Source organism: Pseudomonas sp. OV226, assembly GCF_003148705.1.
Classification (GTDB): Bacteria; Pseudomonadota; Gammaproteobacteria; order Pseudomonadales; family Pseudomonadaceae; genus Aquipseudomonas.
The window spans coordinates 1-230,686 of record NZ_QGGS01000002.1 but is presented as its reverse complement, the minus strand read 5'-3'; the positions used below and the strand labels follow the sequence as shown (position 1 = coordinate 230,686).

Genomic DNA, 230,686 nt, shown 5'->3' with positions numbered 1-230,686 from the left:
CTTCCTCGGCCTTTTGAGCCGCCTCTTCTTTCTTTTGTTCCGCAGCCTTCACCGCTTCCTGCTCGACCTTCTTCTGCTCCAGCTGTTCGACTTCGGTCTGGCGCGCAGCAGATTTCTGCGCCTCACCCGCAATCTTCTGATTGGTCTGGGTGGTCGCCCGACTTTTCGATTTCAGCTGGTACAGCGTCGCCTGGACAATTGGCTTGGCCGGCGGCAACTCAGGCGTGAAGGCAAAGCTGACAAACAGCATGCCGAACACCAGCACGTGCAAGCCAATCGCCCAGACACTAGGCCAGAAGTAGCTTTCCGAGGCTGTTGGCTCTCGTTGTTGCTGCATCAGGGCGCCTCGGTAATCAAGCCAACATTACCGACCCCGGCTTTCTGCAACCCGCCCATGGCGCCCATGACCGAACCGTAGTCGACGGTCTTGTCGCCGCGGATGAACACCTGAGTGCGCTTGCCGCCTTCAGTGCCGGCACGAATGATCTTGGTCACCGCGTCAGTCATCTGCGGCAAGGTCATGGCCTTGTCCTGCTGCTTTTCGGTGTCGACTTCGCTGCCAAGGTTCCAGTAGTAGGTCTTGTCAGCCTTGATCGAAATGGTCAGGACCTGGGTGTTGTTGTCCTGCGGCAAGGCTTCGCTGGAAACCTTGGGCAGATCAACTTTCACGCCCTGATTGAGCATCGGCGCGGTCACCATGAAGATGACCAGCAGCACCAACATCACGTCGATGTAAGGCACCACGTTCATCTCGGCAACCGGCTTGCGCTTTTTGCGAGCTCGAGCGATTAAAGCCATTGGAAATTACCTGCTTATTCTTCGCTGGTGTGCACTTTGCGGTGCAGGATCGCCTGGAATTCATCGGCGAAGGTGTAGTAACGGCCCAGCAGGGTTTCACTGCGAGCAGCAAAACGGTTGTAAGCGATAACGGCCGGGATGGCGGCGAACAAGCCGATCGCAGTTGCAATCAGTGCCTCGGCAATACCTGGCGCCACAGTGGCCAGGGTCGCTTGTTGGGCAGTGGCCAGACCACGGAAGGAGTTCATGATGCCCCAGACCGTACCAAACAGACCGATGTACGGGCTGACGGAACCTACGGTGGCGAGGAACGGCAGGCTCTGCTCGAGCTTCTCTTCTTCGCGGGAAATGGCAACGCGCATGGCACGGGCCACGCCTTCCATGACCGCTTCCGGATCGACACCTGGCTGCTGGCGCAGACGGGAGAATTCCTTGAAGCCGGCCCGGAAGATCTGCTCGACGCCCGAATCCGGATCAGGGTTGCTGCCGGCCTGGCGGTAGAGTTTGGACAGGTCGATACCCGACCAGAAGCGCTCTTCAAAGCTCTCCAGGGCACGTCGACCGGCGCGCAGCAGATTGCTGCGCTGAAAGATCATGATCCATGAGGTGACCGATGCGGCTACCAGGATCAGCATTACCAGTTGCACCACGATACTGGCATTGCTGACCAGGCTCCACATGGAGGAATGGTCGACGACGTTAGCTTCCACGCTTTATCTCCTGCTTTGAGTGTGTACCCGCGCCGCTCACGTCGGCAAAGGCCGCTCGTAGAGCTTCGGGAATGGCCCGGGGTTTCAAACTTTCAGTGCGCACACAGGCCACCAAAAACTGCCCTTCGCAGAGCAGCACATTATCCGTAGCCCGCCTGACCTGCTGCTTGAAGCGCAGGCTGACACGGTTCAATTCGATTACTTCAGCGCTTACCAGAAGCTCGTCGTCCAGTCGCGCCGGCGCGTGGTAACGCGCTTCGCTGGAATGCACGACAAACAACAGGTCCTCCCCTGCCAGCGCCGATTGGGCAAAGCCCAGATCCCGGAGCCGCTCGGTTCGAGCCCGTTCCATAAACTTGAGGTAATTGACGTAATACACGATGCCGCCCGCATCGGTGTCCTCGTAATAAACGCGACAACGATGTACGAACGGCTCAAGCCCGTTTTGCGCGCGCATACTCTAGTGCTTACTCCTCAGGTTGCCAATCCGGCCAGGCAACTGTTTTTCATTGATCTGCGGCTTTGCGGCAAAAGTACGGTCCTGGGACCGCACAAAAGCCGAATATATCAGCGCGCAAAGGATATTAATCGTCAACGGCATCCAGGAACTCGTCTACCACGGGCATTTCACCCAATCGTGACGGAATATTTAAACCGAAGTGCAAATACGCATGCCGGGTGACAACTCGCCCCCGAGGGGTGCGCATGATGTAGCCCTGCTGGATCAGATACGGCTCCAGCACATCTTCGATGGTGTGGCGTTCTTCGCTGATGGCGGCGGCCAGGCTATCCACCCCGACCGGCCCCCCGTCGAACTTCTCGATCATGGTCAGCAGCAGGCGCCGGTCCTGATGATCGAAGCCACGCTCGTCGACATCCAGCAGATTCAAGGCGAGATCAGCGATCGGCTTGGTAATGTGCCCCTTGGCGCGAACTTCGGCGAAATCGCGCACTCGGCGCAGCAGGCGATTGGCAATACGTGGCGTACCGCGAGCACGCCGGGCGATTTCAAACGCACCCTCCGGGTCCAGCGGCAAGCCCAGTATGTTCGCCGAACGGCTGACAATCGTTGCCAGGTCCGCGGTGCTGTAGAACTCCAGGCGCTGGACGATGCCGAAGCGATCGCGCAGCGGGTTGGTCAGCATACCGGCACGCGTTGTTGCGCCCACCAAGGTGAACGGCGGCAAATCAAGCTTGATCGAACGCGCGGCCGGGCCTTCGCCGATCATGATGTCGAGCTGGAAATCCTCCATGGCCGGGTACAGCACTTCTTCGACAATCGGCGACAGGCGATGGATCTCGTCGATAAACAGCACGTCATGGGGTTCAAGATTGGTCAACAACGCGGCCAGGTCACCCGGACGCTCGAGGACCGGCCCTGACGTGCTCTTGATCGACACGCCCATTTCCTGGGCGATGATGTTCGCCAGCGTGGTCTTGCCCAAACCGGGCGGACCGAAAATCAGCGTGTGGTCCAGAGACTCGTTGCGCCCACGCGCGGCCTGGATGAACAACTCCATTTGCTCGCGAACAGTCGGCTGGCCGATGTATTCGGCCAGGCTGACAGGACGAATCGCCCGGTCCTGGACTTCCTCGCGGTCACGAGGACCGGGGATGGCGGCAATCAGACGATCGGCTTCAATCACTTAAATCATTCCCTTCAGGGCACGACGAATCAGGTCTTCACTGCTCAAGCCTTTCTCCTTGATCGCAGAAATCGCCTTGCTGGCTTCCTGAGGCTTGTAGCCCAGGGAAATCAGCGCGCTGACCGCGTCGTTTTCGGCGGTAGCCACCGGAGCTGGCGCGTCCGGCCCGCCAGGCTGGTTTGGCACCAGCGCGAACATCGTCGGCACGGTTTCCCAGGCCTTGAAGCGGTCCTTGAGTTCCACCAGCAAACGTTCGGCCGTCTTCTTGCCCACGCCCGGCACCTTGGTCAGCGCCGAGGTGTCCTGGGACTGCACGCAACGGACCAGCTCATCGACTTCCAGACTCGACATCAACGCCAGCGCCAATTTTGGCCCGACACCATTGAGACGGATCAACTCGCGAAAAAAGTCTCGCTCTCGCTTGCTGGCGAAACCATAGAGTAACTGCGCGTCTTCGCGTACGACCAAGTGGGTGTGCAAGGTCAGCGGTTCACCGACCGACGGCAAGCGATACAACGTGGTCATGGGCACCTCCAACTCATACCCCAGACCGTTTACATCCAGAATCAGGTGCGGCGGCTGTTTTTCAGCCAGTGTGCCGCGCAAGCGTCCAATCACGTTTCAGATCCTTGAGCGTTGGCCAGATCAATGCCTGGCGACCAACAGAGCGAGGGGTCGCGTCGACGACACAGACACGAAAAACCTCATTCCGCAAAAAATGATTGCTGATGCTATCAGAGACGCAAGCGCCCGCCACGACTGCGTGCCGCGCCAAGGCCATGGGGTAACAGACTGGACCGGGTATGCGCATGGCAAATGGCGATGGCCAGGGCATCCGACGCATCGATTTGCGGCTTGCTGGTCAGTTTCAGCATGTGCATGACCATCATCTGCACTTGTTCTTTATTCGCCGCACCGGTGCCGGTCACGGCTTGTTTGACCTGGGTTGCGGTGTACTCGGCTATTTCCAGGTTTTCTTCGGCACCCGCCACAATCGCCGCACCCCGGGCCTGACCCAGCTTCAGCGCGGAGTCTGCGTTGCGTGCCATAAAGACCTTTTCGATGCCCATGGTCACAGGACCATAGGTCTGAATGACTTCCCGCACGCCCCGATAGACGATTTGCAGACGCTCGTGCAATTCGCCAGAGCCGGTTCGAATGCAACCCGATGCCACATAAACGCAGCCACGGCCGGTATCGCGTACCACGCCATAACCGGTGATGCGCGAACCGGGGTCGATACCAAGGATTAAAGTCATAACGCCTGCGGGTTCAGTGAAAGCACGATATTCAATTCAGCGAATAACAATTGTGGGAGCTGGCTTGCCTGCGATGGCATCACCTCGGTCTGTCTGATACACCGAGGTGATGCCATCGCAGGCAAGCCAGCTCCCACATTAAATCCTAGTCGCCCTTAACCCAGCTGTGCAGCCACCGACTCCGGAATGTCCGCGTTGGAGTAGACGTTCTGCACGTCATCCAGGTCTTCAAGCATGTCGATCAGCTTGAGCACCTTCTCGGCGCCTTCCAGGTCCAGCTCGGCGCTGGTAGTGGGCAGCATCACGATTTCTGCGTCTTCACCTTTGAAACCGGCCGCTTCCAGCGCATTACGCACGGAATAGAAACCGGCAAACGAAGTGAATACATCGATGGAGCCGTCTTCATGGGTAACCACGTCATCGGCATCGGCTTCCATGGCCGCTTCCATCAAGGCATCTTCGTCAACGCCTGGGGCGAAGGAAATCTGCCCTTTGCGCTCGAACAGATAGGCCACGGAACCGTCGGTGCCGAGGTTGCCACCACATTTACTGAAAGCGTGGCGAACCGCGGCGGCGGTGCGATTACGGTTGTCGGTCATGCACTCGACCATCACCGCCACGCCACCCGGGCCGTAGCCTTCGTAGGTCAGCTCGACCATGTCGTCGGTGTCGGCAGCACCGGCACCGCGTGCGACCGCGCGATCGATGATATCGCGGCTCATGTTCGCGCCAAGGGCCTTGTCCAGCGCCAGACGCAAACGCGGGTTGGAACCCGGGTCACCACCGCCCTGACGGGCAGCAACGGTCAGTTCACGAATCCACTTGGTGAAAATCTTGCCCTTCTTGGCATCCTGACGTTCTTTGCGGTGCTTGATGTTCGCCCACTTGGAATGACCCGCCATAACTCGCTCCGAATTCTCTTTGAAACATTGCCCGCCACAGATTGTCGGCCAGCAACAAAAAAATCTCGACCTAAAGAAAAGGCGCATCCGGCAAGGATGCGCCTTTGCGGTCAGCCTTACTCAGCCTTTGGCGTTTCGCGCAGGCGAATGTGCAATTCGCGCAGTGACTTGGCATCAACCTGACCCGGTGCCTGAGTCATGACGTCTGCCGCGCTCTGGGTTTTCGGGAAGGCGATCACTTCACGGATCGACTGGGCGCCGGTCATCAGCATCACCAGACGATCCAGACCGAAGGCCAGGCCACCGTGCGGCGGTGCGCCGTACTTCAGGGCGTCGAGCAGGAAGCCGAACTTCTCTTCCTGTTCCGCTTCGTTGATTCCCAGCAGGCGGAATACGGTCTGCTGCATTTCCTTGCGGTGGATACGGATCGAACCGCCACCCAGCTCAGTGCCGTTCAGCACCATGTCGTAGGCACGGGACAGAGCGGTCGCCGGGTTGGCTTCCAGTTCTTCCGGGGTGCACTTCGGCGCGGTGAACGGGTGGTGCAAGGCAGTGAAGCTGCCGTCGTCGTTTTCTTCGAACATCGGGAAGTCGACGACCCACATTGGCGCCCACTTGCAGGTCAGCAGCTCCAGGTCGTTACCTACCTTGATCCGCAGCGCGCCCAGGGCTTCGCTGACGATCTTGGCTTTGTCAGCACCGAAGAACACGATGTCGCCGTCAACCGCGCCAACGCGATCCAGGATCACATTGAGGTTGGCTTCAGGGATGTTCTTCACGATTGGCGATTGCAGGCCTTCGACGCCTTTGGCGCGCTCGTTGACCTTGATGTACGCCAGGCCCTTGGCACCGTAGATGCCGACGAACTTGGTGTAGTCGTCGATCTGCTTGCGCGGCATGCTCGCAGCGCCTGGAACGCGCAACGCGGCAATGCGGCATTTCGGGTCGTTGGCCGGGCCGCTGAACACCTTGAAGTCGACTTCTTTCAGTTGATCTTCAACGTCAACCAGTTCCAGCGGGTTACGCAGGTCTGGCTTGTCGGAACCGTAACGACGCATGGCTTCTGCGAAGGTCATGTGCGGGAAGTCGCCGAATTCCAGGTCCAGCACTTCCTTGAACAGGTTGCGGATCATTTTTTCGGTGATGCCCATGATCTCGTTTTCATCGAGGAAGCTGGTCTCGATGTCGATCTGGGTGAACTCAGGCTGACGGTCGGCACGCAGGTCTTCGTCGCGGAAGCACTTGGCGATCTGGTAGTAACGGTCGAAGCCAGCCACCATCAGCAGTTGCTTGAACAGCTGTGGCGATTGCGGCAAGGCGAAGAACGAACCGGCGTGAGTACGGCTCGGCACCAGGTAGTCGCGAGCACCTTCAGGGGTCGCGCGGGTCAGGATCGGCGTCTCGACGTCGAGGAAGCCGTTCTCGTCGAGGAAGCGACGGATGCTGGTGGTCATGCGCGAACGCAAACGCAGCTTCTCGGCCATTTCCGGGCGACGCAGGTCAAGGAAGCGATAGCGCAGGCGGGTTTCTTCGCCGACATCGGAGAACTCGTTCAGCGGGAACGGCGGGGTTTCCGACTCGTTCAGCACTTCCAGTTCGTAGCCTAGGACTTCGATCATGCCCGACGCCATGTTGGCGTTGGTCGCACCAGCCGGGCGCAGGCGAACCTTGCCGGTGATCTTCACGACGTACTCGCTGCGCACGCGGTCGGCGGCGGCGAAGGATTCAGCGCGGTCCGGGTCGAACACTACCTGGGCCAGACCATCACGATCACGGATATCGAGGAAAATCACCCCACCGTGGTCACGGCGACGGTGGACCCATCCGCAAAGGGTAATTTCCTGGCCGTCCAGGCTTTCGTTCAGTTGGCCGCAATAATGGCTGCGCATCATGGTAGTGGTTTCACTTCTCGTAATTCGAAATTCGGTTGGAGTCCTGCACATCAGGCTGCGGATGATGCAAGAGCTCACGCGTGTGGTTCAACTCAGGCCCTAGACCCTAGTCAGCTTTGTCGCCGCCGGCCAGGTTCTTCTTCGAGCCGGTCTTGAAATCGGTTTCGTACCAGCCGGTGCCGCTGAGGCGGAAACCTGGCATGGACAGCATCTTTTTAAGCTCTGGCGCCTGGCAGGCAGGGCAGTCGACCAGCGGTGCTGCGCTGATCTTTTGAATGGCTTCCAACTGATGACCACAGGAAGCACATTGATAGTCGTACATCGGCATGGGGGTTGTCTCGGCGATCAGATTGCTACCGCACACGCTGGGTTTTGCGGCAAAGAGCGGGATTATATCCATTAAATGCAGCCTGTGCAGCCGTAAGACTGCACAGACTGACACTCAACCCTCTACGTCGCTGCGGCTAAGGCGCCGCAATGCAGCCCCCTTCCTTCAAGCTGCGCACGACGCAGACAACCCGCACCAGCCCGGTAAAGTTCCTGACCCCGCCGTGACGCAAATGCACTTCGCGGTCCACATGGGACAACAGCGCGCTGACCGAACAGCAATTGACCTTGGCCATATCGCCCAAAATATCCCAATAGACCTGTTCAAGCCGCAAGCAGGTCGCAAAACCATTCAAGCGCACCGAACGGGACAACGGCCGGGCCAGCCCCATATCAAATTCACTGACGAACGGATCAACCCTTATATCCCGGGCAGGGCCGAGCCTCCCTTCGCCAAACCTGTCTTCGTAATCCATATCGTTGACACTCCTTTGCCATCCTTGCTTTCTGTAAGAGCACGTTCTGTTTCCTTATAAAAGCGCAGGCGCAAAGGTATATCCAGATGACTTTATGACCCTCGACGTAGGATAAGCCAACAGTTGAAGGGGGATCATGGAGACCGTCCTAGGCCGGCCGTTTTCCTACATGCCCAGGCGAGTTTTAACCCGCACAAAAGCGACTTGAAGAAGTAGAAGGACAAAACGCGAACGACACCTCAACGGCATCATTCGCGTACTGGCGAGATTACTGATCCAGCAAGGACCGTAACATCCAGGCGGCTTTCTCGTGGACCTGCATGCGCTGGGTCAGCAGATCGGCGGTGAGCACTCCGACCTCTTCCTTAATAGAAGAAAGCCGCGCATAACAAACCTGCCGACATCCCGCCGCCCCGAATGACGCACTGACCCAGGACAAATCGCCCCCCCACAGCACCGCCTGACTGCCTGATTTGAGTAGCTGCAGGCTTTGCTGTTAAATAGACCGTGTGTCGCTGCCGCCTATTTTCCGGGGGCTGCGCATAGGCTGATAGCGGGTACGTGCCCAACGCCTCTTATTGTTCTGAAGCGAACCGTACTCAATCAGCTCTTCCTTGTGATCCGTCTTAACGTGAGTTAATCAAAATGTTGAAAATCGTCCACTTGCTAACGGGCGCAGCAGCCCTGCTGCTGTCCTTCATCCCTAGCCTGCGATCTGAAGCGGTACCTTACCTGCAACAACCCGATGCACTGTACCTGGCCTTTTTCGGCCTGCTGAACCTCACCCTTGCTCCTGTCATCCCTTACTGGAACAAAGGCCCGCGTCACCAACTGCAAAACCTGGTCAGCGCTCTGCTGGTGCTGGCTGTCTTCCTGCAAATCCTGACGCTGCTCGCGCCGATGCCTGTCATCGCCGGCCAGCCTGCCGTTCTGTTCAGCCTGGTGGCTGCCCTGGCCGGCGTTTTACTGCACCTGGGTGTCAGCTTCTACAAATCTTCACCGGCCGCCGCCTCGCCAAGCTATGACATGAGCAACCGCGATACCGGCACCGTAAAATGGTTCAACACCTCCAAAGGCTTCGGCTTTATTTCCCGCGACTCCGGCGATGATATTTTCGTGCATTTCCGGGCCATTCGCGGTGAAGGTCACCGTGTTCTGGTCGAAGGCCAGCGCGTGGAGTTCTCCGTCATGAACCGCGACAAAGGCCTGCAAGCCGAAGATGTGATCGCCGCACTGCCGCGCCGCTGATCCAAGGCTAAAAAAAACCGCGAACAGCCAGGCTGGCTGTTCGCGGTTTTTTATTGCACGCATTTTAGTAATGCGGTGGTGGCGCTTCTTCTTCAAAGGTGTCGAACTGGCCAGCCATTTCTTCCTGCCGCTTGAGCAGTGCTGCCATTTGCAACTGCAGGCGCTCAACGGCGCGCTGCTGGGTCGCCAGCACATCGCTCAATGCCTGGATGGTGTCATCCTGAAAGGCCAATTGGCTCTCCAGATCGGTAACGCGTTCTTCCAGGCTCATGTTTCAACCCTCCAGAAACGTAAAGTCTTCGGTTAATACCAAACGCAGCCGCTCGCGAATCGCGGCAATCTGATCTGCGTTGTAGGGTTTGGCGGGCAGCTTGCCCCAGACCGGAGCCGGCCAGGCGGCGTCGTCCTGCTTGCGCACAATCACATGCATGTGCAACTGACTGACGACATTACCCAAGGCCGCGACATTCAACTTGTCGGCGTCGAACGAATCCTTGAGGGTTTCCGCCAATGCGGTCGTCTCCTGCCACAACTGTTGCTGATCGGCGCCATCCAACTGAAATATCTCGCTGATATCGTCACGACGAGGCACCAGGATGAACCAGGGGTAATTCGAATCGTTAGACAACAGCAACCGGCAAAGCGGGAAATCCCCAATCGGTAACGTGTCTTGTTGGAGCCGTGGATCTAAAGCGAACACTGTGCGCACTCCCGCCGGGTTCTCAATTTCAGCTTAGCGCCCCTCCCGAGGGACGGTGCGCCAAGCGACAGGACGGCAGCATACCTGTGAACGGCGCTAGCTTCACGACCCGGCACTCGCCCCGCCATGAGTCACTTATTGCCCAAACGCACCATTTCAGAACCCACGACCCGAGCCAAAACGCCGAAATACTTGATTAACAACGATGCGTTCGATTCGGCCAAATGACAGCACTGTATGAAATCAGTACAGCAATTAAAATTTTTTGCACCAAAACCGCACAGCTCGTCTACGCTGATTGCGTCAGCATCCGCCATTTACTCACTAACGGGGTGAACCGGTAACATTTTTGGTTGTCACGGCGTCGCGAAAAATGTTGATGCACGATGCATTCCCTGGCGTCAAGCCCGAACAATAAGTGCTTGAAACGCCCGGTTTTATGAGGTTTTTACAGCGTTAGGCGGGCCATCAGAAAAAAATCGCTACAAATGTCTGATTTGTGCACGCTTGTTGCATTCACACCCACATCGCCTTGGATGCCTCTGCTGGAAGTGGAAGGTTCAAGGCAAATAAAAACAGCGGCAGGGTTGCCCAATGGAGATTCAAACGTTTCACCAAGGACTCTTTTTACCGATGTTCAAGCCCTGGAAAACAACGTTAAAGTTGCCGGCCCGCTTGCATTGAGGCTGTAAATTTGCGACATCTACCAAGCTGTTTGCGACACGGTCGTAAAGAAGCTGAAAGGTTAGATACGCAAGTATCGCCAACATGGTCGGCGTGATATAAGTTTGCGCCGACACAAAAAGAAAGAGCCGCCCAGATAATAAATCAGGTGGGACGGCAGTACTCTTCTAAAACCAAAGGAGCAAATCACGATGCGCGTGATGAAGTGGAGCATGATCGCACTGGCAGTTGCAGCAGCAGCCAGTACTCAGTTGGCAGTAGCCGCACCTTTCGTAAGCGACCAGGCAGAAGCCAAAGGTTTTGTTGAAGACAGCAAGCTCGACTTGCTGGTTCGCAACTACTACTACAACCGTAACAAAACTGACGGCGCAGTCGATGACAAAGACTGGACCCAGGGCATTCAGGGCATGTACAGCTCTGGCTACACCCAAGGTCTGATCGGTGTTGGCGTTGAAGCTTGGGGCCAACTGGCCATTAAGCTGGACGGTTCCGACAAGTATTCGGGTTCGGGCAACATGTCCGTGGGCTCTGATGGCGAAGTCAACAACAGCCAGGGCAAAGCCGGCGCTGCCGCCAAGTTCCGCATCTCCAAGACCGAGCTGAAAGTCGGCGACATGCAGCCAAGCACCTCTCCGGTGTTCGCTGTAGGCGGTTCCCGCATCCTTCACCAAACTGCCAGCGGTATCCAACTGCAGAGCAGCGAAGTTACAGACCTCGACCTCGAAGCCGGCCACTTCTACTCGGCGACCAGCCAGGACAAGAACGCCCGTGACGGTTCCCTGTGGGCTACCTACGCTGGCGTGCAAGCCAACTCCATCGACTACTTCGGTGGCAAGTACGGCGTTACCCCGGACCTGAGCTTCTCGCTCTACGGTGCCAAGCTCGAAGACGTCTGGAACCAGTACTACGCCAACGCGAACTACACCCTCGCACTGGGCGGCGACAACTCGATTAACTTCGACGGTAACTACTACAACACCAAGGACACCGGTAACGCTAAAGCAGGCGAAATCAGCAACAACGCCTACTCGCTGGCCGCTGCTTACTCGTTCCTGAAAGCACACACCCTGACCCTGGGCTTCCAGAAAGTGAACGGCGATACCCCGTTCGACTACATCGGTGTGGGTAAAAACAACCGCGGTGGCGACTCGATCTTCCTCGCCAACTCCATCCAGTACTCTGACTTCAACGCCCCAGGCGAGAAGTCGGTACAAGCCCGTTACGACCTGAAAATGGCCGAATACGGCGTACCTGGTCTGAGCTTCATGACCCGTTACGTTAAAGGTTGGGACATCGACGGTACCAACACTCCAGCAGGCAGCCCTTACGCTGGTCTGTACGGTGCAGACGGCAAACACCACGAAACCAACGTGGAAGTTAAGTACGTCATTCAAACCGGCCCAGCCAAAGATCTGTCGTTCCGCATCCGTCAAGCATGGCACTCCGCCAATGCTGACGAAGGCGAAGGCGATATCTCTGAGTTCCGCCTGATCACCGACTACCCACTCAACATTCTGTAATTGCAGAAAGTTAGTTTGCGGTAATCAAAAAAAGGCCCATCTTCGGATGGGCCTTTTTCGTTGGTGTCAACTGCGCGTTTAAACGATCAAAAATCATGCAAAACATGCCTGACCAAAGAGTCAGACATGATCAAAAAACAATCACTGCACTGCAGATTCCTGAACCACACGAATCATCCGTTGTGGCAAAGGAACATCAACACCAGCAGTTTTCAAACGATCACGGGACTGTTCGTTGAACATAAACATCACGTCCCAATAATCCGCCGTCTTTACCCAGACGCGAAGCGAAAGAGTGATCGAACTGTCACCCAAGGTAGAAACAACAGCCTGAGGTGCCGGATCTGCCAATACGCGTGGATCTTTGGCCAATTCCAGCAGTACTTCACGTGCCTTCTGCAAGTCCGCTTCGTAATCGACACCTACATCGAACACTACTTTGCGCGTGGGTTGACGATTGGTATTGGTGATGATGCCGTTCGACAAGTTGCCGTTAGGTACGATGATGGTTTTGTTATCGCCGGTACGCAGTACGGTATGGAAGATCTGAATGCTGTCGACAGTACCGGCAACCCCCTGAGCTTCAATCCAGTCACCGATACGAAACGGACGGAACAACAGAATCAGCACGCCGCCCGCGAAGTTGGCCAGGCTGCCTTGCAAGGCCAGACCAATGGCCAGACCGGCGGCACCGATCGCTGCGACAAACGAGGTAGTTTCCACGCCAATCATCGAGGCCACGCTGACAATCAGCAAAACCTTGAGAATGATGTTCGCCAGGCTGCTGATGAACCCTTGCAGCGCAAGATCTGCATTGCGCAACGCCAGCAAGCCGCCGAGTTTTTGCGTCACTTTATTGATCAGCCACCAACCGATGGCCAGCGTGATGACGGCCAGCAACACGCGGCTGCCGTATTCCATGATCATTGGAATCCAGGCTTGGGAAGCCTTGACCAGGTTGTCCACTTCAGCATTCAAATCCATCTTGTTTCTCCTGACTTCCGGCACGCTAAAAAATGAGCGGCAGAAAGACCAAACCCCAGGGGCTCAATCATTTCTGCCGTTGCTTGGGCCTCGGACGCCGAAAACGCCGAGAGGTTCCCGCTTGGTCGATCAGTCGCGGAAGTTGTTGAACTGCAGCGGCATGTCGAACGTCTTGGCACGAAGGGCGGCGATGGCTTCCTGCAAATCGTCACGTTTCTTGCCGGTAATGCGCACTTGCTCGCCCTGAATGGCGGCCTGAACCTTGAGCTTGGCGTCTTTGACGTGAGCGACGATCTTCTTCGCCAGTTCTTTGTCGATGCCTTCCTTGAGGATCGCTTCCTGCTTCATCAGCTTGCCCGACGCATAGGCATCCTTGACTTCAAGGCACTGCACGTCAATTTTGCGCTTGACCAGCGCGAGCTTGAGGATCTCGATCATCGCTTCGAGCTGGAAGTCGGCCTCGGCGGTCAAGTTGACGGTCAGGTCCTTTTCCTTGAACTCAAAAGTACCCTTGCCCTTCAGGTCATAACGACGATCGAGTTCCTTGACGGCGTTTTCGACCGCGTTGGTGACTTCGTGTTTGTCCAGTTCGGATACCACGTCGAACGACGGCATGTAATCTCTCCAATAAAAAGGCGCGCTCGATTGCAATGGCGCGCGCTTGGCTTGCGGTTAAAATCGGGCTCATTATAACGGGTCTTTTCCAAGCCATACTGCGAGCCTCACATGCCTGCCACAAACCGGATAAAAAGCTGATGTCGACCCCTTGGCATGTATTGGGCGCCGGCAGCCTCGGCACGTTGTGGGCCACGCGTCTGGCGCGGGCCGGATTGCCGGTCAGGCTGATCGTTCGCAGTGAACAGCGTTTGCAGGCCTATCAAGCTGCTGGCGGCTTGACCCTGGTCGAACACGGCGAAGCCCGCACTTATGACATCCCCGGCGAAACACCGGACAGCGTGGGGCCGATCAGCCGCTTGCTGGTCGCCTGCAAGGCCTACGACGCCGAAAAAGCCGTCGCGCAACTGGCGTCGCGCCTGACGCCGGACGCCGAACTGATCCTGTTGCAGAACGGCCTTGGCAGTCAGGACGCCGTCGCGGCGCTGGTGCCGCAAGCCCGTTGCGTGAGCGCATCGAGTACGGAAGGCGCCTTTCGGGAGGGTGACTGGCGTGTAGTGTTTGCCGGCCACGGTTACACGTGGCTCGGCGATGCCGGCCACCCAGTGGCGCCGATCTGGCTGGACGATTTGACGGCCGCCGGGATTCCTCATGAGTGGAGCACCGACATCCTGAGAAGGCTGTGGCGTAAACTCGCGCTCAACTGTGCGATCAATCCCCTGACGGTCTTGCACAACTGTCGCAATGGCGGTTTGCAGGAACATCACTGCGAAGTCGCCACCCTCTGCGTCGAATTGACCGAACTGCTGGAGTGCTGCGGTCAGCCAGCTGCCGCCCAGGACCTGCAGCAGGAGGTCGAGCGAGTGATCCATGCCACGGCGGCCAATTACTCCTCGATGTACCAGGACGTCGCGAGTGAGCGGCGCACCGAAATCAGCTATCTGCTGGGCTATGCCTGCAAAGTTGCGGCGAGACACCAGGTCAAGCTGCCCCACCTTAATCAACTGCAGCAGCGGCTGATTGCCCATCTGCACAGCCTTGGATTGCCCAGCGACTGAGCAGCGGCTACGCTGGCCACTTGTTCCATTCAAGCGACGAACCTGATGCCATTGCGCCAGCGCCTCGAAAACCTCCCCGTCGGCCAGAAGTTGCTGGCCGCCCTGCTGGTGCTGTTGATCACCATCCTGTTGGTCGCCAACCTGACCTTCATCAGCGCGTCGTATTACATCTCCCAGGAAAGCATGGCCCCCCAAGCCCTGCAAACCATTGGCCGACTGGTGTCCAACCCGAGCCTGGTGGCCGACGCCTTGAAGTCGCCACAAAACGCCGAACGCCTGCTCAAGGAGCTCGACAGTTACTCGCCGCTGCGTGCGGCAGCCCTTTATGACGGCAAGGGTGAACGGCTGGCGCAGTTGCAGCACGGCGACAAACTGAGCCTGCCGGGGCGCTACCAGCACATTGAAGCCTGGCAAGCGACCGAGTTCCGCAGCAATCAATTGATCACCCTGCCCCGCCCCGGCACCGATCCCGGCCACTTGCTGTTGGTGGCCAGCAGTGAATTGCCGATGGCGTTCTACACCGGCACCCTCACCGCCAGCCTCGGCATTCTGATCTTCAGCGTGCTGTTGTGGCTGGTGATTGCACGGCAGATCAAACGCCTGATTACCCGACCTATCCATGAGCTTGAAGAACTGTCCCGGCAAGTCACCCGCGAAGAGAACTACGCACTGCGCGCCTCCCGTGGCAACCATGACGAAATCGGCAGCCTCGCCGAGGCGTTCAACACCATGCTCTCGCGAATCGAGGCCCGGGAGCAGCAGCTCAAGCGTGCCCGGGACGACTCCCAGGCTGCATACGATCAAGCCCAAGGCCTTGCCGAAGAAACGCGCCATACCAACCGCAAGCTGGAACTCGAAGTTCAGGTGCGCAGCAAAATCGAAAAGAAACTCACAGGCTTCCAGAACTACCTCAACAGCATCATCGACTCCATGCCGTCAGCACTGATCGCCCTCGACGAGCAGCTCTACGTGACCCAGTGGAATCAGGAAGCCAGCGCCTTGTCCGGCACACGCCTGGACGAAGCCTTGAACCAGCCGATCTTCCTCGCCTTCGAACCGCTGAAACCGTTTCTGCCGCAGCTCAAGCAAACCGTCGAGCAGCACACCGTGGCCAAGATCGAGCGCGTAACGTGGTTCAAGGATGATGAGCCCAAACACTACGCCCTGACCTTTTACCCGCTGATGGGCGGTGCCGGGCGTGGCGTAGTGATCCGCATCGACGACATTACCCAGCGCCTGTCCCTGGAAGAAATGATGGTGCAGTCGGAAAAAATGCTTTCCGTAGGCGGCCTCGCCGCCGGCATGGCCCACGAAATCAATAACCCGTTGGGCGCGATCCTGCACAACGTGCAGAACATACGCCGACGCCTGTCGCCGGACTTGCCGAAGAACATGGAGCAAGCCGAGCAGATCGGTATCGAGCTGGAAACGGTCAACCAATACCTGCAAGTGCGCGAAGTACCGCAACTGCTTGATGGCATTCAGCAGGCCGGTGCCCGTGCGGCGAAAATTGTCACGCACATGCTCAGTTTCAGCCGCCGCAGCACCCGGCAAATGGCCCCGTGCGACCTGCCGGCACTGATCGATCAAGCAGTGGACATCGCCGGTAACGACTTTGATCTGGCGATCGGTTTCGACTTCAAGGGCCAGGCGATCATTCGCCAGTTCGATCCGGCGCTGGGTCCGGTGCCCGGTACGGCCAACGAACTGGAACAAGTACTGCTCAACCTGTTGAAAAACGCGGCCCAGGCCATTCACCAGCGCGAGGATGACAGCGAACCGGGGCGGATCATCCTGCGCACCCGACTGAACCCGCCATGGGCCGAAATCCAGGTCGAGGACAACGGCATCGGCATGAGCGAGAACGTGCGCAAACGTACGTTCGAGCCGTTCTTCACCACCAAAGAAATCGGCCAGGGCACGGGCCTGGGCCTGTCGGTCTCCTATTTCATCATCACCAACAATCACAAGGGCCAGATGGAAGTGCAGTCGACGCCGGGCCAAGGCACCTGTTTCACGTTGCGCCTGCCCTTGTCGGGTACGCCGGTCGTCTCTCAAGAACTCAATCAGCTATCGAGGTAACCCATGGGCTTTCGCTTGTCGAAGATCTACACCCGCACTGGCGACAAAGGCGAAACCGGGCTCGGAGATGGTCGCCGGGTACCCAAGGACCACCCGCGAATCGAGGCGATTGGCGAAGTCGATTCGTTGAACAGTCAGGTCGGCGTGCTGCTGGCCGGTTTGGCCGCCCAAAGCGCGCAATACCCGGGTTTGAACGAGGTGATCGAGGTGTTGGCGCCTTGCCAGCATCGGCTGTTCGACCTCGGCGGCGAACTGGCTATGCCGGTGTATCAGGCACTGGATGCCGCGGAAATCGAACGCCTGGAAGCGGCGATTGATCGCTGGAATGAAGAGTTGGGGCCGCTGGAGAATTTCATTCTGCCCGGCGGTTCAGCGTTGATCGCTCAGGCACACGTGTGCAGAAGCCTGGCGCGCAGCACGGAGCGACGGTGCCAGCAGTTGAATGCGCTTGAACCGTTGGCTGGGGTTGGACTGGCGTACATCAATCGGTTGTCGGATTTACTGTTTGTGGTGGCGCGGCTGATTGCCAAGCGCCAGGGAGTTGCCGAGATACTTTGGCAGGCGGCCGCTAAACCTCAGGTTTAGCTGATCGCTCCCACGCATGATCGTTCCCACGCTCTGCGTGGGAATGCAGCAAGGGACGCTCCGCGTCCCAAAAGCGGACGCAGAGCGTCCAGGGATACATTCCCACGCAGAGCATGGGAACGATCAGCTCAGCTCTCAGGCCAGAACGCCCGAATCCCCGCCACACCCTGCGCTCCTGCTTCCCAGGCGCGTTGCCGTTCTGCCGGGCCGACACCGCCCAACAGGAACACCGGCTTGCTGAACCCTTCGATCAACACCGAAGCCTGCTCCCAACCCAATGGCTCAGCACCGGGATGAGTCAGGGTGGGCTGCACCGGCGACAGGGTCACAAAGTCCACGCCCATCTGCTCGGCCAGCGCCAGCTCTTCAGCGTTGTGGCACGACGCCGCCAACCAGCGCGAGGCCGGTAACGGTCGACCCGCCGCTGCGTACTTGCGCAACTGCGCCGCCGTGATGTGCCATCCGGCGGACGGGAAGTCTCCCAGCCATTCGAAAGGCCCCTTGATCATCAGCTGCGCCTTGCCGGCACACAGCCCTGCCGCATCCACCGCCAGATCGCGGTACTTCGGATCGTAGCCGTTGGGAGCCCGTAGCTGGATCAGCTTGATCCCCCCCGCGATGGCTTTCTGGATTCCGCGCAGCAATGCCGGGGTTTCCAGGTCTTCGGGGGTAATCAAGTACTCGGCGGGTAACCGTGCAGCCGCGACGATCGGCTGATTGGCCGCGGGAAACTCATAATCCACCAGCTCCCGCGGCGTCACCCAGGACAATGGCTGGCCTTCAGCGCCGTGGGGGTCGCCGGTAAACGCGGAAACTTCCCAGACGTCCAGCAACACGTGCTTGTCCGGGTAGTCGTGATGAACCTTGATCAGGGGGCGCGCAGCGGTGACCACAATGCCCAGCTCTTCGTGAAGCTCACGGGCCAGTGCGGTTTCGACGGATTCGTCACCCTCGACCTTGCCACCGGGAAACTCCCACAAGCCACCCTGATGCTGAGTGTCGGCACGGCGTGCGATAAGAATCTTGCCGCTGTTATCACGAATAACCGCGGCAGCTACATGGACTCGTTTCACTGCCCTATCTCCTCCAGACCCGCCTTTTGCCAGGCTTTGAAGGCCGGCCACTGGTAGATCGTTTCGACGTAGGCTTCATCCGCTGCCGGCAACTTCACCTGATAGGTGCGCAGACGTACAGCAATTGGCGCGAAGATCGCATCGGCCAACGTCGCGCTGCCGAACAGGAACGGACCGGTATCGGTGGCCACCGCGCGGCATTCAGCCCACAGCGCGAGCATGCGCTGGATGTCGGCCTCGACGTCAGGAATTGTTGGCGACAGCGGCGCATCGTGACTCAGGTCGAATGGCATGTTGCCACGCATGGCAAAGAACCCGGAGTGCATTTGCGCGCAGGCCGAACGCGCCTGAGCACGGGCGGCGGTGTCTTTGGGCCAGAGGCCCGCCTCGGGAAACTGCTCCGCCAGATACTCGGCGATGGCCAGGGAATCGGCGATGGTACCGTGTTCGGTTTTCAGCAGCGGGACCTTGCCGGCGGGCGAATGCTTGAGCAGGCGCGCGCGGGTGTCTGGTTGACCCAGCTTGATCAGTTCTTCGGTGTAGGCCGCGCCCGTCAGGTCGAGGGCCAAGGCGCCACGCAGCGACCAGGAGGAAAGCAGTTTGTCGCCGATGATCAGGTGGAGGCTCATGTTCGGGACCTTTTGATGAGGGGTACAGACCGGAATCTTCAGTGTCTGGTCGTCCTTCATCGCGGGCAAGCCTTGCTCCTACAGGGTGTGTTGTGAACGACACAAAACTGTAGGAGCAAGGCTTGCCTGCGATAGGAGCGACTCGGTCTTAAGTACGGTACTCGGCGTTGATTTTCACGTATTCGTGGGACAAGTCGGTGGTCCAGATGGTTTCGCTGCAGTCGCCGCGACCCAACTCGATACGGATGGTGATCTCTTCCTGCTGCATCACTGCAGCGCCCTGGGCTTCGGTGTACGTCGCGGCCCGTGCGCCACGGCTGGCAATGCACACTTCACCGAGGAACACGTCGATCTTGCTCACGTCCAGGTTCGGTACGCCGGCACGGCCAACGGCTGCCAGGATGCGGCCCCAGTTCGGATCGGAGGCAAACAACGCCGTCTTGATCAGCGGCGAGTGCGCCACGGTATAACCAACGTCCAGGCATTCCTGGTGATTGCCGCCGCCATTGACTTCAACGGTGACGAACTTGGTCGCGCCTTCGCCGTCACGAACGATGGCCTGGGCCACGTCCATGCACACCTCGAACACCGCTTGTTTCAACTTGGCGAACAACTCGCCTTCGGCACGGGTAATTTCCGGCAGCGCCGCCTGACCGGTGGCGATCAGCATGCAGCAATCGTTGGTCGACGTGTCGCCGTCGATGGTGATGCGGTTGAACGACTTGTTGGCACCGTCCAGCAGCAGGTTTTGCAGCACGTCACGGGAGACTTTTGCGTCGGTGGCGATGTAGCCGAGCATGGTCGCCATGTTCGGACGGATCATGCCCGCGCCTTTGCTGATGCCGGTCACGGTGATGGTCACACCGTCATGCTCAAACTGGCGGCTGGCACCCTTTGGCAGGGTGTCAGTGGTCATGATGCCGGTGGCGGCCGCTTCCCAGTTGTGGATCGACAGGTCGTCGAGAGCGGCTTGCAGCGCGCCTTCGATTTTCTCGACCGGCAGCGGCTCGCCGATCACACCCGTGGAGTACGGCAACACCAGGCTGGCGTCGACACCGGTCAACTCAGCCAGTTTGGCGCAAGTACGCTCGGCGGCGGCCAGGCCGGGTTCGCCAGTACCGGCGTTGGCATTGCCGGTGTTGGTCAACAGGTAACGCACCGGGCCTTGCACACGTTGCTTGGCCAGGATGACCGGCGCTGCGCAAAAAGCGTTCAGCGTGAATACGCCCGCGACCGTGGAGCCTTCGGCACAGCGCATGACCACAACATCCTTGCGCCCCGGGCGCTTGATGCCGGCCGAGGCAATACCGAGTTCAAAACCGGCAACCGGGTGCAACGTTGGCAAAGGACCAAGACCAACAGCCATGAATGCGCTCCTTAAAAAATGTAGTCATCCCCGTCATATGAACGGCGGTGTTAAATGGCAAAACGCCGCGACGGCTGAAGCCGGTCGCGGCGCGGGTATTTCAGCGATTGAAACGGGGTTTACTGGATCTGCCCGTGGCAATGCTTGAACTTCTTGCCCGAACCGCAGTAGCACAGCTCGTTGCGGCCCAGCTTCTGCTCGTTGCGAACCGGAGCGGTGGCAAGGGCCACATCGATCTCTTCACCCAACTGTTCAGGTTGCTCCAGGCCCGGCGCTTCCTCGTGCAGGAACTGCATGCGAGCAGCCAGCGCTTCGGCTTCCTGACGCAGGCGTTGCTCTTCTTCGATCGGGTCTTCGCGGCGAACCTGAACGTGGGACAGCACACGGATAGAGTCGCGCTTGATCGAATCCAGCAGCTCGGAGAACAGCGTGAACGACTCGCGCTTGTACTCTTGCTTCGGGTTCTTCTGGGCATAGCCACGCAAGTGGATGCCGTGACGCAGGTGGTCCATGGTCGACAGGTGGTCTTTCCACAGGTCGTCCAGCACGCGCAGAACGATTTGCTTCTCGAAGCTGCGCAGCGCTTCGGCGCCCGCCTGGTCTTCTTTCTCGTTGTACGCCGCGATCAGCTCTTGCATTAGCTTCTCGCGCAGGGTCTCTTCGTACAGGTGATCGTCTTCGTCGAGCCATTGCTGGATCGGCAGCGCCACACCGAAGTCGCTCTGCAACGCCGCTTCCAGACCGGCCACGTCCCACTGCTCAGGCAGCGATTGCGGTGGAATGTGCGCGCTGATGGTGGCGTTGAGCACGTCCTGACGGAAATCGGCGATGGTCTCGCCAATGTTGTCAGCGGCCAGCAACGTGTTACGCATGTGATAAATCACTTTACGCTGTTCGTTGTTGACGTCGTCGAACTCGAGCAGTTGCTTACGAATGTCGAAGTTACGGCCTTCAACCTTGCGTTGAGCCTTTTCAATGGCGTTGGTCACCATGCGGTGCTCGATCGCCTCGCCTGGCTGCATGCCCAGGGCCTTCATGAAGTTCTTCACCCGATCAGAGGCAAAGATACGCATCAGGCTGTCTTCCAGCGACAGGTAGAAACGGCTGGAACCGGCGTCGCCCTGACGACCGGCACGACCACGCAGCTGGTTGTCGATACGGCGCGATTCGTGACGTTCGGAAGCAATAACCTGCAAGCCACCCGACTCGAGCACTTGCTGGTGACGCTTCTGCCAGTCGGCCTTGATCTGGGCGATCTGCTCTGGCGTTGGATCTTCGAGGGAAGCCACTTCCACTTCCCAGTTACCGCCCAACAGGATGTCGGTACCACGACCGGCCATGTTGGTGGCGATGGTCAGTGCGCCTGGGCGACCGGCCTGGGCAATGATCTCGGCTTCTTTTTCGTGGAACTTGGCGTTCAGAACCTTGTGTTCGATGCCTTCCTTCACGAGCAGGCTGGACATGTGCTCGGAGGTTTCGATGGTCGCCGTACCGACCAGTACCGGACGGCCAGCGGCCATGCTTTCCTTGATGTCCGCCACGATGGCCGCGTACTTCTCGTCGGCCGTCAGGAACACCAGGTCGTTGTAGTCTTTACGGGCCAGCGGCTTGTTCGGCGGAATGACCATGACCTGCAGGCCATAGATCTGATGGAACTCGAACGCTTCGGTGTCAGCCGTACCGGTCATGCCGGACAGTTTGTTGTACAGACGGAAGTAGTTCTGGAACGTGGTCGATGCCAGGGTCTGGCTTTCGGCCTGAATGTTCAGGTTTTCCTTGGCTTCGATAGCCTGGTGCAGGCCTTCGGACAAACGACGGCCCGGCATGGTACGACCGGTGTGTTCGTCGACCAGGACAACCTGACCGTCCTGCACGATGTACTCGACGTTGCGATGGAACAGTTTGTGCGCACGCAGACCGGCGTAAACGTGAGTCAGCAGGCTCAGGTTGTGCGCCGAATACAGGCTTTCGCCTTCAGCCAGCAGGCCGAGGGAGGTCAGCGACTCTTCAACGAACTGGTGACCGGCTTCGTTGAGTTCGACCTGACGGGTCTTCTCGTCAACGGTGTAGTGGCCGGCCTTGGTGACTTCGCCTTCAACTTCTTCGATGTGCAATTCCAGCCGCGGGATCAGTTTGTTGATCTCGATGTACAGCTTGGAGCTGTCCTCGGCCTGACCGGAAATGATCAGCGGAGTACGGGCTTCGTCGATGAGGATGGAGTCGACTTCGTCGATTACGGCAAAATTGAGTTCGCGCTGGAATTTTTCTTCCATGCTGAACGCCATGTTGTCGCGCAGGTAATCGAAACCGAATTCGTTGTTGGTGCCGTAAGTGATGTCGGCGGCGTAAGCCAGGCGCTTCTCTTCCGGCGGCTGGAATGGCGTGACCACACCGACCGTCAGGCCGAGGAACTCATAGAGCGGACGCATCCAGTTGGCGTCACGACGGGCCAGGTAGTCGTTCACGGTGACAACGTGCACGCCCTTGCCGGACAGCGCGTTGAGGTAAACACCCAGTGTCGCCACCAGGGTCTTGCCTTCACCGGTACGCATTTCCGCGATCATGCCTTCATGCAAGGTCATGCCGCCGATCAGCTGGACATCGAAGTGGCGCATACCCATGACGCGCTTGCCGGCTTCGCGGGCGACCGCAAAGGCTTCTGGCAACAGCTTGTCGAGGGTTTCCCCTTTGGCGATGCGGGCCTTGAACTCGTCTGTCTTGGCACGCAATTGATCGTCCGAAAGGGCCACCATTTGCTCTTCGAAGGCATTGACGAATTGCACCGTCTTGAGCATGCGTTTGACTTCACGCTCGTTCTTGCTTCCAAAAAGTTTCTTTAACAAAGGCGCAAACATATCGGCAGGATCTTCCACACTAAAGGGATGGAGGGCGGCCCCGAGAGTCGCCCGTGCAGCCCTCATGGCCGCATGCGAACGAGCATTCTACCCGGAAACGATGGTGAGGAAAGTGGCGTTATTCCACGATGCATGCACTGCGTTGTAACGGGGCTCACTTAAAATAAGGGCTTTTTGCTGAACTTCAAGCCATTCACTGCAGAAGTTACTTGTTGATTTAATGGGTAAAGCGAGCGCAAAGCAATGGGGCGGGTGCAAGTGATGCTTTCTGCTACCATAGCGGCTCTGTTACTTCAGGTGTCTGATCATGGCATTTCGCCCTCTCACGGCCAGAGCACCCGCCGTTCTGCTTCGCGAAGCCAAGCCGCTGAAAGCCATTTTCAGCCAGGCTCAACGCCTGGGTCATTTACAACGTCTGCTCGAAAGCCAATTGCAGCCTGCCGCCCGTGAACATTGCCATGTGGCGTCGTGGCGCGAAGGCAGTTTGCTGCTGATCATTACCGATGGTCATTGGGCAACGCGCTTGCGTTATCAGCAAAAGCGCCTGCATCGCCAACTGCAAATGTTTGATGAATTCGCCAGTTTGACGCGGATTCTGTTCAAGGTGCAGCCGCCAACCGTGCAACAAGGGGCTGCTGGCCACACCATCAGTTTGTCGCCCAACGCGGGCGCGACCATTCAGGCCACGGCCGAGAGCATCAGCGATCCGAATCTGCGGGCCGCCCTGGAACGCCTGGCGGCCCACGCCAAGCCCAAAACCTGAGATCACCGATTTCTGTAGGCGCATGGCTTGCCCGCGATGGGCGCGCCGCAGTGCAACAGATACTCCGCGTTATCGTTCATCGCGGGCACGCCATGCCCCCACAGGGTTCAGCGGCTTTTTTTGCCGCCGAGCAGCGAGCCCATCAGCCCACGCACCAATTGTCGGCCTAACTGGTTAGCCGCCTGTCGCATGGCCGACTTCAACGCCTGCCCGGCTGCCGTACCCAGAAATTCCCCGGCCTGGTCAGTGAAGCTTGGCTCTTCGGGTGCAGGCTTGGCCGGCGTCGCATCGGGATCGGGGGCCAACCCCTTGCGCCCCATCAGCACTTCATAAGCCGACTCACGGTCGATCGGTTTGTCATAACGGCCCTGCAACGGCGAACCGGCCACCAGCGCTGCACGCTCCGCCTCGCTCAAGGGCCCGATCCTCGATTGCGGTGGCGCGATCAATACACGCTGGACCATCTCCGGCGTGCCTTTATCGGCCAGCGTGCCGACCAGCGCCTCGCCAATCCCCAACTCGGTCAAAACCGACAAGGTATCGAACGCCGGGTTCGGCCGAAAACCCTCGGCCACGGCGCGCAAGGATTTCTGTTCCTTGGCCGTGAACGCGCGCAAGCCGTGCTGAACGCGCAAACCCAACTGCGCCAGCACGTCATCCGGTAAGTCGCCCGGCGACTGGGTGACGAAATACACCCCCACGCCTTTCGAGCGAATCAGTCGCACCACTTGTTCCAAGCGGTCCTGCAACGCCTTGGGCGTGCCCGCGAACAGCAAATGTGCCTCGTCGAAAAACAGCGCCAGCAGCGGTTTGTCCGCATCGCCGCGCTCCGGCAATTGTTCGAACAATTCAGCCAGCAACCAGAGCAGGAAGGTCGCATAAACCTTCGGTGCTTCGTGCACCAGGCGACTGGCATCCAGCAAATGAATGCGCCCGCGACCGTCAGCGGTCGGCTGCAGGATGTCTTCAAGTTGCAGCGCCGGCTCGCCAAACAGTGCTTCAGCGCCTTGTTGCTCCAGCGTCGCCAGACGCCGCAGCAGCGCCTGACTTGAGCCGGTGGTCATCAACGCAGCGTCATCCCCGAGCAATTCGGGGTGGTCGCGCAGGTGATTGAGCAGCGCCTTCAGATCCTTGAGATCGAGCAGCAATAGCCCTTCGCGATCCGCCACCTTGAACGCCGCATACAGCGCCGACTGTTGACTGTCGGTCAGTTCCAGCAGGCTGCCGAGCAACATCGGGCCCATTTCACTCAAGGTTGTGCGCAATGGATGACCGGACTGGCCATGAATGTCCCACAGGGTCACCGGATACGCCTGGGGCTTGTGGTTCAGCCACGGCATCCCGGCAATGCGTTCGGCGATCTTGCCTTGCGGGTTGCCGGCGGCGCCGAGACCGCACAAGTCGCCCTTGATGTCGGCGGCAAACACCGCCACCCCGGCATCGCTGAAGGCTTCGGCCATGCGCTGCAACGTGACGGTTTTACCCGTCCCGGTAGCGCCTGCGACCAGACCGTGGCGGTTCGCCAGACGCATGGCCTGGGCGATGGGCTCGCCGGCAAGGTCAGCGCCGAGAACGAGTTGCAATGAGTCAGGCATTTTGTCACCCATGGTTAATCTTTGAGCCGGCACGGCCGATACAAAAACCGAGACTACACAGAAATTAGCGTCGGTAATTCCCTAAGGAGAGGACGGAAATATCAGCTTATTTTCAACACTGCCCATTTTGCGTGCCTTTATAAAAGCACGCTCAGGACATTAAGACCTTAGCGGAACCCCAAGCCATGAACAAAAACCTGCGCTTCAGCCATAAAATCTTGCTTGCCGCCGCCCTCGTCGTAATTGCAGCCTTCGCTTCGTTTACTCTGTACAACGACTATCTGCAGCGCAATGCAATACGCAGCAATCTCGACAACTACCTGCAAGAAATGGGCAGCGTGACGGCCAACAATATCCATACCTGGCTGGCGGGCCGTAGCCTGTTGATCGAAAACCTGTCACAAAACGTCGCATTGAACGCTGACACCGGCAACGTCTCCAAGCTTCTTGAACAGAAGGCGGTGACGTCAACCTTCATGGGCGCCTATCTGGGCAACAAGGATGGCACCTTCATCATCCGCCCAGACAGCAAAATGCCGGATGGCTATGACCCTCGCGCTCGCCCTTGGTACAAGAGTGCCCAAAGCGCCAGCGGCTCGGCACTGACCGAACCGTACATCGATCTCGCGTCTGGCCAATTGGTCATTTCCATCGTCAACAGTGTGCTCAAAGACGGTCAAAACATCGGTGTGGTCGGCGGTGACCTGAGCTTGCAAGTGATCGCCGACAGCCTCAACGCGCTGGACTTCAACGGCATGGGTTATGCCTTCCTGGTCAGCGCCGACGGCAAGATCCTGGTTCACCCGGACAAAGCCCTGGTGATGAAGTCCCTGAGCGAGGCGTTTCCGAAAAACCCCCCGCGCATCAGCAACGACTTAAGTGAAGTCGACGTTGACGGCAAGACCCGCATCGTCACATTCACCCCGATCAAAGGCCTGTCCTCGGTGAACTGGTACATCGGTCTGTCGGTGGATAAAGACAAAGCCTACGCGATGCTCAGCGAATTCCGCGCCTCGGCGGTCGTAGCGACCGTCATCGCCGTGGCCATCATCATCGCGTTGCTGGGCATGCTGATCCGCATCCTGATCCAGCCGTTGCACGTCATGACCCGCGCGATGGCCGACATTGCCGACGGTGAAGGTGACCTGACCAAGCGCCTGACCATTGAAAACAACGACGAATTTGGCGTTCTCGGCACGGCGTTCAACCGTTTCGTGGAGCGTATCCACGGTTCGATCCGTGAAGTGTCCTCGGCCACCGGCCAGGTCAACGAAGTGGCCCTGCGTGTGGTCGCCGCGTCGAACTCGTCGATGTTCAACTCCGACCAACAAGCCTCGCGCACCAGCAGCGTGGCCGCAGCGATCAACCAGCTCGGTGCCGCCGCCCAGGAAATCGCTCGTAACGCCGCTCAAGCGTCGAGCCAGGCCAGTGATGCCCGCAGCCTGGCCGAAGACGGCCAGCAAGTGGTGGATCGCAGCATCAAAGCGATGAATCAACTGTCGAGCATGCTCAGTGCTTCGAGCACCAATATCGAATCGCTAAACAGCAAAACCGTGAACATCGGGCAAATTCTCGAAGTGATCACCAGCATCTCCCAACAAACCAACTTGTTGGCACTGAACGCGGCCATCGAAGCGGCCCGTGCCGGTGAAGCCGGACGTGGTTTTGCGGTGGTGGCCGACGAAGTGCGCAACCTCGCACACCGCACTCAGGAGTCGGCACAGCAGGTGCAGACCATGATCGAGGAACTGCAAATCGGCGCCCGTGAGTCCGTCAGCACCATGAGCGACAGCCAGCGCCACAGTCAGGACAGCGTGGAAATCGCCAACCTGGCGGGCGAGCGCTTGAACAGCGTGACCTTGCGCATCGGAGAAATCGACGGGATGAACCAGTCGGTGGCGACGGCGACTGAAGAACAGACCGCGGTGGTGGAGTCGATCAACGTCGACATTACCGAGATCAACACCCTCAATCAGGAAGGTGTGGAAAACCTGCAATCGACATTGCGGGCGTGCTCCGACCTTGAGCAGCAGGCAGCGCGACTCAAGCAGTTGGTAGGCAGTTTCCGTATCTAGTGTCTGAACCGGCCCCTTCGCGGGCAAGCCCATTCCCGGGGTTTTGCGTGAACCTGGGAGAGAAGGCTTGCCCGCGAGAGAGGTCTCAAGACACTACCAATCCTCGCTGTCGCGTCCCCCTCCGCCTCGGCCAATGGCGAAATGTCCTGCAGGATCGATGAAGTTGCTGAAGTTCAAGCAGGCTTAGGCGTGTCATCGGGCTCTTGCTGCAACTGTTCCCACAACTCGGCGGCGCCGGGAAACTCCGTACCATCTTCGGGGCTCATGTCCTCCGGATCGTAGCGACTCAAGCATCCCTCGCCTAATGTCGCTGGTGCCTTGGAAGTGGCTTTGTCGAGTGGATCGGCCATGGTCAAAACCTCAGTGTAGAAACGGCGAAGGGCCTGAAGCGATTGAACGCCCAGGCCCTTCGAATTTCAACCGTGTTGTATGACAGTCAGAACACTACGGTTTTGTTGCCGTGTACTAACACCCGGTCTTCCAGGTGATAACGCAGCCCACGGGCCAACACCATCTTCTCGACGTCACGGCCGAAACGCACCATGTCTTCAATGCTGTCACTGTGGCTGACACGCACGACGTCCTGCTCGATGATCGGCCCGGCGTCCAACTCTTCCGTCACGTAGTGGCACGTCGCGCCGATCAACTTCACACCGCGCATGGAGGCCTGGTGATACGGCTTGGCCCCCACGAACGACGGCAGGAAGCTGTGATGAATGTTGATCACTTTATGGGCATATTCGCTGCACAACTCGGGCGGCAGGATCTGCATGTAACGGGCAAGTACCACCACTTCGGCGTCGTGCTGTTTGACCAGGCGCGAAACTTCAGTGAAGGCTGGTTGCTTATCCTGCGGATTGACCGGGACGTGGTAATACGGAATGCCGTGCCACTCGACCATGCTGCGCAAGTCATCGTGGTTGGAAATCACACAGGAGATTTCGCAATCCAGTTCGTCACTGTGCCAGCGGTGCAACAAGTCGGCCAGGCAGTGGGACTCACGGCTGGCCATCAACACCACACGCTTCTTCTGCGCGGTATCGGTGATGCGCCAGTTCATCGAGAACTCTTCGGCAATCGGTGCAAACGCTTCGCGAAAGGCTTCGATACCGAATGGCAGCGAATCGGCACGAATTTCGTGACGCATGAAGAACCAGCCACTGAGATTGTCCGAGTGATGGCTCGCTTCGGTGATCCAGCCGTTATGTGACGCCAGAAAGTTACTGACTTTAGCAACGATGCCGACGCGGTCTGGGCAAGCAATCACCAGCCGAAAAGTGCGCATGAGGGGGAAACTCCAGAACTTCGCAAAGGCCGCCATTCTAGCGATTGCGCAGCAAAACTGCAGTATTGATGACGTACTACCCGGAAAACCGGCCTACGGCCCCCGCGTTGATAGCACCCGCTCCCCGCGCGTTGGGGATCTTTTAAACGATATCTAGAGTCAATTTGTGAATATCCGTGATGACTGCATCACACTACTTAATCGGCACCTCAATTGGCGCCTATTTCATCGAAACTAATTTAATTAAAACGCCGGTTAAATGTTTACTTGATGAAACACCCTGACTATTATTGCGGCACTGTCCCCTGCCATCCAGCGCCCAACATAAGGTAGTCCTCATGTCCTTGATCAACGAATATCGCGCCACCGAAGAAGCTATCAAAGAGCTGCAAGCCCGTTTGAAGAACCTGTCCCAAGACGACAAACTGCAAACCGAGCTGGAATTCGAAGGCAAACTGCGCACCCTGATGGGCGAATACTCCAAGTCCCTGCGTGACATCATTGCGCTGTTGGATCCAGAGTCCAAAACCAAAGCACCACGCGGCGGCGCAGTAAAAACTACTGGCACCAAGCGTGCTCGCAAAGTTAAACAATACAAAAACCCGCACAACGGCGAAGTCATCGAAACCAAAGGTGGCAACCACAAAACTCTGAAAGAGTGGAAAGCCAAGTGGGGCGGCGACGTGGTTGAAGGCTGGGCTACTCTGCTGGGCTAAGCCACAGGGTTTGTCAAAGCATTAACTGCGACAAAAAATAACGCCAGCAATTGCTGGCGTTTTTTTATTCCCGCGATTCATTCCCCGGGCATGTTCGTTTTCAAAGATTCAAACGTTTGCGTAGTCCCTGAACATAACTCTGCCATTCATTCAACACCTCTCGCTGAAACGTTGTAGCCGTTTCGTTCAATTGGGCTGCGGCTTCTGAAAAAGTATCCAGCGTATTGGGTGCCCCCCACTCGGGTGCCGTCAAACGTTGCTGACAGAATATTCGCCAGCGCTCTTGCTCCTCGAAATTCAACGTATCGGGGAAGTTGCGTGCGCGATAACGAAACAATAATTCAGGTAAACGTTCGTCATCGAAAGGCCATTGCTCTTGTGATAATTGGGCAGGGTCCGAGGTTCGGACTTGCTCACATAGACGCCGGTCCCGGTCACCGATAAAACCATCGTATAACTGTTGCTCCGGATCCTGGCTTGGCGTGAAATCTTCGCTGGCATAAATGGCCTGTACTTTGTCTCGCCAAACTTGTTGTGCGTCGATTAGCCGCAGCGAACGTTCCTGATAAAGCGCCATGTCCAGCCCCAGGCGTTGCTGATCCTCAGGCCGAAGTACCGACATCGGCGCGACCACCGGGCACTTGTTGATATGAATGAGTTTAAGTGGCACAGGCAGTTCGCCTTCGGCCAGGTCATCGCGACGGGTGTACAGACGCTGACGCAAAGTATCGGCATCCAGGTCCAGCAGCCCCTGGGGGTCCAGATGCAAGTCGCAGACAATCAAGGCGTTCTTGTTACGCGGGTGCCAGGCCAATGGCAGCACCACACCCACATAGCTGCGAGCCGCCGAAAAGCGTCCGGAAATGTGCACCAGCGGTTGCAACAGGCGAATCTGGTCCATCACCTTTTGTTTACTGCGCAACTTGAACAGCCAGTCATACAACTTGGGCTGTTTCTCGCGAATCAGGCGCGCCAGCGCAATGGTAGCGCGAACGTCCGACAGCGCTTCGTGGGCATTGCCATGATCGATGTTGTTGGCGGCGGTCAGACGCTCGAGCTTGAGCGTCACTCGCCCCTCTTCGTCCGTGGGCCAGACGAGCCCGTCGGGACGCAGCGCATACGCCGCTCGCACCACATCGATCAGGTCCCAGCGGCTGTTGCCGCCCTGCCACTCCCGTGCATACGGATCGAAAAAATTTCGATACAGGCTGTAACGGGTCATCTCGTCGTCGAAACGCAGCGTGTTGTAACCCGCACCGCACGTTCCCGGCGCCGCTAACTGGGCATGCACCCGCGTCATGAAATCAGCTTCGCTCAAGCCCTGTTCAGCTAACTGGCCGGGCGTAATGCCGGTGATCGCGCAGGCGGCAGGATGCGGCAGGATGTCGTCACTGGGCTGGCAGTAAAGATTGACCGGCTCGTCTATTTCATTGAGATCGAAGTCGGTGCGAATCCCCGCCACTTGCAGCGGACGGTCGCAGCGGGGATTGATGCCAGTGGTTTCATAGTCGTACCAGAAGATGGAGGTCACGGGCTATTCCTGAACTGAAGATCGGCGAAGTCTAGGCGTTCACATCCCGCCCCGGCCAGTAATCTTGCCATTCAATCACCTCTGGCCACTCACCGTGCACTACATAGTTATGTCGTTTCCCCCCCAGAGGCTGCTAGCATCGGATGGACATCGAATCCCGAACAGGCCACATCAAGGTTGCCCATGCTCGAGACCACAGCACTGCCAAGGAAAGCGACGCTGTCCCCGCCACTGGATACCCGGTATCAAGTCGAAACGCCCGAAGGCATCGACTTGCCACTGCGCCCGGCCGGGCTGATGGTTCGTGCGCTGGCCTTCTCCATCGACCTCGGATTGCGCGGGTTGATCCTCGGTCTGTTGTTCATCGTATTGGCGTTTCTCGGAAAGCTGGGCGCCGGCCTGGGTTCAATCCTGCTGTTCGGTGTGAGCTGGTGGTACATGGTGCTGTTCGAAGTGCTCAATCAGGGGCGCTCACCCGGCAAACAATGGATGGGCTTGCGCGTGGTGCAGGATGACGGCACGCCTATCGGCTGGTCTGCTTCGCTGCTGCGTAACCTGCTGCGATTCGTCGACCTGTTGCCGTTCGGCTACTTCCTCGGCGCCGTCAGTTGCCTGCAACACCCGACCTTCAAACGCCTCGGCGACCTGGCTGCCGGCACGTTGGTCATCTACCGCGAACAACCGTTGCCCCCACCGCAACTCCCCGACGCCCAACCCCGGCGCCCGGCGTTTCCCCTGTCGCTGACCGAACAGCGCGCCATCCTCGGGTTTGCCGAGCGTCAGGGCGAACTCTCCGAGGCGCGGGTCAACGAACTCGCCGCGATCCTTGCCCAGCCGCTGCAGGTACCCGCACCCAAGGCAGTGGACGAACTGAACGGCATTGCCCGCGGCTTGTTGGGGCCGACATGAAGCAAAGCCTTTTCGAAAGTCGCCACAAGGCTGAGTGGGAACAGTTTTCGCTGATGCTCGAAAGGCTGGAGCGAGGCAAGGAAGCGGCACGATTCACCAGTTTTCCTGGTGATTATCGAAGGCTCTGCCAACATTTGGCGCTGGCTCAGGAACGCGGCTACAGCAGCTTCCTGATTGACTCGTTGCAGCAACTCGCCTTGCGTGGCCATCAACAGCTGTATCGGCATCGCAGTCGGCTGGGGGCGAGTGTGTTGGCGTTTATCCTGGCCGGTTTCCCTCGACTCGTGCGTGAGCAATGGCGTTTTGTGCTCGCCGCCGCCCTGTTGTTCTTTGGCAGCCTGATCGGTTTCGCGTTGCTGGTTTACCTGTTTCCGGACCTCATCTACAACCTGATTCCGGCCGAGCAGGTCAGCGAAATGCAGAGCATGTACGACCCCGTCGCCGGCCACTTGGGTCGCACGGCGGAACGCGCGGCGAGTGAAGACTGGGTAATGTTCGGTTACTACATCATGCACAACATCGGCATCGCCTTTCAGACCTTTGCCAGCGGTTTGCTGTTGGGTGTGGGCAGTGCATTTTTCCTGCTGTTCAACGGTTTGATGATCGGGGCGGTGGCCGGGCATCTGACGCACATCGGTTATGGGCAAACGTTCTGGACATTCGTGATCGGCCACGGCGCCTTTGAGTTGAGTGCCATTGCGCTCGCGGGGGCCGCCGGCCTGCAACTGGGTTGGGCGCTGATCGCACCCGGGCGCCTGCCCCGCGCCGAAGCCTTGCGATTGGCTGCGCGCAAAAGCGTGCTATTGATTTGCGGGGTAATGCTGTTTCTGCTGATTGCCGCATTTATCGAGGCGTACTGGTCATCAATGACCGCGCCCCAGGCCACTACCAAGTACCTGGTCGGTGCGGTGCTTTGGCTGTTGGTGGCAACGTATCTGTTGTTTGCCGGACGGAGGCGCCATGCGCCTGAGTGACGCCACGGTCGTCATCCGTCCCCGTTCCACCTGGGAAGCCATGGATCTTGGTGTCCTGCTGAGTCAGCGCCACCGCCGCCTGTTGATGACCAGTTGGGCCATCGTGACCTTGCCGGTCTTCGCCCTGCTGAGCGTGGTGCTGTGGAATTCCCCTACCCTCGCGGTGTTTATTTTCTGGTGGCTCAAACCCGCGTTCGAACGCCTGCCGTTGTACATCCTGTCCAAATCAATGTTCGGTGAAACGCCCACATTGAAGCAGGCCCTGCTCCAATGGCCGCGCCTGCTCAAGCCACAATTGCTGGCCAGCCTGACCTGGCGTCGCTTGAGCCTGAGCCGCAGTTTTGTGATGCCGGTGGTGCAACTCGAAGGCCTGGGCGGACATGAACGCCAACAGCGTTTGCACGTCCTGCTGCAACGCAACGCGGGCGCCGCGCAATGGCTGACGATCATCGGCATGCACCTGGAAACCGCCTTGTGGATCGGCTTGATGGTGCTGTTCTACCTGCTCCTGCCGCCGCAGGTCCAGATCGACTGGAGCTGGCAGACGTTGATTTCGGCCGGCGTGCAAGACTGGCGTTGGCTGGAACACCTGACCAACGCTTTTTACGCAGTGGTGCTGGTCATCTGGGAGCCGATCTATGTGGCGTGTGGGTTCAGCCTTTATCTGAACCGGCGCACAGTGTTGGAGGCTTGGGATATCGAACTGGTGTTCCGCCGATTGCGTCAACGCCTCAACAGCACCATCGTTCCCTTGCTGCTGGCCGCCATTCTGATCATCCCCACCGTGCAAACGGTCTGGGCGGCCGAGCCGCTCATCTCACCGGACAGCCCGCGTCTGCTGGATCAACCGCTAACCAGCCAAGCGTCGAAGGACAGCATCAAAACCCTTCTCGAACAGCCGCCATTCAAGAACAAGGAATCGGTCACCCGCTATCGATTCGGCGAGGACAAATCGGCGGACACAACCTCAGGGGACAGCAAAACACCCCAATGGCTGGAGGTGTTATTGAAGCTGCTCGACAACCAACGCTTCGGGTTTCTGGCCAACTTGATCGAAGTGTTGCTGTGGGGCGCGGTGATCGGGGGCATCGGGTTACTGATCTGGCGTTACCGCGAATGGTTGCAGGCGTTCGTCAGCCGCCGACCGGCCTTGACCATCAACATCGCACGGTCTGTGCCGCAACAGGCATTTGGCCTGGACCTCAAGCGCGAAAGCCTGCCCGCCGACATCGCCACCGCCGCCGAAAATCTCTGGCAGTCCAACCCTCGTGAAGCCTTGGGTTTGCTGTATCGCGCCCTGCTCAGCCATTTGCTGCACGACCACCACATTGCGCTAAAACCGGCCGACACCGAAGGCGAAGTGCTCCAACGCGTCGAGCAACTGCAACAGCCGGCGCTTTTGACCTTCAGTAAAAACCTGACCCAGCACTGGCAGAACATGGCCTACGGGCATCGCCTGCCTGCGGCGCATTTGCAACAGGAACTCTGTGACGGCTGGCGCACATTGTTCGGCCCGGGAGCGGCGCGTTGAATCGGCACCGCGGGCTGGCGATCGGGCTGATCGTCGCGGTGCTCGTGGCCGCGCTGAGTATTTATCTGTACCTGAAGGCCACGCCCTATCAGACCGAAATCGATCACGGCCCATCGCCAGAAGCCCAAGCCAATCCTTACTTGGCCGCCGAATACTTTCTAGGCAAACAGGGCCTGAACGTCAGCCATGCCAACAGCCTCGATATCCTGCCGAGTATCGATCCTCATCAACACAGTCTGTTGCTGCTCGGGGACCGGTCGAAGATGTCCCCGCGCCAGGTTGATCAGGTGATGAACTGGACTCGGGCGGGCGGGCGCTTGCTGTTTGTCGCCCAATCCTTGTGGGATGAAAAACTGGGCCAGAGCAATGACCTGTTGCTCGACCGCGTGCAATTGCACCAGTCGCTGAGCAAAGACCTGAAAGACCCGCCACCCAATGTTTTCGAAGACTCCTTTCCCAAGCTGACCAAACTCTATCTGGAAGACGAGGACGCACCGGCCTACGCCAGTTTCGATACCGCGTTCCATCTCGACGACCCGAAAAACCTCGCGCAATCCTGGGCCAACAGTGGCAAAGGCACGCACATGATGCAGCTGAGCCACGGGCTCGGCTCAATCATCGTGGTCACTGATGCCGACCTGTGGAAAACCCCCGCCATCGATCAATACGACAACGCCTGGCTGCTTTGGTACCTGACCGCAGACACGAACGTGACCCTGATGTTCAACACCGTTCACGACAGCCTGCTGACCTTGCTTGTGCGCTATTTCCCCCAAGCGCTGGCGGCCCTGATCGCCTTGATTGCACTTGTCTGCTGGCACGTCGGTGTGCGCAATGGTCCGTTGCTGGAACCTGCGCCCAAGGCGCGTCGCCAGCTTCAGGAACACCTGCGCGCCAGTGCCGATTTCATGTTGCGTCGCAACGGTCAACATCACCTGCTGCAAGCGTTGCAGCAAGACATCTTGCGGCGTGTCCGGCGTCGTCATCCAGGCTTTGAACAACTCGTCATTGCCGAGCAATGGCTGGTGCTCGCACGCCTGACCGGCCAACCCACGCGCGCGATCAGTCAGGCCATGAGCCCGCGACCGAAGCAGCGGTTGTCCAGCGTGCAATTCAGCCGCCAGGTCGCCCACCTGCAAACCTTGAGGAACGCCTTATGAGTGAACAGATCGAGCCCGGCAGCGCGACCCACGCTGCCCAGCAACGCCAACGCGCCAGTCAGTTGGCTCAGGCCGTGAGAACCGAACTGCAGAAAGCCGTGATTGGTCAGGACACGGTCATCGACGACGTGCTGACGGCATTGATCGCTGGCGGCCATGTGCTGCTCGAAGGCGTGCCAGGGCTGGGCAAGACTTTGCTGGTGCGCGCCCTCGCCCGCTGCTTCGGCGGCGAATTCGCACGCATCCAGTTCACCCCCGACCTGATGCCCAGCGATGTCACCGGGCACGCGGTCTACGATCTGAGCACCGAACAATTCAAACTGCGCAAAGGGCCGCTGTTTACCAACCTGCTGCTGGCCGACGAGATCAACCGCGCCCCGGCGAAAACCCAGGCCGCACTGCTCGAAGCCATGCAAGAACGCCAGGTCACCCTCGAAGGTCGCGCCCTGCCCATCGTGCAACCGTTCATGGTGCTCGCCACGCAAAACCCTATCGAGCAGGAAGGTACTTACCCACTGCCCGAAGCCGAGCTCGACCGCTTCATGCTCAAAGTGCGCATGGACTACCCCGATGCCGAGCAAGAGCTGAACATGGTGCGCCAGGTCAGCCGCTCGACCCGCGCCGACATGCTCGATGTGCAGCCGCTGCGCACCCTGTTGCAGGCCAAGGACGTGTCGACCTTGCAGCGCATCGCCAGCGATTTTCCGCTGGACGATCAGGTGCTCGATTACGCCGTGCGCCTGGCCCGTGCCACCCGCACCTGGCCCGGCTTGACCCTCGGCGCCGGGCCTCGGGCGTCCATCGCGCTGGTGCGTTGCGCACGGGCTCGCGCGTTGCTGCGCGGCGGTGAGTTCGTGATTCCGGATGACATCAAAGGCTGCGCCCTGGCGGTGCTGCGTCATCGCGTCCGGATCGCACCGGAGCTCGACATCGAGGGGCTGGACGTCGATCAAGTGCTCAAGCAACTGCTCGATCAAGTACCGGCGCCGCGCCTGTGAAACCCTCGCGCCTGCTGCTGATCTGGCTCGCGATCCTGCTGGCCATCGGCATCGTGCTGGGCGCATTGCGGGCACTGGACTTCGCCGTCCCGTCGACCCTGTTGTCGATCAACTGGGGGCTGCTGCTGGCCCTGTTGGCGCTGGCTGTGCTCGACACCATTCGCCTCAAACGCCTGCCCTCGCCGCGCGTGCACCGTCACATGCCCGGCAGTCTTGCATTGGGCCGGTGGAGTGAAGTGCGACTGGACATTGAACATGCGTTTGCTCAACCGCTGAACGTACAGCTTTTCGACCATGTGCCGCCGGGACTGAGTTTCGAAAACCTCCCCCTGTCCGTCGAACTGCAACCCGGGCTACAGAGCCAGATTGGCTATCGATTGCGTCCGCTCAAGCGCGGCCACTTCAGCTTCGAACACTGCGAAATCAGCTTGCCGAGCCCCTTGGGCTTATGGTCCGACAAGCGTCTGCTGAACGTGATCGACAACACCCGCGTCTACCCCGACTTCGCTCGCCTCTATGGCGGCGAACTGTTGGCGGTGGACAACTGGATCAGCCAGCTCGGCGTACGGCAGCGCCAGCGTCGCGGGCTGGGCCTTGAGTTCCATCAACTGAGGGAATTCCGCGAAGGCGACAGCCTGCGCCAGATCGACTGGAAAGCCACCGCCCGCCAGCGCACGCCGATCGCCCGTGAGTATCAGGACGAGCGCGATCAACAGATCATTTTCATGCTCGATTGTGGCCGCCGAATGCGCAGCCAGGACGGCGAGCTCGCGCATTTCGATCACGCGCTGAATGCCTGCCTGTTGCTCAGTTACATCGCCCTGCGCCAAGGCGATGCGGTGGGCCTGAGCACATTCGCCAGCGATCATCCCCGCTACCTCGCCCCGGTCAAAGGCACTGGTCAACTGAACGTGTTGCTCAACAGCGTCTACGACCTCGACAGCACCCAACGCCCCGCCGATTACCAGGCCGCCGCCACCCAGTTGCTGGCCCGCCAGAAACGTCGGGCGCTGGTGGTGCTGGTCACCAACCTGCGCGATGAAGACGACGAAGAACTGCTGACCGCCGTCAAACGTTTGAGCAAGCAACATCGGGTGCTGGTGGCGAGTTTGCGCGAAGACTTGCTCGACAATTTGCGGCACGCGCCCGTGCAAACCTTGCCGGAGGCGTTGGCTTATTGCGGGACGGTGGATTACTTGAATGCGCGGGCGGAGCTCCATGAGCGGTTGAGTGCTCATGGAGTGCCGGTGGTGGATGCGCGGCCCGTGGAGTTGGGTGCAAAATTGGTGACTCGATATTTGGAATGGAAAAAAGCCGGAACAATTTAATGGTAAGTCGCAATCAATTGGTTAGGTCTTGAGACGCAAACAAATATGCTGAACGAGCATTAATCACTAGTACTTATTTGATAGTACTCGCAAAAAACACTCTGACTTACAACCTCATCGTTTAGTCAAAAGGAATTGTTCATGGACGAGAAAATTCTACTCACTTCAGTGTTAACGAAACTCTACGAGAACCAACTGGCGCTAGGCGCAGCAGTAGAAGAGCTATCAAACTGGGTGGAACGACACGGTGCTACCGAAGTGGCGGGTAACATCCGAGGTGCGCTGGATACGCTTGATCGAAACCAAGACTTTATATCTTTGGCGCTTCTGTCTATCTCCACAGATTTCAACGAACCAAAAGAGCCAAAAAGTCCGGATCCTGACGTCTAGCTGATCTTCAATTTCATGCAGCTTCTCCTCAATTACTTTCCCATGCTCTTCATCGTGCAGTAGCTAGGGGAAGCTGCTCTGCCATGTCGCGAAAAGCGCTCCTAGCATCTAACTCACTTTTTGCCCCCGTCGCTTGGCTCTCACATAGCCGCGCAAACGACTACAGAATGAAGCGCCACTGCCTACAGATCTCATCGACCCTGTCTGATTGTGACGTTACCTCTCCCAACATAAGGTTCTCCTATCGGCAGTTACCACCCTTTCATCTCATTCCGAAATGGTGAAGCCCCAACAAGGAGATAACCAATGCCCCCCCAACCCGAGCTACCCGAAACGAATCTTCGTTCCCCCTACAGCTACCTCGACCCGAGAAAACTCCACGAGGCGGCTAAAAAGGCGCTCGACCATTATCTCGAACCCGACATCACCTCCCTCCGCTCATCCCGAGACCGCGCCATGAAAATGTTCACTGTTGCCCCTGATGCCAATCCCGAAGCCCTGACCATCCAGACCTACGAAACCTTTTCATCGGTCAACATTCTGCTGCTCGACCTAGCCGAAAGCCTAGATGACAAGCCGCGGCACCTGGCGATGTTGATTTATCAGTTGAGTGAGTTGGGATTGATGCTGGTGGAGCGGTCGCTGGATAACGAACAGGCGATTAAACGACCTGAGCTTTGAGTTTGAGATGCCTTAACTGACGCCATCGCGGGCTTGTCCGCGATGGCGAAAGCGCCGCTAACTTCAGGCCGACGCCGGCAACGGCTGAAAACTGAAGTATTGCTGTAACGCACTCACCAGTTGCCCATACTCCGGCGGTGCCCGTTGCAGGCTGAAACCGGCGTCATAGTGGTGAGGGGTCGCGTCTTCGTGGCACCACAGGCAACACGCCCGAAAATCGATGACTTGCAGGCAACCGTTGCAACCGGGGATTTTCAGGCGTAAATCGAAATCGGCGCCAATCATCATCGGCAACTGGCTGATCAGCATCAGTCCGTCGGCAGAGACATTGCCCAGAAACCCGATGGGTTTGTCAGTGACGCTGTTGAACACCTTCAGGAAATACGGCAGTTGATGCCGCTCGATACGGCGGTTGGTAAACATGCGTAATTCGCCCAGCAAGGCCCTTAAGCAGAGCCGCACTACTGCTTCGGAACGAGCCTGCGTGACTTGTTTAGAGGTAGGCGCGCTCTCCCCGCTTCCGGTGCGACAGTCCACACAATGCTGACGCTCACTGCTGCCGGTCACAGGCATGACCTCGGTTCAGAGGCAAGGGCTCTGAAACCGATCTATTGGACTATAGCTCACCGCCACCGGTGAGCCAGCCGTTGCATGACAACTGCAATCAGTAAGTCGGGCGCGGGGCCGCTGCGCTGCGGATCGGGTAATGGCCCGTGCTCTGCAGGGTTTCCAGACGGGCGCGGGCGCGGTAGGCGTATTCGCTTTGCGGGTAGGTCGCGATGATGAACTCGTAAGTCTGCGCCGCATCGACGAACAGCATCTGCCGTTCCAGGCACTGGCCACGCATCATCGAGACTTCCGGCCACACATAAGGCCGCACGCGACTGGAGCGCTCGACTTTCGACAACTCGAGCATCACCTGCTCGCAATTGCCACGGTCATAGGCGCTGTAGGCGAGATTCAAATGATGGTTCATGGACCAACGGGCGCAGCCCGTCACACTGAGGGCAAGGACGGCAATGAGCGCAAATCGCATGGGGGGTTCTCCTGTCTTGAGCCCTGTATCGACCCGTTGAGTAAAAACTTCAGGCTGCCTGCACCAAAAGCATTCGCCTGGAGATAAAAGCGACGAACAAGATCTTTATAAAAAGTAGTGCAAACGAACAATGACTACACCCCTAGAGCATAGTAGCCTCACTCAGCGCTTGAACTCAGGAGTCTTTGCATGTCCGTCCGTCGTACCAAAATCGTCGCTACCCTTGGCCCGGCCAGTAACTCGCCGCAAGTTCTCGAACAGCTGATTCTGGCTGGCCTGGACGTCGCCCGCCTGAACTTCTCCCACGGCACCCCCGACGAGCACAAGGCTCGCGCGAAGCTGGTGCGTGACCTCGCCGCCAAGCACGGCCGCTTCGTGGCCCTGCTGGGTGACCTGCAAGGCCCGAAAATCCGTATCGCCAAATTCGCCAACAAGAAGATCGAGCTGAAGATCGGTGATCAATTCACCTTCTCCACCAGCCATCCTCTGACCGAAGGCAACCAGCAAGTGGTCGGCATCGACTACCCGGACCTGGTCAAAGACTGCGGCGTGGGCGACGAGCTGCTGCTCGACGATGGCCGCGTGGTAATGCGCGTTGATACTGCCACCGCCACCGAACTGAACTGCACCGTGCTGATCGGCGGCCCGCTGTCCGACCATAAAGGCATCAACCGTCGCGGTGGTGGCCTGACGGCTCCGGCCCTGACCGAGAAAGACAAGGCCGACATCAAGCTCGCCGCCGAGATGGAAGTCGATTACCTCGCCGTGTCCTTCCCGCGTGACGCTGCCGACATGGAATACGCCCGTCAACTGCGTGACGAGGCCGGCGGTACTGCCTGGCTGGTGGCGAAGATCGAACGCGCCGAAGCCGTGGCCGACGACGAAACCCTCGACGCGCTGATCCAGGCGTCCGACGCCGTGATGGTTGCCCGTGGTGACCTGGGTGTGGAAATCGGCGACGCCGAGTTGGTGGGCATTCAGAAGAAAATCATTCTGCACGCACGCCGCCACAACAAGGCAGTGATCGTCGCGACCCAGATGATGGAGTCGATGATCCAGAACCCGATGCCGACTCGCGCCGAAGTGTCCGACGTGGCCAACGCCGTGCTCGACTACACCGACGCCGTGATGCTCTCGGCTGAAAGTGCTGCCGGTCTGTATCCGCTGGAAGCTGTGCAGGCGATGGCGCGCATCTGCGTCGGCGCTGAAAAGCACCCGACCAGCAAGACCTCCAGCCACCGTATCGGCAAGGTTTTCGAAAGCTGCGACCAGAGCATCGCGTTGGCGGCCATGTACACCGCCAACCACTTCCCGGGCGTGAAGGCGATCATCGCCCTGACCGAAAGTGGCTACACGCCGTTGATCATGTCGCGCATCCGTTCTTCGGTGCCGATCTACGCGTTCTCTCCGCACCGCGAAACCCAGGCCCGCGCGGCCATGTTCCGTGGCGTCTACACCGTACCGTTCGACCCGGCATCGCTGCCGCCTGAGCAAGTCAGCCAGGCCGCGATCGACGAGTTGCTCAAGCGCGGCGTTGTGGAGAAAGGCGACTGGGTCATCCTGACCAAGGGCGACAGCTACCACACCATCGGCGGCACCAATGGCATGAAAATCCTGCACGTTGGCGACCCGATGGTCTGAGTACCGGACCGCTGAAAAACAAAAGCCCCGCCATGTGAATGGCGGGGCTTTTTGCTTTCTGGTCCAACAGCTGTGGTGTTCTGGCTGGCCTCATCGCGAGCAAGCTCGGCTTGTATGTTTAGACTTGAAGGGGTGGGTGGTGGTCACAGACTGGAGTTCGACTCAAAACCTGTGGGAGCCGAGCTTGCTCGCGATGAGGCCACTCCAGTCACCGCAGAGTTAGTGGCGCTTGATAAACCCGGTCAACGCCGCCAACGCTTCCGGTGAGCGCAACCGCTGGGTAAACAACGCGCCCTCTTCCTCGATCACCTTGCGAATCAATTCCCGGTCCGGCGCTTTCATCAATTGCTTGCTGATGCGCACCGCTTCCGGTGGCAGCGATTCGAACCGCAGCGCCATTTCCCGCGCCTTGGCCAATGTTTCTTCGCCACTGCCCAACGCCTCGGTGGCAATGCCCCACCCCGCCGCCTGCTCACCGCTGAAACCTTCTCCCAACAACAGCAACTGCGCCGCTTTGGCATGCCCGAGCAGTCGCGGCAAGATTAGGCTGGAGCCGAACTCCGGGCATAAGCCGAGATTAACGAACGGCATGCGCAACCGCGCGTCCGTGCTGACGTAGACCAGATCGCAATGCAGCAACATCGTCGTACCAATCCCCACCGCCGCGCCGGCCACGGCGGCGATCACCGGTTTACGGCATTCGAGCAGGTTGAGCATGAAATGAAACACCGGGCTGTCGAGGTTGCCCGGTGGTTGCTGGATGAAGTCGGCGATGTCGTTGCCGGCGGTGAAGCACTCGGCGCTGCCGGTGATCAGCACGGCGTTGATTTCGGGATCGGTATCAGCCTGCTTCAGCGCTTCGGCCAAGTGGCTATACATGGCGCGGGTCAGGGCGTTTTTCTTTTCGGGGCGATTCAGGCGCAGTGTCAGCACACCGCGTTCGCGTTCAATCTGGATGGTATCGGTCATGGTGGGACTCGCGTCTGATCAATCAGCGCTCAACCACGCGGCAGGAACACATCGGCCAGCAGTTGATTGCGCGGCAATCCCGCGAGGTAAAGGCGCCGGGAAAAGGCGTCGACACTGTCGGGGGCTCCGCAGACTAAGGCCAGGGTTTGTCGGGAGACAAGCCGCAGTTGCGCCAATGCCTGCGGCAACTCGGCCGGGGTCCAGAACTCGACCGTCAGGTTATCGCGACCGTCAGCCATGGCTTGCAACGGTTTGGCCAGGTAATGCTCGTCGGCGTCATGGGCCAGGTGAATGAGGCGAATGGCGCCGTGATGATCCTGACGCAACGCTTCGCGCAAGACCCCGAACAACGGGCCAAGACCGGTGCCGGCGGCCAGCAGCCACAGCGGTCGGGTGTGCCAGTCAGGGTCGTAATGCAACGCCCCGCCGCGCAGTTCGCCGAGGCGCAGGGTGTCACCGATGCTCAACTGACGGGCCGCGTCGCTGAATTGCCCCGGCTGACGGCAATCGAGGTGAAACTCCAGAAAGCGGTCGTCTTGCGGCAGGCTCGCCAGTGAATAAGGACGCGCCACGTTGCCCGCCCACAGCACCAGATGTTGCCCGGCGTTGTAGCGCAGCGGCCGTTGCGGTGTCAGGCGCAGGCGCAACACGCTGGCGCTCAGCCAATCGATGGCGGCGACCTCGGCCGGGCGACCGTCCACTTGCGGGTCGAAGGCATGCACCTGCAAATCCTCGACCACCTGGCACTGGCACGCCAGACGCCAGCCTTGCTGACGCTGATCTGCGCTCAGGGCATCCGGGCGGTTGTCGCTCGGCAGGCCTTGTACACATTGCACCAGGCACGCATGGCAACTGCCGGCGCGGCAACTGTAGGGCACCGCTACGCCATTTTGATTCAGGGCATCGAGCAGGTTGCTGCCCGCTGCCACCGAAAAATGCCGCTCGCCGACCCGCAACTCAGGCATCGACGTTCTCCCAGGCCGCCGCGCAGCGATTGCGACCGTCACGCTTGGCGCGGTAAAGCGCCTGATCGGCTCGCTGCAAGGCGTCGTCGAGATCGTCGCCAACGGCCAGCAGGGTCATGCCCGCCGAAAGGCTCAGGCTGTTCACGTTGAGGCCGATCAGTTCGACATCGGTGAAGGCGATGCGCAGCCGCTCACAGCAGGCGGTCAGGCGTTCGGCATCGCAATCGGGCACCAGCACCACGAATTCCTCACCGCCATAACGCGCCAACACATCGCCGTCGCGCAGGCACGCCGTCGCCACGCCAGCGAAGGCTTGCAGGACCTGGTCGCCCGCCGCATGGCCGTGCACATCGTTGATACGTTTGAAGTGATCGAGGTCGATCAGCGCCAGGCCATGCATCACACCGGCGTCCATCACCTTCAGTTCGCGGGAGGCCAGGCGCAGGAAATGGCGGCGGTTGAACAGCCCGGTGAGTTCGTCGGTGGCCACCAGGTCTTCGAGCTGGCGCATCATCCCGCGCAGGGTGTCCTGATGCGCTTGCAGGGCGAAGCGCCGCTGACGCATGCGTTGGCGCGACGCCTGAACGTAATGGGCGTAGAGCACCAGCCAGATCAGCACAATCAGCAATACGCACACTTGCAACCCGGCCAGCGCCGGGTCGGGCAGCTGAAAGTGGTAGCCCTCCCACAGCGTGATCGCGCAGAAACTGAAAAACACCAGCAGCGCACACCGCACGAGCGCCCGACGCGACAGGTGGAACAGTCCGAACAGCAGGATCAGCACGTAGAACACCAGAAACGCGCCGCGTGCCTCATCCAGATTGGCGATCAGCCAGGTTTGCCATCCCAGCCCCATCAACACTTGCGCTTCGGTCAGGCTGGGGTCGGAAAAGCGCAGGTTGCAGCCGCTGTAGAACACCGCGAACAACGCCGCCTGGCTGATGACCACCAGCGCCGTGCCGACGGCCACGCTGGCCATGGGTTCGTCGTAGTGCCCGGTGAAAAACGCCAGCCACAGCAGCATCAAGGCCAAGGCATAAGTGCAGGCTGCTAGGGCAAAGCGTTTGAGTAAAAGCCGTTGAATTGCGTTATGGGTCAATCGTTGACTCACCATGCGAAGGAATGCTGATCGAGTGTCCTACTCTACAGGCCGAGTGCCACTTTAGTGGCGAGCCAGACAAATAACCATACTATTTTCGGGGCAAAAAACTGGCGTCAAAAGCATGTCCCTCATTCACCCATCCCCATACCCTGTAACAGCTGGCGAAGCCTGCGTCCGGCGGCGAAGCCGTCGTGAATCCATGCACCCCGGTGTGTCAGGCAAATCACCGATTCAGGTTTTACGACGGCTTCGCCGCCGGACGCAGGCTTCGCCAGCGGCTACAAGGGTCGTGAAGTTATGCGACCAACGATTGACTGTCGGCGGGTGTGCCCGGAACCGAGGCGCGGTATACTGCCGCGCCTTTTTAGCGTCGCGCCAGCAGCCCCGGCGTGCCTTGAAAGGTGCTTGCAACCGACCGATGCACCCAAGCTGCAAGCACCTTATTGAATGTTCCCGTCTTTTAGAGGAGCGCGACTCATGACCGTGATCAAGCAAGACGACCTGATTCAGAGCGTTGCTGACGCCCTGCAATTCATTTCTTACTACCACCCCGTTGACTTCATCCAGGCGATGCACGAGGCCTACCTGCGCGAAGAATCGCCAGCGGCCCGCGATTCGATCGCGCAGATCCTGATCAACTCGCGCATGTGTGCCACCGGCCACCGCCCGATCTGCCAGGACACCGGCATCGTCACCGTGTTTGTCCGCGTGGGCATGGACGTGCGTTGGGATGGCGCCACCATGGGCCTGGACGACATGATCAACGAAGGCGTGCGCCGGGCTTACAACCTGCCGGAAAACGTCCTGCGTGCCTCGATCCTCGCCGACCCGGCGGGCGCTCGTAAAAACACCAAGGACAACACCCCGGCCGTGATCCACTACTCCATCGTCCCGGGCAACACCGTGGAAGTGGACGTGGCGGCCAAGGGCGGCGGTTCCGAGAACAAGTCGAAAATGGCCATGCTCAACCCGTCCGACTCGATCGTCGACTGGGTGCTGAAGACCGTTCCGACCATGGGCGCCGGCTGGTGCCCACCGGGCATGCTCGGCATCGGCATCGGCGGCACCGCCGAGAAAGCTGCGGTCATGGCCAAGGAAGTGTTGATGGAGTCCATCGACATCCACGAGCTCAAGGCTCGCGGCCCGCAGAACCGCATTGAAGAAATGCGCCTGGAGCTGTTCGAGAAGGTCAACCAACTGGGCATCGGCGCCCAAGGCCTGGGTGGCCTGACCACCGTGCTCGATGTGAAGATCATGGATTACCCGACCCACGCCGCTTCGTTGCCGGTGTGCATGATCCCGAACTGCGCCGCCACCCGTCACGCCCACTTCGTGCTCGACGGTTCCGGCCCGGCCTCGCTGGAAGCGCCACCGCTGGACGCCTACCCGGAAATCGTCTGGGAAGCCGGCCCGTCGGCCCGTCGCGTCAACCTCGACACCCTGACCCCGGAAGAAGTGCAGAGCTGGAAGCCGGGCGAGACCGTCCTGCTCAACGGCAAGATGCTCACCGGTCGCGACGCGGCGCACAAGCGCATGGTCGAGATGCTGAACAAGGGTGAAACCTTGCCGGTGGACCTCAAGGGTCGCTTCATCTATTACGTCGGCCCGGTTGATCCGGTGCGCGAAGAAGTGGTTGGCCCTGCCGGTCCGACCACCGCAACGCGGATGGACAAGTTCACCCGTCAGATCCTCGAGCAAACCGGCCTGTTGGGCATGATCGGCAAATCCGAGCGCGGCCCTACCGCGATCGAAGCGATCAAGGACCACAAGGCTGTTTACCTGATGGCAGTCGGCGGCGCGGCTTACCTGGTGGCGCAAGCCATCAAGAAATCCCGCGTCGTGGCATTCGCCGAACTGGGGATGGAAGCCATCTACGAGTTCGACGTGAAAGACATGCCAGTGACTGTTGCGGTTGATAGCAAAGGCGAGTCGGTTCACATCACCGGTCCTGCCATCTGGCAGAAAAAGATCAGTGAAAGCCTGGCGGTAGAAGTGCAGTAAGCGCTACAAGGCACCAATACGGCCGGGGCGTCTTTCAGATGACCCGGCCGTTTTTTTTGCCACGTTTTAAATTTCATAGCGCGTTCAGTAAACCTGTCGAATAAATCGGCATAGTCACAAAACACTTCATCGAACAATGAGCAGCATAAAAGGCAATACGCCGTCACACGGCTCATGATTTCAAGCGCTCCATGGTATGGTGCGCGCCCGTATTGCTGACTGTTTCCAACACCATGCTTGCGACTTCACGCGCGTTACGCCTGACGCTGTACACATTGCTGATCATCGCCGGCGCCGCGTTGGCCGCCAGCTTCGCCATGCGCCACGCCGAACGTCAGGCCTTGGTCGAGGACGCCTCCCGCGCCAATCAGCAATTGGCGCTCTACGCCAATTCCCTGCACACCCTGATCGATCGCTACCGCGCCCTGCCCGCTGTGCTCGCGCTGGACCCGGAACTGCGCGCAGCCCTCAACGGCACGGTAACGCCTGAGCAACAGGACGCGCTGAATCGCAAGCTGGAAAAAATCAACGGCGCCGCGCAATCCTCGACCCTCGAACTGCTCGACCGCACCGGCCTTGCCGTGGCGGCCAGCAACTGGCGTTTACCCAGTAGCTATGTCGGCCACAACTACGGCTTTCGCCCTTACTTCAGCGAGACTCGCACCCAAGGCACCGGGCGCTTCTACGCCGTGGGCGTGACCAGCGGCATTCCGGGGTACTTCCTGTCCAGCGCAGTGACCGACGACAACGGCGAGTTCCTCGGGGCGATGGTGGTCAAGCTCGAGTTTCCGGAACTGGAACGCGAATGGCGTCAGGGCAGCGACACGCTGCTGGTCAGCGATGCACGCGGGATCATCTTCATCGCCAACCAGCCGGGCTGGCGCTATCGCTTGTTGAACCCCCTGAGCGACAGCGATCACGCCGAACTCAAGGTCACCCGCCAGTACGACAAACAACCGCTCACGCCGCTCGAATTCCAATCGGTGGAGCGTTTCGACGACAACAGTGAGCTGAGGCAAGTGGCGGGGCCTGACGGGGCGGCGAAGTATCTGTGGGAATCGCTGCCGTTGACCGCCGAAGGCTGGACGCTGCACTTGCTGCGCCGCCCGCAAGTCGCGTTCGAAGACAGCCGCAACGCCGCGCTCGCCGCCGCCGGGCTGTGGCTGGCGCTGGTGTTTCTGTTGCTGTTCCTCAATCAGCGTTGGCGCCTGGCCAGACTGCGCCAGCGCAGCCGCGAAGAACTCGAACGATTGGTCGAGGAACGTACCCGCGATTTGCGCACGGCGCAGGACGGTTTGGTGCAGTCGGCCAAACTCGCGGCGCTGGGGCAGATGTCGGCGGCGCTGGCCCATGAAATCAATCAACCGCTGACGGCCCAGCGCATGCAACTGGCGACCTTGCGCCTGCTGCTCGATCACGGTCGGGTCGACGACGCTTACAAGGCACTCAAACCGGTGGACGACATGCTCACGCGCATGGCGGCCCTCACCGGCCACCTGAAAACCTTCGCCCGCAAAAGCCCCAGTGGCCTGCGCGAACGCCTGGACCTGGCCGCGGTGGTCGACCAATCCCTGCAATTGCTCGACGCACGCCTGCGTGATGAACAAATCAGCACGGTGCTGCACCTGACGCGTCCGGCGTGGGTGCGCGGCGATGCGATTCGTCTGGAACAGGTGCTGATCAATCTGCTGCGCAACGCCCTCGACGCCATGCACGACAAACCCTGCAAGCGTCTGGAAATCCGCCTCGAAGCCGACGAGCAACTGTGGCGCCTGACCGTCAGCGACAACGGTGGCGGCATCGCCGAAGAACATCTGGGCAACGTGTTCGATCCCTTCTTCACCACCAAACCGGTGGGCGATGGCCTGGGCCTTGGCTTGGCGGTATCGTTTGCCATCGCTCACGAAGCGGGCGGACGCCTGAGTGCCGACAATCACGCCAACGGCGCGGTGTTCACCCTGTCCTTGCCCATTGATCTGGAGGCACACAGCCCATGCTGAATTCAGTCATGGTGGTCGACGACGAAAGCAGTATTCGCAGTGCCGTCGAACAATGGCTGAGCCTGTCGGGCTTTGAGGTGCAATTGTTCAGCCGCGCCGATGAATGCCTGGCGCAACTGCCCACTCACTTTCCCGGCGTGATCCTCAGCGATGTGCGCATGCCCGGCATGACCGGGCTGGAACTGCTGGCCGAGGTCCAACGGCGCGATGCCGACCTGCCGGTGATTCTGCTGACCGGTCACGGCGATGTGCCGATGGCGGTCGAGGCGATGCGCGATGGCGCGTATGACTTTCTTGAAAAACCCTTCAGCCCGGAAACCCTGCTGAGCAGTTTGCGCCGCGCGCTGGACAAGCGGCGGCTGGTGCTGGAGAACCGCGCCCTGCACGAACAGGCCGACAACCGCGCCAAACTCGACGCGACGCTACTCGGTGTGTCCCGTGGCTTGCAAACCTTGCGCCGCCAGGTGCTGGACCTGGCGGCATTGCCGGTCAATGTGCTGATCCGCGGCGAAACCGGCAGCGGCAAGGAGCTGGTTGCCCGCTGCCTGCACGACTTCGGACCGCGTGCCGACAAGCCGTTTGTGGCGCTCAACTGCGCGGCGATTCCCGAGCAATTGTTCGAGGCCGAGTTGTTCGGCCACGAAAGCGGCGCGTTCACCGGGGCGCAGGGTAAACGCATCGGCAAGCTTGAATACGCGGATGGCGGCACGCTGTTTCTCGATGAGATCGAAAGCATGCCGCTGGCCCAGCAAGTGAAATTGCTGCGGGTGCTGCAGGAGCAGAAGCTTGAGCGCCTGGGGTCCAACCAGAGCATTCGCGTGGATTTGCGAATCATCGCCGCGACCAAGCCAGACCTGCTCGATGAAGCGCGGGCCGGGCGCTTTCGCGAGGACCTGGCCTATCGACTGAACGTTGCCGAGTTGCGCCTGCCACCGTTGCGCGAACGACGTGAAGACATTCCGTTGTTGTTCGAGTCGTTTGCGCAGAATGCCGCCGAGCGTCTGGGGCGGACGTTTCCACCCTTGACGGGCCCGCAACTCAGCCATCTGCTGAGCCACGACTGGCCGGGCAATGTGCGCGAACTGGCGAACGTTGCCGAACGGCAAGTGCTGGGGCTGGGCGAACCGGAACCGGTGGGCATCGACCCTGGCCAGTCACTGGCGGCGCAGCAGGAAGCGTTTGAAGCGCAATGCCTGCGCTCGGCGTTGACCCGGCACAAGGGTGATGTGAAAGCGGTGCTTGAAGAACTTCAACTGCCGCGCCGGACCTTCAATGAAAAGATGCAGCGGCATGGACTGACGCGCGAGATGTTCCTCGCCGAGTGATCGTTCCCACGCTCCGCGTGGGAATGCAGCCGGGGACGCTCTGCGTCCCAAATAAAGCCGAACGCGGAGCGTCCGTTGAGGCATTCCCACGCGGAGCGTGGGAACGATCAGCTTCGGCGGAATTCCGCTTGCCGCCTCGATCCAATAAGCGGATTTCCGCTCAACAAACCCGCCTCCCCCCTCTAAACCGGCCCTCTGCACCTTGGCACACCTCCTGCTATAGCCCTCGCAGGCTGCGTTTCAACGCGCTCCACAAAAACAATTAAACGAAGGATCCTTCAATGGATAACTCCAATACCCTGCCCCTTGGGTCGGCTGCCGTGCCGGCTAAAGAAAGAACCACCGCCAGTCGCATCAAATCGATTTTCAGCGGCTCGGTCGGCAATATGGTCGAGTGGTACGACTGGTATGTCTACGCCGCCTTCTCCCTGTACTTCGCCAAGGCCTTTTTCCCCAAAGGCGACACCACCGCCCAACTGCTGAACACCGCCGCGATCTTCGCCGTGGGCTTCCTGATGCGCCCGATTGGTGGCTGGATGATGGGCCTCTATGCCGACAAAGTCGGGCGCAAAAAAGCGCTGATGGCCTCGGTGTACCTGATGTGCTTCGGCTCGCTGCTGATCGCCCTGAGTCCTGGGTATGAAACCATCGGCATCGGCGCACCGATCCTGCTGGTGTTCGCGCGCCTGCTGCAAGGTTTGTCGGTCGGTGGCGAGTACGGCACTTCGGCGACTTATCTCAGCGAGATGGCCACCAAGGAGCGTCGCGGCTTCTACTCCAGCTTCCAGTACGTGACGCTGATCTCCGGCCAGCTCATAGCCTTGGCCGTGCTGATCGTGTTGCAACAAGTGCTGACCACCGAGCAGTTGTACGACTGGGGCTGGCGCATCCCGTTCGCCATCGGCGCGCTGTGTGCCGTGGTCGCGCTCTACCTGCGTCGCGGCATGGAAGAAACCGAGTCGTTCACCAAAAAAGAGAAGTCCAAGGAAAGCGCCATGCGCACCTTGCTTCGTCACCCGAAAGAACTGATGACCGTGGTCGGCCTGACCATGGGCGGTACGCTGGCGTTCTACACCTACACCACGTACATGCAGAAATACCTGGTGAACACCGTCGGCATGAGCATCTCCGACTCCACCACGATTTCCGCCGCCACATTGTTCCTGTTCATGTGCCTGCAACCGATCATCGGCGGGCTGTCGGATAAAGTCGGTCGTCGCCCGATCCTGATTGCCTTCGGCATTCTGGGCACGCTGTTCACCGTGCCGATCCTGACCACCCTGCACACCGTTCAATCCTGGTGGGGCGCGTTCTTCCTGATCATGGCGGCGCTGATCATCGTCAGCGGCTACACCTCGATCAACGCCGTGGTCAAAGCCGAACTGTTCCCGACCGAGATTCGTGCGCTGGGCGTAGGCTTGCCGTATGCCCTGACCGTGTCGATCTTCGGCGGCACCGCTGAATACATCGCACTGTGGTTCAAGAGCATCGGCATGGAAACCGGTTACTACTGGTATGTCACAGCGTGCATCGCGGTGTCGTTGCTGGTGTATGTGACCATGAAAGACACCCGCAAGCATTCGCGGATCGAGACTGACTGATACCGTCAGCGCTGAACAAAAGGGGCAGACCTGCGAGGGTCTGCCCCTTTTTACTGAATAGACCTACAACCTGTGGGAGCGAGCAGGCTCCGGGCGGCTCGCTCCTACATTTTGACCTCATTGCTGGAAATAATCGGCTCGTCCTTGCACCATGTTCGCCTCCCGAGAACCCCAGGAATTTACGCCATGGCTGACGACATCCATTTCTACGAACCAGCCAACGGCCACGGCCTGCCCCACGACCCGTTCAACGCCATCGTCGGCCCGCGCCCTATCGGCTGGATTTCCTCGCAGGATGCCAACGGCCGCCTGAACCTGGCGCCGTACAGCTTCTTCAATGCCTTCAACTACATTCCGCCGATCATTGGTTTTTCCAGCGTCGGGCGCAAAGACAGCCTGAACAACATCGAGCAGACCGGCGAGTTCGCCTGGAACCTGGCCACCCGCCCGCTGGCCGAGCAAATGAATCAGAGCTGCGCCATGGTCGGCCCCGAGGTCAATGAGTTCGAACTGTCGGGGCTCACGCCCCTCGCCTCGAAAATCATCCAGGTGCCACGGGTGGCCGAAAGCCCGGTGTCCTTCGAGTGCAAGGTCACGCAGATCATTCAGTTGCAACGCGCCGACGGAAACGTGGTGCCGAGCTGGCTGATTCTCGGCGAAGTGGTCGCCGTGCATATCGCCAAGTGGCTGTTGAAGGACGGGGTATACGACACCGCCGCGGCAGAACCGATTCTGCGCGGCGGTGGGCCAGCGGACTATTTTCAGCTGGGACCGGAGGCGTTGTTCAAGATGTATCGCCCGGGGGCAAACCGGTAAATCACCAAAGCAGGTCGGTGTTTTCCTTGACGTCTTTGAGGCGGGTCAGCTCTTTGGCTGCTGCTTCATCGGCCTCATGGGCGGTCTTGAAGACCTGGCCTTCGAGGACTTTGTGAAAACGCGGTGCGCCCGCGCCACCCAGGGCTTTGACGGCGATGGCGGCGTGGTAACCCCCTTCACCCGGTACTACTGCGGAAACGGCTTCGAAGTGTTCAAAGGCTTTACGTGCCATGTCGCGGATCCTGGCTGATTGAGAATGCGCTCATTAAACCCTCAACCCGCCATTTTGTGTACCCACGACCCGGACTGGCCCAGGGCCTGAGCGGCAGAGACTTCCTTGAAGGTATGAAAGTCCAGGCTGTTGACCACCAGTTCCTGCACCAGCTCGGCGAACACTTCCATCGCCGGCGTGCTGAAATAAGCGGTCATGGCTTGCTGATGGGCCCAAAAACCGGAAACCAGCCACAACTCGGGATCGCATTGTGAATGCTGCAGGGAAAAACTCAGGCAACCCGGCGCGCTGCGCGATGGCTCGATCAACGCGCTCAGGCGCACACCGAGCTCCGCCGAGCGCCCGGCGCGGGCACGCACAAAAGCCATGTGACTGACGGGGATCTGCGTAGACATGTTCAACCCTCCCAGGTACTCGAGTGGCAGCCGTGGGACGGGCTGCGACAGGATCAAAGGTTAATCGCGCACAATCCAGCGCGGTTAGTCGATTTCTGCCGGCTTATTGCACAATCCTGCGCGGTGTTCCAAAACGGCCGTAGCGGCCTGTCTATACGTTCCACGCCAATGAAACACGGGTTTCAAGCAAGTTTCCCCGGCGATACGCAGACATAGACGCACCGTTAACCCACGCCGTGCAGAATCAGGCAAGGTTGAGGCAGGATGTGTCTACCGCTTTGTCTTGCACAAATTTAAGCTCGGCTCATTACCTACCCCCTCAGCGAGGATGCCCGGCATGTCGTCGTTCGATCACGTTCAAGTTCCGCTGGATGCCGACATGGAGAAACAGCGCGAAGAACTGGCCGCTATCATCCGCCGCAATACGTCGGACGATGGCACCTATGCGACGGCCGTCGGTTCGCTGTTCATGTCACGCCACAGCCAGTCCCATGTGTTTGCCCCGGTGCTCGCGCAACCGGCGCTGTGCATCATGGCGCAGGGGCGCAAAGAGGTCAGGCTGGCCGACGAGCACTTCAACTACGACCCGCTGAATTACCTGGTGGTGTCGGTCTCGATGCCGCTGAGCGGGCGGGTGGTGGACGTCTCGCCCGAGACGCCGATCCTTGCCGTGCGCCTGGACATCGACCCGGCAGAAATCACCGCGCTGATCGCCGACGCCGGCCCCTTGGGCGTTCCGACCCGCCCTACCGGTCGTGGCCTGTATGTCGAACGCATCGACACCGCGATGCTCGACGCGGTGCTGCGCCTGGCGCGGTTGCTGGACACGCCGAAAGACATCGCCATGCTCGCGCCGCTGATTCGTCGGGAGATTCTTTATCGGTTGTTGCGCAGTCCGCAGGGGCATCGGCTGTATGAAATCGCCATCGCCAACAGCCAGAGCCATCGCATCAGTCAGGCGATCAAGTGGCTCAACGGCAACTATGAGCAGCCGCTGCGTATTGATGATCTGGCCAAGGAAGTGAATTTGAGCGTGTCGACGTTGCATCACCGGTTCAAGGCGATGACGGCGATGAGCCCGTTGCAGTATCAGAAGCAGCTGCGGTTACAGGAAGCGCGGCGGTTGATGCTGGCGGAAGGACTGGAGGCTTCGGCGGCGGGGTATCGGGTGGGGTATGAAAGCCCCTCGCAATTCAGCCGGGAATACAGTCGGTTGTTTGGGGCGCCGCCATTGCGGGATTTGGCGCGGTTGCGGTTGAGTGTCTGATCCAGAAATTGTTGCGTGGCTGATGGCCTCATCGCGGGCAAGCCCGCTCCCACAGGGATCACGGTGTACACAAAACCTGTGGGAGCGGGCTTGCCCGCGATGAGGCCAGTTCAGGCAATAAAAATTTGGGATCAGGCGCCGAGTACGCGGCAAGCCTCGGCCGGCAACGTCACCGAAACCGGGTTGCCAATGCTCAGCCCAAACCCTTGGCACGGTGTGCTCAGCGCGGTAAACGTCACCCCGGAACACTCCACGGTCGTTTCAATCGTCGCACCGATATCACGCACGAACGTCACCTTGCCCAGCAACCGGTTCCCCGCCGTCTCCTGCGGGTGCGACAGTTGCAGGTCTTCAGGACGGATGAGCATTTTCACTTTCTCGCCGACCACGATGCTGCTGCAGATCGGAACTTGCAGTGCATCGCCACCTGGCAAACTGACTTTGCCGTTGCCCAGCGCCGTGGCCGGGAAAATGTTGCCCGAACCGATGAAGTCCGCGACAAATTCGTTGGCCGGGTGGCGGTAGATTTCAATCGGCGTACCCACTTGTTGCACGCGGTGCTCACCCAACACCACAACGATATCGGCCATGGTCATTGCCTCACGCTGATCGTGGGTCACCATGATCGTGGTGATGTTCAGGCGTTGTTGCAGCTGACGGATTTCCACCTGCATCGACTCGCGCAGCTTGGCGTCCAGCGCCGACAGCGGTTCATCCAGCAGCAGGATTTTCGGGTGGTTGGCAATCGCCCGGGCAATCGCCACGCGCTGACGCTGACCACCGGAGAGTTTTGCCACCGGGCGATCAATCATTTCCTGCAGCTGAATCAGCTCCAGCAATTCCACCACCCGCGCCTGCTGATCAGCCTTGCTGACGCCACGCAGTTTCAGCGGATAGGCGATGTTCTCCCCCACCGTCATGTGCGGAAACAGCGCCAGCGATTGAAACACCATGCCGAAGTTGCGCTGGTGCGCAGGCGTGTTGCCGATGTCGTCACCGTCCAGGCGAATCTCGCCGCCGGTCAGGGTTTCGAGGCCGGCAATCATGCGCAGCAACGTGGTTTTGCCACACCCCGAAGGGCCGAGGAAACACACCAGTTTGCCTTCCGGCAAATGCAGGTTTACATCCTTTACCGCGCAAGCCGAGCCGTAGTGTTTCTCGACGTTTTCCAGAATCAGACCAGACATGTGAATTACCTCAAGAAATCAGAACGAAACGCCACCTTCACCCACCAGTTTTTCGAGCGCCCAGATCAGGACAAAGTCGATCAACACAATCAGCACGGCGAACGAGAACACGGTAGGGTCGAGCGAAGACACGGTGCGGCTGTACATCCAGATCGGCACGGTCATGACGTCGATGGTGTAGAGGAAATAGGTCACGGTGAATTCGTTGAACGAGACGATGAACGCCAGCAGCATCCCCGCCAGAATCCCCGATTTCATCAGCGGTACCACCACATCGACAATCGCCCGTGTCGGCGAGGCACCGAGCATTTGCGCGGCCTCCTCGACTTCGGTGCCGATGGACAGCATCGCCGCGGTGCAGTTTTTCACCACGAAGGGCAGCGCCAGGATCACGTGGGCAATCACCAGCCGCGAGGTGGTCATCTGGAACGGCAGGCTGTCGAACACCAGCAGCAATGCCAGGCCCAATACCACCATCGGGAACACCAGTGGCAGCGACATCAATTGCATCGCCACGGCTTTGCCGCGGAATTCGCAACGGGTCAGCGCGTATGCCGCCGGCACTGCGATGATCGTGGCGAAGACCATGGTCAGGCACGCCACCATCAGGCTGGTGGTCATGGCTTTGCCCAGGCTCAGCACGTCGCTGGCATCCGGCGAGACGAAGGTGTGCCAGGCGGCCTTGTACCATTGCAGGCTGTAGCTGCTCGGCGGGAAGTCGAGGTTCGACGAACCGCTGAACGACATCACGATCATGGTCAGGATCGGCAACACCGCCAGCAGCAGGATGAAGCCCGAGAGGATACCGGCAAACTTGCCGGTTTCGCCCGGCAGCAGCCCATAACGTTTCTTGATCAGGGTGCTCATTGCGAAGCCTCCAGCATGCGCCGACGGCGGCCAGTGATGTATTCGGACAAGGTCATGATCGCCAGCGTAGTGACAATCAGCACCACACCGGCAGCGGACGCGGCGGGCCAGTTCATCAGCGGGGCGATCTGGTCATGGACCATCACCGCCAGCATCGGCACGCGTCGACCACCGAGCAGCAGGGGCACCACGAAGCTGCTGGCGTTGTAGGCAAACACCAACGTCGCGCCGGTGATGATCCCCGGCATGCTCATCGGCAACACCACCTGGCGGAACACCTGCAAGCGACTCGCGCCCAGTGTCGCGGCGGCTTCTTCGTAAGTACGGGCGACGCCGCGCATGGCGCTGGCAATCGGCAGCACGGCCAGCGGGAACGCGGTTTGCACCAGGCCCATCAGCACGCCGTTCTGGTTGTAAAGCAGCATGATCGGACGCTTGATCAAGCCCAGGCCCATCAGTGCCTGGTTGAGCATGCCGCCAGGGCCGAGAATCACCAGCCAGCCGTAGCTTTGCAGCAGCAGGTTGACCAGCAACGGCAACAGCACCGCGGCGAGGAAGATCCGGCGCACGAACGGTGAGGTCAGGCGCGACATGGTGTAGGCCACCGGGATCGCCAACACGACAGCAATAACTGCGCTGATCAGCGCCAGGCGCAGGGTCAGCAGCAACGATTTGAGGTAATACGGTTCCAGCAGTTGGGCGTAACTGGCCAGGCTGAACCCGGTCCACTCCGCGCCTTTGGTGCCCACGCTCATGCGCAGGACCAGCAGGCTGGCGGCAATCAGCACACCCATGAACAGCATCGACGGCGACAGGAAAAGCCAGGCGCGCGTCGTCGGCGAAACACCCCGGTTGGCGCGCACGGGGGCGACACTCACCGGATGAGTCAGAGGTTGGTGTTCCATAGCAAAGGTCTCGTCAATGGAAGATCTTGGCGAGTGCTGCGCACTCGATCGCGGGCAAGCCATGCTCCTACAGGTATGGCGCTGCTCTTGTAGGAGCGAGGCTTGCCCGCGATGAGGTTCGAAGAACCTCCCTGCGATTCAGATCAGGAAGAAAAGATTTCCGTGTAGCGACGAATCCATTGGTCATGCACGGTGGCCAGGAAGGCGTTGTCGTGCATGATCGCCTTCTCGGCAATCTGCTCTGGCGTGAGGATGTACGGGCTCTTGCGCGCTTCGGCGGAGATGATCGCCTTGGCGTTGACCGGGCCGTTGTAGATGTCTTCAGCCATCTTGCCCTGCACTACCGGGTCCAGAGAGTGGTTGATGAAGGCGTACGCCATGTCGGTGTCGCCCGGACGGTTCTTCGGCATGACCGATTGCATCAAGTCGGTGTAGAAACCTTCCTTCATGCCAAAGGTTGCACTCAGGCCGTAGGCCGGATCGCGAATCTGTTTCGGGAAGAACGCCGGCGCGTACAAGCCGCCCATGTCCAGGGAACCGGTGCGGAACAGCTCGGCGATCTGGTTCGGGTTTTCACCCAGGGTCACCACGCGATCTTTCAGCTCGGCGAGTTTCTTGAAGCCCGGCTCAATGTTGTGCTCGTCACCACCGGCCAGTTTGGCGGCGATGATGATCAGGTCCATGGCCTCGGTCCAGTTTGGCGGCGGCAGGAAGATGTTCGGCGCAGCGTCGGCGTCCCACAGGGAGGCGTAGCTGGTCGGCGCTTCTTTCTGGGTGCGGGTGCTGTAGACGAGGCTGTTGCACCACAGGAGGTAACCGATACCGTGGCCATTGGCGCCGGTGCGGTATTTTTCCGGTACGTCGACCAGGTTGGGAATGCGGTTGAGGTCGGGTTTTTCCAGCAGGTTGGCGGCGGCCAGACCTTCGGCACCGACGCCAGCCAGGGTGATGATGTCGTACTGCGGACGATCACCGCCGGCCTTCAGTTTGGCAACCATTTCCGAGGTACTGCCGGTACGGTCAGCGATGACCTTGCAGCCGTACTTGTCTTCGAAAGTTGCAGCGATGTTGCGCAGGGCTGCCAGACCAGTGTCATCGGACCAGGTCAGCAAACGCAGGGTCTTGCCGGCAAAACGTGTGTCGCTGGCATTGGCCTTGATGAACGGCATGCTCATGGCGGCCGCTGCCACCGAGGCTACGCCCACGGTTTTGATGAATTGACGTCTGTTCAGATCATGCTCGCCCATGAAGGACTCCCTTTGTTTTTGTAAATTATGAGGTTGGTCGCAACCGTTGTATCCGCGCGGTCAGATCCGCTTCAAACCCCCGTATTCAAAGGGTTAGAGCTGAGCCGACGGGTTCATCCTGAGGTCGTGTAAATCACCTGACTATCGATAAAAACTCATTGAAGCCATGACGCCAGCGCATGCCTCGTTTCGAGGCATGCGCTCACCTTTTTCGTGCCGTCAGACGGCCCGAATCACGTGTTTGATTTCCTGGAAAGCCTGCAAGCCCCACGGCCCCAATTCGCGGCCGATGCTGCTCTGCTTGTAGCCACCCCAGGCGGTCTGCGGGAAGATCACCTGTGGCGCGTTGATCCACACCAGCCCCGCCTGCAAGGCGTTAGCGACGCGGTCAGCCGTTTCGGCATTGCGCGTGACGACGCTGGCGACCAGGCCAAACTGACTGTCGTTGGCCAAGGCAATCGCCTCGGCTTCAGTGGCAAAACTGCGAACGCAGATCACCGGGCCGAAAATCTCTTCACACCACAACGCACTGTCCAGGGGCACTTCGGTGAAAATCGTCGGCTGTAAAAAATATCCGCGCGGCAGGTCTGCCGGACGATTACCGCCGCACATCAGCTTGGCGCCCGCACTCAAGCCTCGGTCGATGTGGCCGAGCACACGCTGGTATTGCGCGTGGTTGACCAGCGCACCCATTTCCACCGCCGGGTCGAACGGGTCAGCCACGCGAATGGCTTCGGCGCGAGCCTTCAGGCGCAACAGGAATTCATCGGCGACTTCATCGGCAACCAGCACGCGGCTGGTGGCGGAGCACATTTGCCCGGCGTTGAAGAAACCACCGCCGCACGCCACTTCCACCGCCAGTTCGATGTCAGCATCGGCCAGTACCAGCAGCGACGATTTACCGCCCAGCTCCAGGCTCACGCCTTTCACGGTTTCCGCCGCCCGTTGCATGACCTGCACACCCACCGCGTTGCTGCCGGTGAAGGAGATTTTGGCGATGCGCGGATCCGCCGACAGCGGCGCTCCGACCGCCAGGCCCGTGCCGCAGACCAGGTTGAAAACGCCGGCAGGCAAGCCGGCCTTGGCGATGATGGCCGCCAGTTCCAACTCTGGCAGCGGCGTCACTTCGGACGGTTTGAGCACCACGCAGCAACCGGCAGCCAGGGCCGGGGCGAGTTTCCAGGCGGTGGTGACCATCGGGAAATTCCACGGCACGATCAAACCGACCACACCGGCAGGCTCACGGCGCAGACGTGCGCTGAAATCTTCAGTCGGCAGCTCAACAGCGCTGTCTTGTTTCGCGTCCAGCCCTTCGGCCAGACCGGCGTAATACTCGAAGGTAGCGATCACGTCGTCGACGTCGATGGCCGCTTCAAACTGTGGCTTGCCGTTGTTGCTCGACTGCAAGTGCATCAAGCGCTCACGAGCGGCCTGCACGCCGGCCGCGATGTTGCGCAGAATCGCGCCACGTTCGGCACCGCTGGTTTTCGACCACTCGGAGAAAGCGTTGGTCGCCGCGCTCACGGCCTGATCGACAGCCTGGGCATCACCGCCATTGACGGTGGTCAGCAACGCTTCGGTTGCCGGGTTGATCACGCGCAGGTGTTCGTTGCCGGCCGACCATTGGCCATTGATGAACACGCCATCCAAGGTTGTTGGAAAACTCATTTCGACACCGCCTTCATCCACTGGGTCTGATCGATTTCAATCAGGGTCGGGCCCTGACGGTCGGCAGCGGCACGCAATGCAACGCGCAGTTGCTCGACACCGTTGACCGCGTCGGCGGCACAGCCCAGCGCCTTGGCCACACCGATGAAGTCCGGGGTGTAGATGTCCACGCCGACCGGCTCGATGGCGCGGTTGACCATGTATTTCTTGATCTCTTCGTAGCCCTGGTTATTCCACAGCAGCACGATCACCGGAGTGCGCGCTTCAACGGCGCTGGCCAGTTCCGGCAGGGTGAATTGCAGGCCACCGTCACCGATCAGACACACCACCGGAGGACGCGAGTCGCCGACAACGCTGCCGCCAAGCCAGGCGCCGATAGCGGCCGGCAAGGCGTAACCGAGGGTGCCGTAACCGGTGGACGAGTTGAACCAGCGACGCGGGCGCTCGGGGTTGAACGTCAGGTTGCCGGTGTAGACAGGCTGGGTCGAATCGCCGACGAACACGGCCTCCGGCAACTCGTGCAGAACGGTTTCGAGGAAGCGGGTCTGAGCCAGTGTCGGAGCGTCCCAGGTGCCGGCCAGTTCTTCACGCAAGCGGGCAGCACGCACCTGACCCCAATCGTTGCGGCGCGCCGCCAGCGATGTGTGCGACAGGGCAGTGAGCAAGGCTTGGGCGGCGTTACGTGAGTCGGACACCAGCGCCACGTGCGGCGGGTAGTTGCGCACGGTCTGGTCCGGGTCGATGTCCACGCGCAGCAATTGGCCAGGAATTTCGAAACCACCGGCGAAGGTCACGTCGTAGTCGGTCTCGGCCAGCTCGGTGCCGATGGCCAACACTACGTCGGCCTCGGCCACCAGGGCGCGGGTGGCAACCAGGCTTTGGGTCGAACCGATCAGCAACGGGTGGCTGGATTCCAGCATGCCCTTGGCATTGATGGTCAGGGCGACTGGCGCGTCCAGCAGTTCGGCCAGTTCGGTCAACTCAGCGGCGGCATCGATGGCACCGCCACCGGCGAGGATCAGCGGACGCTTGGCGCCGGCCAGCAACTCGCTCATGCGCGAAACGGCGGTCGGCGATGCACCGGCGCGGTCGATGTTCACCGGTACGCTGCTGAGCAGGTCGTCGGCTTCTTCAACCAGCACGTCCAATGGAATTTCGATGTGCACCGGACGCGGACGACCGGCCTGGAACAGGGCAAAGGCACGCGCCAGTACGCCGGGCAATTCAGACGCCGACATCAAGGTGTGGGAGAACGCCGCCACGCCGGCGACCAATGCGCCCTGGTTCGGCAGCTCATGCAGCTTGCCGCGACCGCCCCCCAATTGGCTGCGCGATTGCACGCTGGAGATCACCAGCATCGGGATCGAGTCGGCATAGGCCTGACCCATCGCAGTGGTGATGTTGGTCATGCCAGGGCCGGTGATGATGAAGCACACACCCGGTTTGCCGCTGGTACGCGCATAACCGTCGGCCATGAAGCCGGCGCCTTGTTCGTGACGCGGAGTGACGTGGTTGATGCTCGAACGGGCCAGCCCGCGGTACAGCTCCACGGTGTGAACCCCGGGAATGCCGAACACCTGCTCGACCCCGTAATCTTCGAGTAACTTGACCAATACTTCGCCGCACGTCGCCATGTAATTTGCCCTTCTTGTTCGATTGAGACGCCGGGCCTGCGCGTTGTTTATGATGCGTGGGCAGGTCCAGGGATGGCCTCATTGGAACGGGCGACACATAGCCGCAACAATGGATAAAAAATCATACTAGCCATGTCCTCACGTCATACCTTGGATCCCAATGAAACGACTGCCACCTCTGCCGGCGCTGCACACTTTCCTGATCACCGCGCAGTGCTGCAATTTCACCCGCGCAGCCGAACAGCTGCACATCACCCAAGGCGCAGTGAGCCGACAGATCGCCGGGCTGGAAGATCATCTGGGGTATGAGTTGTTCATTCGCCAGGCCCGAGGCCTGGACCTGACGGCTGAAGGACGTGAATGGCTGCCACGGGTCCAGCAGATTTTCGGCCTGATCGACGAGGCGGTGGAGCAGATCGGCGAGAAGCGCGAGACCTTGCAACTCAAGGCCCCGACGTGCGTCATGCGTTGGCTGTTGCCGCGCCTGTTGCAGTGGCAACGGGAGCGCCCGGATGTGCCGGTGGAATTGACTACCACGATCAAGCACGGTGTGGATTTTCATCGCGAGCAGTTCGACGCGGCGGTGATGTACGGCGCGCCGCCAGACAGCGTATTGGTGTCCCAGCGCCTGTTTGAAGAACAGCTGACGCCGGTCTGCTCCAAACCGCTGCTCGAAGGCCCGGTGCCGTTGCAGACGCCCGAAGATCTTGAGAAACACATGCTGCTGCACCCGACACGGGATGAACGGGACTGGAAGGCCTGGCTGGCCACCGCCAATGTTCGCTTGAGCAATGTCAGCAAGGGTCAGCACTTTGAAACGCTGGACCTGGCGATGTCGATGGCGTCTCAGGGAACGGGGGTAGCGATTGGGGACTGGTCGTTGATTGGCGATGACTTGAGCGCCGGGCGGCTGGTCATGCCGTTTGAACTGAAGGTGAAGACGGGGCTGGCGTATTACCTGGTGTTCCCGGAAAAACCCGGACCGTCGCCGAAGTTGCGCGAGCTGATGGGGTGGTTGGTGGAGCAAGCGCAGGCGCGATGAGCGAAATCCTGTAGCAGCTGGCGAAGCCTGCGTCCGGCTGCGTAGCAGTCGTAAAACCATAGTTCACGGTGTGTCAGAAAAACCGTGGATGCAGGGTTTACGACTGCTACGCAGCCGGACGCAGGCTGCGCCAGCTGCTACAGGTTTGCGGCGGTCAGGTGATCAGTACCCGACGGTGAAACGCTGGCGAGTGTGCTTTGGCGCTTCCACTTCATCCATCATCGCCATCGCATAATCGGCAAACGTGATCCAGCTGCGCCCGGCACTGCTCACCAGCAAGTCATCCTTGCCGACACGAAACGTGCCCGTGCGCTCGCCTTCGACAAACTCCGCCGACGGTGACAGGAAGGTCCAGTCCAGGTCCTTTTCCTGAAGCAGGTTCTCCAGGAACACAGCACCGGCACCCGCCTCCGCTTTGTACTCCTCGGGAAAGCCCTTGCTGTCGATCACGCGAGTCCCGTCCGGCAACCGCAATGAGCCGGCACCGCCCACCACCAGCAGGCGTTTCACACCGGCCTTTTTCACTGGGCCGATGACGGCACTGGCGGGCAAGGTCGCGAAGTGCGCGGCGCTGATCACCACATCATGGCCAGCGACTGCCGCTTGCAACGCCTCGGCGTCGAGTGCATCCACGGCTTTGTTCACCACACCGGCACGTGGGCCGAGCTTCGACGTGTCGCGAGCGATGGCCGTAACGCTGTGACCGCGACGCAGGGCCTCTTCCAACAGTTGGCTACCGGCACGACCGGTGGCTCCGATGATTGCGATGTTGCTCATGACGTTCTCCAGTTGGCTCAAGTGAATTAGTACATGCCCAATGATCGTTCCCGCGCTCTGCGGGGGAACGATCAGAAACTCATTCACCCCACTTCATCTCGCCCTTCGCGACTTTGGCGCTCAACTCCAGCGAGCTTTCCTCGCCCAGTGTCGGGTAGCGTTTCTTCATCGCGGCGATCAGTGCAGCGGAGTCTTTTGCCTTGGCGGTTTCATCATCGAAGGCCTTGATGTAGTCGGCGGTGAACTGCACGGCCGCCAACGAGCGGGCACTGTCACCGAGGTAATGACCCGGCACGATGGTTTTCGGTTTCAGGGTTTCGATGGAATGCAGCGTAGTCAGCCAATCGGCGTGTGACTGCGGTGTTTGCGTGTCAGCCATCCAGACGTGGATGTTTTCTGCCACGACCACGCCTCCGACGACGGCCTTGATCGACGGAATCCAGACGAAGGTGCGATCCGGTTGCTTGCCCGCCAGCCCCACCACCTGCAACTTCTGCCCTTCGAGCATCAGGCTGTCGCCCTTGAGTACACCCGGCACGATGGTTTTAGAGGGGACGTCGGCGCCCATTTTCGGGCCCCAGAACGCGAGTTTGCCGTCGACGGTGTGCTTGATGTGATCCACGGTCGGTTGCGAGGCGAGCACTTTGGCGTTCGGGAACGCAGCGGTCAGGGTGTCGAGGCCGAAGTAGTAATCCGGGTCGCCGTGGCTGATGTAGATGGTGGTCAGTTGCTTGCCGCTGGCGCGGATTTTCTCGACGACCTGTTCAGCCTGGGATTTGCCGAACTGCGCATCCACCAGAATCGCGTCCTTTTCGCCACTGACCAGCACCGACGTCACCGGGAAAATCGCCTTGTCGCCGGGGTTGTAAACGTCCAGGGTCAGCGTCGATGCCGCGGCTGCATGGGCCGCGAAGCCGAGCGTGGCGGTGGCCAGCAAAATACGTTTAAGCGAGGTGAAGCCGATCATCTGTTGCTCCGTTGTTGATGGCCAAGGTTGGCCGATGGCTCTGTAGGAGCTGACGAGTGAAACGAGGCTGCGATCTTGTAAAGGCAAGATCAAAAGATCGCAGCCTCGTTTCACTCGTCAGCTCCTACAGGGGGACAGAGCTTAGTTGCCTGACTCAGTACAAAAAATGCGATGCTTGAACATAGTTTGTTTCTAAAAGTGGGCAAATCATGGATCGTCTACAAGCAATGCGCGTGTTCGTCAGCGTGGTCGACCTCGGCAGCCAGTCGGCGGCGGCCGATCAACTGGACCTGTCACGCCCGGTGGTTTCGCGTTATCTGGCGGAACTGGAAGATTGGGTCGGCGCCCGGTTGATGCACCGCACGACACGCAAGTTGAGCCTGACGGCTGCCGGCACCGAGATGCTGCCCCGCTGCCGGCAGATGCTCGACTTGTCCACCGACATGCAAGCCGCCATCCGCGAGCCCGACGATGCGCCGCGCGGGCTGTTGCGAATCAGCGTCAGCACCTCGTTTGGTCAGGCCCAACTGGCGGATGCCATGGCCGCCTACGTCAAACGTTACCCCGGCGTCAGCATCGATATGCAGATGCTCGACCGCACCGTGAACCTGGTGGATGAACGCATTGATCTGGCGATACGCACCAGCAACGACCTGGACCCGAATCTGATTGCCCGCCGGCTGACGGTCTGCCGCTCAGTGATTTGCGCGTCCCCGGCCTATCTGCGTGAACATCCGAGGCCACAGCGGGTGGAAGATTTGAGTCAGCACAACTGCCTGACCCATTCCTACTTCGGCAAAAGCCTTTGGCATTTCGAGGAGGACGGTGAGCCGGTCTCGGTGCCGGTGCAGGGCAACATCAGCGCCAACGAAGCCAGCACGTTGCTGCGCGCGACAATGGCCGGCGCGGGGGTGGCAATGCTCCCCAGTTATCAGGCCGGCGTGCATATCCACAGCGGTGAGCTGATTCGTCTGCTACCCCATGCCGAGCACCGGCAGATGAACATCTACGCGGTGTACGCCTCACGCAAACACATGCCGGCGGCGCTGCGCAGCCTGCTGGATTTTCTTGTTTTAAGGTTCCCCGAGGAACCGGAGTGGGATGTCGGCCTATAAAAAACCTGCGAGCTTGCTCGCGATAGCGGTAGTTCAGTCGACATCGTTGTTGAATGATCAATCGCTATCGCGAGCAAGCTCCCACAGGGGATCATCAAGGCTCTGAATACCGTGTCAGAGCCGATATCGCTTCAGTGGCAACTCCACCGCGCTGACCTATGCTCAAAGTAATACCCAAGCGGTATTCGTTCAGAGGTCAAACGCCATGAACACCAAAACAAGAAGATACCTCGCCATTTTCATTACCTGCGCGGCGACGCTGGCGCTGTATGGCACAGCCGCCTGGCGGGTCGAGCAGTTGCGCCAACTGCCCCGCGAATTTGCGAGCTGCAACTTCGAGCGCTGCATCCCCCACAACGCGACCCTCAACGCCCTGCGCTAACGAAGAGGATCAGGCCTCGTTGTCCTGATCGGCCTTCAAGCGGTCGCGAAACGCCTTGGGAGAAATCCCCACTCGACGCCGGAACAGGCGCGTGAAGTTGGTCGGATCGGAAAATCCCAACACGTCGGACATTTCATAAATGGTCATGCTGGTGTAGGTCAGCAAACGCTTGGCCTCCAGCAATTGCCGTTCGTGCATGATCTGCAACGCCGGTTGTCCCGCCAGTTCACGGCACGTGCCGTTGAGGTGGGACACGGAAATCCCCAGCCGATGCGCCAGGTCTTCGACCTTGACGTGCTGGCGGTAAGTCTCTTCCACCAGTTGAATAAAACCGTTGAGGTATTCCCGGGCACGCTGCGGACGCTGGCTGGCAGTGCGGCGCGTGATTACCTGCCGGCTGACCCACACCATGATCACGCTGACCAACGAATGCATGAGCATTTCACGCGCCGGTTGGTGACCGGTGTATTCGTCCTGCAGCGCTGAAAAAAGGCTGTTGAGGTAATCGCCGTCCTTGCCCGCCGAGTAGCTTTCGGCCTGGGCCAGCGCATTTACCGAGTTGCCCAGTTGCGCCTGCAGATGGGTCACCAACGGCGCGGCCAGGGTCAATACAAACCCTTCGACGTCCTCGGAAAACCGATAACCGTGCACCGACAATGGCGGCAGGATCAGGATGGCAGGCTCAGTCAGTTGCGTGCGTTTACCTTCGATTTCAAGCTCTGCCTGACCTTTGAAGACGAAGAGTAACTGGCACAAATCGGCGTGGCGGTGGGGTTTGATTTCCCATTGATGTTCGCGGCTGCGTTTGGAAATGGTTTCGCAGTGCAGCAAGTCCGGGGTCGGCCAGTCCAGGCTTTCACCGTAGAGCTTGAACACTGGAATCGAAGGCAGGTCAGGCTTGTTCATCACTTCAATCCAGGCTTCAGGTGACGGGCGATAATCGCACCGATTGGCAGAATGTACAGATATCGGCTCAGTTTTCACCTTCAATTGACAGACTCGCAAGGGAAAAATGCAAGCACTCGATCCATAAAAATAATTCACCGGCTCTGGTCGCGTGGAGCTTGCGAGTCCTGATAACAATGAAAATGCTGAAAACCCAAATCGCCATCATTGGCGCCGGTCCGTCCGGTTTGCTGCTCGGCCAGTTGCTGCACAACGCCGGTATCGACACCCTCATCCTTGAACGCCAGAGCCCGGATTATGTGCTCGGTCGAATCCGTGCCGGCGTCCTTGAACAAGGCATGGTAGAGCTGTTGCGTCAGGCCGGTGTCGGGCAGCGAATGGACGCCGAAGGACTGGTGCACACCGGTTTCGAACTGGCGCTCGACGGCCGCCAAGTACACATCGACCTGCACGCCCTGACCGGGGGCAAAACCGTGATGGTGTATGGCCAGACCGAAGTCACCCGCGACCTGATGGCCGCTCGTCGGGAGGCCGGTGCGCAGACGATTTACGAGGCCACCAATGTCGTCCCGCACGGCATGAAAAGCGACGAACCTTTCGTGACCTTCGAGAAGGATGGCCAGACGTATCGCCTCGATTGCGACTACATCGCCGGGTGCGACGGCTTCCATGGCGTGGCTCGCCAATCGATCCCCGACGACTGCCTCAAGGTATTCGAGCGGGTCTATCCGTTCGGCTGGCTCGGCATTCTCGCCGACACGCCGCCGGTGCACGAAGAGTTGGTGTATGCCCGTCACGAACGTGGTTTCGCGCTGTGCAGCATGCGTTCGTCTACCCGTACCCGTTATTACCTCCAGGTGCCGGTCGAGGATCAGGTGCAGGACTGGTCGGACCAGCGCTTCTGGGATGAGCTCAAATCGCGGCTGCCGACCGCCCTCGCCGACGCGCTGGTGACCGGCCCGTCCATCGAAAAAAGCATCGCGCCACTGCGCAGCTTTGTGGTCGAGCCAATGCAATACGGGCGGATGTTCCTGGTCGGCGACGCGGCGCACATTGTCCCGCCCACCGGTGCCAAGGGCCTGAACCTGGCGGCCAGTGACGTCAGCACGCTGTTCAATATTCTGTTGAAGGTTTACCAGCAAGGACGCGTGGATTTGCTGGGGAAATACTCCGAGATCTGCCTGCGCCGGGTGTGGAAAGCCGAACGGTTTTCCTGGTGGATGACGTCGATGCTGCACCGCTTCGACGAGCATGACGCGTTCAGTCAACGCATCAGCGAGTCGGAGCTGGACTACTTTGTCGGCTCTGAAGCGGGTAGAAAAACCATTGCAGAAAATTACGTCGGGCTTCCATACGAGGCTATCGAATAGCTTGCTATCGCAGGGTGTGTTATCCATTTTTCCCGCGTCGCGGGAAAAATGGATAACACACCCTGTACACTGGCGAGCATCCCCGCTCGCCTTGCCCCTTGCGGATCCATCACTGCCCGCAGGTTTTACCGTGACCAATCTCAACCAGCCTGACACGCCCAAGCCAGCCATTCGCAGCGTGCTTATCGCCTTGATGCTGGCGATTTTTCTCGGCGCGCTGGACCAGACCATCGTCGCCGTCTCGATGCCGGCGATTTCCGCGCAGTTCAAGGACGTCAGCTTGCTGGCCTGGGTGATTTCCGGGTACATGGTGGCGATGACAGTGGCGGTGCCGATCTACGGCAAGCTCGGCGATTTGTATGGTCGGCGCAAGCTGATGCTGTTCGGCATGGGGCTGTTCACCCTCGCTTCGTTGTTTTGCGGCATGGCCCAAAGCATGGAGCAATTGGTGCTGGCGCGGATCATTCAAGGCATCGGCGCGGGCGGGATGATTTCGGTCAGCCAGGCGATCATCGGCGACATCGTGCCGCCTCGGGAGCGTGGTCGTTATCAAGGCTATTTCAGCAGCATGTACGCGGTGGCGAGCGTAGCCGGCCCGGTGCTTGGCGGTTACATGACCGAGTACTTGTCCTGGCGCTGGGTGTTTTTGATCAATCTGCCGCTGGGCCTCGGTGCCTGGCTGGTGGCCAATCGCACACTCGTCGGGCTGCCGGTGCCACAGCGCAAACCCATCATTGATTACCTCGGCACGCTGCTGATGATCATCGGTTTGACTGCGTTGCTGCTGGGTATCACTCAGGTGGGTCAGGGTCATTCGTGGCGCAGCGCCGAAGTGCTGGCCTTGTTCGGGTCTGCGGTGTTGGTACTGGCGCTGTTCGTCTGGCATGAGCGTCGGGCGCGTGAGCCCTTGCTGCCGATGCACTTGTTCGCCAACCGCAATGCCATTTTTTGCTGGTGCACGATTTTCTTCACCAGCTTCCAGGCGATCTCGTTGATCGTGCTGATGCCGCTGCGCTTCCAGAGCGTCACCGGCGCCGGGGCCGACAGCGCCGCGCTGCACTTGTTGCCACTGGCCATGGGTTTGCCGATTGGTGCGTACTTTGCCGGACGCCGGACCTCCGTCACCGGGCGCTACAAACCGATGATCCTGACGGGCGCTGCACTCATGCCGATGGCGATTCTGGGTATGGCGTTCAGCCCGCCCCAGGCCTTTTGGCTCAGTAGCCTGTTCATGTTGCTGTGCGGGATCGCCAGTGGCATGCAATTCCCGACGTCATTGGTCGGCACGCAGAATTCGGTGGAGCAGCGTGATATCGGCGTTGCCACCAGCACCACCAATCTCTTCCGCTCACTGGGCGGCGCGGTGGGAGTGGCGTTGATGTCGGCACTGTTGCTGGCGCTGTTGCAGGATTCCAGTTTTGCCCACATTGCCGGTTCATCGCTGATTGCCGAGGGCAGCTCGGGCAATGTCTTGCTCGACGGCCTGAACGCCGCGCCGGGGGATGCGCAAAACGCCTTGCGCGCCGAACTGCTGCTGACCTTCAGGCATTTGCTGATGGTCAGTGCGGCGGTGTCGCTGTTGGGGCTGGCGGCGGCGGTGGCCATGCCGAATATGTTGTTGCGGGGGCGAGAGGATAAGGTTCGGTAGTAGAACGAGTCGCGTCCATCGCGGGCAAGCCCGCTCCCACAACAGACCGAGTTGTTCCAGAGAACGCGGTCAACTGTGGGAGCGGGCTTGCCCGCGATAGCGGTTTATCAGTCACTGAGATTCAAGGGCTGTAATACCCGACCGCCACCAGGAAGTGCCCGACCTTTTTAAGGTAGGCATGCTTGTCCTCAACCTTGCCGGTCACCGGGTTTTTCCAGCGGTATGCGTATTCGCCATAATCCTGTTTGGCCATCAACGCCAGGATCGGCTCGCCCACCGGTTTGCCGTCCGGGTCCTTGATCTTGCTGAAGTCGGTATTGATCAGCCGCAGATTGGTGCCGTGAGCCACATAACGCTGGGTGTCCAGGTCGACGACGAATACATACAGGTCATCCTGCAAGTAACCGCCCTTGAGGGAGTTGATGGCGGTCAGCGTACCCTTCTCGTCCTTGGCCAGATCGGTCGCGGCTTTGTTCAGCAGCGCCATTGCCTGTTCCGCTGACGCCCGTGGCAGGTAGTAACCGACCGCGAGGATTCGCGCCCCTACGCGCTGATAGAACACATGCTTGAGCTCGACCTTGCCGTCGGCCCAGTTCTGCCAGCGGTATTCAGCCTCCTGGATGCCATTGCCCTCCGGTACTTTCAAGGCGTCCTTGAAGGCTTTCTGCAAGTCTGGCCCGAGCGTCTCGGTCACGTTCCGTCCGATCAACGCCGCAGACGGCCCACCACTGGCGAGCATTACGCCTTTGGTATCGACCACAAACACGTAGCGCTCTTTGTCGACAAACTCGCCCTGACGGCTGAACGCCGCGAGGGCCTTGTCGCCATTGTCGTGGTAATAGGCCAGGGCTTTCTCCAGCAAGGCCCTGGCAGCTTGGCTGTCTTCTTTTTCGGTGCCGGCAGCGAAAGCCTGGCCCAGGCACAGAAGCAGCATTGCGCCCATCAAGGTCAATTTGTGCAAAACCCCCATTGTGCATCCCTCGTTCTTGTCGATGTTTCAAGAGCGTAGACGGCAATGGGAGATACACCCAGACCCGTAGCAGCTGTCGAGCCCCGGCGAGGCTGCGACCGGCTGCGAAGCAGTCGCAAAATCTACCGACTCGGTGCTTCAGGTAGACCGAGTTGATCGGATTGACGACTGCTTCGCAGCCGAACGCAGCCTCGCCGGGGCTCGACAGCTGCTACAAGGTTGCCTGAGGTCTATTGCCGGGCGCGAAGCTGCTGCTGCAGGTTCTGGATTTGGGCCTGAAGGGTGTTGATGTTGCGGGTGACCTGGCCGCGGAACGCGTCGAACTCAGCGGTATTGGTGGAACCTTGCGCAACGGCCGGGCGGTTGTCCTGCAGGCTTTTGAGCACAACCATGTCTTGTTCCAGACGATCAATGGCTGCACTTGGGTTGCCTTGTTTTTTCAGCGCGGCGACGTCGGCGCCAAGGCTTTTCAGTTCGGCCTCGACTTTGCTGGTGTCCGCCGGGGCACTTTTCAGTGCGGTCAATTCGCTGCTCAGCGATTTGAGCTGCGCCTGCAATTGCGTATTGGCCGCCTGTTGTTCGGTGTGCTGGGTGGTGAGTTGCGCCAGACGCTTATCCAGATCGCTGGTTTGCGCGGTCATCTGCGCCAGGCGTTTGTCCAGATCCGAGGCCTGACCGACTACGCCTTGTTGCTGCTTGCCTTGATCCAGCAGCTTGTTTTCCAGGTCTTTGATTTGCAGTTTCAGCGCTTCGCTGTCGCTGGTGACGTTGGTCTGGCTGGCAACGACCTTGCCGGAAATGTCCTGCAAGCGCCCCGCCGCTTCCTCACTGATACGCGCGAAACTTTCCTGGGTGGCCACCAGTTGTTGTTCCATCAGCGAGATCTGCTGAAAGCTCCACCAGGCAAGGCCGGCAAAGGCAAAAAACAAGGCGCCGACCAATGCCCACAGCGCGCCGGTGCTGGCGCTCTTGACCTTGACCACCGGTGCCGGCCGCGAATGCACGCTGGTGCGAGCGGTAGGCGCAAAATCATCATCGTCGAGGCTGTCGGCGCGCAGGCTCGGTACATCATCAAAATCGTCGTTGGCATCGTTACGCATGGACATTGAGTCAACCTTTGTGAAACGCGGTGATGGCTTTATGCGGCGAGTATAAACCCCGCTGCCGCACCGATTGACTCCCTACTCCCAACTCGGTTCAGTGCGGGCAGACGACTAGCGCGACGTCAACGCAGGTCTTGAGCCTTCCACCAACTGCAGAATTCATCGAGGGCGGCCCAGACACTGACTTTCGGATCGTAGTCCAGATAATGCCGGGCGCGGCTGATGTCCAGGGTGAAATTTTTGTTCATGACCTGCATGCCCAGCCGCGACAAGGTCGGCTCCGGGCGCCCCGGCCACAGTTTGCACACACCTTCATTGAGTGCCGCGACGGTGTAACCCAAACCGTAGGAACGGTAACGCGTGACTTGTGGGACTTCCATGTTGCGCATGACGTAATTGACCACATCCCACAGCGGAATCGGCGTTCCGTTACTGATGTTGTAGGCCTTGCCCAAGGCCGAGCCGCTGGCCAGCAAACTGCTGAGCAACGCTTCGTTGAGGTTGTGCACGCTGGTGAAGTCGACCTTGTTGAGGCCGTTGCCGATGATCGCCAAGCGGCCTTTGCGCTGCATTTTCAGCAGGCGTGGGAAGATGCTCATATCACCTGCGCCGGTGACGAAACGCGGACGCAGGGCCAGGGTTTCGAGGCCAAACTCCTGGGCACCGAAGACCTTTTGCTCGGCCAAAAATTTGGTCGCGGCGTAGGGGTGCTTGAAACGCTTGGGCACCTGTTCTTCGGTCAACCCCAAGTGGTCGCGACCGTCGAAGTAGATCGACGGCGACGACAAGTGCACCAGGCGTCGAACGCGCTGTTTCAGGCAGGCTTCAACCACGTTTTCAGTGACCTGGACGTTGCCTTGATGAAAGTCCTGATAACGTCCCCACAGCCCCACCGCCCCCGCGCAATGGACCACGGCCTCGACATCTGAACACAGGTCGCGCGCCAGTTCCGGGTCGCTCAAATCGCCCTGAATAAACTCGGCGCCACGGCGCACCAGATGTTCGACGCTTTCGGCCCGGCGACCGTTGACCCGCACGTCCAGGCCCTGCTCCAACGCGAAACGCGCAAAGCGTCCGCCGATGAAGCCGCTTGCGCCGGTGACCAGAATTTTCATGTAGTGCTCCGATGTCTTTCGTTTTGCCTGATTCGTGAGTCTTGACGCTGCCCGTCAGTCCAACGGCACCAGCCATTGCTTCGACGAACGCACCAATTGGTCCGTCAGCAACCCCAGAAGCTGACCGCCATTACGCCAATGATGCCAGTACAGCGGCACATCGATGGGCTTATCTGGCAAAAGCTCGACCAATACACCGCGCTCCAGTTGCTCGCGCACCTGTAATTCAGGCACCAGCCCCCAGCCGAGTCCGGCCTCGGTCAAACGAATGAAGCCTTCTGACGAGGGGCATAAATGGTGTTCGAAACCGCCATCAACCCCCACCGAAGCAAGGTAACGATGTTGCAGGAAATCGTCCGGGCCAAAGACCAGCGCCGGGGTTTTCGCCAGTTGATCGGCACGAACGCCTTGCGGGAAATGCCGGGCGATGAACGCCGGGCTGGCCAATGCCCGATAACGCATGGCCCCCAACAGAACGCTGCGAGCCCCGGCCACCGGGCGCTCACTGGCGCAGACACACGCCGCCACGTCACCGGCACGCATGCGTTTGAGGCCGACGGTCTGGTCCTCGACCACCAGATCCAGCAGCAGGTGTTGTTCGGCACAAAAATCGCCCACCGCTTGCGCCCACCACGTGGCCAGGCTGTCGGCATTCAATGCAATTCGCAGACGTTCCGGCAGGCCTTCTTCGTCCAGCGCCGGCACCTGGGATTGCAAGTCACGCTCCAGCAGACGCACTTGTTGCACATGGTTGAGCAAGCGCCGACCGATTTCAGTCGGGGCCGGCGGCGTAACCCGCACCAGCACCGGTTGGCCGACCCGCGCTTCCAGCAACTTGATGCGCTGGGAGATCGCCGATTGCGACAAGCCAAGCACCTGCGCGGCCCGTTCGAACCCGGCCTGCTCGATAACGGCAGCCAGGGCAGAGAGTAATTTATAGTCGAACATCAGTTTTCCTAATGAGCGATCAGCATGATTGGTTTTTCTTATACAGGTTAGCAGCCCAGAATGCCCGACAAGCACTTTTGAACAAGGAATACCGACATGGCTGGTGAAACTTCATTGGCAACCTTGCTGCGCAGCATGAGCCCGCAACTCAACGCCGGCGAATACGTGTTTTGCACCCTGCGCGACGGCACGTTGCCGACTGGCCTTGAGATCGTCGGCAGCTTTCGCGAGCAGGAAGGTCTGACCGTGATTCTGGAACGCTCCCACGCCGAACAGGCCGGTTTCAGCTTCGACTATGTCGCGGCCTGGATCACCTTGAATGTGCACTCGGCGCTGGAAGCAGTTGGCCTGACTGCCGCGTTCGCCACCGCTTTAGGCAAGGCCGGCATCAGCTGCAACGTGATCGCCGGTTACTACCACGACCACCTGTTCGTCGGTCAGGCCGATGCTGAACGCGCCCTGCAAGTACTGCGCGATCTCGCGGCCAACGGGGAGTAATGACGTATGTGGCAAAGTTATGTAAACGGCCTGCTGGTCGCCGCTGGACTGATCATGGCGATCGGCACTCAAAATGCGTTTGTGCTCGCGCAAAGTCTTCGACGCGAACATCACCTGCCGGTGGCAGCGCTGTGCGTGGTCTGCGATGCATTGTTGGTGGCGGCCGGAGTCTTCGGCCTCGCGACGGTCCTGGCGCAAAATCCGACACTGCTGGCGGTCGCCCGCTGGGGTGGCGCGGTGTTTCTGATTTGGTACGGCAGCCAGGCACTGCGCCGGGCCTGCTCGAAACAAAGCCTGCAACAGAGTGAAAACCAGACCGTTCGCTCACTGCGTGCCGTCATGCTCAGTGCGTTGGCCGTCACCCTGCTCAACCCGCACGTTTATCTGGATACGGTGTTGCTGATCGGCTCTCTCGGGGCGCAACAAACCGAGCCCGGTGCTTATGTGGTGGGCGCGGCGAGTGCGTCGTTGCTGTGGTTTTTCACCCTGGCGCTGGGCGCGGCGTGGCTGGCGCCGTGGCTGGCCCGGCCAAGTACATGGCGGATACTCGACCTGCTGGTCGCGGTGATGATGTTTGCGGTGGCGTTTCAATTAATTGTTGCAGGCTGATTATTCCAAAAGGCTCTGGAACCTCTATTCCACACAGTTGTTGCGTGGTTATGCCGCACCCCCGGTGCTATGATCCGATTCCCTGCGCCGCAAAGAGTACAAACTCCCCGGCGCTTGTCTGGCCGCCCGTGATCGGCCTTGCGCTCACCGCAACTGACCTGACTAGGAGAATCATCATGGCTTTCGAATTGCCGCCGCTGCCTTACGCACACGATGCCCTGCAGCCGCACATTTCCAAGGAAACTCTGGAATACCACCACGACAAGCACCACAACACCTACGTCGTGAACCTGAACAACCTGGTGCCAGGCACCGAGTTCGAAGGCAAGACCCTGGAAGAAATCGTTAAATCTTCGTCGGGCGGTATCTTCAACAACGCCGCTCAGGTCTGGAACCACACCTTCTACTGGAACTGCCTGGCGCCAAACGCCGGCGGTCAACCTACCGGCGCGCTGGCTGAAGCCATCAACGCGGCTTTCGGTTCGTTCGACAAGTTCAAGGAAGAGTTCAGCAAGACGTCCATCGGCACCTTCGGTTCCGGTTGGGGCTGGCTGGTGAAAAAGGCTGACGGTTCCCTGGCCCTGGCCAGCACCATCGGCGCCGGCAACCCGCTGACCAACGGCGACACCCCGCTGCTGACCTGCGACGTCTGGGAACACGCCTACTACATCGACTACCGCAACGTTCGTCCGAAATACGTCGAAGCGTTCTGGAACCTGGTCAACTGGAAATTCGTGGCTGAGCAGTTCGAAGGCAAAACCTTCACCGCTTAATCTCGACGCCAGTCAAAAAAACCCGGCTTTTGCCGGGTTTTTTTTCGCCAGGAGAATGTCAGGCCGCTTGAGGGTCAACGTTATCCAAGGCCCGGTTCACCGCCAACTCGGCCAGCATGATGATCTGCTGGATCGCCAGCACGGTGTTTCTCTGCGGGCCGATCAGGTTCGCGGCGAAATCACTGGTCATGACGCTGGCGGAGGCCAGTGACTCGCAGGCCTGGGCCAGGAGGCTTTCGGTGCCCATGTTGGGGGCGACCAGAAACATCGTGCTGGGGCGCGGGGTTTTTCGGTGTATTGGGACGGGGGATCGAGGTAGTAGTCGAGGGCGCGTTTTATGGCTTCGCGGTCTCGCAGGAGTGCTTCGGATTGGGTGTCTTCGGCGGTTGGGGTGGTGGCGTTGAAGGGTGGATCGGGAATTAATTTGTCCATTGAGCATTTCTCCAGCGTTGGAGCCTCCACTCGCCGCTTCTCACACGGCGAAGAGGTGGCAGCTATGTGCGAGGTGAGAAGACCGGTTATGGACACCCGGCCGGACCGAAGTCCGCCCGCACACAGCCGCCATAACGCATTTGCCGGCAGCGAATAAGCTGGCGGCGATTATGCGTGTACAGACACTGGATGACCATAAGTTGCCGGGCTCTCACACCCGGTCGCTGAATTTTCAGCGACAGCCAGAGGTTAGAAGGCCCCCTTCCTACCCGGCAACCTGAAAAATGCGTGGGAAATCACTGCGTTTCTTACACATCTTTCATCACACAAAAATGGAACGCGGAGCGTCCCCGGCGGCATTCCCACGCGGAGCGTGGGAACGATCAATTGATGCACACCTGTTAGAGATTGGTTGGCTGCCAGACCGCCATCGCGGGCAAGCCCGGCTCCTACAGAGACTAGGTACACCTGCTAGAAATTGGATGGCTGTCAGGCCGCCTCGCGGGCAAGCCCGCTCCGACAAAAAGCAAAACATCACACATCCGCTGTTGCCCCTCACCACTCATCAGGCCGAGCGTTAGCTCGCCTGCAGCCCTTGATCTTGATCCACCCGCCCCTTCGGGAGGCTGAGTGGAGGTGTTCATCCGGGGAGTGGCGCGTAGCGCCGTTCGACGCAGTCGAACACGCTGCATGTAGGTCGAAGCGAAGCCGACCGGAGGGCAGTGTCCCCGGAGGGATACCGGAGCGAAGGAACGCCGAGCCCCAGCGAGGGGCCGGACGCTCGGGGCGAGCCTTTTTTTGCTTACTTTTTTTTGGCGTTTGAAAAAAAAGTGAGTCGCCGTAAGGGCGAAACCCTAAGCCGCCGTTACCGCAGCAACGGATATGTACCCCCCATAGCCTCAACGCCCCCCAAAAAAACCAGGCCAAAATCGGACGATGAAACCAGCGATCAACCCCTTGCCCCAACGCCACACCCGTCTAACATCAACCAAAAGGAAAAATAGTCCCCATCCCCCTCAAGTTGAAGGACCCAACTACCGACACAGTACTAATCGGACAAATACCCCAGGCAACTGCATATCGGCCAAGCCCACAGGCAAAAACCCCCTGTGATTGATTGTCCCTTTGACTGCAAACACAGGATTGCCAATACTCATGGCAACTTGATGCTACCCGCACGGAACAAGGAATAACCCTTTGAAGCTGGAACTCAAGAACAGCTTGTCGGTGAAGTTGCTCCGGGTCGTGCTCCTGTCGGCATTGATCGTCGGCGTGGTCTTGAGCTGTGCGCAAATCGTCTTCGATGCCTACAAGACGCGCCAGGCCGTGGCCAATGACGCCGAACGCATCCTCGACATGTTCCGCGACCCCTCGACCCAGGCGGTCTACAGCCTGGACCGGGAAATGGGCATGCAAGTGATCGAAGGCCTGTTCCAGGACGACGCCGTGCGCCAGGCCTCCATCGGCCACCCCAACGAAGCCATGCTCGCGCAAAAAACCCGCGAATTGCAGCATTCAAACAGTCGCTGGCTGACCGACCTGATCCTCGGCAAGGAACGCACCTTCACCACCCAACTGGTAGGTCGCGGCCCTTACAGTGAATATTACGGCGACCTGAGCATCACCCTCGATACCGCCACCTACGGGCAGGGCTTCATCGTCAACTCGGTGATCATCTTCATTTCCGGCGTGCTACGCGCCTTGGCCATGGGCCTGGTGCTGTACCTGGTCTATCACTGGCTGCTGACCAAACCGCTGTCGCGGATTATCGAACACCTGACCGAAATCAACCCGGATCGCCCCAGCGAACACAAAATCCCGCAGCTCAAGGGCCACGAAAAAAACGAACTGGGGATCTGGATCAACACCGCCAACCAGTTGCTCGAATCCATCGAACGCAACACTCACCTGCGCCACGAAGCGGAAAACAGCCTGTTGCGCATGGCCCAGTACGACTTCCTCACCGGCCTGCCAAATCGCCAGCAATTGCAGCATCAGCTGGACAAGATCCTGGTCGACGCCGGCAAATTGCAGCGTCGGGTCGCGGTGTTGGTGGTGGGCCTGGATGACTTCAAAGGCATTAACGAACAATTCAGCTATCAGACCGGCGACCAATTGCTATTGGCCCTGGCTGACAGGTTGCGGGCTCACAGTGGCCGCCTCGGCGCCCTCGCCCGTCTGGGCGGCGACCAGTTCGCCCTGGTCCAGGCCGATATCGAACAACCCTACGAAGCCGCCGAACTGGCGCAAAGCATTCTCGATGACCTGGAAGCGGCGTTTGCCCTCGATCATCAGGAAATACGCCTGCGCGCGACCATTGGCATCACCTTGTTTCCCGAGGATGGCGACAGCACCGAGAAGCTGCTGCAAAAAGCCGAACAGACCATGACCCTGGCCAAGACGCGCTCACGCAATCGCTATCAGTTCTACATTGCCAGCGTCGACACCGAGATGCGCCGCCGTCGTGAACTGGAAAAAGACCTGCGCGACGCACTGCTGCGCAATCAGTTCTACCTGGTCTACCAACCCCAAATCAGTTACCGCGACCACCGGGTGGTGGGCGTCGAAGCGTTGATTCGCTGGCAACATCCCGAGCATGGCCTGGTACCGCCCGATCTGTTCATTCCGCTGGCCGAGCAAAACGGCACCATCATTGCCATTGGCGAATGGGTACTGGATCAGGCCTGCAAACAGCTGCGTGAATGGCACGACCAGGGCTTCCCCGACCTGCGCATGGCGGTCAACCTGTCCACCGTGCAATTGCACCACGCCGAGTTGCCGCGAGTGGTCAATAACCTGCTGCAAATGTACCGTCTGCCACCGCGCAGCCTGGAACTGGAAGTGACCGAAACCGGCCTCATGGAAGACATCAGCACCGCCGCCCAACACCTGCTGAGCCTGCGCCGCTCCGGCGCATTGATCGCCATCGATGACTTCGGCACCGGCTATTCGTCACTGAGCTATCTGAAAAGCCTGCCGCTGGACAAAATCAAGATCGACAAGAGCTTCGTGCAAGACCTGCTCGATGACGACGACGATGCAACCATCGTTCGAGCGATTATCCAGTTGGGCAAGAGTCTGGGCATGCAGGTCATTGCCGAAGGCGTGGAAACCGCCGAGCAAGAGGCCTATATCATCTCCGAAGGCTGCCACGAAGGTCAGGGCTATCACTACAGCAAACCCTTGCCGGCACGTGAGTTGAGCGCCTACCTGAAACAGGCCCAGCGCAGTAACGCGGCCATTTTGTAGATTTGTAGAGATTCGAAAATCGCAGCCTCGTTTCACTCGACAGCTCCTACATGGGCCCCCGTGCTTCTGTAGCAGCTGTGTAGCAGCTGTCGAGTGAAACGAGGCTGCGTTTCTTTTGATCCACGACACAACCCCGTGTGAATAAGAAATATTTCCACCTGCAACCCTTTACACATAATGCGAAAGATTTGCATTATGTCGCAGTTTTGCGCGCGTGAAGCGCCCTTCCACCCCCTCTTGAAGCAGGATGTTCACCATGATTCGTATGCCTCTGGCTACCGCCAGTCTGTTGGCCATCGCTATTTCCCTCGCCGGTTGTGGCGAAGGCAAAGACAAGACCACGGCAGCGCCAGCGCCTACACCAGTCGCCAGCGCAGCCGCTGCTCCAGCGGCTGCGCCTGCCGCTGTCAGCAAAGTCGATGAAGCCGCCGCCAAAGCCGTTGTCGCGCACTACGCCGACATCGTCTTCGCCGTATACAGCGATGCCGAATCCACCGCGAAAACCCTGCAAACCGCCGTCGACGCCTTCCTCGCCAAGCCGAACGCCGACACCTTGAAAGCCGCCAAGGCTGCCTGGGTCGCTGCCCGCGTTCCTTACCTGCAGAGCGAAGTGTTCCGCTTCGGCAACACCATCATCGACGATTGGGAAGGTCAGGTTAACTCCTGGCCATTGGACGAAGGCCTGATCGACTACGTCGACAAATCCTACGAACACGCACTGGGTAACCCGGGCGCCACGGCCAACATCATCGCCAACACTGAAGTCCAGATCGGCGAAGACAAGGTCGACGTGAAAGACATCACCCCGGCAAAACTCGCCAGCCTGAACGAGCTGGGTGGTTCCGAGGCTAACGTCGCCACCGGCTACCACGCCATCGAGTTCCTGCTGTGGGGCCAGGACCTGAACGGCACTGGCCCTGGCGCCGGCAACCGTCCTGCTTCCGACTACCTGGAAGGCAAAGGCGCAACCGGTGGTCACAACGACCGTCGTCGCGCTTACCTGAAGTCCGTGACCCAACTGCTGGTCAGCGATCTGGAAGAAATGGTCGGTAACTGGAAGCCAAACGTGGCTGACAACTACCGCGCCACGCTGGAAGCCGAACCGGTTGAATCCGGCCTGCGCAAAATGCTGTTCGGCATGGGCAGCCTGTCCCTGGGCGAACTGGCGGGCGAGCGCATGAAGGTTTCCCTGGAAGCCAACTCCCCGGAAGACGAACAGGATTGCTTCAGCGACAACACCCACAACTCGCACTTCTACGATGCCAAAGGCATTCGTAACGTGTACCTGGGCGAATACACCCGCGCCGACGGCACCAAAATGACCGGCGCCAGCCTGTCGTCCCTGGTGGCCAAAGCCGACCCGGCTGCCGACACCACTCTGAAAGCCGATCTGGCCGCGACCGAAGCCAAGCTTCAGGTCATGGTTGATCACGCCAACAAAGGCGAGCACTACGACCAACTGATCGCCGCTGGCAACACCGCGGGCAATCAGATCGTGCGTGACGCGATCGCTTCCCTGGTCAAGCAGACTGGCGCGATCGAAGCCGCTGCTGGCTCGCTGGGTATCAGCGACCTGAACCCGGACAACGCTGATCACGAATTCTGATCAACGCTGGCTGACTGAAAAAGGCGACCTTCGGGTCGCCTTTTTCATACCTGCCAACCACCGATCCGATCGTTCCCACGCTCTGCGTGGGAATGCAGCCCGTGACGCTCCGCGTCACACCAAAAGCCGAACGCGGAGCGTCCGTTGAGGCATTCCCACGCAGAGCGTGGGAACGATCACCCTGCGCCAGATCAAGCAAACGATAATTCCTCTTATTCAAATTCCCATCCCCTGTTAGACTTTGCGCCCTTGTTTTGCTCGCCTTGCAGGATGTCTGATGCCCCCGCTGCCTCTTCGCTTGTCCGCACTGTTGCTGGCCCTGGGCCTGAGTGCCTGCGATGACGCCCCGCGTTTTACCAAGGCCGAACCCGGTGAAGCCCGTTCCGGTGGCAGCGCGACCGTACGCAAGACCGATCAGAACTCGTTTTCCCTGCCGTCCGCCAATCTGCCGCCGTCACGGCGCGTGGACTTCAGCGTCGGCAACAGTTTCTTCCGCAGCCCCTGGGTGATCGCGCCGTCGACCACCACCGCCCGTGACGGCCTCGGCCCGTTGTTCAACACCAATGCCTGTCAGGGCTGCCACATCAAGGACGGTCGCGGCCATCCGCCGACGCCGGATGCGCCGAACGCCGTGTCGATGCTGGTGCGCCTGTCGATCCCCAATGCGCCGGCCTATGCTCACGTCATCGAGCAGCTTGGCGTGGTGCCGGAGCCGGTCTATGGCGGGCAGCTCCAGGACATGGCCGTGCCCGGTGTCGCGCCGGAAGGCAAAGTGCGCGTTGATTACACGCCCGTTGCGGTGCGTTTCAAGGACGGCACTGAAATTGAACTGCGTAAACCGCGGCTGAACATCACTCAATTGGGCTACGGCCCGATGCACCCTGACACCCGTTTCTCGGCACGTGTCGCACCGCCAATGATTGGCCTGGGCTTGCTTGAAGCGATCCCCGAGGAGACGATCCTGGCCAATGCCGAGGCGCAGGCGAAGGCCAAAAACGGCATCGCCGGACGTCCGAACCAGGTCTGGGATGACGTGCAACAGAAGACCGTTCTCGGGCGATTTGGCTGGAAAGCCGGGCAACCGAACCTCAATCAACAAAATGTTCACGCGTTTTCCGGCGATATGGGCCTCACGACGAGCCTCAGACCCTTCGATGACTGCACCGATGCGCAAACCGCCTGCAAACAGGCGCCCAATGGCACCGGCCCCGATGGCGAGCCGGAAGTCAGCGATAACATTTTGCGTCTGGTGCTGTTCTACACCCGCAACCTTGCCGTACCGGCCCGCCGCGATGTCGGTGCGCCCGACGTCCTGGCCGGCAAAAACCTGTTCTATCAGGCTGGATGCCAGTCCTGTCACACACCGACGTACACCACCGCCGCCAACGCCGCCGAACCTGAACTGGCCAATCAAGTGATTCGCCCATACAGCGATCTGCTGCTGCATGACATGGGCGACGGTCTGGCCGACAACCGCAGCGAATTCCAGGCCAGTGGCCGCGACTGGCGCACGCCGCCGTTGTGGGGCATCGGCCTGACACAGGCGGTCAGTGGCCATACCCAGTTTTTGCATGATGGCCGCGCACGCAATCTGCTCGAAGCCGTGCTCTGGCATGGCGGTGAAGCGACGGCCGCGCAGCAACAGGTTTTGTCTTTCAATGCCGAACAACGCGCTGCGTTGCTGGCATTTTTGAACTCACTTTAAACACTTATAAAGAATCGGGAGCCCGACATGTTCCGCCCCAAACTGTTGTTCACCAGCCTTGCAGCACTCGCACTGGGCGCCTGTTCACCGCAGGATCCGCAAGCCGTGACATCGGCCGCCATCGCCAAGTCGGTGATCCTGCCGACTTACACCCGCTGGGTTGAAGCCGACCGCCAACTGGCTGTCAGCGCCCTCGCCTACTGCGAAGGCAAGGAAAACCTCGACACCGCCCGCGCTGATTTCCTGCACGCACAGAAAGCCTGGGCCGAGCTGCAACCGCTGCTGATCGGTCCGTTGGCCGAGGGTAACCGTTCGTGGCAGGTGCAGTTCTGGCCAGACAAGAAGAACCTGGTCGGCCGTCAGGTCGAACAACTGGTCAGCGCCCAGCCGCAGATCGATGCAGCGGCCCTGGCCAAGTCCAGCGTGGTGGTTCAGGGGCTCTCGGCCTATGAATACATTCTGTTCGACAGCAAGCCAGACGTGGCCAACGACGCGCAAAAAGCCAAGTACTGCCCACTGCTGAAAGCGATTGGCGAGCGTCAGAAACAGCTGGCCGAAGAGATTCTGCAAAGCTGGAACAGCACCGACGGCATGCTCGCACAATTGAGCAAGTTCCCGAACCAGCGCTACGCCGACTCCCACGAAGCCATCGCCGATTTGCTGCGTGTACAAGTCACCGCCATCGACACCTTGAAGAAAAAACTCGGCACGCCGATGGGCCGTCAGAGCAAGGGCGTGCCGCAGCCGTTCCAGGCTGATGCATGGCGCAGCCAGTCGTCCCTGACCGGTATCGAAACCAGCCTCGCCGCGGCCAAAACCGTGTGGGAAGGCGTCGACAACAAAGGCCTGCGCGGCCTGTTGCCGGCTGAGCAAAAGCCATTGGCCGACAAAATTGATGCTGCCTACGCCGCCGCACTGAAACTGTTCGCCAGCAATCAACGCTCGCTGACCGAAATGCTCAAAGACGACGCCGGTCGCCAGCAGCTCAACGATCTCTACGACAGCCTCAACGTTGTCCATCGCCTGCACGAAGGCGACCTGGCCAAGGCGTTGGGCATTCAACTGGGCTTCAACGCCAACGACGGTGACTGATGAGGGCGAGTGCCATGCTGCGACGTCAGGCTCTGACTTTAGGTAGTTTGCTGCTGGGAGCAGTGACACTGGGCGGCTGGACGCTGTTCAAGCAAAAGGACAAAAGCCCGTTGCTGCTGTCGGCGCGGGACGATACCGATGGCAAGCATTACGCCGTCGGTTATCGGCTGGCCGGCACCCGGGTGTTCGCCACCCAGGTCGGCCAGCGTTGCCATGACATCATCAATCACCCGACGCAGCCGATCGCGCTGTTCGTCGCCCGTCGTCCGGGCACCGAAAGCTACCTGATCGACCTGCGCGACGGCACGTTACTGCAGACCATCGTTTCGCAGCCAAACCGGCACTTCTACGGCCATGCCGTGATTCACAAGAGCGGTGACTGGCTGTACGCCACCGAGAACGACACCTCCGATCCGGGGCGCGGCTTGCTGGGCGTGTACAAGTTCGAAGGTGAACGGCTGGTGCACAGCGGTGAAATCTCGACGCATGGCCTCGGCCCGCATCAGGTGTCGTGGATGCCTGATGGGGAAACCCTGGTCGTGGCCAACGGCGGCATTCGCACCGAGGCCGAAAGCCGGGTCGAGATGAACCTCAATGCCATGGAGCCGAGCCTGGTGCTGATGCAACGCGACGGCACCCTGTTGAGCAAGGAAACCCTGGCCCAACAGATGAACAGCGTGCGCCACCTGGGCATCGCCAGCGACGGCACGATCGTCGCCGGTCAGCAATTCATGGGGCCATCCCACGAGTCTTCGGAGTTGCTGGCGATCAAGCGTCCGGGCCAGCCGTTCGTAGCGTTCCCGGTGCCTGAGCATCAATTGCAGGCCATGGGGCATTACACCGCCAGCGTCGCGGTGCACAGCGATCTGCGCCTGGTGGCGTTGACCGCGCCACGGGGCAACCGCTTTTTCATTTGGGACCTGGACAGCGGCGAAGTGCGCCTGGACGCGCCACTTCCCGATTGCGCCGGGGTCGGTGCGGTGGCCGATGGGTTTGTCGTGACGTCCGGGCAGGGACGCTGCCGGTACTACGATTGCCGCCAGACAAACCTTGTTGCAAAACCCCTTGAGTTGCCTGCGGGGCTCTGGGACAACCACCTGCACCTCATCTGATACACCCGGCCCTTGTAGGAGCCGAGCTTGCTCGCGATGGCGGCTGCACATCCAGCATCGCGGTTACTGACACACCGCTATCGCGAGCAAGCTCGGCTCCTACAGGTTTTGCGCTTGCCTGTAAATTCTGCCAGTTGGAATCACCCGCGCACTCGGGGTAATGTGCCTGCCTGTCTCACCTGATTTTCTCCAAGGAACTGGAAATATGCTGCGTCGCCGCATGCTGATCATGTTGGGTGTTGTGCTGCTGATTGTACTGGTCCTGGCCGCTTACAAAGCCTTCTCCATCTACACGATGATTCAAGGCTTCTCCGCGCCAAAGCCACCGGTCAACGTCGCCGTGGCCACGGCAATCGAGCGGCCGTGGCAGGCGCGCCTGCCGACCGTCGGCACTCTCAAGGCGCTGCAAGGGGTGGACCTGAGCCTGGAGACTGACGGCACGGTCACGGACGTACAGTTCCAGTCCGGACAGAAGGTCAAGGCCGGCCAGCCCATCGTCCAGCTCGACAGCGCCGTGGAAACCGCCCTGCTGGAAACGGCTCAGGCCGATCTCGGGTTGGCCATGGTCGATTACTCCCGTGGCAGTCAACTGGTCGGCAGCCAGGCCATTTCCAAAGGCGAGTTCGATCGCCTCTCGGCCGTGCTGAAAAAGAGCAAGGCTACGGTCAATCAGCTCAGGGCCGCACTCGGCAAAAAAAGCATTCATGCGCCGTTCAGCGGGACCATCGGCATTCGCCAGGTGGACGTCGGCGACTATGTCGCCACCGGTACCATGATTGCCACCCTGCAAGACCTCAGCAGTCTCTACGCCGACTTTTTCGTGCCTGAGCAGTCCGTGCCGAAAATCGCGGTCGGCCAGCCGGTGCAAATCATTGTCGCGGCGTATCCGGCGCAGCAGTTTCCCGGGACCATCAGTGCGATCAACCCGAAAGTCGAGAACAGCACGCGTAACGTGCAAGTGCGCGCCACCCTGGCCAATCCCGACGGCAAATTGATGCCAGGCATGTTCGCCAACCTGGACGTGTTGCTGCCCAACCCGCAGCCACGCATCGTCGTACCGGAAAGCGCGATCACCTACACCCTCTACGGCAATTCGGTGTACGTGGCCGCGCAGAAAAAAGCTGAAGATGGCAGCGTCGAGAAGGACGACAAGGGCGAGCCGATCCTGGTCGCCGAACGGCGTTTCGTCGAAACCGGTGAACGCCGCGAGGGGCTGGTGATCGTTACCAAAGGTGTGCAGAACGGCGAAAAAGTGGTCACGGCCGGCCAGATCAAACTGGACAACGGTGCGCACATCGCGATCAGCGACGACAAGACCCTAGCCGAGAAGAACAGTCCGCCGCGCGCGGACTGATCAAGGAATCCCCATGGCTTTTACCGACCCGTTCATCCGCCGCCCGGTCCTCGCTACCGTGGTCAGCCTGTTGATTGTGCTGCTGGGCTTTCAGGCCTGGAGCAAACTGCCGCTGCGCCAATACCCGCAAATGGAAAACGCCCTGATCACGGTGACGACGGCGTACCCCGGGGCCAACGCCGAAACCATTCAGGGCTACATTACCCAACCGATGCAGCAAAGCCTGGCCAGCGCCGAGGGGATCGACTACATGACCTCGGTCAGTCGCCAGAACTTCTCGGTCATCTCGATCTACGCGCGCATCGGCGCCAACACCGACCGTTTGTTCACCGAGCTGTTGGCCAAGGCCAACGAAGTGAAGAACCAACTGCCCCAGGACGCCGAAGACCCGGTACTGAGCAAGGAAGCCGCCGACGCCTCGGCGCTGATGTACATCAGTTACTTCAGCAAGGAGCTGAGCAACCCGCAGATCACCGACTACCTGTCGCGGGTCATCCAGCCGAAACTGGCGACCTTGCCGGGCATGGCCGAAGCCGAGATTCTCGGCAATCAGGTCTTTGCCATGCGCCTGTGGCTGGACCCGGTAAAACTCGCCGGCTTCGGCTTGAGCGCCAGCGACGTGACCAACGCGGTGCGCCAGTACAACTTCCTCTCCGCCGCCGGCGAAGTGAAAGGCGAGTACGTGGTGACCAGCATCAACGCCAACACCGAGCTCAAGTCCGCCGAGGCCTTTGCGGCCATTCCCGTGAAGGTCGATGGCGACAGCCGTGTGCTGTTGCGTGATGTGGCGCGGGTTGAAATGGGCGCGGAAAACTACGACACCATCAGCTCCTTCGGCGGCACGCCCTCGGTGTACATCGGCATCAAGGCCACGCCCGGCGCCAACCCGCTGGACGTGATCAAGGAAGTGCGCAAGATCATGCCGCAGCTGGACGCCCAGCTGCCGCCTAACCTCAAGGCCGAGATTGCCTACGACGCCACGCTGTTCATCCAGGCCTCGATCGACGAAGTGGTGAAAACCCTGTTCGAGGCGGTGCTGATCGTGATTGTGGTGGTGTTCCTGTTCCTCGGCGCATTCCGTTCCGTCGTGATCCCGGTGGTTACTATCCCGTTGTCGATGATCGGCGTGATGTTCTTCATGCAGATGATGGGGTATTCGATCAACCTGCTGACCCTGCTGGCGATGGTATTGGCCATCGGCCTGGTGGTGGACGACGCCATTGTGGTGGTGGAAAACATCCACCGGCACATCGAGGAAGGCAAGACACCGTTCGATGCGGCCATCGAAGGCGCCCGGGAAATCGCCATGCCGGTGGTTTCCATGACCATCACCCTGGCGGCGGTCTACGCGCCGATCGGCTTTCTGACGGGGCTGACGGGGGCGCTGTTCAAGGAGTTTGCCCTGACGCTGGCCGGCGCGGTGGTGATCTCCGGGATCATTGCCCTGACCTTGTCACCAATGATGTGCGCACTGCTGCTGCGTCACGATGAAAACCCCAGCGGCCTGGCCCACCGCCTGGACCTGATTTTCGAAAGCCTCAAGCGTCGTTATCAAAGCATGCTGCACGGCACGCTCAACACCCGGCCAGTTGTGCTGGTGTTCGCCGTGATTGTGCTGTGCCTGATTCCGGTACTGCTCAAGTTCACCAAATCGGAACTGGCGCCGGACGAGGATCAGGGCATCATTTTCATGATGGCCAGCGCACCGCAACCGACCAACCTCGATTACCTGAACACCTACACCGACGAGTTCGTCACGATCTTCAAGGCGTTTCCCGAGTACTACTCTTCGTTCCAGATCAACGGTTTCAACGGCGTGCAATCAGGGATCGGCGGCTTCTTGCTCAAGCCGTGGAACGAGCGCGACCGCACTCAAATGCAGATCCTGCCCGACGTCCAGGCCAAACTGGAAAGCATCCCGGGCTTGCAGATTTTCGGTTTCAACCTGCCCTCCCTGCCCGGCACCGGCCAGGGCCTGCCGTTTCAGTTCGTCATCAATACCGCCAACGATTACGAGTTGCTGCTGCAAGTGATGGACCGGGTGAAAAAGCGCGCCATGGAGTCCGGCAAGTTCGCCTTCGTCGACGTCGACCTGGCCTTCGACAAGCCCGAGGTGGTGGTCGATATCGACCGCGCCAAGGCCGCGCAGATGGGTGTGTCCATGCAAGACCTGGGCGGAACGCTGGCGACGTTGCTGGGGGAGGCGGAAATCAACCGTTTCACCATTGAGGGGCGCAGCTACAAGGTCATCGCGCAGGTCGAACGCCCCTTCCGGGACAATCCGGACTGGCTGAACAACTATTACGTGAAGAACACCAAGGGCGAATTGCTGGCCCTGTCGACCCTGATCACCGTGACCGACCGTGCGCGGCCACGGCAGTTGAACCAGTTCCAGCAACTCAACTCGGCCATCCTTTCAGGGGTACCGCTGGTCAGCATGGGCGAAGCCATCGAGGTCGTGCGGCAGATCGCCCGGGAAGAAGCGCCGGCGGGCTTCGCCGTCGACTATGCCGGGGCATCGCGGCAATACGTTCAGGAAGGCAGTGCGCTGTGGGTGACCTTCGCCCTGGCACTGGCGATCATTTTCCTGGTACTGGCCGCGCAGTTTGAAAGCTTTCGCGACCCGCTGGTGATTCTGGTGACCGTGCCGCTGTCGATTTGCGGCGCGTTGATCCCGCTGTTCCTGGGCTGGTCGAGCATGAACATTTACACCCAGGTCGGGTTGGTGACCCTGATCGGGCTAATCAGCAAGCACGGGATTTTGATCGTCGAGTTCGCCAACCTGTTGCGCAAGGAAAAAGGGCTGACGGCTCGTGAAGCGGTCGAGGAAGCGGCGGCGATTCGACTTCGCCCTGTACTGATGACCACGGCAGCGATGGTGTTCGGCATGGTGCCGTTGATCATCGCGACGGGCGCGGGGGCGGTCAGCCGGTTTGATATCGGCACGGTGATCGCTACGGGGATGTCGATCGGGACGTTGTTTACGTTGTTCGTGTTGCCGTGCATCTACACATTGCTGGCCAAACCCGACGCTAAAGAACGCGCATGACCGCACGGCTGACGCTCGCTCCCACGCTCTGCGTGGGAATGCAGCCAGGGACGCTCCGCGTCCCACCAAAGGCCGAACGCGGAGCGTCCGTTGATGCATTCCCACGCAGAGCGTGGGAATGATCCAGCAGCAGCTTGGAAATCGGGCAATAAAAAGGCCTCGCAGATGCGAGGCCTTTTATTTTGGTTTCAATCGGGTCAACTTTGCGGCCTCATTCCCTGAGCAAGTCCGAACATGAGCAACAACAGATCGTGGTCGGGTTGCGCTGCCGAGGAGGCTTTGATTGCCCGTGGAATTGGACAGTGAGCATCGCTGCTCACTGAACTGAGGACCTGCGTGCGAGGCTGCTCCCAGGCAGCCACCGCCAAAGTAGCAACTGCCAAGGCTCCAACTAAAAACAAACCTCGTGCAATTTCTAGTTTCATCGCTATAAACCCTTGATAGCGCTGCCAAACGCCGTCTCATAAAAGTAGACGAGTTTTTTCCAGTCCGCAGCGCTGAACGACGAGTGGCGACGCAGTTGCTTCATGTCATGTGCAGCCGCCTGATAAGCCGTCATACGCTGTCGGCACTTCTCCAGGTCGATCAAGGCAATTTCGACCTTGGCCGACTCACCTTCACCGGTGACCCGCAGAAACACATGCTTGATGTAGATGCAGCTGTGCTGCCACCGCCCCTTGTGCATGCGGGCGAGGTTTTCGGCCAGATCTTTCAACACACGATCATTCACCGCTTCGCCATGACGCTCTCGACCACCACCGGCGTACCACTTTTCGATTTCGTCGAAGCCATCCAGCGACTTGGTCACCAGCAATGCGCGCCATTTGTGTACAGGGTCGCGCTGTGCGCCGCAGAAAACGATTTCCGGAACACGCACGTCAAGCTTGCGCAGACCGATGAGTGCATCTTGCTCACGCAATACGGTAGGCCGGCCAAACGGGTGCAACCAGCTTCGATAGATATGGCCGGTCTGACGCTTGGCGTAGAGCAGTTGTCCATCGCTGCCCATGACACGCTGCACACCACTTTCCCCACCGCGGCGAACGTTGGGTTCTTCTACCCATTCACCGCGCTGGCTCCAGAAAAAATCGAAGCGGTCCTTTGGAGCGACTTCCGTTTCTGCTGCACATTGCACTGCCATCCTGTTACCTCTTGCGTAATACGTAAACGCGCCACATGGCGTAGAGCGGAATAAAGTCCAGTTTTTCCTGGATACGGAAACCCGCTTGCTCGAATTCCTTCTCCACCGTTGCGGCCGGTAACACAAACCGGTTTTGGTAACCTTCCTGCCCACGTCGCGCTTCTGAGCGCTTGCGTTTCCAGGCCTTGAAGTTACCGTCCACCCACAACGAAAGGATCACGCTGTCACGGGAGACACGCTGAAATTCGCGCAAAATGGCCAGTCGATGCTCGGCATCACCGATGTGGTGCAGCAGACGCATACAGAAAATGCTGTCGACGGCGTTATCTGGCAAGGCGATGTCGAAGGCAGAAGTGTGCAAGGGTTGTACCCGTTTCACCACGTCGGCGGGTTGCGCCTGCATGGCAATCTTCACCATCGATTCCGAGTTGTCTGCGCCGATGATGGCCCGGTTGGCTTTTTCCGCCAGCATCGGCCAGAAACGCCCTGCACCGCAAGGCAAGTCGAGCACCAGGCCAGGCTCGCCGACCAGTGTCAGCGCCTTGCGTGCCAGCTGTATGTCACGCCAGTGGGACAGCTTGCGACCGAGGCCGTCCTGATGCTTGCGCAGGTAGCGTTGAGCGTGTTGATCATCGTACTTTTCGGAAAAATCGAGTTTGATCGGGCCGTCCATCATCAGGTCTCCTGAAATGCTGATGTCACCAACCTTATGTATTTTTGTGTCGGTGACAGGTCATGCATTTGTGAAAATTTCGTTGAGCAAACCCCCGAACCATTTCAGGGTTTTACAGGATCGTAACAATAGCGCAGGGCCATCCCTTCGCAACAGGTCATTTAATCACCATCTGACGCCTGTAATTCGACCTGAAAACGACAGCCATTAGGCTCCATGGTTGTCAGGCTGACCGTCCAGCCCTGGTTCTCGCAGATCCGCTGCACCAGTGACAACCCAAGGCCCAGGCCCTCACCGCGTTTTTCAGAACCGCGCACGAAAGGCTCGAACATCGCCTCGCGCTTTTCTTCGGGAATGCCGACACCACTGTCCTCAACCAGAAAACCCGTAGCCGTCAGGGTCAACCGGATGAAACCGCGCTCGGTGTAATGCAGAGCATTGCGCAACAGGTTGCCCATCACCGCATGCAAAAGGGTTGCGTTGTAACTGGCGGTTGGAGGGGAGCCTTGCTCGACAATCAGCGTCAGCCCTTTGGTCTCGATAGGTTCTCGCCACAGATTGAGCAGCCCGTCGGCTACCTGCTTGACGTTCTGCTGCGGCGACATGCTGGCATCTTCACGCTGCGCGCGCGCCAGCATCAGGAAAGTCTGGACCAGTTCCCGCATCTCTTCACAGGCACGGGCAATGCGCTCGACCTGGGCCCGCCCGCGCTGATCAATACCAGGGTTTTCCAACAGCAGCTCACAGGAGCTGGCCAGCACCATCAATGGCGTGCGCAGTTCGTGGCTGACATCACTGGTAAACAACCGCTCGCGGGTCAATGCCTGACGCAAGCGCCCAAGGGTGGCGTCGAAGGCCACGGCCAGCTCGCCCACTTCGTCAGCGGCATAATCCGGTGCCAGTGGCGGTGCCAGACCCAACAATTGATCGCGGTGACGCACCTGGCGCGCCAGGCGAACCACCGGCGCCATGACTTTGCGCGCCAAGACCCAGCCGAGGAAGACCGCCAGCGCCAGGCTCAGCACGAAGCCCACCAGCACCACGGCAAACAGCACCCGCTCACGCTCTTCGAAATCGCTTTGGTCCTGCAACAACACGTAACGCCGGCCGTCGACGATTTCGACCATGGCGTGATACGACAAATGATCGCGAAACACCTCGTGAAAACCCGAGTCCAGGTTGCGCAGATCCTTGGGCAGCTCGAAATCGCCTGCCCCGCCGCTGAAGTAGAACAACTGGTCCGGCTCGGGGCGGTGGCTCCAGTCCGTGATGCTGTCCATCAGCAACAAGCGCTGCAAATCGCCACCCAGGCCGGATGAAATCAGTTTTTCTTCCACCACGTGCACGGTCGCCACAATGCCCATGGCGAAGGCGCCGGCCACCAGCACGCTCATCAGCGCAAAGGCGATGATGATCCGTTGAGCCAGGCTCTGTTTAAACTCCATCACGGCCCTCGGCCAAGCGATAACCCACACCGTGAACGGTTTGCAGCAATGGCTTGGCGAACGGTTTGTCGATCACTTGACGCAGTTGATGAACGTGGCTGCGCAGGCTGTCACTGTCCGGGCAGTCGTCGCCCCACAGGGCTTCTTCGAGAATTTCGCGGCGCAGCACGTGCGGGCTTTTCTGCATCAGCACGGCCAGCAGCTTCAACCCCACCGGATTGAGCTTCAGCAGTCGGCCTTCGCGGGTCACTTCCAGGGTATCGAGGTCGTAGGCCAGATCGGCGACCTGCAAGGTGCGACGACCGCCACCCTGGGTGCGGCGCATCACCGCTTCAATGCGCGCGGCCAGTTCAGACAGGGCAAACGGTTTGATCAGGTAATCATCGGCCCCGGACTTGAAGCCCTGCAGCCGGTCATCCAGTTGATCGCGAGCGGTGAGCATGATCACCGGCGTGTCACGGCGGGCGTCTTCACGCAGGCGTTTACACAGGGTGTAGCCGTCGATGCCGGGCAGCATGATGTCGAGCACGATCAAGTCGTAATGTTCGGTGGCCGCCAGATGCAGGCCGGACAAACCGTCTTGTGCGCAATCCACGGTATAGCCTTTGAGGCCCAGGTAATCAGCCAGGTTGGCCAGGATGTCGCGGTTGTCTTCAACCAATAGAATTCGCATGGGCACCTTCTCCGTACACAGTAACGGCCGTCTTGGCCCGCGCAGCTTAAGGCCAAGTGTGACTCAGGGCTAGGGTTACAGGTCGTAGAATCAATTCACTCAACCAAACGGGTGGACTTACAAGTTTTTCACTATCGGTTCACAACCTGAATACAGTGATAGGCTGATACTTTCGCGCATTGATAATAAGGAATACACACACAATGGACTTCTTTAAAACGGCGCCAATGCGCTTTCTCCTGCTGGTGACCGGCGCCTGGCTGGCCATTTTCTTTCTGACCCGAACGGTGCTGCTGCTCACTCACCTGGATGAGGCCGGCAGCGGCTTCCTGTCGGTATTCGGCATCGGCTTGCTGTATGACCTGGGCTTTATTGCCTATGCGGCACTGCCAATGGGCCTCTACTTGCTGTTGTGCCCGCCGGCCTTGTGGCGTCGGCGCGGTCATCGCTGGTTTCTTCAGGGCCTGCTGACGGTCAGTCTGTTCGCCATGTTGTTCACTGCGGTGGCCGAATGGCTGTTCTGGGATGAATTCGGCGTGCGCTTCAATTTCATCGCCGTCGACTACCTGGTGTATTCCGACGAAGTACTGAACAACCTGCTCGAGTCCTATCCGATCGGCAAGCTGCTGAGCCTGCTCGCGGTGTTGGCCGTTGTCTTGAGTTTCGTATTGCGCAAACCGTTCAATGCCGCGATGACCGCCCCTTTGCCGCCACTGCGCGGGCGGCTGCTCAATGCCTTGGGGCTGCTGATCGTTGCCGGTTTGAGCCTGCAATTGCTCAGCCAGGACGCGCCTCGCGCGCAGGGCGGTAACGCCTATCAAAACGAACTGGCCAGTAACGGCCCGTATCAGTTTTTCGCAGCATTCCGTAACAACGAACTGGACTACCCACAGTTCTACAAGACGCTGCCAGCTGACGTGGTTGCCAAGCAGATCCGGGCCGAACTGAGCGAGCCGAACGCACGCTTTATCGGCAAGGACCCACAAGATATCCGCCGGGAAATCGATAACCCCGGCACCCCGCGCAAACCCAACATCGTGTTGGTGACCATCGAAAGCTTCAGCGCCAAGTACATGGGCAGCAACGGTGACCAGCGCAACCTGACACCCAATCTCGATGCCTTGCGCAAGCAGAGCCTGTATTTCAACAATTTCTACGCCACCGGCACCCGTACTGACCGTGGCCTGGAAGCCATCACGCTGGCCATCCCGCCAACGCCAGGTCGCTCGATCGTCAAGCGCGTGGGCCGTGAGAGCGGTTTTGCCAGCCTGGGCCAACAGCTCAATGCCGTGGGTTACGACAGCGTATTCGTTTACGGTGGACGCGGTTACTTCGACAACATGAACGCGTTCTTCAGCGGCAACGGTTACCGCGTGGTCGACCAGAGCAGTGTCGATGAAGCCGAGATTCACTTCAAGAACGCCTGGGGCATGGCCGACGAAGACCTTTATAACCAGACCCTGAAACTGGCTGACGCCGACTATGCGAAACAACAGCCGTTTCTGCTGCAACTGATGACCACGTCCAATCACCGTCCCTATACCTACCCGGACAATCGGATCGATATCAAATCCGGTAATGGTCGCGACGGCGCCGTGAAGTACACCGACTACGCCATTGGTCAGTTCCTTGAGCAGGCACGCAAAAAGCCATGGTTTGACAATACAATCTTCGTCTTCGTCGCTGACCACACGGCGGGTAGCGCCGGCAAGGAAGACTTGCCGATCGCCAACTATCAGATTCCACTGTTCATTTACGCACCCAAGTTGATTGAAGCCCGAGAGACGGCACAACTGGCCAGCCAGATTGACCTCGCGCCCACCTTGCTGGGCTTGCTGAACCTGGACTATGAATCGACGTTCTTTGGTCGCAACCTGTTGCAGGACAACCCGCTGCCGCCACGAGTGGTGGTTGGCAATTATCAACACCTGGGGTTGTTTGACGGCAAGGATCTGGCGATCCTTAGCCCCCGCCAAGGGTTGCGACGTCATGATGAAGCGCTGACAGAAAGTCGCGAGTCCCGTGCCACCGCCGATGATCCGTTGATCACCCGTGCGATTACCTATTACCAAACCGCCAGTTATGGCTTCAAGCAACAGCTGCTTGGCTGGAAGGCGCCCAAGGAGGGTGCCGGTCAAGTCAGCGATCGTTAACCGAATCGCCCCGGGCCGATGCCCCGGGGCTTTTTCCCTTGTTCAGGATTCACCATGTCATCAACCGTTGCCCGTCCTGCCCCTCGCCCACTCAATTTCTGGGTGTGCCTGGGGGTTCCCGCCGTTGCGGCGATCATCCTGGTGTTGCTCGAACTGACATCGCTGGACATGGACCTTGCCAGGCTGTTCTTCGATCCAGTGGCGGGAGACTTCATCGGGCGCCACAGTTACTTCCTGGAAGACATCCTGCATGACCGCGCCAAGCAAGTGGTCATTGCCTTTTCCGTGTTTGCGATCATCGGCTATATCACCTCTTTTTTCGTGGTCAGGCTCAAACCGTTCAAGCGGGAACTGGGCTGCCTGGTACTGTCTCTGGGTCTGGCAACCTCGTTTGTCACGCCCATGAAAGCGGTGACGGCGGTGCAATGCCCATGGAGCCTTGAGCAATTTGGCGGCCACGAAACCTATAGCGAATTGCTGAGCCCTCGCCCGCACACGGATAAGCCCGGCCGCTGCTGGCCTGGTGGCCATGCCGCCACCGGTTTTACTCTGTTTGCGCTGTTCTTCGTGCTGCGTGATCGCCGTCCGCGCATGGCTCGCGCGGCGTTTATCTTCGCCTTATCCCTGGGTACGGTGTTCTCGATTGGCCGGATGATGCAGGGTGCGCACTTCTTCTCACACAACGTGTGGACCGCGATTTTCTGCTGGCTGATTTGTCTGGGGTCGTATTACTACGTTCTTTACCGGCCGGCTTTGAGGGTTGAGTCGGTGGCCAAAGCAAAAGCAGTTAGCGCCTGAACTGACGCCATCGCGGGCAAGCCCAGCTCCTACAGGGGACTGCATTAACTCGTGGGACCGGTGGTGCGACGATTCGGCTTGCCCGCGATGGCAGCGACCAGGTCTCCTGACTTACCCGAATCAGGGCAATAAAAAACCCCGCCTGCTTTCGCAGGCGGGGTTTTTAGTACAGGGGTGAGGCTGGCTTACATCATGCCGCCCATGCCGCCCATACCGCCCATGTCTGGCATGCCGCCGCCAGCTGGGCCGTCTTCCTTGATCTCGGCGATCATGGCTTCGGTGGTGATCATCAGGCTGGCAATCGACGAAGCCGCTTGCAGAGCCGAACGAGTCACTTTAGCCGGGTCCAGGATACCCATTTCGATCATGTCGCCGTATTCGCCGGTGGCAGCGTTGTAACCGAAGTTACCCGAACCCTGCTTGACCTTGTCGACCACTACGCTTGGCTCGTCGCCGGAGTTGGCAACGATCTGACGCAGTGGCGCTTCTACAGCGCGACGCAGCAACTGGATGCCAACGTTCTGGTCATCGTTGTCGCCTTTGAGTTCGGAGATAGCCTGCAGAGCGCGAACCAGTGCCACGCCGCCGCCAGGTACCACGCCTTCTTCAACGGCTGCACGGGTAGCGTGCAGGGCGTCTTCAACGCGGGCTTTCTTCTCTTTCATTTCAACTTCGGAACCCGCGCCAACCTTGATCACTGCAACGCCGCCGGACAGCTTGGCCAGACGCTCTTGCAGTTTTTCACGGTCGTAGTCGGACGAAGTGTCGGCCACTTGCTGACGGATCTGCAGTACGCGAGCCTGGATGTCAGCCTCAACGCCGGCACCGTCGATCACGGTGGTGTTTTCTTTGGACAGGATCACGCGCTTGGCATTACCCAGGTGTTCCAGGGTAGTGCTTTCCAGGCTCAGACCGATCTCTTCGGAGATGACGGTACCGCCAGTCAGAACAGCGATGTCCTGCAGCATGGCCTTGCGACGGTCGCCGAAGCCTGGAGCCTTGACGGCTGCGACTTTAACGATGCCACGCATGTTGTTCACAACCAGAGTCGCCAGGGCTTCGCCTTCAACGTCTTCGGCCACGATCAGCAGTGGACGGCCGGCTTTGGCAACGGCTTCCAGTACTGGCAGCATTTCGCGGATGTTCGAGATTTTCTTGTCGACCAGCAGGATCAGCGGACCGTCCAGCTCGGCAGTCATGGTCTCTGGCTTGTTGACGAAGTACGGGGACAGGTAGCCACGGTCGAACTGCATGCCTTCAACAACCGACAGTTCGTTTTCCAGGCCCGAGCCTTCTTCAACGGTGATCACGCCTTCTTTACCGACTTTTTCCATGGCTTCGGCAATGATGTCGCCGATGGAGCTGTCGGAGTTGGCCGAGATGGTGCCGACCTGAGCGATGGCCTTGGTGTCAGCGCATGGCTTGGACAGGGCTTTGAGCTCTTTGACAATAGCGATGGTCGCTTTGTCGATGCCGCGTTTCAGGTCCATCGGGTTCATGCCGGCAGCGACGGCTTTCAGGCCTTCGTTGACGATCGATTGAGCCAGAACGGTAGCGGTGGTGGTGCCGTCGCCTGCGTCATCGTTGGCACGGGAGGCAACGTCTTTGACCAGTTGCGCGCCCATGTTTTCGAAGCGATCTTTCAGCTCGATTTCTTTGGCAACGGACACGCCGTCCTTGGTGATGGTCGGAGCGCCGAAGCTCTTCTCGATGATCACGTTACGGCCTTTAGGGCCCAGAGTCGCTTTTACTGCGTCAGCCAGGACGTTGACACCGGCGAGCATTTTCTTGCGGGCGGAATCGCCGAATTTAACTTCTTTAGCAGCCATGATCGATATTCCTTAAATACTTTGTAGTAGCGGGAAAATGAGCGGGGAATCAGCCTTCGATAACAGCGAGAATCTCGTTCTCAGCCATTACCAGCAGGTCTTCGCCGTCAACTTTCACGGTGTTGCTGCCGGAGTACGGGCCGAACACAACCTTGTCACCCACTTTAACGGCCAGTGCACGCACTTCACCGTTGTCCAGCACGCGGCCGGTGCCGACAGCGAGGATTTCGCCGCTGTTGGCTTTCTCAGCAGCCGAACCTGGCAGGACGATACCGCCAGCGGTTTTCTTTTCTTCTTCGCTGCGACGGATGACGACGCGGTCATGCAGAGGACGAAGCTTCATTGTCGATCTCTCCTAATTGTGGTTTTCATCGGCCGGTGTATTCCCGGCGGGTTTAACAAATCCGGCGGTGCCGGGTGCGGCTCGACAAGCGAGACGCGGAAGTCTGTCTGGCGTGATCGCCAGAAACCTTGCGGTGACCGTTACATAAGGGCGCATAAGCTTATTACAAGGGCGGGCCAGCAAAAAATTTCACAACGCTGCCCCGCAAACGAACACGGCACCCGAAGGTGCCGTGCAGATAACGCGATTTACTTGGTGTCACGGTGGTGTTCGAACTCGCCTTCGATCACGTTGGGCTCTCGCCCCAGTGGTTCGCGCGGCGCAGGGCCGCCCCGAGGCTGCAGGTCGTCGGCAAATGCACGCTGACGAATCGCCTGTTCTTCGGCGCGCTCGCGCATTTTATTGGCCAGTAAGCGACGAGAGAATGGCATCAACAAGATCAGGCCCAACACATCAGAGACGAAGCCCGGCAGGATCAACAGACCGCCCGCCAGGGCCAGCATCAAGCCTTCGAGCATGGTATGGGCCGGCAACTCGCCGCGATTCAGGCTTTCACGGGCACGCAGTGCAGTGGCCAGACCGGCGATGCGCAGCACAAAAACGCCGAGCATCGAGCCGAGAATGATCAGTAGCAGGGCCGGGAAAAACCCGATAGCCCCGCTGACTTTGACGAATACGAACAGCTCCAACACCGGGAACAGTACAAAGAGCAATAAAAAAGGGCGCATCAAATGGTTCCTCAACGCAAGAATGCCTTGCCAGTAAGCCTTAGATGACGTCGCCCTTTCGTGAATTCAAGCGTCGGCGACTTCTTTTTTGGGCCAATGCTCGGCGTGAGCCAGGAAAACCAAGGCTTCCCGGACTTGTGTCGGCGTATTACAAGGTGCTTGAAACGGCAACCAGTACAGCGCCTGACCGATGCGCAAATGCATGCCTTCGGTGTCGATGCCAGCCAGTTGCGCCGGTTCGGTTTTCGGCAGGCCGGCCAGTTCGACGTAGTGCGCGATGGCTTTGGCGTGATCGGCATTCATGTGCTCGACCATGCTCACTTCGGCTTTGCCGGCAAACGGGTTGGCCAGGGTCAGGTGATCGACCCAATGAATCGCGCCGAAGCCGCCGATGTAGCGGTGACGCACGGGTTTGAGCACCCAGAAATCGAAATCGTGAGCCTTGTGATAGCTCTGCGATTCCGGGAAATAGCGGTAGTAACGCTCGGCAGCCGCTTCAATGGCCGCCTCGTCTTCTAGCTTTTCTGCTTCGGCGAGGTACGTCAGCCGACCAACGGCTTGCACGTCATCGGCCTCACGCTCGCCCACGAACAATGAGCATTTCGGATCTTTTTGCAGGTTATGAGTGTGCTGAGCGATGCGGCTGATAAGGATCAGCGGCCGGCCTTGCTCATCCAGGCAGTAAGGAACCACTGAGCCAAACGGGTAACCCGGCATGGACTTGGAATGGGTCGACAGCACCCCACGGTATTCCTTGAGAAGCAATTCTCGGGCATTCTTGGCCGCTTCAACGCTCAATTTATGACTCCTTATATAGAATCCGTCATAAAAACGGACAGGCACCTGGGGATAAGTATCCAGCACGCCATCGGGGCAGTTCTCATGTGCAGCCAGGCCACGCCAGGTGCAGATCGAGAGGCCCTCTTCAAGGAAACCACTCTGACCTGCTATTGGGGCATGCGAATGCAACTCACTGACAAAGTAATCATTATCACTGGCGGTTGCCAGGGTTTAGGTCGTTCCATGGCCGAGTATTTCGCCGCCAAAGGCGCGAAACTGGCGCTGGTGGACCTGAACCAGGAAAAGCTCGACGACACCGTCGCGGCGTGCAAGGCCAAGGGTGCCGAAGCGCGCAGCTACCTGTGCAACGTCGCCAACGAAGAGCAAGTGAGCGACATGGTCGCCCGGGTTGCCGAAGATTTCGGCGCGATCCATGGCCTGATCAACAACGCGGGCATCTTGCGTGACGGCCTGTTGTTGAAGGTCAAGGACGGCGAAATGACCAAGATGAGCCTGGCCCAATGGCAGGCGGTCATCGACGTCAACCTGACCGGCGTGTTCCTGTGCACCCGCGAAGTCGCGGCCAAAATGGTCGAGCTGAAAAACAGCGGCGCGATCATCAATATCTCGTCGATTTCCCGCGCTGGCAACGTCGGCCAGACCAACTACTCCGCCGCCAAGGCTGGCGTGGCAGCGGCCACCGTGACCTGGGCCAAGGAACTGGCGCGCTACGGCATCCGCGTGGCAGGCATTGCACCGGGCTTTATCGAGACCGAGATGACGTTGGGCATGAAGCCCGAAGCACTGGAGAAAATGACGGCCGGGATTCCGCTCAAGCGCATGGGAAAACCGGAAGAGATCGCCCATTCGGCGGCGTACATTTTCGAGAATGACTACTACACCGGCCGGATCCTGGAGATGGATGGCGGGTTGCGTATCTAACGCCCCCCCAAAACCCTGTAGCAGCTGCCGAGGTACGAGGCTGCGTTGCGTGTCCGCAGGACCGCCCTCGGGGGCCGCTGCGCAGCCCAACGCAGCCTCGTGCCTCGGCAGCTGCTACAACATCTATTCAGCGAATCAATCGTCGCTGACGCTAATGTTCGGCATCGCCGGCGATACCGCTTCCTGCAACACGATCCGCGCACCGACATGGCGGGCCAGTTCCTGGTACACCATGGCAATCTGGCTGTCCGGCTCGGCGATCACCGTTGGCTTGCCGCCATCGGCCTGCTCACGGATAACCATCGACAGCGGCAACGAGGCCAGCAGTTCAACGCCATACTGATTGGCCAGCTTCACACCACCGCCTTCACCGAACAGATGCTCGGCATGCCCGCAGTTGGAGCAGATGTGCACGGCCATGTTTTCGACCACGCCCAGCACCGGGATGTTGACCTTGCGGAACATCTCCACGCCCTTGCGCGCGTCCAGCAACGCCAGATCTTGCGGGGTCGTGACGATTACTGCACCGGCCACCGGGACTTTCTGTGCCAGGGTCAACTGAATGTCACCCGTGCCTGGCGGCATGTCGATGACCAGGTAATCCAGGTCGCCCCACGCAGTCTGGGTCACCAGTTGCAGCAGCGCACCGGACACCATCGGCCCACGCCAGACCATCGGTGTGTTGTCGTCGGTCAGGAACGCCATCGACATCACTTCAACGCCATGGGACTCGATCGGCACGAACCACTTCTGATCCTTGACCTTTGGTCGGGTACCTTCCGGGATGCCGAACATGATGCCCTGGCTCGGACCGTAGATGTCCGCGTCGAGAATGCCGACCTTGGCACCATCACGGGCCAGCGCCAGCGCCAGGTTCGCGGCGGTGGTGGATTTACCCACGCCGCCCTTGCCGGACGCCACGGCCACCACGTTTTTCACGTTCGCCAGCCCCGGAATCTGCGCCTGAGCCTTGTGCGCGGCAATCACGCTGGTGATGTCGACGCGAGCAGTCGTCACGCCGTCCAGGCCTTCGATGGCCATTTGCAGCATCTGTGACCAGCCGCTCTTGAACAGGCCGGCGGCGTAACCCAACTCCAACTGGACGCTGACGCGATCGCCCTGGATGTCGATGTTGCGCACACACCCGGCGCTGACCGGGTCCTGGTTCAGGTAAGGGTCGGTGTATTGGCGAAGGACGGCTTCCACCGCTGCGCGATTGACGGCGCTCATGGGCAACTCCGATAGCAAGACAGGAAAATCAGGCTGGTATCCTACCTGTTCTGTTGGCCGGACGGCATGCTTTCAGGACGTGACAATTATCCTGTGGCCAGATGCAACCTGTAGCAGCTGGCGAAGCCTGCGTTCGACTGCGAAGCAGTCGTGTATCCCGGCAACCCGGATGACCTGAAACACCGCGGTGTCCGGTTTTACGACGGCTGCGCCGCCGGACGCAGCCTTCGGCAGCTGCTACAAAGGTCCGCGGTGCCGGTCGCGGGGGTGAAAAATATGCGCTGGCGCTTTATAGTGGCCGACCTCCGTTTCATCAAGTAGCCGAGCCCCATGTCCGAGCCACGCAAGATCCTCGTCACCAGCGCCCTGCCCTATGCCAATGGTTCGATCCATCTTGGCCACATGCTGGAATACATCCAGACCGATATGTGGGTGCGTTTCCAGAAGCACCGTGGCAATCAATGCATATATGTCTGCGCCGACGACGCCCACGGTTCGGCGATCATGTTGCGCGCGGAAAAGGAAGGCATCACCCCGGAACAACTGATCGCCAACGTCCAGGCTGAACACAGCGCCGACTTTGCCGAGTTCCTGGTGGACTTCGACAACTTCCACTCCACTCACGCCGAAGAAAACCGTGAGCTGTCGAGCCAGATCTACCTGAAGCTGCGCGACGCCGGGCACATCGCCCAGCGCTCGATCACGCAGTACTTCGACCCGGAAAAGAAAATGTTCCTGGCCGACCGCTTCATCAAGGGCACCTGCCCGAAATGCGGCACCGAAGACCAGTACGGCGACAACTGCGAAAAATGCGGTGCGACTTACGCGCCCACCGATCTGAAGGATCCGAAGTCGGCCATCTCTGGCGCCACCCCGGTGCTCAAGGATTCCCAGCACTTCTTCTTCAAGCTGCCGGACTTCCAGGAAATGCTGCAAGCCTGGACCCGCAGTGGGACCCTGCAAGACGCCGTCGCGAACAAGATCGCCGAATGGCTGGATGCCGGCCTGCAACAGTGGGACATCTCCCGTGATGCACCGTACTTCGGTTTCGAGATCCCGGGCGAGCCAGGCAAGTATTTCTACGTGTGGCTGGACGCGCCGATCGGCTACATGGCCAGCTTCAAGAACCTCTGCGATCGCACGCCGGAGCTGGATTTCGACGCGTTCTGGAACAAAGATTCCACCGCCGAGCTGTACCATTTCATCGGCAAGGACATCGTCAACTTCCACGCCCTGTTCTGGCCAGCCATGCTCGAAGGCGCCGGTTTCCGTAAACCGACCGGCATCAACGTCCACGGCTACCTGACCGTCAACGGTCAGAAAATGTCCAAATCGCGCGGCACCTTCATCAAGGCCCGGACTTACCTGGATCACCTGTCGCCGGAATACCTGCGTTATTACTACGCGGCCAAGTTGAGCCGTGGCGTCGACGATCTGGACCTGAACCTTGAGGACTTCGTGCAGAAGGTCAACTCGGACCTGGTCGGCAAAGTCGTCAACATTGCCAGCCGTTGCGCCGGTTTCATCAACAAGGGCAATGCCGGCGTGATGGTCGACACCAACGCCGCGCCGGAATTGACCGATGCCTTCCTGGCCGCCGCGCCAAGCATCGCCGACGCCTATGAAGCCCGCGACTTCGCCCGCGCCATGCGCGAGATCATGGGCCTGGCCGACCGCGCCAACGCCTGGATCGCCGACAAGGCGCCGTGGTCGCTGAACAAACAGGAAGGCAAGCAGGATGAAGTTCAGGCCATCTGCGCCACGGGCATCAACCTGTTCCGCCAACTGGTGATCTTCCTCAAGCCGGTCCTGCCGTTGCTGGCAGCCGACGCCGAAGCGTTCCTGAACGTCGCTCCGCTGACCTGGAACGACCACGCGACCTTGCTCAGCAACCATCAGTTGAACGAGTTCAAGCCTTTGATGACTCGTATCGACCCGGTGAAAGTGCAGGCGATGAGCGATGCTTCCAAAGAAGATCTGACCGCCAGCGCAACCGACACCGGCGAAACCGCGCCTGCCGGCAACGGTGAACTGGCCAAAGATCCCCTGTCGCCAGAAATCGAGTTCGACGCCTTTGCTGCCGTCGATCTGCGCGTCGCACTGATCCTCAAGGCCGAACACGTGGAAGGCGCGGACAAGTTGTTGCGCCTGACCCTGGACATCGGTGACGAGCAACGCAACGTGTTCTCCGGGATCAAGAGCGCTTATCCGGACCCGTCCAAGCTCAATGGTCGCCTGACCATGATGATCGCCAACCTCAAGCCACGGAAAATGAAGTTCGGCATTTCCGAAGGCATGGTGATGGCGGCCGGCCCTGGCGGTGAAGAAATCTACCTGCTCAGCCCTGATAGCGGCGCCAAGCCGGGTCAGCGCATCAAGTAAACGTGTTGCGGTAAACCGATCCCACAGTCGTGCCTGACGCGACTGTGGGATTTTCATATCTGGCCCCCCCTCCGTCCTTGCCGGATAATGCCTAAGCTTTTTAGACCGCTGAGTTAAAAAGCCCCCGTTCTTGCCGGCACGATCATGACCGAAATACTGCTTACGCTTATCAGCGCTGCCCTGATCAACAACGTCGTGTTGCACTGGCCGCTGGGCGTCGATCCACTGGTGGGCAATGAGCATCGGCAAGTCCATGCGCTGGGTATAGCGACGGCATGCCTGACGCTGATCGTCGGCCTGTCGGGCTATTTGGCCAACCGTTGGTTGCTGGTGCCGCTGGATCTGACGTCACTGCGTCTATTCGTGTTCTTGCCATTGAGCGTTCTGCTGATTGGGCCATTGTTGAAAGCACTGTCACGGCTACTGCCGACGCTGGCGTTCGACGGCCTCTGGCCACTGCTGGCAGGCAACGCGGGCGTGCTCGGCCTGACGTTGCTCAACGCCCAGGACGACAAAGGATTCTTTCACGCAACCGCCCTGAGCCTCGGCGCCGGGCTGGGGTTTTGGCTGGTGCTGAGTCTGTTCAGCGATTTGCGCCAGCGCACACTCGATAACGATGTCCCCCTGCCCTTTCGAGGCCTGCCGATCGAGTTGATCGGGGCCGGACTGATTGCAGTGGCATTTCTCGGATTTAGCGGACTGATCAAAACATGAGTCTGATTCAACGCATCGACGCCCTCTTGCCCCAGACTCAGTGCGGCAAGTGTGGCCACCCCGGATGCAAGCCCTACGCCGAAGGCATCGCCAGCGGTGAGCCGATCAACAAGTGCCCGCCCGGCGGCAGCGAAACCATCGAGGCCCTGGCCGAGTTGCTGACAGTACCGGTGCTGGAACTGGACATCAGTCGCGGCTCGGCCCCGGCGCAGATAGCCTACATTCGTGAGGCCGAATGCATCGGCTGCACGAAATGCATCCAGGCTTGCCCGGTTGACGCCATCGTCGGCGCGGCCAAGTTGATGCACACAGTGATCGTCGATGAATGCACCGGTTGCGACCTGTGCGTGGCGCCCTGCCCGGTGGACTGCATCGAGATGCGACCGCTGCCGCTAGACACGGTGCTGCCGATTGTCGGCGGACTGGCCACAAGCCTTGAAGAGCAACAGGCACGCGCCGCCAAGCGCAACCGGGCACGACGCCGATTTGAACAGCGCAATGCCCGCCTGCAGCGCGAAGAGGAACAAAAACTCGCTGAACGCCAGGCCCGTGCCCAACGCTCCGTTGTGCACAGTGAAGCGCCTACGACCGACCCGGTACAGGCAGCCCTTGAACGCGTGCGCGCACAAAAAGCGGCCAACGCCGATGCCGCGTTGAAAAAGGCCAAGATCGACCTGGCGATGAGTCGGGCGCAACTGAACAAGTCGCTCAAGGCCTTCGGGCATCCACCGACCTTCGAGCAGCAGTCGCAACTGATCGTGTTGCAACAACAATTCGAGGTGGCCGAGCAGGCCTTGGCGCAACTGGAAAGCACTTCACCGCCACCCGCTGCGCCAACCATTGCACCGACGAAGGACGCCGATCTCAAACGCGCGAAGATCCAGTTGGCCATGCGTCGCGCCGAACTCAAGAAAGCCCAGGCCAGCGAAGCACCGGCCGAGCAGATCGAAGCCCTGCAACGTGCACTCGGCGAGGCGGAACATGCTTTGCACGCCGCTGAAGCAACGAGCGACCAACCGCTACCGGACCTGGTGCGCGTCGAAAAGCGCCCCATCGACAGCCAGCTTCGACAACTGAAAACCGAGCTGGCCTACGCCCGTGCCGACGTCAGCAAGCTTGAACGAAGCGTCGACACCTCGAGCGAATTGATCGACAAGGCTCGCGCGCGGCTGCTGGAAGCACAGCGTCAGGTGGATGCCTATGTCGCCCCTTGAGCCGGTGGACGAACGCCTCCAGCAGGCCATGAAGCTGGTATTACTGGCGACCGTGCCGGGGATGCTGACGCTGTTTTGGCTGTATGGCTGGGGCGTATTGATCAATCTGATACTGACGGCGGTGACCGCGTTGGCTGTTGAGGGCGCCGTGATGCGACTGCGCCAGCGCCCGCTCATGCCAACCTTGAGCGACGGTAGCGCGCTGGTCAGTGCGACCCTGCTGGCGGCGGCCTTGCCCCCTTACTGCCCGTGGTGGCTGACGGTCTGTGCGTCGGCGTTCGCACTTCTGGGCAAACAGTTGTATGGCGGCGTCGGCAAAAATCCGTTTAACCCGGCGATGCTCGGATTCGCCTTGGTACTGGTGACCTTTCCTCAGCAAATGACGCACTGGCCGTCCTCCCACGGCATGGATCTGCTCGGCGGCTTGCAACACATTTTCGGCTTCAGCCTCGGCCAGACACCGGACGCCTGGGTGCAGGCCACTGCGCTGGATAGCCTGCGCATCAATAAAAGCCTGACCATGGATGAACTCTTCGCCGGCAACCCGGCGTTTGGCCATTTCGGCGGGCGCGGCGTGGAATGGGTCAACCTGGCCTTTCTGGCTGGCGGTGCATTTCTGCTGCAACGGCGGGTGTTCGGCTGGCATGCGCCGGTCGGCATGCTTGCGAGTCTGTTCGTCATCAGCCTGCTGTGCTGGAACGGTTCGGGTTCCGACTCCCACGGCTCACCGCTGTTTCATCTGCTCACCGGCGCCACCCTGCTGGGGGCCTTTTTCATTGTCACGGAACCGGTGTCCGGCGCAAAAAGCCCCGGCGCCCGATTGCTCTTTGGCATCGGCGTGGGCTTACTGACTTATCTGATACGCACCTGGGGCGGCTATCCGGATGGCGTGGCATTTGCCGTGCTGTTGATGAACCTGTGTGTGCCGGCGCTGGAGCGTTTTGTCGCGTCCAGGCAGGAGCAAGTAACCCCATGAGCCGCGCATCCAGTGGTGTGATTTTGGTGTTACTGGCCGGACTGGGAATCGGCGCGACCTACCTCGTGCAACAGACCAGCGCACCCCGCATTGCCGCTGCACAACGGCTGATCGACAGCCGCAAGCTGCTGGACTTGCTCCCGCCGCAACAGTACGACAATCAACCGCTGGAACAGCCGCTTGCCCTCGTCGGCATCCCGTTGGCCAACAGCACACTGCTGGGTGGCTACCTCGCGACCAGGGGCGGCCAACCGAGCGCCGTATTGCTGCGCAGCCAGACCCTGGGCTACGAAGGCTCGATCGAGTTGTTGATCGCCATCGACACTAGCGGCAAGTTACTGGGGGTCAAAACCCTCAAGCAATCGGAAACCCCGGGGTTGGGCGCAAAGATTGCCGATTGGCCCAATGCCTGGCTCCAGGTGTTTGCCGGAAAATCTCGGAACGACCCCGGCGACACGGGCTGGGCGTTGAAAAAGGATCAGGGGCAATTCGATCAGGTGGCGGGCGCAACCATCACCTCAAGAGCGGTGATCAGCGCCATTCATGACGCCTTGCGTTACTTCGATGAACACTCGCAACACATGATCGGGAACAGCGCTCATGACTAAGTCATCGACCCTGCAAAACTCGCTGATGCTTGCGCCCCTGATCGGTGCAACGAGCTCCTGGACGGCGGCGCTCGGGCTGTGGCTGATGTTCATCGTGGTCATCAGCGCTTATGGCGTTGGCATGTGGGCCTTGCGATCCCGGCTGCTTCCGTCCTCCCGCTTGCTTGCCTGCATCCTGCTGGCCGCCACGCTGACCAGTTGCGCGCAAATGGCGGCACAGGTCTGGTCGCTTCAATGGCACCAGCCTTTGGCTCTTTACACCGGATTGATTGCCTTGCAATGCGTTGTGCTGGAATACAACGGATTTTTCCAGAGCCCACGCCTTGATCGGCTACGTCTGTGCGCGCTGTTTGGCGTGTTGATGGTGGGCTTGGGTCTGCTGCGCGAACTCATGGGTAACGGTGGTCTGCACCTTGCCACCCTGGCCCCTGGCGGATTCATCCTGCTGGGGATACTGATCGCTGTACGTCAGGCGTGGGCCCGTTCGACGCCCTCTCATTGATTGACTGTTTTCGAGGAAACGCATCGCCCATGAATGCCGCAAAACGTTTGGAAATTTTCCGCCGGTTTCACGAAGACAATCCGGAGCCGAAGACTGAACTGGCTTATTCATCGCCGTTTGAATTGCTGATTGCAGTGATTCTTTCCGCCCAGTCGACCGATGTCGGCGTCAACAAGGCCACAGCCAAACTCTATCCAGTGGCCAATACGCCAGCGGCGATCCACGCGTTAGGCGTCGAGGGATTGTCGCAATACATCAAGACCATCGGTTTGTTTAACAGCAAAGCGAAAAACGTGATCGAAACCTGCCGCCTGCTCGTGGAGCGCCATGGCGGCGAAGTACCGCAAACCCGCGAGGAACTGGAAGCGCTGCCCGGCGTCGGTCGCAAGACGGCGAACGTGGTGCTCAATACCGCCTTTCGCCAACTGACCATGGCGGTGGACACCCACATCTTCCGGGTCAGCAATCGCACCGGCATTGCTCCCGGCAAAAATGTGGTCGAGGTGGAGCAGAAACTGATGAAGTTTGTGCCCAGGCAATACCTGCTCGATTCCCACCACTGGTTGATCTTGCATGGGCGTTACGTGTGCCTGGCTCGCAAGCCTCGCTGCGGCAGTTGCCGGATCGAGGATTTGTGCGAATACAAGCACAAGACCTCAGACGATTGAGGCACTATTAAAAATATTGATGTATCGATTGAAAAAATCTTTTTTACCCGCCGGACGATTGCCGATATAAGGGGCGCCAAAGGCAGTCTTAGCCTGGAGTTGACCTTATGAGCACTGGCAAAGAGCAATTGGACGTAGAAGACGACTTCACACCCGTTGAAGCCGATGACGCGGAACCGGTGGTTGAAGTGGCAAAGACCAACCTGAGCAAACGTCGCACCATCGACAATTTGCTGGAGGAACGCCGACTGCAAAAGCAATTGGCCGATTACGATTTTGACTTGTAGCACTTAAAAGCCTCCCGAAACGGAGGCTTTTTACTAAGTGCCAATCCTTGATGAGCGCCCTCTCATCGTGACCTCGTCAAATGATAGCGACACTTAAACCAAGCCATTGCGTTGAGCCAGTTCAATCAGATCGACCAGGGAGCGAGCATTGAGTTTTAACAACAGCCGGGTCTTGTAAGTACTGACGGTTTTATTGCTGAGGAACATTCCATCGGCGATCTCCTTGTTTGTCTTTCCTCTGGCCAACTGTTGCAAGACCATCATTTCGCGCCCCGAAAGGCGATCAACCATATCGGCTTCGCTGGCATTTCCAAGGCTGGACCGAACGGTATGCAACGCTTGATTCGGAAAGTAACTGTAGCCTGACAACACGGCTTTTATCGCACTGAGCAATTCAGTGAGGTCCTGCTGTTTGCAGACATAACCGGCAGCCCCCGACTGCATGCAACGCATGGAGAAATGCCCAGGCGCCTGCGAGGTCAGTATCAACACTTTCAGCGGCATCGCCGTCGATGTCAGTCGCGCAATGACTTCCAATCCATCCAGCTTCGGTATTCCAATATCCAGAATGACAATATCCGGCATAAGTTCGCGGGCAAGTTGCAGTGCGTCCACGCCGTTATCTGTTTCTGCAATGACTTCGTAGCCATGGCGCTCCATTAGCATACGTACCGCAAGACGAATGACGGGGTGATCATCCACGATCAGCACTTTATTCATGGGCAAGTCCAATTTCGCTGTTCGAATTTTTAGAGCCCGCACAATAGCCTAGTCGTTTCATCCATGGCATGCCGCCCCCCTCGGCGACCTGCACCGAGAGACATTCCCTACAAACAAGAAGGATAAGTCTTACAAAAAACGCACAAATACTGTGTGTCTGAAATTTAACCTGCCCGCCAACGTGCTGCTTTTTTAATTTTATTTGTATCTATTTACATCGAAAAAAAGTAGAAAAAACCTGAGCGGACGCCCCGGCAAACGATAAAAACTGAACTACGCTCAAGAATCATCCGGCATTTCAAGAAAAAAGTCTTCGCCCCTTAACACTAAACACCCAACTACTGTCTCAAGCCACTATCAAAAACAAACAATCGGCAACACTTAAGCACCAAGACCGCCTGACACTTATCAAATACGAACAATAAACATACCGAAACCGCCACAAACCCAGCTACGATAGAAACCACCAACGACCAAAACCAAGGACATACAACAACAAACAACCACACAAAAAAAAACAAACCCACAAACATCAGCAAAATAAACAAACCAACTAACCGAGAAAGATTATTATTCTATGAGCATAAAACATGATGAAACCCAGAAGAAAAATTACCAACCCCATGACAATCATTGCCTTGTTCGCAACACTGTCTGAAGCATCAGCGGCTATTTCTCTTCCCTTTCTCGACGATGAAGAGCGCGAGATTTACATCTGGTTCCTTATTAGTTTTCCCTTTTATTTGCTCTTGCTATTCTTTGCCACACTCAACTTCAACTACCGATCACTCTATGCCCCCTCCGATTTTGTGAAAGGAAAGCATTTCATAAAGGTCATGTCCGACGCAGATAAGCCGGAGCGCGTCCCCCCGACAGACTCCACCGAGCTGCTGGTCGAGCATCAAGTACGATTACCGACATCGTTCAGAGGCTTGTGCATCGTCGATGTCAGAAGAATGAGCAAGAAAATGGACTTCAACACCTTGATTGAGGAGGCCCAGCCATCTCAGAGGTCCACTGCACGGTTGACTGTGTTTCTCACCTGTACCGACTCAGAGGCATTGCTGCAGGAAAGTGCGATCAAGTATTCAAGGCAAGCCAAGAAGCGCCACAGCCCAGTGTTCTGGGTGGCTTACAACGTGAGTTCACAGGATATGACGACGATGGCGTGAGCGCCGGATAGCCGAGGCGGACAACGCTCCAGGAGAGAGTAAAAGCAGAAGTCATCGAACGCGTAACAAGAAGAACGCTGGATAAGCAATGTACGGCAGGAAACGCTCCCTTTTTAAGATCTGTGGCCTTGTCATCGACAAGGCCACAGCTCTATCACTGCTTCAACGGGCTCAGAAAAGCTTCCGGCCCTTGTTTGCAGCAATGCGCATGCGCAAGGCGTTGAGCTTGATGAAGCCCGCCGCGTCGGCCTGGTTGTAAGCGCCGCCGTCTTCTTCGAAGGTCGCGATGTTGGCATCGAACAACGATTCGTCAGACTTGCGACCGGTCACGATCACGTTGCCCTTGTACAGCTTCAGACGAACAACGCCGTTCACGTGGGCCTGAGACGCGTCGATCATCTGTTGCAGCATCAGACGCTCAGGGCTCCACCAGTAACCGGTGTAGATCAGGCTTGCGTATTTCGGCATCAGCTCGTCTTTGAGGTGAGCCACTTCACGGTCCAGGGTGATCGATTCGATCGCACGGTGGGCGCGCAGCATGATGGTGCCGCCCGGGGTTTCGTAGCAACCACGGGACTTCATGCCCACGTAACGGTTCTCGACGATGTCGAGACGACCGATACCGTGTTCACCACCGATGCGGTTCAGGGTCGCCAGCACGGTGGCCGGGGTCATTTCGACGCCGTCCAGTGCAACGATGTCGCCGTTACGGTAGGTCAGTTCCAGGTACTGAGGCTTGTCTGGAGCGTTCTCCGGGGAGACGGTCCATTTCCACATGTCTTCTTCGTGCTCGGTCCAGGTGTCTTCCAGCACGCCGCCTTCATAGGAGATGTGCAGCAGGTTGGCATCCATCGAGTACGGGGATTTTTTCTTGCCGTGGCGCTCGATCGGGATGTTGTGCTTTTCAGCGTAATCCATCAGCTTTTCACGCGACAGCAGGTCCCATTCGCGCCACGGAGCGATCACTTTCACGCCTGGCTTCAAGGCGTACGCACCCAGCTCGAAACGAACCTGGTCGTTACCCTTGCCGGTGGCGCCATGGGAAATGGCGTCAGCGCCGGTTTCGTTGGCGATTTCGATCAGGCGTTTGGCGATCAACGGGCGAGCGATGGAAGTACCCAGCAGGTACTCGCCTTCGTAAACGGTGTTGGCGCGGAACATCGGGAAAACGAAATCGCGTACGAATTCTTCGCGCAAGTCGTCGATGTAGATCTCTTTGACGCCCATGGCCTGTGCCTTGGCGCGTGCAGGTTCGACCTCTTCGCCCTGACCCAGGTCAGCGGTGAAGGTCACGACTTCACAGTTATAAGTATCCTGCAGCCACTTGAGGATCACCGAAGTGTCCAGGCCGCCGGAATACGCCAGAACGACCTTGTTTACGTCCGCCATGCCATCACTCCACGGGGTTCTACGGAAAGCCGGGAAGTCTACCGCTCAAACGGGACAATTTACAGAGGCGCGACAGCTTATGACGACGAAGCGACAGAATCTGTCGAGAGCGCGACGATGACCGGCAAGTCAGGAAGTGGCCGCTGGCGTGCCTGATGCGATTTGAGGCGCGACTTTATCGGTCGGTGCCACACGCTCCAGACGTACCGCGACCCGGCGATTCTTCGCCCGATTGGTGGCACTGGTGTTCGGCGCCACAGGGTAACGCTCGCCGTGGAAGCGCAGGGTGATCTGCGACTCCTGGATACCGTTGGCCTTGAAAAAGTCCATCACCGCCAACGCGCGGCGGCGTGAGAGCTCACGGTTGGTCAGGCGATTACCGCTGTTGTCGGAGTGCCCGTCGAGCTCAATGTGATTGACCGACGGATCAGCCTTCATGAACTCCAGCATCACCTGCAACTTGGCCTTGGCCTGTGGATCAAGATCGATGCTCTCACCCGGGAAGCCGACTTCGGACTGTTTAACCTGTTCGAAATTCTTTGGCAGCAGGTTCGCCACGCAGCCTTGGTAGTCGTTGAATGCCTTGCTGAACTTGACCGGCAACAGACGCACTTCCGACACCCGGCCATCGCCGGAGGAATGCCGGACTACCGGACTACGGCCATCGATGAGCCCACTGATCAAGCGCCCGGCCTGAGCCTGCGAGCTGTTGAACAGCACGTTGCCGCTGCCGATCCGCACGGAGCCCAGGTTGATGTCGCCACGCCCTGGTTGCCAGGGTGCCGCAGCCGCCAGCAAGGTCGCCGAACCACCGCCGATCATCGCGTTGTAGGCTTTCAGACGAAACGTCGCCTGCTCGCCGGCACGGCGAACGAATTCACCCGACCCGAAATCGGTGATCGGCTGAATCAAGCGACATTCGAACTTGTCCCCTTCGACCGTCCACTCAATATTCTCCAGACGGGTCTGGAAAGTGAGCGCCATCGCAGGAAGGCTGGCAAACACACTGAGCAAGGCTAAATAACGCTGGCGCACGGGAGGCTCCACTGGCTTCTGCAACAAAAAGACCGACACACGCGTGTTTACGGCTACGTAGTTCATATCGGTACGTTCCTGCAAAACTTGATAGCGAGTGCCTGCAAGAGTCTTTTCCGGTAGCATTCCCCTGAGTTTGACCCGCCTGGAATCCCCTCATGTCCGACCGCCTGACCCTGCTGCGTCCCGACGACTGGCACATTCATCTTCGCGATGGTGCCGTGTTGACCAATACCGTTGCGGATGTCGCGCGCACCTTTGGTCGCGCGATCATCATGCCCAACCTGGTACCTCCGGTGCGCAACGCCGCTGAAGCCGACGGCTATCGCCAGCGGATTCTCGCTGCACGCCCGGCCGGCAGTCGTTTTGAACCGTTGATGGTGCTCTACCTGACCGACCGCACCCAGCCCGAAGAAATTCGCGAGGCCAAGGCCAGCGGTTTCGTGTACGCCGCCAAGCTGTACCCGGCCGGCGCGACCACAAATTCGGACTCTGGCGTCACCAGCATCGACAAGATTTTCCCTGCACTTGAGGCCATGGCCGAAGTCGGGATGCCGTTGCTGATTCACGGCGAAGTCACCCGTGGCGATGTCGACGTGTTCGACCGCGAAAAAATCTTCATCGATGAGCACATGCGTCGTGTGGTCGAGCGTTTCCCGACGCTCAAAGTGGTGTTCGAACACATCACCACAGCCGACGCCGCGCAGTTCGTCAACGAGGCTTCGGCCAACGTCGGCGCAACCATCACCGCGCATCACCTGCTGTACAACCGCAACCACATGCTGGTGGGCGGAATCCGGCCGCACTTCTATTGCCTGCCGATCCTCAAGCGCAATACGCATCAGGAAGCCCTGCTCGACGCCGCCACCAGCGGCAGCGAAAAGTTCTTCCTCGGCACCGACTCGGCGCCACACGCCCAGCACGCCAAAGAAGCCGCTTGCGGTTGCGCCGGTTGCTACACCGCTTTTGCTGCGATCGAGATGTACGCCGAAGCGTTCGAACAGCGCAATGCGCTGGACAAGCTCGAAGCGTTCGCCAGCCTCAACGGCCCGCGCTTCTATGGCCTGCCAGCGAACACCGACCGCATTACTTTGGTCCGTGAAGAGTGGACCGCCCCATCCAGCCTGCCATTTGGCGAGCTGACTGTTATCCCGCTGCGCGCCGGTGAAAAACTGCGCTGGCGCCTGCTGGAGGAACACGCGTGAGTGAAGACCATTTCGACGACGAACAGGACGGTCAAGGCGGCGGAGGCGGTCCTCGTCATCCGATGGCAGCCAGATTCCGTGGCTACCTGCCAGTTGTCGTCGACGTAGAAACCGGTGGTTTCAACTCGGCCACCGATGCCCTGCTGGAAATTGCTGCAACCACCATCGCGATGGATGACAAAGGGTTTGTGTACCCCGACCACACTTACTTCTTTCGTGTAGAGCCGTTTGAAGGCGCGAACATCGAAGCCGCCGCGCTGGAGTTCACCGGGATCAAGCTCGATCATCCGCTGCGCATGGCGGTGAGCGAAGAAGCGGCACTCACCGATATCTTTCGTGGCATCCGCAAGGCCCTGAAAGCCAACAGTTGCAAACGGGCGATTCTGGTTGGGCACAACAGCAGCTTTGACCTGGGCTTCCTCAACGCAGCGGTCGCACGCCTGGACATGAAACGTAACCCGTTTCATCCATTCTCCAGCTTCGACACCGCCACCCTTGCCGGTCTGGCTTACGGTCAAACCGTACTGGCCAAGGCTTGCCAGGCGGCGGATATCGACTTCGACGGTCGTGAGGCTCACTCAGCTCGCTACGACACCGAGAAGACGGCCGAGCTGTTCTGCGGCATCGTCAATCGCTGGAAAGAAATGGGCGGCTGGGAAGACTTCAACGACTGATCTGTCGCCAGGTTTATCCCGCGCATAAAAAAACCGGCCTCAAGGGCCGGTTTTTTTATGCCTCGAACCTGCCTTACAGCGCAGCAGCGTTCTCGGTCAGGTAAGCCGCAACGCCTTCGGTCGAAGCGGTCATGCCTTTGTCGCCTTTTTTCCAGTTGGCAGGGCAAACTTCGCCGTGCTCTTCGTGGAATTGCAGAGCGTCGACCAGACGGACCAGCTCTTCGATGTTACGGCCCAGCGGCAGGTCGTTGATGATCTGCGAACGGACAACGCCTTTGTCGTCGATCAGGAACGCGCCACGGAAAGCCACGCCGCCTTCGGACTCAACGTCGTAGGCCTTGGCGATCTCGTGCTTGATGTCGGCAGCCATGGTGTAACGAACTTCGCCGATACCACCGTTGTTTACCGGGGTGTTACGCCAGGCGTTGTGGGTGAAGTGCGAGTCGATGGACACGGCGATCACTTCAACGTTGCGGGACTTGAAGTCAGCCATGCGGTTGTCCAGAGCGATCAGCTCGGACGGGCAAACGAAGGTGAAGTCCAGTGGGTAGAAGAACACCAGGCCGTATTTGCCTTTGATGGCCGACGACAGGGTGAAGCTGTCTACGATTTCGCCATTGCCGAGGACGGCTGGAACGGTGAAGTCCGGGGCTTGTTTGCCTACGAGTACGCTCATTGGATATCTCCTGGTCTATTAACGTGAAGAACTGGATTCGCATCAGCCTGCCACCCTCAGGCGACAGCCCTGTGACACGATCCCCTTCGCAAGGACCGCACATCATACACGGCGTATTTGAGCTGTCCTCAACGGATTTTGCAGGAGCGTCCAATTTCCCGTCATGTCAGTGACTGGCAGATTGCCAGGCAAAAACCGTTCGTCGGTCACGTGCGCTTATAACGTGAAGCTTTCAGAAAGCACTTTGACAATCATTCTCGTTAACATTAAGATCCATCGCAATTGAGTCACAACCAACGACGGTTTTCACTTATGTATGTCTGCCTCTGCACTGGCGTCACCGACGGTCAAATCCGCGATGCAATCTATGAGGGTTGCTGCAGCTACAAAGAAGTCCGTCAGGCCACCGGCGTTGCCAGCCAATGCGGCAAATGCGCCTGCCTTGCAAAGGAAGTGGTGCGTGAAACCCTGACCAAATTGCAATCGGCCCAGGCAGCCATTCCTTTCCCTGTCGAATTTACTGCCGCGTAAATACCCCATTTCAAAGAACCGGACTTAAAGTCCGGTTTTTTTATGCCTGAAAATCAACCGCTTACGCTCTAGACGCGGAACACAAACATTCTTATTCCGATTAATTTTCATATAAGTTTCAATAACTTAGGTTTGACACTCTTACATGCGCGGCTCAAACTCCTGCTTTATAGACAGCTACTTAGGGCAGGATCCCATCATGAAAGGCGACGTTACAGTCATCCAGCATCTCAACAAAATTCTTGCCAATGAGCTGGTCGCAATCAATCAATACTTTTTGCATGCACGCATGTACGAAGATTGGGGCCTGAACAAGCTGGGCAAGCACGAGTACCACGAATCCATCGACGAGATGAAGCACGCGGACAAGCTGATCAAGCGCATCCTGTTCCTTGAAGGCCTGCCGAACGTCCAGGACTTGGGCAAGCTGCACATCGGCGAGCACACCAAGGAAATGCTTGAGTGTGACCTGCGTATTGAACGCATCGGCCATGCCGACCTGAAAGTCGCTATCGCTCATTGCGAAACCGTTGGCGACTTCGGTAGCCGCGAACTGCTCGAAGACATTCTTGAATCCGAAGAAGAACATATCGACTGGCTGGAAACCCAATTGGGCCTGATCGATAAAGTCGGTCTTGAGAACTATCTGCAATCGCAGATGGGCGAAGACGAGTAAGTTAGCGCCCGTTTAACGCGAGACAATAAAAAGCCCCGCACTCTTTTATAGAGGCGGGGCTTTTTTATGCCCTGTAGGAGCATGGCTTGCCAGCGATGAACGATGACGCGGTGTTCTTGCTAAACCGCGGCGCCTGTATCGCGAGCAAGCTCGGCTCCTACAAAGAGCGGATCAAGCTTCGGTCTTGTTGGCAGCGGCCGCTTCAACAGCGGCTTTGATCGTGGTCTGCAACGAACCGTCAGCAGCCATTTCAGTCATGATGTCGCTACCGCCGACCAGCTCACCACCGACCCACAGTTGCGGGAAGGTTGGCCAGTTGGCGTATTTTGGCAGGTTGGCGCGGATTTCCGGGTTCTGCAGGATATCCACGTACGCAAACTTTTCGCCACATGCCATCACGGCCTGTGCGGCTTTCGCGGAGAAGCCACACTGCGGGGCATTCGGCGAACCTTTCATGTAAAGCAGAATGGTGTTGTTAGCAATCTGCTCTTTAATCGTTTCGATGATATCCATGGAGCACCTCGGCTGAACTTTCCGACTCAGAGGTCGGCACGGTGGCGCATTGTAACGGAAACCCGAGCGCCATGCTCGGCCTCCCCGACAGACACGATCACGCCGCTGCCACTGTCACCGGTACGCCGTTCAACGCCGCATTCCCCGACAGCTCGTCGAGCTGACACTCGTCAGTCAGATCGTTGGCGCTGGAACCCGGTTGACCGCTGGCGATCGTCATCTGCACACCCGGCCGTGCGTGGCCCCAGCCGTGAGGCAGGCTGACCACGCCTTTCATCATGTCCAGGCTGGCGACCACTTCCACTTCGATCATGCCGACTCGCGAGCTGACTCGCACGCGCTGCCCGTCATTGAGCCCACGACTGGCCAGGTCGTCCGGGTGCATCAGCAATTGATGTCGCGGCTTGCCCTTCACCAATCGGTGATAGTTGTGCATCCACGAGTTGTTGCTGCGCACATGACGGCGGCCAATCATCAGCAATTCATCGGCTGCCGGTGCTTGCAGCGCGGCGAAACGTGCGAGGTCGGCAAGGATCGGTGCCGGAGCTGCCTGCACATGCTGATTGGCGGTTTTCAGGCGCGGCGCCAGGTTGGACTTCAGCGCGCCCAAATCCACCCCATGCGGATGATCGAACAAGGTTGCCAGTGATAGTTTCTGTGCCGAAGCATCGCCATACAGCCCCATGCGCAATCCACGGTCGATCATTTGCGCAGGCGCGATGGTCGGTTTCAGTTCCTTGCCGGTCCTGGCGGCAAATGCCTTGGCCAGACCGACAAAGATCTCCCAGTCATGCAGGGCACCTTCGGGCTTGGCCAGAATCGCGCGATTGAAGCGTGTCACGTTGCGCACCGCGAACATGTTGAACGTTGTGTCGTAGTGATCGTTTTCCAGGGCAGACGTCGACGGCAGGATCAGGTCGGCATAGCGCGTGGTTTCGTTGATGTACAAGTCGACGCTGACCATGAACTCCAGACCGTCCAGCGCCTGCTCCAGTTGCCGGCCATTGGGCGTGGACAACACCGGATTACCGGCGACCGTGATGAGCGCACGCACCTGCCCTTCCCCTTCGGTGAGCATTTCTTCGGCGAGCGCCGACACCGGCAACTCACCGGCGTACTCTGGACGACCCGACACGCGGCTCTGCCATTGATTGAAGTGCCCGCCCGAGGTGGAGGCCACCAAGTCCACCGCCGGTTCGGTGCACAGTGCGCCACCGACCCGGTCAAGGTTGCCGGTGACCAGATTGATCAATTGCACCAGCCAATGGCACAGCGTACCGAACGCTTGCGTCGAGACGCCCATGCGGCCATAGCAAACCGCAGTCTTCGCCGCCGCAAAATCCCGCGCCAGTTGGCGAATCATTTCTGCCGGCACCGCGCACAGCGGGCTCATGGCTTCGGCAGTAAAGGTGGCGATGGCCTGACGCACGTCTTCCAGACCGTCCACCGGCAAATGGCTGTCGCGGGTCAGCTGTTCAGTAAACAAGGTATTGAGCACGCCGAACAACAAGGCCGCGTCGCCACCGGGACGCACAAACAAATGTTGATCGGCCATCGCTGCCGTTTCGCTACGACGCGGATCGACCACCACCACTTTGCCGCCCCGTGCCTGAATCGCCTTCAGGCGTTTTTCCACATCCGGCACGGTCATGATGCTGCCATTGGAGGCCAGCGGGTTGCCACCCAGGATCAGCATGAAGTCGGTGTGATCGATGTCCGGGATGGGCAACAGCAATCCATGGCCGTACATCAAATGACTGGTCAGGTGATGCGGCAACTGGTCGACCGAGGTCGCGGAAAACCGGTTGCGGGTCTTCAGCAGGCCAAGGAAATAATTGCTATGAGTCATCAACCCGTAGTTATGCACGCTGGGATTGCCTTGATACACCGCCACCGCATTCTGCCCGTGCCGCTCCTGAATCACCGCCAGGCGTTCGGCTACGAGATTGAAGGCGTCCTCCCAAGCGATAGGCTGCCATTCGCTGCCCACACGCAGCATCGGCTGACGCAGACGGTCCGGATCATTCTGTATGTCTTGCAGCGCCACTGCTTTGGGACAGATATGCCCACGGCTGAACGTATCTTGCGGGTCACCCTTGATCGAGGTGATTTGCACGCCGCCACCTTCAACCTCAGAGGTTTCGATGGTCAGGCCGCAGATGGCTTCACACAGGTGGCACGCACGGTGATGGAGAGTCTTGGTCATGGCCAGTCTCTGTCTTGTTCTGGGCGGGCAATAGCGGCCGCGGGAACAAAACTATGGCGCCAGACCCGCGACTGCGCCAGCGACGTTCGTCTTGTGAATCGCCGACTATCAGGCCAGCCGATGACTGCTGCTGATTAACTCGACGGCAGCCTGGGCGGGGGCTGCAGCTGGATTTCCTGAAGGGTTTCAATCTGTTCCTGGGAGACATAGACGCCCGTGAGCTCGCCAATCAGTCGCCAATGTTCATCGAGCCCCGAGCTGATGGTTGCCATGCGGTCGATCATCCGTCGTCCGGCGGCCCGCGTGACTTCGTCTTCGCTGCGCAACAGTTCGAAAGACATGGACGTCATGGACGCGGTCAGGTGAGTCAGTGAGCGGGCGGTGAGGCCGAGTAATTCCATCAACTGCTGTTCTTTCGATTCCATTTCGAATGCTTCCTGCGTCGCTCGTGACTTATTTATAACCCAGCACTTTGCATTAGCAAGTGTTTCAGTAAAGGCACAGTGCCATCAACTACTGCGAATGTCAGGTCAGAAACCGACCGCCGCAGCACCATCCCCGCCCCGCTTGATTGCAAAGCCCCGCAGCCCCGGTGTACAAATGGCTGGCTGCTGTCAGGAAAAAGGCTTCAAAAGCGCTATGGCGATCAGCCTGTAGCCTCTATGAAATCCCATAAAAACCGTAGCCCTATTGGTAAGACGCGACATTTAATTATAAGATCGCGCCTTCCCCTATTTCGTCGCCCCGTGCGGCTTACGCCGCAGGTCTCGCCCGTTGTTCCGTTAAACAAGGCTTTGAGCATCTGCGGTTTGTAGCAAAAAGGTAGTCAATGATGAGCGCAAGGCACTTTCTCTCCCTGATGGATTGCACGCCCGAAGAGCTGGTCAGCGTGATCCGTCGAGGCGTTGAGCTCAAGGACCTGCGTAACCGCGGCGTACTGTTCGAGCCTTTGAAAAACCGCGTCCTGGGGATGATTTTCGAGAAGTCCTCGACCCGCACCCGGATCTCGTTCGAAGCCGGCATGATACAGCTCGGTGGCCAGGCGATCTTCCTTTCGCCGCGCGACACCCAACTGGGCCGTGGCGAGCCGATCGGTGACTGCGCGATCGTCATGTCGAGCATGCTCGACGCAGTGATGATCCGAACCTTTGCTCACAGCACCCTGACCGAATTCGCCGCCAACTCCCGCGTACCGGTGATCAATGGCCTGTCCGATGACTTGCACCCGTGCCAGTTGCTGGCCGACATGCAAACCTTCCTCGAACATCGCGGCTCGATCCAGGGCAAGACCGTGGCCTGGATCGGCGACGGCAACAACATGTGCAACAGCTATATAGAAGCGGCGATCCAGTTCGACTTCCAGCTACGCATTGCCTGCCCTGAAGGGTATGAACCCAACCGCGAATTCGTGGCCAAGGCCGGTGATCGCGTGACGATCGTCCGCGATCCAAAGGACGCCGTGCGCGGCGCCCACCTGGTGAGCACCGACGTCTGGACCTCCATGGGCCAGGAAGAAGAAACCGCCAAGCGCTTGAAGCTGTTCGCGCCCTACCAGGTCAATCGCGCCCTGCTGGACCTGGCCGCAGACGATGTGCTGTTCATGCATTGCCTGCCCGCCCACCGCGGCGAAGAAATCAGCATCGACCTGCTCGACGACAAGCGCTCCGTGGCTTGGGACCAGGCGGAAAACCGTCTTCACGCGCAAAAGGCCCTGCTCGAATTTCTTGTCGAGCCGGCGTACCACCACGCATGAGCCAGCCATTACTGCTTAACCTGAAAAACCTCGCCTGCGGCTATCAAGATCAACGCGTGGTGCAGAACCTCAACCTGCATTTGAATGCCGGCGATATCGGTTGTTTGCTGGGCTCTTCGGGGTGCGGAAAGACCACCACCCTGCGGGCGATTGCCGGGTTTGAACCGGTGCACGAAGGTGAAATCACCTTGGCCGGCGAGACGATCTCCCGCGCCGGTTTCACCCTCGCCCCAGAGAAACGCCGGATCGGCATGGTGTTCCAGGACTACGCGCTGTTTCCGCATTTGAGCGTCGCCGAGAACATCGCCTTCGGAATCCGCAAGCACCCGCAAAAGGATCGTGTCACCGAAGAACTGCTCGAACTGGTCAACCTGAAAAACCTCGGCAAGCGTTTCCCGCACGAGCTTTCCGGCGGTCAGCAACAACGAGTTGCCCTGGCCCGCGCACTGGCACCAGAACCCCAACTGCTGCTGCTCGACGAACCGTTTTCCAACCTCGATGGCGAGCTGCGCCGCAAGCTCAGCCATGAGGTGCGCGACATTCTCAAGGCGCGGGGCACCAGCGCGATTCTGGTGACCCACGATCAGGAAGAAGCGTTCGCCGTAAGCGATCACATCGGCGTGTTCAAGGAAGGTCGCCTGGAACAATGGGACACGCCCTACAACCTTTATCACGAACCGCAAACACCGTTCGTGGCCAGTTTTATTGGCCAGGGTTACTTCATTCGTGGCCAACTCAGCAGCCCGGAATCGGTACAGACCGAGTTGGGTGAGCTACGCGGCAATCGGGCCTACACCTGGCCGATGGGCGGCGCGGTAGACGTACTGCTGCGTCCGGACGATATCGTCTACGCGCCGGACAGTTCGTTGAAAGCACGCATTGTTGGCAAGTCGTTCCAGGGTGCGTCGACGCTGTATCGGTTGCAGATGCCGACCGGGGCGCAGCTGGAATCGATATTCCCCAGCCATGTCGATCGTCAGGTCGGCGCTGATGTCGGCATTCGTGTTGCGGCTGAGCATCTGGTGTTGTTTCAGGCGGCGGGCAGTACAGCCGCGCAGATTCCTGCCGTTGAATCAGGCGTGCGCCGCTACAGCACCGCCAACTGACTCCCCGCTTCTGTAGGAGCAAAGCTTGCTCGCGATAGCATCGCCGCGGTTTAGCTGACGCACCGCGTCATCGTTCATCGCGAGCAAGCTTTGCTCCTACAAAGATCAGCGTTAGGCCAATCTCAGCGTTCCGCTCGCAACCAGCGTTGCATTCCCGCCGATTTTTACCCGATCGCCTTCCAACCGACAGAACAACTCCCCACCTCGTTTCGAACACTGATACGCGGTCAGGCTCGTTTTACCCAGCCGTTTCGACCAATACGGAATCAGGCTGCAATGGGTCGAGCCAGTCACAGGGTCTTCGTTGATGCCAATCGCTGGCGCGAAATAGCGGGAGACAAAATCATGCTTGTTGCCTTTGGCGGTCACAATCGCCCCGGGCCACGGCAGCTTCGCCAAGGCGACCATGTCCGGCTGGCAATCAAGCACTGCCTGTTCTGACTCCAACACCACAAACAACTCGTTTGAACCCAGCACATCGACCACTTCGACACCCAGGGCGCGCTCGACATCCAGGGTGACACCCACTTCTGAGGGCGTGATCGCCGGGAAGTCCAACCACAAGCGCTCGCCGTCACGACTCACACTCAACGGGCCGGACTTGCAAATGAAGTCCAGACGCTCGGCCGGCTCTTTATAGACCTCAAACAACACATAGGCGCTGGCCAGCGTCGCATGCCCACACAGTGGCACCTCAGTCGTCGGGGTAAACCAGCGGATGTGCCAATGCTGTCCTTCACGCACCACGAAAGCGGTTTCGGCGAGATTGTGTTCGGCGGCGATTTTCTGCATCAGTTCGTCGGCGAGCCAGGTATCCAGCCGATACACCATCGCCGGGTTGCCACTGAATGGTCGATCACTGAACGCATCGACTTGATGAAACTCAAGCTGCATGGCTGTCTCTCCTTGTATGGCCGCCGAGCATGCAGCGCCCGGCAAACCGGCACCAGTGACAGAGCCGCCTGATTTTTGCCATACAGCGCGGCACCCACTGCCGGCCTCAAACGCGCCCGATATCGGCAAACGTCGCTTGAGTGTGTTCGGCCAGCACTGCCGGCGCCAATTCAACTTCCAGACCGCGACGCCCGGCACTGACAAAAATGCTCGCCAGTGGCTGAGCCGAACTGTCGATAAACGTGCGCAAACGCTTCTTCTGCCCCAACGGACTGATTCCGCCCAACAGATACCCCGTCGCTCGTTGCGCAGCCGCAGGGTCGGCCATCTCGACTTTCTTCACACCCGCCGCGTGGGCCAGATGCTTCAAATCCAGACTCCCGACGACCGGCACCACCGCCACCAGCAACTCACCTTTTTCACTGGCCGCCAGCAAGGTCTTGAACACTTGCGCCGGGTCGAGCCCGAGCTTCTCGGCGGCCTCCAATCCATAGGACGCAGCTTTTGGATCATGTTCGTAACTGTGCACACGATGTTCGGCTCGAACTTTTTTCAACAAATCCAATGCGGGGGTCATGACAGCTCCAGACTGGGCAGCAGTAGAAAAATCCTGCGCTCGATTCTAGGTCATTGACTTGCAAAACGCTCTATTACGCCCCTGTTTTCAGGGGCTGGCGACGCCTTTTACCATCCGTCAGGGCAAGACGGCCCGCGTGAACAACACGACCATTCACGTGACTAATAGTTGATTAATGACCAATGGTTCACTTTCGACCTTTGACAGCAGCGTTTCTTGTCTATATTTTTTCGAATATGAATACGCACGAAAAGTCTTACAGCAGCACCCCGCAGTAAACCAAGACCCGGATGGGGATCCTGCCTTGGTGAAAATCGCGCTTGGACCATGATGAAAAAAGCGCCAGACAACAAAAACAATTGAGGTTTTCAATGACAACTGCTTTACAACAACCGTCGCTCTCGAGCCAATGCATGGCCGAGTTCCTGGGGACTGCACTGCTTATCTTTTTTGGTACCGGTTGTGTTGCCGCGCTCAAGGTCGCGGGCGCCAGCTTTGGCTTGTGGGAAATCAGCATCATCTGGGGCGTCGGCGTCAGCATGGCGATTTACATGACCGCCGGGGTTTCCGGTGCGCACCTCAACCCTGCTGTCAGTATTGCCCTGAGCATTTTCACTGACTTCGAAAAGCGCAAATTGCCGTTTTACATTCTGGCCCAAGTGGCAGGCGCCTTCTGCGGCGCGCTGTTGGTTTACACGCTGTACAGCAATCTATTCTTCGATTTCGAACAAACTCACCATATGGTTCGCGGCACTCAGGCCAGCCTGGAGTTGGCGTCGGTGTTTTCGACCTTCCCCAACCCGGCCCTGACCACGGCCCAGGCGTTCCTGGTGGAAGTGATCATCACCGCGATCCTGATGGGCGTGATCATGTCCCTGACCGATGACAACAACGGCCTGCCAAAGGGACCGCTGGCGCCGCTGCTGATCGGCCTGCTGATTGCGGTGATCGGCAGCTCGATGGGCCCGCTGACCGGTTTCGCGATGAACCCGGCGCGGGACTTCGGTCCTAAACTGATGACTTTCTTCGCTGGCTGGGGTGAAATTTCCTTCACTGGCGGGCGTGATATCCCGTACTTCCTGATTCCTGTTTTTGCACCGATTGTCGGTGCCTGCCTCGGTGCTGCCGCTTATCGCGGGCTGATTGCCCGTCATCTGCCCGGCGCCACACCTGCTACAAAGGACGCAACACCGGCCATTGACGGCAAACCAAGAACTTCTTGATACCGTAGGCGCGTGATTCTGCCCATTGTGGTTGCGCGCCTGATCTCACCCCTTATTTCGTCCAAGGCAATCGACATGACCGACACTCAGAATAAGAACTACATCATTGCCCTCGACCAGGGTACGACCAGCTCGCGCGCGATCATTTTCGACCGCGACGCCAACGTGGTCTGCACCGCCCAGCGCGAATTCGCGCAGCATTACCCGCAAGCCGGCTGGGTTGAACATGACCCGATGGAAATCTTCGCCACTCAAAGCGCCGTAATGGTCGAGGCCCTGGCGCAAGCCGGCCTGCATCACGACCAGGTGGCCGCCATCGGCATCACCAACCAACGCGAAACCACCGTCGTCTGGGACAAGACCACCGGCCGCCCGATCTACAACGCGATCGTCTGGCAATGCCGACGCAGCACCGAGATTTGCGAACAGCTCAAGCGCGACGGTCACGAGCAATACATCAGCGACACCACGGGCCTGGTCACCGACCCGTACTTCTCCGGCACCAAGCTCAAGTGGATCCTCGACAACGTCGAAGGCAGCCGCGAACGTGCGCGCAACGGCGAACTGCTGTTCGGCACCGTCGACAGCTGGCTGATCTGGAAATTTACCGGCGGCAAAGTCCACGTCACCGACTACACCAACGCCTCGCGCACCATGCTCTTCAACATCCACTCGCTTGAGTGGGACACGAAGATGCTGGAGATCCTCGACATCCCACGGGAAATGCTTCCAGAAGTGAAAGCCTCGTCGCAAATCTATGGCCATACCAAGAGCGGCATCGCCATCGGCGGCATCGCCGGCGACCAGCAAGCCGCGCTGTTCGGTCAAATGTGCGTCGAGCCCGGGCAGGCAAAAAACACCTACGGCACCGGTTGCTTCCTGCTGATGAACACCGGCGACAAAGCCGTGAAGTCCAGGCACGGCATGCTCACCACCATCGCGTGCGGCCCGCGCGGCGAAGTCGCGTATGCACTGGAAGGCGCGGTGTTCAACGGTGGTTCAACCGTTCAATGGCTGCGTGACGAACTGAAGATCATCAACGACGCCCACGACACCGAATACTTCGCCAATAAAGTGAAGGACAGCAACGGCGTGTACCTGGTGCCGGCCTTCACCGGCCTGGGCGCTCCCTACTGGGACCCGTATGCCCGTGGCGCACTGTTCGGCCTGACCCGTGGCGTACGCGTGGATCACATTATTCGTGCCGCACTGGAATCGATTGCCTACCAGACCCGCGACGTGCTCGACGCCATGCAACAGGATTCCGGCGAACGCCTCAAAGCCCTGCGCGTGGACGGCGGTGCGGTGGCGAACAACTTCCTGATGCAGTTCCAGGCCGACATCCTCGGTACAAAGGTCGAGCGTCCGCAAATGCGCGAAACCACCGCACTCGGCGCCGCTTACCTGGCCGGCCTGGCGTGCGGCTTCTGGGGCAGCCTGGAAGAACTGCGTGGCAAGGCAGTGATCGAGCGCGAATTCGAACCGAGCCTGGACGAAGCCGCGAAGGAAAAACTCTACAAAGGCTGGAAAAAAGCGGTTAGCCGGACCCGTGACTGGGATCGTGAGGACGCTGAATAAGCCTGTCTGAGGACTGACTAAGGCTGTCCGAACAGCGTGAAAGCGTAGCGAGCGAAGGCAAGACAAGACAAGGCAAAAACAGGCGAGGACGCGGAGTTTACGGGTTTGTAAATGAGCAGTCCGAGCCTGTTTTTAACGCAGGATTGCCGAGCGCAGTAGCTTTCACGCTGTTTGGAAACTGGTCGGGAGCGGATTCCTGCGGCATCATGGGCAAATTTTGCACGGCAGCCCAAAGGAAGCCCCATGAATCTGCCTCCCCGTCAGCAGCAAATCCTCGAACTGGTCCGCGAACGCGGCTACGTCAGTATCGAGGAAATGGCTACGCTGTTCGTCGTTACACCGCAGACCATCCGCCGCGATATCAATCAGCTCGCGGAAGCTAATTTATTGCGTCGCTACCATGGCGGCGCTGCTTACGACTCCAGCGTCGAAAACACCGCCTACGCCATGCGCGCTGATCAGATGCGCGATGAAAAGCAACGCATCGGCGAAGCCATTGCCGCCCAGATCCCCGATCACGCCTCGCTGTTCATCAATATCGGTACCACCACCGAATCGATTGCCCGGGCGCTGCTCAACCACAATCACCTGAAGATCATCACCAACAACCTGCATGTGGCCTCGATGCTCAGCGCCAAGGACGACTTCGACGTTCTGCTGACGGGCGGCAATGTGCGGCGCGACGGCGGTGTGGTCGGTCAGGCGAGCGTCGACTTTATCAACCAGTTCAAGGTCGACTTCGCGCTGGTGGGCATCAGCGGTATTGATGAAGACGGCAGCCTGCTGGACTTCGACTATCAGGAAGTGCGTGTATCGCAGGCGATCATCGCCAATGCGCGCCAGGTGATCCTCGCGGCGGACTCCAGCAAATTCGGGCGCAACGCCATGATTCGACTGGGGCCGATCAGCCTGATCGATTGCCTGGTGACCGACCAGCCGCCGGTGCCCGCGCTGGCACAGTTGCTGAGTCAGCACAAGATTCGCCTGGAAGTCGTTTAACCGCGAAGGCGGTTACACAACCCGTAGGAGCACGGCTTGCCGGCGATGGCGGCCTCAAGTACGTCATCGCCGGCAAGCCGTGCTCCTACAAATATCGCTGCGCCCCCCCCTCTCTCTTTATTCTTCTAATGTTCGAAAATTTTCCTTTAGCCGCCCTTCGATGAGTTTTTTCAATCGAAGTTAACTGGCTGCGCGCCTCTTTATGGGCTACCATTTTCGCAAATGAACATTAATGTTCGAATTCAAATACATAAAATAAGCACCGAGGCCAGCCGATGCCCACTTCCACCTTGCCTACGCCCCCTCTCGCAGAGGTCTACGACATTGCCGTCATCGGTGGCGGGATAAATGGCGTGGGGATCGCAGCGGATGCCGCCGGCCGCGGTCTTTCAGTGTTCCTTTGTGAAAAGGATGACCTGGCCAGCCACACCTCTTCGGCCAGCAGCAAGCTGATCCACGGTGGTCTGCGCTACCTCGAACATTACGAATTCCGCCTGGTGCGTGAGGCCCTGGCCGAGCGTGAAGTGTTGCTGGCCAAGGCGCCACATATCGTCAAACAGATGCGTTTCGTCCTGCCACACCGCCCGCACCTGCGTCCGGCCTGGATGATCCGCGCCGGCCTGTTTCTCTATGACAACCTCGGCAAACGGGAACAACTGGCAGGCTCCAAAAGCCTGAAGTTCGGCCCGGACAGCGCGCTGAAAAGTGAAATCACCAAAGGCTTCGAATACTCCGACTGTTGGGTTGACGACGCCCGCCTCGTGGTCCTGAACGCCATGGCCGCTCGCGAAAAAGGCGCCCACGTTCACACCCAGACTCGCTGCGTCAGCGCGCGTCGCACCAAGGGCCTGTGGCACCTGCACCTGGAACGCGCCGATGGCAGCCTGTTTTCGATCCGCGCCAAGGCATTGGTGAACGCGGCCGGCCCATGGGTTGCCAAGTTCATTCGTGACGACCTGAAGATGGAATCGCCCTACGGCATCCGCCTGATTCAGGGCAGCCACCTGATCGTGCCGAAACTGTACGAAGGCGAACACGCGCACATTCTGCAAAACGAAGATCAGCGCATCGTCTTCACCATTCCGTACCTGAACCACTTCACCCTGATCGGCACGACCGACCGTGAGTACATCGGCGACCCAGCCAAAGTGGCGATCACCGAAGGCGAAACCGATTATTTGCTCCAAGTGGTCAATGCCCACTTCAAGAAGCAAATCAGCCGCGACGACATCCTGCACAGCTATTCTGGCGTTCGGCCGCTGTGCAACGACGAGTCCGATAATCCGTCGGCCGTCACCCGCGACTACACCCTGGCGTTGTCGGGCACCGGCGAAGAAGCACCACTGCTGTCGGTGTTCGGCGGCAAGCTGACCACGTACCGCAAGCTGGCCGAATCGGCGCTGGCGCAACTGGCGCCTTACTTCACGCACATCAAGCCAAGCTGGACCGCCAGTGCCCCGCTGCCGGGCGGTGAAGACATGACCACCCCGCAAGCATTGAGCTCGCTGATCCGCGACAAATTCGACTGGGTGCCGAGCGAAATCTCACGCCGTTGGGCCACCACTTATGGCAGCCGCACCTGGCGCATGCTCGAAGGCGTGCAGAACCTCGGTGACATGGGTGAACACATCGGTGGCGGGCTCTACACCCGCGAAATCGATTACCTGTGCTCAGATGAGTGGGCAACCACCGCGCACGACATTTTGTGGCGTCGCAGCAAACTCGGGCTGTTCACCACTGAGGCGGAACAGTGCAAGCTGGCGGATTACCTGAGCAAAGTCGAACAGAACCGCAGAAAGATCGAAGCGGCCTGATCGGGAAGCCGGTTAAAGCAAAGCCCCTGAATCGAGAGATTCAGGGGCTTTTTACATTCCCCCAGACACCACCAATCCCTGTGGGAGCCGGGCTTGCCCGCGATGACGGTGGAACAGCCAACATTAATAGTGGCTGTGCTGGCCTCATCGCGGGCAAGTCCGGCTCCCACAGGGTTATGTGCGGGGCAGGTCATTCGGTTTTCCGAACGCGACCTATTGGTCGATTCGGATAACCGGATTATTCCTCGCAAAAAAACCCGCCATAAATATTTAATATCCTTATAAATCAATGATTTGATGTGAGGCTCCTGGCCTGGCACGAGTCATGCTCTACACTCTTGGACGAACACCTGCCACATCCCTTTCCGGAGCCGGCAAGCATTCGAAGCACAAAAGGGCCGATGAACTGGCTCCATAAAAAAAACAATGTCGAGGAAAATTTGATGCGCATCGTTCCCCATATCCTGGGCGCAGCCATTGCTGCCGCTCTGATCAGCACTCCAGTTTTCGCCGCCGAACTCACCGGCACCCTGAAGAAGATCAAAGAGTCCGGCGTGATCACCCTCGGGCATCGCGATGCCTCCATTCCGTTCTCCTACATTGCCGACGCTTCCGGCAAACCGGTTGGCTACTCCCACGATATCCAGCTGAAAATCGTCGAAGCCATCAAGAAAGACCTGGACATGCCCAACCTCGAGGTCAAATACAACCTCGTGACTTCGCAAACCCGTATCCCGCTGGTGCAAAACGGCACCGTGGACGTCGAGTGCGGCTCCACCACCAACAACGTGGAACGTCAGCAGCAAGTTGACTTCTCCGTCGGCATCTTCGAAATCGGTACCCGCCTGCTGTCCAAGAAAGGTTCGGCTTACAAAGACTTCGACGACCTCAAAGGCAAGAACGTCGTGACCACTGCCGGCACCACGTCCGAGCGCATCCTCAAGTCGATGAACGCCGACAAGCAGATGGGCATGAACGTCATCTCCGCCAAAGACCACGGCGAATCCTTCCAGATGCTGGAATCGGGTCGTGCCGTTGCGTTCATGATGGACGACGCCCTGCTGGCCGGTGAAGCCGCCAAAGCCAAGAAGGCTGATGACTGGGCCGTGACCGGCACTCCGCAGTCCTATGAAATCTACGGCTGCATGATGCGCAAAGGCGACGAGCCGTTCAAAAAGGCTGTGGATGACGCCATCAAGGCCACCTACGCCTCGGGCGAGATCAACAAGATCTACGACAAATGGTTCATGCAGCCAATCCCGCCAAAAGGCCTGAACCTGAACTTCCCGATGAGCAACGAGCTCAAGGCCCTGATCGCCAATCCGACCGATAAAGCGGCTGACGACAAGAAGTCCTGATTTTCTGACTAACCTTATCTCCTGAGAGGGTCACGGCCCTCCCAGGAGTTTGTCACTCCCTGCTGGTATTTTTGGAAACACTCGAACCGGTGGCTGTCGAGCCGCTCGTGTGTGCCTGAACTTCAAGGTTCGGGCGGGAACGGAGCTTCCCCAGGCGGGCACTTGTACATCGATCGATCTGAGGGGAGACCCTAATGAATTACAACTGGGACTGGGGCGTGTTCTTCAAGTCCACCGGCGTTGGCAGCGAGACTTATCTCGACTGGTACATCGCCGGTTTGGGCTGGACCATTGCCATCGCCATCGTGGCCTGGATCATTGCCCTGACGCTGGGCTCGATCCTGGGCGTCATGCGCACCGTGCCGAATCGCATCGTATCGGGCATCGCGACCTGCTACGTCGAACTCTTCCGTAACGTGCCGCTGCTGGTTCAGCTGTTCATCTGGTACTTCCTGGTGCCCGATCTGCTGCCTGCCGACCTGCAAGAGTGGTACAAGCAGGACCTCAACCCGACCACTTCGGCGTTCCTCAGCGTCGTCGTCTGCCTGGGCCTGTTCACCACCGCTCGCGTTTGCGAACAAGTGCGCACCGGCATCCAGGCCCTGCCAAAAGGCCAGGAATCCGCTGCTCGCGCCATGGGCTTCAAGCTGCCACAGATCTACTGGAACGTGCTGCTGCCCCAGGCCTACCGGATCATCATTCCGCCGCTTACCTCGGAATTCCTCAACGTGTTCAAGAACACGTCCGTGGCCTCGCTGATCGGCCTGATGGAATTGCTCGCGCAAACCAAACAGACCGCCGAGTTCTCCGCGAACCTGTTCGAAGCGTTCACCCTGGCAACGCTGATCTACTTCACCCTGAACATGAGCCTGATGTTGCTGATGCGCATGGTCGAGAAGAAAGTCGCCGTACCGGGCCTGATCTCCGTAGGGGGTAAATGATGGAATTCGACTTCTCGGGCATCATTCCGTCCCTGCCGGGTTTGTGGAACGGCATGGTCATGACCCTCAAGCTGATGGTCATGGGCGTGGTCGGCGGCATTGTCCTCGGCACCATCCTGGCGCTGTGCCGTCTGTCCCACAGCAAACTGCTGTCGAACCTTGCCGGCGCCTACGTTAACTATTTCCGCTCGATCCCGCTGCTGCTGGTCATCACCTGGTTCTACCTGGCGGTGCCGTTCGTATTGCGCTGGATCACCGGCGAAGACACCCCGATCGGCGCATTCGCCTCGTGCATCGTGGCCTTCATGATGTTTGAAGCCGCGTACTTCTGCGAAATCGTCCGGGCCGGTGTGCAATCGATTCCCAAAGGTCAGATGGGCGCCGCCCAGGCCCTGGGCATGTCGTACGGCCAGATGATGCGCTTGATCATCCTGCCGCAAGCGTTCCGCAAGATGACCCCGCTGTTGCTGCAGCAGAGCATCATCCTGTTTCAGGACACCTCGCTGGTCTACGCCGTCGGCCTGGTGGACTTCCTCAATGCTTCGCGCGCCAGTGGCGACATTATTGGCCGCTCCAATGAGTTCCTGATTTTCGCGGGTCTCGTGTACTTCATCATCAGCTTTGCCGCCTCGCAGCTGGTCAAGCGTCTGCAAAAAAGGTTCGCCGTATGATCTCTATCAAAAGCATCAACAAGTGGTATGGGGACTTCCAGGTACTGACTGATTGCAGCACCGAGGTCAAAAAAGGCGAAGTGATCGTAGTGTGCGGGCCATCCGGTTCCGGCAAATCGACCCTGATCAAATGCGTCAACGCCCTGGAGCCGTTCCAGAAAGGCGACATCGTGGTCGATGGCACGTCCATCGCCGACCCGAAGACCAACCTGCCGAAACTGCGTTCGCGCGTGGGCATGGTGTTCCAGCATTTCGAGCTGTTCCCGCACCTGACCATCACCGAAAACCTGACCATCGCGCAGATCAAGGTGTTGGGCCGCAGCAAGGAAGAGGCTACCAAGAAGGGCCTGCAACTGCTTGAGCGCGTAGGCCTGTCGGCTCACGCCCACAAACATCCGGGCCAACTGTCCGGTGGTCAGCAGCAGCGCGTGGCGATTGCCCGTGCACTGGCGATGGACCCGATCGTCATGCTGTTCGATGAACCGACCTCGGCGCTGGACCCGGAAATGGTCAACGAAGTGCTCGACGTGATGGTGCAACTGGCCCACGAAGGCATGACCATGATGTGCGTGACCCACGAAATGGGCTTCGCCCGTAAAGTGGCGGACCGGGTGATCTTCATGGACGCCGGCAAAATCATCGAAGACTGCCAGAAAGAAGAGTTCTTCGGTGACATCAGCGCCCGCGCTGAACGGACACAGCACTTCCTCAACAAGATTCTGCAGCACTAAGAAAAACACCGCTCTCCTGTAGGAGCACGGCTTGCCGGCGATGGCGTCATGGTCGATGTCATCACCGGCAAGCCGTGCTCCTACAGGGGCAGGTGATGATCCGAAGATTTGTGTTGTGGTTGACCCAAGGCATCTGTGATGAAATGCGACCCCACTCTCTATCGCGCCGCGCCGCCATCACTTGCCGTGAAACCCCGTCTGGTTCGCCATTTATTCCTGCCGCCGCTGATCATCGCCCTGATGATCGGATTGGGTTTTGCCGGCTTCTGGATCAGTGAACACTATGGCATTCGCAGCCTCAGCGAGAACGGCCAGCGTCAGCTCGAACTGCACGCCCGCGCCGTCGAGAGTGAAATCAGCAAATACACCTACCTGCCCAGCCTGCTGGAACTCGAAACCAGCGTACCCACGCTGCTGGCCGACCCGACGCCAGAACATCGGCAAACGGTTAATGAATACCTCGAAGGCCTGAACCGGCGCAGCCGCAGTCGGGCTATCTATGTGATGGACACCACTGGCCGCGTCATGGCCACCAGTAACTGGCGCGATGTCGACAGTTACCTGGGCGAAGACCTGTCCTTCCGTGCCTATTTCCAGAATGCCGTGCGCGGTCAGCCGGGGCGCTTCTATGGCATCGGCAGCACCAACGGCGAACCCGGCTATTACCTGGCCCATGGCCTGGAAGAACACGGCAAGATCATCGGCGTCGCGGTGGTCAAGGTCCGTCTCGAAGCCATGGAAGAACGCTGGCAACGGGCGCGCCTCGAAGCCTTCGTCAGCGACGAAAACGGCATCATCATCCTGTCCAGCGATCCGGCACGACGACTGAAGTCGGTGGTGCCGTTGAGCGATGAGACCAAGGAAAAACTCGCCCGCAGTCTCCAGTACTACTGGTTCCCATTGAACGAACTGCAACCGCTGGCCCGTGAAACCCTGGCCGAAGGCGTGGAAAAACTGACCTTCCCCGCCAACAGCGAAGTGGCGTCCGACGAAGAAAACATCAGCTACCTGGCTCAGACCCGGCCCTTGAGCGACACGCCGTGGAACTTCACCCTGCTCACGCCGCTTCAGGATTTGCGCCGCGAAGCGATCAATCAGGGGATTCTGGTGGCGGTGGCCTTCGCCCTCGTGGCGTTCCTGTTGATCGCCTGGAACGAGCGACGCAAAGTGATCGCCACCCGCCTCGCGGCCCGGGAAGCCTTGCAGGAAGCCAACAATCAACTGGAGCGTCGGATTACCGAACGCACCACCGACCTGCGCGCCAGCAACGAACGGCTCAAGGGCCAGATTCGTGAGCGCCGGCACGCCGAAGAGACGCTGCGCCGGGCTCAGGATGAACTGGTGCAGGCCGGTAAACTCGCGGCCATCGGCCAGATGTCGACCAGCATCGCCCACGAATTGAACCAGCCATTGGCCGCGCTGCGGACCTTGTCCGGTAACACCGTGCGCTTTCTGGAGCGCGGTCAGCTGGATATCGCCAGCACCAACCTCAAGACCATCAATGAACTGATCGACCGCATGGGCCGGATCACCGCCAGCCTGCGCTCCTTCGCGCGTCGCGGTGACGACAAAGGTCAGGCAAGCCTTGGCAAAGCCATTGACGCTGCCTTGCAACTGCTCGGCGGTCGGGTGGAAAGCGCGCACCTGCAATTGCACCGCGACTTCAGCGACGTGCAGGTGCAAATCGACCAGACCCGCCTCGAACAGATTCTGGTCAACCTGATCGGTAACGCCCTTGATGCCATGCAGGCTCAACCGTTGCCGGAACTGTGGCTGGAAGGCGACGTGTTCGACGGCAAGTATCGCCTTCGTGTGCGCGACAACGGCCACGGCATTGATGCCGAAGCGCGCAAGCATCTGTTCGAGCCGTTCTTCACCACCAAACCCGGTGAACAAGGCCTGGGCCTTGGCCTGACCCTGTCCGCCAGCCTGGCCGCAGCCACCGGCGGGCAACTGGGTGTCGAACACCCGGCCAGCGGTGGTACCTCTTTTGTCCTCAGTTTACCGTTGGTAAGCCCTACTTCCGCCGAGCCAATATGAACAACGACCTTAGCGTGCTGATCGTCGAAGACGACCCCCATGTGCTGCTCGGCTGCCAACAGGCGCTGACCCTGGAAGACATTCCCTGCGTGGGCGTGGGCAGCGCCGAAGAAGCACTGGAACGCGTCGGCGACAACTTTGCCGGCATCGTCATCAGCGACATTCGCCTGCCCGGCATCGATGGCCTGGAACTGCTGAACCGGCTCAAGGCCCGTGATCGCAGCCTGCCGGTGGTGTTGATCACCGGCCACGGCGACATTTCCATGGCCGTTGGCGCGATGCAAAAAGGCGCCTATGACTTCATGGAGAAACCCTTCTCTCCCGAACGCCTGGTGGACGTTGCACGTCGGGCCCTGGAACAACGCAGCCTCGCCCGTGAAGTCACTTCGTTGCGCCGACAACTGGCGGAGCGCGACTCCCTCGAAGGCCGGATCATTGGCCGCTCGCCTGCCATGCAGAACCTGCGTGAGCTGATCGCCAACGTCGCCGACACCTCGGCCAACGTGTTGATCGAAGGCGAGACCGGCACCGGTAAAGAACTGGTCGCGCGCTGCCTGCATGACTTCAGTCGCCGCCACACCAAACAATTCGTCGCGCTGAACTGTGGCGGCTTGCCGGAAAACCTGTTCGAAAGCGAAATCTTTGGTCACGAGGCCAACGCTTTCACCGGCGCCGGCAAGCGGCGCATCGGCAAGATCGAACACGCCGATGGCGGCACGCTGTTCCTCGATGAAGTGGAAAGCATGCCGTTGCCGCTGCAAATCAAATTGCTGCGGGTATTGCAGGAACGCACCCTCGAACGCCTCGGTTCGAACCAGAGCGTGGCGGTGGATTGCCGGGTGATCGCGGCGACCAAGTCCGATCTGGTCCAGTCGAGCAAGGCCGGCGAATTCCGCAGCGACCTGTATTACCGCTTGAATGTCGTGACGCTGGAATTGCCGCCCCTGCGCGAACGTCGCGAAGACATCCTGCAATTGTTCGAACATTTTTTGCAGCAGTCGTCCCTGCGTTTCGACCGCATCGCGCCGGAGCTGGATAACCAGACCGTGTCGAACCTGATGAGCCACGACTGGCCCGGCAACGTGCGCGAGTTGCGCAACGTCGCCGAACGCTTCGCCCTCGGCCTGCCCGCCTTCAAGAAGTCCGGCGCCAGTGGCAGCAATCAAGGGTTGGCCTTTGCCGAAGCGGTCGAGGCCTTCGAACGCAACCTGCTCAGCGACGCCTTGCAGCGCAGCGGCGGCAACCTGACCCAGGCCAGCCTGGAACTGGGAATGGCCAAGACCACCCTGTTCGACAAAGTCAAAAAGTACGGGCTGAGCCACTGATGGATCTGATTCTAAAAGCCGCTTTGGGTGCGGCGGTGTTGCTGATTCTGGCGGCACTGGCCAAGACCAAAAACTATTACATCGCAGGCCTGGTGCCGTTGTTTCCGACCTTTGCGCTGATCGCGCATTTCATCGTCGGCAAGGGGCGCTCAATCGAGGACTTGAAGACCACCATCGTGTTTGGCATGTGGTCGATCATTCCCTACTTTGTTTACCTGGCGACGTTGTACGTGATGGTCGACCGGATGCGCCTGGAGGCTTCGCTGGCGGTGGCGGCAGTGGGCTGGTTGATCGCGGCCACCGTGCTCGTCAGTGTCTGGGTTCGCCTTCACAGCTGACGCAACGGCACTACGGGTGTGGGGAAAGGGGCAAGTCTCTTGGAGACTGCCCGTAAACCTTCTGCAACTGCGCTTGTGTCAACGCATCTTCAAACGGCACCGGCACCGATTTCACGGCCCCGTAGAGATTGCGATAACGCCAGTAGTTCCCGTTGTTGGCCAGTTGATAACCGCGCTCGACCACTCGCTGGCCATCAAGGTTATAACGCAAGGTTTCCTGGGCTGCCGCTGGCGGTGTCGGCTGCATCAGGTCGGTGGCCAGAACGCGCATCGATTCGTCGATACACTCGTCGAGCACAGCCGTGACCTTCGCCAAATCGAGGCTGCCGTCGTCGATGCACTGCTTGCCACAGCGTCGAATCGGCTGGCTGATCACTTCGATCCGCATGCGATACAACGCCGAACCGGCAATGTCCTGGACCTGGACCTGATTGACCAGCACGAAACTGCCACGATCCGGGGTCAGCATCAGTTTGGGTTCAATCACCAGGTGCGCAGTGACTTGCCCCTCTCCTTGCTTGAACCCGGCCACTTGCGAAGCCTGTTGATAGCGCTTTTGCAGATGCTCCTGCAACGGAACGCCCGCCATCAAGTCGGCCATCGGTCGCGCCTCGTTGAGCGCGGTCTTTTCCGCATCGCGCTGCAAGCTGCCGCTGCCCATCTGGGTGTTGACCAGGCTGGCCACCAACAAGCCGGCAATCCCGGCACTGTTGCCCGAGCTGGCCACCAGATTCTGACTTGACGACGCGGCTTGCAAGGCTGCCTGGGAGTCAATCACGGTGATGGCACCGACAAAGGATTGCGGCAACTGCACATCGACCTTAAGCCCGTGGGCCTGGACGTAAGGCAAGGCACTCTGATCCTTGAAACCGGCCTCAGAGGCCGGTTTCTGTGCGCACCCGGTCAGCATCAGCAGGACCAAGGCACCCGCCACTGTGGGCAGACGCATCATTGGGTGAAAGGCGTGATCATTTGCTGACGGCTACTGTCCATAGCCTGATAGAACGCGTTGGACAGGTTGGCGTAGGTCGGCTCGTCCCACTCACCCTGGGCGGCCTGAACAGCAACAAAGGGTTTGAACCACAACAGTTTGTTGTCGGCCAGATCGATCACCATGCCCTGTCCGCCTACCTGCGCCATTGGCACGCTGGTCGGCACGATGCTGTAGTAGCTGCGGGTGGCACCGGTGGCGTAGACATTCACCAACAGCAGACGATCAACGCCGTAGGAAGCCTTGACCGGCGTCATGTCCCGGGTCATGTAACCTTCGCGGAAACTGGTTTCCTTAAAAGCTGCAAGGTCGACCGGCTTGTCGATTCGCTTGGCTTTGTAACCCTTGGCCTGCAGCTTGGCGACAAGGACATCCGGCAAGGTGTTGAGGTCACTCACTTGCCACTTTTCGACGTTGTCACTGAGCTTGCTGTTAACGCCCTTGTTGATGGCGTAATCGAGCAGCCCCTGATTACCGGTCAGCGCCAGCACCGGCGCAGGCACCACAGTGATTGCCACACCAATAGTCGGCTCTTTGGCATCCCAGAATTGCTGGTCCAGCGGAACTGGCGGTTGTACGTGGGCACAACCAGTGAGGGTCAGGCAGGCGAGCAACGTCAGCGCTGCCCAGGTGCGTAGAGCGTGAAGAGTCATGGATCAAGTCCCTATGATTATTAGCGGTGCTGCTTATGTCGGCAGCACCGGTAAAAACCGTAGTGGCATATTGATATATTTTTGATCGGTAGTCGTCAGCTAACGGTGCCGCCCTTGGCCTCGCTCATGATCTGGCGAATCGCCCCGACAAACGTCTCCACCGGCTGCCCGCCAGTCACCGCGTACTGCCCGTTGAACACCACGGTCGGCACCGAACTCACGCCACGCGACAGCCACAATTGCTCTTCCTCGCGCACCTCTTTGGCAAATTCATCCGACGCCAGAATCGCTTCTGCCCGCTCGCGATTGAGCCCCACGCCTTCGGCGATCTGCGCCAGTTGAGCGTGATCGGAAGGGTTGCCGCCCTCGCTGAAGTACGCACGGAACAAGGCGTCTTTGAGATTGAACTGCAACCCTTCCAGCCCCGCCCAATACAACAAGCGGTGGGCATCAAAGGTGTTGTAGATACGGCTGTTGCCATCGGTGCGAAACGCAAACCCGACCTCGGCACCACGGGCGCGGATCATCTCGCGGTTTTTCTGCGATTGCTCAGGCGTTGAGCCGTATTTCTCGGTGATGTGTTCGGTGATGTTCTGGCCTTCTGGGGCCATTTTCGGGTTCAGTTCGAAGGGCTGAAAACGGATCTCGGCCTGGACTTCATCACCCAGCAAATCCAGAGCCTGGGTCAGGCCGTACAAGCCGACAACGCACCAGGGGCAGGACACGTCGCTGACGAAATCGATTTTCAGGGGGTTACTCATCGCACACCTCGCAGGCTTGAATGGCGCTGGAAAGTTCGCACGATACACCTGACCGGGCCGCGTTGGCAGTCATCCCCCAATCCCTGTGGGAGCCGGGCTTGCCCGCGATGGCGGTGTGTCAGTCGATACCTGCTGTGACTGACATGACGCCATCGCGGGCAAGCCCGGCTCCCACAGGTTTTGCAGTGATCGGGAGGGTGTGTTTAGTTCTGTTTAGGGTTACTTCCTGAAAGCTACAGCGCCTTGCGCCGTCGCCTACAACCACGTCAGAATCCGCCGGCTTGTGCGCCTGGAGGGCCGTCGGTAACTTGGTTCCGTCACTGATTTCCAGTGATCGGGTTTAGTAGCCCGGATTACCCCTCAAGACGGATGCATAAGCGTCATTCAGTCAGGTTTTCACCTGCACTTGATGGTGGCTGTGTGCATGGCACCCTCGGGTGCGCCGGGTTTGAGGGAGTTACCGGTCTACTAACTTGCGCACAGCTACCACCCCTACCGTTTAGTAGCGAGAGAGGTTGTAGCCCTACTAAAGGTAAATCCCTCAATGTTCAAAATTACTCCAAACCCACCGGAAACCGACGACGTTTCCCCCTACGAAACCCCTGAGTCCAAAAAGCTCAACAAAGCCGCCGACCGCGCCCTCGACTACTACCTCAAACCGGTCATCCCCAAAGACACGCCCCGCAAACCCAGCACGATCTACCTCGTCGCCCCCGACACCGACAACGAAACCCTGCTGGTCAACGCCTGTGAGACGTTGGCGTCAGCGAGTGTCATGTTGAGCAACTTCGCCGCAACGGTTGACGGCACCCAGCGCAACACCGTGCTCGGCATTCAGCAGTCCGTCATGCTCGGCGAACTGGCGGTGAACCGGATGCTGGATAACGTCGTCCCCACATAATTCTCAACCCGTAGAAGATCAAATGTGGGAACGGCGGTGCGACGATTCGACTTGCTCGCGAAGGCGGTGTGCCAGTCAAATCAGATGTCGACTGACACGACGCTTTCGCGAGCAAGCCCGCTCCTACAGTTTGATTTGGGGGATTACAAGAGATTCGGCGCAGGCACCGGATCGATCTGCGCCCAATGCGAAGTGTCTTCGCGATGCGCCTGCAAGTACGGCAACACCGCCGCCAGCAACGGCTCTTTAAAGGCTTCCTGGAAGCGATGCGCCAACCCCGGAATCAACTTCAACTGACTCCCGCGAATATGCGCCGCCAAATGCACGCCGTGCATCACCGGCAACAACGGATCAGCCGTGCCATGCACCACCAGCGTCGGCACGCGTAGCTGATTGAGCAGGTCCACGCGACTGCGCTCGGCGAGGATCGCCATGATCTGGCGCTTCACACCTTCCGGGTTGAACGCCCGGTCATAGGACTGCGCCGCCTGCTGCAACAAGGCCTGCCGATCATCTGTCACCGACGGGCTGCCCAACGCCGCGAGCAAGTCAGCTTGTTGCTCCAGCGCCACTTCGCGATTCGGCGCGCCACGACGCGACAACAATTGCACCAGCGCCGCACTCGGCGCCGGCAAGCCTTCGGCACCGGAGCTGGTCATGATCAAGGTCAGGCTTTCCACACGCTGCGGCGCCATCGCCGCCATGTGCTGGGCGATCATCCCGCCCATGCTCGCGCCCAATACGTGAAATTGCTCGACGTGCAGCGCGTCCATCAGGCCAAAGGCATCGTCGGCCATGTCGGTCAGGGTGTACGGCGCCGACACCGGCAAGCCGAGTTTGTAGCGCAACGCTTCAAACGTCAGGTTGGCCTCGGCCGGGGTCTGCCGCCACGTGGAGAGGCCAACATCGCGGTTGTCGTAACGAATCACCCGAAAGCCCTGCTGACACAGCGCAACCACCACCTCGTCCGGCCAGTGAATCAATTGCCCACCCAGGCCCATCACCAGCAACAGCGCCGGGTCGGACGCACGGCCAATGCTCTGGTACGCCAGGCTCACCTGCGCCAGATCGACGTGTTCGGTTGGAACGTTGACATCACAACGAGAGGCCGCCAACGACGGCAGGCCAAATAGCAACGCGGCCAGAAAAATGGCTTTAGAAAAAAAAGACGCACTCATGAAAAAACACCAACACGCAGAACCCCAGTAGAGCGCGAGTCTGATGAAGTTTGTTCAAGCGCGCTGCCACAGTTGCGTGACAGTTTCGTGAATATCGCCCAATGGTCGATACGATAACTATGTAGTGCCACGCAGGGCCGTAAATTGCCTTCAATGACGCGCTCAGAGCGGACACGCCGCTCTCCTGCACAGAGCTATGTCGTCATGAAAGAACGTGTGTTCAGCGCCTTGCCCGATTCCCCGCCGGTCGTGATGGCGGCCCATCCCCCCCTGAAAAACAACCCCGATGAAAGCCTGCTGCTGAGCGCCACGACACGCTGGCGCGAGAGCAGCCGGGCCTTGCAGGCGCTGTTCAGCGCCGCGCCGCACAGAGCACACCGTAACGAACCCTCGCTCAACGAACGCTGGAATGCCTATTGGGGCGCCCGAGCCCCCGGTACGCCGTTATCGCGACGCGAGTGGGCCGGGCAGTTGTATCGCAACCATTTCGAGGCCTGTGCTCAAGTAGCCTTTGCCCGCAGAACCCTGAGTGCTGAACAGCTGAAGCCGTTGCAATTGATCATCGATCCGCCTGCCGAAGGGCTTTTTCTGGACAATCAACCCGTGCGGAGTGAACGGCTGACGTTGATTCTGAGCGACAGCGGCACCCTGAAATTCCCCGCCGCCTGGGTCATCAGCGTCGGTGATGGGCCTGCCATCGCACAGTGGCTGTACCTGCCCGAGCGTCCCGTTCCCATTCAAGTCTTCCCTCAGCGCAGCGACATGGAAGCCTGGTTATCCGGGCAATCGCTCATCCCCCAAGGCCTGCCGGAGGATGACGTGCGCTTTGAATACACCGCCAACGCTCAGCCGCTGATATCAGGCATTACTGAACTGCTGCTCCACCCGCATCACACCAACACCGTGATTTTCGCCCTGCCGCCGGTCGTTGAAGTGACGGTGGTTGACGAAGATGATCCGCCGCTGTTTGGCAGCCTGTTCGCCGACATCCCCTGGTCCCTGCGCCAAGCCGCGTTGAACCGGCAGCGCGATGCCCTCGAAGCGCTGCTGGGCGATGCGTTTGAAAGTGACCGGCAACGCCCCTTCGAGGCGGCAATGAAGGCGTTGGAGCAGGCAGAGCAGACCGCTGACACCGCCGCTCGCGCCCTGCTTTACCGGTCACGTACCCTCGACTTTACGACCATCAACCGCGCGTTCAGCGCGCTCTATCAGGCACACCAGGATGGCTTGCGCGCAGAGGCCGACATTCAACGGGCCCTCAAGCAACTCGACAGCGATGAATTCAGCCTGCTCCAGGCCGTGCTGGACGCACCGCTCGCCGCCCATCGCGATGCCGGCATCATCGCCGCCAGCCTGACGCTGTCGATGACCGACCCAACCGGCAACGTCACGACGCAGTTGCTCAATGGACCGTTCGTGATCACCCGAGCGCCGCTCGACGCCGCTTCATCCCACAGCCTTTTGCTGTACTGGCCCGGCAGCGGTGGCGGCTTGCAACGGTTCGCCAATCGCACCGAGCTGGAGCGGCAAGTGTTCAAGATTCAGGACCGGGATCCGGTGTTGGCCTTGCAGCTGAAAAAAATCGACACCGACCCGCTGCATGACAGCCTCGATCAACTCACCCGCCATTTCGAAGACAGCGCAGCGCACATCCGCCAGTCCACGCCCGACGCCGCTCAGGCGCTACTGCGTGCAGACGAACTGGAAAAACTGCGCAAACAAACGCTGGCCACCTTGCAGGTGCCGGTGCACGCCGCACGAAGCCTGGCGTTCTCGCACCAGTTGGAGCAAAGCCGCAGTGGCGCGCTCTTCTCCCTGCTGCCCGAGTGGCTCGCCACCTTGTCAGCGTCCGAGCGTGTTGAACTCAAGGCCCTGTTCGAGGCTTACCTCCTGGCGATGCGCCGCAGTCACCAACAGCTGGAAACCGCCTTGGCGCCGCGTGACGATTTCACCCGTCAGCAGGTGCAGGCCCGCCTGCGCCAGGACTTCGCGCTCGAAGGGCATTTTGAGGTGCAACTTGATCTGCCCGATTCGGTGACATTGCAAAAACAACTGGCAGAAGGAGCCGCCCCGGGAACCCCGCAAAAACTCGTCGCGGTCCCCAGTCAAACCCGCAACACAATGTCCCTCGAAGAACTCGCGCAATTGAACCTCGACACCACCCCCTCGATGCAACTGGAGCCTCTTTCACTGCGACTGGGTTTTATGCGGGTGGACGTTACGGCAACGGACCCCGCCGAACGTCAGGCATTGCTACGCGGTATCACCTTGCCCTGGCTACGCAAGGTCTTGCCGGAACTTGATCTGCCCCAAGCCTACGAAACACTGATCCGCGATGCCTTCACCGGCTCGGCCAGCGAGGCCGTGTTTGTGCAGGCGCATCGTCGCGAATGCCTGATCGATCCCTGGCGCCTGATGCTGACGTTGCAGGGGACCTGCGCGCGCCTGCAAAAACAGATCAATCAAGTCGAATGGCAGGTGCTGAAGATCGCCATTGAGGCCAACACCCCTGACGCCTGGAACGTGGACGGCCAACGCATCGTGATCCGGCCGGCGTACTTGAGCGCTGGCGGCAAGGACACGCCCAACGAGGGGCCCACAACCTTATCCGGGGTGACGTTCATTGAAGAGCAAGTCAGCCGGATGACCCTGCTGTATCTGCCGGATAGCCCCGATGGGCAGTTCCTGCGTCGCTACGACAACCTGGAAGCGGCTCGCGGGGCCTTGTTCAATCTTTGCCTGCGTCGCGAAATGGTCGACTACCTGGCAGGACGAGCGTTGCAAGGCCAGGTGCCAGCCCATGTGAGCCGCATCAATCAGGCCGTGCTTAAACATTTCGACGCAATGATCGGGGTCGGCGAGCCGTGGCCAAAAACCACGTCACTGGCGGCCCATCTGCTCGATGCCCATATGGGGCGCCTGATCGAAACCCATCGCGCAACGTCCCGCTCCAACGATGACCTGTACCTGGAGCGCTACGCTCTCAGCGGTCCGAGGGCGTTCAATTACATGAGAATGGCCTTGGGCGTGGTGCCCTTTGTCGGCTCGGCCATTGCCCTTTACGACGCCTGGAGCAGTGCCAACCGGGCTGTCGCGTCGCTGCTGCGCGGCGACGTGGGTGATGGTGTGACCGAGATTGAGTCGGTGCTGCTGTCACTGGTCGATGCCGCCTTGGATATTCTTCCGGGGGTTGCCGCGAGGCCCCGATCAGCCAAAAGCGCTCGCGCGCTGGCGCGCCTTCGTCAGTTGGAGGCATCAGGCCGCCACGCCGGTGCGTTGCAAGCCAGGTCACAGCGCCAGGCGCGGCATGGCTTCAATCGCTTCGCTGGCTACGATTATGAACAGCCGATTTCCCTTGCCGGACTGCTGCCGGCTACCCACGGGATCTACCGCAACATTTACCGGCATGTGGACGGCGATTTCATCGTTCGCCAAGGGCGCATCTTTCAGGTTGAACGCAGCACCGACTCACGAAACTGGCGACTGACCGGCACCCGCCAGAAAACCTATAAGCAACCGGTTGGCCTGGATGAGGTGGGGTGTTGGGACACTTACTTCGGTGTCTATGGGGTGACGTTCGAGGGGGGCGGGCTGGGCGGCGGCAATCTGCTCGGGCACCTGGCGAACCGGCTCGACCCGATCTGGCCGGCGGCCATTCGCGAACGCCTGCCGCGTTGGTGGGCCGACCAGGCGTTTCGCCGTCAGAACGCGTTGACCGAAGCGGCAGACGATTTCGCCCCGCAACTCGACGCCCGGGTCAAGCACACCAATGCCCTGATTAAAACGTACAACACCAGCACGCTTGAGCAGCGTCCGGCATTGATACCGGCCACCGAAACCGCGTGTATCGGCGACATCGAACTCGCCAGCCGACACTATGAAACGCTGGCTGAGCTATTCCCCCTGACCCATGGCAACAAGCGGCGCGTGCTCAAGGACATGCAGAGCCATGACGCCCTGCTGATCACCGATCGGTACAGGCAACGGGTGTTCCTGGCCAATCATCGGGCCGATCCGTTGATGGACCGGATCGACGATCTGGTTGCCCAACTGGATGCACTGCCGGGCGATGCGATCAGCGAACGCGTGCGGGTTCTGGAAGACACCCGAAAATTGCGCGTGCAGTTCATCCGCGAACTGGATCACATCGATGCCGGGATGCGCGATCTCAACCTCTGGTACGAACGTATTTCAGTCAGCAACCACAAGGCACAAATTACCGGCGAAGTCATGATGCTGAACGGGCGGCTCAACGAAGCCAACCTGCTCTACTTGAGAACCGGTCACCTGCTGGAAGTCGTCAAACGCTTTGATCATTCACGGGACGTCTCCTGGTTCTACCTGCAAGGCCAGACAGAAAATCTGCGGGTCAAAGTCGACCGGGCCTTGTTCACCCAGTTCAGCCTGACGGAAGTCATCGCCACCAAGGCCCAGCGCAATCAAATCTTGCAGGAATGTCTCGATCTTTATGGTGCCTTTCGCCGCGGGATGAACGCCTGGACCGCCAGTTATCCGCAACACTTTCATCAGGACGCCGTGGTGCCACTGCTGGAGGGCCTCGAAAAAATGGCCGAGCGCGCACGCAAGGGCATCGATCAACAGGCGCCCGCCTCTGTTGCCGGCAAGCGCAGCAAAAAAGTGTTCACCACCGAAGACGATCAATTGCTGATCGGAGTGGAGCGCTGGGAGCCGACAACGCAAAAGCGCCAATACACCCTGACCGGACAGGGCGGATTTGATGAAGTGTGGGAACAAGGTACAAACGGCAAGTTTCGCCTGCTGAACCCGCCCGAGCCAGCAACCCATACGCCTCAACGGGACCTTGGCGCGTTGGTCGAAGATGCTCGCAGCCGCCTGCAATCTCAGGAGGCTTACAAGATCAGGATTCAATCTTATGCGGCGCACGACATGCTGCCAGTGGACCTGGAGCACACGATGACCAGTGAGGCTGGCGAGTTGACCCGGCGCGCGCTGGCTATCCAGGACATTGCCCCGCGACACCCGCTCATCGAGCAACTGCGCAACAAGGCGACCGAGCTCGTTGCCAGCGGACGCCAGATGCGCACCCGCCAATCCTTGAGTACCCAACGACCGACCGATGGAATGCTGGATGACCTGATCAGTCACAACGCCGTGGAGATACGCAAGACAAGCCCGATCAAACACTTGGGCAAACGTTCTGACGGTCGAAGCGATCACCTGCAGGAATATGAAATATGGGACGTGACCGCGCAACCACCCAAACTGTTGTGGTACGCCCACTTCCACTACGCCAAGGCAGCCCCCGCGTTCGCCGAGTTCGAAAAGGCGCACCTGAAACTGCCGGAACACCGGTTTCTGACCCACGCCGACAACGCCGCGCTGCCTTACGCGGACATCGGCATAAAGTCAGCCGCGCTCAGGCATTTTGATCAGGGCTAAAAAGTAAAACGGGAGCGGCTGGGCCGCTCCCGTTTCACTGTTTTCAAGCCAATTGGCTGCGCAACTGTCGGGCCGCCGCCACCATGTTCACCAGCGCCGCTTCAGTCTCTGGCCATGCCCGGGTCTTCAAGCCGCAATCGGGGTTCACCCACAAGCGCTCGGCTGGAATGCGCTTCACGGCTTTGCTCATCAACTTGACCATCTCGGCGGTGTCCGGCACCCGTGGCGAGTGGATATCGTACACACCCGGCCCGATGTCGTTCGGGTAGTCGAAGGCTTCGAAGGCCTCCAGCAGTTCCATGTCCGAACGCGAAGTTTCGATGGTGATCACGTCGGCGTCCATGTCGGCGATGGCCTTGATCACGTCATTGAATTCGCTGTAGCACATGTGAGTGTGGATCTGCGTTTCATCGCGCACACCCGATGCACTCAAGCGGAACGCTTCGACCGCCCAATCCAGATAGTCCTGCCATTGCGCGCGGCGCAGGGGCAAGCCTTCACGGAACGCGGCTTCGTCGATCTGCACGATCTTGATGCCGGCGGTTTCAAGGTCCACCACTTCGTCCCGCAGGGCCAGCGCTAACTGCTGCGCCTGGACTTTGCGCGACACGTCTTCACGGGGGAACGACCACATCAACATGGTCACGGGACCGGTGAGCATGCCTTTCATGACCTTGTCGGTCAGGCTCTGTGCGTAGGAGATCCAGTCGACCGTCATCGCGTTCGGGCGGCTCAGGTCGCCGTAGATGATCGCCGGTTTGACGCAGCGCGAGCCGTAGCTCTGGACCCAGCCGAAACGAGTGAACAGGTAGCCGTCCAGTTGCTCGGCGAAGTACTCGACCATGTCGTTGCGTTCGGCTTCACCGTGCACCAATACATCCAGGCCCAGGCGCTCCTGCACTTGCACCGCATGGCGGATTTCGCTGTGCATCGCGTCGGTGTAATCGTTGGCCGACAGCCTGCCTTGCTTGAACGCCTGACGGGCCAGACGGATCGCGCCGGTCTGCGGGAACGAGCCGATAGTGGTGGTCGGGAATGTCGGTAGTTTCAGGCGAGCGCGTTGCTGTTCGACGCGTTGGGCAAACGGCGAATGGCGCTGGCTGTCCGCAACGCCAATGGCAGCGATACGCGCCTGTACGGCGGCTTTGTGGATACGCGGCGACTCGGCACGACTGGCCGCAATTGCGCGGCTCTGGGCCAGCGCCGCTTGCACGCTGGGCGATTGCGGGTCGTTGAGGGCATCACGCAGCACGGCGATTTCGCCACACTTCTGCACGGCAAACGCCAACCAGCTTTTCAGTTCCGGGTCGAGTTTGTCTTCGCGGCGCAGATCCACCGGGCTGTGCAGCAACGAGCACGAACTGCTGACCCACAGGTTGTCGCCAAAACGCTCTTGCGCCGGTTGCAGCTGAGCCAGCGCCTGCTCCAGTTCGCAGCGCCAGACGTTGCGACCGTTGACCAGACCGACCGAGAGAATCTTGTAGGTCGGCAGGCGATCCAGCACTTGGCCCAGTTGATCCGGCGCACGCACGGCGTCGATGTGCAGACCTTGCACCGGCAGGCCGACGGCCAGGCCGAGGTTGTCTTCCAGGCCGCTGAAGTAGGTCGCCACGAGTTTTTTCAGCGGCGAATATTGAAGGATGTGGTAAGCGCGTTCGAACGCATTTTTCCAGGCTTGCGGCAGGTCGAGGGTCAGGATCGGCTCGTCGATCTGCACCCATTCCACACCTTGTGCGGCGAGGCGCCCGAGGATTTCGTTGTACACCGGCAGCAGGCGTTCCAGCAGGTCGAGTTTGTCGAAGTCATTGCCTTTGGCCTTGCCCAGCCATAGGTATGTCAACGGGCCGATGATCACCGGTTTGACGGTGTGACCGAGGGCCTTGGCTTCGTCCACTTCGTCGAACAACTGCTCCCAGTTCAGTTTGAATTGTTGGTCAGCGCTGAATTCCGGGACCAGGTAGTGATAGTTGGTATCGAACCATTTGGTCAGTTCCTGGGCGTATTGCGCGGTGCTGTGTTCGCCGCCGCAGCAACTGGCCGTGGCGCCACGGGCCATAGCGAACAAGGTGTCGAGGGTCGGCAGGCCGGCGGCATCCTTGGTGCTGTCGAAACGCTCGGGGATCACACCGAAGGTCAGCGAATGGGTCAGCACCTGGTCGTACCAGGCGAAATCGCCCACGGGCAGCAGGTCGATCCCGGCGCCTTTCTGCAATTGCCAGTGCATGGCACGCAATTGGCGGCCAACGCGGTCCAGGGCAGCCTGATCAATGTCGCCCTTCCAGTAGGATTCGAGGGCTTTTTTCAGTTCACGGTCCGCGCCGATGCGTGGGAAACCAAGTGTGTGGGCCAGAGCCATGATGTATTTCTCCCTGTAAAAGATGGCGCTATTGTCGACAGCCAACCCAACATGAGACAAACTCAACCTTTTCGTGTTGATCACAAGTTTTCCTCATGGAGCCATCCGGTGCTTGAAATCCGTCACCTGAAGACCCTGCACGCCTTGCGCGAAGCCGACAGCCTGGTCGATGCCGCCGACCGCCTGCACCTGACGCAGTCGGCCCTGTCCCACCAGTTCAAGGAACTGGAAGAGCGCATGGGCATGCAGTTGTTCGTGCGCAAGACCAAACCGGTGCGCTTCACCAGCGCCGGTTTGCGCCTGCTGCAACTGGCCGACGCCACCCTGCCGTTGCTGCGCGGTGCCGAACGCGATATCGCACGATTGGCCGGTGGCACTGCCGGGCGGCTGCACATGGCGATCGAGTGCCACAGTTGCTTCCAGTGGCTGATGCCGACCATCGACCAGTTCCGCGATGCGTGGCCAGAAGTCGAGTTGGATCTGGCGTCGGGGTTTGCCTTTGCGCCTTTGCCGGCGCTGGCGCGCGGTGACCTGGACCTGGTGGTGACCTCTGACCCACTGGACATCGCCGGGATTACCTACGTGCCGCTGTTCACCTATGAAGCCATGCTCGCGGTGGCCAACCAGCATCGGTTGGCGAGCAAGGCCTACATCGTTCCGGAAGATCTGCTGAGCGAAACCCTGATCACCTACCCGGTGGAGCGTGATCGACTGGACATCTTCACGCGTTTCCTCGAACCGGCCGACATCGAACCGGCGCAGGTCCGCACCTCGGAACTGTCGGTGATGATGATGCAACTGGTGGCCAGCGGACGCGGCGTGTGCGGCATGCCGCACTGGGCGCTGCACGAATACAGCTCACGGGGTTACGTGAAGGCCAAGCGGCTGGGCGAGAAAGGCTTGTTTGCGACGCTGTACGCAGGGATCCGCGCGGACATGCTGGATGCGCCGTACATGCGTGATTTCTTGCTGACGGCCAAGGACACGTCGTTCTCGACGCTGGATGGCGTCAGCGCCGTTCGCTAGGAACACATAGCCCTTGTAGGAGCCGGGCTTGCCCGCGATGGCGATTTTCCAGTCAATGTCTGCGGCGACTGACACACCGCCATCGCGGGCAAGCCCGGCTCCTACAAGATCTGTCGGTGGGGTTTAGAGTTCACGCCACATATGGATCTTGTCGAAGTAATCCTCACCCACGCGCACGGCCATGGGTTCGAGGCCGAACTGGATGAAGCCGCAACGGCTGTACAAGTTGAACGCGGTGTCGTTGCCGGCGGTGACGGTCAGTTTGATCAGCCTCAAGCCCTGATGCTTGCCCGCCTCGGCCAACGCTGCCTGCACCAGTTGCTGCCCCACCCCGCGCTGGCGGAGGGTGCCCGAGACGTACATGCCAAACAGCGTCGCCTTGTGCCGGGCCTTTTCCCGCGCCTCGAACGCCAGCCCGACGATGCCCGCCAGCCGCCCTTCTACAAACGCCCCGAGCACCACATCCAGTTTGCTGGTCAGGCGCCCTTCCCACCCACTCAGCGGCATCGCGGCGCGCTCGCGCACGCTGGAGGTGAACGCCTGCGGATGCCGGTCGTAGGCTTCGAGCATCAGTTCCCGATAGGCCAGGGCATGACTGGCGTCCAGCCGCTCAATCCACATGTTCAAACCGTCCTGCGTTGCTCAAGCATCAGCCGCACCGCCAGCGTCGCCAACACAAAACTCATGAAATAACGCTGCACCGCCAGCCAGGTCGGGTTGTTGACGAACCACGAGGCGATGCCGGCCGCGAACAACGCGATCAGTAGATTGACGCAGAAGCTGACACTGATCTGCGTCAGGCCAAGGATAAGGCTTTGGCTGAACACCGAGCCGTGTTCAGGGTTGATGAACTGTGGAAACACCGACAGGTAAAACACCGCAATCTTGGGGTTCAACGCGCTGGTGAGAAAACCCATGGTGACCAGTTTGCGTGACGAGTCCGGCGGCAACTGCTGCGCCTCGAACGGTGAACGCGCGCCGGGTTTGACCGCCTGCCAGGCCAGCCACACCAGGTACAACGCCCCGGCCCATTTCAAGACTTCGTAGGCCATCGGCACGGCCAGGAACACCGCGGTCAAACCGGCCGCGGCGGCGAACAAGTGGACAAAGAACCCCGCGACCACGCCCAACAATGACGTCACGCCCGCCTTGCGCCCCTGGCAGATTGAACGGGAAATCAGGTAGATCATGTTCGGCCCCGGTGTCAGCACCATCAGCAATGCGGCGGCGGCGAAAATCAGCAAATCTTGAAGCGGGATCATGGGCAGTCCTTCGTCCGTAATTGATCAGGCAGGTTCGGTCAGCGAAGCTCGATAAAACGGCAGGATCAGGTCGCGTGTCAATGGCGCCAGCGTGATATCACCGTCGGTGGTCGGGTCAATCCAGATCACTTCTTCGATTTCGGCGGCGGGGGTGACGTCCTCCTCGATGGCCAGCCGAAAAAGTTCGGCCTCTACGACAAAACCCGGCTCGTTGGCGGCCGGTGCCGAGAATTTCCCGAGGTAGCTGGCGTGCGACGGATCGATGACTAACCCCAGCTCTTCTTCCAGCTCGCGGGCCAAGGCGTGAACCGGCTGCTCATGGGCTTCGATCTTGCCGCCCGGTTGCATAAAGGCCTGGGTGCCGCGCTTGCGCACCAGCAATGTGCGGCCGTCGGGGCCGATCAACAGGGCGGCGGCGATGCGGATGATGCGTGGCGTATCAGCGGATGGACGGGTCATGGATCGGAATTGGCCTTGGGAAAAAGCCGCAAGGTTCACATAAGTGTCGGTGCTTCGTCACGGGGAAAAATATCTGCAACTCACTGCCGAACCTTTGTGGGAGCGAGCTCGCTCCCACAGGGTTCTGTACTGCAAGCCGATTGCTTATGTAGCTTCCTGGAAATCCATCTCCGGTGGCTGGCGACGGAAACCGCCGGTCAGCACCGCCAGGTACACCACGCCAATCGCCAGCCAGCTCAGGCCCAGGTAAATCGCCAGGTGGTCGAGGCTGACCATCAGCCACAAGTCCGCCACCAGACCGATGAACGGGAACACCAGGAACAGCACCAGCTCACGCGGGCCTTTTTTCTCGCCGCCGATCCAGTAGTGAAAAATCACCGACAGGTTGACCAGGCTGAAGGCGAGGAACGCGCCGAAGTTGATGAACGAGGTCGAGGTGGTGACGTCCAGTTTCAGCGCCAGCAAAGCAACGACCGCGCACAACAGGATGCTGTTGACCGGGGTGCCGAATCGTTCGTGCAAGGTGCCAAAGAACGATTTTGGCAGCACACCGTCACGGCCCATGGCGAACAACAGACGCGAGCCACTGGCCTGTGCCGAAAGGCCCGAGGCGAACTGGCCGACGATCAGGCCGATCAGGAAGATCGACACAAACAGGTCGCCGCCGATGTTGCGGGCAATCTCGTAGGCGGCCGAGTCAACGTTGTCGAACTGGAACGAGGGATGCGCGATCTGCACGAAGTACGAGACGCTGACGAAGATCAGCCCGCCGACCAGGGTAATCAGCATGATTGCCCGAGGGATGGTGCGGCGCGGGTCGCGGGTTTCTTCGGTCAGGGTGCTGACCGCGTCGAAGCCCAGGAACGAGTAACAGGCGATGGCTGCGCCGCTCATGATCAGCGGCATTTGCATGTCGCCGTTGAAGAACGGTTTGATCGACCACAACGGTGTGCTTGCATCGCCCCCCACGTAATGGATGCACAGCGCAACAAAGGCGATCAGTACCAGCGCCTGCACCAGCATCAGCAAGGCGTTGACGCCGTTGGCCAGTTTCAGGCCGACGATGTTGATCGCGCTGGTGATGCCGATGAACGCCAACACCCACAGCCATTGCGGCACTGCGGGGAAGGCAGAGTTGAGGTAGGCGGCGCCGATCAGCCAGATCGCCATTGGCAGGAACAGGTAATCGAGCAACACCGCCCAACCGGCGATGAAACCGAGCTTGGGGCTGATGGCTTTGCGTACGTAGCTATAAGCCGAGCCCGCGACAGGGAACGCCGAGGCCATTCGGCCGTAGCTCATGGCGGTGAAGAACATCGCCACCAAGGCCGCCAGGTACGCGGCCGGCACCATGCCTGCGGTGGATTGAGCGAGGATGCCAAAGGTGCCGAGCACAATGATCGGCGTCATGTAGGCAATGCCAAACAGCACCACCGACCCCAATGAAAGGGTGCGTTGCAAACGAGCCATGAGCGACTACTCCGAATTTATTAGATTTATGGCAGAGCCGAGTGATCGTTCCCACGCTCTGCGTGGGAATGCAGCCGGGGACGCTCCGCGTCCCAAAAGCGGACGCAGAGCGTCCGTTGATTCATTCCCACGCAGAGCGTGGGAACGATCGGTGGTCAGTTTTTAGGAATCAGCAGCTCCCGAATCCCGGAAGCGTGCTCAACCATCTCCCCCGGCAGTTTCAACCGCTGATCGTCCAGATACCGGTAGTCCTTGCGTGCCGCGTCCAACCGGTTGAAATCCAGCTCAACCGTAAACCGGCCTTCATCCCGTCCGGCCTCGAACAACAGCGTGCCCAGCGGATCCACCAGCGCACTGCCGCCCGCGAACATCAACCCGTCATCGCCCGCTTCCACCCGGTTGACCATCAGCGCAAACGCCTGGTTTTCCTGGGCGCGGGCCATGATCGCGGTGCGGTGCGTCGAGCCGTAGGGGTCCATGTTGCCGTTGGTGACGATCAGCAGTTCGGCGCCCAGTTGCGCGAGGGCGCGGGCGGTTTCCGGGAATTCGATGTCGTAGCAAATCAGCAGGCCGACCCGCACACCGTTCCACTCGCACGTGGCGTAACGGTCGCCCGGTTCGAACACACCGCGATCCGAGGCCCACAAATGCGTCTTGCGGTATTTCAACGCGATGCCTTCGGGGGTAATCAGCAGTGTGGTGTTGTAGAACCGGCCGTTGTCGTTCTCGGCCATGCCGATCACCACGGCGATGTTGCGTTCGCGGGCAGCGGTCAGCACGGCATTGACGGTCGGGCCGTTCAGCGGTTCAGCGGTGCGGGCCACGGTGTCGGCGGTCGGGAAGCCCATCAGGTGGGTTTCCGGGAAGACAATCAGTTGTGTGTCGGCGGCGCAGGCTGCAATCGCCGCCAAGGCGCGTTCGAGGTTATACGCTGTGCCGTTGTCACGGCCCGCCAACTGGGCGAGTTCGACTTTCATGGGTATTCCTTGTTCTGGAGTACGCCGGGCGGCAGAAAGATTGCCCGGTCGGTGACTGTGCGCCAGTATGCGCAGCAAGCCACCGGCCGGGGAATCACGCCGCTGGGGTAACCCGATAGGGGTAGAGGCATGACACTTTCGCTGGACGACATCGCGTGGCATCGCTCGGTCGGGCAACTGATCGACGCGCTGGACAAGCCTAATTTCTGGACGCAGCTGGTGCGGTTGCTGGATCAGTACGTGACCTTCGACAGCTGGGTGGCCCTGCTTTTCAGCGCCGACCAGCACCCGCAAGTATTCGCCGAATGCCCTGGCGAGGACGGCAGCCCTGACCAGTTGTTTCAGGATTACCTGCGCGGTTTGTACCTGCTCGACCCGTTCTACATCGCCTGCCGCGAGCAATCGCGCACCGGTCTCTATCGCTTGTCGGAAGTGGCGCCGGAGCACTTTGAGCTGACCGAGTATTACCAGCGCTACTTTCGTCTGAATGTGGTCGCCGATGAAATCCAGTTCAATTGCCAGCTCGAAGGCGACCGCACGTTGTGCCTGTCACTGGGCAGCAAGCAGCGCTTCAGCGGCCAGCAGATCGCCTTGCTGTCGCTGATCCAGCCGTGGGTGCTGGGCCTGTTGCGTCAGCGCCTGCCCTACGAAATCAACGAGGTCGTGGCCCTTGCGCCGTCGCCACCGCAACCTGACTGGCGCGTGCAACTGGAAGCGTCGGTGCAGCAGCTCAAAGGCGCGCAACTGACCGCGCGCGAGCTCGACGTCGGGCGTTTGATGCTCAGCGGTTGCTCCAGCAAAGAAATCGCCCGTAAGCTGGAAATCTCCGTCGAAACCGTGAAAGTCCATAAGAAACACATGTACAGCAAGCTGGGAATCAAGTCCCAGTCCGAGCTGTTTTCGATTTTTCTCCAGGCCCAAAACGCCTGACACACCGCAACCCTGTAGGAGCAAAGCGTGCTCGCGATGGCGGTCTTCCGGTCAAAAATTCCGTTGTCTGACACGACGTCATCGCGAGCAAGCTCGGCTCCTACAGGGATCTCTGTGGCCACAACCGAGTCCGAACCCAAGGAAACCGTATGAGCCTGTCACTCCTGAGCCGCTACGCCTTCTTTGCCGCTTGCGTGATCTTCACCCTCGCCAGCCTGCCCTTCTTGCAATACGACTGGCTCTGGCCGATCACCGCCGTCACCGGCGTACTCAGCCTGATCGGCCTGTTCGATCTGCTGCAAAGCCCTCACGCGGTACGCCGCAACTACCCGATCCTGGGCAACATTCGTTATCTGGTGGAAGGCATTCGCCCGGAAATCCGCCAGTACCTGCTCGAATCCGACAGCGACGCCCTGCCCTTCTCCCGTGCCCAACGTTCGCTGGTCTATTCGCGGGCCAAAAATGAAAGCGCCGACAAACCCTTCGGCACGCTGATCGATGTGTACCAATCGGGCTTCGAATTCATCGGCCACTCGATGCGCCCAGCGCCGTTGAGTGATCCTGGCGGTTTTCGGGTGATGGTCGGCGGTCCGCAGTGCACCCAGCCGTACTCGGCCTCGGTGTTCAACATCTCGGCGATGAGTTTCGGCTCGCTCAGCGCCAACGCGATTCGCGCGCTGAACCAGGGCGCCAAACTCGGTAACTTCGCCCATGACACGGGCGAAGGCAGCATCAGCGCGTACCACCGCGAAAACGGCGGCGACCTGACCTGGGAGCTCGGCAGCGGCTACTTCGGCTGCCGCACCGCCGACGGTCGTTTCGACCCGGAACGCTTCGCCGCCCAGGCACAAACGCCGCAAGTGCGCATGATCGAAATCAAGATGAGCCAGGGCGCCAAGCCCGGCCACGGCGGGATTCTGCCCAAGCACAAAGTCACCCAGGAAATCGCCGAAACCCGCGGCATCCTGATGGGCGAAGACTGCATCTCGCCGTCGCGGCACAGTGCGTTTTCCACACCGATTGAACTGATGCATTTCATCCAGCAACTGCGTGAGTTGTCAGGCGGCAAACCGGTGGGTTTCAAGTTCTGCCTCGGCCACCCGTGGGAATTCATGGGCATCGCCAAGGCCATGCTGGAAACCGGCATCCTCCCGGACTTCATCGTCGTCGACGGCAAGGAAGGGGGCACCGGTGCTGCGCCAGTGGAGTTCACCGACCACATCGGCGTGCCGATGCGCGAAGGCCTGCTGTTCGTGCACAACACGCTGGTGGGCCTGAACCTGCGGGACAAAATCAAACTGGGGGCCAGCGGCAAGATCGTCAGCGCCTTTGACATCGCCAGCGTGCTGGCCATCGGCGCCGACTGGGCCAACTCGGCACGCGGCTTCATGTTCGCCATCGGCTGCATCCAGTCGCAAAGCTGCCACACCAACAAATGCCCGACCGGCGTCGCCACCCAGGACACCTTGCGTCAACGCGCCCTCGTCGTTCCGGACAAAGCCCAGCGCGTGTTCAACTTCCACCGCAACACGCTCAAGGCCCTGGCTGAAATGCTCGCGGCGGCGGGCCTCGATCACCCTTCACAACTGTCAGCCAAACACTTGGTGCGGCGCATGTCGGCGACCGAGATCAAATTGTTCTCGCAGTTGCATGTGTTCTTGAAGCCTGGCGAGTTACTCACCGGTGAAGTGAATGGCGAGTTTTACTCGCGGATGTGGCAGATGGCGCGGGCGGACAGTTTTGAGCCGAATGAGGAAGTTGCGGCATAAACATCGGTTGAAAACAGCCACAGGAGGCGCCGGTCGAAGATTTCACACCAGACGGCCGGCGTGGTGATGGCGTGAAGTCTCGCGAATAACGCGATCGCCACCACCACATACAGCGCTGCGACCTCCCCAGAGCAGCGCGAAACCATCATGCTTCGCGCTCGCGGAACAAGATAAATCGCGAAAAGAAAAACCCGCAGAACAGACTCAACAGCGAGAACGATGCGACGGTTACCAAGCCGTGGAGTTTCCAGACATCGGCATAGTGCCCGACCACAAAACTCGCTACGCCCATGCAGCAGACATACGACAGATAACGACGTACCGACGCTCCGGCTTCAAATGTGTACAGCGCGTGCACATAAAAGGAGAACGTTGCCGCGACACAGAACGCCGTAACGTTGCTGGCGGCCTGACTCCATTCGGCGGCGGTGGTGAGGATGTAAAACAGCTGCCAATGAATCAGCGTATTGGCCACGCCAACTACCGCATAGGTGGAGAATTCTTTCCATACAGCTTTCATGTCCATTCCGTGGTCCGCTCTCGGTTTCAGAAGTGCTTCAACCTAATGTCAGGGCGGGTGTGCGTCTACTGTCAGAAATAGCAGGTACCGCGGTATTCCTGATTAACGGTCATGCCCAATGGCTTCATTCACCACTGAAGCGTTTTCACGGGCACCGGCTCTTTCATGACGATAAAGCCGTAATCCCCCAGCAGATAAATGCGATAGAACTGGCTGTCCACCAGCGGCGGATACCCCTGGTAACCGACTCGTGTCGCATTGCGCCGTTCCTTTTCCCTGACCACGTTGGTGATGCCGGTTTTCGGCAGGTTTTCCGCGAGCATGTAAAAGTCGGTGTTAAGCAAATAATGCAAAACCGGCATCTGTTTGAACGACCCGGCAGCGGCCACCAACCAGTGATCCGAATAACTCACCGACAGGTAAATGCGCTTGGCATCGCGCAATGCGGGGCGCGAGGCAATGTCGGCACTCAGGGCATACAACGCGTTGGTCGCGAAGGTTTTTTGCAGGGTCAGCACGCGCCCGTAGGCGAAGGACAGCGAGAGCATCGCCAGCAGCGGGATGAGCAACAGCAGTGGCAGTTTTCCATGCCACGACGCCAGCGCCCGATGACTCAGGTAGAACAGCACCACCAGCACGACGCCAAAACCCATCAAGGTTCGGGCGCCTTCATTGAAGTCTCGAAAAAACAATGAAGCACCGGGCACCAGTAACATCAGGACCGGCAGCATCATCAGACACGTCAACCCTATCAGCGCCTTGTGCAGCCCCGTGTCCTGCCGCGCCAGCACACCCTGCCCCACGCACACACCTCCGGCGATGGCGCACAGCAACAGCGCGGCGAACACCCAGGTAAAACCGCCATGAAACAACAGCACGATTTTTTCCAGCACCCGGCCCGCATTGATTTCAACTTGCAGCAGCGGTGCCGCCGCCCCCTTCAATATCGCGGTGCGGTTTTGACTCATGTAAGCAAAAGCCGTGGCGCCGTAGATCAATCCGGCCAACAGCACCTGCGCGACTTTCCAGCCGAGCAATCGGCACCACGCCGGCCACGATAATCGCTCGGTTACCCCGCGCAGCAGCTCCAGGCAACAGAGCCCGAGAAACACATTGATGCTGGCCTGATAAAGGCCGATGGCCAATGCAATCAGCACGGCCGGAACGATCAATCGCTGGACGCGCGAGGGGCTTTGAAACGTGATCGCGTAGATCACCGCCACCACACTCAGCGCCATGGTCGGACCGTCGTATTGGTACGACAGGTTTTGCAGGAAAAACGGGTTGTACCAAAGCGGCAGAACGACCAGGCAATGAGCAACCGTCGGTACGGGAAAGTAATGGAACGTCAGACGGGTCAGGGCCGCACTCATGGCCAGGGTGGCGATCAAAAGCGGCAACGGGAAGATATTGGGTGCGGCATCGCTGAAGCTCAGCAGGTTGTAGAACCATTGTGCGAAGAGACGGCCCTCCTGCGACCAGCCCATGCCGGCGGCCAGGCCACGCCAGTTGTCATCGATGTAGGGGAAATCCGCGAGGATAAACGGCAGGACATACAGCAGCGTCGCAAGCACAAACAGCAACCAGACCTGACGGCCTCCACGTTCTTTGTCGAGCCAATCGCTGATGCTCATGTCGGCGCCTCAAGGGAATTCCGCCTACAACCACTAAAGCTTTGAACCCGACGATAACCAGAGATCGCACCGCTGCCGGGCTTTTAGACAGGCGGTTGAGACATCTCGTAATACCCACACTTTGCAATTGCCGACGAATGCCTGCACCCTGCGCGCCGCCGATGTGCGGCGCACGACCTAGTGGCGCCGCCCGCCCCCTTCAACACCCGTTCAAGAGCCCGCAGCCATGACGACTGAACGCGATCACCGAATCGACTTTTTCCGTGGCCTGGCACTGATCTTCATTTTCTGGGATCACGTGCCCCACAACCCCTTGGGTCAAATCACCTTGCGCAACGTAGGCTTCAGCGATGCCGCGGAAATCTTTGTATTTCTGGCAGGCTACGCAGCGGTGCTGGCCTACGGCAAGATCCTTGCGCGTGACGGTTACCTGATTGCCTGTGTGAAAATCCTGCGCCGCGCCTGGGTGTTGTATGTGGTGCATATTTTCCTGCTGGCGATGCTGATGGGCATCGTGTTCTTCGCCAACAGCCATGTGGAAACCCGCGATCTGGTCGAGGAAATGGGCCTGCACCACTTCATCTCCAACCCTCAACAAGCGTTGACCGATGAGTTGCTGCTGCGCTTCAAACCGAACCTGATGGACCCGTTGCCGCTGTACATCGTGCTACTGGCCGGGTTGCCCCTGGTGCTGCCGTTGCTGGTACGCAAGGCGTCGGCAGTGGTGGCGGTGTCGTTGACTGTTTACCTGTTGGCGCCGTCATTCGGCTGGAACCTGGCCGCGATCAAGGACGGCGTGTGGTATTTCAACCCGGTCACCTGGCAACTGCTGTTTGTGCTCGGTGGTGCGGCGGCGATTCACGGGCAAAGGTCACGACTGCCCGAGACGCGTGCGCTGTCGCGCCAGCCGTTATTTGTCTGTGCAGCCATTTACGTAGTGTTTGCCGGGGTGATCACCGTTTCCTGGCGCTGGCCGCATATCCACGACGCGGTGATGCCAACCCTGTTGAGCAACTGGCTGTACCCGATCAGCAAGACCGACCTGTCGCCGGTGCGATTACTGCACTTTCTGGCACTGGCCTATGTCACGGCGAAACTGCTGCCAGACACGGGCTGGACACAAAACTGGCTGGCACAGCAATGCTGTCGCATGGGGCGCTATTCGCTGGAAGTGTTCTGCCTCGGCGTGTTGCTGGCGCCGCTGGCGGATATGGTCAACGCCATGACCGACGACGCGTTTGCCATGCAAATCTTCACCGCACTGGTCGGGGCGGGGTTGATGGGGTTGTTGGGGGTCTGGCTGGAATTCAATAAGCGCCTGAACCGCTCACTGCACGTCGCGGCAGCCTGAAACGAAAAAGCCCCGGTCAATTGACCGGGGCTTTTGCATTTCAAGCGTTACGCCTTACGACGCCGAACGCACCGCACCTTGCGTTGCCTGGGTCGGTTGCAGCTTGAACACATAGAACAACACCGTCAGCAGCACCAGGAACGCAGGGCCGACATACAGTGCCACGCGGGTGTCCGGGAAGTAGGCCATCAGGCCGACCACCAACACCAGGAACGCCAGCGCCAGGTACGAACTGACCGGGTACAGCCACATCTTGTACGTGAGGCCGGCACACTCGCTGGCGCTCAGGCCTTTGCGGAACTTGAGCTGAGCCAACAGGATCATCACCCAGGTCCAGATCGCGCCGAAGGTGGCAATCGCGGTGACCCAGACGAAGACCTTCTCCGGCGCCACGTAGTTGAGCAACACGCCCAACAGCAACGCGCCCATCGATAACAGCAAGGCGCGGCGAGGTACGCCGTTGCTCGACGTCTTGGCGAAACCGGCCGGGGCCTGGCCATTCTGCGCCAGGCTGTAGAGCATGCGCCCGGTGCTGAAAATGCCGCCGTTACAGGACGACAGCGCAGCGGTGATCACCACGAAATTGATGATACCGGCGGCGGTCTTGATGCCCAGGCGCTCGAACGTCATCACAAACGGACTGCCCTGGGTGCCGATTTCGTTCCATGGGTAGATCGACAGGATCACGAACAGCGCGCCGACGTAGAACAGCAGAATCCGCCAGAACACCGAGCCAATGGCATCCGGGATGGTCTTGCGCGGGTTCTTGGCTTCACCGGCGGTCAGGCCGATCATCTCGACGCCCAGGTAGGCGAACATGACCATCTGCAGCGACATCAACACGCCTTGCACGCCATTGGGCATGAAACCGCCGTGGGCCCAGAGATTGGAAATCCCCAGCGCGACGCCATCGTTGCCGAACCCGAAAGCGATGATGCCGATACCACCGACCACCATGGCAATGATGGTGACGATCTTGATCAGGGCGAACCAGAACTCGAACTCACCGAAGGCCTTGACCGCGATCAGGTTGATGGTGCCCATGCTGATCAACGCCGACAGCGCCCAGATCCAGCGCGGCACATCGGGGAACCAGACCCCCATGTACACCGCCACCGCTGTGATTTCCGCGACGCAGGTCACCAGCCACAAGAACCAATAGTTCCAGCCGGTAAGGAAGCCCGCCAAGGGGCCGAGATAGTCTTGGGCATAACGGCTGAACGAGCCGGCGACCGGGTTGTGCACGGCCATTTCGCCCAGGGCACGCATGATCACCAGGATCGCCAGACCGCCAATGATGTAGGACAGCATGATGGCGGGACCGGCCATTTCGATGGCCTTGGCCGACCCCAGGAACAGGCCGACGCCGATACAGGCACCGAGTGCCATCAAGCGAATATGCCGTTCGCCGAGTTCGCGTTTAAGCGGGCCGCCTTGAGCGGTCTCGCCGTTGGGCAGGTGATTGCCGACAGGCATAGGGGACATCCTCGTCTTGTTATTGGATTTAGCCACTGAGTGTCGAAGCGCTGACCGATAAGCCATTGCTTGCCTGAAACCGGTCTACTTCGTGAGCAGGACCGTCCTGTAGGACAAAACCTCGAGGATCAGCGGGACGTGCAGTATAAAAAGCATCGATCAGGTTTTTTCACTCTATAAATCACAATATGCAGCCATAAGTCTCGGCAAAATAGCGATTTATAGAGAGGTATTAACTGGCTAAAGGCGATTACACTCGCCCCTGAAACGGCGGCGAGTATTGCACAGCATTGGTGCATCGTCATGCACTTGCCTAAACCTTATTTACTGCTGAACAGCTCTAGATCAAGCCTCTTCAGCCACAACACCACCGCCCCCTGGTAGCAGCTGCCGAAGGCTGCGTTCGACTGCGTAGCAGTCGTAAAACAGACACCGCGGCTTTCCAGACAAATTGAAATTGCAGGATTGGCGACTGCTGCGCAGTCGAACGCAGCCTTCGGCAGCTGCTACAGGGATTTGTGTGGATACAAAAAAATAGGCGATAACCTTGTCCACAATTTTTTCACCTTTGCCAACCACCGTCTAAGCTTCAGACAAGTCAGATCAATCTGCGTGAATGGATCAATCGGCTATGGGCGCTTTGTGGCAAACCGATACGAGTAAAACTGTGGTCCCGACTGAACGAGTGGATGAAGCGCCTTTACCTGAAAAACCCCGTACCAGTCGTGTCAAACACGGCTGGAAGGCGTTTTGGTTGTTGTTGCTGATCATTCTGATCGTCGTGGGCCTGGCCGCTGCCAAGGAAATGCGCACGTCGAAATTTCAGGCGCGGGAAGTCAGCAAATTCGCTGCGTCCCTGAGTTACACCCTGGAACCAGGCCCTAGCGATGCGATTCGTTATCCTGGCGCCGGGCCTTTTGATTTGCGTCTGGGCTATAGCTCTCTGAATGAGTTCCTGCCCCGGTTGCTCAAGCGCGACTACGTGATCTCGGCGCAGACCCGTTTTTCCAAAAAGTTGATGGACTACAGCGACAAGGGCCTGTTCGTGCCCTATTCGGAAAAAATCCAGGCCGGGCTGTCGATCACCGATTGCCGCGCGTTGCCGCTGTACCAGTTCAAGTATCCGCAGCAGCTTTATTCAAGCTTTGAATCGATCCCGCCGGTGGTGATCAACAGCCTGTTGTTCATCGAGAACCGTTTCCTGCTCGACCCCAAGCAACCCTTGGCCAACCCCGCCGTGGACTGGCCGCGCTTCGGCATGGCGGCGTGGTCGCAGGTAGCCAAATTGATTCACCTGCCGGGTCAATCGGCGGGCGGCAGTACCCTGGCGACACAGCTTGAGAAGTATCGGCATTCACCCGATGGCCTGACGGTGTCAGGTGCGGAAAAGATCCGGCAGATGATTTCCGCCACCGTGCGCGCCTATCAGGCCGGCCCGGAAACCCTCGATGCCCGGAAAAATGTGGTCCGCGACTACCTCAACAGCGTGCCGCTGTCCGCCGTGCCCGGTCACGGTGAAGTGCATGGCATGGCCGAAGGGTTGCGCGTCTGGTACGGCGCCGACTTCGACAAGGCCAACGAAACCCTGGCCAGCCCAGCCACCGATCCAAAAACGATGGCCGCCAAAGGCCTGGCCCTGCGTGAAATGCTCTCGTTGATGATTGCCCAGCGCCGGCCTTCCCACTACCTGACCAAGGGCCGTGATGAACTGGTCGATCTCACTGACAGCCACATCCGACTGCTGGCACAAAATGGCGTGATCGATGGGCCGTTTGCCGCTGCGGCATTGGCCAGCAAGGTCACTTATCGCGACTGGCAAACCCAGCCGACCATTCAGCCCATTGAAACCAACAAAGGCATCAGCGTGGCGCGCAGTCGCTTGGGCGGCTTGCTCAATCGTCCACTGTACGACCTCGATCGCCTTGATCTGTCTGCCACCAGTACCTTGCAAGGCCAGCTGCAATCCCAGGCCACCGAGTACCTCAAGCACCTGGCCGACCCGGTATTTGCGGCGCAGATCGGCTTGATGGGCGAACGCCTGCTCACCCCCACCAGCACCACCCAGGTGCGCTACAGCTTCACCCTGTTTGAACTGACGCCGGACGGCGCGCGCGTACGCATCCAGACCGACAGCACCGACCAGCCGTTCGACATCAACGAAGGCAGCAAGCTGGAACTGGGTTCCACTGCAAAAATGCGCGTGCTCACCACCTACCTGCAAATCATCTCCGAACTGCACGACAAATATGCCGGGATGACCATTCCAGAGCTGAAAAAAGTCGATGTCCCCGATCAGGACCGACTGAGTCGTTGGGCCGTCGATTACCTGATCGAGAATCAAGATCGCAATCTGCCGGCCATGCTGGGTGCGGCGCTGGATCGCAAATACTCGGCCAGCCCCGGCGAAGCGTTTTTCACCGGTGGCGGGTTGCACGTGTTCCATAACTTTCGCAAGGAAGACAACGGCCGCATCCCTACCCTGCGCGATGCGCTGCGTGAATCGATCAACCTGCCGTTCATTCGGTTAATGCGCGACCTGGTGCGCTACGCCACGTATTCGGGCCCCAACAACAGCGCAGAACTGCTCAAGGACGACCGCGACCCTCGCCGTCAGGAATACCTGGCCGATTTCGCCGACCGCGAAGGCACCTCGTTCCTGCTGAAATTCTGGAAGAAATACAAAAACAAGGACACCCAGGCACGGCTCGACACCTTCCTCGACAGCATGCGCCCGACACCGATCCGTCTGGCGGCGGTCCATCGTTATATGCTGCCGCAAGCCAGTCAGGAAAGCTTCAACACCTTCGTTCGCACGCATCTCAAAGGTGCCAAGCTCACTGAAAAACTCACCGACGAACGCCTGCAACGGCTCTACGAAAGCTATGGTCCCGGCGCCTACGACCTGCCGGACCAGGGCTTCATCGCCAAGGTCCACCCGCTGGACATGTGGTTGATGGGCTACCTGCTGAACAACCCCGACGCCAAGTGGGGCCAGATCGTCAAGGCCAGTCAGTTCGAACGTCAGGAAGTCTATAGCTGGCTGTTCAAAAGCAAGCACAAGGGCGCCCGCGACAGCCGCATCCGCACCATGCTCGAGATCGAAGCCTTCCTGGACATTCACCAGCGCTGGCAGAAAGTCGGCTACCCCTTCGATCATCTGGTGCCGTCGCTGGCCACCGCCATCGGTAGCTCTGGCGACCGTCCGGCGGCGCTGGGCGAGTTGATCGGGACCATCCTCAACGATGGCGTGCGCATGCCGACACTGCGCATCGACACGCTGCATTTCGCGGCCAACACCCCGTATGAAACCAAGTTGATCAACGACCCGGTCGTGGGCAAACGGGTGATGCCATCCGAAGTCGCCACGGCCATGCGCGAAGCCTTGTCGCAAGTGGTGGATGCCGGTACGGCAAAACGTGTGTCCGGCAGTTTCACATTACCCAATGGCAAACCCCTGGCCATGGGCGGCAAGACCGGGACGGGTGACAACCGCATTGCGGCCATTGGTTCCGGCGGCCGGGTGCTGAGCTCCAAATCCCTCAATCGCACGGCGACCTTCGTGTTCTACATCGGCGACAACCATTTCGGCACCCTCACCGCTTTCGTGCCGGGTCGCTCGGCCGAAACGTTCACGTTCACTTCAGCACTGCCGGTGCAAGTGCTCAAGGGCATGGCGCCGATTCTGATGCCCTACCTGCAACCGGGAAGTAACACCGGGTGCCTGCCTGTCGAGGTGGCACGGCGTTGATTGACGAGGGTGGTAATTAAATATTTTCGACATCGATAAAATTAATGATGCGCAAGTACGCACACTGACTTAACAGCAGTAATTCAGACTTTTACTTTTAACGTTGGAGGGTAGGCTGGAGCCTTCTTTCAACGTTTAAGGTTTATTAAAACAATGACTGACCCACAAGGACGTACTGCCAATAACAAAGGCCGCCATTATGACTTTATAACAAGTCGAATCCCTGCCCCGCTCAAAGAAGTTTCACCCCAGAGGATCAAGACGCTAAGCGCTGCCCGCACAGACCGCGGGCACTGGACAACCGCCGCTTCACCGTCCAGTCATTCTTTATTGAAAGCGGCCAGCCTGAAACTTTGGGCATCACAAAACAAAGTGGACTTAATGCTTGATGAGTTACAGGATATTTATACATTTGCCGAACCCTTATTAAGCGCCGCCTTAAAAGAGCAGTACGGGATCAACGACAACACAAGAACAACTTACTTACATCTTTATTTACCCAAAGAGCGTCCCTGGTATGCCATCAACCTATCGGGGGGCGTTGTCGTTCGCAATGTTTCGCTACTGGACGCCGCCTTGCATAACTTCGCCCGACACGAAACCTGCGAAGCGGCCTCCGATTTCATCACCCAGCCCGACGAGCGAGGGCTGTTCGATATCAAGCCGATCAAACGCAAAATGTCCATTGCCCAATTCCAGACCCTGTGCCGCGAACTGGACATTGGCGCGCGGTACACCAAGCACCTTGAAAGCACTTTGTTGCCGGACGATGCGCTCGCCAAGACGTACCTGAAACACAAAGTGCTCGACAACCAGAAAGCCGCGTTCATCGCCGCGACACACCTGGCGGTGATGACTGGCGACATCGTCGCCGATACCCGTGATCTAGTGCTTGCGATGCTCGATGGCCAGCGCAATCTCACCCTCAAAGGCAAGATTGTGCAATTCGCCGAGATGGCCCTCATGGACACGCCATTGACCGGCATCGTGCTGATATCGCCTGATCTGGAACAGGCGAGCGATGTCTCAAGGATCATTGCGTACGTTCCCCATGACCCCGAGCATCCGCTCAAGGAATACGCCTCGGTCACCGACTTCATGAATGAACTGACTCGCCAGTTGCGTGACAACGCCTTCATCGAGTCGTCGCAAATGACCTATCGCCAGTACTTCAGCCAGTTTGTCGATCAGCCACAGCGAGGGCATTTTTTTGCCGGCCTCCAGGCCCGTCTGTTCGAGACGCAGATCCATAAAAAAGGGCCGTTCGATCAGCGTCCGACGTGGCGAGAGGAGCCCATATCCACTCCCAATCTGCGTATTGACGTCACACCGGTCACCGGTGATTTCTGGCCCCGTCTCTACCAGCGAAAACTTAACAAGATCCTCAATGACGCCCGGCACATTGCTGTCTCTACCGCCGACGCAGACAGCAACGCGCGCTGGGCCTGGTGGGACAACTTCAAGAAAGTCGTTTCGGACATTTTCAACGTGGCCCTGATGATCGTCACGCCGTTCGTGCCGGGCCTGGGTGAACTGATGATGGTGTATACGGCGTACCAGCTCACAAGCGAGGTCATCACGTCCATTGTGGACCTTGCCGAAGGGCAGTTTACCGAAGCCGCCGAGCATATCGTCGGGGTGGTCACGGACGTCATCCAGCTCGCGGCTTTTGCCGCCGGCGCACAGATTGGCCAGCTTGTACGATTGAAACTGTCGCCCTTGGTCGAAGGCATGAAACCGGTGCAATTGCCCGATGGCCGACAGTATCTGTGGCACCCCGACCTCACACCGTACGAACAACCGAACCTCAAGTTGCCTGCCGACTCAATCCCCGACGAACAAGGTCTGCACGCCCTCGACGGTCAACGCATCCTGGCGCTGGAGAACAAGCACTACGCCGTGCAGCAGGACCCACGCACGGGCACCTGGCGCGTCAAGCATCCGAGCCGCACCGACGCTTATCAACCCGCGCTGAAACACAACGGCGTCGGCGCCTGGAGCCATGAAGCCGAGAATCCGCGCGAGTGGGAAGGCTCGACCTTGATGCGTCGTCTGGGGCACAGCGTGGCGGACCTGAGCGATGCGCAACTCGAGCAAATCCGCAGCATCAGTGGTACCCAGGACAACGCCCTGCGCCGGATGCATGTCGACAATGCCCCGCCCCCGCCATTGCTGAGCGATAGCCTGCAACGCTTCAGAATTGGCCGGGACGTGGCCCACGCCATTGCAAAGATCCGGACCGGCCAACCGCTTTCCGCCACGTCCTATTGGTTCGAGCCGCTGCCAACGTACCTGGAGGGCTGGCCTGTGGACAAGGCATTGAAGGTGTACCAGGACGCCGACTTGAGCGGCAGCTTTCGCCAGTATGGCAACCCCGACGCCGGCCCTGGGCAAACCCTTTCCACCAGCGTGGCTCACGTGCTGAGCGGCAAGTTTGCGCACAGCCTTCTTGCGTTTCTTGACGAAGCGGAACTCAACAACCTGTTCGGCCACCCACTGCCCGCCGCTGAGCGCCTGCAAACCCTGCGCAACCTGTTGGCCGATGAAGCCCGCAAACTGGAGGTGGAGATTTTCAACCTGCAGTACCAGGCCAGCCAAACCGTCGACAACCCTCGTCTTCGCCTGCTGACGCGCCACTTTCCAGACCTGCCCGTCAGCGCTGCCGACAAACTGCTGGCCGGCGCCAGCCGCATCGATGTGCAACGAATGGACACCGAGCGAAGTTTGCCATTGACGCTGAAAAGCGAGGCCCGCGAGGCGGCCTTCGAAGCACGCGCCAGCCATGCCTACGCCGGGTTGTTCGATGACGCACAGCTGACAGCCGATACCGAACGCCTGGTGCTGAACGCGCTCAGGATCCACGCCGACACCTTTGGTGATTTGCGCATCGACATCCGCGACGGCACCTCTGACGGACCACTGCGCTGCCGTGTGGGCAGTGACGAGGCGAAGACGGTTCGGCTGCTGATTCGAGACGAGTTCGCACGCTACGCTGTCAGCGGCGGCTCCAGCCCCGTGCCGTTCGAGAACTTCTATGACGCCGTGCTCCGGGCACTGCCGGCACAGGCACGAGCCCGATTGGGTTACCGCACGGGCCAGGGGCGGATGTTCAAACAATGGGTAAAAGCCAAAACCGAGGCGCCCGGCGAACGACGCACCGCGTTGCTCGAACCGCCGATCTTGCCCAGCGCCGCCCCGCAGACCCAGTTGCTGCTGCGCGGCCCCGCCCTGTCCCGGGCCGGCACGACCCCGTTGGAACGGGTGCAGGATTTGTACCCTCATTTTAGCGAGCGGGAGACCACCCGCTTCGTCAGGTCACTGGGGCCGATTGACGAGGCACTGGCGACGCTTGATCGCCTGGAACGCGACCTGGACAATCTGCGCGTGCTGCTGAATCAATGGCGCTATCAGCAACCGGAAGGCTGGGGACCCGGCGCAAATTCTTTCAGGGACAAGGGTGGTCTGCACATTAGCGAACGCCTCATCAAATGTTTCGAAAGGAAGTCGACCGTCTTCGGTGAGCGCAGCACCACCCTTGATGCAGGCTACGCACTCGATCTGTCGACAGAGTTCAGTCAATACAACCTTGAGCTGTGGTGGAAAAAACGGCCCGACCTCAAGTACTACCTCGATCAGGTCAGCAGCCTGAACCTGGATCACACGGGGTTTTCTGCCTCCGCCGATGGACTGCTGCGAGACTTTCCACGGGTTTCACAGCTGAGCGCCAGAGGCTGCCGGCTGACCCGGTTGCCGGATGGCGTCGGCAAAATGCACCTGATGCGCTCGCTGCGTCTGACCGACAACCAGATCAGGCTGACACCCGCAGCAGTCGAACAATTGAGCAACCTCACCCGCCTGGAAACCCTGCGCCTTGATGACAACCCGCAACTGGGCCTGCTGCCGGACGTGGGGCGCATGCCGAAACTGGGCATCCTGAGTTTGAGCCACACGGGGGTGAAGGCCTGGCCCGAGGGCTTGTTTAATAAAAAACGGCCGCGAGGTTTTTTCCTCGACTTGAGGGACAACCCGCTGGCACAGATACCGGACGTCGTACCCGGCTCCGACGACGCACTGCTGGTGGCGCGTACCCGGCTCAACGTACGGGATCTGTCGGAGGCGAACCGTATTGCCTATCACGACTATCGACGGTCCGTGGGGCGCAACCCCTACCAGACTTACTCACCCGCTGCCGAGCGCGCCATCGATCAATGGCCGATGTCCGACGACAGCCGTTGGTGGAACAAGACCGGCGGGCTGGGCACCTTCAGAGAAGAAGCCTGGCACGCGCTAATGGGCGAGCCTGGCGCAGAAGGCTTCTTCGAGATTATCCAGCGCCAGACGCTGTCCGGCGACTATCGGGCCGGTGGGGAGATGCGCCAACAACTCAGCAACCGAGTCTGGCGCATGATCGAGGCCATGGATCTGGACAGCGAACTTCGCCAGGAACTGTTCGAGATCGCGACCGCGCCCACCACCTGCGCCGATGCAGGGGCTCAGGTGTTCAACAACATGGGGATCAAGGTGCTTGCCAGCGAAGCGAACGCCCTGTCGACATCGACCACGATGCTGGAAAACCGCTTGGTGACCTTGGCCAAAGGTGCCGCTCGCCTGGAACACGTGGACGACGTGGCCCGCGCCGATTTTCGTAGCCGTGCCGGCACCCCGGATGAAGTCGAGGTCTTCCTCGCCTATGAAACCGGGCTCGCCCAACGCCTGGGTTTGCCGTGGCAATCCCGGACCATGCTTTACCGGCCCACGGCCGGCGTCGACGAGGCCATGCTCGAACAGGCTTTTGACACGGTCATTTCACTGGAGCAAGGAGACGGGCTGGTGAACGCGATGATCGAGCAACCGTTCTGGGACAAATACCTGAGGGCGACTTATTCGGACGCTTACAGCCGAAACACTCGTTTTTATGCGACCAAGTCCGACCTGCTGGAACAACTGCGCACGGCTCAACGGAACTGGGCACGCTCCATTGGCCACCCCGATGCGCAGCGCAGAGTGCTCAGAAAAACACTGCTCGACCTCGCGCAGCAAATTCCCGTGGCACAAAGCGAGCTGTTGAACGAAGGCGTCATGCCCGATGCCACCTATGACCGATTGCTCAATGATATCGGTTATCGGGAGAAGGAATTGAGCCGGCGCCTGACTCGCGAGGCGTTGAACAAGGCCGGGCTGTAAACGAGCAGGACCCTGAGTGTCCTGAGGTCCTTGGGCCTCAGGATTCAATCACCCCACCTCTGAATCCCAAATGACCGTGACCTGGCCCCAATAGTTACGGGCAGTTCTCGGATTGAGCATTTCCTGCACGTCCTCCGAGCCCACTTCAAAGTGAAGGGTGCCGGGCTTGCGATCCAGATAAAAGCCAGGCTGGAAAAGATCGGTGCCACTGCCGTTGAGCAACAGTGGACGACGATTGACCGGCTGTCCCGTCCCGTCGGTCAGGCCGTTGGGCAAGGTCACGCCGACATCGAGCGCCACCGTGTGCCCCGATGCCGGTTCCCGCAACGCGCAGGTATTGCCGCTGACGTACTGGCATTCCAGGTTCATCTTGAAACGGCTGGATGCCGACAGGTTAAACGTCTGGTCACGGAACAGCCGCACAGGCTTACGCCCCTGAGTCAGCCAGGCCTGCCAGCCCCCCTGCGGAACCAGTTCGACGCGATTGCCGCCCGGTGGAATCTCGACTTTCAACGTGTGTTCGACCAGCAGCGTGAAATTGAGGGTGATCAGATCATCGTCAGGCAACATGAGATCACCCATGTCGAAATCCCGGTACGGCCCGACGGTGTAACTCGATATGCCCCGGTAGATACCCGCCGTCATCTTGAGCGGGTTGGGCGTGATTAGCTCATAGGAAAACCCGGTGTTCTCATAAGCAAACGAAAGGGTCTCGGCAATTGTCTTCTGTGCCTGCTTGGCGCACACACCTGCATCGGCCGGTACTCTCCAGAAGAACGCGTAATACAGGGCGTTACCATAGCCAACGCCACCATATTGGCAGGGGGCAGGCGCGTAAACCCACGCACTTTGCCAAACAGCTTCGGGAAGCGGGGCGTTGTTCGTGTAGGCCGCACCGATACCGTTGACCCGCATTCTGACCGTCTCGGCTTCTCCGGTCTCTTCATGGAGAACCGTGATGTCCTTCCAATATGAAGGCACACGAAACATCGGGCCCTGGCGTTCATCATGCAACGCCTGGATAGGTGCGACCGACCTGAAGCGAATGGGCAGGGCGATGCTGAACACGCCGTTGTCACAATACTCCGGGTGATCCCCGCAATACCCTCCTTGAGGTGTTTTGTTTTCGAAAGAATTTTGCATGGGGTTTGCCGGATCTGGCCGGAATACCGCCGTCATATCCACGGTTGCCGCGCTTGCCGACGCAGCGAACGCGCCTGCCAGAGCCAGCGTACTCAAGCGGCTCGCCGTCGTTGCCCTATTCATGTTTCATACACTCCCTGTCACCGCGTATAACGCGAGTATCTAAACATCCGAATCCCAGATCACCGCCACACTGCCTGAGTACTGCCGCGCCTGACCCGGATGAATCATTTCGCCAACTTCCGCGGCGGGGATTTCGAAGTGCAGCGTTCCCGGTTTGCGGTCCACATAAAACCCCGGTTGGAATAACGCCGTACCGCTGCCATCGATCCGTAGCGGCCGGCGATCCACTGCTTGCCCGGCTGCGTCCGTCAACCCATGGGGCAGGCTGACACTGACGTTCAGCGGCACGGCGTGTCCGGAAACCGGTTCCACCACTCCACACGTGCGGCCATCGTGGCTGTACTGGCATTCCATCTTCATTTTGAAGCGCGAACTGGCGGAAATATTGAACGTCTGGTCCCGGAACAGCCGAGTCGGTTTGCGCCCTTTCGTCAACCAGGACTGCCAGCCGCCCTCGGGAACCAGTTCGACGCGGTTCCCCCCAGGCGGTACATCGACTTTCAGGGTATGGCTGACCTCAAGGGAAAAGTTAAGGGTCAACACGGAGTCACTGGGAATCATGACATCGCCCATGTCGAAATCCTGGCCCGGGCCAACCGTGTAGGAAATAACGCCGGTGTAATCGCCCGACGCCATTTTCAGCGGATCGGGCGTACGCAATTCGTACCCGAAAACGATGTACTGATAACGAAAGGACAAAGGAATGTCGAACTTCGCCTTTTTGCTACAAACACCCGCCCCGACGGGGACGACCCAGAAGCTGTTATAGCCAAAGTTGCCGACGGTGCCCCACCCCACTCCTACGCAGGGTGCAGGCGCGTACAACCAGCGCCCGCCTTCCCATAAATCGTCCCAGGTCCCGCCACCCGTCAATTCGGAAATGGACCTCGGTAGCAACGATTCATGACCAATCGCGGCAATCCGCACCTGCAGCGTTGTGACGTCCCCCGAACTGTGTGTCACGGACACATCGCGCCAGTCGGACGGCACCCGGGCCATGCCGCCCTGGCGAGGGTCCGTATGATTGGCGAGGATTGGCGCATTGGCCGTATATGGAATGCGGGCGATAAGGCTGAACAGTTTCAAGGGCGCGCAGGCCTGTGGAACTTGAGCGCAAAATCCCTCGGAAGGTGTTTGATTAGTGAATTGATTTTTTTGCGGGTTCGCCGAATCCGGCTGGAATGTCGCGCGGATATCGTGTACTTCCGCCACTGCCGGGACAGAAAAAACGACAACCAGTAACCCTGTCCATACGCCACGTTTTATCGTCCGGTGTCCTTGCCGGGCTGAATCATCCATCGTCTCTTCTCCACAAATCACTTGCACCAGCATCGGGTGATGGCGCGTCTAAATGTCCGAATCCCAGATCACGGTCACACTGCCTGAGTACTGCCGTGCCTGACCCGGATGAATCATTTCGCCCACTTGCGTGGCGGGGATTTCGAAGTGCAGTGTTCCGGGTTTGCGGTCTACGTAAAATCCTGGCTGGAACAACGTTGTACCGCTGCCGTCGAGCCTCAGAGGGCGACGATCCACCGCTTGCCCATCGGCGTCCGTCAACCCATGGGGCAGGCTGACACTGACGTTCAGCGGCACGGAGTGTCCGGAAATCGGCTCCAGCACTGCACACGTGCGGCCCTCGTGGCTGTACTGGCATTCCATCTGCATCTTGAAGCGCGAACTGGCGGAAATATTGAACGTCTGGTCGCGAAACAGCCGCGTCGGTTTGCGCCCTTGCGTCAACCAGGACTGCCACCCCCCCTGGGGCACCAGTTCAACGCGATTGCCGCCCGGCGGCACGTCAACCTTGAGGGTGTGCTGGACGTCCAGCGTGAAGTTCAATGTCAGGGTTGAACTGCTGGGCATCATGATGTCACCCATATCGAAATCCATTCCGGGACCGACGGTATACGTCCAGTCGCCGGTATACAGGCCGGACGACATGCCCAAAGGATTAGGCGTACGCAGTTCATAGCCGATCTGCATCTTGTCGTAACTCAAGTTCGAAATACGATAATTGGCGGTTGCCGCGCATTCACTCGCAAGCGGTGTCATCCAGAAAAAAGTTCGATTGGCCGGTGCGGTGTACATACCTCCCGTCGGCTGGCAGGGAGCGGGTGGATACCATGTCCAGTCGCCCCATAAGCGTGTGTGCCACCCCTGAACGCTGGTGGGCTCGCCTTCACCCACAAGGTTTTCAGCGGTATCCGGAAGGATGTAGCGGCCACCAATCGACGCTATGCGCACTTCCAGTTCGGAATACTCATTAGTCACGGCGTTCCTGACACGCAGCACTTGCCACTGACCTGGCACTCGAAAAAATGCACCTTTACGCGAATCTGAGTGCCGCGCTTCGATGGGCGCGACGGACACAAAATCAATGGGCGCCAGTAGAGAAAACAGCCCCTTCTCTTTGCAAAATTCCGGTTGAAGCTGGCAATGTCCGGTAACAGGCGTTTGATTGATGAACTTGTTATCCATGGGTCTCGAAGGATCAGGCCGAAACACCGCGCTGATATCCATGGACGCACTCATCACCGGCTCGATCCCCCATCCAAGCGTCGCAATTGCCCAAACAATAAGGCTCGGAACTCTTACGGTGTTTTTCGTTTTCATTTTCTATCACTCAGCCACCGGGCATGACCGCATTGAAAATCATGTTGACGTTGCCAAAATAATTGCCGGGCTTGTAAACCCCGTCGGCCGGCGGCACCGGGACGATTTCCAGCACCACCCGTTTGCCCGCAATGGCGTCGGCCATGGACACCACCTCGCTGTTTTCCGCGTCGTTCAACAATGTGCCGTTGAACAGCACGCGTAAGCCGATGTCATGGGCTTCGGTGCCATTGGATAGATAGGGTCGGCCTTCGAGCCGGGCCTCGATCGAGCCTGCTTCGTTCTTCACGTCGAAAAACTTGCGCAAACCACCCAGTGTCGATGCCGTCAGGTTCCATGGCAGTTGCTGCTCACGATGAATCCAGCCAGGGTCAGACGGAATCACATAGAACGCCAACGTTGGAATGCTCACGAACACATCGAAATGGTGGGACTCCCTGGCGGCAAACGCCGTGCTCGAAACCCATGCACCGATGAGCACGGGGAGTATTTTTTTCAACATAGTCATCACCCGGGCTCAACCCTTTACGTCCAGTTTTTTGCTGCTTTCACCTTCAACCAAGGTGAAGCGGTACTCGCGACCAGCCTGTTTTTCAAACTGAAACGTCCGGCCGGCGAGGATGTGATGCTTGGTCGTCGGCTGGCAGTCCTGTTCGTTTTTTACCGAGCAGTCCTTGAACTCGTCGATCACCACCACCGTGTTGCCGTTGTTGCGAATGCGGTAAAGAGCCGCCGCGTTTTCAATCACGCTTTCATAGCGCGTGTGCTTGGGCCGCACGAAAAACACCGCGCCGTAACCGGCCAGGACGTTGACCCCGGCCGAGAGGGTTTTCTTGTAGGCATCGCGTTCTTCACTGGAAACGGCGAACTCATCTTCTTTCTCCGGCACCACCGGTACGAAACGCACGCGGAAATAGCGCTCCTTGTCCCGTTCACCCATGTACAGCAATCGCGTGCCCTGCATGCCATTGGCCGGCACGATCAGCCGCGCCGGGCTGGCCATCAGGCCGTCGCGGGCACTGCCGTCGGCCTGGGTCTTGAGCGGTACTTCCTGTGATTTGCCCTGGGCGTCATAGAGGATTTCAAGAATGTTGACCTTGACGAACGCAGTGCTGTCGCCGCCGTTGAAAACCCGCTTCAGGTAGGTACTTTTATCGCCGTCCAGATAGTCGTAGACGGTGCCGATATTGATGCTCGGCGTAGCGTGTGCCGTTTGGGTGAACAAACAAAAACCAAATAGTGCCAACAGACGTTTCATCGTCCCTTACCTCGTTGATTAATCGCGTTGTGCCGGACCATCAGCCCGCCGTCCGGGCCATGAAAGTCGCATCCGCCAATGTGTCCGGTGTGCACCGCAGGTCCCCGATCATCAGCACGTTGTTTTCCGTGCGAGCGCTGCTCGGGTCGAGGCGGAACTGGCACAGCAACTGATTGCCGTGGCGCACTTCCAGGGTCGGTGAGCCAGCGTTCATTTCCATGGAGAAGAAGCCGTCGACTTCACTCACGCCGCGACTGGCGTGGTTGATGATGTGGTGCCCCTTGAGCGGGTTGCCCTGGGGGTCGATCAAGCGTCCGAGTACGGTGAGGGTGCTCATCACGCGGACCTGGCGATATTCCACGCCGCCCTTGTTCAGGTGATAGCTGGAGCGCGCCGGCTGGATGGTCGCGGCGGGCACATGGTTGCCCTCGAAGTCGAAACTGACCGAACTGCTTTTGTAGGCCGTGATGGGGACAAAGTTGCGACCCGGTTTGAGTACCGCACTGCCGCCGCTCAAATCGTCGGCGCGCAGGGTGATGCCCGCGATGTCCGATTCGACATCGATGATCATCCCGGCACCGTTGCGGTGGTACTGGCTGGTCACGACCATTTTTTCGCCGCCGACGGCCACGGTGCTGTCCAGGTTCAGGCCGCCGGTGAAGTCGTTGTTGAAAGACGAACGCTGGACAAACCCGTCGCCGTTGACCAGGTCCGAATGCATCGTCCCCATCGCATTCAAACCGATGCCATAGGTGTCGGTGATGGCGGTCGCCGACACGCTCTGCAAGAGATGCCCCTGCAGGTCTTTGCGGTAAGTGATCGAGGCGTTGTTATCCCGCCCGCCCTCACGCGCGGTGCGTGAGCCGATGCTGCCGGAGAGCTGTTCGCCGGGGCCACCCAAAGCAATGTTGACGCTCAGGTCGACGCCACGATTGCGGTCGTCCCCCGAACTCACGCTGCCTGGCCGGTCGAACAGTGACAATCGCCAGTTGGCATCGCTGCCGAACAGTCGGGTGCGCTGGGTCCATCCCAGATCCACCCCCGTGCCTTCGGTATTGCCCTCGCTGTGGGACACCCGCGCGTTGACCGAGGTCTTGCTGGTCAATCGATGGTTGAGCGACAACGAAGAGTTGCTGGTCTGACCAACGAACACATTGCGTTGTCGCACTCGCGTTCCGTCCGGCAAGGTGTCGTAGAGCCGCGTCGTGTCGAGCCAACTGCGGTTGTGGCTGGCGACGACGCTGCCACTGCCGTAGGAATACAGCCCCTGCACGTCGAGGCCGGTGCCGTAGTCTTCGGTTTGATAAATGTTGGCGTAGAGGCTGGCATTGTTGACGATGGCCCAGTCGACCGACGTGCCGTACTGCAAGCTGTCACGCACCTGGCGCCCGTTCAGGCCGACGATCACCCGCGGATGCAACAAGTAGTTGACCGCCGCGCCGGCGGTCATGTCGCCATCGTCCTGCTCGTCCCAGTTACTGAGCACCTTGGACTCGCGCCCCGCGAACAGGTTGTAGCGCCAGCGCTCGTCATGGTTACGCCAGTTGTTGGGCTTGTAGACCAGCTCTTGGGTGCTGGAGGTGATTTGACCGTCTTCGATCAGACGCACTTCCACTTCGTAGATCCCGCCCGGTAACGGTCGGGTATCGAGGGTCTGCAAGCCGGCCGGCATCGCCTGGGTATTGATCAGCAAACCGTCGCGATAGATTTCCACCGACCCCTGGCGGTTGGCGGTGACGTAGATCGGATACACCGCCGGTTTCGGATTGTTGATGGCCAGGCTGTCGGAGCTGCCGTACATGACCCCCACCGCCGTATCGGGGCTGGTACCAAAGGTGCGCGGTTGCCGACTCAGCCCTTCGGACGAAGGGGTGAAAAGGCCCAGTCGCAGAAAATTGCCTTCCAGTTCTCGCTGGGTGTACAGCTCATTCACCGCGTGAAACAACTCGTCATCCATCCCGCCGAGTCGGGACAGCTGAACATTCACAGCCTGAGTCCAGTTGCCCAGGCTGCTGCTGGCTTCAAGACCATAGCGCCCGCCCAGGTCCTGGTTCTGCCCGCCGTTGAGGTTCAACTGATTGCGCACGATCAGGCCGGTGCTGCCGCCTTCGGGCAACGTGTAGTAGCGCTGCGCCGTCTCGTCGCGTTCGGCGTTTTGCGTCAGGATCGAAACCAGTGAGTTTTCCAGGCTGTAATGCACCGCCAGCAGTTGCTCCGGGCACGACCCCTGGCAGCCTCCCAGTGCGACACCTTGCTTGAGATAATTTGCCCAGGTCTCGCGCTCGCTGGGCTTGATAGTGCTATCGCTGACATCGGTGAAGTCAACTAAGGTGATGCGATCGTCGCGGGATAACACCACCATCGCCTCACCCAGAAACTGTTGGTCAAGTTCCACGCGCACCGCCAGTGGCACATCAAAGAAGTGCTCTTCGAACTCAGACGGCAAACCTTTGGCCTGCGCCAGCAGACTTCGAGGCGTAGACGCGCTATCTGCAGGCGCAGCCAAAGCGGTTGCACAAAAAAACAGGGCAAGCGCCGTCGCGATGTGAGTCATCGGGAACATGAGCGAAATACTCTAGAGATAGTTACGTTAAAACCCGATCGACGGATACTGACTACCCATCGACCGGTGAGCGTTACTTAATAAGGACAACCCTTAAGTCATCTCAGTATTACTAGATGCGCGGGATGGCATCGAAGATCACCACCGGAGTGGCAGTGTAGAAACCCGTTTGAGTGGCGGTGGGTTTAGCGGCGTCAATCACCAGATCAGCCCGCATGCCACCGTTGGACTCGGTATCGCCAACGACTTCCTGGGAAGCGCCGGTCAGGGTAACGCCGTTGAATTTATAGGTCAGTGCGATGTTGTTGCTACCGTTGAACAGGGGTTGCGGACCTCCTTCCACATAGGCGCCGACCGAACCATTGGTGTGCCGAATATCGTACGTCGCACGCAATGGGCTCAAAGTACCGGTCACCAGGTTGTAGGTCATTTTCTCATCTTTACCAAAGTCAGGATTGACCGGTTGGGCGTGGAAAACCTGGGTTGGAATGGTGGCGCTGATGTTGATGGAGGTGCGCGCTTCTTCCGCAGCGAACGCCAGCGAAGAACCAAGTGCCAAGAGTGTCATCGGGACGGCGATTGCAAACTTATTGAGCATTATTGAGTACCTGTCTTTTCAAAGGATTGGGCCGAGAGCAGTCCTAACAAGCCAGCGTCATGTACGAGTTCATCACGAGGCTTAACTTTCGACGCCGGAACATGATCGACCAATCTCTTGGGAAAGTAAGTACGTAACTTCCGAAGAACATGTAGTAACAAGAGCATTCAAACAGAAGGAAAAAAGTCGTAAAAACAGCAATTACGCTGTTCGACTCTCAGACTGATACTACACACAGTTTTAACTAAAAAAGCACACAGACAAGAATGATTAAATATCTGTAAGAACGGCACTACTTATTATTTTTTAACAGCCATTGGTAAGAAATGAACTGTTATTAATTAGTCTAACTACTCTAAAGAAGCAACCGTCACAGCCCTCTTGCGCTTGCAGCGCCCTGCCTCAGTCTTCGACCGCTCGTCCTGGTGCCTTGCATTCCTCATAAGATATATCTTAAGTTGTATCTAAACACGACAGAGAAGACACAAAATGAGAGACCATCATTCCCATCGAGAGCACAACGACAGCCGCGACGGCTTCGAAAAACGCCCAGGTCCTGGCCGAGAACGCGGCGGCCGTGGCCCCCGTGTGTTTGCCCCCGGCGACCTGAAATTGCTGCTGTTGGCACTGATCGCCGAACAGCCCTGCCACGGCTATGACCTGATCCGCCAGATCGAAAGCATGTTCGACGGCGCCTACAGCCCCAGTCCCGGCGTGATCTACCCGACCCTGACTTTTCTTGAAGAAAGCGAAATGATTCTGGGCGACGCCGAGGGCGGCAAAAAACGCTACAGCATCACCGACGCCGGACGTTTGTCGTTGACCGAGCAAGCCATTGCACTGGATGGCGTGCGGATGCGCATCGAAGTCAGCAAACGCTCGCTGCGCGGGCATGACCGCCCGGCCGAGATCCACGAAGCCGTGCACAACTTGCGTCATGCCTTGCAGATGCACCACGGCCGCTGGAGCCCGGAAGAAATCCTGCGGGTACGCGACCTGCTCAATAACACCGCCAAAGCCATTGTCGACGGCCCTGCCGTTCCACCTGTCCGAGAGAAAGCCGAATGACTGAAGTGATCGTGCAATCCATCCACCGCGTCATGCATGAGATCAAACGCCGTCGTCTGGAGGTGTTGCGCGTGGTCGACCTGACGCCACGTATGCGCCGGATTACCCTGGGCGGGCCGGAACTGGCCGGTTTCGTCAGCCTCGGCACCGACGACCACGTCAAACTGTTGTTCCCGCAAAACGCGGCGGAACACGCGGCGCTGGAAACCCTGGTGCTCGGCGCGGGCAAAAACAACGGGCCGATGCCGCCGATGCGCGATTACACACCGCGTCGCTATGACCTTGACACCCTGGAACTGGATATCGATTTCGTGCTGCACGGCGACGGCCCTGCCTCGACCTGGGCCGAGCAGGCCAAACCCGGTCAGTTCCTGCACATCGGCGGGCCACGCGGCTCGATGATCGTGCCGGACATGTTCGACAGCTACCTGCTGATCGGTGACGAAACCGCCCTGCCCGCCATCGCCCGTCGCCTCGAAGGCCTGGCAGCCAATCGTCGGGCGCTGGTGATTGTGGAAGTGGAGAACGGCGCCGAGCAGCAACGTCTGGAAAGCGCCGCGCAGGTCCATGTGATCTGGGTGCTGCGCGAAGGCGGCAAGGACAATCTGCTGACCACCGTGAAGCAACTGCACGTGCCCGGCGGCAATCTGTATGCGTGGGTGGCGACCGAAACCAAGGTGTCACGGCAGATTCGGCGGGTGCTGCTTGATGAGCATGGGCTGAACGAGCAATTCGTCAAAGCCGTGGGTTACTGGCGGCTGGATGACAGCGACGAAGAGTGACCGGCTCTAAGCCCTCTTCGTCGGAGCGCCGCCCGGAGCCGGCTCGCTCCGACGAAGGCGATAGCCCAATCACTGAACATCCAGACTCTTCGCACGACGTCCAAGCCACCGATCCAATCCGATCACCAGCAACGCAATCAACACAAACCCTGCCAACAACCCACCCGCATTCAAAAACACCTGTGGATAACCCAACTTGTCGACGTCTACAAACGGATAGGGATAAACCGCCAACACGTGACCGCGCCACAACACCGATACGAAGTACACCAACGGATAGATCAACCACAACGCGATGTGCCTCAGACGTAACGTGCCCTTGGGCACGCATAACCACCAATAGCCCAGAAACAGCAGCGGCATGATGTCGTGCATCAGCTCGTCGGCCAGAAACTGCCAGCCTTCGGGATGCCACAGATGGCGCAGCAGCAGGCTGTACGCCAGGCCGACCACGGCGATACTCACCACAATCGCACTGCTCACCCACGGCTGCAAAAACCAGCGTCGCGTCGCTGACTCGCGGGATGTCCACTCACAGGTCAATACGGTCGCCACCAGCGTGTTGGTCAGCACCGTGAAGTAACTGAAAAAGCTCACCAGCCCACCGATCAAACTGGCTTCAAGGCTCCAGCGTGAGTAGAGAATCAGGTACAGCTGAATGCTCAGCCCCAGCCACCCCAGTACCGCCGCCACGGCGACAAAACGACGCCTCGTGGCAGAACCCGGCGTCGGTTGGTTAACCATTGTCAGACTGGTCGCTTGGTGCGCATCAATTTTACGTACAAGCGCTCGACCTTCTCCCGCGCCCACGGGGTTTTGCGCAAGAACGTCAGGCTCGACTTGATGCTCGGGTCGCTCTTGAAACAGCGGATATCAATGCGCTCAGCCAGCCCCGACCATTCGTAATGTTCAACCAGGACGTTGAGGATTTGCTCCAGCGTCACGCCGTGCAGCGGGTTGTTGTTCTGTTCGGTCATGCCGGGCCTTCAAGCGGTGAAAGGATGGGAAGCCGCGCACCTTAGCCGAGGGTGTGGTCGGGTGGAAGCGCTCTGTGCGCTATCGCTTGTCCCTTAAATGTAGGTGACCTTGAAAAGATCGCCGCCCGGCACTGTTACCGAATCTGAAATGCTGCATGTCAGGAAAAGCCCTTTCTCTATTTGTAACAGAACATTATCCTTGCGGCCGCCAAGCTGAAACGCTTCCGCTACCTGCTTTACGCCTGCTGCCATCCGTAACTTTCCTAGAAAAAGATCAAGAATTCTCTCTTTATGCCTGATTTCCACACTTCGCGAGACAGCGCTGTCTCACTGCCTGTTGCCCACCGAAAAGCCCTGCGCCTGATCGGCGGATTCACCGCACTGGGCCTCGCCACCTGCACCCAGGCAGCGCCCGCCTTCGATAGCGACTCCCCCTGGATGCTGGGTGACTGGAACGGCACGCGCACCGAACTTTCGGAAAAAGGCTACGACTTCAAAGTCGATTACACCGGTGAAATGGGCAGTAACCTGCACGGTGGCTACGACCATGACCGCACCGCGCGCTACAGCGACCAGTTTGGCCTCGGCACGCACCTGGATTTGCAGAAAATCCTGGGCTGGAACGATGCCGAATTTCAGCTGACCATCACCGAACGCAGCGGCAATAACATCAGCAACGACCGCATCAACGACCCTCGCGTGGGGGGATTCACCTCGGCTCAGGAAGTCTGGGGCCGTGGGCAAACCTGGCGCCTGACGCAGATGTGGTATCAGCAGAAGTTCTTCGACCAAAAACTCGACATCAAGGCCGGCCGCTTTGGTGAAGGCGAAGACTTCAACAGCTTCCCCTGCGACTTCCAGAACCTGGCGTTCTGTGGCTCCCAGGTCGGTAACTGGGCCGGCAGCATCTGGTACAACTGGCCCGTCAGCCAATGGGCGATGCGGGTCAAATATCACCTGACGCCGCAGTTGTACGCGCAGATTGGCGCCTATGAGCAAAACCCGTCGAACCTCGATCGCGACAACGGCTTCAAGCTCAGTGGCAGCGGCACCCAGGGCGCAATCGTGCCCGTGGAACTGGTGTGGTCGCCAACGCTCAACGGCCTGCCGGGCGAATACCGCGCCGGTTATTACTACAGCAGCGCCAGCGCCACCGACGTCTACAAAGACAGCAACGGCCAGCCCGCCGCCCTGAGCGGCGAGGCTTACCGCAGCGCATCGAGCAAGCACGGCGTATGGCTGGGTATTCAGCAGCAAATCACCAGCGTCGCCAGCGATCACAGCCGTGGTTTGAACGTGTTCGCCAACGGCACGATGCACGACAAGAAGACCAATGCCATCGACAACTATGTGCAGGCGGGCGTCGTCTACAAAGGCCTGTTCGATGCGCGCGCCAAGGACGACATCGGCTTCGCGCTGGCCCGCGTCCACGTCAACCCGGCCTATCGCAAAAACGCTGAAGCCACCAATCAGGCGCATGCCGTCTTCGACTATGACGACCCGGCCTTCTTGCCGCCGCAGGACACCGAATACAGCGCCGAGCTCTATTACGGCGTGCATGTGACGAACTGGCTGACCGTGCGCCCGAACCTGCAATACATCCGCCATCCCGGTGGTGTGGATAACGTCGATGACGCGCTGATTGGCGGGATCAAGATCCAGTCGTCGTTCTAAACAACACCCCAAAACCTTGTAGGAGCAGAGCTTGCTCGCGATGACGGAGTGCCAGTTGACATTGATGCGGTCTGACACACCGCCATCGCGAGCAAGCTCTGCTCCTACAAGGGTTGCAACACCTGAACAAGCGCTAACCAGGTTTCACTTATATAACTGAACCATGCCCACGCCAGATCGTCATCTACAGTGAACTTGCGCGGGACTACTTGAAACGTCACGGAGAACCACACTATGAGCACTGATGGTGCTTTGAGTCGAAGCCGTCTGTTGCCGAGCCTGCTCGGCATCCTGCTTCTGCTAATGGGCCTGGCCATGCTGGCCGGGGGGATCAAGCTGAGCATGCTCGGCGGCTCGCTGTATTACCTGCTGGCCGGTATCGGCCTGACGCTGACCGGCGTGTTGCTGATCCTCGCCCGCCGCGCTGCGCTGGGCCTGTACGCACTGGTGCTGTTCGCCAGCACCGTTTGGGCACTGTGGGAAGTCGGCCTCGACTGGTGGCAACTGGTGCCGCGCCTGGCGATGTTGTTTGCACTGGGCCTGGTCATGTTGCTGCCATGGTTCCGTCGTCCGTTGCTGCGCGAAGGTGCTGCACCGATGGGCACCGGCGCCCTGAGTGTCGCTGTGGTAGTGGCGGGCGTGGCCGCATTGGCCAGCCAATTCACCAACCCGGGTGAAATCAAGGGTCAACTGGACCGCGACAGCGTGCCCGGCATGACCAACACCGCCCCGGCCATGCCCGACGGTGACTGGAATTCCTACGGCCGCAGCGCTCACGGTGATCGTTACTCGCCCCTGGCACAGATCACCCCGGCAAACGCTCACAAATTGGTCCCGGCGTGGACTTACCGCACCGGCGACCTGCCGGGCCCGAACGATCCGGGTGAGACCACCGCTGAAAACACCCCGCTGAAAGTCAACGGCATGCTCTACGTGTGCACGCCGCACAGCCAGGTGATCGCGCTGGACCCGGACACCGGCAAGGAAATCTGGCGTTTCGATCCGAAGCTCTCCACGCAAAACGCGGCGAACTTCAAGGGTTGGGCCCACATGACCTGCCGTGGCGTGTCGTATCACAATGACGCGGTCTACGCCTCCGAGCAGAGCCCGACCGGCAGCGCCAGCGCAGCCGTGGCCAACGCCTGCCCGCGCCGGATCTTCCTGCCCACCGCCGACACCCGCCTGATCGCCCTGAACGCCGACACCGGCAAGATGTGCGAAGACTTCGGCGACAAGGGCCAGGTTGACCTGCGCGCCAACATCGGCGGCTTCACCGCCGGCGGTTACTACTCCACCTCGCCTCCAGCGGTCACTAAAGACCTGGTAGTGATTGGCGGCCACGTCACCGACAACGTCTCCACCGACGAGCCAAGCGGCGTGATCCGCGCGTTCGACGTACACACTGGCAAACTGGTGTGGAACTGGGACAGCGGCAAGCCGGACGATACGACGCCGATTGCCGAAGGCCAGACCTACACCCGCAACTCACCGAACATGTGGTCCATGTTCGCGGTCGATGAAAAACTCGGCATGCTCTACCTGCCGATGGGCAACCAGACCCCGGACCAGTTCGGTGGCGCTCGCACCCCTGAATCGGAACTGCACGCCGCCGGCCTGACCGCCCTGGACATCGCCACCGGCAAAGTGCGCTGGCACTTCCAGTTCACCCACCATGACCTGTGGGACATGGACGTTGGCGGCCAGCCAACCCTGATGGACCTGAAAACCGCAGACGGCGTGAAGCCAGCGGTGCTTGCGTCCACCAAGCAAGGCAGCATCTACGTGCTGGACCGCAGCACCGGCAAGGCCATCGTGCCGATCAACGAAGTACCGGTGCCGCAAGGCGCTGTCGCCGGTGATCACACCTCGCCGACCCAACCCAAGTCCGACCTCAACTTCATGCCGCCGCCGTTGAAAGAACGCGACATGTGGGGTGTGACACCGTTCGACCAACTGGTCTGCCGGATCACCTTCAAATCCCTGCGCTACGACGGCCCGTTCACCCCACCATCGCTGCAAGGCTCGATCGTTTATCCGGGTAACTTCGGCGTGTTCGACTGGGGCGGTATCTCAGTGGATCCGGTGCGTCAGATCCTGTTCGTGAACCCGGACTGGATGGCCTTTAAATCCAAGCTGATCCCGGCTGCGGAAATCGCCGCCCAAGGCCCGCGCAAAAGCGAAACCGAAGGCGTACAACCAAACAAAGGCGCGCCTTACGGCGTAGTCCTTGAACCCCTCCTGTCGCCAATGGGCCTGCCGTGCCAGGCACCGGCGTGGGGCTACGTGGCAGCGGTCGATTTGACCACCCATGAAAAAATCTGGATGCACAAGAACGGCACCGTGCGCGACAGTTCGCCGGTTCCGATCCCCTTGAGCATGGGCGTACCCAGCCTGGGCGGCACCTTCACCACCGCCGGTGGCGTCGCGTTCCTCAGCGGCACCCTCGACCAATACCTGCGCGCCTACGACGTGAAAAACGGCAAGCAACTGTGGGAAGGCCGCCTGCCGGCCGGCGCGCAAACCACACCGATGACCTACACCGGCAAGGACGGCAAGCAGTACGTGCTGGTCGTTGCGGGCGGTCACGGTTCGCTGGGCACCAAACAAGGTGACTATGTGATGGCGTACAAACTGTCGGAATAAGTTTTAGCGGCGGTTAAAACGAAGGCGACTCCTGTGAGGGGGTCGCCTTTTTTTGTGGCCGCGGTCTACACCACAACACAAATCAAATGTGGGAGCGGGCTTGCTCGCGAAAGCGGTGTGTCAGTCGACAAAAATGTTGAATGTTAAACAGCCTTCGCGAGCAAGCCCGCTCCCACATTTGGGTTGTGGTTGGTCTGGAAATTCGGCGAACGTCCTACAGCGGTGGCTGCTCTGGCGGCGGTTTCCGACAAGCGCTGTCGGTTGTTGGGTCAGAAGCCGGGACGATAGGCTTTGGGCGTCGCTGCAAATTCAGCGACCGGGTTTGGTCGCCCAGGTTTAGAATGGCGCACTTTTCGTGCTTGCTTCATGGCGAGCTGTGCGTGGGAGGGCTTCGGCCCTGCCGGGTTCCATTCCCTGGTCGACCAACCTGCGTACGGTTTGCCACCCAACTGCTTGGTCGCAGTCGTGGCGAACTCCCTATCTTCGAATGGAGCTTCACCATGATCAAAGAAACACCAAATCCCCCCGAAACCGACGATGTTTCCCCCTACGAATCCATCGATTCCAAAAAACTCAATGAAGCCGCCGAACGCGCGCTGAATCACTACCTAAACCCCGCAGCCCTGAAATCACCGCCCACCCGCAAACCCAGCACCATGTTCATGCTTGCACCGGACCTCAAAGACGAAGACCTCTTGGCCCACACCTGTGAATCCCTGGCCCAGGCCAGCGTGATGGCCGGCGATTTTGCCGCCTACCTGGAAGGCCCGCATCGCAACACCGCCATGGCCATTCAGCAAATCGTCATGCTGGCCGAACTGGCGGCGAACCGAATGATGGACAACCTCGAACTCCCCAAACCCGCGCAACACCGTTGATCCCCAGTGGGAGCGGAGGTGCGACGCTCCCACATTTGGTCAATGTGGGCTAATTGTCTGTCCGGAACGCCTCGACGAGTGCCGTCCAATCGCCGATCGATATAAAAAACTGTCAACAATGACAGTACCTGCCTGGGTCAGTTCTGCAGATCATCAACAGGACGCGCACCACCTTGCGCACTCAATGACCCGCCGGGTGACTCATGTCCCACTCTCAATTCGACGCTCAATGGATAGAGGCCTTGGCCAAGGGTGAGGTCCGCCTGCACCAACTACCTGAAACCTTGTCGCGCAACCAAGCGTCCTTCATTCGGCGTGAGGCGTTGCAATTGATCACTGGGGCCTCACTCACCACCATCGGCAATTACACGTTTGATGCACGCCCGGCAAAATGCGAGAACTTCATCGGGGCTATTCAGATACCGCTGGGCGTTGCCGGTCCCCTGTTGGTCAATGGGCAAGCGATTACCGCCCAGGAACCGGTCTTTGCGCCACTGGCGACCACCGAAGGTGCACTGATCGCCAGCGTGTCCCGAGGGTGCGCCGCGTTACGCGCCGCCGGAGGCGCGGTGGTGCGCGTCGACGATGTGGGCATCACCCGAGCGCCGGTGTTTCGCTCCAGCGGTATCGTACAGTCACAGGCTTTCGTAGCCTGGGTCCGAAACAACTACGACAAAATCAAACAGCTCTGCGAAGAGAACAGCCGTCACCTTGTATTGCAGGACATCGTGCCCGCATTGGTCGGCACCACGATCTACCTGCGTTTTCGCTTCCACAGTGCCGATGCCATGGGCATGAACATGGCAAGCATTGCCTGCGAGCGGGCCATAACCGAGCTGATCAGCCCCGCTACCGGCCTACCCTGCATCAGCATCTCGGGCAATTACTGCACCGATAAAAAACCGGCGATGGTTAACGTGCTAAACGGTCGGGGCAAACGCATTTTTGCCGAAGCCCATCTGAGCGCTGACATCCTGCACGACATCCTGAAAACCGATTCGGCTTCGTTGTGTGACGTCCAATACCGCAAAAACCTGTTGGGCTCAGCAATGGCGGGGGCAATGGGCAGTAATGCCCATCACGCCAATATTCTTTCGGCTGTCTTTATCGCCACCGGACAAGATGTCGCTCAAGTAGCAGAAAGTGCTTGCGGCATTACCTGCCTCGAAGCGCGCGAGCATGGCGCCCTCTACGCCTCGATCCTGTTGCCCGACACACCACTGGGGACTGTCGGCGGCGGCACCGGTTTGTGCACTCAACGCGAAGCACTGGCGTTGATGGGAATTGTCCCGGGCGCCAAAAAACCTGGAGTCGACACTTTGCGTTTGGCAGAAATAATCGGAGCGCTGGTGCTGGCGGGTGAGTTGTCCATCATGGCGGCGCAAGCAGCACATCATTTGGTAAAAGCTCATGTGCAATGGGGGCGTTGAGTCATGGCACCGGTTGCTGTGCAAGCACGCGCTCCCGCAAAGATTATTCTGATTGGCGAGCACGCGGCGTTGCAGGGTTGCCCGGTGTTCGCTACTACCTTGGGGCTGTATTGCACCGTGCAGGTGCGTGAGCGCGACGATGATCAGATTGAAATTCAGTTACCCGAGCTGCAAATCCATCGGCAATACAGCACGGGCGCCCTGCTCGATTACGTCCGGGAAGTGCGCCAACGCTGGGTATGCTTTCGAAACGATCCCCAGACACACACCTTTATCGGCGTCAGAGGAAACGACGTTGATCACTTGGTCAAATGTGCTGTGGGCGAAGTTCTGCTCAAACTGGCGCTAGAAGACATACGCGGCTGCACGCTACGAGTGCAATCGAGCATTCCGCTGGACGCAGGCTTCGGCAGTTCGGCAGCCCTGGCGGTCAGCCTGTCAGCGGCGTTGTTGCGCCTCTTCAAGTTGTCGCCGCAACGGCATCCGCTGCAACCGCTAGCCATGCGCGTTGAACGTTACCAACATGGGCTGCCGTCAGGGATCGATCACAACACTTGCTTGCTGGGTGGCATGGTCGAACGACGCCGCGAAGCGGGAAACCGGTTCAAGATGATTTCGTGGCCCGAGAGCACGGTACATCTGCAATTGCACGGCATTGAGATCTACCACACCGGAGCCGCTCGCGAGAGTACCGGGCATGTCATCGCCGCCACCCGACACCAGCTCGAAGGCCGGGATAACCCACTATTGGCAAGCATGCACAACTGTGCCGAACGCTTTCGCACGCTGTTGCAGTCCCGCAGCCCGGCACCTGAAACACTCAAGGCGTTGGTACACGACTATGAAGCGGCCCTGGAATGTCTGGGCGTGGTGCCCAAAGCCGTTGTGCAAGTGATCCGCGCCATTGAAGCAGCCGGTGGTGCAGCAAAAATTTGCGGGGCTGGCGCCCTCTCCGGGGACCAGGCCGGAGCACTATTGGTGGTCGACGCGCCGGCGCTACCGGAACTGGCCCACTATCGCAGAATCGATGCCCCATTAGCGGTGGGCGGCCTGGAGGTCCAGGTGCAATGAATCGGATCAGCGTTTCTTCGCCCAGCAACATCGCGTTCATCAAGTACTGGGGCATGAGCGATGCACGGCAGACGCTCCCCAACAATCCCTCAATCTCCATGACCCTGAGTCAGTGCCTCAGCTTCTGCACGTTGTCGCCCCGGACGAAGGGCGCTGCCGATGAAATCATGTGGAAAACCGCCAGCGGCCTATTGGTTGTGGCACAAACCTCACTGCGCCTTGGAATCGAACGCCATCTGCAACCCTTGCGCGAGTACTTCGATGACTGGACACCGCTGCGCATCGCCACGACCAACAACTTCCCGACGGGTGCGGGCATTGCCTCGTCAGCGTCGGGTTTCAGTGCCTTGGCAGTGGCATTCGCCCTGCGTTGCGGGCAATCACTCGACAGCCCCGATCTCGGCAGACTGGCGCGCCTGTCCGGCTCTGGCTCGGCGGCGCGCTCGGTGCTGGGCGGGTTTGTCCAATGGCCTGGCGATAGCCGGCAGCTCTGCGAGCCGGTCCAACTCGCTGCGGGGCAGCATTGGCCGCTGCATGACTTGATCGCCATCGTCGACGCCACACCTAAAACTGTCAGCTCCCGTCAAGGTCATCTTCTCGCCAACAGCAGCCCCTTTTACCCGACTCGACTGGACCTTCTGCCGGAACGCCTGGCGACTGTCCGCCAAGCGATTGTGAGCCGGGATTTCAACGCATTGGCCGCTGTTGTGGAGCGCGAAGCCGTGGAGTTGCACATGATTGCCATGACTTCACAGCCTCCGATTTTCTATTGGAAACCGGCAACCTTGCGGATTCTGGAGCGGGTGCGGCAACTGCGCGGTGAGGGTTTGGAGGTGTGTGCAACAGTGGACGCCGGGCCCAACGTGCATGTGATATGCACAGAGCAACATAAGTCGGCAGCATTTGCAGCGCTGCGCACAGTGCCAGGGATAGAACGATGGATTTTTGATCAAGCGGGCGATGGGCCCAGGCGGCTGGCGCGTCACCTGTTTTGAGCGAGCGGCACACTGCCTGCCGTTAAGATCCCTGAATCTGTCCCGCCCCTGAACACACATCTGGAAATATCCGGGGCCATTGAAACCACCCCCCACCTGCCCCATCTAACACCCATACCCCATTGCGCAGGTGCCCCATGAGCGACCAGCAAGAATTCCCCGAAGACCCAAGCGAGTACGACGAAGCCGAACAAATCGAACACCACACCACCGGCAAAGGCCTCGCCCTGCCCGGCCAAAACCTGCCGGACAAGGTCTACATCATCCCGATCCACAATCGCCCCTTCTTCCCGGCCCAAGTACTGCCGGTCATCGTCAACGAAGAACCGTGGGCTGAAACACTGGACCTGGTCAGCAAAGCCGATCACCACGCCCTGGCCCTGTTCTACATGGACGCCCCCCAGGAAGACCCGCGCCACTTCAACACCGACGCACTCCCCGAGTACGGCACACTGGTCAAGGTCCACCACGCCAGTCGCGAAAACGGCAAACTGCAATTCGTCGCCCAGGGCCTGACCCGGGTGCGCATCAAAACCTGGCTCAAACACCATCGCCCACCGTACCTGGTGGAAGTCGAGTACCCGCACCAACCCACCGAGCCGACCGATGAGGTCAAGGCCTACGGCATGGCGTTGATCAACGCCATCAAGGAACTGCTGCCGCTCAACCCGCTGTACAGCGAAGAGCTCAAAAACTACCTCAACCGCTTCAGCCCCAACGACCCCTCGCCGCTGACCGACTTCGCCGCCGCCCTGACCTCGGCCACTGGTAGCGAGCTGCAAGAAGTGCTCGACTGCGTGCCGATGCTCAAGCGCATGGAAAAAGTCCTGCCGATGCTGCGCAAGGAAGTCGAAGTCGCGCGCCTGCAAAAAGAGATTTCCGCCGAAGTTAACCGCAAGATCGGCGAGCATCAGCGCGAATTCTTCCTCAAGGAACAGCTCAAGGTCATTCAGCAAGAGCTGGGGCTGACCAAGGATGACCGCAGCGCCGACATCGAGCAGTTCGAACAACGCCTGACCGGCAAAGTGCTCTCGGCGCAGGCGCAGAAACGCATCGAAGAGGAAATGAACAAGCTGTCGATCCTCGAGACCGGCTCGCCCGAGTACGCGGTCACCCGCAACTACCTAGACTGGGCCACCTCGGTCCCGTGGGGCGTGTACGGCGAGGACAAACTCGACCTCAAGCACGCGCGCAAAGTGCTCGACAAACACCACGCAGGCCTCGACGACATCAAGGACCGCATTCTCGAATTCCTCGCCGTGGGTGCTTATAAAGGCGAGATCAGCGGCTCCATCGTGTTGCTGGTCGGCCCGCCCGGCGTGGGTAAAACCAGCGTCGGCAAGTCCATCGCCGAATCCCTTGGCCGGCCGTTCTATCGCTTCAGCCTCGGCGGCATGCGCGACGAAGCCGAGATCAAGGGCCATCGCCGCACTTACATCGGCGCGCAACCGGGCAAACTCGTTCAGGCGTTGAAAGACGTCGAAGTGATGAACCCGGTGATCATGCTCGACGAGATCGACAAGATGGGCCAAAGCTATCAAGGCGACCCGGCCTCGGCGCTCCTTGAAACCCTCGACCCGGAACAGAACGTCGAATTCCTCGACCATTACCTGGACCTGCGTCTGGACCTGTCGAAAGTGCTGTTCGTGTGCACCGCCAACACCCTGGACTCGATCCCCGGCCCGTTGCTGGACCGGATGGAAGTGATTCGCCTGTCGGGCTACATCACCGAAGAAAAAATCGCCATCGCCAAGCGTCATCTGTGGCCCAAGCAACTGGAAAAGGCCGGCGTGTCCAAAGGCAGCCTGAGCATCAGCGACAGCGCCCTCAAAGCCTTGATCGACGGTTATGCCCGTGAAGCAGGGGTGCGTCAGTTGGAAAAACAACTGGGCAAACTGGTGCGCAAAGCCGTGGTGAAGCTGATCGACGAACCCAAAGCGGTGATCAAACTCGGGCCGAAAGACCTCGAAGCCTCACTCGGTCATCCGGTGTTCCGCAACGAGCAAGTGCTGTCCGGCACCGGCGTTATTACCGGTCTGGCCTGGACCAGCATGGGCGGCGCGACCTTGCCGATTGAAGCCACACGGATTCACACGCTCAACCGGGGCTTCAAACTCACCGGGCAACTGGGCGACGTGATGAAAGAGTCGGCGGAAATCGCCTACAGCTACGTCAGCTCCAACCTGAAGTCGTTTGGCGGAGATCCGAAATTCTTCGACGAGGCGTTTGTCCACTTGCACGTCCCGGAAGGCGCCACCCCGAAAGACGGCCCGAGCGCCGGCGTGACCATGGCCAGCGCCCTGCTCTCGCTCGCACGCAACCAGCCACCGAAAAAAGGCGTGGCCATGACCGGTGAACTGACGTTGACCGGGCATGTACTGCCGATTGGCGGGGTACGCGAGAAGGTGATTGCGGCGCGGCGGCAGAAGATTTTCGAGTTGATATTGCCGGAGCCTAACCGTGGCAGTTTTGATGAACTGCCGGACTATCTGAAGGAAGGGATCACCGTGCATTTCGCCAAGCGCTTTGCGGATGTGGCGAAGATATTGTTCTGACCTCGTAACCTGATCGTTCCCACGCTCCGCGTGGGAATGCATCCTGTGACGCTCCGCGTCACGCTTGTGATGGGACGCGGAGCGTCCCGGGCGGCATTCCCACGCAGAGCGTGGGAACGATCATCTCCCGCCATGCTGTCACACTTTGTCTCATCTTCAGTTATGCTCGCCGTTCGTCGTGAATGCCGGAGCCACTGACCTTATGTCCCCCACTCGCTTGTTTGCCCCCCTCGCCCTTTCCTTGCTGGCCGCCTGCGCCACGCAGCCGAAACAGAACGTGACCGTGGAAAAACAAAGCCAATGCCCGGTGAAACTCAACAGCGGGCAAAACCTGATCCTGACCCTGCCGAGCAACCCAACTACGGGTTATCGCTGGGCAATCCAGGATTCGGCCGGTGGTGTGCTGCATGCGCTCAGCCCCGAGGTGTACAGCAATCCGGAAGATGCCGGCATCGTCGGCAGCGCCGGTATTTCGACCTGGCGCTTTCAGGCCTTCGCCGCCGGCACCGGGCGTTTACGCCTGACATCGCAACAACCCTGGGCCCCGGAAGTGTTGCCGGTGGAAACCTTCGATTGCGCGATTTCGGTTAACTGATCATGGGCTGGCTGATTCTGGCGTTGATGGGCGCGGTGACCTTTCTATATGGCGTGAGTGTGCATGCCGCGTTGCTTTGCCTGCTGGTCAAACCGTTGCCGGTGCTGGCCCTGCTCGGCTGGCTGCACGACGCGCCGCCCAGCGACTATCGCCGCTGGATCAGCCTTGGCCTGATTTTCTCGCTGCTCGGCGACGTGTTGCTGGCGTGGCCGGGGGACTTGTTTGTGTTTGGCCTCGGCGCGTTTCTGGTCGCGCATCTGGCGTACTTGAAAGCCTACTTGAGCGATTGTCGCCGGTTGGCGTTGCTGCCCTTGATCATCGCGCTGGCCGTGGGTGCGGTGCTGCTGGGGATTCTGATTTCCCACGGTTTGGGCCCGTTGCTGGTCCCGGTAATTGTCTATGGCCTGGCCATCAGCGCAATGCTCTGGCGAGCCCTGGCCCGACTGGGCTCCGATGTGCCGAAACGCTCGGCGCTGCTGGCGGCGGCAGGTGCGCTGGCGTTTGTGTTCTCCGACAGCGTGATTGGCATCAGCCGCTTTGTCGCACCGTTCGATGCGGCGCCTTACGTGATCATCATCAGCTACTGGCTGGGGCAATGGGGGATTACGGCGTCGGCGTTCACCCAGAAACCGCGTTGAGTCCATCGCGGGCAAGCCCGCTCCCACAGGGATAGCGCTGTACTTGTGGGAGCGGGCTTGCCCGCGAAAGCGATCTCCCTATAAACACAAGATCCAGATCTGCCCAGCGGTTTATCAGACAACCCGCGCATCCCCCCGTCAATTTGGCTAAAATGCCGGCCTTTTCCACCCATGCCGCTGGAACCGCCGTGAGCAAAGAATCCGATCGCCTTTTCGCCCAGCCTTTGGCCCAGGTACCCGACTTCGCCTTTAACGAGGACGTGGTGCGGGTGTTCCCGGACATGATCAAGCGCTCGGTGCCGGGTTATCCGACCATCGTTGAAAACCTCGGCGTGCTCGCCGCGCAATTCGCCCAGCCCAACAGCGTGCTCTACGACCTCGGCTCGTCGCTGGGCGCCGTGACCCAGGCCTTGCGCCGTCATGTGCGCACCGACGGTTGCCGCGTCATCGCTGTGGATAACTCCGCCGCCATGGTCGAGCGTTGCCGCGAATACCTCAACGCCCAGGACTCGATGTTCCAGGAGTTGTTGCCGGTGGAAGTGATTGAAGGCGACATCCTCGCCCTCGACTTCCAGCCCGCCTCGGTAGTGGCGCTGAACTTCACCCTGCAATTCATCGCTCCGGAGCAGCGCACCGCGTTGCTCTCGCGCATTCGCCAGTCGTTACTGCCGGGCGGCGCACTGATCCTGTCGGAGAAGCTGCGCTTCAATGACCCGCAAGAACACGCGCTGCTGACCGACCTGCACGTCGCCTTCAAGCGCGCCAACGGTTACAGCGAACTGGAAATTGCCCAGAAGCGCAGCGCCATCGAAAACGTCATGAAGCCTGACAGCCTCGAAGAACACCGCGAGCGCCTGCTGGCCGCCGGGTTCTCGAAAGTCATGCCGTGGTTCCAGTGTCTTAACTTTGCCTCGTTGATTGCCTTGCCATGATTGATCTGTCCCCCCTCGCCCGCCGTCTGGCCGGCACACCGCTTGCTGAATGGGCCAACACCCTGCAAGCACAACTCGACAAGAAAATGGAAAAGGGGCACGGCGACCTGGAGCGCTGGCAAAGTGCGCTGGACGCACTGCCGAAGATCCAGCCGAGGGTCGTCGACTTGCTCAATGGCCTGATGCTGGACACTGAGTGCGACGACGAAACCCGCGCACAGATGCGTACCGCGCTGATGGGTTTATCGCCGTGGCGCAAAGGGCCGTTTGATTTGTTTGGCGTGCACGTCGACACCGAATGGCGTTCGGACTGGAAGTGGTCGCGGGTTGCGCCGCATCTGGATTTGAAGGGCAAGCGCATTCTCGATGTCGGGTGCGGCAACGGTTATTACATGTGGCGCATGCTCGGTGCCGGTGCCGACAGCGTGATCGGTGTCGATCCCAACTGGCTGTTCTTCTGCCAGTTCCAGGCCGTGCAGCGTTACCTGTCCGAGCCGAATGCCTGGCACCTGCCGTTTCCGTTCGAAGACTTGCCGCCGGAGCTGGAAGGCTTCGACACTGTGTTTTCGATGGGTGTGTTCTACCATCGTCGCTCGCCGATCGAGCATTTGCTGGCGCTGAAAGATTGCCTGGTCAAGGGCGGTGAACTGGTGCTGGAAACGCTGGTGATCGAAGGCGATCAGCAGCAGGTGCTGGTACCGGAAGACCGCTACGCGCAGATGCGCAACGTGTGGTTCCTGCCCTCGGTGCCGGCGCTGGAGTTGTGGTTGCGCCGTGCCGGGTTTACGGATGTGCGTTGTGTGGACGTGAGCGTGACCACGGTCGAGGAACAGCGCGGGACGGAGTGGATGAAGTATCAGTCGCTGAGTGATTTCCTGGACCCGGACGATCACAGCAAGACGATCGAAGGGCTGCCGGCGCCGATGCGTGCGGTCATCGTCGCCCGTAAATAACGCATAACCCGTAGGAGCCGAGCTTGCTCGCGATAGCGGTCTGACATTCAACATCATTGTTGACTGTACAGCCGCCATCGCGAGCAAGCTCGGCTCCTACAGTTTCAGGGTTTACGTGTTTAGTCTGCTGGTTTCGCGCGGCGGGCCTTGAAGAACTCGCTCAATACAGCCCCGCATTCTTCCGCCAACACCCCGCCTTCATACAACACCCGGTGATTCAAAAAGCCCTGGGTAAAGAACTGCCCCTGGCTCTGCACAATCCCCGCCTTGGGTTCCAGGGCGCCATACACCACCCGCGCAATCCGCGAATGCACGATCAGCCCGGCGCACATGCTGCACGGCTCAAGGGTCACGTACAGCGTGCTGCCCGGCAGGCGATAGTTGTTCACCGCTTGCGCAGCGGCGCGGATCGCGACCATCTCGGCATGGGCGCTCGGGTCGTTACCGCTGATCGGGCAGTTGAAGCCGCGACCGATGATTTCACCGTCCTGCACCAGCACCGCGCCCACCGGCACTTCGCCCAGCGTGGCACCTTGAGCCGCCAGGGCCAGGGCTTCGCGCATGAAGTCGCGATCTCGGCTGCGGTCGATGATGGCTGCGGGACGAATCTGACGCATCACGCCACCTCGATGGCGGCCATCAGGCCGGTTTCCATGTGATCAATCACATGGCAGTGGAACATCCAGATGCCGGGGTTATCCGCCACCAACGCCACTTGCGCACGCTCGTTCTTGCCCAACAGATACGTGTCGGTGAAATACGGAATGACCTTGTGCCGGTTCGAGGCGATGACTTTGAAACTCATGCCGTGCAAGTGAACCGGGTGTTGGTACTGGGTCATGTTCTTGAATTCGAAAATGTAGCTCTTGCCCTTTTCAAGCTTGGCAATCGGGCGGTCGGCACAGGTTTTGTCGGTGATGTCCCAGGCCTTGCCGTTGATCTGCCACAGGCTCGGCGGTTTGCCGTTGTCGACGTTCACCGACACCGAACCGACCCATTCGAAATTGAAGTTGAGTTTCTCGGCATTGGCCAGGTCCGGTTCGGCAATCGGGTTGGCGGGCAACGCAGGCGGCCATTGGGTCGGCGCGTCGGTGTTGGCCACCGAACGGAACGTACCCAAACGTACCGGGCCGTTGCGCAGGGCCAGTTCTTCACCAGCGGCCGGCGCCTTGATTGCCAGGCAAATACGCATTCCCGGGCCAAGCCAGTACTCCTTGCCCAACGGGCGGGGCTCGATCGGGTTGCCGTCCAGTGCGTAAATCTGCGCTTCGACGCCAGGAATGTTCAGGCGATAGGTCAGCGTGTTGTCGAGGTTCAGCAGGCGCACTCGGGTGATCTGCCCGGCCGGCAAGTCGATCACTGCTTGCGAGACGCCATTGATGGTCGACAAGCGCCCCGCCGTGCCGCCACGCGCCGCTTCACGAGGGATGCTGAAGGCGACGAACGCGCCCTCTTCATCGACGTGCCAGCTCTTCAGGCTGAGGGTTTTTTCATACTTGAAACCGGTGGGTTCGCGCTCTTCGATAATCAACGGACCGACCAGCCCGCGGCCGAGTTCTTCGCTGCTGTTCACATGCGGGTGATACCAGTAGCTGCCGGCGTCCGGCACACGGAACTTGTAGTCGAAATACTCACCCGGCAACACCGGCAGTTGCGAGACGTAAGGTACGCCGTCCATCTCCAGCGGCAGGCGGATGCCGTGCCAGTGAATAGTGGTCGCGACGGGCAGGTGGTTGATAAACCGCACCCGCAACCAGTCGCCCTGACGCGCGCGCAATTCAGTGCCCGGTGCCGACGGGCCAAATGCCCAGGCCTCGGTCTTGTGCCCCGGCACCAGCTCAACGTCCAGCGGTGCGGCGATCAGCTCATAGTCGTGGCCCGCGTCAGCATCGGCCATCTTGCCCAGCCAGTAACGCGACGCGCCCCCGGCTCCGACACCAACGACAACAAGACCGGCCAGGCCACCGAGGATTTGGCGACGGGTAAACGACATGAACTCAACTACCTCACATGAAAAGCGGCAGGCCCAAGGCCCGCAAAAGGCGAATACGATACACCCGCAGTTGTGAAAGAAACAGCAAAGCGCCCGTGACGACGGGACGCAGGCTCGCCAAACGACAAAGCGGCCCCATGAAAAAAGCCGTGTGAACTCACGCTCACACGGCTTTTTTATCCAGCGATCAAACCTTCAAGGTTTGTGCAGGATCACTCCCACTCAATCGTCGCTGGCGGCTTGCTCGACACGTCGTAAGTGACGCGGGAGATGCCTTCGATTTCGTTGATGATCCGGCCGCTGACGGTTTCCAGCAGCTCGTAAGGCAGGTGCGCCCAACGTGCGGTCATGAAGTCGATGGTTTCCACGGCACGCAGGGCAACGACCCAGGCGTAACGACGGCCATCGCCAACCACGCCAACCGATTTCACAGGCTGGAACACCACGAACGCTTGGCTGACCTTGTGGTACCAGTCGGCTTTGCGCAGTTCTTCGATGAAGATGTGGTCGGCGCGACGCAGCAGGTCGGCGTATTCCTTCTTCACTTCACCGAGGATCCGCACACCCAGGCCCGGGCCCGGGAACGGGTGACGGTAGACCATGTCGTACGGCAGGCCGAGTTCCAGGCCCAGACGACGGACTTCGTCCTTGAACAGCTCACGCAGCGGTTCAACCAGCTTGAGGTTCATCTCTTCCGGCAAGCCACCCACGTTGTGGTGCGACTTGATGACGTGAGCCTTGCCGCTTTTGGCGCCAGCCGACTCGATCACGTCCGGGTAGATAGTGCCTTGTGCGAGGTACTTGATGTTATCCAGTTTGTTGGACTGGGCATCGAATACATCGATGAAGGTACGGCCGATGATCTTGCGCTTCTTCTCCGGGTCGGACTCGCCGGCCAGGTTGTTCAGGAACTGATCTTCAGCGTTGGCGCGAATCACTTTGACGCCCATGTTCTCGGCGAACATGGCCATCACTTGCTCGCCTTCGTGCAGACGCAACAGGCCGTTGTCGACGAAGACGCAGGTCAGTTGGTCGCCAATGGCTTTGTGCAGCAACGCGGCAACAACCGAAGAGTCCACACCGCCGGACAGGCCGAGCAGTACGTTGTCGGTACCGACCTGGGCACGCACCTGAGCGATGGCGTCTTCAGCGATTTTCGACGGCGTCCACAGGGCTTCACAGCCGCAGATGTCGAGGATGAAGCGCGACAGGATGCGACCGCCCTGTTTGGTGTGGGTCACTTCCGGGTGGAACTGCACGCCGTAGTAACCGCGCGCGTCGCTGAACATACCGGCGATCGGGCAGCTCGGGGTGCTGGCCAGGATGTGGAAGTCTTCCGGCATCTTGGTGACCTTGTCACCGTGGCTCATCCAGACGTCGAGGCCGAACAGGCCGTCAGCGTCGATGTGGTCTTCGATGCCGTCGAGCAGGCGGCTCTTGCCGACCACGTCGACACGGGCATAACCGAACTCACGCAGCTCGGAACCTTCAACCTTGCCACCGAGCTGTTCAGCCATGGTCTGCATGCCGTAGCAGATACCGAAGACCGGTACGCCCAGGTCCCAGACGGCTTGTGGTGCGCGGGGGCTGTCGGCAACGTGTACAGACTCGGGGCCGCCGGCGAGGATGATCCCTTTTGGCGCGAATTCGCGGATCGCTTCGTCGTCCATGTCGAACGGATGCAGTTCGCAGTACACGCCGATTTCACGCACGCGGCGGGCAATCAGCTGGGTGTACTGGGAACCGAAGTCGAGGATCAGGATGCGGTGAGCGTGAATGTCGAGGGCCATGATTCAGTCTCGTCTAAGTAAGTCAGAAACAGTCGTGATTCAGAAACAACTCGGGGCTGAATAGAACAGCCCCGGTTGCTTAACGATTTGCTTGAAGGCTCAACCTACGCGGTAGTTTGGCGCTTCTTTGGTGATCTGTACGTCGTGAACGTGGGACTCGGCCATGCCAGCGCCGGTGATCCGCACGAACTCAGGCTTGGTGCGCATTTCTTCGATGTCGGCACTGCCGGTGTAACCCATCGAGGAACGCAGGCCGCCCATCAGTTGATGGATGATGGCGCTCAGGGTGCCCTTGTAAGGAACACGGCCTTCGATACCTTCCGGAACCAGCTTCTCGGCGCCTGCCGAAGAATCCTGGAAGTAACGGTCGGAGGAGCCTTGAGCCTGGGACATGGCGCCCAGCGAGCCCATGCCACGGTAAGCCTTGTACGAACGACCCTGGAACAGTTCGATTTCGCCCGGTGCTTCTTCAGTACCGGCGAACATCGAGCCCATCATTACGCAGGAGGCACCGGCAACGATGGCCTTGGACAGGTCACCGGAGAAACGGATGCCGCCGTCGGCGATCAACGGAACGCCAGTGCCTTCGAGGGCAGCGGCGACGTTGGCGATGGCACTGATTTGCGGGACGCCGACACCGGCGACGATACGGGTGGTGCAGATCGAGCCAGGGCCGATACCGACCTTGACTGCGTCAGCGCCTGCTTCGGCCAGGGCCTTGGCGGCAGCGCCCGTGGCGATGTTGCCGCCGATGACCTGCACTTCAGGGAAATTCTGTTTGACCCAGCGAACGCGGTCGATCACGCCTTTGGAGTGACCGTGAGCGGTGTCGACCACCACCACGTCAACGCCGGCATTGACCAGGGCAGCGACGCGATCACCGGTGTCTTTACCGGTACCGACTGCCGCACCAACGCGCAGACGACCTTGATCGTCCTTGCTGGCCAGCGGGTAGGCTTTGGCTTTTTCGATGTCGTTGACGGTCATCATGCCCTTGAGGGCGAATTTGTCGTCGACGATCAGCACGCGTTCGATGCGGTGCTTGTGCAACAGCTCGCGAACGTCGTTCTTGTCGGCGCCTTCCTTGACCGTGACCAGACGCTCTTTCGGCGTCATCACTTCACGGACACGGGCGTCCAGACGGTTTTCGAAACGCACGTCACGGGAAGTGACGATGCCGACCAGGTCGCCATCGTGCAGTACCGGAACGCCGGAGATGTTGTGCATGCGGGTCAGTTCGAACAGTTCACGAACCGTGGCATCCGCCTCGATCGTGATCGGGTCCTTGACCACACCGGCTTCGTAACGCTTGACCTTGCGCACTTCGGCAGCTTGCTGCTCGATGGTCATGTTCTTGTGGATGATGCCGATGCCACCTTCCTGAGCCATGGCGATTGCCAGACGGGCTTCAGTAACGGTGTCCATGGCGGCAGAAACCAGAGGAATGTTCAGCTCGATGCCACGGGTTAGGCGGGTCTTGAGACTGACTTCGTTAGGAAGCACCTCGGAATAACCGGGCACTAGGAGAATGTCGTCGAATGTCAGAGCTTCTTGGCTGATACGCAGCATCGCGGGGGCTCCCGAGCGGGAAAATGGAAGCGCGCCATTATAGTCAGACACCCCCTCGGGTTCAATGTAAAACTCTGTCTATTATCGACACGGTCGATCGACGGGTATTTAACGCCGAATTCTGTAGGAGCAAGGCTTGCCCGCGATGGCGTCCTTAAGTCCGCCATCGCCAGCAAGCTGTGCTCCTACAGTTCGACTTTTACCCAGATGACCGGCTGATCGAGCCAATCGGCAAACTCGTCGATAAAGCTCTGCTTGAACCCGGCTTCAGCCCAGTTGTTGAAGATAAAACCCAGGTTGGAAAAGCCGCATTCCTGCAGGAACAGAAATCCGTTGATGTCATCTTCATGCCCGCATTCAGGGCAGGTGAAGTTATCGGTGCGGCCCGGCATCCAGTCTTCCAGGCTTTCGAACAAGGCTTCGCCTACTTCCTTGCGGCACTCGGCGCAGCCCGCCTCGCCCAGGAAACCTTTGGCCGGTGTATAGATGCAGCGCTTGGTGACGATCTCCAGGCCATTGATCGGCTCGCCGAACGGCAGGGCCTCTGGATGCAGGACCACATCGCGCGCACCTTCGGCGATGGCGTGGGCCATGCGATTGCCCGTGCGGCCACAGGTGGTCAGCTCTTCATTGATGATGTTCTTGCGCACCAGCCACCGCACGACCGCGCGAGCCCGGGGCTCGTGCACCGGCAACGTGGAGATTTTCGGGACGATGATGCTTTGTGAATTCATGGTGCAAGCCTGCTGCGTCAAATGGATGTTCTGCGGTATTCGTACTGGCGCCTTCGCGGGCAAGCCCGCTCCCACAGGGATCTCTGGTGAGCACAAATGTGCGTACGACCAAGATCATGTGGGAGCGGGCTTGCCCGCGAAGGCGTCAGGACGGCCGGCAGCTTAATACCTGACGAAATCGGGTCAAGCACTCAAGTACCGCCCGATCAAGGCAATCCCGCTGGCCAATACCAACCACGTCACCAGCCGCACAAACGCTTCGCGGGACAACCTCATGGTCAACCGCCGCCCGATCCATAACCCCAGGGCCATGGCCGGTAACAAACACAGGGCCAACACCAACAAGGGTAGCTCGGCATACACGCCTGCGATGGCAAACAGGCTCAACCGCACCACCGTGCTGCAACTGATCAGCGCACTCTGGGTCGCCCGGGCCGCCTCTTTGGGCAGGCGACTGTTCAAATAGATGGCATATAAAAAGCCGCCACTGCCAAACAACGCCCCGAACATCCCGCCCACCGTGCCCATCGGCACCGCCCAGCCGGCAGACAACTGTGTCGGCCGGGTTTTGACCCACAGGCTGTAAATCGCGTACGCGCTGATAAACAGCCCCATCAACAGCAGCAACACGTCGGATTTCAGGTTCAACAGAAAGATCACCCCCAGCGTGCAGCCCACCGCCATGCACGGCAGCAACCGCAACAACTCGGGCTTCGCCACATCGCGTCGCGAGGGCAGCAGATTGCCGAACGCCGCGACAAAATCGAGCAACACCAGCAACGGCACGATTTTCGACAGCGGCATGAACAAAATCAGAATCGGCCCCGCCACCAACGCCGTGCCGAAGCCGGCGATGCCAAACACGATGTAGGCCAGGGCGATGCCCAGCCCGATCACCAGCCAATCCATTGGAGCGAATGGCCATTGATGCAACATCTCAAAAACATTCATCTGAATACCTTCCCTGATTACCGCTGATGACTGTACCTGTCGCGGAGCCGTTACACGATCCATGTAGCAGCTGGCGAAGCCTGCGTCGACCGGTCCGCGCTCGGGCGCAGCAGTCGCTAATGCATACGCCGCATCCGTCCTGACACAACGCGCAGTCTGATCTTGCGGCGGCTGCGCAGCCGGACGCAGGCTTCGCCAGCTGCTACAGGATTTCGTCAACGTAGAGATTCACGTGCGAATGCCTTTAAACTGCGCCCCATGATTAAAGATCCCTTTGCAAGACTCGGCCTGGACCGTGAAGTCCTGACTGTCAGCCAGCTCAACGGCCGCGCGCGGGTGTTGCTTGAAGACGTGTTCAGCAATATCTGGGTCGAAGGCGAAATTTCCAACCTCGCCCGCCCGGCGTCCGGCCACGTGTATTTCACCCTCAAGGACAGCGGCGCCCAGGTGCGTTGCGCGCTGTTTCGCCAGAACGCGGCCCGGGTTCGCCAGGCGCTGAAGGATGGCTTGGCGGTCAAAGTCCGCGGCAAGGTTTCATTGTTCGAGGGACGTGGCGACTATCAGTTGATCCTCGACACGGTGGAGCCGGCAGGTGATGGCGCGTTGCGCCTGGCGTTCGATGCACTGAAGGAAAAGCTCAGCGCCGAAGGCCTGTTCAGCGCCGAGCGCAAAGTGCCGCTGCCGGCGCATCCGCAACGCATCGGCATTATCAGTTCGCCGACCGGCGCGGTGATCCGCGACATTATCAGCGTGTTCCGTCGCCGCGCACCGCAGATCCAGCTGACGCTGATCCCCACGGCCGTGCAAGGTCGCGAAGCCACTGCGCAGATTGTCCGTGCGTTGAAACTCGCGGATGCCCGTGGTTTCGACGCGTTGATCCTGGCCCGTGGCGGCGGTTCGCTGGAAGACCTCTGGTGCTTCAACGAAGAGGCCGTGGCCCGTGCCGTCGACGCCTGTGTCACGCCTATTGTCAGTGCCGTCGGCCACGAAACCGACGTATCGATCAGTGACTTCGTGGCCGACGTCCGCGCCCCGACCCCTTCCGCCGCTGCCGAACTGCTCGCACCGGATTCCAACGATCTGGTGCGCCGGGTCGAAAGCCTGCATCGCCGACTGGTGATGCGTATGCGCGACCGTTTGATGCGCGACCGCCTGCGTCTGGAGGGTATCTCCCGCCGTTTGCGCCATCCCGGCGAACGCCTGCGCCAGCAAGCGCAACGTCTGGACGACCTGGACATGCGCATGCGCCGCGCGTTCGAACGCAGCCTCAACACCCGTCGCGAGCGCTTGATTCGCCTGGAAACCCGCCTCGCCGGGCAACATCCGGGGCGTCAACTGGCACTGCTGCGCCAACGCCTCGACAGCCTTGCCGAACGCCTGCCGCGTGCGATACGCGAAGGCCTCAAGTCGCGACGCCTGCAATTGCAAAGTCAGGTGCAGACCCTGCAAGTGGTCAGCCCGTTGGCGACCCTGGCCCGTGGTTACAGCATCTTGCTGGACGAACGTGGCAACGCGATCCGCAGCGCCGGGCAAACCCACAATGGCCAGCGCCTCAAGGCCAGACTCGGCGACGGCGAACTGCAAGTGCGGGTCGAAGACAATCACCTGACGCCTGTCACCCTTTCTCTACTGGATTGATCCATGCCGCGTTTTCTAGCTCCACTGCTGTTGTTGTGCCTGACCTTCAACGCCAATGCCGACAGTTACATCACCCGCCTGTTGAACAAACCGGTACCGGGCGGCGTGGCGGTGGTGGATCTGGGCAGCGCGGCCCAGGCACCTAAAGCCAGCTACCAAGGCAAACCGGTGCTGGTGGTCAAGGAACAGAACAATTGGCTGGCGATTGTCGGCGTGCCGTTGACGGTCAAGCCGGGCACGCAGCAAGTCAGCAGCGGCGGCCGCACATTGAATTTCACTGTTGGTAACAAGAAGTACCCGGAACAACACATCACGCTGAAGAATACGCAGCAGGTCAATCCGAACCCGGACAATCTCAAGCGTATTGAAGGCGAACTGGCGGAACAGATTGCCGCCTACCGCACGTTCAGCCCGAATACGCCAAGCAACCTGCTGCTGGACAAACCCGTCAACGGACCGCTGTCGAGCAAGTTCGGCGTGCGCCGTTTCTTCAATGGTGAAGAGCGCAATCCTCACGCGGGCCTGGATTTCGCAGTGCCTGCCGGTACGCCGATCAAGACCCCGGCGACGGGCAAGGTGATTCTGATCGGCAACTACTTCTTCAATGGCAACACGGTATTTGTCGATCACGGGCAAGGCTTTATCAGCATGTTCTGCCATATGTCGAAAATCGACGTGAAGGTCGGTCAACAACTGGCTCGTGGCGCAGTGGTCGGGAAAGTCGGGGCGACGGGCCGCGCGACCGGGCCGCACATGCACTGGAATATCAGCCTGAATGATGCGCGGGTGGATCCGGCGATTTTTATCGGGGCGTTTCAGCCTTGATTAGTCGGTGAGGCTGCCGGCCTCATCGCGAGCAGACTCACTCCCACATTGGATTTATGTACGTGCAGGAGTGAGCCTGCTCGCGATGGCGGCATAACAGACGCCATCTATTCAGCTTCCAAGTCCTCAATCCCATGGGCTTCCCGGTCCGCCAGGCAATGCTTGATCCACTCCTGGGTCTCCTGCGAAAACCCGGTCAACTCTTCAGCCGTGATCAACTCCCGCGCGCACAACCCCAACAAGTGCGATCGCGCCTCATGGCGTGAAAACCTGAACACACCAAACGCCCAATACAACTCCTTTTGCCGGGACTGAAGCAGCTCTTCAGTGGCTTCAATCCGCTCGTAAGGCGCCAGGCTTTTGTCCAGCACTGCGCGCTCGACCTCCTCCATGATCCGGATACACATCCGCTCATGAGCCAACGGGCGCAACGCGCTATACCGCTTCCAGTCCGACTCGTTCATGTCCGACTCCTGCCTTGTTCAGGCTTTAAGCATAGCTGTGCACAAGAGGTCGTCGCCTCAGCTCTCCAATTGCGCAGTGCGCAAACCTCGCGCAATCATCAAAACAATCACCGCCATTCGCAGCAATAAAATCTCGATTAACTCGGCTTTCCGGGTATTCCTCTCAATTTTTTTCGACTGCTTGCCATCCTTTCCCCTCGCGGTTAGGGTTGAAGGCATGAAAACCTTTCACACCCTCATTCAGCTTCGCCAGCACCGCAGCCTGTGCCTCGTCAGCGCACGACTGCCAAGCTGAATCGCGGTGCCTCGCCCCACGCTTTTCCCCAAGAACTTTTGATCCACCGGCAGGCCGCCTTTTTTCGGCCCACACAATAAGGATTCCCCCGATGAGCATGCTCAAAGATCCGTCTTCGAAATACCGCGCGTTCCCGACCATCGACATCCCGGACCGCACCTGGCCGTCGAAGACCATCACCGCCGCGCCGATCTGGTGCAGCTCTGACCTTCGCGATGGCAACCAGTCGCTGATCGAGCCAATGGACGCGGTCAAGAAGCTGCGTTTCTGGAAAACCCTGGTGTCGGTTGGCGTGAAAGAAATCGAAGCCTCGTTCCCTGCAGCGTCGCAAACCGACTTCGACTTCGTGCGGACCCTCATCGAAGGCAACCACATCCCGGACGACACCACCATTCAGGTGCTGACCCAGGGCCGTGAAGACTTGATCGAACGCACCTTCGAATCCCTGCGAGGGGCGAAAAAAGCCATCGTTCACTTGTACAACGCGACGTCCCCTTCTTTCCGCCGGATTGTCTTTAATCAGGACAAGGACGGGATCAAGGAAATCGCCGTGAGCGCGGCCAAGCTGTTCGTCAAATACGCAGCCATGCAGCCGAACACCGAGTGGACCTTCGAATACTCGCCGGAAACTTTCAGCGCCACTGAGCTGGAGTTCGCCAAGGAAGTCTGCGACGCGGTGATCGAGGTCTGGAACCCGACGCCTGAGCACAAGATGATCCTCAACTTGCCGGCCACTGTCGAATGCGCGACCCCGAACATCTACGCCGACCAGATCGAATGGTTCGGCCGTCACATCAACCGTCGTGACAGCGTGATCATCAGCCTGCACACCCACAACGACCGTGGCACTGGCGTGGCCGCCACCGAACTGGGCCTGATGGCCGGCGCCGACCGTGTCGAAGGCTGCCTGTTCGGCAACGGCGAGCGTACCGGTAACGTCGACCTCGTGACCGTGGCACTGAACCTCTACACCCAGGGCGTTCACCCTGAGCTGGACTTCTCCGACATCGACGGCGTGCGCAAGGTCGTCGAAGAGTGCAACCAGATCCAGGTACACCCACGCCACCCGTACGTTGGCGACCTGGTGCACACCGCATTCTCCGGCTCGCACCAGGATGCAATCCGCAAGGGCTTCGCCCAGCAGAAACCGGATGCACTGTGGGAAGTGCCGTACTTGCCGATCGACCCGGCCGATATCGGTCGCAGCTACGAGGCGGTGATTCGCGTCAACAGCCAGTCAGGCAAGGGCGGTATCGCGTACCTGCTGGAGCAGGAATACGGCATCAACTTGCCACGCCGCATGCAGATCGAGTTCAGTCAGGTGGTGCAACGTGAAACCGATCGTCTGGGCCTTGAAATGACCGCTCAGCAGATCCACGCACTGCTGCACAGCGAGTACTTGCAAGCCAACACCCCGTACGCGCTGGTCAGCCATCGCCTGCAGGAAGAAAACGGTCACAGCGCCGTGGAAGTGGAAGTTTCCAGCAAAGGTCAGGGCGAAACCAACCTGCACTGGCGCGGCAAGGGCAATGGCGCGCTGGAAGCCTTGGTGGCCGGCTTGCCGATCCCGGTGGAAATCATGGACTACAACGAGCACGCCATCGGCGCGGGCACCAATGCCAAGGCTGCGGCCTACATTGAACTGCGCGTGAACGGTGAACGTGCGGTGCACGGCGTCGGCATCGACGAAAACATCACCACCGCCAGCTTCAAGGCGCTGTTTAGCGCACTGAACCGCTCGCTGAGCCAGCCGGAAGCGAAAGCGGCGTAAGCCTTCGCTGCAATACAAAAGGCCCCAGGTGCGAACCTTGGGGCCTTTTTGTTTGCTTGCTGTTTATTGATCGTTCCCACGCTCCGCGTGGGAATGCCTCCAGGGACGCGGAGCGTCCAGTGACGCGGAGCGTCACGGGCTGCATTCCCACGCAGAGCGTGGGAACGATCAGTGTCAGGCATGGGTATCGACGCTGAACATCGCCTGCAACAGCGCCGCTTGCAGCACTTGCAAGTTGCTGCTGGTCACCGCGATCTGGTTCTGGATCTCCATGACCTTTTGCGCTTTCTGCTCGTTGTCCTGGCTCCTCTGCGCACTCGCAAGCTGAGCCTGCTGTTCGGCCAGCAGCTTTTGGGCTTCTTCGATTTGCTTTTTCAACGCAGTAACCGGATCACCAGCGGCACCGACGACCGCGTCGATGTTGGCCCCGGCACTGTTGACGCGCAGCACTTTGCTGTCATTGTCGATCGGCTCTGCGATCGGCAGCAGCGTGCTTTCGTCTGCCTTGCCAGTGACGACATTAGGCGAAGACACGGCGTGCGAATTGATGGTGATGGAACTGACGTCAATCATGGGTCACGCCTCCTGGACAGACCTTGCTATCGGCCCACCAGGAGGAATCTGCACCCTTAATTGTTCCAACGTGCTGCGATCAGGTGAACTCAAACGTATCAGCATCCAGATTCGCCGGGAAACGGGTGCGATAAGCCTGAAGGTCGGCAGCGTTCAGCACCACCTGGAACACGCCGTCGGCTTCACCAACACTGAGCAAGGTTTCGCCCTGGAAATCCAGCACCTGACTGTCACCGGTGTAGGCAAAGCCTTTGCCATCGGTGCCGATGCGATTCACTGCGGCCACGTAGCAGAGGTTTTCGATGGCCCTTGCCGGCAGCAATCGGTTCCAGTGCTGACGCCGCGCACCCGGCCAGTTGGCGGTGTACAGCAGCAGGTCGGTGTCCTGCGCATCGCGGCTCCAGACTGGAAAGCGCAGGTCGTAGCAAATCAGCGGCCGCACTCGCCAGCCCTTGAGTTCGAACTGCACCTGACGCTCGCCCGGCGTGTAGTGGTTATGCTCGCCCGCCATGCGAAACAGATGGCGCTTGTCGTAGTGCCAGACCTCCCCTTCCGGGCGCGCCCACAACAGACGATTGCGATGACTGCCGTCGGCGGCCTGAATGATGATGCTGCCGGTAATCACCGCATTGAGTTTTGCCGCCTGACTGCGCAGCCATTTGCTGGTTGGACCGTTTTCCGGTTCGGCGAGCGTCTGCGACTCCATGGAAAAACCGGTGGTGAACATCTCCGGCAGGATGATCAGGTCCGCGCCGCGAGCCTGTTCCAGCAACTGCTCGAAATGCTCCAGGTTGGCCTGGCGGTCATGCCAGGCCAGCGTTGTCTGGACCAGCGCGACATTCAGGTTGGGCAATGCACTCAGATCACGCATAGTTTTGCCGCTGCTTCACGCAGGGTCTCCTCACGTTTGGCGAAGCACAAGCGCACCAGGCGCTGGCCGACCGGTGGGGTCTGGTAGAACACCGAGATCGGGATGCTCGCCACGCCATGCTCGCGGGTCATCCACAGCGCCATCTCGACGTCATTGAGGTCCGGACGGATCTGCGAGTAATCGACCAGCTGGAAATACGTACCGGTCACTCGGGTGAAGTCGAAACGCGACGGCGCCAGCAGATCGCAGAACAGATCACGCTTCGCCTGGTAGAAATCCGGCAGCTCTTCGATGTGTTCCGGGTGCTCGGCCATGAAGTCGGCCAAGGCAAATTGCAGCGGCGTCACACCGCAAAAACTGACGTATTGGTGAACCTTGCGCAGCTCGGCAGTCAGCGCTGGCGGCGCGACCACGTAACCGGTTTTCCAGCCAGTAACGTGATAAGTCTTGCCGAAGGAACTGACGACGAAGGCGCGCTGATACAGCTCTTGGTGATTCAGCACGCTGACATGAGGCACGCCGTCGAACACCAGGTGTTCGTAGACTTCATCGCTGACCAGATAGATGTCGCGATCACGAATCAGATCCGCCAACTGATCCAGCTCGGCACGGCTGATCAATGCGCCACTGGGGTTGTGCGGTGAGTTGAGAATGATCATTCGCGTGCGCGGTGTAATGGCATCGGCGAGCTTCTGGAAGTCGATGCTGAAATCAGCCAGCCCCAGTTGCACATGCACACAACGCCCACCGGCCAGTTCCACCGAAGGTTCGTAACTGTCGTAGGCCGGATCAAACACGATGACTTCGTCACCGCTGTGGATAACTGCCTGGATCGCACAGAAAATCGCTTGGGTCGCGCCCGGCGTGATGGTCACTTCATGGTCGGGATCGACATGAACGCCATAACTGCGAGCGATCTTTGCCGCCACTTGCTGGCGTAGCGCCGGCAGCCCGGTCATCGGCGAATATTGGTTATGGCCATTGGCGATGTGCCGGCCGACCGCGTCGCACAGGGCCAGCGGCGCATCGAAATCGGGAAACCCCTGGGACAGGTTTATCGCCCCGGTTTGCGCCGCGAGCTGAGACATCTGAGTGAAGATAGTGATGCCGACATTCGGCAGCTTACTGGTGATCATCGGTGATTCCCTGCTCTACACCCGGCTCTAACGGCGGCGCGGGAGAGCCCGAGGATAGCCCATCCGGTGCCCATAAAAAAAGGGCGCCAATGGGCGCCCTTCTTCTGATGCATTGATCGTTCCCACGCGGGAGCGTGGGAACGATCAAAGCTGCTTCTATTTCTTATCGCGGCGCTTTTTGTCGGCCTTTTTGTGGTGCGACATCATGCGACGCTTCTTGTTGACCTGGCGGTCGGTCAGCGTGGTCTTTTTGCCTTCGTACGGGTTCTCGCCGCCCTTGAACTCGATGCGGATCGGCGTACCGACCAGCTTCAAGACACGACGGTAAGTGTTTTCCAGGTAACGAACGTAAGACTTCGGCACCTTCTCGATCTGGTTACCGTGGATCACGATGATCGGCGGATTCGCACCACCCAAGTGGGCGTAACGCAGCTTGATCCGGCGATTGTTGACCATCGGCGGCGCGTGCTCACCGACCGCATCTTCCAGAATCTGGGTGAGGCGGTTGGTCGGCCAGCGGGTCACGGCGGACTTGAACGAGTTCTGTACCGAAGCGTAGAGGTTGCCCACGCCCGTGCCGTGCAGGGCCGAGATGAAGTGGATGTCAGCGTAGTCGACGAAGAACAGACGACGCTGCAGCTCGACCTTCACGAAGTCGCGCTCGCTCGGCGTCATGCCGTCCCACTTGTTGATCGCGATGACCAGCGCACGACCCGACTCAATGGCAAAGCCCAGCAGGTTGAGGTCGTGATCCACCACGCCTTCGCGGGCGTCCATCACGAAGATCACCACGTTGGCGTCTTTGATCGCTTGCAGGGTTTTGACCACGGAGAACTTTTCAACTTCTTCGTGGATCTTGCCGCGCTTGCGCACACCGGCGGTATCGATCAGCGTGTACTTCTCGTCGTTACGCTCGAACGGGATGTAGATACTGTCGCGGGTCGTGCCCGGCTGGTCATAAACGATTACCCGGTCTTCACCGAGCATGCGGTTGACCAGGGTCGACTTGCCGACGTTCGGGCGACCGATGATAGCGATCTTGATACCGTCTTTTTCGCTTGGGCCAGGAATGCGCTTGGCTTCCTCACCTTCGGCAACGATCTCTTCTTCGCCGTCTTCCGGCTCTTCTTCGTCTTTCGGGAAATCGCTCAGGGCGATTTCCAGCATCTGGGTGATGCCACGACCATGAGCACCCGCGATAGGGATCGCGTGACCCATGCCCAACGGGGCGAATTCAGCGCGGGCCATTTCAGGGTCGATGTTGTCGACCTTGTTGGCAACCACGTAAGAACGCTTGTTACGTTTGCGCAAATGCTCGGCGATCATCTGGTCGGCGGCGGTGAAACCGGCCTTGGCATCTACCAGGAACAGAACGACATCCGCTTCTTCAATGGCCAGCAGCGACTGCTCGGCCATTTTTTCGTCCATACCGTGCTCGTCACCGGAGATACCGCCGGTGTCGACCAGAATGTAGGAACGCCCTTGCCACTTGGCCTCACCGTATTGGCGATCACGGGTCAGACCGGACAAGTCGCCGACGATGGCGTCACGAGTCCTGGTCAGGCGGTTGAACAAGGTGGACTTGCCGACGTTCGGTCGGCCCACCAGGGCGATTACGGGAACCATGCGGCTCTCCACTTCGTTATTTCAGAAAATACAAAAGCCGCTGCGAGGCAGCGGCTGGTGCTCGGGGCAGCGCTTGAAGGCGCCGCAAGCCTTGCAGAACAAGGCCGCTTGGGGGTTAAACCCCAAGCATAGTCAAACCTTTACTTAATGGTCAGGGCTTCCAGTTTGCCGCTGTTGCCATATACATAAATCGTGTCACCCACCACCAGCGGACGGGCACGCAGGCCGTCGCTGTCGATGCGCTCGCGGCCGACGAAACGACCGTCCACCTGACTCAGCAGATGCAGGTAGCCTTCCATATCGCCGACTGCAACGTAGCTGGAGAACACTTCCGGTGCCGACAGTTGACGGCGGGCCAGCGAGTCGTTGCTCCACAACGCGGTTGTGGAACGCTCGTCGACGCCTTCAACAGTGCCCGAAGCCAGGCTCACGTAAACGTTGCCAAAACCCTGGGCGACACCGGCATAGCTGGAAGCATCGCGCTGCCAGAGCTGACGACCGCTTTCCAGGTCCAGAGCTGCAACGCGACCCTGGTAGCTGGCGACGTACAACGTACCGCCGGACAGCAGCAGACCGCCGTCGATATCGACCACACGTTCAAGCTCCGAACGGCCTTGTGGAATCGCTACGCGTTGTTCCCACACCGGCACGCCGTTGGAAATATTGAGAGCGACCACTTTACCGGTCGACAGACCAGCCACGGCCATACGGTTGGTCACGATCGGCGCACTGGTGCCGCGCAGGGTCAGGACCGCAGGCGTGCTGTCATACAACCAGCGCTGGTTGCCGGTCGCGGCATCCAGGCCGATCAGACGGTCGTCCTGAGTCTGAACCACAACCACGTCACCGTTGTTGGCCGGCGGTGCGAGGACTTCACTGGTCACGCGAGCGCGCCATTTCTCGTCACCGTTGACCGCGTCCAGGGCAACGATTTCGCCTTGGAGCGTGCCGATCATGACCAGCCCATAACCCACGCCAACGGCGCCGGAAACAGGCAGTTCGAGATCTTTCTTCCATTTGACGTCGCCATTGCTGCGATCCATCGCCATCACCACGCCAGTAACGTCGGCCGCATAGATGGTTGAGCCATCGATCGCCGGTACCAGCATGTTGTAGGTTTCGCCCTGACCGTCACCGATCGAACGACTCCACTGCTTTTGCAGGACCACTTCTTCTTTGAAGTCAACCAACTCGGCAGGCGGCAATTCTTTTTTGCTGTTGCTGCTGCAACCCGCGGCCAAAATGGCCAGAGCCAGCAATGCTGCATGTTTCCAACGAATCACGTCACGCATCCCCTTTGGCCAGATCGTCCAGCTTGATTTGCAGGCCACCGACCGCCGCTTCATCCGACAGTGCCGCCTTGGCTTTTTGATACGCCTTGTTCGCTTCGTCGGTACGACCCAATTGCACCAGCAGGTCGCCTTTGAGTTCTTCGCGAGTGGCCAGGAATGCTTTGTCGGCATCGCCTTCGAGCAACTTCAGGGCTTCATCGGCCTTGTTTTGCGCGGCCAGTACCTGTGCCAGGCGCTGACGGGCGATTTCGCCCAGTGCCGGGTTGGCCGGTTTGGCGACAATGGCTTTCAGCTCAGTGGCTGCGTCGTCCAGCTTGCCGCTGTCGACAGCGACTTTTGCCACGAACAGGCTGCCGTACTGCGCGTAGGCGCTGCCGCCGAACTCGCTGTTGAGCTTGCCGGCCAGGTCGGCAACACGGGCTGCGTCAGGCTTGCCGTCAGGTGTCAGCGTGGTTTCGAGCAATTGCTGGTAGAGCATCGAGGCGCCTTGCGACTGATTGCTCTGATACTTGTGGAACGCCTGCCAGCCGAAAACGATAACCAGCGCCAACAGGCCGCCAGTGACCAGGGGCTTACCGTTGCGTGACCACCATTCCTTCAATTCCATCAAATGTTCGTCTTCGGTACTCGACACCCCAATACTCCTTAATCGCTAATTCGGCTGTTTAGACAGCTTCAACCCTGCACGACGCAGGTGGCCAGGTGTGCAGCAAGCGCATCCCAGGCAATGCTTTGTTGTTCGCCCTGGCCACGCAGGGGTTTGAAACCTACCACTTGCTGGGCCATTTCGTCGTCACCGAGGATCAGCGCATACAGCGCGCCGCTCTTGTCGGCCTTCTTGAACTGGCTTTTGAAGCTGCCGGCGCCGGCATTCACTTGCAGGCGCAGGTTGGGCAATTGATCACGGACGCGCTCGCTCAAGGCCAGGCCGGCAATCTCTGCCGCTTCGCCGAAGGCACAGAGGTAGACGTCGACCTGACGGGAGATTTCTTCCGGGATCTGCTCCAGGGTTTCAAGCAACAGCACCAGGCGCTCGATACCCATGGCGAAACCGACACCAGCCGTTGGCTTGCCGCCCATTTGCTCGACCAGACCGTCGTAACGACCACCGGCACACACGGTGCCCTGGGCGCCCAGTTTGTCGGTGACCCATTCGAAAACGGTCTTGCTGTAGTAATCCAGCCCGCGAACCAGCTTCGGGTTGATGACATAAGGAATACCGGCGGCGTCCAGGCGAGCCTTCAGGCCTTCAAAGTGCACGCGGGACTCGTCGTCGAGGTAGTCGGCCATTTTTGGCGCGTCCACCAGGATGGCTTGCGTGTCGGCATTCTTGGTATCGAGAACCCGCAGCGGGTTGGTCTTCAGACGACGCTGGCTGTCTTCGTCCAGCTTGTCCAGATGCGCGGAAAGGAACTCGACCAGCGCTTCACGGTAGCGACCGCGCGACTCGGCAGTCCCCAGGCTGTTGAGCTCGAGCTTGACCGCATCACGGATACCCAGCTCGCCCCACAGGCGCCACGTCAGCACGATCAGCTCGGCGTCGATGTCCGGACCGTCGAGGTTGAACACTTCGACACCGATCTGGTGGAACTGGCGATAACGGCCTTTCTGCGGGCGCTCGTGACGGAACATCGGGCCGATGTACCAGAGTTTCTGCACCTGACCACCGCCGGTGATGCCGTGCTCAAGCACTGCACGCACGCAGGCTGCCGTGCCTTCGGGGCGCAGGGTCAGGGAGTCGCCGTTACGGTCGTCGAAGGTGTACATCTCTTTTTCGACGATGTCGGTCACTTCACCGATGGAGCGCTTGAACAGCTCGGTGAACTCGACGATCGGCATGCGGATCTGCTTGTAACCGTAGTTATCCAGCAGACGCGAAACGGTGCCCTCGAAATGACGCCACAGGGGAGTCTGTTCGGGCAGGATGTCGTTCATGCCACGAATGGCTTGCAGAGACTTGCTCACTTTAAATCCTTAAATTCGTTCGGCTCTTTAGTCCGGCTCAGCCACGCGCGATAACGGCAGCGTCGGCTTCGACCTTTTCGGCCGCTTTCTGGCGGATCAAGCGTTCAAGCTCATCCACCAGATTGTCATTCGTCAGTTTCTGCGACGGCTTGCCGTCGATGTAAATCAGGTTGGGCGTACCGCCGGTCAAGCCAATATGGGCTTCCTTGGCTTCACCCGGCCCGTTGACCACACAACCGATGACCGCGACATCCAGCGGCACCAGCAGGTCTTCAAGACGCCCTTCCAGTTCGTTCATGGTCTTGACCACATCGAAGTTCTGCCGCGAGCAGCTCGGACAGGCGATGAAGTTGATGCCACGGGAACGCAGGTGCAGGGACTTGAGGATGTCGTAGCCGACTTTTACTTCCTCGACCGGGTCAGCCGCCAACGAGATGCGAATAGTATCGCCAATCCCTTCGGCGAGCAGCATACCGAGGCCCACGGCGGATTTCACTGTGCCTGAACGCAAACCACCGGCTTCGGTGATGCCCAGGTGCAATGGCTGGACGATTTCCTTGGCCAGCAAGCGGTAGGCTTCGACGGCCATGAACACGTCGGAGGCTTTCACGCTGACTTTGAAGTCCTGAAAATTCAGGCGCTCAAGGTGTTCAACGTGGCGCAGGGCGGACTCGACCAGTGCGGCCGGCGTCGGCTCGCCGTATTTCTTTTGCAGGTCTTTTTCCAGGGAACCGGCATTGACGCCGATGCGGATCGGAATCCCGCGATCACGAGCGGCATCGACCACGGCGCGTACACGATCTTCACGGCCGATGTTGCCCGGGTTGATTCGCAGGCAGTCGACGCCCAGTTCGGCGACGCGCAATGCGATCCGATAGTCGAAATGGATGTCGGCCACCAACGGCACTTTGACCAATTGCTTGATCTTGCCGAAAGCTTCGGCGGCGTCCATGTCCGGTACGGAAATACGCACGATGTCGACGCCTGCCGCTTCCAGACGATTGATCTGTGCGACCGTGGCAGCGACGTCATTGGTGTCGCTGTTGGTCATGCTCTGCACAGCGATAGGCGCATCGCCGCCAACAGGCACGTTACCGACCCAGATCTTGCGGGATTCGCGACGTTTGATTGGAGATTCGCCGTGCATGACTTATTGACCCAACTTCAGGCGAGCAGTCTCGCCACTGGTGAACGGAGCAACATCAACCGCCTGGCCGTTGTAGCTGACCTGCACGCCACGGGCGAAGCCCAGACGCACGGAAAACGGCGGCTTGCCGCTGACGGAAACGCTATCGCCTTTACGCTTGAGACCACTCAACAGCACCTTGCCGGAGCCATCGGTCACTTGCGTCCAGCAATCAGCAGTGAACTGCAACTGAACCTGACCCTGGCCAGCCACTGGCGCTGTCGTAACCGGAGCAGGAGCCGGAGTGGTCGGCGCCACAGGAGCAGTCACCACTGGGGCCGGAACAGCTGGAACAGTCGGAGCCGGGGTGGCCGGCGCGGAGACAACAGGCGCCGTGCTGTGGGTCGGGGTGACGGCAACCGGAGCGGCGTTGTGCGCAGGAGCAACAGGTGTTGGTGCCGTCGGTGCGGCAACAGGCGCAGTGGCTTGAGCTTCAGCCGGCGCTTCAGAGGACGTCTCGGCTTGCGGCAAAGCCAGCGCAGTAGCGTTGTCAGCCTGGCCTTCCGCGACAGCCTGGTCTTCCGGCTCGTCCAGCGGATGAATCTGGGTGGTGCCGTCGGCGCCCTCCACTTCAACGTGTTCCGGGCTCAGACCGATCAAGTCCTTGGTGCGCAGTGACGTTTGATCCTGCCACCAGACAAAACCGCCACCAATCACCGCAATCAGCAGCAACAGGCTGACAATTCGCAAAATAGTATGGGAAACCCGGACCGGTTCTTCGATACGCCCAAGGCTATGAACGCTGCTGCCTTGGGAATCAGTGCCGGTGGATTGGTCGAACTGCTGCACAAGAACGGCTTGATCCATGCCCAGCAATTTGGCGTACGCACGGATATAACCGCGAGCGAAGGTATGCCCAGGCAGCTTGTCGAATGCGCCGGCTTCCAGATTGCTCAAGGAGGTAACGGTGAGGTTGAGCTTGAGGGCCACTTCGGCCAGCGACCAGCCATTGCTTTCGCGGGCCTGGCGCAAAGTCTCACCGGGGTTAACGCGATTCGCTGCTACAACTTCGGGATGCGCCGCTTTCATCATTGCTCCGACAGGTATTGCTGATATTCCGGCGTACCGGGATAGAGTCGTTTTAGTTGCAGGCCTGCACTTGCAGCCTTGTCGCGATCTTCGAACACTTTTGCCAGCCGAACGCCGAGCAATAGACTACGTGCATTTTGCTCGGTCAGCAGGCTAAAACGATCGTAATAGTCACGCGCGGGCACATAATGCCTGTCTTCGAAGGACAACTCAGCCATTTCGAGCAATGCACGTGGCTGTTGGCGATTCAAACGCAGGGCTTTTTCAAGTTGCTGCTGCGCGAGATCACGCTCACCCAGCTTTGATGCAGTCATTCCCAGGTTCTCGAATACTCGCGAACGCTCAGGATACAGCGTATCGGCGGCGGCCTGCTCAAAGCGCTCGTACGCCTCTTTGTAACGTTTTTCCTCGAAAAGAAAACTGCCGTAATTGTTCAGGATTCGCGCATCGTCGGGACGGGAAGACAGTGCCTTGCGAAAATGCTGGTCGGCCAGTTCAGGCTCCATTTCGGCCTGGAACACCAGAGCCAGCGCTGCGTTGGCGTCAGGGTCCGAGCTATCCAGTTCCAACGCCTTTTTCAGCGGGACTTTGGCGCGCTCTGTCATGCCTTGTTGCAAGTACCCCAACCCCAACTGCACGTAAGCCACACGTGCTTCATCGCGCCCCTTGCTGGTCTTCATCGGGTTGAAATCGCCCGACAGGACACATCCAGCACACAGGCTGGCCCACAGCAAAAGCAGCGCGAAGCGCAGGGACATAGAGATCCTCTCTTGAATTATTTCGCGGCGTTCTGCGCCATATCGTTTTCTGCGCTCAATTCACGCACGGCGATATAACGCTCGCTGCGACGGGTGCGATCCAGCACCTGCCCTACCAATTGGCCACACGCGGCATCGATGTCTTCACCGCGGGTGGTGCGTACGGTGACATTGAAGCCTGCATGGTGAAGCTGATCCTGAAACCGGCGAATCGCGTTGTTGCTCGGGCGCTCGTAACCGGAATGCGGGAACGGGTTAAACGGAATCAGGTTGATCTTGCACGGGATGTTCTTGAGCAACTCGATCATCTCAACGGCATGTTCAACCTTGTCGTTGATGTCCTTGAGCAAGGTGTACTCAATAGTCAGCACACGTTTTTCGCCCAAGGACGACATGTAGCGCTGGCACGACTCGAGCAGCATCTTAAGCGGATATTTCTTGTTGATCGGCACCAATTGGTTACGCAATGCGTCATTCGGTGCGTGCAGGGACAACGCCAGGGAGACGTCGATGTGCTTGGACAGCTCATCGATCATCGGCACCACGCCGGAGGTCGACAGGGTCACACGGCGCTTGGAAATGCCGTAACCCAGGTCGTCCATCATCAGATGCATGGCTGCAACGACGTTATCGAAGTTCAGCAGCGGCTCACCCATGCCCATCATCACCACGTTGGTGATGGCACGGTCGGCGGTTGCCGGGATGCTGCCGAACGATTTATTGGCAATCCACACCTGGCCGATGACTTCGGCGGCGGTGAGGTTGCTGTTGAAACCTTGCTTGCCGGTGGAGCAGAAACTGCAATCCAGGGCACAGCCTGCCTGGGACGAAACGCACAAAGTGCCGCGTTTGCCCTGGGGAATGTAGACGGTCTCGACGCAGCTGCCGGACGCCACGCGCACCACCCACTTACGGGTGCCGTCGGTGGAAATGTCCTCGCTGACCACTTCAGGGCCGCGAACTTCGGCAATAGCCTTGAGCTTGTCGCGCAAGGCCTTGCTGACGTTCGTCATGGCGTCGAAATCATCGACGCCAAGGTGGTGAATCCATTTCATTACCTGACCGGCACGGAAACGCTTCTCCCCGATTGAGTCGAAGAATTTTTCCATTTCCTGCTGAGTCAGACCCAGCAGGTTGGTTTTTACAGTCGATGTAGTCATGGATTCACCTTCACTCTTAAGCCAATGCTTAGCGAGTGGTTACTTCAGTAGCTGCGAAGAAGTACGAGATTTCGCGAGCAGCAGCGGCTTCGGAGTCCGAACCGTGCACAGCGTTGGCGTCGATGGAATCAGCGAAGTCAGCGCGGATGGTGCCGGCAGCAGCTTCTTTAGGGTTGGTAGCGCCCATCAGCTCACGGTTCAGAGCGATAGCGTTTTCGCCTTCCAGAACCTGAACAACAACCGGGCCGGAGATCATGAAAGCAACCAGGTCGCCGAAGAAACCACGAGCGCTGTGCTCAGCGTAGAAGCCTTCAGCTTCAGCTTTGGACAGTTGCTTCAGTTTCGAAGCTACAACGCGCAGGCCTGCTTTTTCGAAACGAGTGGTGATCTCGCCGATGACGTTTTTTGCAACAGCGTCAGGCTTGATGATGGAGAAAGTACGTTGAACAGCCATGGTGTAACTCCAGAAACGGTAATTTGCGAAAAATTAAACCCGCGAATTATACGCGGGTTCTTTGGTATTGCCTAACTGCGTACGGTGCAGACTCAGTCTGCTTCTTCGATCCAGGCGGCCTGAATGGCTTCAAGCACCTTCTCGCCACCGCGGGTCGGATCATCACTGAACTCCGGCAATGCCAGCACCCATTGGTGCAGATCGACGAAGTTCACATAACGCGGATCCACTTCCGGCCTGGACTCAGCCAGCTGGATCGCGATTTCAAGCACATCAACCCATTTCAGACTCATGTCGCTTCCTTGAATCAGTGCGGCGCTTCAGCCGCATGGTTGAGCGAATATTTCGGAATTTCGACCGTCAGGTCTTCCGTACCGACCTTGGCCTGGCACCCCAGGCGGGACTCGCGCTCAAGACCCCAAGCCTTATCAAGATAGTCTTCTTCCAGCTCGTCAGCTTCTTCAAGCGAGTCAAAGCCTTCGCGGATGATGCAGTGGCAAGTGGTACAGGCGCAGACGCCGCCACAGGCACTTTCCATCTCGATATGGTGTTCATGAGCCAGTTCGAGGATCGATGTACCGGGCTCAGCCTCAACAACCATGCCTTCCGGGCAGAACTTCTCGTGTGGCAGAAAAATGACCTGCGGCATCGTTATTCCTCAATCTCATTCAGGTTGCGCCCCGCCAGCGCGGCTTTCACCGTCGAGTCCAGGCGGCGGGCAGCAAAGGCGTCGGTCACTTGCGACAGACGCTTGGTCTGCAGCTCGATGGCGTAACCATCGGTACCTTTCATCAGTTCGGTCAGTTCCTGCACCTGCATCTCGATAACCATGCGCTCTTCGGCATCGAGCAGGCGTTCGCCGTCAGCGTCCAAAGCACCCTGCACCGCTTCGATCAGGCGCTGGGCATCGACCTGCTGCTCACGCAATACGCGGGCGACCTTGTCGTCGTTGGCATGCTGGAACGAATCCTTGAGCATCTTGGCAATTTCGCCGTCGGTCAGGCCGTAGGACGGCTTGACCTGAATGCTGGCCTCCACGCCCGAACCCAACTCACGGGCCGAGACGCTAAGCAGCCCGTCGGCATCGACCTGGAAGGTCACGCGAATCTTCGCCGCGCCAGCCACCATCGCCGGGATGCCGCGCAATTCAAAGCGCGCCAGGGAGCGGCAGTCGCTGATCAGCTCGCGCTCGCCCTGCAACACGTGGATCGCCATGGCCGACTGGCCATCTTTGTAGGTGGTGAAGTCCTGGGCACGCGCGACGGGAATGGTGGTGTTGCGTGGAATCACCTTCTCCATCAAGCCGCCCATGGTTTCCAGCCCCAGGGACAACGGAATCACGTCAAGCAGCAGCAGCTCATCGCCGTCGCGCTTGTTGCCGGCCAGCGTATCGGCCTGGATCGCGGCACCAATGGCCACCACTTGATCCGGATCGATTTCAGTCAGCGGTTCGCGACCAAACGCTTCAGCGACCGCTTCGCGAACGCGAGGTACGCGAGTCGAGCCGCCGACCATGACCACCGCATGCACTTCTTCCAGCTCAACACCGGAATCACGCACCGCGCGACGGCAGGCTTTCAGGCTGCGAGCGACCATCGGCTCGATCAGCGCATCAAAGGCTTCGCGGGTCAGCTCGGCTTTCCAGTCGCCATAGGCCACTTCGACGGACGAGGCCGTGGTTAGCGCCTCTTTGGCGGCACAAGCCGTTTGCAGCAGATGACGCTGCACACCCGGATCGAGGTCAGCCGACAAACCGGCGCCCTCAATGATCCAGCCCGCGATTGCATGGTCGAAGTCATCGCCACCCAGCGCGCTATCGCCGCCGGTAGCCAGCACTTCGAACACACCACCCGTCAGGCGCAGAATCGAAATATCGAAAGTACCGCCACCCAGGTCGTAAATAGCGACCAGGCCTTCAGCATGCTGGTCCAGACCGTAAGCCACTGCGGCGGCGGTTGGCTCATTGAGCAAACGCAGCACGTTCAGGCCAGCCAGCTTGGCCGCATCCTTGGTGGCTTGACGCTGGGCATCATCGAAATAAGCCGGAACAGTGATCACTGCGCCGACCAGTTCACCGCCCAACGTCGCTTCGGCGCGCTGGCGCAATACCTTCAGGATGTCGGCCGAGACTTCGACCGGGCTTTTCGGCCCCTGAATGGTGTCGATGAACGGCATGTGCGACTCACCGCCGACAAAGCGGTACGGCAATTGATCGCCCAATTGCTTGACGTCGGACAGACCACGACCCATCAAGCGCTTGACCGACAGCACAGTGTTCAAAGGATCGGTAGCGGCGGCGAGCTTGGCGGACTCACCGACTTCAACGCGATCGGCGTGATAGCGCACCGCAGACGGCAGGATGACCTGCCCGTCAGCGTCGGCCAGAGGCTCGGAAAGACCACTGCGCAATGCAGCGACCAGCGAATTGGTAGTGCCCAAGTCGATCCCCACAGCCAGACGACGCTGGTGCGGTTGAGGACTTTGGCCGGGTTCGGCGATCTGCAGTAGGGCCATTGGTATCAGGACTTATCTGTATATCAGGCGTGCGACCGGAGCGGCACTGGGTTAATCGTCGAGGCGCTCTTCTAACTGGCGCACTTCGTAGGTGAGCTTGTCGAGGAACTGCATGCGTCGCATCAGGCGTTCGGCCTGTTCACGTTGCGCCGCATCATTCCAGCAAGCCGCGAAGCTTTGATTCAGTACATCCTGAGCAGTTTTCAGGCGACGCTTGAACGCTGCAACACCGGCCAGATCGGCACTGTCTTGCAGGTCTTCGAGCTCCTCACGCAACTCCATCTGTTGCAGAAGAAATTCCGGATCATGCACCGTGACCTCCAGCGGCAGCTCACCCCCATTCAAGGCGAGCAAGTAACGCGCACGCTTGGGGGGACTTTTGAGCGTCTGGTAGGCCTCGTTGAGGCTCGCGGATTGCTCTAGCGCCAACCGCTGCTCACGCTCGGAAGCATCAGCAAAGCGGTCCGGATGAACACTGCGCGCCAACTCACGGTAGCGCGTAGCCAGCTGATCGAGATCCAGATTGAAACCCGGCTGCAGCTCAAATAAAGCGAAATGACAAGGAGTACCCACGACAAGCCTCAGATATTGAAGCTTTCGCCGCAGCCACATTCACCGCGCACGTTGGGGTTGTTGAACTTGAAGCCTTCGTTCAACCCTTCCTTGACGAAATCGAGCTCGGTGCCGTCCAGGTAGGCCAGGCTTTTCGGGTCGATAATCACTTTTTCACCGTGACTTTCGAACACCTGATCCTCTGCAACCACCTCGTCGACAAACTCCAGCACGTAGGCAAGGCCGGAACAGCCCGTGGTGCGAACACCCAGACGAATCCCTTCACCTTTGCCGCGCCCGTCGAGGGAGCGCCGCACGTGTCGAGCAGCCGCTTCTGTCATGCTGATAGCCATCGGTGACTCCTTACTCGTCGCCAAAACCTGAAAGTCAGATCAAGCCTTTCTTCTGCTTGTAGTCGCGAACGGCCGCTTTGATAGCGTCTTCAGCGAGTACGGAGCAGTGAATTTTCACTGGCGGCAGGGCCAGTTCTTCAGCCAGCTGGGTGTTTTTGATGGTTTCTGCTTCGTCCAGGGTCTTGCCCTTCATCCACTCGGTGGCGAGGGAGCTGGAAGCGATAGCCGAACCGCAGCCGTAGGTCTTGAACTTGGCGTCTTCGATGATGCCTTGCTCGTTAACCTTGATTTGCAGACGCATGACGTCGCCGCACGCCGGAGCGCCGACCATGCCGGTGCCGACATCCGGGTCTTCCGCGTCCATCTTGCCGACGTTGCGCGGGTTTTCGTAGTGGTCGATGACCTTTTCGCTGTAAGCCATGATGCTTAATCCTCACTCATCAGAGAGTCGCTCTTAAAGCCCTGCAAACCTTGGTTTTACAGGGCCGGTTCGCGGCGACTTGAAATCAGTGTGCCGCCCACTCGATTTTCGAAATGTCGACACCGTCTTTGTACATGTCCCACAGCGGCGACAAAGTGCGCAGCTTGGTAACGGCCTCGCAGACTTTCTGCGCGGCGTAATCGATTTCTTCTTCGGTGGTGAAACGGCCGAAGGTGAAGCGAATCGAGCTGTGTGCCAGTTCGTCGTTGCGGCCCAGGGCGCGCAGTACGTACGAAGGCTCCAGCGAAGCGGAGGTGCAAGCCGACCCGGACGATACCGCCAGATCCTTGAGCGCCATGATCAGCGACTCGCCTTCAACGTAGTTGAAGCTCAGGTTCAGGTTGTGCGGTACGCGGGCGGTCATGCTGCCGTTGATGTACAGCTCTTCCAGGCCTTCGACCTGCTTGAAGAAGCGGTCGCTCAGGGCTTTGATGCGTACGTTTTCGGCAGCCATGTCTTCTTTGGCCACGCGGAAAGCTTCACCCATGCCAACGATCTGGTGAGTCGCCAGGGTACCGGAACGCATGCCACGTTCGTGACCGCCGCCGTGCATGGTCGCTTCGATGCGAACACGCGGCTTGCGGCTGACGTACAGTGCGCCGATGCCTTTAGGGCCATAGGTTTTGTGAGCCGAGAACGACATCATGTCGACTTTCAGTTTCGACAGGTCGATGTCGACCTTGCCGGTGGACTGAGCGGCGTCGACGTGGAACAGAATGCCCTTGGAACGGGTCAGTTCGCCGATGGCTGCGATGTCGTTGATGGTGCCGATTTCGTTGTTCACGTGCATGACCGAAACCAGGATGGTGTCGTCACGCAGCTCTGCTTCGATCATCTCTGGAGTGACCAGACCGTCGGTGCGCGGCTCGATGTAGGTGACTTCGAAGCCTTCACGCTCCAGTTGGCGCATGGTGTCGAGGACAGCCTTGTGCTCAATCTTGGTGGTGATCAGGTGCTTGCCTTTGGTGGCATAGAAATGCGCCGCACCCTTGATTGCCAGGTTGTCGGATTCGGTGGCACCGGAGGTCCAGACGATTTCACGCGGATCGGCGTTGACCAGGTCTGCGACCTGACGACGGGCGTTTTCGACGGACTCTTCAGCTTTCCAGCCAAACACGTGGGAACGGGACGCCGGGTTACCGAAGTTTCCGTCGACCAGCAGGCATTCACTCATCTTTTGCGCAACACGCGGATCAACCGGGGTGGTCGCAGAGTAATCAAGGTAAATCGGCAATTTCATGGATAATCTCCTAAATCAGGCTGGCTGGCGTGCCGTTAGCTCTTTGGCTGTCATTCGACGGCGGACGCTTCAATCTTGTCCAGGCGTGGCGCCTTGCTGTTGCAACGGCGCTGGTCCTGACGCTGGGCTATATCTTGTACCTCACGGCGAGTCACAAGGTCAGCCAAGCTGATACCGCTCAGAAATTCGTGAATCTGCAGGCTCAGGTCGCACCACAAGTGGTGAGTCAGGCAGGTATCGCCTGAATGGCAATCGCCTTGGCCCTGGCATTTGGTTGCATCGACCGATTCGTTCACCGCATCGATCACCTGGGCGACCTGGATGCCCTGCATGTCGCGGGACAGCTGGTAGCCGCCACCCGGACCACGGACGCTGGAGACCAGATTGCTGCGGCGCAATTTGGCGAAAAGCTGTTCGAGGTAGGACAGGGAGATGCCTTGGCGCTCGGAGATATCGGCCAGGGACACCGGCCCGTGCTGCGCATGCAACGCCAGATCGAGCATGGCGGTCACGGCGTATCGGCCTTTTGTAGTCAGTCGCATGGACAATTACCACGGAGTTCGGAATGGGGCGAGTATGCAATTCCCGAGTATTTAAGTCAACTATAAGACCTAGTACTTTAGTCAGGTTTACCCGTAAAAGAGCGGCAGCATCATAGCAAAGACTGGCCACAAACAGCCAGTGGCACCGAGTCGACTTCATCGCGGGCAAGCCCGCTCCCACAGGGATTTTTGGCGCTCACACCACCGGTGCTTCACCCGAGACCTTGTGGGAGCGGGCTTGCCCGCGATAGAAGTCGACTCGGCTCAGCTGGCCTGACTCTGATCCTTGTCCTTCACACACGCAAAGTCTTCTTCACGCAGCTCAGGTAGATCTTTCGCACAATAATTGCTGCCCAGATCCGTCAGCGCCCCGCACATGCCTTCCAGACGACCATCGACCGCCTGCAGGTGATCGAGCAGCTGACCAATGGCACGCGCCACCGGGTCAGGCATGTCTTCGCTGAGGCCGTAGGCATCAAAACCAATCTTCTCGGCCATCGCCTTGCGCTTGGCATCTTGCTCGACATCAGACTTGACGATGATTCGCCCCGGAATACCCACCACAGTGGCACCCGGCGGCACTTCCTTGGTCACGACAGCATTGGAGCCCACCTTGGCCCCGGCACCGACAGTGAACGGACCTAACACCTTCGCGCCCGCCCCGACTACGACGCCATCACCCAAGGTCGGGTGACGCTTGCCCTTGTTCCAGCTAGTGCCGCCCAGGGTCACGCCCTGATAAATAGTGACGTCATCGCCGATCTCGGCGGTTTCACCAATAACGATGCCCATCCCGTGATCAATAAAGAAGCGACGACCTACCTTGGCGCCCGGATGGATCTCGATCCCGGTCAACCAGCGACCGAAGTTCGATACCAGCCGCGCCAGCCACTTCAGTTCCGCGCGCCACAGCATCGCGGACAAACGATGGATCCAGATGGCGTGCATGCCGGGGTAGCACGTCAGAACTTCAAAGGCGTTGCGCGCTGCCGGATCACGATGGAAAACGCTTTGGATATCTTCACGCAAACGCTCGAACATTTTTAATCCTTCCGCTTTAGAAGCTCGCCACGGGCCGCTTTTTGGGTTTCCGTGAGGATGCCACGCAATATATTCATTTCTGCCCGGCTGACCGAGCTACGTCCGTACAACCGGCGCAGGCGCGCCATCAAGTGTCGCGGTTTTTCCGGATCGAGGAATTCGATGGCCACCAGGGTTTGCTCCAGGTGCTCATAGAATCGCTCCAGCTCATCCATGGTCGCCAGCTCGCCACTTTTGGTGGACGCGACTTCTTCCTTCTCGACCTTGCTCGGCTGCCCTTGGGCCGCGAGCCAGGACATGCGCACTTCATAGCTCAACACCTGCACCGCCGCCCCCAGGTTCAGCGAACTGAACTCAGGGTCTGAGGGGATATGCACGTGATAATGACATCGCTGCAGCTCTTCATTGGTCAGGCCGGAGTCTTCACGACCGAACACCAAAGCGATCTCGGCACCCTGCCCCGCCTCCTCCACCACTTTCACACCGCATTCGCGGGGGTCGAGCAACGGCCAGGGGATGCGACGATCACGCGCGCTGGTACCGAGCACCAGATTGCAACCGACCAAGGCATCTTCCAAGGTGGCGACGACTTGCGCGCTTTCAAGGATATCCCCGGCACCGGACGCACGAGCGTCGGCTTCGTGATGCGGGAATAACCGGGGTTCGACCAGCACCAGCCGCGACAAGCCCATGTTCTTCATGGCACGCGCAGCCCCGCCGATGTTGCCGGGATGGCTGGTATTGACCAGGACGACACGAATGTTATGCAACACGGGAGGCGTTCTCGAACACAGAAATAGGGAGCCGAATCTTACAGTTCCTACTACCGTTAAGCTATGAAAGCGAACACCAACCTTCACCTGTAGAAAAGTTCTGATAGAATGCCCGGCTTTCTTTAACAACCTTAGGTGACACATCCATGCAGCCCATGCTGAATATCGCGCTGCGCGCCGCCCGCAGCGCCAGTGAATTGATTTTCCGCTCCATCGAGCGCCTGGATACCATCAAGGTCGACGAAAAAGACGCCAAGGATTATGTATCCGAGGTGGATCGCGCCGCCGAACAGAAAATCATCGATGCGCTGCGCAAGGCCTACCCAAACCACTCGATCCTGGGTGAAGAAACCGGCATGCACGCCGGCAACGGCATCGAAGGCGAAGAATACCTGTGGATCATCGATCCGCTGGACGGCACCACCAACTTCCTGCGCGGCATTCCTCACTTCGCTGTCAGCATCGCCTGCAAATACCGCGGTCGCCTGGAACACGCTGTTGTTCTGGACCCGGTTCGCCAGGAAGAATTCACCGCCAGCCGTGGTCGCGGCGCTCAACTGAACGGTCGTCGCCTGCGCGTCAGCGGCCGCACCAGCCTGGAAGGCGCCCTGCTGGGTACCGGCTTCCCGTTCCGTGACGACCAGATGGACAACCTCGAGAACTACCTGGGCATGTTCCGCGCCCTGGTTGGCCAGACCGCTGGCATCCGTCGCGCTGGTTCGGCAAGCCTGGACCTGGCCTACGTGGCTGCCGGTCGTTTCGACGCGTTCTGGGAGTCGGGCCTGTCCGAGTGGGACATGGCTGCAGGTGCCTTGCTGATTCAAGAAGCTGGCGGCTTGATCAGCGACTTCACCGGCGGTCACGAATTCCTTGAAAAAGGCCACGTCGTTGCCGGTAACACCAAGTGCTTCAAAGCAGTACTGACGGCCATCCAGCCGCACCTGCCAGCCTCGCTGAAGCGCTAAGCCTCCAGCGACAAAAAAGCACCCTTCGGGGTGCTTTTTTTATGCCTGCGATTTGTGCATTCCCCTCACCCCCTAATGAAATGGCTACCCCCGCTGCCCCCTGTGATCGCCCACTAAGCTTTCACAGGGGGCTCATCGGAGATCATTGCCATGAACAACGTAGCTATTGCCGCCATCGACCTCGGAAAACACTCCTTTCATCTGCATGCCCAAGATGATCGCGGCCACGAGGTTCACCGCAAAAAGTTTACGCGGGCAGCGCTCACCCAATATCTGGCGAAACTGGAACCCTGCACCGTCGTGATGGAAGCCTGTGGCGGCGCCCATTTC

Annotated in this window: 206 protein-coding genes and 4 pseudogenes (1 of these 210 cut by a window edge); 94 read left to right on the top strand and 116 right to left on the bottom strand. The window is 59.3% G+C overall.

The features are described from left to right. The 12 genes and pseudogenes from tolA to C7534_RS32285 form a co-directional block, all read right to left on the bottom strand. Positions 1–337 carry the 5' portion of a cell envelope integrity protein TolA gene (gene tolA, locus C7534_RS04120; RefSeq protein ID WP_109785072.1) on the bottom strand. The gene continues 743 nt to the left of window position 1, outside the view, so only the first 337 of its 1,080 coding nucleotides appear in the window; the start codon lies at positions 335–337; the stop codon falls past the left edge of the window. Further along, entirely contained in the window at positions 337–789 is a 453-nt protein-coding gene (gene tolR / locus C7534_RS04115; RefSeq protein WP_161807482.1) for a protein TolR, read from the bottom strand. The genes tolA and tolR overlap by 1 nt, the downstream gene beginning before the upstream one ends. A 23-nt stretch (positions 790–812) precedes the next feature. Continuing rightward, entirely contained in the window at positions 813–1,508 is a 696-nt protein-coding gene (gene tolQ, locus C7534_RS04110) for a protein TolQ (RefSeq protein WP_008147369.1), read from the bottom strand. Next, on the bottom strand, positions 1,498–1,965 hold the full coding sequence (gene ybgC, locus C7534_RS04105; RefSeq protein WP_007945841.1) for a tol-pal system-associated acyl-CoA thioesterase: 468 nt from the start codon (positions 1,963–1,965) through the stop codon (positions 1,498–1,500). Before ybgC ends, tolQ begins: the two co-directional genes overlap by 11 nt. A gap of 127 nt (positions 1,966–2,092) precedes the next feature. After that, complete coding sequence (gene ruvB, locus C7534_RS04100; protein WP_109785071.1) at positions 2,093–3,154, bottom strand: Holliday junction branch migration DNA helicase RuvB; 1,062 nt, start codon at positions 3,152–3,154, stop codon at positions 2,093–2,095. After that, the gene (gene ruvA, locus C7534_RS04095) at positions 3,155–3,772 is read right to left on the bottom strand and encodes a Holliday junction branch migration protein RuvA (RefSeq protein ID WP_109785070.1); all 618 of its coding nucleotides are present in this window, start codon (positions 3,770–3,772) and stop codon (positions 3,155–3,157) included. A 116-nt stretch (positions 3,773–3,888) separates the two neighbouring features. Next, entirely contained in the window at positions 3,889–4,413 is a 525-nt protein-coding gene (gene ruvC, locus C7534_RS04090) for a crossover junction endodeoxyribonuclease RuvC (RefSeq protein ID WP_046032063.1), read from the bottom strand. A gap of 155 nt (positions 4,414–4,568) precedes the next feature. Continuing rightward, positions 4,569–5,315, bottom strand: coding sequence for a YebC/PmpR family DNA-binding transcriptional regulator (locus C7534_RS04085; protein WP_046033287.1), 747 nt, complete (start codon positions 5,313–5,315; stop codon positions 4,569–4,571). A gap of 116 nt (positions 5,316–5,431) precedes the next feature. After that, positions 5,432–7,207 carry an aspartate--tRNA ligase gene (aspS, locus tag C7534_RS04080; RefSeq protein WP_109785069.1) on the bottom strand — a complete coding sequence of 592 codons (1,776 nt, stop codon included), beginning with the start codon at positions 7,205–7,207 and terminating at the stop codon, positions 5,432–5,434. A gap of 106 nt (positions 7,208–7,313) precedes the next feature. Continuing rightward, entirely contained in the window at positions 7,314–7,535 is a 222-nt protein-coding gene (locus C7534_RS04075) for an FmdB family zinc ribbon protein (RefSeq protein ID WP_010457489.1), read from the bottom strand. A gap of 136 nt (positions 7,536–7,671) precedes the next feature. After that, the gene (locus C7534_RS04070) at positions 7,672–8,010 is read right to left on the bottom strand and encodes a ribbon-helix-helix domain-containing protein (protein ID WP_046033285.1); all 339 of its coding nucleotides are present in this window, start codon (positions 8,008–8,010) and stop codon (positions 7,672–7,674) included. Between the two features lie 268 nt (positions 8,011–8,278). Then, positions 8,279–8,398: pseudogene (locus C7534_RS32285) on the bottom strand (DNA starvation/stationary phase protection protein); the annotation flags it as partial. Between the two features lie 257 nt (positions 8,399–8,655). Here C7534_RS32285 and C7534_RS33105 point away from each other — a divergent pair. Beyond that, a complete protein-coding gene (locus tag C7534_RS33105; protein WP_046033284.1) occupies positions 8,656–9,258 on the top strand; it encodes a cold-shock protein in 603 nt (200 codons plus the stop codon). Between the two features lie 64 nt (positions 9,259–9,322). Here C7534_RS33105 and C7534_RS04055 read toward each other — a convergent pair whose 3' ends face one another. Together C7534_RS04055 and C7534_RS04050 are read right to left on the bottom strand one after the other, a co-directional pair. After that, positions 9,323–9,529: a SlyX family protein gene (locus C7534_RS04055; RefSeq protein WP_109785068.1), complete on the bottom strand. Its 207-nt coding sequence runs from the start codon at positions 9,527–9,529 to the stop codon at positions 9,323–9,325. 3 nt (positions 9,530–9,532) lie between these two features. Beyond that, positions 9,533–9,958, bottom strand: coding sequence for an HIT family protein (locus C7534_RS04050; RefSeq protein ID WP_046033283.1), 426 nt, complete (start codon positions 9,956–9,958; stop codon positions 9,533–9,535). Positions 9,959–10,833: 875 nt separating this feature from the next. On the opposite strand from C7534_RS04050, the gene C7534_RS04045 reads away from it, so the two are divergent. Then, complete coding sequence (locus tag C7534_RS04045) at positions 10,834–12,162, top strand: OprD family porin (protein ID WP_109785067.1); 1,329 nt, start codon at positions 10,834–10,836, stop codon at positions 12,160–12,162. Between the two features lie 141 nt (positions 12,163–12,303). On the opposite strand, the gene C7534_RS04040 is transcribed toward C7534_RS04045, so the two are convergent. After that, on the bottom strand, positions 12,304–13,146 hold the full coding sequence (locus tag C7534_RS04040) for a mechanosensitive ion channel family protein (protein WP_109785066.1): 843 nt from the start codon (positions 13,144–13,146) through the stop codon (positions 12,304–12,306). Between the two features lie 129 nt (positions 13,147–13,275). After that, entirely contained in the window at positions 13,276–13,761 is a 486-nt protein-coding gene (locus C7534_RS04035; RefSeq protein WP_109785065.1) for a YajQ family cyclic di-GMP-binding protein, read from the bottom strand. A 140-nt stretch (positions 13,762–13,901) separates the two neighbouring features. On the opposite strand from C7534_RS04035, the gene C7534_RS04030 reads away from it, so the two are divergent. Genes C7534_RS04030 through C7534_RS04020 form a run of 3 tightly spaced genes read left to right on the top strand, consistent with a single transcriptional unit; the run spans position 13,902 to position 17,486 of the window. Further along, on the top strand, positions 13,902–14,819 hold the full coding sequence (locus tag C7534_RS04030; RefSeq protein ID WP_109785064.1) for a putative 2-dehydropantoate 2-reductase: 918 nt from the start codon (positions 13,902–13,904) through the stop codon (positions 14,817–14,819). Between the two features lie 45 nt (positions 14,820–14,864). Next, the gene (locus tag C7534_RS04025; RefSeq protein ID WP_046033279.1) at positions 14,865–16,901 is read left to right on the top strand and encodes a sensor histidine kinase; all 2,037 of its coding nucleotides are present in this window, start codon (positions 14,865–14,867) and stop codon (positions 16,899–16,901) included. Between the two features lie 3 nt (positions 16,902–16,904). Beyond that, positions 16,905–17,486, top strand: coding sequence for a cob(I)yrinic acid a,c-diamide adenosyltransferase (locus C7534_RS04020; RefSeq protein WP_109785063.1), 582 nt, complete (start codon positions 16,905–16,907; stop codon positions 17,484–17,486). Between the two features lie 128 nt (positions 17,487–17,614). On the opposite strand, the gene C7534_RS04015 is transcribed toward C7534_RS04020, so the two are convergent. From C7534_RS04015 to secA, 4 genes are all read right to left on the bottom strand, one after another. After that, complete coding sequence (locus C7534_RS04015) at positions 17,615–18,559, bottom strand: Nudix family hydrolase (RefSeq protein WP_109785062.1); 945 nt, start codon at positions 18,557–18,559, stop codon at positions 17,615–17,617. After that, positions 18,556–19,188 carry a glutathione S-transferase family protein gene (locus C7534_RS04010; RefSeq protein WP_109785267.1) on the bottom strand — a complete coding sequence of 211 codons (633 nt, stop codon included), beginning with the start codon at positions 19,186–19,188 and terminating at the stop codon, positions 18,556–18,558. The genes C7534_RS04015 and C7534_RS04010 overlap by 4 nt, the downstream gene beginning before the upstream one ends. Before the next feature lie 148 nt (positions 19,189–19,336). Further along, complete coding sequence (argJ, locus tag C7534_RS04005; protein WP_046033276.1) at positions 19,337–20,554, bottom strand: bifunctional glutamate N-acetyltransferase/amino-acid acetyltransferase ArgJ; 1,218 nt, start codon at positions 20,552–20,554, stop codon at positions 19,337–19,339. Between the two features lie 119 nt (positions 20,555–20,673). Further along, positions 20,674–23,409 carry a preprotein translocase subunit SecA gene (gene secA, locus C7534_RS04000; RefSeq protein WP_109785061.1) on the bottom strand — a complete coding sequence of 912 codons (2,736 nt, stop codon included), beginning with the start codon at positions 23,407–23,409 and terminating at the stop codon, positions 20,674–20,676. 307 nt (positions 23,410–23,716) lie between these two features. Here secA and C7534_RS03995 point away from each other — a divergent pair, with 307 nt between their 5' ends. Continuing rightward, positions 23,717–24,172, top strand: coding sequence for a DUF721 domain-containing protein (locus C7534_RS03995; protein WP_046033274.1), 456 nt, complete (start codon positions 23,717–23,719; stop codon positions 24,170–24,172). 107 nt (positions 24,173–24,279) lie between these two features. On the opposite strand, the gene C7534_RS03990 is transcribed toward C7534_RS03995, so the two are convergent. After that, positions 24,280–25,767 (bottom strand): helicase HerA-like domain-containing protein, encoded by a 1,488-nt coding sequence (locus C7534_RS03990; protein ID WP_109785266.1) that lies wholly within the window; start codon positions 25,765–25,767, stop codon positions 24,280–24,282. A gap of 185 nt (positions 25,768–25,952) precedes the next feature. On the opposite strand from C7534_RS03990, the pseudogene C7534_RS33210 reads away from it, so the two are divergent. Next, positions 25,953–26,984: pseudogene (locus C7534_RS33210) on the top strand (HAMP domain-containing protein); the annotation flags it as partial. A gap of 93 nt (positions 26,985–27,077) precedes the next feature. Continuing rightward, positions 27,078–27,842: a methyl-accepting chemotaxis protein gene (locus C7534_RS33205; RefSeq protein WP_442963198.1), complete on the top strand. Its 765-nt coding sequence runs from the start codon at positions 27,078–27,080 to the stop codon at positions 27,840–27,842. A 173-nt stretch (positions 27,843–28,015) separates the two neighbouring features. On the opposite strand, the gene C7534_RS32590 is transcribed toward C7534_RS33205, so the two are convergent. Continuing rightward, on the bottom strand, positions 28,016–28,192 hold the full coding sequence (locus C7534_RS32590; protein WP_175648978.1) for a hypothetical protein: 177 nt from the start codon (positions 28,190–28,192) through the stop codon (positions 28,016–28,018). Positions 28,193–28,278: 86 nt separating this feature from the next. Continuing rightward, positions 28,279–29,127, bottom strand: a complete 849-nt coding sequence (gene purU / locus C7534_RS03980) for a formyltetrahydrofolate deformylase (protein WP_046033272.1) — start codon at positions 29,125–29,127, stop codon at positions 28,279–28,281. Between the two features lie 338 nt (positions 29,128–29,465). On the opposite strand from purU, the gene mvaT reads away from it, so the two are divergent. Then, positions 29,466–29,843 carry a histone-like nucleoid-structuring protein MvaT gene (gene mvaT, locus C7534_RS03975; RefSeq protein WP_007933316.1) on the top strand — a complete coding sequence of 126 codons (378 nt, stop codon included), beginning with the start codon at positions 29,466–29,468 and terminating at the stop codon, positions 29,841–29,843. Between the two features lie 100 nt (positions 29,844–29,943). Here the strand turns inward: mvaT and sbcB are convergent, their stop codons facing one another. Then, positions 29,944–31,374: an exodeoxyribonuclease I gene (gene sbcB, locus C7534_RS03970; RefSeq protein ID WP_046033271.1), complete on the bottom strand. Its 1,431-nt coding sequence runs from the start codon at positions 31,372–31,374 to the stop codon at positions 29,944–29,946. 183 nt (positions 31,375–31,557) lie between these two features. Here sbcB and C7534_RS03965 point away from each other — a divergent pair, with 183 nt between their 5' ends. From C7534_RS03965 to C7534_RS03930, 8 genes are all read left to right on the top strand, one after another. Next, positions 31,558–32,283, top strand: a complete 726-nt coding sequence (locus C7534_RS03965) for an RDD family protein (RefSeq protein WP_109785059.1) — start codon at positions 31,558–31,560, stop codon at positions 32,281–32,283. Then, positions 32,280–33,257 (top strand): stage II sporulation protein M, encoded by a 978-nt coding sequence (locus tag C7534_RS03960; RefSeq protein ID WP_109785058.1) that lies wholly within the window; start codon positions 32,280–32,282, stop codon positions 33,255–33,257. The genes C7534_RS03965 and C7534_RS03960 overlap by 4 nt, the downstream gene beginning before the upstream one ends. Beyond that, positions 33,244–34,788: a DUF4129 domain-containing protein gene (locus C7534_RS03955; protein ID WP_109785057.1), complete on the top strand. Its 1,545-nt coding sequence runs from the start codon at positions 33,244–33,246 to the stop codon at positions 34,786–34,788. Before C7534_RS03960 ends, C7534_RS03955 begins: the two co-directional genes overlap by 14 nt. Next, a complete protein-coding gene (locus C7534_RS03950) occupies positions 34,785–35,948 on the top strand; it encodes a DUF4350 domain-containing protein (RefSeq protein WP_046033267.1) in 1,164 nt (387 codons plus the stop codon). The genes C7534_RS03955 and C7534_RS03950 overlap by 4 nt, the downstream gene beginning before the upstream one ends. Next, the gene (locus C7534_RS03945; RefSeq protein ID WP_109785056.1) at positions 35,945–36,946 is read left to right on the top strand and encodes an AAA family ATPase; all 1,002 of its coding nucleotides are present in this window, start codon (positions 35,945–35,947) and stop codon (positions 36,944–36,946) included. The genes C7534_RS03950 and C7534_RS03945 overlap by 4 nt, the downstream gene beginning before the upstream one ends. Next, on the top strand, positions 36,943–38,274 hold the full coding sequence (locus tag C7534_RS03940; RefSeq protein ID WP_109785055.1) for a DUF58 domain-containing protein: 1,332 nt from the start codon (positions 36,943–36,945) through the stop codon (positions 38,272–38,274). The genes C7534_RS03945 and C7534_RS03940 overlap by 4 nt, the downstream gene beginning before the upstream one ends. 141 nt (positions 38,275–38,415) lie before the next feature. Next, positions 38,416–38,664 (top strand): hypothetical protein, encoded by a 249-nt coding sequence (locus C7534_RS03935; RefSeq protein ID WP_046033264.1) that lies wholly within the window; start codon positions 38,416–38,418, stop codon positions 38,662–38,664. A gap of 306 nt (positions 38,665–38,970) precedes the next feature. Then, complete coding sequence (locus C7534_RS03930) at positions 38,971–39,345, top strand: DUF6124 family protein (RefSeq protein ID WP_046033263.1); 375 nt, start codon at positions 38,971–38,973, stop codon at positions 39,343–39,345. Positions 39,346–39,408: 63 nt separating this feature from the next. Here C7534_RS03930 and C7534_RS03925 read toward each other — a convergent pair whose 3' ends face one another. Together C7534_RS03925 and C7534_RS03920 are read right to left on the bottom strand one after the other, a co-directional pair. Further along, complete coding sequence (locus C7534_RS03925; protein WP_046033262.1) at positions 39,409–39,768, bottom strand: PilZ domain-containing protein; 360 nt, start codon at positions 39,766–39,768, stop codon at positions 39,409–39,411. 241 nt (positions 39,769–40,009) lie between these two features. Next, positions 40,010–40,381, bottom strand: coding sequence for a tetratricopeptide repeat protein (locus tag C7534_RS03920; RefSeq protein ID WP_046033261.1), 372 nt, complete (start codon positions 40,379–40,381; stop codon positions 40,010–40,012). A 189-nt stretch (positions 40,382–40,570) separates the two neighbouring features. Between C7534_RS03920 and pyk the strand changes: the two genes are divergently transcribed. Next, complete coding sequence (pyk, locus tag C7534_RS03915; RefSeq protein ID WP_109785054.1) at positions 40,571–42,022, top strand: pyruvate kinase; 1,452 nt, start codon at positions 40,571–40,573, stop codon at positions 42,020–42,022. A 219-nt stretch (positions 42,023–42,241) separates the two neighbouring features. On the opposite strand, the gene C7534_RS03910 is transcribed toward pyk, so the two are convergent. From C7534_RS03910 to C7534_RS03900, 3 genes are read right to left on the bottom strand one after another with little or no spacing between them, the layout of a single operon-like run. Further along, entirely contained in the window at positions 42,242–42,991 is a 750-nt protein-coding gene (locus C7534_RS03910; RefSeq protein ID WP_109785053.1) for an enoyl-CoA hydratase-related protein, read from the bottom strand. Positions 42,992–43,020: 29 nt separating this feature from the next. Then, a complete protein-coding gene (locus C7534_RS03905) occupies positions 43,021–43,956 on the bottom strand; it encodes an iron-sulfur-binding ferredoxin reductase (protein ID WP_046033259.1) in 936 nt (311 codons plus the stop codon). Further along, positions 43,949–45,055, bottom strand: coding sequence for a GGDEF domain-containing protein (locus C7534_RS03900; protein WP_046033289.1), 1,107 nt, complete (start codon positions 45,053–45,055; stop codon positions 43,949–43,951). Before C7534_RS03900 ends, C7534_RS03905 begins: the two co-directional genes overlap by 8 nt. A gap of 480 nt (positions 45,056–45,535) precedes the next feature. Between C7534_RS03900 and C7534_RS03895 the strand changes: the two genes are divergently transcribed. From C7534_RS03895 to C7534_RS03875, 5 genes are all read left to right on the top strand, one after another. Next, entirely contained in the window at positions 45,536–47,059 is a 1,524-nt protein-coding gene (locus tag C7534_RS03895) for a fumarate hydratase (protein ID WP_019581511.1), read from the top strand. Positions 47,060–47,292: 233 nt separating this feature from the next. Next, positions 47,293–49,059, top strand: coding sequence for a sensor histidine kinase (locus C7534_RS03890; protein ID WP_109785265.1), 1,767 nt, complete (start codon positions 47,293–47,295; stop codon positions 49,057–49,059). Further along, positions 49,053–50,384, top strand: coding sequence for a sigma-54-dependent transcriptional regulator (locus tag C7534_RS03885; protein WP_109785052.1), 1,332 nt, complete (start codon positions 49,053–49,055; stop codon positions 50,382–50,384). The genes C7534_RS03890 and C7534_RS03885 overlap by 7 nt, the downstream gene beginning before the upstream one ends. 281 nt (positions 50,385–50,665) lie before the next feature. Then, the gene (locus C7534_RS03880; protein WP_046033257.1) at positions 50,666–51,985 is read left to right on the top strand and encodes an MFS transporter; all 1,320 of its coding nucleotides are present in this window, start codon (positions 50,666–50,668) and stop codon (positions 51,983–51,985) included. Positions 51,986–52,171: 186 nt separating this feature from the next. Beyond that, complete coding sequence (locus C7534_RS03875; protein ID WP_109785051.1) at positions 52,172–52,801, top strand: flavin reductase family protein; 630 nt, start codon at positions 52,172–52,174, stop codon at positions 52,799–52,801. 1 nt (position 52,802) lies between these two features. Here C7534_RS03875 and C7534_RS03870 read toward each other — a convergent pair whose 3' ends face one another. Further along, complete coding sequence (locus C7534_RS03870) at positions 52,803–53,033, bottom strand: hypothetical protein (RefSeq protein ID WP_046033255.1); 231 nt, start codon at positions 53,031–53,033, stop codon at positions 52,803–52,805. Between the two features lie 41 nt (positions 53,034–53,074). Beyond that, complete coding sequence (locus C7534_RS03865; protein WP_046033254.1) at positions 53,075–53,428, bottom strand: antibiotic biosynthesis monooxygenase family protein; 354 nt, start codon at positions 53,426–53,428, stop codon at positions 53,075–53,077. Between the two features lie 337 nt (positions 53,429–53,765). On the opposite strand from C7534_RS03865, the gene C7534_RS03860 reads away from it, so the two are divergent. After that, the gene (locus C7534_RS03860; RefSeq protein ID WP_046033253.1) at positions 53,766–54,695 is read left to right on the top strand and encodes an AraC family transcriptional regulator; all 930 of its coding nucleotides are present in this window, start codon (positions 53,766–53,768) and stop codon (positions 54,693–54,695) included. 131 nt (positions 54,696–54,826) lie between these two features. On the opposite strand, the gene C7534_RS03855 is transcribed toward C7534_RS03860, so the two are convergent. The 6 genes from C7534_RS03855 to C7534_RS03830 all read right to left on the bottom strand — a co-directional run bounded on the left by C7534_RS03855 (position 54,827) and on the right by C7534_RS03830 (position 62,203). Further along, the gene (locus C7534_RS03855; RefSeq protein ID WP_109785050.1) at positions 54,827–55,882 is read right to left on the bottom strand and encodes an ABC transporter ATP-binding protein; all 1,056 of its coding nucleotides are present in this window, start codon (positions 55,880–55,882) and stop codon (positions 54,827–54,829) included. Positions 55,883–55,900: 18 nt separating this feature from the next. Continuing rightward, the gene (locus C7534_RS03850; protein WP_046033251.1) at positions 55,901–56,749 is read right to left on the bottom strand and encodes an ABC transporter permease; all 849 of its coding nucleotides are present in this window, start codon (positions 56,747–56,749) and stop codon (positions 55,901–55,903) included. Beyond that, on the bottom strand, positions 56,746–57,654 hold the full coding sequence (locus C7534_RS03845; protein ID WP_046033250.1) for an ABC transporter permease: 909 nt from the start codon (positions 57,652–57,654) through the stop codon (positions 56,746–56,748). Before C7534_RS03845 ends, C7534_RS03850 begins: the two co-directional genes overlap by 4 nt. A 143-nt stretch (positions 57,655–57,797) precedes the next feature. Further along, positions 57,798–58,901 carry an extracellular solute-binding protein gene (locus C7534_RS03840; protein WP_109785049.1) on the bottom strand — a complete coding sequence of 368 codons (1,104 nt, stop codon included), beginning with the start codon at positions 58,899–58,901 and terminating at the stop codon, positions 57,798–57,800. Between the two features lie 219 nt (positions 58,902–59,120). Next, the gene (locus C7534_RS03835; RefSeq protein WP_109785048.1) at positions 59,121–60,569 is read right to left on the bottom strand and encodes an aldehyde dehydrogenase family protein; all 1,449 of its coding nucleotides are present in this window, start codon (positions 60,567–60,569) and stop codon (positions 59,121–59,123) included. Then, entirely contained in the window at positions 60,566–62,203 is a 1,638-nt protein-coding gene (locus tag C7534_RS03830; protein ID WP_109785047.1) for a 5-guanidino-2-oxopentanoate decarboxylase, read from the bottom strand. The genes C7534_RS03835 and C7534_RS03830 overlap by 4 nt, the downstream gene beginning before the upstream one ends. A 160-nt stretch (positions 62,204–62,363) precedes the next feature. Between C7534_RS03830 and C7534_RS03825 the strand changes: the two genes are divergently transcribed. Next, the gene (locus tag C7534_RS03825) at positions 62,364–63,245 is read left to right on the top strand and encodes a LysR substrate-binding domain-containing protein (RefSeq protein ID WP_077431362.1); all 882 of its coding nucleotides are present in this window, start codon (positions 62,364–62,366) and stop codon (positions 63,243–63,245) included. Between the two features lie 162 nt (positions 63,246–63,407). Here the strand turns inward: C7534_RS03825 and C7534_RS03820 are convergent, their stop codons facing one another. After that, a complete protein-coding gene (locus tag C7534_RS03820) occupies positions 63,408–64,022 on the bottom strand; it encodes an NAD(P)-dependent oxidoreductase (protein WP_109785046.1) in 615 nt (204 codons plus the stop codon). A gap of 79 nt (positions 64,023–64,101) precedes the next feature. Then, positions 64,102–64,989, bottom strand: coding sequence for an MBL fold metallo-hydrolase (locus C7534_RS03815; protein WP_109785045.1), 888 nt, complete (start codon positions 64,987–64,989; stop codon positions 64,102–64,104). 209 nt (positions 64,990–65,198) lie between these two features. Here C7534_RS03815 and C7534_RS03810 point away from each other — a divergent pair, with 209 nt between their 5' ends. Beyond that, positions 65,199–66,104, top strand: coding sequence for a LysR family transcriptional regulator (locus C7534_RS03810; RefSeq protein WP_218278070.1), 906 nt, complete (start codon positions 65,199–65,201; stop codon positions 66,102–66,104). A 205-nt stretch (positions 66,105–66,309) separates the two neighbouring features. Then, positions 66,310–66,486, top strand: a complete 177-nt coding sequence (locus tag C7534_RS32585) for a hypothetical protein (RefSeq protein ID WP_175648977.1) — start codon at positions 66,310–66,312, stop codon at positions 66,484–66,486. 9 nt (positions 66,487–66,495) lie between these two features. Here C7534_RS32585 and C7534_RS03805 read toward each other — a convergent pair whose 3' ends face one another. Continuing rightward, positions 66,496–67,392: a helix-turn-helix domain-containing protein gene (locus C7534_RS03805; RefSeq protein ID WP_109785043.1), complete on the bottom strand. Its 897-nt coding sequence runs from the start codon at positions 67,390–67,392 to the stop codon at positions 66,496–66,498. A 176-nt stretch (positions 67,393–67,568) separates the two neighbouring features. Here C7534_RS03805 and pobA point away from each other — a divergent pair, with 176 nt between their 5' ends. Then, complete coding sequence (gene pobA / locus C7534_RS03800) at positions 67,569–68,762, top strand: 4-hydroxybenzoate 3-monooxygenase (protein WP_109785042.1); 1,194 nt, start codon at positions 67,569–67,571, stop codon at positions 68,760–68,762. Positions 68,763–68,892: 130 nt separating this feature from the next. Continuing rightward, on the top strand, positions 68,893–70,410 hold the full coding sequence (locus tag C7534_RS03795) for an MDR family MFS transporter (protein WP_109785041.1): 1,518 nt from the start codon (positions 68,893–68,895) through the stop codon (positions 70,408–70,410). 121 nt (positions 70,411–70,531) lie between these two features. Here the strand turns inward: C7534_RS03795 and C7534_RS03790 are convergent, their stop codons facing one another. The 4 genes from C7534_RS03790 to C7534_RS03775 all read right to left on the bottom strand — a co-directional run bounded on the left by C7534_RS03790 (position 70,532) and on the right by C7534_RS03775 (position 74,546). After that, positions 70,532–71,380, bottom strand: coding sequence for a cache domain-containing protein (locus C7534_RS03790; protein ID WP_046033239.1), 849 nt, complete (start codon positions 71,378–71,380; stop codon positions 70,532–70,534). A 230-nt stretch (positions 71,381–71,610) separates the two neighbouring features. Further along, positions 71,611–72,486 (bottom strand): ATPase, encoded by an 876-nt coding sequence (locus tag C7534_RS03785; protein WP_109785040.1) that lies wholly within the window; start codon positions 72,484–72,486, stop codon positions 71,611–71,613. A gap of 119 nt (positions 72,487–72,605) precedes the next feature. Further along, positions 72,606–73,598, bottom strand: coding sequence for an NAD-dependent epimerase/dehydratase family protein (locus C7534_RS03780; protein WP_077431357.1), 993 nt, complete (start codon positions 73,596–73,598; stop codon positions 72,606–72,608). A 54-nt stretch (positions 73,599–73,652) separates the two neighbouring features. Beyond that, positions 73,653–74,546, bottom strand: a complete 894-nt coding sequence (locus C7534_RS03775) for a LysR family transcriptional regulator ArgP (protein ID WP_077431356.1) — start codon at positions 74,544–74,546, stop codon at positions 73,653–73,655. Between the two features lie 96 nt (positions 74,547–74,642). Here C7534_RS03775 and C7534_RS03770 point away from each other — a divergent pair, with 96 nt between their 5' ends. The 3 genes from C7534_RS03770 (at position 74,643) to C7534_RS03760 (ending at position 76,426) form a co-directional block, all read left to right on the top strand. Continuing rightward, positions 74,643–75,044, top strand: a complete 402-nt coding sequence (locus C7534_RS03770) for an ACT domain-containing protein (RefSeq protein WP_046033235.1) — start codon at positions 74,643–74,645, stop codon at positions 75,042–75,044. A gap of 6 nt (positions 75,045–75,050) precedes the next feature. Beyond that, positions 75,051–75,653: a LysE/ArgO family amino acid transporter gene (locus tag C7534_RS03765; RefSeq protein WP_046033234.1), complete on the top strand. Its 603-nt coding sequence runs from the start codon at positions 75,051–75,053 to the stop codon at positions 75,651–75,653. A gap of 176 nt (positions 75,654–75,829) precedes the next feature. Further along, positions 75,830–76,426, top strand: coding sequence for a superoxide dismutase (locus C7534_RS03760; protein WP_065949384.1), 597 nt, complete (start codon positions 75,830–75,832; stop codon positions 76,424–76,426). Positions 76,427–76,484: 58 nt separating this feature from the next. Here the strand turns inward: C7534_RS03760 and C7534_RS03755 are convergent. After that, positions 76,485–76,858: pseudogene (locus C7534_RS03755) on the bottom strand (DUF6124 family protein). A 1,197-nt stretch (positions 76,859–78,055) separates the two neighbouring features. On the opposite strand from C7534_RS03755, the gene C7534_RS03745 reads away from it, so the two are divergent. The 7 genes from C7534_RS03745 to C7534_RS03715 all read left to right on the top strand — a co-directional run bounded on the left by C7534_RS03745 (position 78,056) and on the right by C7534_RS03715 (position 90,025). After that, positions 78,056–80,107, top strand: coding sequence for a putative bifunctional diguanylate cyclase/phosphodiesterase (locus C7534_RS03745; RefSeq protein ID WP_046026449.1), 2,052 nt, complete (start codon positions 78,056–78,058; stop codon positions 80,105–80,107). 256 nt (positions 80,108–80,363) lie between these two features. Then, a complete protein-coding gene (locus C7534_RS03740; protein ID WP_109785264.1) occupies positions 80,364–81,713 on the top strand; it encodes an imelysin family protein in 1,350 nt (449 codons plus the stop codon). Positions 81,714–81,990: 277 nt separating this feature from the next. Then, positions 81,991–83,418 (top strand): di-heme oxidoreductase family protein, encoded by a 1,428-nt coding sequence (locus tag C7534_RS03735; RefSeq protein ID WP_109785039.1) that lies wholly within the window; start codon positions 81,991–81,993, stop codon positions 83,416–83,418. 27 nt (positions 83,419–83,445) lie between these two features. Then, positions 83,446–84,510 (top strand): imelysin family protein, encoded by a 1,065-nt coding sequence (locus tag C7534_RS03730; protein WP_046026451.1) that lies wholly within the window; start codon positions 83,446–83,448, stop codon positions 84,508–84,510. A gap of 14 nt (positions 84,511–84,524) precedes the next feature. Next, positions 84,525–85,622 (top strand): DUF1513 domain-containing protein, encoded by a 1,098-nt coding sequence (locus tag C7534_RS03725; RefSeq protein ID WP_109785038.1) that lies wholly within the window; start codon positions 84,525–84,527, stop codon positions 85,620–85,622. Positions 85,623–85,827: 205 nt separating this feature from the next. Then, positions 85,828–86,976 (top strand): efflux RND transporter periplasmic adaptor subunit, encoded by a 1,149-nt coding sequence (locus tag C7534_RS03720; protein WP_046026453.1) that lies wholly within the window; start codon positions 85,828–85,830, stop codon positions 86,974–86,976. A gap of 13 nt (positions 86,977–86,989) precedes the next feature. Then, on the top strand, positions 86,990–90,025 hold the full coding sequence (locus C7534_RS03715) for a multidrug efflux RND transporter permease subunit (protein ID WP_109785037.1): 3,036 nt from the start codon (positions 86,990–86,992) through the stop codon (positions 90,023–90,025). A 197-nt stretch (positions 90,026–90,222) separates the two neighbouring features. On the opposite strand, the gene C7534_RS03705 is transcribed toward C7534_RS03715, so the two are convergent. From C7534_RS03705 to colR, 5 genes are all read right to left on the bottom strand, one after another. Next, positions 90,223–90,450 (bottom strand): hypothetical protein, encoded by a 228-nt coding sequence (locus C7534_RS03705; RefSeq protein ID WP_077431350.1) that lies wholly within the window; start codon positions 90,448–90,450, stop codon positions 90,223–90,225. Positions 90,451–90,452: 2 nt separating this feature from the next. Continuing rightward, positions 90,453–91,166 (bottom strand): lipopolysaccharide kinase InaA family protein, encoded by a 714-nt coding sequence (locus C7534_RS03700; protein ID WP_046026455.1) that lies wholly within the window; start codon positions 91,164–91,166, stop codon positions 90,453–90,455. 4 nt (positions 91,167–91,170) lie between these two features. Then, complete coding sequence (locus C7534_RS03695) at positions 91,171–91,839, bottom strand: class I SAM-dependent methyltransferase (RefSeq protein WP_046026456.1); 669 nt, start codon at positions 91,837–91,839, stop codon at positions 91,171–91,173. Positions 91,840–92,000: 161 nt separating this feature from the next. Further along, complete coding sequence (locus tag C7534_RS03690; protein WP_109785036.1) at positions 92,001–93,284, bottom strand: sensor histidine kinase; 1,284 nt, start codon at positions 93,282–93,284, stop codon at positions 92,001–92,003. Then, positions 93,274–93,957 (bottom strand): two-component system response regulator ColR, encoded by a 684-nt coding sequence (colR, locus tag C7534_RS03685; RefSeq protein WP_046026458.1) that lies wholly within the window; start codon positions 93,955–93,957, stop codon positions 93,274–93,276. Before colR ends, C7534_RS03690 begins: the two co-directional genes overlap by 11 nt. Positions 93,958–94,160: 203 nt before the next feature. On the opposite strand from colR, the gene C7534_RS03680 reads away from it, so the two are divergent. Continuing rightward, positions 94,161–96,110: an LTA synthase family protein gene (locus tag C7534_RS03680; protein WP_109785035.1), complete on the top strand. Its 1,950-nt coding sequence runs from the start codon at positions 94,161–94,163 to the stop codon at positions 96,108–96,110. 54 nt (positions 96,111–96,164) lie between these two features. After that, positions 96,165–96,908 (top strand): phosphatase PAP2 family protein, encoded by a 744-nt coding sequence (locus C7534_RS03675; RefSeq protein WP_109785034.1) that lies wholly within the window; start codon positions 96,165–96,167, stop codon positions 96,906–96,908. Positions 96,909–97,093: 185 nt separating this feature from the next. On the opposite strand, the gene groL is transcribed toward C7534_RS03675, so the two are convergent. From groL to C7534_RS03655, 4 genes are all read right to left on the bottom strand, one after another. Further along, entirely contained in the window at positions 97,094–98,737 is a 1,644-nt protein-coding gene (groL, locus tag C7534_RS03670; RefSeq protein ID WP_046026465.1) for a chaperonin GroEL, read from the bottom strand. A 49-nt stretch (positions 98,738–98,786) separates the two neighbouring features. Then, positions 98,787–99,080: a co-chaperone GroES gene (locus C7534_RS03665; protein ID WP_019827816.1), complete on the bottom strand. Its 294-nt coding sequence runs from the start codon at positions 99,078–99,080 to the stop codon at positions 98,787–98,789. Positions 99,081–99,328: 248 nt separating this feature from the next. Beyond that, the gene (locus tag C7534_RS03660; RefSeq protein ID WP_109785033.1) at positions 99,329–99,808 is read right to left on the bottom strand and encodes an FxsA family protein; all 480 of its coding nucleotides are present in this window, start codon (positions 99,806–99,808) and stop codon (positions 99,329–99,331) included. 66 nt (positions 99,809–99,874) lie between these two features. After that, a complete protein-coding gene (locus tag C7534_RS03655; RefSeq protein WP_046026468.1) occupies positions 99,875–100,606 on the bottom strand; it encodes a HugZ family pyridoxamine 5'-phosphate oxidase in 732 nt (243 codons plus the stop codon). 165 nt (positions 100,607–100,771) lie between these two features. Between C7534_RS03655 and C7534_RS03650 the strand changes: the two genes are divergently transcribed. Next, positions 100,772–101,530 (top strand): SDR family oxidoreductase, encoded by a 759-nt coding sequence (locus C7534_RS03650; protein ID WP_046026469.1) that lies wholly within the window; start codon positions 100,772–100,774, stop codon positions 101,528–101,530. A gap of 135 nt (positions 101,531–101,665) precedes the next feature. Here C7534_RS03650 and apbC read toward each other — a convergent pair whose 3' ends face one another. Continuing rightward, entirely contained in the window at positions 101,666–102,760 is a 1,095-nt protein-coding gene (gene apbC / locus C7534_RS03645; RefSeq protein ID WP_109785032.1) for an iron-sulfur cluster carrier protein ApbC, read from the bottom strand. Positions 102,761–103,090: 330 nt separating this feature from the next. On the opposite strand from apbC, the gene metG reads away from it, so the two are divergent. The 8 genes from metG (at position 103,091) to C7534_RS03605 (ending at position 110,111) form a co-directional block, all read left to right on the top strand. After that, on the top strand, positions 103,091–105,142 hold the full coding sequence (gene metG / locus C7534_RS03640) for a methionine--tRNA ligase (RefSeq protein ID WP_109785031.1): 2,052 nt from the start codon (positions 103,091–103,093) through the stop codon (positions 105,140–105,142). A 144-nt stretch (positions 105,143–105,286) separates the two neighbouring features. Further along, positions 105,287–105,856, top strand: coding sequence for an electron transport complex protein RnfA (locus C7534_RS03635; protein ID WP_109785030.1), 570 nt, complete (start codon positions 105,287–105,289; stop codon positions 105,854–105,856). Continuing rightward, positions 105,853–107,070 (top strand): electron transport complex subunit RsxB, encoded by a 1,218-nt coding sequence (gene rsxB, locus C7534_RS03630; RefSeq protein ID WP_109785029.1) that lies wholly within the window; start codon positions 105,853–105,855, stop codon positions 107,068–107,070. The genes C7534_RS03635 and rsxB overlap by 4 nt, the downstream gene beginning before the upstream one ends. Further along, positions 107,057–108,046, top strand: coding sequence for an RnfABCDGE type electron transport complex subunit D (locus C7534_RS03625; RefSeq protein ID WP_046026475.1), 990 nt, complete (start codon positions 107,057–107,059; stop codon positions 108,044–108,046). The genes rsxB and C7534_RS03625 overlap by 14 nt, the downstream gene beginning before the upstream one ends. Beyond that, the gene (locus C7534_RS03620) at positions 108,043–108,654 is read left to right on the top strand and encodes an RnfABCDGE type electron transport complex subunit G (RefSeq protein ID WP_109785028.1); all 612 of its coding nucleotides are present in this window, start codon (positions 108,043–108,045) and stop codon (positions 108,652–108,654) included. Before C7534_RS03625 ends, C7534_RS03620 begins: the two co-directional genes overlap by 4 nt. After that, a complete protein-coding gene (locus tag C7534_RS03615; protein WP_109785027.1) occupies positions 108,647–109,156 on the top strand; it encodes an Rnf-Nqr domain containing protein in 510 nt (169 codons plus the stop codon). Before C7534_RS03620 ends, C7534_RS03615 begins: the two co-directional genes overlap by 8 nt. A gap of 29 nt (positions 109,157–109,185) precedes the next feature. After that, positions 109,186–109,824: an endonuclease III gene (nth, locus tag C7534_RS03610; protein ID WP_046026478.1), complete on the top strand. Its 639-nt coding sequence runs from the start codon at positions 109,186–109,188 to the stop codon at positions 109,822–109,824. 107 nt (positions 109,825–109,931) lie between these two features. Continuing rightward, the gene (locus C7534_RS03605) at positions 109,932–110,111 is read left to right on the top strand and encodes a PA3496 family putative envelope integrity protein (RefSeq protein ID WP_007898493.1); all 180 of its coding nucleotides are present in this window, start codon (positions 109,932–109,934) and stop codon (positions 110,109–110,111) included. 93 nt (positions 110,112–110,204) lie between these two features. On the opposite strand, the gene C7534_RS03600 is transcribed toward C7534_RS03605, so the two are convergent. Continuing rightward, positions 110,205–110,831 (bottom strand): response regulator transcription factor, encoded by a 627-nt coding sequence (locus C7534_RS03600; RefSeq protein ID WP_007943575.1) that lies wholly within the window; start codon positions 110,829–110,831, stop codon positions 110,205–110,207. Between the two features lie 590 nt (positions 110,832–111,421). On the opposite strand from C7534_RS03600, the gene C7534_RS03595 reads away from it, so the two are divergent. Beyond that, positions 111,422–112,003: a hypothetical protein gene (locus tag C7534_RS03595; protein ID WP_109785026.1), complete on the top strand. Its 582-nt coding sequence runs from the start codon at positions 111,422–111,424 to the stop codon at positions 112,001–112,003. A 171-nt stretch (positions 112,004–112,174) separates the two neighbouring features. Here the strand turns inward: C7534_RS03595 and C7534_RS03590 are convergent, their stop codons facing one another. Together C7534_RS03590 and C7534_RS03585 are read right to left on the bottom strand one after the other, a co-directional pair. Further along, positions 112,175–113,392, bottom strand: a complete 1,218-nt coding sequence (locus tag C7534_RS03590) for an argininosuccinate synthase (RefSeq protein WP_027922848.1) — start codon at positions 113,390–113,392, stop codon at positions 112,175–112,177. A gap of 129 nt (positions 113,393–113,521) precedes the next feature. Continuing rightward, a complete protein-coding gene (locus tag C7534_RS03585) occupies positions 113,522–114,427 on the bottom strand; it encodes a flagellar protein MotY (protein ID WP_046026723.1) in 906 nt (301 codons plus the stop codon). Between the two features lie 158 nt (positions 114,428–114,585). On the opposite strand from C7534_RS03585, the gene pyrC reads away from it, so the two are divergent. Further along, positions 114,586–115,632 carry a dihydroorotase gene (gene pyrC / locus C7534_RS03580; protein ID WP_046026481.1) on the top strand — a complete coding sequence of 349 codons (1,047 nt, stop codon included), beginning with the start codon at positions 114,586–114,588 and terminating at the stop codon, positions 115,630–115,632. Beyond that, positions 115,629–116,306, top strand: coding sequence for a ribonuclease T (gene rnt, locus C7534_RS03575; protein ID WP_046026482.1), 678 nt, complete (start codon positions 115,629–115,631; stop codon positions 116,304–116,306). The genes pyrC and rnt overlap by 4 nt, the downstream gene beginning before the upstream one ends. Before the next feature lie 73 nt (positions 116,307–116,379). Here rnt and C7534_RS03570 read toward each other — a convergent pair whose 3' ends face one another. Beyond that, on the bottom strand, positions 116,380–116,982 hold the full coding sequence (locus C7534_RS03570) for a peroxiredoxin (RefSeq protein WP_046026483.1): 603 nt from the start codon (positions 116,980–116,982) through the stop codon (positions 116,380–116,382). 312 nt (positions 116,983–117,294) lie between these two features. On the opposite strand from C7534_RS03570, the gene C7534_RS03565 reads away from it, so the two are divergent. After that, positions 117,295–117,513 (top strand): bacterioferritin-associated ferredoxin, encoded by a 219-nt coding sequence (locus C7534_RS03565; RefSeq protein WP_007943567.1) that lies wholly within the window; start codon positions 117,295–117,297, stop codon positions 117,511–117,513. 199 nt (positions 117,514–117,712) lie between these two features. Then, positions 117,713–118,189 carry a bacterioferritin gene (bfr, locus tag C7534_RS03560; protein WP_046026484.1) on the top strand — a complete coding sequence of 159 codons (477 nt, stop codon included), beginning with the start codon at positions 117,713–117,715 and terminating at the stop codon, positions 118,187–118,189. Positions 118,190–118,360: 171 nt separating this feature from the next. Here bfr and grxD read toward each other — a convergent pair whose 3' ends face one another. From grxD to C7534_RS03545, 3 genes are all read right to left on the bottom strand, one after another. Continuing rightward, positions 118,361–118,702 carry a Grx4 family monothiol glutaredoxin gene (grxD, locus tag C7534_RS03555; protein WP_007943565.1) on the bottom strand — a complete coding sequence of 114 codons (342 nt, stop codon included), beginning with the start codon at positions 118,700–118,702 and terminating at the stop codon, positions 118,361–118,363. A 97-nt stretch (positions 118,703–118,799) separates the two neighbouring features. Beyond that, entirely contained in the window at positions 118,800–120,908 is a 2,109-nt protein-coding gene (locus tag C7534_RS03550; RefSeq protein WP_109785025.1) for a molybdopterin oxidoreductase family protein, read from the bottom strand. Positions 120,909–121,042: 134 nt separating this feature from the next. After that, positions 121,043–121,333 (bottom strand): hypothetical protein, encoded by a 291-nt coding sequence (locus C7534_RS03545; protein ID WP_046026488.1) that lies wholly within the window; start codon positions 121,331–121,333, stop codon positions 121,043–121,045. A 407-nt stretch (positions 121,334–121,740) separates the two neighbouring features. On the opposite strand from C7534_RS03545, the gene argF reads away from it, so the two are divergent. Further along, a complete protein-coding gene (argF, locus tag C7534_RS03540; protein ID WP_109785024.1) occupies positions 121,741–122,661 on the top strand; it encodes an ornithine carbamoyltransferase in 921 nt (306 codons plus the stop codon). After that, entirely contained in the window at positions 122,658–123,767 is a 1,110-nt protein-coding gene (locus tag C7534_RS03535) for an ABC transporter ATP-binding protein (RefSeq protein ID WP_109785023.1), read from the top strand. Before argF ends, C7534_RS03535 begins: the two co-directional genes overlap by 4 nt. A gap of 111 nt (positions 123,768–123,878) precedes the next feature. Here C7534_RS03535 and C7534_RS03530 read toward each other — a convergent pair whose 3' ends face one another. Both C7534_RS03530 and ybaK read right to left on the bottom strand, forming a co-directional pair. Beyond that, positions 123,879–124,661 carry a PhzF family phenazine biosynthesis protein gene (locus C7534_RS03530; RefSeq protein WP_109785022.1) on the bottom strand — a complete coding sequence of 261 codons (783 nt, stop codon included), beginning with the start codon at positions 124,659–124,661 and terminating at the stop codon, positions 123,879–123,881. Between the two features lie 106 nt (positions 124,662–124,767). Further along, a complete protein-coding gene (gene ybaK, locus C7534_RS03525; RefSeq protein ID WP_046026546.1) occupies positions 124,768–125,238 on the bottom strand; it encodes a Cys-tRNA(Pro) deacylase in 471 nt (156 codons plus the stop codon). 371 nt (positions 125,239–125,609) lie between these two features. Between ybaK and C7534_RS03520 the strand changes: the two genes are divergently transcribed. The 11 genes from C7534_RS03520 (at position 125,610) to C7534_RS03470 (ending at position 138,256) form a co-directional block, all read left to right on the top strand. Continuing rightward, the gene (locus tag C7534_RS03520) at positions 125,610–126,461 is read left to right on the top strand and encodes an MIP/aquaporin family protein (RefSeq protein WP_046026548.1); all 852 of its coding nucleotides are present in this window, start codon (positions 125,610–125,612) and stop codon (positions 126,459–126,461) included. Between the two features lie 75 nt (positions 126,462–126,536). Further along, the gene (gene glpK, locus C7534_RS03515; protein WP_109785021.1) at positions 126,537–128,039 is read left to right on the top strand and encodes a glycerol kinase GlpK; all 1,503 of its coding nucleotides are present in this window, start codon (positions 126,537–126,539) and stop codon (positions 128,037–128,039) included. 243 nt (positions 128,040–128,282) lie between these two features. Then, the gene (locus C7534_RS03510; RefSeq protein WP_007943555.1) at positions 128,283–129,038 is read left to right on the top strand and encodes a DeoR family transcriptional regulator; all 756 of its coding nucleotides are present in this window, start codon (positions 128,283–128,285) and stop codon (positions 129,036–129,038) included. Positions 129,039–129,313: 275 nt separating this feature from the next. After that, positions 129,314–130,852 carry a glycerol-3-phosphate dehydrogenase gene (gene glpD, locus C7534_RS03505; RefSeq protein WP_109785020.1) on the top strand — a complete coding sequence of 513 codons (1,539 nt, stop codon included), beginning with the start codon at positions 129,314–129,316 and terminating at the stop codon, positions 130,850–130,852. Positions 130,853–131,295: 443 nt separating this feature from the next. Further along, positions 131,296–132,210: a glutamate/aspartate ABC transporter substrate-binding protein gene (locus C7534_RS03500; protein WP_109785263.1), complete on the top strand. Its 915-nt coding sequence runs from the start codon at positions 131,296–131,298 to the stop codon at positions 132,208–132,210. 194 nt (positions 132,211–132,404) lie between these two features. Then, positions 132,405–133,151 carry an amino acid ABC transporter permease gene (locus C7534_RS03495; protein ID WP_046026551.1) on the top strand — a complete coding sequence of 249 codons (747 nt, stop codon included), beginning with the start codon at positions 132,405–132,407 and terminating at the stop codon, positions 133,149–133,151. Next, positions 133,151–133,822, top strand: coding sequence for an amino acid ABC transporter permease (locus C7534_RS03490; RefSeq protein ID WP_046026552.1), 672 nt, complete (start codon positions 133,151–133,153; stop codon positions 133,820–133,822). The genes C7534_RS03495 and C7534_RS03490 overlap by 1 nt, the downstream gene beginning before the upstream one ends. Beyond that, positions 133,819–134,553 carry an amino acid ABC transporter ATP-binding protein gene (locus tag C7534_RS03485; RefSeq protein WP_046026553.1) on the top strand — a complete coding sequence of 245 codons (735 nt, stop codon included), beginning with the start codon at positions 133,819–133,821 and terminating at the stop codon, positions 134,551–134,553. The genes C7534_RS03490 and C7534_RS03485 overlap by 4 nt, the downstream gene beginning before the upstream one ends. A 138-nt stretch (positions 134,554–134,691) precedes the next feature. Continuing rightward, positions 134,692–136,593, top strand: coding sequence for a sensor histidine kinase (locus C7534_RS03480; protein WP_109785019.1), 1,902 nt, complete (start codon positions 134,692–134,694; stop codon positions 136,591–136,593). Then, on the top strand, positions 136,590–137,918 hold the full coding sequence (locus C7534_RS03475; protein ID WP_046026555.1) for a sigma-54-dependent transcriptional regulator: 1,329 nt from the start codon (positions 136,590–136,592) through the stop codon (positions 137,916–137,918). The genes C7534_RS03480 and C7534_RS03475 overlap by 4 nt, the downstream gene beginning before the upstream one ends. A gap of 8 nt (positions 137,919–137,926) precedes the next feature. Further along, on the top strand, positions 137,927–138,256 hold the full coding sequence (locus tag C7534_RS03470; RefSeq protein ID WP_177412221.1) for a GlpM family protein: 330 nt from the start codon (positions 137,927–137,929) through the stop codon (positions 138,254–138,256). A gap of 10 nt (positions 138,257–138,266) precedes the next feature. Here C7534_RS03470 and C7534_RS03465 read toward each other — a convergent pair whose 3' ends face one another. The 3 genes from C7534_RS03465 to C7534_RS03455 all read right to left on the bottom strand — a co-directional run bounded on the left by C7534_RS03465 (position 138,267) and on the right by C7534_RS03455 (position 140,661). After that, positions 138,267–139,208 carry a hypothetical protein gene (locus C7534_RS03465; protein WP_109785016.1) on the bottom strand — a complete coding sequence of 314 codons (942 nt, stop codon included), beginning with the start codon at positions 139,206–139,208 and terminating at the stop codon, positions 138,267–138,269. Beyond that, the gene (locus C7534_RS03460) at positions 139,205–139,900 is read right to left on the bottom strand and encodes a hypothetical protein (RefSeq protein ID WP_109785015.1); all 696 of its coding nucleotides are present in this window, start codon (positions 139,898–139,900) and stop codon (positions 139,205–139,207) included. The genes C7534_RS03465 and C7534_RS03460 overlap by 4 nt, the downstream gene beginning before the upstream one ends. Positions 139,901–139,995: 95 nt before the next feature. After that, positions 139,996–140,661 carry a DsbA family oxidoreductase gene (locus tag C7534_RS03455; protein WP_109785014.1) on the bottom strand — a complete coding sequence of 222 codons (666 nt, stop codon included), beginning with the start codon at positions 140,659–140,661 and terminating at the stop codon, positions 139,996–139,998. A 544-nt stretch (positions 140,662–141,205) separates the two neighbouring features. Between C7534_RS03455 and C7534_RS03450 the strand changes: the two genes are divergently transcribed. After that, complete coding sequence (locus C7534_RS03450) at positions 141,206–141,562, top strand: DUF6124 family protein (protein WP_046026558.1); 357 nt, start codon at positions 141,206–141,208, stop codon at positions 141,560–141,562. 143 nt (positions 141,563–141,705) lie between these two features. Here C7534_RS03450 and C7534_RS03440 read toward each other — a convergent pair whose 3' ends face one another. Next, positions 141,706–142,740, bottom strand: a complete 1,035-nt coding sequence (locus tag C7534_RS03440; protein ID WP_046026559.1) for an alpha/beta fold hydrolase — start codon at positions 142,738–142,740, stop codon at positions 141,706–141,708. Positions 142,741–142,944: 204 nt separating this feature from the next. Here C7534_RS03440 and C7534_RS03435 point away from each other — a divergent pair, with 204 nt between their 5' ends. Continuing rightward, on the top strand, positions 142,945–148,161 hold the full coding sequence (locus C7534_RS03435) for a dermonecrotic toxin domain-containing protein (protein WP_109785013.1): 5,217 nt from the start codon (positions 142,945–142,947) through the stop codon (positions 148,159–148,161). A 43-nt stretch (positions 148,162–148,204) separates the two neighbouring features. On the opposite strand, the gene metE is transcribed toward C7534_RS03435, so the two are convergent. Continuing rightward, a complete protein-coding gene (metE, locus tag C7534_RS03430) occupies positions 148,205–150,517 on the bottom strand; it encodes a 5-methyltetrahydropteroyltriglutamate--homocysteine S-methyltransferase (protein WP_109785012.1) in 2,313 nt (770 codons plus the stop codon). Between the two features lie 108 nt (positions 150,518–150,625). On the opposite strand from metE, the gene metR reads away from it, so the two are divergent. Further along, on the top strand, positions 150,626–151,543 hold the full coding sequence (gene metR, locus C7534_RS03425; RefSeq protein WP_109785011.1) for a transcriptional regulator MetR: 918 nt from the start codon (positions 150,626–150,628) through the stop codon (positions 151,541–151,543). A gap of 123 nt (positions 151,544–151,666) precedes the next feature. Here the strand turns inward: metR and C7534_RS03420 are convergent, their stop codons facing one another. The 5 genes from C7534_RS03420 to C7534_RS03400 all read right to left on the bottom strand — a co-directional run bounded on the left by C7534_RS03420 (position 151,667) and on the right by C7534_RS03400 (position 155,711). Continuing rightward, on the bottom strand, positions 151,667–152,164 hold the full coding sequence (locus C7534_RS03420) for a GNAT family N-acetyltransferase (RefSeq protein ID WP_046026566.1): 498 nt from the start codon (positions 152,162–152,164) through the stop codon (positions 151,667–151,669). 2 nt (positions 152,165–152,166) lie between these two features. After that, complete coding sequence (locus tag C7534_RS03415; protein WP_046026567.1) at positions 152,167–152,805, bottom strand: LysE family translocator; 639 nt, start codon at positions 152,803–152,805, stop codon at positions 152,167–152,169. A gap of 24 nt (positions 152,806–152,829) precedes the next feature. After that, a complete protein-coding gene (locus tag C7534_RS03410) occupies positions 152,830–153,264 on the bottom strand; it encodes an NUDIX hydrolase (RefSeq protein ID WP_077431335.1) in 435 nt (144 codons plus the stop codon). Positions 153,265–153,408: 144 nt separating this feature from the next. Then, entirely contained in the window at positions 153,409–154,734 is a 1,326-nt protein-coding gene (locus tag C7534_RS03405) for an APC family permease (RefSeq protein WP_077431334.1), read from the bottom strand. Between the two features lie 155 nt (positions 154,735–154,889). Next, positions 154,890–155,711, bottom strand: a complete 822-nt coding sequence (locus C7534_RS03400; protein WP_109785010.1) for a carbon-nitrogen hydrolase family protein — start codon at positions 155,709–155,711, stop codon at positions 154,890–154,892. Positions 155,712–155,840: 129 nt separating this feature from the next. On the opposite strand from C7534_RS03400, the gene C7534_RS03395 reads away from it, so the two are divergent. Then, positions 155,841–156,641 carry a helix-turn-helix transcriptional regulator gene (locus C7534_RS03395; RefSeq protein WP_027922800.1) on the top strand — a complete coding sequence of 267 codons (801 nt, stop codon included), beginning with the start codon at positions 155,841–155,843 and terminating at the stop codon, positions 156,639–156,641. Between the two features lie 149 nt (positions 156,642–156,790). Beyond that, on the top strand, positions 156,791–158,410 hold the full coding sequence (locus C7534_RS03390; protein ID WP_109785009.1) for an FMN-binding glutamate synthase family protein: 1,620 nt from the start codon (positions 156,791–156,793) through the stop codon (positions 158,408–158,410). Positions 158,411–158,555: 145 nt separating this feature from the next. Here C7534_RS03390 and C7534_RS03385 read toward each other — a convergent pair whose 3' ends face one another. After that, a complete protein-coding gene (locus C7534_RS03385) occupies positions 158,556–158,930 on the bottom strand; it encodes a GtrA family protein (protein ID WP_109785008.1) in 375 nt (124 codons plus the stop codon). Between the two features lie 128 nt (positions 158,931–159,058). Continuing rightward, positions 159,059–160,564 carry a glucosyltransferase domain-containing protein gene (locus tag C7534_RS03380; protein ID WP_109785007.1) on the bottom strand — a complete coding sequence of 502 codons (1,506 nt, stop codon included), beginning with the start codon at positions 160,562–160,564 and terminating at the stop codon, positions 159,059–159,061. A gap of 226 nt (positions 160,565–160,790) precedes the next feature. Here C7534_RS03380 and C7534_RS03375 point away from each other — a divergent pair, with 226 nt between their 5' ends. Next, positions 160,791–161,915 carry an OpgC family protein gene (locus C7534_RS03375; RefSeq protein ID WP_109785006.1) on the top strand — a complete coding sequence of 375 codons (1,125 nt, stop codon included), beginning with the start codon at positions 160,791–160,793 and terminating at the stop codon, positions 161,913–161,915. 54 nt (positions 161,916–161,969) lie between these two features. On the opposite strand, the gene C7534_RS03370 is transcribed toward C7534_RS03375, so the two are convergent. Continuing rightward, the gene (locus C7534_RS03370) at positions 161,970–163,391 is read right to left on the bottom strand and encodes an amino acid permease (protein ID WP_109785005.1); all 1,422 of its coding nucleotides are present in this window, start codon (positions 163,389–163,391) and stop codon (positions 161,970–161,972) included. Between the two features lie 631 nt (positions 163,392–164,022). On the opposite strand from C7534_RS03370, the gene C7534_RS03365 reads away from it, so the two are divergent. Both C7534_RS03365 and C7534_RS03360 read left to right on the top strand, forming a co-directional pair. Then, a complete protein-coding gene (locus tag C7534_RS03365) occupies positions 164,023–167,139 on the top strand; it encodes a transglycosylase domain-containing protein (protein WP_046026579.1) in 3,117 nt (1,038 codons plus the stop codon). A 153-nt stretch (positions 167,140–167,292) separates the two neighbouring features. Further along, complete coding sequence (locus C7534_RS03360) at positions 167,293–172,323, top strand: NEL-type E3 ubiquitin ligase domain-containing protein (protein WP_109785004.1); 5,031 nt, start codon at positions 167,293–167,295, stop codon at positions 172,321–172,323. Between the two features lie 48 nt (positions 172,324–172,371). On the opposite strand, the gene C7534_RS03355 is transcribed toward C7534_RS03360, so the two are convergent. From C7534_RS03355 to C7534_RS03325, 7 genes are all read right to left on the bottom strand, one after another. Beyond that, complete coding sequence (locus C7534_RS03355; protein ID WP_109785003.1) at positions 172,372–173,589, bottom strand: hypothetical protein; 1,218 nt, start codon at positions 173,587–173,589, stop codon at positions 172,372–172,374. A 39-nt stretch (positions 173,590–173,628) separates the two neighbouring features. Beyond that, positions 173,629–174,888: a hypothetical protein gene (locus tag C7534_RS03350; protein ID WP_109785002.1), complete on the bottom strand. Its 1,260-nt coding sequence runs from the start codon at positions 174,886–174,888 to the stop codon at positions 173,629–173,631. A gap of 48 nt (positions 174,889–174,936) precedes the next feature. Beyond that, the gene (locus C7534_RS03345) at positions 174,937–175,863 is read right to left on the bottom strand and encodes a hypothetical protein (RefSeq protein ID WP_256594747.1); all 927 of its coding nucleotides are present in this window, start codon (positions 175,861–175,863) and stop codon (positions 174,937–174,939) included. Between the two features lie 352 nt (positions 175,864–176,215). Next, positions 176,216–176,713: a CS1 type fimbrial major subunit gene (locus C7534_RS03340; RefSeq protein ID WP_371916699.1), complete on the bottom strand. Its 498-nt coding sequence runs from the start codon at positions 176,711–176,713 to the stop codon at positions 176,216–176,218. A 9-nt stretch (positions 176,714–176,722) separates the two neighbouring features. Next, positions 176,723–177,463 carry a pilus assembly protein gene (locus C7534_RS03335; protein ID WP_109785000.1) on the bottom strand — a complete coding sequence of 247 codons (741 nt, stop codon included), beginning with the start codon at positions 177,461–177,463 and terminating at the stop codon, positions 176,723–176,725. Between the two features lie 40 nt (positions 177,464–177,503). Further along, the gene (locus tag C7534_RS03330) at positions 177,504–180,026 is read right to left on the bottom strand and encodes a TcfC E-set like domain-containing protein (protein WP_109784999.1); all 2,523 of its coding nucleotides are present in this window, start codon (positions 180,024–180,026) and stop codon (positions 177,504–177,506) included. Between the two features lie 112 nt (positions 180,027–180,138). After that, complete coding sequence (locus C7534_RS03325; protein WP_046026586.1) at positions 180,139–180,624, bottom strand: CS1 type fimbrial major subunit; 486 nt, start codon at positions 180,622–180,624, stop codon at positions 180,139–180,141. A 489-nt stretch (positions 180,625–181,113) separates the two neighbouring features. Between C7534_RS03325 and C7534_RS03320 the strand changes: the two genes are divergently transcribed. Continuing rightward, a complete protein-coding gene (locus C7534_RS03320; protein WP_046026587.1) occupies positions 181,114–181,692 on the top strand; it encodes a PadR family transcriptional regulator in 579 nt (192 codons plus the stop codon). After that, positions 181,689–182,474, top strand: coding sequence for a siderophore-interacting protein (locus C7534_RS03315; protein WP_109784998.1), 786 nt, complete (start codon positions 181,689–181,691; stop codon positions 182,472–182,474). The genes C7534_RS03320 and C7534_RS03315 overlap by 4 nt, the downstream gene beginning before the upstream one ends. Before the next feature lie 69 nt (positions 182,475–182,543). Here the strand turns inward: C7534_RS03315 and C7534_RS03310 are convergent, their stop codons facing one another. The 3 genes from C7534_RS03310 to C7534_RS32505 all read right to left on the bottom strand — a co-directional run bounded on the left by C7534_RS03310 (position 182,544) and on the right by C7534_RS32505 (position 183,703). After that, entirely contained in the window at positions 182,544–183,218 is a 675-nt protein-coding gene (locus tag C7534_RS03310; RefSeq protein WP_109784997.1) for a Pr6Pr family membrane protein, read from the bottom strand. 2 nt (positions 183,219–183,220) lie between these two features. Next, a complete protein-coding gene (locus C7534_RS03305; protein WP_046026590.1) occupies positions 183,221–183,451 on the bottom strand; it encodes a VF530 family DNA-binding protein in 231 nt (76 codons plus the stop codon). 93 nt (positions 183,452–183,544) lie between these two features. After that, the gene (locus tag C7534_RS32505) at positions 183,545–183,703 is read right to left on the bottom strand and encodes a hypothetical protein (RefSeq protein WP_158283918.1); all 159 of its coding nucleotides are present in this window, start codon (positions 183,701–183,703) and stop codon (positions 183,545–183,547) included. Positions 183,704–183,742: 39 nt separating this feature from the next. Between C7534_RS32505 and C7534_RS03300 the strand changes: the two genes are divergently transcribed. The 11 genes from C7534_RS03300 (at position 183,743) to cmoB (ending at position 197,815) form a co-directional block, all read left to right on the top strand. After that, positions 183,743–185,125: a carbohydrate porin gene (locus tag C7534_RS03300; protein ID WP_046026591.1), complete on the top strand. Its 1,383-nt coding sequence runs from the start codon at positions 183,743–183,745 to the stop codon at positions 185,123–185,125. Positions 185,126–185,359: 234 nt separating this feature from the next. Further along, positions 185,360–187,768 (top strand): glucose/quinate/shikimate family membrane-bound PQQ-dependent dehydrogenase, encoded by a 2,409-nt coding sequence (locus tag C7534_RS03295; protein WP_109784996.1) that lies wholly within the window; start codon positions 185,360–185,362, stop codon positions 187,766–187,768. A gap of 500 nt (positions 187,769–188,268) precedes the next feature. Next, positions 188,269–188,646: a DUF6124 family protein gene (locus C7534_RS03290; protein ID WP_109784995.1), complete on the top strand. Its 378-nt coding sequence runs from the start codon at positions 188,269–188,271 to the stop codon at positions 188,644–188,646. Positions 188,647–188,849: 203 nt separating this feature from the next. Beyond that, positions 188,850–190,076 carry a hydroxymethylglutaryl-CoA reductase gene (locus tag C7534_RS03285; RefSeq protein WP_109784994.1) on the top strand — a complete coding sequence of 409 codons (1,227 nt, stop codon included), beginning with the start codon at positions 188,850–188,852 and terminating at the stop codon, positions 190,074–190,076. Positions 190,077–190,079: 3 nt separating this feature from the next. Further along, positions 190,080–191,147, top strand: a complete 1,068-nt coding sequence (locus C7534_RS03280; protein WP_109784993.1) for a mevalonate kinase family protein — start codon at positions 190,080–190,082, stop codon at positions 191,145–191,147. Then, on the top strand, positions 191,144–192,142 hold the full coding sequence (gene mvaD, locus C7534_RS03275) for a diphosphomevalonate decarboxylase (protein ID WP_052961847.1): 999 nt from the start codon (positions 191,144–191,146) through the stop codon (positions 192,140–192,142). Before C7534_RS03280 ends, mvaD begins: the two co-directional genes overlap by 4 nt. Positions 192,143–192,279: 137 nt before the next feature. Then, the gene (gene lon / locus C7534_RS03270) at positions 192,280–194,697 is read left to right on the top strand and encodes an endopeptidase La (protein WP_109784992.1); all 2,418 of its coding nucleotides are present in this window, start codon (positions 192,280–192,282) and stop codon (positions 194,695–194,697) included. 202 nt (positions 194,698–194,899) lie between these two features. Then, a complete protein-coding gene (locus C7534_RS03265) occupies positions 194,900–195,292 on the top strand; it encodes a protease inhibitor I42 family protein (protein ID WP_109784991.1) in 393 nt (130 codons plus the stop codon). Between the two features lie 2 nt (positions 195,293–195,294). Continuing rightward, positions 195,295–195,930, top strand: coding sequence for a lysoplasmalogenase (locus C7534_RS03260; RefSeq protein WP_109784990.1), 636 nt, complete (start codon positions 195,295–195,297; stop codon positions 195,928–195,930). A gap of 152 nt (positions 195,931–196,082) precedes the next feature. After that, on the top strand, positions 196,083–196,862 hold the full coding sequence (cmoA, locus tag C7534_RS03255) for a carboxy-S-adenosyl-L-methionine synthase CmoA (RefSeq protein WP_177412216.1): 780 nt from the start codon (positions 196,083–196,085) through the stop codon (positions 196,860–196,862). Beyond that, a complete protein-coding gene (gene cmoB, locus C7534_RS03250) occupies positions 196,859–197,815 on the top strand; it encodes a tRNA 5-methoxyuridine(34)/uridine 5-oxyacetic acid(34) synthase CmoB (RefSeq protein WP_109784988.1) in 957 nt (318 codons plus the stop codon). The genes cmoA and cmoB overlap by 4 nt, the downstream gene beginning before the upstream one ends. Before the next feature lie 119 nt (positions 197,816–197,934). Here cmoB and tadA read toward each other — a convergent pair whose 3' ends face one another. The 6 genes from tadA to C7534_RS03220 all read right to left on the bottom strand — a co-directional run bounded on the left by tadA (position 197,935) and on the right by C7534_RS03220 (position 204,852). After that, on the bottom strand, positions 197,935–198,432 hold the full coding sequence (gene tadA, locus C7534_RS03245; protein ID WP_109784987.1) for a tRNA adenosine(34) deaminase TadA: 498 nt from the start codon (positions 198,430–198,432) through the stop codon (positions 197,935–197,937). Further along, positions 198,432–199,808: a multicopper oxidase family protein gene (locus C7534_RS03240; RefSeq protein ID WP_109784986.1), complete on the bottom strand. Its 1,377-nt coding sequence runs from the start codon at positions 199,806–199,808 to the stop codon at positions 198,432–198,434. Before C7534_RS03240 ends, tadA begins: the two co-directional genes overlap by 1 nt. Before the next feature lie 212 nt (positions 199,809–200,020). Continuing rightward, positions 200,021–201,598: a glutamine-hydrolyzing GMP synthase gene (guaA, locus tag C7534_RS03235; protein WP_077431317.1), complete on the bottom strand. Its 1,578-nt coding sequence runs from the start codon at positions 201,596–201,598 to the stop codon at positions 200,021–200,023. Positions 201,599–201,697: 99 nt separating this feature from the next. Then, positions 201,698–203,167 (bottom strand): IMP dehydrogenase, encoded by a 1,470-nt coding sequence (gene guaB, locus C7534_RS03230; protein ID WP_046026607.1) that lies wholly within the window; start codon positions 203,165–203,167, stop codon positions 201,698–201,700. 185 nt (positions 203,168–203,352) lie between these two features. Next, positions 203,353–203,901 carry a hypothetical protein gene (locus tag C7534_RS03225; protein ID WP_046026608.1) on the bottom strand — a complete coding sequence of 183 codons (549 nt, stop codon included), beginning with the start codon at positions 203,899–203,901 and terminating at the stop codon, positions 203,353–203,355. Between the two features lie 183 nt (positions 203,902–204,084). Beyond that, positions 204,085–204,852, bottom strand: a complete 768-nt coding sequence (locus tag C7534_RS03220; RefSeq protein WP_109784985.1) for a sulfite exporter TauE/SafE family protein — start codon at positions 204,850–204,852, stop codon at positions 204,085–204,087. 258 nt (positions 204,853–205,110) lie between these two features. Here C7534_RS03220 and xseA point away from each other — a divergent pair, with 258 nt between their 5' ends. Continuing rightward, positions 205,111–206,490, top strand: a complete 1,380-nt coding sequence (gene xseA / locus C7534_RS03215; RefSeq protein WP_046026610.1) for an exodeoxyribonuclease VII large subunit — start codon at positions 205,111–205,113, stop codon at positions 206,488–206,490. 3 nt (positions 206,491–206,493) lie between these two features. Continuing rightward, positions 206,494–207,315 (top strand): peptidoglycan DD-metalloendopeptidase family protein, encoded by an 822-nt coding sequence (locus C7534_RS03210; RefSeq protein WP_109784984.1) that lies wholly within the window; start codon positions 206,494–206,496, stop codon positions 207,313–207,315. Positions 207,316–207,422: 107 nt separating this feature from the next. Here C7534_RS03210 and C7534_RS03205 read toward each other — a convergent pair whose 3' ends face one another. Then, positions 207,423–207,779, bottom strand: coding sequence for a hypothetical protein (locus C7534_RS03205; protein WP_046026612.1), 357 nt, complete (start codon positions 207,777–207,779; stop codon positions 207,423–207,425). Positions 207,780–208,165: 386 nt separating this feature from the next. On the opposite strand from C7534_RS03205, the gene leuA reads away from it, so the two are divergent. Beyond that, on the top strand, positions 208,166–209,845 hold the full coding sequence (gene leuA / locus C7534_RS03195; protein ID WP_046026615.1) for a 2-isopropylmalate synthase: 1,680 nt from the start codon (positions 208,166–208,168) through the stop codon (positions 209,843–209,845). Positions 209,846–210,019: 174 nt separating this feature from the next. Here the strand turns inward: leuA and C7534_RS03190 are convergent, their stop codons facing one another. The 22 genes from C7534_RS03190 to trmJ form a co-directional block, all read right to left on the bottom strand. Next, positions 210,020–210,418 carry a hypothetical protein gene (locus C7534_RS03190; protein WP_109784982.1) on the bottom strand — a complete coding sequence of 133 codons (399 nt, stop codon included), beginning with the start codon at positions 210,416–210,418 and terminating at the stop codon, positions 210,020–210,022. A gap of 79 nt (positions 210,419–210,497) precedes the next feature. Further along, on the bottom strand, positions 210,498–211,289 hold the full coding sequence (locus C7534_RS03185; RefSeq protein ID WP_109784981.1) for an amidohydrolase: 792 nt from the start codon (positions 211,287–211,289) through the stop codon (positions 210,498–210,500). Continuing rightward, entirely contained in the window at positions 211,277–212,425 is a 1,149-nt protein-coding gene (locus C7534_RS03180) for a pyridoxal phosphate-dependent aminotransferase (RefSeq protein WP_109785262.1), read from the bottom strand. Before C7534_RS03180 ends, C7534_RS03185 begins: the two co-directional genes overlap by 13 nt. Before the next feature lie 156 nt (positions 212,426–212,581). After that, entirely contained in the window at positions 212,582–214,051 is a 1,470-nt protein-coding gene (gene der, locus C7534_RS03175) for a ribosome biogenesis GTPase Der (protein WP_109784980.1), read from the bottom strand. A 140-nt stretch (positions 214,052–214,191) separates the two neighbouring features. Beyond that, positions 214,192–215,343, bottom strand: coding sequence for an outer membrane protein assembly factor BamB (gene bamB, locus C7534_RS03170; RefSeq protein ID WP_046026619.1), 1,152 nt, complete (start codon positions 215,341–215,343; stop codon positions 214,192–214,194). Further along, a complete protein-coding gene (locus C7534_RS03165) occupies positions 215,336–215,977 on the bottom strand; it encodes a tetratricopeptide repeat protein (RefSeq protein WP_046026620.1) in 642 nt (213 codons plus the stop codon). The genes bamB and C7534_RS03165 overlap by 8 nt, the downstream gene beginning before the upstream one ends. A 41-nt stretch (positions 215,978–216,018) precedes the next feature. Further along, a complete protein-coding gene (gene hisS / locus C7534_RS03160) occupies positions 216,019–217,308 on the bottom strand; it encodes a histidine--tRNA ligase (protein ID WP_046026621.1) in 1,290 nt (429 codons plus the stop codon). A gap of 37 nt (positions 217,309–217,345) precedes the next feature. Next, positions 217,346–218,455, bottom strand: coding sequence for a flavodoxin-dependent (E)-4-hydroxy-3-methylbut-2-enyl-diphosphate synthase (ispG, locus tag C7534_RS03155; protein WP_007944259.1), 1,110 nt, complete (start codon positions 218,453–218,455; stop codon positions 217,346–217,348). A 3-nt stretch (positions 218,456–218,458) separates the two neighbouring features. Continuing rightward, on the bottom strand, positions 218,459–219,523 hold the full coding sequence (locus C7534_RS03150) for a RodZ domain-containing protein (RefSeq protein WP_109784979.1): 1,065 nt from the start codon (positions 219,521–219,523) through the stop codon (positions 218,459–218,461). Continuing rightward, positions 219,523–220,281 (bottom strand): type IV pilus biogenesis/stability protein PilW, encoded by a 759-nt coding sequence (gene pilW / locus C7534_RS03145; RefSeq protein ID WP_077431311.1) that lies wholly within the window; start codon positions 220,279–220,281, stop codon positions 219,523–219,525. The genes C7534_RS03150 and pilW overlap by 1 nt, the downstream gene beginning before the upstream one ends. Before the next feature lie 17 nt (positions 220,282–220,298). Further along, a complete protein-coding gene (rlmN, locus tag C7534_RS03140; protein WP_007948172.1) occupies positions 220,299–221,441 on the bottom strand; it encodes a 23S rRNA (adenine(2503)-C(2))-methyltransferase RlmN in 1,143 nt (380 codons plus the stop codon). 28 nt (positions 221,442–221,469) lie between these two features. Next, on the bottom strand, positions 221,470–221,895 hold the full coding sequence (gene ndk / locus C7534_RS03135) for a nucleoside-diphosphate kinase (protein WP_007916882.1): 426 nt from the start codon (positions 221,893–221,895) through the stop codon (positions 221,470–221,472). A 92-nt stretch (positions 221,896–221,987) separates the two neighbouring features. Further along, positions 221,988–222,188, bottom strand: coding sequence for a Fe-S cluster assembly protein IscX (gene iscX, locus C7534_RS03130; protein WP_007903597.1), 201 nt, complete (start codon positions 222,186–222,188; stop codon positions 221,988–221,990). A 14-nt stretch (positions 222,189–222,202) separates the two neighbouring features. Then, positions 222,203–222,544, bottom strand: a complete 342-nt coding sequence (gene fdx / locus C7534_RS03125) for an ISC system 2Fe-2S type ferredoxin (protein WP_109784978.1) — start codon at positions 222,542–222,544, stop codon at positions 222,203–222,205. A gap of 2 nt (positions 222,545–222,546) precedes the next feature. Next, positions 222,547–224,409, bottom strand: a complete 1,863-nt coding sequence (hscA, locus tag C7534_RS03120) for a Fe-S protein assembly chaperone HscA (protein WP_109784977.1) — start codon at positions 224,407–224,409, stop codon at positions 222,547–222,549. 51 nt (positions 224,410–224,460) lie between these two features. Continuing rightward, complete coding sequence (gene hscB / locus C7534_RS03115; RefSeq protein ID WP_046026627.1) at positions 224,461–224,982, bottom strand: co-chaperone HscB; 522 nt, start codon at positions 224,980–224,982, stop codon at positions 224,461–224,463. An 8-nt stretch (positions 224,983–224,990) separates the two neighbouring features. Further along, complete coding sequence (gene iscA, locus C7534_RS03110) at positions 224,991–225,314, bottom strand: iron-sulfur cluster assembly protein IscA (RefSeq protein WP_003227904.1); 324 nt, start codon at positions 225,312–225,314, stop codon at positions 224,991–224,993. Between the two features lie 34 nt (positions 225,315–225,348). Then, the gene (gene iscU, locus C7534_RS03105; RefSeq protein WP_003443374.1) at positions 225,349–225,735 is read right to left on the bottom strand and encodes a Fe-S cluster assembly scaffold IscU; all 387 of its coding nucleotides are present in this window, start codon (positions 225,733–225,735) and stop codon (positions 225,349–225,351) included. Between the two features lie 85 nt (positions 225,736–225,820). Continuing rightward, complete coding sequence (locus tag C7534_RS03100) at positions 225,821–227,035, bottom strand: IscS subfamily cysteine desulfurase (protein ID WP_046026628.1); 1,215 nt, start codon at positions 227,033–227,035, stop codon at positions 225,821–225,823. 50 nt (positions 227,036–227,085) lie between these two features. Beyond that, positions 227,086–227,577 carry a Fe-S cluster assembly transcriptional regulator IscR gene (iscR, locus tag C7534_RS03095; RefSeq protein ID WP_007948177.1) on the bottom strand — a complete coding sequence of 164 codons (492 nt, stop codon included), beginning with the start codon at positions 227,575–227,577 and terminating at the stop codon, positions 227,086–227,088. A gap of 264 nt (positions 227,578–227,841) precedes the next feature. Next, positions 227,842–228,618, bottom strand: coding sequence for a serine O-acetyltransferase (gene cysE / locus C7534_RS03090; RefSeq protein WP_109784976.1), 777 nt, complete (start codon positions 228,616–228,618; stop codon positions 227,842–227,844). A gap of 2 nt (positions 228,619–228,620) precedes the next feature. Beyond that, positions 228,621–229,391 carry a tRNA (cytosine(32)/uridine(32)-2'-O)-methyltransferase TrmJ gene (gene trmJ, locus C7534_RS03085; protein ID WP_109784975.1) on the bottom strand — a complete coding sequence of 257 codons (771 nt, stop codon included), beginning with the start codon at positions 229,389–229,391 and terminating at the stop codon, positions 228,621–228,623. 146 nt (positions 229,392–229,537) lie between these two features. Here trmJ and suhB point away from each other — a divergent pair, with 146 nt between their 5' ends. Both suhB and C7534_RS03075 read left to right on the top strand, forming a co-directional pair. Then, positions 229,538–230,356: a type III secretion system regulator SuhB gene (gene suhB / locus C7534_RS03080; protein ID WP_109784974.1), complete on the top strand. Its 819-nt coding sequence runs from the start codon at positions 229,538–229,540 to the stop codon at positions 230,354–230,356. A gap of 150 nt (positions 230,357–230,506) precedes the next feature. After that, positions 230,507–230,686: pseudogene (locus tag C7534_RS03075) on the top strand (IS110 family transposase); the annotation flags it as partial.

Coding starts and splice junctions, on each gene's coding strand:
- ybgC (WP_007945841.1), bottom strand. CDS start 1,965: ATGCGCGCGCAAAACGGGCTTGAGCCGTTCGTACATCGTTGTCGCGTT.
- ruvC (WP_046032063.1), bottom strand. CDS start 4,413: ATGACTTTAATCCTTGGTATCGACCCCGGTTCGCGCATCACCGGTTAT.
- C7534_RS04085 (WP_046033287.1), bottom strand. CDS start 5,315: ATGGCGGGTCATTCCAAGTGGGCGAACATCAAGCACCGCAAAGAACGT.
- aspS (WP_109785069.1), bottom strand. CDS start 7,207: ATGATGCGCAGCCATTATTGCGGCCAACTGAACGAAAGCCTGGACGGC.
- C7534_RS04075 (WP_010457489.1), bottom strand. CDS start 7,535: ATGCCGATGTACGACTATCAATGTGCTTCCTGTGGTCATCAGTTGGAA.
- C7534_RS04070 (WP_046033285.1), bottom strand. CDS start 8,010: ATGGATTACGAAGACAGGTTTGGCGAAGGGAGGCTCGGCCCTGCCCGG.
- C7534_RS33105 (WP_046033284.1), top strand. CDS start 8,656: ATGTTGAAAATCGTCCACTTGCTAACGGGCGCAGCAGCCCTGCTGCTG.
- C7534_RS04055 (WP_109785068.1), bottom strand. CDS start 9,529: ATGAGCCTGGAAGAACGCGTTACCGATCTGGAGAGCCAATTGGCCTTT.
- C7534_RS04045 (WP_109785067.1), top strand. CDS start 10,834: ATGCGCGTGATGAAGTGGAGCATGATCGCACTGGCAGTTGCAGCAGCA.
- C7534_RS04040 (WP_109785066.1), bottom strand. CDS start 13,146: ATGGATTTGAATGCTGAAGTGGACAACCTGGTCAAGGCTTCCCAAGCC.
- C7534_RS04035 (WP_109785065.1), bottom strand. CDS start 13,761: ATGCCGTCGTTCGACGTGGTATCCGAACTGGACAAACACGAAGTCACC.
- C7534_RS04030 (WP_109785064.1), top strand. CDS start 13,902: ATGTCGACCCCTTGGCATGTATTGGGCGCCGGCAGCCTCGGCACGTTG.
- C7534_RS04025 (WP_046033279.1), top strand. CDS start 14,865: ATGCCATTGCGCCAGCGCCTCGAAAACCTCCCCGTCGGCCAGAAGTTG.
- C7534_RS04020 (WP_109785063.1), top strand. CDS start 16,905: ATGGGCTTTCGCTTGTCGAAGATCTACACCCGCACTGGCGACAAAGGC.
- C7534_RS04010 (WP_109785267.1), bottom strand. CDS start 19,188: ATGAGCCTCCACCTGATCATCGGCGACAAACTGCTTTCCTCCTGGTCG.
- argJ (WP_046033276.1), bottom strand. CDS start 20,554: ATGGCTGTTGGTCTTGGTCCTTTGCCAACGTTGCACCCGGTTGCCGGT.
- secA (WP_109785061.1), bottom strand. CDS start 23,409: ATGTTTGCGCCTTTGTTAAAGAAACTTTTTGGAAGCAAGAACGAGCGT.
- C7534_RS03995 (WP_046033274.1), top strand. CDS start 23,717: ATGGCATTTCGCCCTCTCACGGCCAGAGCACCCGCCGTTCTGCTTCGC.
- C7534_RS03990 (WP_109785266.1), bottom strand. CDS start 25,767: ATGCCTGACTCATTGCAACTCGTTCTCGGCGCTGACCTTGCCGGCGAG.
- C7534_RS33205 (WP_442963198.1), top strand. CDS start 27,078: ATGTTCAACTCCGACCAACAAGCCTCGCGCACCAGCAGCGTGGCCGCA.
- C7534_RS32590 (WP_175648978.1), bottom strand. CDS start 28,192: ATGGCCGATCCACTCGACAAAGCCACTTCCAAGGCACCAGCGACATTA.
- purU (WP_046033272.1), bottom strand. CDS start 29,127: ATGCGCACTTTTCGGCTGGTGATTGCTTGCCCAGACCGCGTCGGCATC.
- mvaT (WP_007933316.1), top strand. CDS start 29,466: ATGTCCTTGATCAACGAATATCGCGCCACCGAAGAAGCTATCAAAGAG.
- C7534_RS03965 (WP_109785059.1), top strand. CDS start 31,558: ATGCTCGAGACCACAGCACTGCCAAGGAAAGCGACGCTGTCCCCGCCA.
- C7534_RS03960 (WP_109785058.1), top strand. CDS start 32,280: ATGAAGCAAAGCCTTTTCGAAAGTCGCCACAAGGCTGAGTGGGAACAG.
- C7534_RS03955 (WP_109785057.1), top strand. CDS start 33,244: ATGCGCCTGAGTGACGCCACGGTCGTCATCCGTCCCCGTTCCACCTGG.
- C7534_RS03945 (WP_109785056.1), top strand. CDS start 35,945: ATGAGTGAACAGATCGAGCCCGGCAGCGCGACCCACGCTGCCCAGCAA.
- C7534_RS03935 (WP_046033264.1), top strand. CDS start 38,416: ATGGACGAGAAAATTCTACTCACTTCAGTGTTAACGAAACTCTACGAG.
- C7534_RS03930 (WP_046033263.1), top strand. CDS start 38,971: ATGCCCCCCCAACCCGAGCTACCCGAAACGAATCTTCGTTCCCCCTAC.
- C7534_RS03925 (WP_046033262.1), bottom strand. CDS start 39,768: ATGTTTACCAACCGCCGTATCGAGCGGCATCAACTGCCGTATTTCCTG.
- C7534_RS03920 (WP_046033261.1), bottom strand. CDS start 40,381: ATGCGATTTGCGCTCATTGCCGTCCTTGCCCTCAGTGTGACGGGCTGC.
- pyk (WP_109785054.1), top strand. CDS start 40,571: ATGTCCGTCCGTCGTACCAAAATCGTCGCTACCCTTGGCCCGGCCAGT.
- C7534_RS03910 (WP_109785053.1), bottom strand. CDS start 42,991: ATGACCGATACCATCCAGATTGAACGCGAACGCGGTGTGCTGACACTG.
- C7534_RS03905 (WP_046033259.1), bottom strand. CDS start 43,956: ATGCCTGAGTTGCGGGTCGGCGAGCGGCATTTTTCGGTGGCAGCGGGC.
- C7534_RS03895 (WP_019581511.1), top strand. CDS start 45,536: ATGACCGTGATCAAGCAAGACGACCTGATTCAGAGCGTTGCTGACGCC.
- C7534_RS03890 (WP_109785265.1), top strand. CDS start 47,293: ATGCTTGCGACTTCACGCGCGTTACGCCTGACGCTGTACACATTGCTG.
- C7534_RS03885 (WP_109785052.1), top strand. CDS start 49,053: ATGCTGAATTCAGTCATGGTGGTCGACGACGAAAGCAGTATTCGCAGT.
- C7534_RS03880 (WP_046033257.1), top strand. CDS start 50,666: ATGGATAACTCCAATACCCTGCCCCTTGGGTCGGCTGCCGTGCCGGCT.
- C7534_RS03875 (WP_109785051.1), top strand. CDS start 52,172: ATGGCTGACGACATCCATTTCTACGAACCAGCCAACGGCCACGGCCTG.
- C7534_RS03870 (WP_046033255.1), bottom strand. CDS start 53,033: ATGGCACGTAAAGCCTTTGAACACTTCGAAGCCGTTTCCGCAGTAGTA.
- C7534_RS03865 (WP_046033254.1), bottom strand. CDS start 53,428: ATGTCTACGCAGATCCCCGTCAGTCACATGGCTTTTGTGCGTGCCCGC.
- C7534_RS03860 (WP_046033253.1), top strand. CDS start 53,766: ATGTCGTCGTTCGATCACGTTCAAGTTCCGCTGGATGCCGACATGGAG.
- C7534_RS03855 (WP_109785050.1), bottom strand. CDS start 55,882: ATGTCTGGTCTGATTCTGGAAAACGTCGAGAAACACTACGGCTCGGCT.
- C7534_RS03850 (WP_046033251.1), bottom strand. CDS start 56,749: ATGAGCACCCTGATCAAGAAACGTTATGGGCTGCTGCCGGGCGAAACC.
- C7534_RS03845 (WP_046033250.1), bottom strand. CDS start 57,654: ATGGAACACCAACCTCTGACTCATCCGGTGAGTGTCGCCCCCGTGCGC.
- C7534_RS03840 (WP_109785049.1), bottom strand. CDS start 58,901: ATGGGCGAGCATGATCTGAACAGACGTCAATTCATCAAAACCGTGGGC.
- C7534_RS03835 (WP_109785048.1), bottom strand. CDS start 60,569: ATGAGTTTTCCAACAACCTTGGATGGCGTGTTCATCAATGGCCAATGG.
- C7534_RS03830 (WP_109785047.1), bottom strand. CDS start 62,203: ATGGCGACGTGCGGCGAAGTATTGGTCAAGTTACTCGAAGATTACGGG.
- C7534_RS03825 (WP_077431362.1), top strand. CDS start 62,364: ATGAAACGACTGCCACCTCTGCCGGCGCTGCACACTTTCCTGATCACC.
- C7534_RS03820 (WP_109785046.1), bottom strand. CDS start 64,022: ATGAGCAACATCGCAATCATCGGAGCCACCGGTCGTGCCGGTAGCCAA.
- C7534_RS03815 (WP_109785045.1), bottom strand. CDS start 64,989: ATGATCGGCTTCACCTCGCTTAAACGTATTTTGCTGGCCACCGCCACG.
- C7534_RS03810 (WP_218278070.1), top strand. CDS start 65,199: ATGGATCGTCTACAAGCAATGCGCGTGTTCGTCAGCGTGGTCGACCTC.
- C7534_RS32585 (WP_175648977.1), top strand. CDS start 66,310: ATGAACACCAAAACAAGAAGATACCTCGCCATTTTCATTACCTGCGCG.
- C7534_RS03805 (WP_109785043.1), bottom strand. CDS start 67,392: ATGAACAAGCCTGACCTGCCTTCGATTCCAGTGTTCAAGCTCTACGGT.
- pobA (WP_109785042.1), top strand. CDS start 67,569: ATGAAAATGCTGAAAACCCAAATCGCCATCATTGGCGCCGGTCCGTCC.
- C7534_RS03790 (WP_046033239.1), bottom strand. CDS start 71,380: ATGGGGGTTTTGCACAAATTGACCTTGATGGGCGCAATGCTGCTTCTG.
- C7534_RS03785 (WP_109785040.1), bottom strand. CDS start 72,486: ATGTCCATGCGTAACGATGCCAACGACGATTTTGATGATGTACCGAGC.
- C7534_RS03780 (WP_077431357.1), bottom strand. CDS start 73,598: ATGAAAATTCTGGTCACCGGCGCAAGCGGCTTCATCGGCGGACGCTTT.
- C7534_RS03775 (WP_077431356.1), bottom strand. CDS start 74,546: ATGTTCGACTATAAATTACTCTCTGCCCTGGCTGCCGTTATCGAGCAG.
- C7534_RS03770 (WP_046033235.1), top strand. CDS start 74,643: ATGGCTGGTGAAACTTCATTGGCAACCTTGCTGCGCAGCATGAGCCCG.
- C7534_RS03765 (WP_046033234.1), top strand. CDS start 75,051: ATGTGGCAAAGTTATGTAAACGGCCTGCTGGTCGCCGCTGGACTGATC.
- C7534_RS03760 (WP_065949384.1), top strand. CDS start 75,830: ATGGCTTTCGAATTGCCGCCGCTGCCTTACGCACACGATGCCCTGCAG.
- C7534_RS03740 (WP_109785264.1), top strand. CDS start 80,364: ATGATTCGTATGCCTCTGGCTACCGCCAGTCTGTTGGCCATCGCTATT.
- C7534_RS03735 (WP_109785039.1), top strand. CDS start 81,991: ATGCCCCCGCTGCCTCTTCGCTTGTCCGCACTGTTGCTGGCCCTGGGC.
- C7534_RS03730 (WP_046026451.1), top strand. CDS start 83,446: ATGTTCCGCCCCAAACTGTTGTTCACCAGCCTTGCAGCACTCGCACTG.
- C7534_RS03725 (WP_109785038.1), top strand. CDS start 84,525: ATGCTGCGACGTCAGGCTCTGACTTTAGGTAGTTTGCTGCTGGGAGCA.
- C7534_RS03720 (WP_046026453.1), top strand. CDS start 85,828: ATGCTGCGTCGCCGCATGCTGATCATGTTGGGTGTTGTGCTGCTGATT.
- C7534_RS03715 (WP_109785037.1), top strand. CDS start 86,990: ATGGCTTTTACCGACCCGTTCATCCGCCGCCCGGTCCTCGCTACCGTG.
- C7534_RS03705 (WP_077431350.1), bottom strand. CDS start 90,450: ATGAAACTAGAAATTGCACGAGGTTTGTTTTTAGTTGGAGCCTTGGCA.
- C7534_RS03700 (WP_046026455.1), bottom strand. CDS start 91,166: ATGGCAGTGCAATGTGCAGCAGAAACGGAAGTCGCTCCAAAGGACCGC.
- C7534_RS03695 (WP_046026456.1), bottom strand. CDS start 91,839: ATGGACGGCCCGATCAAACTCGATTTTTCCGAAAAGTACGATGATCAA.
- C7534_RS03690 (WP_109785036.1), bottom strand. CDS start 93,284: ATGGAGTTTAAACAGAGCCTGGCTCAACGGATCATCATCGCCTTTGCG.
- colR (WP_046026458.1), bottom strand. CDS start 93,957: ATGCGAATTCTATTGGTTGAAGACAACCGCGACATCCTGGCCAACCTG.
- C7534_RS03680 (WP_109785035.1), top strand. CDS start 94,161: ATGGACTTCTTTAAAACGGCGCCAATGCGCTTTCTCCTGCTGGTGACC.
- C7534_RS03675 (WP_109785034.1), top strand. CDS start 96,165: ATGTCATCAACCGTTGCCCGTCCTGCCCCTCGCCCACTCAATTTCTGG.
- groL (WP_046026465.1), bottom strand. CDS start 98,737: ATGGCTGCTAAAGAAGTTAAATTCGGCGATTCCGCCCGCAAGAAAATG.
- C7534_RS03665 (WP_019827816.1), bottom strand. CDS start 99,080: ATGAAGCTTCGTCCTCTGCATGACCGCGTCGTCATCCGTCGCAGCGAA.
- C7534_RS03660 (WP_109785033.1), bottom strand. CDS start 99,808: ATGCGCCCTTTTTTATTGCTCTTTGTACTGTTCCCGGTGTTGGAGCTG.
- C7534_RS03650 (WP_046026469.1), top strand. CDS start 100,772: ATGCAACTCACTGACAAAGTAATCATTATCACTGGCGGTTGCCAGGGT.
- apbC (WP_109785032.1), bottom strand. CDS start 102,760: ATGAGCGCCGTCAATCGCGCAGCGGTGGAAGCCGTCCTTCGCCAATAC.
- metG (WP_109785031.1), top strand. CDS start 103,091: ATGTCCGAGCCACGCAAGATCCTCGTCACCAGCGCCCTGCCCTATGCC.
- C7534_RS03635 (WP_109785030.1), top strand. CDS start 105,287: ATGACCGAAATACTGCTTACGCTTATCAGCGCTGCCCTGATCAACAAC.
- rsxB (WP_109785029.1), top strand. CDS start 105,853: ATGAGTCTGATTCAACGCATCGACGCCCTCTTGCCCCAGACTCAGTGC.
- C7534_RS03625 (WP_046026475.1), top strand. CDS start 107,057: ATGTCGCCCCTTGAGCCGGTGGACGAACGCCTCCAGCAGGCCATGAAG.
- C7534_RS03620 (WP_109785028.1), top strand. CDS start 108,043: ATGAGCCGCGCATCCAGTGGTGTGATTTTGGTGTTACTGGCCGGACTG.
- C7534_RS03615 (WP_109785027.1), top strand. CDS start 108,647: ATGACTAAGTCATCGACCCTGCAAAACTCGCTGATGCTTGCGCCCCTG.
- nth (WP_046026478.1), top strand. CDS start 109,186: ATGAATGCCGCAAAACGTTTGGAAATTTTCCGCCGGTTTCACGAAGAC.
- C7534_RS03605 (WP_007898493.1), top strand. CDS start 109,932: ATGAGCACTGGCAAAGAGCAATTGGACGTAGAAGACGACTTCACACCC.
- C7534_RS03600 (WP_007943575.1), bottom strand. CDS start 110,831: ATGAATAAAGTGCTGATCGTGGATGATCACCCCGTCATTCGTCTTGCG.
- C7534_RS03595 (WP_109785026.1), top strand. CDS start 111,422: ATGATGAAACCCAGAAGAAAAATTACCAACCCCATGACAATCATTGCC.
- C7534_RS03590 (WP_027922848.1), bottom strand. CDS start 113,392: ATGGCGGACGTAAACAAGGTCGTTCTGGCGTATTCCGGCGGCCTGGAC.
- pyrC (WP_046026481.1), top strand. CDS start 114,586: ATGTCCGACCGCCTGACCCTGCTGCGTCCCGACGACTGGCACATTCAT.
- C7534_RS03570 (WP_046026483.1), bottom strand. CDS start 116,982: ATGAGCGTACTCGTAGGCAAACAAGCCCCGGACTTCACCGTTCCAGCC.
- C7534_RS03565 (WP_007943567.1), top strand. CDS start 117,295: ATGTATGTCTGCCTCTGCACTGGCGTCACCGACGGTCAAATCCGCGAT.
- bfr (WP_046026484.1), top strand. CDS start 117,713: ATGAAAGGCGACGTTACAGTCATCCAGCATCTCAACAAAATTCTTGCC.
- grxD (WP_007943565.1), bottom strand. CDS start 118,702: ATGGATATCATCGAAACGATTAAAGAGCAGATTGCTAACAACACCATT.
- C7534_RS03550 (WP_109785025.1), bottom strand. CDS start 120,908: ATGACCAAGACTCTCCATCACCGTGCGTGCCACCTGTGTGAAGCCATC.
- C7534_RS03545 (WP_046026488.1), bottom strand. CDS start 121,333: ATGGAATCGAAAGAACAGCAGTTGATGGAATTACTCGGCCTCACCGCC.
- argF (WP_109785024.1), top strand. CDS start 121,741: ATGAGCGCAAGGCACTTTCTCTCCCTGATGGATTGCACGCCCGAAGAG.
- C7534_RS03535 (WP_109785023.1), top strand. CDS start 122,658: ATGAGCCAGCCATTACTGCTTAACCTGAAAAACCTCGCCTGCGGCTAT.
- C7534_RS03530 (WP_109785022.1), bottom strand. CDS start 124,661: ATGCAGCTTGAGTTTCATCAAGTCGATGCGTTCAGTGATCGACCATTC.
- ybaK (WP_046026546.1), bottom strand. CDS start 125,238: ATGACCCCCGCATTGGATTTGTTGAAAAAAGTTCGAGCCGAACATCGT.
- C7534_RS03520 (WP_046026548.1), top strand. CDS start 125,610: ATGACAACTGCTTTACAACAACCGTCGCTCTCGAGCCAATGCATGGCC.
- glpK (WP_109785021.1), top strand. CDS start 126,537: ATGACCGACACTCAGAATAAGAACTACATCATTGCCCTCGACCAGGGT.
- C7534_RS03510 (WP_007943555.1), top strand. CDS start 128,283: ATGAATCTGCCTCCCCGTCAGCAGCAAATCCTCGAACTGGTCCGCGAA.
- glpD (WP_109785020.1), top strand. CDS start 129,314: ATGCCCACTTCCACCTTGCCTACGCCCCCTCTCGCAGAGGTCTACGAC.
- C7534_RS03500 (WP_109785263.1), top strand. CDS start 131,296: ATGCGCATCGTTCCCCATATCCTGGGCGCAGCCATTGCTGCCGCTCTG.
- C7534_RS03495 (WP_046026551.1), top strand. CDS start 132,405: ATGAATTACAACTGGGACTGGGGCGTGTTCTTCAAGTCCACCGGCGTT.
- C7534_RS03490 (WP_046026552.1), top strand. CDS start 133,151: ATGGAATTCGACTTCTCGGGCATCATTCCGTCCCTGCCGGGTTTGTGG.
- C7534_RS03485 (WP_046026553.1), top strand. CDS start 133,819: ATGATCTCTATCAAAAGCATCAACAAGTGGTATGGGGACTTCCAGGTA.
- C7534_RS03480 (WP_109785019.1), top strand. CDS start 134,692: ATGAAATGCGACCCCACTCTCTATCGCGCCGCGCCGCCATCACTTGCC.
- C7534_RS03475 (WP_046026555.1), top strand. CDS start 136,590: ATGAACAACGACCTTAGCGTGCTGATCGTCGAAGACGACCCCCATGTG.
- C7534_RS03465 (WP_109785016.1), bottom strand. CDS start 139,208: ATGATGCGTCTGCCCACAGTGGCGGGTGCCTTGGTCCTGCTGATGCTG.
- C7534_RS03460 (WP_109785015.1), bottom strand. CDS start 139,900: ATGACTCTTCACGCTCTACGCACCTGGGCAGCGCTGACGTTGCTCGCC.
- C7534_RS03455 (WP_109785014.1), bottom strand. CDS start 140,661: ATGAGTAACCCCCTGAAAATCGATTTCGTCAGCGACGTGTCCTGCCCC.
- C7534_RS03450 (WP_046026558.1), top strand. CDS start 141,206: ATGTTCAAAATTACTCCAAACCCACCGGAAACCGACGACGTTTCCCCC.
- C7534_RS03440 (WP_046026559.1), bottom strand. CDS start 142,740: ATGAGTGCGTCTTTTTTTTCTAAAGCCATTTTTCTGGCCGCGTTGCTA.
- C7534_RS03435 (WP_109785013.1), top strand. CDS start 142,945: ATGAAAGAACGTGTGTTCAGCGCCTTGCCCGATTCCCCGCCGGTCGTG.
- metE (WP_109785012.1), bottom strand. CDS start 150,517: ATGGCTCTGGCCCACACACTTGGTTTCCCACGCATCGGCGCGGACCGT.
- C7534_RS03420 (WP_046026566.1), bottom strand. CDS start 152,164: ATGTGGATTGAGCGGCTGGACGCCAGTCATGCCCTGGCCTATCGGGAA.
- C7534_RS03415 (WP_046026567.1), bottom strand. CDS start 152,805: ATGATCCCGCTTCAAGATTTGCTGATTTTCGCCGCCGCCGCATTGCTG.
- C7534_RS03410 (WP_077431335.1), bottom strand. CDS start 153,264: ATGACCCGTCCATCCGCTGATACGCCACGCATCATCCGCATCGCCGCC.
- C7534_RS03405 (WP_077431334.1), bottom strand. CDS start 154,734: ATGGCTCGTTTGCAACGCACCCTTTCATTGGGGTCGGTGGTGCTGTTT.
- C7534_RS03400 (WP_109785010.1), bottom strand. CDS start 155,711: ATGAAAGTCGAACTCGCCCAGTTGGCGGGCCGTGACAACGGCACAGCG.
- C7534_RS03395 (WP_027922800.1), top strand. CDS start 155,841: ATGACACTTTCGCTGGACGACATCGCGTGGCATCGCTCGGTCGGGCAA.
- C7534_RS03390 (WP_109785009.1), top strand. CDS start 156,791: ATGAGCCTGTCACTCCTGAGCCGCTACGCCTTCTTTGCCGCTTGCGTG.
- C7534_RS03385 (WP_109785008.1), bottom strand. CDS start 158,930: ATGAAAGCTGTATGGAAAGAATTCTCCACCTATGCGGTAGTTGGCGTG.
- C7534_RS03380 (WP_109785007.1), bottom strand. CDS start 160,564: ATGAGCATCAGCGATTGGCTCGACAAAGAACGTGGAGGCCGTCAGGTC.
- C7534_RS03375 (WP_109785006.1), top strand. CDS start 160,791: ATGACGACTGAACGCGATCACCGAATCGACTTTTTCCGTGGCCTGGCA.
- C7534_RS03370 (WP_109785005.1), bottom strand. CDS start 163,391: ATGCCTGTCGGCAATCACCTGCCCAACGGCGAGACCGCTCAAGGCGGC.
- C7534_RS03365 (WP_046026579.1), top strand. CDS start 164,023: ATGGGCGCTTTGTGGCAAACCGATACGAGTAAAACTGTGGTCCCGACT.
- C7534_RS03360 (WP_109785004.1), top strand. CDS start 167,293: ATGACTGACCCACAAGGACGTACTGCCAATAACAAAGGCCGCCATTAT.
- C7534_RS03355 (WP_109785003.1), bottom strand. CDS start 173,589: ATGAATAGGGCAACGACGGCGAGCCGCTTGAGTACGCTGGCTCTGGCA.
- C7534_RS03350 (WP_109785002.1), bottom strand. CDS start 174,888: ATGGATGATTCAGCCCGGCAAGGACACCGGACGATAAAACGTGGCGTA.
- C7534_RS03340 (WP_371916699.1), bottom strand. CDS start 176,713: ATGACTATGTTGAAAAAAATACTCCCCGTGCTCATCGGTGCATGGGTT.
- C7534_RS03335 (WP_109785000.1), bottom strand. CDS start 177,463: ATGAAACGTCTGTTGGCACTATTTGGTTTTTGTTTGTTCACCCAAACG.
- C7534_RS03330 (WP_109784999.1), bottom strand. CDS start 180,026: ATGTTCCCGATGACTCACATCGCGACGGCGCTTGCCCTGTTTTTTTGT.
- C7534_RS03325 (WP_046026586.1), bottom strand. CDS start 180,624: ATGCTCAATAAGTTTGCAATCGCCGTCCCGATGACACTCTTGGCACTT.
- C7534_RS03320 (WP_046026587.1), top strand. CDS start 181,114: ATGAGAGACCATCATTCCCATCGAGAGCACAACGACAGCCGCGACGGC.
- C7534_RS03315 (WP_109784998.1), top strand. CDS start 181,689: ATGACTGAAGTGATCGTGCAATCCATCCACCGCGTCATGCATGAGATC.
- C7534_RS03310 (WP_109784997.1), bottom strand. CDS start 183,218: ATGGTTAACCAACCGACGCCGGGTTCTGCCACGAGGCGTCGTTTTGTC.
- C7534_RS03305 (WP_046026590.1), bottom strand. CDS start 183,451: ATGACCGAACAGAACAACAACCCGCTGCACGGCGTGACGCTGGAGCAA.
- C7534_RS32505 (WP_158283918.1), bottom strand. CDS start 183,703: ATGGCAGCAGGCGTAAAGCAGGTAGCGGAAGCGTTTCAGCTTGGCGGC.
- C7534_RS03300 (WP_046026591.1), top strand. CDS start 183,743: ATGCCTGATTTCCACACTTCGCGAGACAGCGCTGTCTCACTGCCTGTT.
- C7534_RS03295 (WP_109784996.1), top strand. CDS start 185,360: ATGAGCACTGATGGTGCTTTGAGTCGAAGCCGTCTGTTGCCGAGCCTG.
- C7534_RS03290 (WP_109784995.1), top strand. CDS start 188,269: ATGATCAAAGAAACACCAAATCCCCCCGAAACCGACGATGTTTCCCCC.
- C7534_RS03285 (WP_109784994.1), top strand. CDS start 188,850: ATGTCCCACTCTCAATTCGACGCTCAATGGATAGAGGCCTTGGCCAAG.
- C7534_RS03280 (WP_109784993.1), top strand. CDS start 190,080: ATGGCACCGGTTGCTGTGCAAGCACGCGCTCCCGCAAAGATTATTCTG.
- mvaD (WP_052961847.1), top strand. CDS start 191,144: ATGAATCGGATCAGCGTTTCTTCGCCCAGCAACATCGCGTTCATCAAG.
- lon (WP_109784992.1), top strand. CDS start 192,280: ATGAGCGACCAGCAAGAATTCCCCGAAGACCCAAGCGAGTACGACGAA.
- C7534_RS03265 (WP_109784991.1), top strand. CDS start 194,900: ATGTCCCCCACTCGCTTGTTTGCCCCCCTCGCCCTTTCCTTGCTGGCC.
- C7534_RS03260 (WP_109784990.1), top strand. CDS start 195,295: ATGGGCTGGCTGATTCTGGCGTTGATGGGCGCGGTGACCTTTCTATAT.
- cmoA (WP_177412216.1), top strand. CDS start 196,083: ATGCCGGCCTTTTCCACCCATGCCGCTGGAACCGCCGTGAGCAAAGAA.
- cmoB (WP_109784988.1), top strand. CDS start 196,859: ATGATTGATCTGTCCCCCCTCGCCCGCCGTCTGGCCGGCACACCGCTT.
- tadA (WP_109784987.1), bottom strand. CDS start 198,432: ATGCGTCAGATTCGTCCCGCAGCCATCATCGACCGCAGCCGAGATCGC.
- C7534_RS03240 (WP_109784986.1), bottom strand. CDS start 199,808: ATGTCGTTTACCCGTCGCCAAATCCTCGGTGGCCTGGCCGGTCTTGTT.
- guaA (WP_077431317.1), bottom strand. CDS start 201,598: ATGGCCCTCGACATTCACGCTCACCGCATCCTGATCCTCGACTTCGGT.
- guaB (WP_046026607.1), bottom strand. CDS start 203,167: ATGCTGCGTATCAGCCAAGAAGCTCTGACATTCGACGACATTCTCCTA.
- C7534_RS03225 (WP_046026608.1), bottom strand. CDS start 203,901: ATGAATTCACAAAGCATCATCGTCCCGAAAATCTCCACGTTGCCGGTG.
- C7534_RS03220 (WP_109784985.1), bottom strand. CDS start 204,852: ATGAATGTTTTTGAGATGTTGCATCAATGGCCATTCGCTCCAATGGAT.
- xseA (WP_046026610.1), top strand. CDS start 205,111: ATGATTAAAGATCCCTTTGCAAGACTCGGCCTGGACCGTGAAGTCCTG.
- C7534_RS03210 (WP_109784984.1), top strand. CDS start 206,494: ATGCCGCGTTTTCTAGCTCCACTGCTGTTGTTGTGCCTGACCTTCAAC.
- C7534_RS03205 (WP_046026612.1), bottom strand. CDS start 207,779: ATGAACGAGTCGGACTGGAAGCGGTATAGCGCGTTGCGCCCGTTGGCT.
- leuA (WP_046026615.1), top strand. CDS start 208,166: ATGAGCATGCTCAAAGATCCGTCTTCGAAATACCGCGCGTTCCCGACC.
- C7534_RS03190 (WP_109784982.1), bottom strand. CDS start 210,418: ATGATTGACGTCAGTTCCATCACCATCAATTCGCACGCCGTGTCTTCG.
- C7534_RS03185 (WP_109784981.1), bottom strand. CDS start 211,289: ATGCGTGATCTGAGTGCATTGCCCAACCTGAATGTCGCGCTGGTCCAG.
- C7534_RS03180 (WP_109785262.1), bottom strand. CDS start 212,425: ATGATCACCAGTAAGCTGCCGAATGTCGGCATCACTATCTTCACTCAG.
- der (WP_109784980.1), bottom strand. CDS start 214,051: ATGGTTCCCGTAATCGCCCTGGTGGGCCGACCGAACGTCGGCAAGTCC.
- bamB (WP_046026619.1), bottom strand. CDS start 215,343: ATGCGTGACGTGATTCGTTGGAAACATGCAGCATTGCTGGCTCTGGCC.
- ispG (WP_007944259.1), bottom strand. CDS start 218,455: ATGCACGGCGAATCTCCAATCAAACGTCGCGAATCCCGCAAGATCTGG.
- C7534_RS03150 (WP_109784979.1), bottom strand. CDS start 219,523: ATGAAAGCGGCGCATCCCGAAGTTGTAGCAGCGAATCGCGTTAACCCC.
- pilW (WP_077431311.1), bottom strand. CDS start 220,281: ATGTCCCTGCGCTTCGCGCTGCTTTTGCTGTGGGCCAGCCTGTGTGCT.
- rlmN (WP_007948172.1), bottom strand. CDS start 221,441: ATGACTACATCGACTGTAAAAACCAACCTGCTGGGTCTGACTCAGCAG.
- ndk (WP_007916882.1), bottom strand. CDS start 221,895: ATGGCTGTTCAACGTACTTTCTCCATCATCAAGCCTGACGCTGTTGCA.
- iscX (WP_007903597.1), bottom strand. CDS start 222,188: ATGAGTCTGAAATGGGTTGATGTGCTTGAAATCGCGATCCAGCTGGCT.
- fdx (WP_109784978.1), bottom strand. CDS start 222,544: ATGCCGCAGGTCATTTTTCTGCCACACGAGAAGTTCTGCCCGGAAGGC.
- hscA (WP_109784977.1), bottom strand. CDS start 224,409: ATGGCCCTACTGCAGATCGCCGAACCCGGCCAAAGTCCTCAACCGCAC.
- iscA (WP_003227904.1), bottom strand. CDS start 225,314: ATGGCTATCAGCATGACAGAAGCGGCTGCTCGACACGTGCGGCGCTCC.
- iscU (WP_003443374.1), bottom strand. CDS start 225,735: ATGGCTTACAGCGAAAAGGTCATCGACCACTACGAAAACCCGCGCAAC.
- C7534_RS03100 (WP_046026628.1), bottom strand. CDS start 227,035: ATGAAATTGCCGATTTACCTTGATTACTCTGCGACCACCCCGGTTGAT.
- iscR (WP_007948177.1), bottom strand. CDS start 227,577: ATGCGACTGACTACAAAAGGCCGATACGCCGTGACCGCCATGCTCGAT.
- cysE (WP_109784976.1), bottom strand. CDS start 228,618: ATGTTCGAGCGTTTGCGTGAAGATATCCAAAGCGTTTTCCATCGTGAT.
- suhB (WP_109784974.1), top strand. CDS start 229,538: ATGCAGCCCATGCTGAATATCGCGCTGCGCGCCGCCCGCAGCGCCAGT.